The organism is Paenibacillus xylanexedens, from assembly GCF_017874615.1.
In the GTDB taxonomy this organism is placed as follows: domain Bacteria; phylum Bacillota; class Bacilli; order Paenibacillales; family Paenibacillaceae; genus Paenibacillus; species Paenibacillus xylanexedens.
In genome coordinates this window covers 115,344-346,029 of record NZ_JAGIKV010000002.1, presented here as the reverse complement: position 1 = coordinate 346,029, position 230,686 = coordinate 115,344, and the positions used below count along the sequence as shown (strand labels likewise).

The 230,686-nt window shown below is 46.2% G+C and carries 218 protein-coding genes, 1 tRNA gene and 1 riboswitch (1 of these 220 running past the window's edge); of the genes, 185 read left to right on the top strand and 34 right to left on the bottom strand.

The window, feature by feature from the left end:
- Window positions 1-15 precede the first annotated feature (15 nt).
- The 27 genes from J2Z28_RS03920 to J2Z28_RS03795 all read left to right on the top strand — a co-directional run bounded on the left by J2Z28_RS03920 (window position 16) and on the right by J2Z28_RS03795 (window position 18,874).
- Window positions 16-408 (top strand): hypothetical protein, encoded by a 393-nt coding sequence (locus J2Z28_RS03920; RefSeq protein WP_211081251.1) that lies wholly within the window; start codon window positions 16-18, stop codon window positions 406-408.
- A gap of 5 nt (window positions 409-413) precedes the next feature.
- Window positions 414-761: a hypothetical protein gene (locus tag J2Z28_RS03915; RefSeq protein ID WP_211081250.1), complete on the top strand. Its 348-nt coding sequence runs from the start codon at window positions 414-416 to the stop codon at window positions 759-761.
- 276 nt (window positions 762-1,037) lie between these two features.
- Window positions 1,038-1,547 (top strand): hypothetical protein, encoded by a 510-nt coding sequence (locus J2Z28_RS03910; RefSeq protein WP_211081249.1) that lies wholly within the window; start codon window positions 1,038-1,040, stop codon window positions 1,545-1,547.
- 63 nt (window positions 1,548-1,610) lie between these two features.
- Entirely contained in the window at window positions 1,611-2,453 is an 843-nt protein-coding gene (locus tag J2Z28_RS03905) for a P-loop NTPase family protein (RefSeq protein WP_244988081.1), read from the top strand.
- Between the two features lie 224 nt (window positions 2,454-2,677).
- On the top strand, window positions 2,678-3,178 hold the full coding sequence (locus J2Z28_RS03900) for an NUDIX hydrolase (protein WP_211081248.1): 501 nt from the start codon (window positions 2,678-2,680) through the stop codon (window positions 3,176-3,178).
- Window positions 3,179-3,184: 6 nt separating this feature from the next.
- A complete protein-coding gene (locus J2Z28_RS03895) occupies window positions 3,185-3,754 on the top strand; it encodes a phosphoglycerate mutase family protein (protein WP_211081247.1) in 570 nt (189 codons plus the stop codon).
- Between the two features lie 95 nt (window positions 3,755-3,849).
- Window positions 3,850-4,365, top strand: a complete 516-nt coding sequence (locus tag J2Z28_RS03890) for a nucleoside deaminase (protein ID WP_211081246.1) — start codon at window positions 3,850-3,852, stop codon at window positions 4,363-4,365.
- A complete protein-coding gene (locus J2Z28_RS03885) occupies window positions 4,362-4,736 on the top strand; it encodes a hypothetical protein (RefSeq protein ID WP_211081245.1) in 375 nt (124 codons plus the stop codon). Before J2Z28_RS03890 ends, J2Z28_RS03885 begins: the two co-directional genes overlap by 4 nt.
- Window positions 4,737-4,777: 41 nt before the next feature.
- Window positions 4,778-4,984: a hypothetical protein gene (locus J2Z28_RS31065; protein WP_244988080.1), complete on the top strand. Its 207-nt coding sequence runs from the start codon at window positions 4,778-4,780 to the stop codon at window positions 4,982-4,984.
- Between the two features lie 14 nt (window positions 4,985-4,998).
- The gene (locus J2Z28_RS31060; RefSeq protein ID WP_244988115.1) at window positions 4,999-5,319 is read left to right on the top strand and encodes a GNAT family N-acetyltransferase; all 321 of its coding nucleotides are present in this window, start codon (window positions 4,999-5,001) and stop codon (window positions 5,317-5,319) included.
- A 20-nt stretch (window positions 5,320-5,339) separates the two neighbouring features.
- Window positions 5,340-6,005, top strand: coding sequence for a Type 1 glutamine amidotransferase-like domain-containing protein (locus J2Z28_RS03875; protein ID WP_211081244.1), 666 nt, complete (start codon window positions 5,340-5,342; stop codon window positions 6,003-6,005).
- Complete coding sequence (locus J2Z28_RS03870) at window positions 5,998-6,891, top strand: PhzF family phenazine biosynthesis protein (RefSeq protein WP_211081243.1); 894 nt, start codon at window positions 5,998-6,000, stop codon at window positions 6,889-6,891. Before J2Z28_RS03875 ends, J2Z28_RS03870 begins: the two co-directional genes overlap by 8 nt.
- Window positions 6,892-6,963: 72 nt before the next feature.
- Window positions 6,964-7,476, top strand: a complete 513-nt coding sequence (locus tag J2Z28_RS03865; RefSeq protein WP_244988079.1) for a GNAT family N-acetyltransferase — start codon at window positions 6,964-6,966, stop codon at window positions 7,474-7,476.
- 13 nt (window positions 7,477-7,489) lie between these two features.
- Window positions 7,490-8,080, top strand: a complete 591-nt coding sequence (locus tag J2Z28_RS03860) for an HD domain-containing protein (RefSeq protein WP_211081242.1) — start codon at window positions 7,490-7,492, stop codon at window positions 8,078-8,080.
- 38 nt (window positions 8,081-8,118) lie between these two features.
- Window positions 8,119-8,451, top strand: a complete 333-nt coding sequence (locus tag J2Z28_RS03855) for an HIT domain-containing protein (protein ID WP_211081241.1) — start codon at window positions 8,119-8,121, stop codon at window positions 8,449-8,451.
- 147 nt (window positions 8,452-8,598) lie between these two features.
- Complete coding sequence (locus tag J2Z28_RS03850) at window positions 8,599-9,378, top strand: hypothetical protein (RefSeq protein WP_211081240.1); 780 nt, start codon at window positions 8,599-8,601, stop codon at window positions 9,376-9,378.
- A gap of 136 nt (window positions 9,379-9,514) precedes the next feature.
- Entirely contained in the window at window positions 9,515-10,195 is a 681-nt protein-coding gene (locus J2Z28_RS03845) for a zinc dependent phospholipase C family protein (protein WP_211081239.1), read from the top strand.
- Window positions 10,196-10,298: 103 nt separating this feature from the next.
- Window positions 10,299-10,721, top strand: coding sequence for a YhfM domain-containing protein (locus J2Z28_RS03840; RefSeq protein ID WP_211081238.1), 423 nt, complete (start codon window positions 10,299-10,301; stop codon window positions 10,719-10,721).
- A gap of 27 nt (window positions 10,722-10,748) precedes the next feature.
- Window positions 10,749-11,327, top strand: a complete 579-nt coding sequence (locus J2Z28_RS03835) for a GNAT family N-acetyltransferase (protein ID WP_342357468.1) — start codon at window positions 10,749-10,751, stop codon at window positions 11,325-11,327.
- Between the two features lie 334 nt (window positions 11,328-11,661).
- Window positions 11,662-12,159: a PH domain-containing protein gene (locus J2Z28_RS03830; protein WP_211081236.1), complete on the top strand. Its 498-nt coding sequence runs from the start codon at window positions 11,662-11,664 to the stop codon at window positions 12,157-12,159.
- A complete protein-coding gene (locus tag J2Z28_RS03825) occupies window positions 12,156-13,718 on the top strand; it encodes a PH domain-containing protein (RefSeq protein ID WP_211081235.1) in 1,563 nt (520 codons plus the stop codon). The genes J2Z28_RS03830 and J2Z28_RS03825 overlap by 4 nt, the downstream gene beginning before the upstream one ends.
- Before the next feature lie 82 nt (window positions 13,719-13,800).
- The gene (locus tag J2Z28_RS03820; protein ID WP_211081234.1) at window positions 13,801-14,577 is read left to right on the top strand and encodes a Cof-type HAD-IIB family hydrolase; all 777 of its coding nucleotides are present in this window, start codon (window positions 13,801-13,803) and stop codon (window positions 14,575-14,577) included.
- Window positions 14,578-14,686: 109 nt separating this feature from the next.
- On the top strand, window positions 14,687-14,857 hold the full coding sequence (locus J2Z28_RS03815) for a YHYH domain-containing protein (protein ID WP_094030640.1): 171 nt from the start codon (window positions 14,687-14,689) through the stop codon (window positions 14,855-14,857).
- A gap of 94 nt (window positions 14,858-14,951) precedes the next feature.
- Window positions 14,952-15,413 (top strand): GNAT family N-acetyltransferase, encoded by a 462-nt coding sequence (locus tag J2Z28_RS03810; RefSeq protein ID WP_211081233.1) that lies wholly within the window; start codon window positions 14,952-14,954, stop codon window positions 15,411-15,413.
- Window positions 15,400-16,062 (top strand): HAD family hydrolase, encoded by a 663-nt coding sequence (locus tag J2Z28_RS03805; protein WP_211081232.1) that lies wholly within the window; start codon window positions 15,400-15,402, stop codon window positions 16,060-16,062. Before J2Z28_RS03810 ends, J2Z28_RS03805 begins: the two co-directional genes overlap by 14 nt.
- Window positions 16,063-16,319: 257 nt before the next feature.
- Entirely contained in the window at window positions 16,320-16,862 is a 543-nt protein-coding gene (locus J2Z28_RS03800) for an NUDIX domain-containing protein (RefSeq protein WP_211081231.1), read from the top strand.
- Between the two features lie 224 nt (window positions 16,863-17,086).
- Window positions 17,087-18,874: a cellulase family glycosylhydrolase gene (locus J2Z28_RS03795; RefSeq protein ID WP_211081230.1), complete on the top strand. Its 1,788-nt coding sequence runs from the start codon at window positions 17,087-17,089 to the stop codon at window positions 18,872-18,874.
- 132 nt (window positions 18,875-19,006) lie between these two features.
- Here the strand turns inward: J2Z28_RS03795 and J2Z28_RS03790 are convergent, their stop codons facing one another.
- Window positions 19,007-20,167, bottom strand: a complete 1,161-nt coding sequence (locus J2Z28_RS03790) for a glycosyltransferase family 4 protein (protein ID WP_244988078.1) — start codon at window positions 20,165-20,167, stop codon at window positions 19,007-19,009.
- A gap of 387 nt (window positions 20,168-20,554) precedes the next feature.
- On the opposite strand from J2Z28_RS03790, the gene J2Z28_RS03785 reads away from it, so the two are divergent.
- On the top strand, window positions 20,555-21,124 hold the full coding sequence (locus J2Z28_RS03785; RefSeq protein WP_211081229.1) for a DMP19 family protein: 570 nt from the start codon (window positions 20,555-20,557) through the stop codon (window positions 21,122-21,124).
- Window positions 21,125-21,151: 27 nt separating this feature from the next.
- Window positions 21,152-21,436, top strand: a complete 285-nt coding sequence (locus J2Z28_RS03780) for a hypothetical protein (protein ID WP_211081228.1) — start codon at window positions 21,152-21,154, stop codon at window positions 21,434-21,436.
- Between the two features lie 94 nt (window positions 21,437-21,530).
- Here J2Z28_RS03780 and J2Z28_RS03775 read toward each other — a convergent pair whose 3' ends face one another.
- Window positions 21,531-22,304: a sporulation protein gene (locus J2Z28_RS03775; protein WP_211081227.1), complete on the bottom strand. Its 774-nt coding sequence runs from the start codon at window positions 22,302-22,304 to the stop codon at window positions 21,531-21,533.
- Between the two features lie 181 nt (window positions 22,305-22,485).
- On the opposite strand from J2Z28_RS03775, the gene J2Z28_RS03770 reads away from it, so the two are divergent.
- The 20 genes from J2Z28_RS03770 to J2Z28_RS03675 all read left to right on the top strand — a co-directional run bounded on the left by J2Z28_RS03770 (window position 22,486) and on the right by J2Z28_RS03675 (window position 38,225).
- Window positions 22,486-23,163, top strand: a complete 678-nt coding sequence (locus tag J2Z28_RS03770; protein ID WP_211081226.1) for a class I SAM-dependent methyltransferase — start codon at window positions 22,486-22,488, stop codon at window positions 23,161-23,163.
- Between the two features lie 6 nt (window positions 23,164-23,169).
- Window positions 23,170-23,499 carry a hypothetical protein gene (locus tag J2Z28_RS03765; protein WP_211081225.1) on the top strand — a complete coding sequence of 110 codons (330 nt, stop codon included), beginning with the start codon at window positions 23,170-23,172 and terminating at the stop codon, window positions 23,497-23,499.
- 20 nt (window positions 23,500-23,519) lie between these two features.
- The gene (locus tag J2Z28_RS03760; protein WP_211081224.1) at window positions 23,520-24,059 is read left to right on the top strand and encodes a hypothetical protein; all 540 of its coding nucleotides are present in this window, start codon (window positions 23,520-23,522) and stop codon (window positions 24,057-24,059) included.
- Between the two features lie 8 nt (window positions 24,060-24,067).
- Window positions 24,068-24,607 carry a GNAT family N-acetyltransferase gene (locus J2Z28_RS03755; protein WP_211081354.1) on the top strand — a complete coding sequence of 180 codons (540 nt, stop codon included), beginning with the start codon at window positions 24,068-24,070 and terminating at the stop codon, window positions 24,605-24,607.
- 48 nt (window positions 24,608-24,655) lie between these two features.
- A complete protein-coding gene (locus J2Z28_RS03750; protein WP_036610311.1) occupies window positions 24,656-25,180 on the top strand; it encodes a YfiT family bacillithiol transferase in 525 nt (174 codons plus the stop codon).
- A 34-nt stretch (window positions 25,181-25,214) separates the two neighbouring features.
- The gene (locus tag J2Z28_RS03745; protein ID WP_211081223.1) at window positions 25,215-25,730 is read left to right on the top strand and encodes a GNAT family N-acetyltransferase; all 516 of its coding nucleotides are present in this window, start codon (window positions 25,215-25,217) and stop codon (window positions 25,728-25,730) included.
- Window positions 25,731-25,860: 130 nt separating this feature from the next.
- A complete protein-coding gene (locus tag J2Z28_RS03740; protein ID WP_211081222.1) occupies window positions 25,861-26,244 on the top strand; it encodes a VOC family protein in 384 nt (127 codons plus the stop codon).
- A gap of 220 nt (window positions 26,245-26,464) precedes the next feature.
- Window positions 26,465-27,184 carry a class I SAM-dependent methyltransferase gene (locus tag J2Z28_RS03735; protein ID WP_211081221.1) on the top strand — a complete coding sequence of 240 codons (720 nt, stop codon included), beginning with the start codon at window positions 26,465-26,467 and terminating at the stop codon, window positions 27,182-27,184.
- A 50-nt stretch (window positions 27,185-27,234) separates the two neighbouring features.
- Entirely contained in the window at window positions 27,235-27,999 is a 765-nt protein-coding gene (locus J2Z28_RS03730) for an SDR family NAD(P)-dependent oxidoreductase (protein ID WP_211081220.1), read from the top strand.
- A gap of 190 nt (window positions 28,000-28,189) precedes the next feature.
- Window positions 28,190-28,879 carry a response regulator transcription factor gene (locus J2Z28_RS03725; RefSeq protein WP_211081219.1) on the top strand — a complete coding sequence of 230 codons (690 nt, stop codon included), beginning with the start codon at window positions 28,190-28,192 and terminating at the stop codon, window positions 28,877-28,879.
- Window positions 28,876-29,880, top strand: coding sequence for a sensor histidine kinase (locus J2Z28_RS03720; protein ID WP_211081218.1), 1,005 nt, complete (start codon window positions 28,876-28,878; stop codon window positions 29,878-29,880). The genes J2Z28_RS03725 and J2Z28_RS03720 overlap by 4 nt, the downstream gene beginning before the upstream one ends.
- A gap of 116 nt (window positions 29,881-29,996) precedes the next feature.
- Window positions 29,997-30,752, top strand: coding sequence for an ABC transporter ATP-binding protein (locus J2Z28_RS03715; protein WP_036669625.1), 756 nt, complete (start codon window positions 29,997-29,999; stop codon window positions 30,750-30,752).
- Window positions 30,749-32,674 carry an ABC transporter permease gene (locus J2Z28_RS03710; protein WP_211081217.1) on the top strand — a complete coding sequence of 642 codons (1,926 nt, stop codon included), beginning with the start codon at window positions 30,749-30,751 and terminating at the stop codon, window positions 32,672-32,674. Before J2Z28_RS03715 ends, J2Z28_RS03710 begins: the two co-directional genes overlap by 4 nt.
- Window positions 32,675-32,874: 200 nt before the next feature.
- On the top strand, window positions 32,875-33,420 hold the full coding sequence (locus tag J2Z28_RS03705) for a ClbS/DfsB family four-helix bundle protein (protein ID WP_211081216.1): 546 nt from the start codon (window positions 32,875-32,877) through the stop codon (window positions 33,418-33,420).
- Window positions 33,420-33,950: a CDP-diacylglycerol--glycerol-3-phosphate 3-phosphatidyltransferase gene (pgsA, locus tag J2Z28_RS03700; protein ID WP_211081215.1), complete on the top strand. Its 531-nt coding sequence runs from the start codon at window positions 33,420-33,422 to the stop codon at window positions 33,948-33,950. Before J2Z28_RS03705 ends, pgsA begins: the two co-directional genes overlap by 1 nt.
- Before the next feature lie 16 nt (window positions 33,951-33,966).
- Complete coding sequence (locus J2Z28_RS03695) at window positions 33,967-34,392, top strand: GNAT family N-acetyltransferase (protein ID WP_211081214.1); 426 nt, start codon at window positions 33,967-33,969, stop codon at window positions 34,390-34,392.
- 39 nt (window positions 34,393-34,431) lie between these two features.
- Window positions 34,432-34,866: a GNAT family N-acetyltransferase gene (locus tag J2Z28_RS03690; protein WP_036610283.1), complete on the top strand. Its 435-nt coding sequence runs from the start codon at window positions 34,432-34,434 to the stop codon at window positions 34,864-34,866.
- 109 nt (window positions 34,867-34,975) lie between these two features.
- Window positions 34,976-35,398: a hypothetical protein gene (locus tag J2Z28_RS03685; protein WP_342357467.1), complete on the top strand. Its 423-nt coding sequence runs from the start codon at window positions 34,976-34,978 to the stop codon at window positions 35,396-35,398.
- Window positions 35,399-35,576: 178 nt separating this feature from the next.
- Window positions 35,577-36,797: an RtcB family protein gene (locus tag J2Z28_RS03680; protein WP_211081213.1), complete on the top strand. Its 1,221-nt coding sequence runs from the start codon at window positions 35,577-35,579 to the stop codon at window positions 36,795-36,797.
- A gap of 249 nt (window positions 36,798-37,046) precedes the next feature.
- Window positions 37,047-38,225, top strand: a complete 1,179-nt coding sequence (locus tag J2Z28_RS03675) for a DUF4272 domain-containing protein (protein WP_211081212.1) — start codon at window positions 37,047-37,049, stop codon at window positions 38,223-38,225.
- Window positions 38,226-38,382: 157 nt separating this feature from the next.
- On the opposite strand, the gene J2Z28_RS03670 is transcribed toward J2Z28_RS03675, so the two are convergent.
- Window positions 38,383-39,423, bottom strand: coding sequence for a LacI family DNA-binding transcriptional regulator (locus J2Z28_RS03670; protein ID WP_235193769.1), 1,041 nt, complete (start codon window positions 39,421-39,423; stop codon window positions 38,383-38,385).
- A gap of 528 nt (window positions 39,424-39,951) precedes the next feature.
- Here J2Z28_RS03670 and J2Z28_RS03665 point away from each other — a divergent pair.
- From J2Z28_RS03665 to J2Z28_RS03620, 10 genes are all read left to right on the top strand, one after another.
- On the top strand, window positions 39,952-41,331 hold the full coding sequence (locus J2Z28_RS03665) for an ABC transporter substrate-binding protein (RefSeq protein ID WP_211081352.1): 1,380 nt from the start codon (window positions 39,952-39,954) through the stop codon (window positions 41,329-41,331).
- Window positions 41,332-41,457: 126 nt separating this feature from the next.
- Window positions 41,458-44,385, top strand: a complete 2,928-nt coding sequence (locus J2Z28_RS03660) for an extracellular solute-binding protein (RefSeq protein ID WP_211081211.1) — start codon at window positions 41,458-41,460, stop codon at window positions 44,383-44,385.
- Window positions 44,386-44,460: 75 nt separating this feature from the next.
- Window positions 44,461-45,372, top strand: a complete 912-nt coding sequence (locus J2Z28_RS03655; RefSeq protein WP_047842211.1) for a carbohydrate ABC transporter permease — start codon at window positions 44,461-44,463, stop codon at window positions 45,370-45,372.
- Between the two features lie 2 nt (window positions 45,373-45,374).
- The gene (locus J2Z28_RS03650; RefSeq protein WP_017689719.1) at window positions 45,375-46,238 is read left to right on the top strand and encodes a carbohydrate ABC transporter permease; all 864 of its coding nucleotides are present in this window, start codon (window positions 45,375-45,377) and stop codon (window positions 46,236-46,238) included.
- 11 nt (window positions 46,239-46,249) lie between these two features.
- Window positions 46,250-47,716 carry an NHL repeat-containing protein gene (locus J2Z28_RS03645; RefSeq protein ID WP_211081210.1) on the top strand — a complete coding sequence of 489 codons (1,467 nt, stop codon included), beginning with the start codon at window positions 46,250-46,252 and terminating at the stop codon, window positions 47,714-47,716.
- Window positions 47,697-48,317: a YIP1 family protein gene (locus tag J2Z28_RS03640; protein WP_133384080.1), complete on the top strand. Its 621-nt coding sequence runs from the start codon at window positions 47,697-47,699 to the stop codon at window positions 48,315-48,317. The genes J2Z28_RS03645 and J2Z28_RS03640 overlap by 20 nt, the downstream gene beginning before the upstream one ends.
- A 14-nt stretch (window positions 48,318-48,331) precedes the next feature.
- Entirely contained in the window at window positions 48,332-50,917 is a 2,586-nt protein-coding gene (locus J2Z28_RS03635) for a DUF5696 domain-containing protein (protein WP_211081209.1), read from the top strand.
- Window positions 50,914-51,813 carry a carbohydrate ABC transporter permease gene (locus J2Z28_RS03630; protein ID WP_211081208.1) on the top strand — a complete coding sequence of 300 codons (900 nt, stop codon included), beginning with the start codon at window positions 50,914-50,916 and terminating at the stop codon, window positions 51,811-51,813. Before J2Z28_RS03635 ends, J2Z28_RS03630 begins: the two co-directional genes overlap by 4 nt.
- A 28-nt stretch (window positions 51,814-51,841) precedes the next feature.
- Window positions 51,842-52,852 carry a carbohydrate ABC transporter permease gene (locus tag J2Z28_RS03625; RefSeq protein ID WP_017689714.1) on the top strand — a complete coding sequence of 337 codons (1,011 nt, stop codon included), beginning with the start codon at window positions 51,842-51,844 and terminating at the stop codon, window positions 52,850-52,852.
- A gap of 130 nt (window positions 52,853-52,982) precedes the next feature.
- Entirely contained in the window at window positions 52,983-53,945 is a 963-nt protein-coding gene (locus J2Z28_RS03620; RefSeq protein WP_211081207.1) for a glycosyl hydrolase, read from the top strand.
- A gap of 147 nt (window positions 53,946-54,092) precedes the next feature.
- On the opposite strand, the gene J2Z28_RS03615 is transcribed toward J2Z28_RS03620, so the two are convergent.
- Window positions 54,093-54,359 carry a SunI/YnzG family protein gene (locus J2Z28_RS03615; RefSeq protein WP_211081206.1) on the bottom strand — a complete coding sequence of 89 codons (267 nt, stop codon included), beginning with the start codon at window positions 54,357-54,359 and terminating at the stop codon, window positions 54,093-54,095.
- 232 nt (window positions 54,360-54,591) lie between these two features.
- Between J2Z28_RS03615 and J2Z28_RS03610 the strand changes: the two genes are divergently transcribed.
- The 9 genes from J2Z28_RS03610 (at window position 54,592) to J2Z28_RS03570 (ending at window position 66,717) form a co-directional block, all read left to right on the top strand.
- Window positions 54,592-55,128 (top strand): hypothetical protein, encoded by a 537-nt coding sequence (locus J2Z28_RS03610; protein ID WP_211081205.1) that lies wholly within the window; start codon window positions 54,592-54,594, stop codon window positions 55,126-55,128.
- Between the two features lie 205 nt (window positions 55,129-55,333).
- Window positions 55,334-56,911 carry an extracellular solute-binding protein gene (locus J2Z28_RS03605; RefSeq protein ID WP_244988076.1) on the top strand — a complete coding sequence of 526 codons (1,578 nt, stop codon included), beginning with the start codon at window positions 55,334-55,336 and terminating at the stop codon, window positions 56,909-56,911.
- Between the two features lie 45 nt (window positions 56,912-56,956).
- Complete coding sequence (locus tag J2Z28_RS03600) at window positions 56,957-57,904, top strand: ABC transporter permease (protein ID WP_211081351.1); 948 nt, start codon at window positions 56,957-56,959, stop codon at window positions 57,902-57,904.
- Window positions 57,905-57,964: 60 nt separating this feature from the next.
- The gene (locus J2Z28_RS03595; RefSeq protein WP_415841428.1) at window positions 57,965-58,837 is read left to right on the top strand and encodes a carbohydrate ABC transporter permease; all 873 of its coding nucleotides are present in this window, start codon (window positions 57,965-57,967) and stop codon (window positions 58,835-58,837) included.
- Window positions 58,838-58,880: 43 nt separating this feature from the next.
- Window positions 58,881-61,235 carry a helix-turn-helix domain-containing protein gene (locus J2Z28_RS03590; protein ID WP_211081202.1) on the top strand — a complete coding sequence of 785 codons (2,355 nt, stop codon included), beginning with the start codon at window positions 58,881-58,883 and terminating at the stop codon, window positions 61,233-61,235.
- Window positions 61,236-61,277: 42 nt separating this feature from the next.
- A complete protein-coding gene (locus J2Z28_RS03585; RefSeq protein ID WP_211081201.1) occupies window positions 61,278-62,795 on the top strand; it encodes a sulfatase family protein in 1,518 nt (505 codons plus the stop codon).
- A gap of 147 nt (window positions 62,796-62,942) precedes the next feature.
- A complete protein-coding gene (locus tag J2Z28_RS03580) occupies window positions 62,943-64,841 on the top strand; it encodes a rhamnogalacturonan lyase family protein (RefSeq protein ID WP_211081200.1) in 1,899 nt (632 codons plus the stop codon).
- An 86-nt stretch (window positions 64,842-64,927) separates the two neighbouring features.
- On the top strand, window positions 64,928-65,938 hold the full coding sequence (locus J2Z28_RS03575) for a formylglycine-generating enzyme family protein (protein ID WP_211081350.1): 1,011 nt from the start codon (window positions 64,928-64,930) through the stop codon (window positions 65,936-65,938).
- Window positions 65,939-66,108: 170 nt separating this feature from the next.
- A complete protein-coding gene (locus J2Z28_RS03570; RefSeq protein WP_211081199.1) occupies window positions 66,109-66,717 on the top strand; it encodes a DUF1349 domain-containing protein in 609 nt (202 codons plus the stop codon).
- 26 nt (window positions 66,718-66,743) lie between these two features.
- On the opposite strand, the gene J2Z28_RS03565 is transcribed toward J2Z28_RS03570, so the two are convergent.
- Both J2Z28_RS03565 and J2Z28_RS03560 read right to left on the bottom strand, forming a co-directional pair.
- Complete coding sequence (locus J2Z28_RS03565) at window positions 66,744-67,850, bottom strand: MFS transporter (RefSeq protein WP_211081198.1); 1,107 nt, start codon at window positions 67,848-67,850, stop codon at window positions 66,744-66,746.
- 88 nt (window positions 67,851-67,938) lie between these two features.
- Window positions 67,939-68,469: a TetR/AcrR family transcriptional regulator gene (locus J2Z28_RS03560; protein WP_211081197.1), complete on the bottom strand. Its 531-nt coding sequence runs from the start codon at window positions 68,467-68,469 to the stop codon at window positions 67,939-67,941.
- Between the two features lie 235 nt (window positions 68,470-68,704).
- Here J2Z28_RS03560 and J2Z28_RS03555 point away from each other — a divergent pair, with 235 nt between their 5' ends.
- The 3 genes from J2Z28_RS03555 (at window position 68,705) to J2Z28_RS03545 (ending at window position 71,104) form a co-directional block, all read left to right on the top strand.
- Window positions 68,705-69,550, top strand: a complete 846-nt coding sequence (locus J2Z28_RS03555; RefSeq protein WP_211081196.1) for an AraC family transcriptional regulator — start codon at window positions 68,705-68,707, stop codon at window positions 69,548-69,550.
- 214 nt (window positions 69,551-69,764) lie between these two features.
- Window positions 69,765-70,319: a nucleotidyltransferase family protein gene (locus tag J2Z28_RS03550; protein WP_211081195.1), complete on the top strand. Its 555-nt coding sequence runs from the start codon at window positions 69,765-69,767 to the stop codon at window positions 70,317-70,319.
- A 50-nt stretch (window positions 70,320-70,369) separates the two neighbouring features.
- On the top strand, window positions 70,370-71,104 hold the full coding sequence (locus tag J2Z28_RS03545; protein WP_211081194.1) for a YdcF family protein: 735 nt from the start codon (window positions 70,370-70,372) through the stop codon (window positions 71,102-71,104).
- Window positions 71,105-71,198: 94 nt separating this feature from the next.
- Here the strand turns inward: J2Z28_RS03545 and J2Z28_RS03540 are convergent, their stop codons facing one another.
- A complete protein-coding gene (locus J2Z28_RS03540; RefSeq protein ID WP_244988075.1) occupies window positions 71,199-72,530 on the bottom strand; it encodes a M56 family metallopeptidase in 1,332 nt (443 codons plus the stop codon).
- 6 nt (window positions 72,531-72,536) lie between these two features.
- Window positions 72,537-72,911 carry a BlaI/MecI/CopY family transcriptional regulator gene (locus J2Z28_RS03535; RefSeq protein ID WP_017689706.1) on the bottom strand — a complete coding sequence of 125 codons (375 nt, stop codon included), beginning with the start codon at window positions 72,909-72,911 and terminating at the stop codon, window positions 72,537-72,539.
- A 167-nt stretch (window positions 72,912-73,078) separates the two neighbouring features.
- Between J2Z28_RS03535 and J2Z28_RS03530 the strand changes: the two genes are divergently transcribed.
- From J2Z28_RS03530 to J2Z28_RS03450, 17 genes are all read left to right on the top strand, one after another.
- A complete protein-coding gene (locus J2Z28_RS03530) occupies window positions 73,079-73,600 on the top strand; it encodes a hypothetical protein (protein ID WP_211081192.1) in 522 nt (173 codons plus the stop codon).
- 116 nt (window positions 73,601-73,716) lie between these two features.
- Window positions 73,717-74,604 (top strand): TIGR01777 family oxidoreductase, encoded by an 888-nt coding sequence (locus J2Z28_RS03525; protein ID WP_211081191.1) that lies wholly within the window; start codon window positions 73,717-73,719, stop codon window positions 74,602-74,604.
- Window positions 74,605-74,948: 344 nt separating this feature from the next.
- Window positions 74,949-75,950, top strand: coding sequence for a beta-ketoacyl-ACP synthase III (locus J2Z28_RS03520; RefSeq protein WP_211081190.1), 1,002 nt, complete (start codon window positions 74,949-74,951; stop codon window positions 75,948-75,950).
- Entirely contained in the window at window positions 75,940-77,232 is a 1,293-nt protein-coding gene (locus tag J2Z28_RS03515) for an ATP-grasp domain-containing protein (RefSeq protein WP_211081189.1), read from the top strand. The genes J2Z28_RS03520 and J2Z28_RS03515 overlap by 11 nt, the downstream gene beginning before the upstream one ends.
- Window positions 77,229-78,224, top strand: coding sequence for an NAD-dependent epimerase/dehydratase family protein (locus J2Z28_RS03510; protein ID WP_211081188.1), 996 nt, complete (start codon window positions 77,229-77,231; stop codon window positions 78,222-78,224). Before J2Z28_RS03515 ends, J2Z28_RS03510 begins: the two co-directional genes overlap by 4 nt.
- Window positions 78,218-79,078, top strand: coding sequence for an MBL fold metallo-hydrolase (locus J2Z28_RS03505; protein WP_211081187.1), 861 nt, complete (start codon window positions 78,218-78,220; stop codon window positions 79,076-79,078). The genes J2Z28_RS03510 and J2Z28_RS03505 overlap by 7 nt, the downstream gene beginning before the upstream one ends.
- Window positions 79,075-80,403, top strand: coding sequence for a F390 synthetase-related protein (locus J2Z28_RS03500; protein WP_211081186.1), 1,329 nt, complete (start codon window positions 79,075-79,077; stop codon window positions 80,401-80,403). The genes J2Z28_RS03505 and J2Z28_RS03500 overlap by 4 nt, the downstream gene beginning before the upstream one ends.
- 60 nt (window positions 80,404-80,463) lie before the next feature.
- Window positions 80,464-81,384, top strand: a complete 921-nt coding sequence (locus tag J2Z28_RS03495) for an SDR family oxidoreductase (protein ID WP_342357466.1) — start codon at window positions 80,464-80,466, stop codon at window positions 81,382-81,384.
- A 214-nt stretch (window positions 81,385-81,598) separates the two neighbouring features.
- Window positions 81,599-82,180, top strand: coding sequence for a DJ-1/PfpI family protein (locus J2Z28_RS03490; RefSeq protein WP_036669691.1), 582 nt, complete (start codon window positions 81,599-81,601; stop codon window positions 82,178-82,180).
- Complete coding sequence (locus tag J2Z28_RS03485) at window positions 82,177-82,755, top strand: GNAT family N-acetyltransferase (protein ID WP_211081185.1); 579 nt, start codon at window positions 82,177-82,179, stop codon at window positions 82,753-82,755. Before J2Z28_RS03490 ends, J2Z28_RS03485 begins: the two co-directional genes overlap by 4 nt.
- The gene (locus tag J2Z28_RS03480; RefSeq protein ID WP_211081184.1) at window positions 82,752-83,627 is read left to right on the top strand and encodes a serine/threonine-protein kinase; all 876 of its coding nucleotides are present in this window, start codon (window positions 82,752-82,754) and stop codon (window positions 83,625-83,627) included. The genes J2Z28_RS03485 and J2Z28_RS03480 overlap by 4 nt, the downstream gene beginning before the upstream one ends.
- Window positions 83,628-83,727: 100 nt before the next feature.
- On the top strand, window positions 83,728-84,096 hold the full coding sequence (locus tag J2Z28_RS03475) for a hypothetical protein (RefSeq protein ID WP_211081183.1): 369 nt from the start codon (window positions 83,728-83,730) through the stop codon (window positions 84,094-84,096).
- Between the two features lie 59 nt (window positions 84,097-84,155).
- Window positions 84,156-84,731 (top strand): GNAT family N-acetyltransferase, encoded by a 576-nt coding sequence (locus J2Z28_RS03470; protein WP_211081182.1) that lies wholly within the window; start codon window positions 84,156-84,158, stop codon window positions 84,729-84,731.
- 83 nt (window positions 84,732-84,814) lie between these two features.
- Window positions 84,815-85,033 carry a hypothetical protein gene (locus J2Z28_RS03465; protein WP_211081181.1) on the top strand — a complete coding sequence of 73 codons (219 nt, stop codon included), beginning with the start codon at window positions 84,815-84,817 and terminating at the stop codon, window positions 85,031-85,033.
- A 67-nt stretch (window positions 85,034-85,100) separates the two neighbouring features.
- Window positions 85,101-85,487, top strand: a complete 387-nt coding sequence (locus tag J2Z28_RS03460; RefSeq protein WP_211081180.1) for a hypothetical protein — start codon at window positions 85,101-85,103, stop codon at window positions 85,485-85,487.
- A 115-nt stretch (window positions 85,488-85,602) separates the two neighbouring features.
- Window positions 85,603-86,385, top strand: a complete 783-nt coding sequence (gene murI, locus J2Z28_RS03455) for a glutamate racemase (RefSeq protein WP_211081179.1) — start codon at window positions 85,603-85,605, stop codon at window positions 86,383-86,385.
- A gap of 24 nt (window positions 86,386-86,409) precedes the next feature.
- Window positions 86,410-86,961, top strand: coding sequence for a histidine phosphatase family protein (locus tag J2Z28_RS03450; protein ID WP_211081178.1), 552 nt, complete (start codon window positions 86,410-86,412; stop codon window positions 86,959-86,961).
- Window positions 86,962-87,030: 69 nt separating this feature from the next.
- Here the strand turns inward: J2Z28_RS03450 and J2Z28_RS03445 are convergent, their stop codons facing one another.
- Window positions 87,031-87,393, bottom strand: coding sequence for a DUF423 domain-containing protein (locus J2Z28_RS03445; RefSeq protein WP_076252477.1), 363 nt, complete (start codon window positions 87,391-87,393; stop codon window positions 87,031-87,033).
- A gap of 64 nt (window positions 87,394-87,457) precedes the next feature.
- Window positions 87,458-88,387, bottom strand: a complete 930-nt coding sequence (gene coaA / locus J2Z28_RS03440; protein WP_036610217.1) for a type I pantothenate kinase — start codon at window positions 88,385-88,387, stop codon at window positions 87,458-87,460.
- A 183-nt stretch (window positions 88,388-88,570) separates the two neighbouring features.
- On the opposite strand from coaA, the gene J2Z28_RS03435 reads away from it, so the two are divergent.
- The 6 genes from J2Z28_RS03435 (at window position 88,571) to odhB (ending at window position 96,185) form a co-directional block, all read left to right on the top strand.
- Window positions 88,571-89,359, top strand: coding sequence for a DUF3891 family protein (locus tag J2Z28_RS03435; protein WP_211081177.1), 789 nt, complete (start codon window positions 88,571-88,573; stop codon window positions 89,357-89,359).
- Window positions 89,360-89,597: 238 nt separating this feature from the next.
- Window positions 89,598-90,107, top strand: a complete 510-nt coding sequence (locus tag J2Z28_RS03430) for an 8-oxo-dGTP diphosphatase (RefSeq protein WP_133384110.1) — start codon at window positions 89,598-89,600, stop codon at window positions 90,105-90,107.
- Between the two features lie 360 nt (window positions 90,108-90,467).
- Window positions 90,468-90,965, top strand: a complete 498-nt coding sequence (locus J2Z28_RS03425; RefSeq protein WP_036610208.1) for a GNAT family N-acetyltransferase — start codon at window positions 90,468-90,470, stop codon at window positions 90,963-90,965.
- Window positions 90,966-91,400 carry an NUDIX domain-containing protein gene (locus J2Z28_RS03420; protein WP_211081176.1) on the top strand — a complete coding sequence of 145 codons (435 nt, stop codon included), beginning with the start codon at window positions 90,966-90,968 and terminating at the stop codon, window positions 91,398-91,400.
- 634 nt (window positions 91,401-92,034) lie between these two features.
- Window positions 92,035-94,908 carry a 2-oxoglutarate dehydrogenase E1 component gene (locus J2Z28_RS03415; RefSeq protein ID WP_036669715.1) on the top strand — a complete coding sequence of 958 codons (2,874 nt, stop codon included), beginning with the start codon at window positions 92,035-92,037 and terminating at the stop codon, window positions 94,906-94,908.
- Window positions 94,909-94,913: 5 nt separating this feature from the next.
- Window positions 94,914-96,185, top strand: coding sequence for a 2-oxoglutarate dehydrogenase complex dihydrolipoyllysine-residue succinyltransferase (gene odhB / locus J2Z28_RS03410; RefSeq protein ID WP_211081175.1), 1,272 nt, complete (start codon window positions 94,914-94,916; stop codon window positions 96,183-96,185).
- A gap of 129 nt (window positions 96,186-96,314) precedes the next feature.
- Here odhB and J2Z28_RS03405 read toward each other — a convergent pair whose 3' ends face one another.
- From J2Z28_RS03405 to mnmL, 4 genes are all read right to left on the bottom strand, one after another.
- On the bottom strand, window positions 96,315-97,295 hold the full coding sequence (locus J2Z28_RS03405) for an alpha/beta fold hydrolase (RefSeq protein WP_211081174.1): 981 nt from the start codon (window positions 97,293-97,295) through the stop codon (window positions 96,315-96,317).
- 41 nt (window positions 97,296-97,336) lie between these two features.
- The gene (locus J2Z28_RS03400; protein ID WP_211081173.1) at window positions 97,337-98,314 is read right to left on the bottom strand and encodes a type I phosphomannose isomerase catalytic subunit; all 978 of its coding nucleotides are present in this window, start codon (window positions 98,312-98,314) and stop codon (window positions 97,337-97,339) included.
- Between the two features lie 189 nt (window positions 98,315-98,503).
- Window positions 98,504-99,088 carry a tRNA 5-(aminomethyl)-2-thiouridylate-methyltransferase MnmM gene (gene mnmM / locus J2Z28_RS03395; protein ID WP_211081172.1) on the bottom strand — a complete coding sequence of 195 codons (585 nt, stop codon included), beginning with the start codon at window positions 99,086-99,088 and terminating at the stop codon, window positions 98,504-98,506.
- Window positions 99,089-100,042: a tRNA modification radical SAM protein MnmL/YtqA gene (mnmL, locus tag J2Z28_RS03390; protein WP_036669734.1), complete on the bottom strand. Its 954-nt coding sequence runs from the start codon at window positions 100,040-100,042 to the stop codon at window positions 99,089-99,091.
- 318 nt (window positions 100,043-100,360) lie between these two features.
- Between mnmL and J2Z28_RS03385 the strand changes: the two genes are divergently transcribed.
- Both J2Z28_RS03385 and trmB read left to right on the top strand, forming a co-directional pair.
- Window positions 100,361-100,561 carry a hypothetical protein gene (locus J2Z28_RS03385; RefSeq protein WP_036610190.1) on the top strand — a complete coding sequence of 67 codons (201 nt, stop codon included), beginning with the start codon at window positions 100,361-100,363 and terminating at the stop codon, window positions 100,559-100,561.
- A 152-nt stretch (window positions 100,562-100,713) separates the two neighbouring features.
- Window positions 100,714-101,469 carry a tRNA (guanosine(46)-N7)-methyltransferase TrmB gene (gene trmB / locus J2Z28_RS03380; protein WP_211081171.1) on the top strand — a complete coding sequence of 252 codons (756 nt, stop codon included), beginning with the start codon at window positions 100,714-100,716 and terminating at the stop codon, window positions 101,467-101,469.
- 135 nt (window positions 101,470-101,604) lie between these two features.
- Here the strand turns inward: trmB and J2Z28_RS03375 are convergent, their stop codons facing one another.
- Window positions 101,605-103,857, bottom strand: coding sequence for an AraC family transcriptional regulator (locus tag J2Z28_RS03375; protein ID WP_211081170.1), 2,253 nt, complete (start codon window positions 103,855-103,857; stop codon window positions 101,605-101,607).
- A 408-nt stretch (window positions 103,858-104,265) separates the two neighbouring features.
- Here J2Z28_RS03375 and J2Z28_RS03370 point away from each other — a divergent pair, with 408 nt between their 5' ends.
- The 3 genes from J2Z28_RS03370 (at window position 104,266) to J2Z28_RS03360 (ending at window position 107,785) form a co-directional block, all read left to right on the top strand.
- Window positions 104,266-105,171 (top strand): ABC transporter permease, encoded by a 906-nt coding sequence (locus J2Z28_RS03370; RefSeq protein WP_017689672.1) that lies wholly within the window; start codon window positions 104,266-104,268, stop codon window positions 105,169-105,171.
- Window positions 105,172-105,267: 96 nt separating this feature from the next.
- Window positions 105,268-106,131 (top strand): carbohydrate ABC transporter permease, encoded by an 864-nt coding sequence (locus J2Z28_RS03365; protein WP_415841432.1) that lies wholly within the window; start codon window positions 105,268-105,270, stop codon window positions 106,129-106,131.
- 100 nt (window positions 106,132-106,231) lie between these two features.
- A complete protein-coding gene (locus J2Z28_RS03360) occupies window positions 106,232-107,785 on the top strand; it encodes an ABC transporter substrate-binding protein (protein ID WP_415841427.1) in 1,554 nt (517 codons plus the stop codon).
- Between the two features lie 140 nt (window positions 107,786-107,925).
- Here the strand turns inward: J2Z28_RS03360 and J2Z28_RS03355 are convergent, their stop codons facing one another.
- Together J2Z28_RS03355 and J2Z28_RS03350 are read right to left on the bottom strand one after the other, a co-directional pair.
- A complete protein-coding gene (locus tag J2Z28_RS03355) occupies window positions 107,926-109,077 on the bottom strand; it encodes an MGDG synthase family glycosyltransferase (protein ID WP_211081167.1) in 1,152 nt (383 codons plus the stop codon).
- 50 nt (window positions 109,078-109,127) lie between these two features.
- Window positions 109,128-109,655 carry a phosphatase PAP2 family protein gene (locus J2Z28_RS03350; RefSeq protein ID WP_017689668.1) on the bottom strand — a complete coding sequence of 176 codons (528 nt, stop codon included), beginning with the start codon at window positions 109,653-109,655 and terminating at the stop codon, window positions 109,128-109,130.
- A gap of 710 nt (window positions 109,656-110,365) precedes the next feature.
- Here J2Z28_RS03350 and J2Z28_RS03345 point away from each other — a divergent pair.
- The 9 genes from J2Z28_RS03345 to J2Z28_RS03305 all read left to right on the top strand — a co-directional run bounded on the left by J2Z28_RS03345 (window position 110,366) and on the right by J2Z28_RS03305 (window position 119,256).
- Window positions 110,366-111,604, top strand: coding sequence for a glycosyltransferase family 2 protein (locus J2Z28_RS03345; RefSeq protein ID WP_036610177.1), 1,239 nt, complete (start codon window positions 110,366-110,368; stop codon window positions 111,602-111,604).
- A gap of 336 nt (window positions 111,605-111,940) precedes the next feature.
- The gene (gene infC, locus J2Z28_RS03340; protein WP_017689666.1) at window positions 111,941-112,435 is read left to right on the top strand and encodes a translation initiation factor IF-3; all 495 of its coding nucleotides are present in this window, start codon (window positions 111,941-111,943) and stop codon (window positions 112,433-112,435) included.
- A 24-nt stretch (window positions 112,436-112,459) separates the two neighbouring features.
- Window positions 112,460-112,663: a 50S ribosomal protein L35 gene (rpmI, locus tag J2Z28_RS03335; RefSeq protein ID WP_017689665.1), complete on the top strand. Its 204-nt coding sequence runs from the start codon at window positions 112,460-112,462 to the stop codon at window positions 112,661-112,663.
- Window positions 112,664-112,751: 88 nt separating this feature from the next.
- Window positions 112,752-113,111, top strand: a complete 360-nt coding sequence (gene rplT / locus J2Z28_RS03330) for a 50S ribosomal protein L20 (RefSeq protein WP_017689664.1) — start codon at window positions 112,752-112,754, stop codon at window positions 113,109-113,111.
- A gap of 577 nt (window positions 113,112-113,688) precedes the next feature.
- Window positions 113,689-114,729 (top strand): BMP family lipoprotein, encoded by a 1,041-nt coding sequence (locus tag J2Z28_RS03325; protein ID WP_076327056.1) that lies wholly within the window; start codon window positions 113,689-113,691, stop codon window positions 114,727-114,729.
- 299 nt (window positions 114,730-115,028) lie between these two features.
- The gene (locus J2Z28_RS03320; RefSeq protein WP_036669749.1) at window positions 115,029-116,567 is read left to right on the top strand and encodes an ABC transporter ATP-binding protein; all 1,539 of its coding nucleotides are present in this window, start codon (window positions 115,029-115,031) and stop codon (window positions 116,565-116,567) included.
- Window positions 116,560-117,639, top strand: coding sequence for an ABC transporter permease (locus J2Z28_RS03315; RefSeq protein WP_036610168.1), 1,080 nt, complete (start codon window positions 116,560-116,562; stop codon window positions 117,637-117,639). Before J2Z28_RS03320 ends, J2Z28_RS03315 begins: the two co-directional genes overlap by 8 nt.
- Complete coding sequence (locus J2Z28_RS03310; RefSeq protein WP_036610165.1) at window positions 117,640-118,602, top strand: ABC transporter permease; 963 nt, start codon at window positions 117,640-117,642, stop codon at window positions 118,600-118,602. It begins immediately after the preceding gene.
- A gap of 264 nt (window positions 118,603-118,866) precedes the next feature.
- Complete coding sequence (locus tag J2Z28_RS03305) at window positions 118,867-119,256, top strand: hypothetical protein (protein ID WP_047842246.1); 390 nt, start codon at window positions 118,867-118,869, stop codon at window positions 119,254-119,256.
- 6 nt (window positions 119,257-119,262) lie between these two features.
- Here the strand turns inward: J2Z28_RS03305 and J2Z28_RS03300 are convergent, their stop codons facing one another.
- Window positions 119,263-119,706 carry a GNAT family N-acetyltransferase gene (locus J2Z28_RS03300; protein WP_036611020.1) on the bottom strand — a complete coding sequence of 148 codons (444 nt, stop codon included), beginning with the start codon at window positions 119,704-119,706 and terminating at the stop codon, window positions 119,263-119,265.
- 604 nt (window positions 119,707-120,310) lie between these two features.
- Between J2Z28_RS03300 and ilvB the strand changes: the two genes are divergently transcribed.
- From ilvB to J2Z28_RS03280, 4 genes are all read left to right on the top strand, one after another.
- Window positions 120,311-122,062, top strand: coding sequence for a biosynthetic-type acetolactate synthase large subunit (gene ilvB / locus J2Z28_RS03295; protein ID WP_211081166.1), 1,752 nt, complete (start codon window positions 120,311-120,313; stop codon window positions 122,060-122,062).
- Window positions 122,059-122,541 carry an acetolactate synthase small subunit gene (gene ilvN / locus J2Z28_RS03290; protein WP_024628317.1) on the top strand — a complete coding sequence of 161 codons (483 nt, stop codon included), beginning with the start codon at window positions 122,059-122,061 and terminating at the stop codon, window positions 122,539-122,541. The genes ilvB and ilvN overlap by 4 nt, the downstream gene beginning before the upstream one ends.
- 271 nt (window positions 122,542-122,812) lie before the next feature.
- The gene (ilvC, locus tag J2Z28_RS03285; RefSeq protein ID WP_036669754.1) at window positions 122,813-123,805 is read left to right on the top strand and encodes a ketol-acid reductoisomerase; all 993 of its coding nucleotides are present in this window, start codon (window positions 122,813-122,815) and stop codon (window positions 123,803-123,805) included.
- A 140-nt stretch (window positions 123,806-123,945) separates the two neighbouring features.
- Window positions 123,946-125,487, top strand: coding sequence for a 2-isopropylmalate synthase (locus tag J2Z28_RS03280; RefSeq protein WP_036610154.1), 1,542 nt, complete (start codon window positions 123,946-123,948; stop codon window positions 125,485-125,487).
- A 260-nt stretch (window positions 125,488-125,747) separates the two neighbouring features.
- Here J2Z28_RS03280 and J2Z28_RS03275 read toward each other — a convergent pair whose 3' ends face one another.
- Entirely contained in the window at window positions 125,748-126,728 is a 981-nt protein-coding gene (locus J2Z28_RS03275) for an aldo/keto reductase (RefSeq protein ID WP_211081165.1), read from the bottom strand.
- Window positions 126,729-126,965: 237 nt separating this feature from the next.
- On the opposite strand from J2Z28_RS03275, the gene leuB reads away from it, so the two are divergent.
- The 14 genes from leuB (at window position 126,966) to J2Z28_RS03205 (ending at window position 147,602) form a co-directional block, all read left to right on the top strand.
- A complete protein-coding gene (gene leuB / locus J2Z28_RS03270) occupies window positions 126,966-128,051 on the top strand; it encodes a 3-isopropylmalate dehydrogenase (protein ID WP_211081164.1) in 1,086 nt (361 codons plus the stop codon).
- A 277-nt stretch (window positions 128,052-128,328) separates the two neighbouring features.
- Window positions 128,329-128,868 carry a peroxiredoxin gene (locus J2Z28_RS03265; protein ID WP_036610146.1) on the top strand — a complete coding sequence of 180 codons (540 nt, stop codon included), beginning with the start codon at window positions 128,329-128,331 and terminating at the stop codon, window positions 128,866-128,868.
- A gap of 356 nt (window positions 128,869-129,224) precedes the next feature.
- Window positions 129,225-129,641: a hypothetical protein gene (locus J2Z28_RS03260; RefSeq protein ID WP_017689649.1), complete on the top strand. Its 417-nt coding sequence runs from the start codon at window positions 129,225-129,227 to the stop codon at window positions 129,639-129,641.
- 446 nt (window positions 129,642-130,087) lie between these two features.
- A complete protein-coding gene (locus J2Z28_RS03255) occupies window positions 130,088-131,194 on the top strand; it encodes a PAS domain-containing sensor histidine kinase (protein ID WP_211081163.1) in 1,107 nt (368 codons plus the stop codon).
- 121 nt (window positions 131,195-131,315) lie between these two features.
- Entirely contained in the window at window positions 131,316-132,281 is a 966-nt protein-coding gene (locus tag J2Z28_RS03250; RefSeq protein ID WP_017689647.1) for an AAA family ATPase, read from the top strand.
- Between the two features lie 4 nt (window positions 132,282-132,285).
- A complete protein-coding gene (locus J2Z28_RS03245) occupies window positions 132,286-133,401 on the top strand; it encodes a DUF58 domain-containing protein (RefSeq protein ID WP_211081162.1) in 1,116 nt (371 codons plus the stop codon).
- On the top strand, window positions 133,398-134,711 hold the full coding sequence (locus tag J2Z28_RS03240; RefSeq protein WP_211081161.1) for a DUF4129 domain-containing protein: 1,314 nt from the start codon (window positions 133,398-133,400) through the stop codon (window positions 134,709-134,711). The genes J2Z28_RS03245 and J2Z28_RS03240 overlap by 4 nt, the downstream gene beginning before the upstream one ends.
- Before the next feature lie 83 nt (window positions 134,712-134,794).
- Window positions 134,795-135,751: an aldolase catalytic domain-containing protein gene (locus J2Z28_RS03235; RefSeq protein WP_047842252.1), complete on the top strand. Its 957-nt coding sequence runs from the start codon at window positions 134,795-134,797 to the stop codon at window positions 135,749-135,751.
- Between the two features lie 289 nt (window positions 135,752-136,040).
- Window positions 136,041-138,167 (top strand): bifunctional diguanylate cyclase/phosphodiesterase, encoded by a 2,127-nt coding sequence (locus J2Z28_RS03230; RefSeq protein ID WP_211081160.1) that lies wholly within the window; start codon window positions 136,041-136,043, stop codon window positions 138,165-138,167.
- Window positions 138,168-138,291: 124 nt separating this feature from the next.
- Window positions 138,292-138,362, top strand: a tRNA-Gly gene (locus tag J2Z28_RS03225).
- Window positions 138,363-138,881: 519 nt separating this feature from the next.
- Window positions 138,882-140,774 carry a ribosomal protection-like ABC-F family protein gene (gene abc-f / locus J2Z28_RS03220; RefSeq protein WP_211081159.1) on the top strand — a complete coding sequence of 631 codons (1,893 nt, stop codon included), beginning with the start codon at window positions 138,882-138,884 and terminating at the stop codon, window positions 140,772-140,774.
- A 410-nt stretch (window positions 140,775-141,184) separates the two neighbouring features.
- Window positions 141,185-142,219 (top strand): phenylalanine--tRNA ligase subunit alpha, encoded by a 1,035-nt coding sequence (gene pheS, locus J2Z28_RS03215; RefSeq protein ID WP_047842255.1) that lies wholly within the window; start codon window positions 141,185-141,187, stop codon window positions 142,217-142,219.
- A gap of 82 nt (window positions 142,220-142,301) precedes the next feature.
- Window positions 142,302-144,755: a phenylalanine--tRNA ligase subunit beta gene (gene pheT, locus J2Z28_RS03210; RefSeq protein ID WP_211081158.1), complete on the top strand. Its 2,454-nt coding sequence runs from the start codon at window positions 142,302-142,304 to the stop codon at window positions 144,753-144,755.
- 138 nt (window positions 144,756-144,893) lie between these two features.
- The gene (locus J2Z28_RS03205; protein ID WP_211081157.1) at window positions 144,894-147,602 is read left to right on the top strand and encodes a cell division protein ZapA; all 2,709 of its coding nucleotides are present in this window, start codon (window positions 144,894-144,896) and stop codon (window positions 147,600-147,602) included.
- A 103-nt stretch (window positions 147,603-147,705) separates the two neighbouring features.
- On the opposite strand, the gene J2Z28_RS03200 is transcribed toward J2Z28_RS03205, so the two are convergent.
- Entirely contained in the window at window positions 147,706-148,098 is a 393-nt protein-coding gene (locus tag J2Z28_RS03200) for a cupredoxin domain-containing protein (RefSeq protein ID WP_211081156.1), read from the bottom strand.
- 220 nt (window positions 148,099-148,318) lie between these two features.
- Window positions 148,319-148,678: a phage holin family protein gene (locus J2Z28_RS03195; RefSeq protein ID WP_017689637.1), complete on the bottom strand. Its 360-nt coding sequence runs from the start codon at window positions 148,676-148,678 to the stop codon at window positions 148,319-148,321.
- 188 nt (window positions 148,679-148,866) lie between these two features.
- On the opposite strand from J2Z28_RS03195, the gene J2Z28_RS03190 reads away from it, so the two are divergent.
- From J2Z28_RS03190 to J2Z28_RS03175, 4 genes are all read left to right on the top strand, one after another.
- Window positions 148,867-151,233, top strand: coding sequence for an endonuclease MutS2 (locus J2Z28_RS03190; protein WP_211081155.1), 2,367 nt, complete (start codon window positions 148,867-148,869; stop codon window positions 151,231-151,233).
- A 71-nt stretch (window positions 151,234-151,304) separates the two neighbouring features.
- The gene (locus J2Z28_RS03185) at window positions 151,305-151,724 is read left to right on the top strand and encodes a DUF350 domain-containing protein (protein WP_223868827.1); all 420 of its coding nucleotides are present in this window, start codon (window positions 151,305-151,307) and stop codon (window positions 151,722-151,724) included.
- A 120-nt stretch (window positions 151,725-151,844) separates the two neighbouring features.
- Entirely contained in the window at window positions 151,845-152,408 is a 564-nt protein-coding gene (locus J2Z28_RS03180; RefSeq protein WP_211081154.1) for a hypothetical protein, read from the top strand.
- 129 nt (window positions 152,409-152,537) lie between these two features.
- A complete protein-coding gene (locus tag J2Z28_RS03175; RefSeq protein ID WP_211081153.1) occupies window positions 152,538-153,752 on the top strand; it encodes an MFS transporter in 1,215 nt (404 codons plus the stop codon).
- Window positions 153,753-153,880: 128 nt separating this feature from the next.
- On the opposite strand, the gene J2Z28_RS03170 is transcribed toward J2Z28_RS03175, so the two are convergent.
- Window positions 153,881-155,101: an NAD(P)/FAD-dependent oxidoreductase gene (locus J2Z28_RS03170; RefSeq protein ID WP_211081152.1), complete on the bottom strand. Its 1,221-nt coding sequence runs from the start codon at window positions 155,099-155,101 to the stop codon at window positions 153,881-153,883.
- Window positions 155,102-155,198: 97 nt separating this feature from the next.
- Between J2Z28_RS03170 and J2Z28_RS03165 the strand changes: the two genes are divergently transcribed.
- The 7 genes from J2Z28_RS03165 to J2Z28_RS03135 all read left to right on the top strand — a co-directional run bounded on the left by J2Z28_RS03165 (window position 155,199) and on the right by J2Z28_RS03135 (window position 159,455).
- Window positions 155,199-155,435, top strand: coding sequence for a hypothetical protein (locus J2Z28_RS03165; protein WP_211081151.1), 237 nt, complete (start codon window positions 155,199-155,201; stop codon window positions 155,433-155,435).
- A gap of 31 nt (window positions 155,436-155,466) precedes the next feature.
- Window positions 155,467-155,862, top strand: a complete 396-nt coding sequence (locus J2Z28_RS03160; RefSeq protein WP_017689630.1) for a spore coat protein — start codon at window positions 155,467-155,469, stop codon at window positions 155,860-155,862.
- Window positions 155,863-156,022: 160 nt separating this feature from the next.
- Window positions 156,023-156,523 carry an Lrp/AsnC family transcriptional regulator gene (locus J2Z28_RS03155; RefSeq protein WP_024628343.1) on the top strand — a complete coding sequence of 167 codons (501 nt, stop codon included), beginning with the start codon at window positions 156,023-156,025 and terminating at the stop codon, window positions 156,521-156,523.
- Window positions 156,524-156,536: 13 nt separating this feature from the next.
- Window positions 156,537-157,745 carry an aminotransferase class I/II-fold pyridoxal phosphate-dependent enzyme gene (locus tag J2Z28_RS03150; RefSeq protein ID WP_211081150.1) on the top strand — a complete coding sequence of 403 codons (1,209 nt, stop codon included), beginning with the start codon at window positions 156,537-156,539 and terminating at the stop codon, window positions 157,743-157,745.
- A gap of 187 nt (window positions 157,746-157,932) precedes the next feature.
- Window positions 157,933-158,154 (top strand): aspartyl-phosphate phosphatase Spo0E family protein, encoded by a 222-nt coding sequence (locus tag J2Z28_RS03145; protein ID WP_179198508.1) that lies wholly within the window; start codon window positions 157,933-157,935, stop codon window positions 158,152-158,154.
- A gap of 168 nt (window positions 158,155-158,322) precedes the next feature.
- Window positions 158,323-158,874 (top strand): type 2 periplasmic-binding domain-containing protein, encoded by a 552-nt coding sequence (locus J2Z28_RS03140; protein WP_017689626.1) that lies wholly within the window; start codon window positions 158,323-158,325, stop codon window positions 158,872-158,874.
- A gap of 38 nt (window positions 158,875-158,912) precedes the next feature.
- Complete coding sequence (locus tag J2Z28_RS03135; RefSeq protein WP_017689625.1) at window positions 158,913-159,455, top strand: bifunctional adenosylcobinamide kinase/adenosylcobinamide-phosphate guanylyltransferase; 543 nt, start codon at window positions 158,913-158,915, stop codon at window positions 159,453-159,455.
- Window positions 159,456-159,540: 85 nt separating this feature from the next.
- Here the strand turns inward: J2Z28_RS03135 and J2Z28_RS03130 are convergent, their stop codons facing one another.
- Window positions 159,541-160,152, bottom strand: coding sequence for a DedA family protein (locus J2Z28_RS03130; RefSeq protein WP_211081149.1), 612 nt, complete (start codon window positions 160,150-160,152; stop codon window positions 159,541-159,543).
- Window positions 160,153-160,300: 148 nt separating this feature from the next.
- On the opposite strand from J2Z28_RS03130, the gene J2Z28_RS03125 reads away from it, so the two are divergent.
- The 8 genes from J2Z28_RS03125 to J2Z28_RS03090 all read left to right on the top strand — a co-directional run bounded on the left by J2Z28_RS03125 (window position 160,301) and on the right by J2Z28_RS03090 (window position 167,618).
- Window positions 160,301-160,876 (top strand): cob(I)yrinic acid a,c-diamide adenosyltransferase, encoded by a 576-nt coding sequence (locus J2Z28_RS03125; protein WP_036610088.1) that lies wholly within the window; start codon window positions 160,301-160,303, stop codon window positions 160,874-160,876.
- Window positions 160,873-161,856, top strand: coding sequence for an RluA family pseudouridine synthase (locus J2Z28_RS03120; RefSeq protein ID WP_211081148.1), 984 nt, complete (start codon window positions 160,873-160,875; stop codon window positions 161,854-161,856). Before J2Z28_RS03125 ends, J2Z28_RS03120 begins: the two co-directional genes overlap by 4 nt.
- 405 nt (window positions 161,857-162,261) lie before the next feature.
- Window positions 162,262-162,627 carry an arsenate reductase family protein gene (locus J2Z28_RS03115; RefSeq protein ID WP_211081147.1) on the top strand — a complete coding sequence of 122 codons (366 nt, stop codon included), beginning with the start codon at window positions 162,262-162,264 and terminating at the stop codon, window positions 162,625-162,627.
- A 139-nt stretch (window positions 162,628-162,766) separates the two neighbouring features.
- Window positions 162,767-163,660: a 5'-3' exonuclease gene (locus tag J2Z28_RS03110; protein ID WP_017689620.1), complete on the top strand. Its 894-nt coding sequence runs from the start codon at window positions 162,767-162,769 to the stop codon at window positions 163,658-163,660.
- A gap of 5 nt (window positions 163,661-163,665) precedes the next feature.
- Entirely contained in the window at window positions 163,666-164,772 is a 1,107-nt protein-coding gene (locus tag J2Z28_RS03105; RefSeq protein ID WP_244988074.1) for a phosphodiester glycosidase family protein, read from the top strand.
- A gap of 29 nt (window positions 164,773-164,801) precedes the next feature.
- Complete coding sequence (locus tag J2Z28_RS03100) at window positions 164,802-165,488, top strand: MOSC domain-containing protein (RefSeq protein ID WP_211081145.1); 687 nt, start codon at window positions 164,802-164,804, stop codon at window positions 165,486-165,488.
- Window positions 165,489-165,560: 72 nt separating this feature from the next.
- Window positions 165,561-166,439: an ROK family protein gene (locus J2Z28_RS03095; RefSeq protein WP_047842269.1), complete on the top strand. Its 879-nt coding sequence runs from the start codon at window positions 165,561-165,563 to the stop codon at window positions 166,437-166,439.
- Between the two features lie 177 nt (window positions 166,440-166,616).
- Entirely contained in the window at window positions 166,617-167,618 is a 1,002-nt protein-coding gene (locus J2Z28_RS03090; protein ID WP_076252426.1) for an HRDC domain-containing protein, read from the top strand.
- Between the two features lie 70 nt (window positions 167,619-167,688).
- On the opposite strand, the gene corA is transcribed toward J2Z28_RS03090, so the two are convergent.
- Window positions 167,689-168,624: a magnesium/cobalt transporter CorA gene (gene corA, locus J2Z28_RS03085; protein ID WP_036610074.1), complete on the bottom strand. Its 936-nt coding sequence runs from the start codon at window positions 168,622-168,624 to the stop codon at window positions 167,689-167,691.
- 451 nt (window positions 168,625-169,075) lie between these two features.
- Window positions 169,076-169,199, top strand: a riboswitch (SAM riboswitch).
- A gap of 236 nt (window positions 169,200-169,435) precedes the next feature.
- On the opposite strand from corA, the gene metA reads away from it, so the two are divergent.
- The 6 genes from metA to J2Z28_RS03055 all read left to right on the top strand — a co-directional run bounded on the left by metA (window position 169,436) and on the right by J2Z28_RS03055 (window position 176,332).
- The gene (gene metA / locus J2Z28_RS03080; RefSeq protein ID WP_211081144.1) at window positions 169,436-170,353 is read left to right on the top strand and encodes a homoserine O-acetyltransferase MetA; all 918 of its coding nucleotides are present in this window, start codon (window positions 169,436-169,438) and stop codon (window positions 170,351-170,353) included.
- A 24-nt stretch (window positions 170,354-170,377) separates the two neighbouring features.
- Complete coding sequence (locus J2Z28_RS03075) at window positions 170,378-171,565, top strand: PLP-dependent transferase (RefSeq protein WP_211081143.1); 1,188 nt, start codon at window positions 170,378-170,380, stop codon at window positions 171,563-171,565.
- Window positions 171,562-172,734 carry a trans-sulfuration enzyme family protein gene (locus J2Z28_RS03070; protein WP_211081142.1) on the top strand — a complete coding sequence of 391 codons (1,173 nt, stop codon included), beginning with the start codon at window positions 171,562-171,564 and terminating at the stop codon, window positions 172,732-172,734. Before J2Z28_RS03075 ends, J2Z28_RS03070 begins: the two co-directional genes overlap by 4 nt.
- A 241-nt stretch (window positions 172,735-172,975) precedes the next feature.
- Window positions 172,976-174,112, top strand: a complete 1,137-nt coding sequence (gene mqnC, locus J2Z28_RS03065; RefSeq protein ID WP_211081141.1) for a cyclic dehypoxanthinyl futalosine synthase — start codon at window positions 172,976-172,978, stop codon at window positions 174,110-174,112.
- Window positions 174,113-174,344: 232 nt separating this feature from the next.
- The gene (locus J2Z28_RS03060; RefSeq protein WP_211081140.1) at window positions 174,345-175,322 is read left to right on the top strand and encodes an aldo/keto reductase; all 978 of its coding nucleotides are present in this window, start codon (window positions 174,345-174,347) and stop codon (window positions 175,320-175,322) included.
- The gene (locus tag J2Z28_RS03055) at window positions 175,319-176,332 is read left to right on the top strand and encodes a zinc-binding alcohol dehydrogenase family protein (protein ID WP_211081139.1); all 1,014 of its coding nucleotides are present in this window, start codon (window positions 175,319-175,321) and stop codon (window positions 176,330-176,332) included. The genes J2Z28_RS03060 and J2Z28_RS03055 overlap by 4 nt, the downstream gene beginning before the upstream one ends.
- 315 nt (window positions 176,333-176,647) lie before the next feature.
- Here the strand turns inward: J2Z28_RS03055 and J2Z28_RS03050 are convergent, their stop codons facing one another.
- The 4 genes from J2Z28_RS03050 to J2Z28_RS03035 form a co-directional block, all read right to left on the bottom strand.
- Window positions 176,648-177,553 (bottom strand): YitT family protein, encoded by a 906-nt coding sequence (locus J2Z28_RS03050; protein WP_051447155.1) that lies wholly within the window; start codon window positions 177,551-177,553, stop codon window positions 176,648-176,650.
- A gap of 113 nt (window positions 177,554-177,666) precedes the next feature.
- Window positions 177,667-178,905: a cation:proton antiporter gene (locus J2Z28_RS03045; protein WP_211081138.1), complete on the bottom strand. Its 1,239-nt coding sequence runs from the start codon at window positions 178,903-178,905 to the stop codon at window positions 177,667-177,669.
- A gap of 4 nt (window positions 178,906-178,909) precedes the next feature.
- On the bottom strand, window positions 178,910-179,404 hold the full coding sequence (locus J2Z28_RS03040) for a cation:proton antiporter regulatory subunit (RefSeq protein ID WP_036610059.1): 495 nt from the start codon (window positions 179,402-179,404) through the stop codon (window positions 178,910-178,912).
- Window positions 179,405-179,700: 296 nt separating this feature from the next.
- Window positions 179,701-180,102, bottom strand: a complete 402-nt coding sequence (locus J2Z28_RS03035) for a hypothetical protein (protein WP_211081137.1) — start codon at window positions 180,100-180,102, stop codon at window positions 179,701-179,703.
- Window positions 180,103-180,282: 180 nt separating this feature from the next.
- On the opposite strand from J2Z28_RS03035, the gene J2Z28_RS03030 reads away from it, so the two are divergent.
- From J2Z28_RS03030 to J2Z28_RS02955, 16 genes are all read left to right on the top strand, one after another.
- Window positions 180,283-181,227: a putative sporulation protein YtxC gene (locus tag J2Z28_RS03030; RefSeq protein ID WP_211081136.1), complete on the top strand. Its 945-nt coding sequence runs from the start codon at window positions 180,283-180,285 to the stop codon at window positions 181,225-181,227.
- A 415-nt stretch (window positions 181,228-181,642) separates the two neighbouring features.
- Window positions 181,643-183,580: a threonine--tRNA ligase gene (gene thrS, locus J2Z28_RS03025; protein WP_036669815.1), complete on the top strand. Its 1,938-nt coding sequence runs from the start codon at window positions 181,643-181,645 to the stop codon at window positions 183,578-183,580.
- Between the two features lie 427 nt (window positions 183,581-184,007).
- On the top strand, window positions 184,008-184,547 hold the full coding sequence (locus J2Z28_RS03020) for a 3D domain-containing protein (RefSeq protein ID WP_081595013.1): 540 nt from the start codon (window positions 184,008-184,010) through the stop codon (window positions 184,545-184,547).
- Window positions 184,548-184,659: 112 nt separating this feature from the next.
- Window positions 184,660-184,875, top strand: coding sequence for a hypothetical protein (locus J2Z28_RS03015; RefSeq protein WP_036610057.1), 216 nt, complete (start codon window positions 184,660-184,662; stop codon window positions 184,873-184,875).
- Window positions 184,876-185,073: 198 nt separating this feature from the next.
- A complete protein-coding gene (liaF, locus tag J2Z28_RS03010) occupies window positions 185,074-186,102 on the top strand; it encodes a cell wall-active antibiotics response protein LiaF (RefSeq protein WP_036610055.1) in 1,029 nt (342 codons plus the stop codon).
- Between the two features lie 3 nt (window positions 186,103-186,105).
- A complete protein-coding gene (locus J2Z28_RS03005) occupies window positions 186,106-187,131 on the top strand; it encodes a HAMP domain-containing sensor histidine kinase (RefSeq protein ID WP_036669825.1) in 1,026 nt (341 codons plus the stop codon).
- Window positions 187,132-187,149: 18 nt separating this feature from the next.
- Window positions 187,150-187,812 (top strand): response regulator, encoded by a 663-nt coding sequence (locus J2Z28_RS03000; RefSeq protein WP_017689597.1) that lies wholly within the window; start codon window positions 187,150-187,152, stop codon window positions 187,810-187,812.
- Window positions 187,813-187,960: 148 nt separating this feature from the next.
- Entirely contained in the window at window positions 187,961-189,628 is a 1,668-nt protein-coding gene (locus J2Z28_RS02995; RefSeq protein ID WP_211081135.1) for a S1C family serine protease, read from the top strand.
- A gap of 173 nt (window positions 189,629-189,801) precedes the next feature.
- Entirely contained in the window at window positions 189,802-190,491 is a 690-nt protein-coding gene (locus J2Z28_RS02990; RefSeq protein ID WP_036610048.1) for a response regulator transcription factor, read from the top strand.
- 1 nt (window position 190,492) lies between these two features.
- Window positions 190,493-191,953: a sensor histidine kinase gene (locus J2Z28_RS02985; RefSeq protein WP_211081134.1), complete on the top strand. Its 1,461-nt coding sequence runs from the start codon at window positions 190,493-190,495 to the stop codon at window positions 191,951-191,953.
- Window positions 191,954-192,020: 67 nt separating this feature from the next.
- On the top strand, window positions 192,021-192,974 hold the full coding sequence (locus J2Z28_RS02980) for a 4-hydroxy-3-methylbut-2-enyl diphosphate reductase (protein WP_211081133.1): 954 nt from the start codon (window positions 192,021-192,023) through the stop codon (window positions 192,972-192,974).
- A gap of 290 nt (window positions 192,975-193,264) precedes the next feature.
- The gene (gene aroF, locus J2Z28_RS02975; RefSeq protein WP_036610039.1) at window positions 193,265-194,329 is read left to right on the top strand and encodes a 3-deoxy-7-phosphoheptulonate synthase; all 1,065 of its coding nucleotides are present in this window, start codon (window positions 193,265-193,267) and stop codon (window positions 194,327-194,329) included.
- Window positions 194,330-194,741: 412 nt separating this feature from the next.
- Entirely contained in the window at window positions 194,742-196,166 is a 1,425-nt protein-coding gene (glnA, locus tag J2Z28_RS02970) for a type I glutamate--ammonia ligase (protein WP_211081132.1), read from the top strand.
- A 239-nt stretch (window positions 196,167-196,405) separates the two neighbouring features.
- Window positions 196,406-197,494 (top strand): 3-phosphoserine/phosphohydroxythreonine transaminase, encoded by a 1,089-nt coding sequence (gene serC, locus J2Z28_RS02965; RefSeq protein ID WP_342357463.1) that lies wholly within the window; start codon window positions 196,406-196,408, stop codon window positions 197,492-197,494.
- Window positions 197,495-197,591: 97 nt separating this feature from the next.
- The gene (gene trmL, locus J2Z28_RS02960; RefSeq protein ID WP_211081130.1) at window positions 197,592-198,059 is read left to right on the top strand and encodes a tRNA (uridine(34)/cytosine(34)/5-carboxymethylaminomethyluridine(34)-2'-O)-methyltransferase TrmL; all 468 of its coding nucleotides are present in this window, start codon (window positions 197,592-197,594) and stop codon (window positions 198,057-198,059) included.
- A 167-nt stretch (window positions 198,060-198,226) separates the two neighbouring features.
- Window positions 198,227-198,481, top strand: a complete 255-nt coding sequence (locus J2Z28_RS02955; RefSeq protein WP_211081129.1) for an AbrB/MazE/SpoVT family DNA-binding domain-containing protein — start codon at window positions 198,227-198,229, stop codon at window positions 198,479-198,481.
- 100 nt (window positions 198,482-198,581) lie between these two features.
- Here the strand turns inward: J2Z28_RS02955 and J2Z28_RS02950 are convergent, their stop codons facing one another.
- A complete protein-coding gene (locus J2Z28_RS02950; protein ID WP_211081128.1) occupies window positions 198,582-199,499 on the bottom strand; it encodes a serine hydrolase domain-containing protein in 918 nt (305 codons plus the stop codon).
- Window positions 199,500-199,972: 473 nt separating this feature from the next.
- Here J2Z28_RS02950 and J2Z28_RS02945 point away from each other — a divergent pair, with 473 nt between their 5' ends.
- The 6 genes from J2Z28_RS02945 to J2Z28_RS02920 all read left to right on the top strand — a co-directional run bounded on the left by J2Z28_RS02945 (window position 199,973) and on the right by J2Z28_RS02920 (window position 207,636).
- A complete protein-coding gene (locus J2Z28_RS02945; protein WP_211081127.1) occupies window positions 199,973-200,737 on the top strand; it encodes an alpha/beta hydrolase in 765 nt (254 codons plus the stop codon).
- 11 nt (window positions 200,738-200,748) lie between these two features.
- A complete protein-coding gene (locus J2Z28_RS02940) occupies window positions 200,749-201,708 on the top strand; it encodes an ABC transporter permease (protein ID WP_017689585.1) in 960 nt (319 codons plus the stop codon).
- Between the two features lie 18 nt (window positions 201,709-201,726).
- The gene (locus J2Z28_RS02935) at window positions 201,727-202,629 is read left to right on the top strand and encodes a carbohydrate ABC transporter permease (protein WP_211081126.1); all 903 of its coding nucleotides are present in this window, start codon (window positions 201,727-201,729) and stop codon (window positions 202,627-202,629) included.
- Between the two features lie 53 nt (window positions 202,630-202,682).
- Window positions 202,683-204,278: a type 2 periplasmic-binding domain-containing protein gene (locus J2Z28_RS02930; RefSeq protein ID WP_211081125.1), complete on the top strand. Its 1,596-nt coding sequence runs from the start codon at window positions 202,683-202,685 to the stop codon at window positions 204,276-204,278.
- Window positions 204,279-204,376: 98 nt separating this feature from the next.
- Window positions 204,377-206,542, top strand: a complete 2,166-nt coding sequence (gene bglX, locus J2Z28_RS02925; RefSeq protein WP_211081124.1) for a beta-glucosidase BglX — start codon at window positions 204,377-204,379, stop codon at window positions 206,540-206,542.
- A 77-nt stretch (window positions 206,543-206,619) separates the two neighbouring features.
- Entirely contained in the window at window positions 206,620-207,636 is a 1,017-nt protein-coding gene (locus tag J2Z28_RS02920) for a LacI family DNA-binding transcriptional regulator (RefSeq protein ID WP_211081123.1), read from the top strand.
- 298 nt (window positions 207,637-207,934) lie between these two features.
- Here the strand turns inward: J2Z28_RS02920 and J2Z28_RS02915 are convergent, their stop codons facing one another.
- Together J2Z28_RS02915 and J2Z28_RS02910 are read right to left on the bottom strand one after the other, a co-directional pair.
- Window positions 207,935-208,999 carry a phosphodiester glycosidase family protein gene (locus J2Z28_RS02915; protein WP_211081122.1) on the bottom strand — a complete coding sequence of 355 codons (1,065 nt, stop codon included), beginning with the start codon at window positions 208,997-208,999 and terminating at the stop codon, window positions 207,935-207,937.
- Entirely contained in the window at window positions 208,996-209,406 is a 411-nt protein-coding gene (locus J2Z28_RS02910; protein ID WP_211081121.1) for a uroporphyrinogen-III C-methyltransferase, read from the bottom strand. Before J2Z28_RS02910 ends, J2Z28_RS02915 begins: the two co-directional genes overlap by 4 nt.
- A gap of 439 nt (window positions 209,407-209,845) precedes the next feature.
- Here J2Z28_RS02910 and J2Z28_RS02905 point away from each other — a divergent pair, with 439 nt between their 5' ends.
- From J2Z28_RS02905 to J2Z28_RS02895, 3 genes are all read left to right on the top strand, one after another.
- Complete coding sequence (locus tag J2Z28_RS02905) at window positions 209,846-210,502, top strand: response regulator transcription factor (RefSeq protein WP_211081120.1); 657 nt, start codon at window positions 209,846-209,848, stop codon at window positions 210,500-210,502.
- 136 nt (window positions 210,503-210,638) lie between these two features.
- On the top strand, window positions 210,639-211,862 hold the full coding sequence (locus J2Z28_RS02900) for an aminotransferase-like domain-containing protein (protein ID WP_100529490.1): 1,224 nt from the start codon (window positions 210,639-210,641) through the stop codon (window positions 211,860-211,862).
- Between the two features lie 191 nt (window positions 211,863-212,053).
- Window positions 212,054-212,680, top strand: a complete 627-nt coding sequence (locus J2Z28_RS02895) for an FMN-dependent NADH-azoreductase (RefSeq protein WP_211081119.1) — start codon at window positions 212,054-212,056, stop codon at window positions 212,678-212,680.
- Between the two features lie 52 nt (window positions 212,681-212,732).
- Here J2Z28_RS02895 and J2Z28_RS02890 read toward each other — a convergent pair whose 3' ends face one another.
- Window positions 212,733-213,638 (bottom strand): DUF2161 domain-containing phosphodiesterase, encoded by a 906-nt coding sequence (locus J2Z28_RS02890; protein ID WP_211081118.1) that lies wholly within the window; start codon window positions 213,636-213,638, stop codon window positions 212,733-212,735.
- A 361-nt stretch (window positions 213,639-213,999) separates the two neighbouring features.
- Here J2Z28_RS02890 and J2Z28_RS02885 point away from each other — a divergent pair, with 361 nt between their 5' ends.
- The 6 genes from J2Z28_RS02885 to J2Z28_RS02860 all read left to right on the top strand — a co-directional run bounded on the left by J2Z28_RS02885 (window position 214,000) and on the right by J2Z28_RS02860 (window position 224,508).
- Window positions 214,000-215,895 (top strand): PrkA family serine protein kinase, encoded by a 1,896-nt coding sequence (locus tag J2Z28_RS02885; protein ID WP_211081117.1) that lies wholly within the window; start codon window positions 214,000-214,002, stop codon window positions 215,893-215,895.
- Between the two features lie 243 nt (window positions 215,896-216,138).
- Entirely contained in the window at window positions 216,139-217,146 is a 1,008-nt protein-coding gene (locus J2Z28_RS02880; RefSeq protein ID WP_211081116.1) for a globin-coupled sensor protein, read from the top strand.
- 129 nt (window positions 217,147-217,275) lie between these two features.
- Window positions 217,276-218,280 (top strand): LacI family DNA-binding transcriptional regulator, encoded by a 1,005-nt coding sequence (locus tag J2Z28_RS02875; protein ID WP_017689571.1) that lies wholly within the window; start codon window positions 217,276-217,278, stop codon window positions 218,278-218,280.
- Between the two features lie 276 nt (window positions 218,281-218,556).
- Window positions 218,557-221,379 carry an endo-1,4-beta-xylanase gene (locus tag J2Z28_RS02870; RefSeq protein ID WP_211081115.1) on the top strand — a complete coding sequence of 941 codons (2,823 nt, stop codon included), beginning with the start codon at window positions 218,557-218,559 and terminating at the stop codon, window positions 221,377-221,379.
- 265 nt (window positions 221,380-221,644) lie between these two features.
- On the top strand, window positions 221,645-224,128 hold the full coding sequence (locus J2Z28_RS02865) for an EAL domain-containing protein (protein WP_211081114.1): 2,484 nt from the start codon (window positions 221,645-221,647) through the stop codon (window positions 224,126-224,128).
- Between the two features lie 161 nt (window positions 224,129-224,289).
- The gene (locus J2Z28_RS02860; protein WP_076209151.1) at window positions 224,290-224,508 is read left to right on the top strand and encodes a hypothetical protein; all 219 of its coding nucleotides are present in this window, start codon (window positions 224,290-224,292) and stop codon (window positions 224,506-224,508) included.
- A 184-nt stretch (window positions 224,509-224,692) separates the two neighbouring features.
- On the opposite strand, the gene J2Z28_RS02855 is transcribed toward J2Z28_RS02860, so the two are convergent.
- Both J2Z28_RS02855 and yhbH read right to left on the bottom strand, forming a co-directional pair.
- A complete protein-coding gene (locus J2Z28_RS02855; protein WP_211081113.1) occupies window positions 224,693-226,129 on the bottom strand; it encodes a SpoVR family protein in 1,437 nt (478 codons plus the stop codon).
- On the bottom strand, window positions 226,126-227,295 hold the full coding sequence (yhbH, locus tag J2Z28_RS02850) for a sporulation protein YhbH (RefSeq protein WP_211081112.1): 1,170 nt from the start codon (window positions 227,293-227,295) through the stop codon (window positions 226,126-226,128). The genes J2Z28_RS02855 and yhbH overlap by 4 nt, the downstream gene beginning before the upstream one ends.
- Window positions 227,296-227,548: 253 nt before the next feature.
- On the opposite strand from yhbH, the gene J2Z28_RS02845 reads away from it, so the two are divergent.
- The 3 genes from J2Z28_RS02845 to J2Z28_RS02835 form a co-directional block, all read left to right on the top strand.
- Window positions 227,549-228,883, top strand: coding sequence for an MFS transporter (locus J2Z28_RS02845; protein ID WP_211081111.1), 1,335 nt, complete (start codon window positions 227,549-227,551; stop codon window positions 228,881-228,883).
- Between the two features lie 423 nt (window positions 228,884-229,306).
- Window positions 229,307-230,575, top strand: coding sequence for a sulfotransferase family protein (locus J2Z28_RS02840; protein ID WP_211081110.1), 1,269 nt, complete (start codon window positions 229,307-229,309; stop codon window positions 230,573-230,575).
- Window positions 230,572-230,686, top strand: partial view of an asparagine synthase-related protein gene (locus J2Z28_RS02835; protein WP_211081109.1) — the 5' portion only. The gene runs 1,817 nt beyond the window's last position; only the first 115 of its 1,932 coding nucleotides appear in the window; the start codon lies at window positions 230,572-230,574; its stop codon lies beyond the right edge, outside the window. The genes J2Z28_RS02840 and J2Z28_RS02835 overlap by 4 nt, the downstream gene beginning before the upstream one ends.

The following is a 230,686-nucleotide window of genomic DNA, read 5'->3' as shown; positions in this document are numbered from 1 at the left end:
GGAAGGAGGGGGACTATGCCAAGTTTGCATGACAACATCATATTAAGCTACGAAGTTGATTTAGAGAACAAAAGAATCAGGATGCGCACACGTTCAAGTCATGCTGTACCGAAAAATATGGATGTTTTATTCTCTGGTGTAATGGCCCATGCGTTTGATACACCGCTGCATGGCAGCATTATTTTGGATCTGGATGAGTGGGAAATAGAGCATTTAATCCCTTATAATCGAGAGTTGTTAGAGTCGGGGAAGGGCTATGGTTGGCCTGTCAGCTATGATTCCTATGACGAATTGCAAATCCGGCTGATCGAGGAGAAATACAAGTACATGGTGATCTCATCCTCGTATGGATTGAGTGGTTGGGTTTTGGCGAAGAACGTAGAGATTACTGTTCAAGAAACGGGGTGAACGGGATGAAGGGTGAAAACACACAGCATGGTGGCAAGAAGGGCGCAGGACTCAGAACGGGCATTTTTGTTCTTGTTGTTCTGCTCGTTATTCTAGTAATGACCAATCCAAACGAAGAAGATTTTGTTGCGTGGCTCGCAAGTGAATATGACATCCATTCTTCGTATGATGTGAATGAAGGCAGGACGTTTACGCAGACGATCGACGGTGAAGAAAAGACGCTTCACTATAAAGGCGGACATATAGGGCATATGGGGATTTTTTCAACATATAGTTACCGTTTTGCGGATACTGAAGAAAAGGAGATCCAGATTGAAGCGGTCGGCATAATGAATATGTTATTTGATAGATAGGTAGATTGATTGTGGACAGTTACAAAAGTTGAGTGAAAGTTCTGCTGATAACCACGCGCTTTGCATGATGTAACTCGTGCAGAGAAGCGTGGTTTTTGGCGCGAAATGCGATAGAAACAGAGATGGTTAACTTCGTTTATTCGCAAATACCACATTATGGGTTATGATGTACCTTGAGAGAGAATTTTACATACATAGGAAGTCTCTATTTTAAATTAAAGGCATTTAAGGTCTTTACGAGGGGAGTATTATCCATGATTGAATGGAGGGCTGACTATGAAAAAGTTAACCGTAGTTTCATTATTATTACTACTTCTGGTGGCCTGTCAGAACCAGGAAAACACTGAAGATGCACAACAATCAATAGATTCCTTGGCTCAAAGTGTCACAGCAAAAGAGACACAACAGGATGAAGAAATATCGACATCCCATGAGAAGGAAGACATCCCACCAGAGTATCTCGATGAAACAAACTATACCGGTGACAAATTGGAAATCGTCAAACTTATGAATGCCCGTATGCGTTATTTATACGAAAAGGATGAAAAAGCATATATGAGTTTGATTGATCCTGAATCTCCTATATCAGGTATGGGAAGATACAAAGTTCTCAAGGTTACTTCCATGAGCGATATCACTATACAGGAGCAAAGGAAACTCTATCAGGCAGTGGTGATAGTTAATGAGTTAAATGAGAACGACGAAGAGTATAGCAATACGATGGTGTTTTGGAAAAAGAAAGAAGATGGCGATAACGCGCAATGGATTTTTGCAGACATTGATTAAGCACAGTAGAACACTGTCTTGATCATGGAGCTGAAAATTTTATACAACCTAAAGGATGATGTAATGATGGCAAGGCGATTAATACTGATTGAAGGGTTACCGGGTTCAGGCAAGTCAACGGTTGCCAAAATGGTATCCGAAATTTTAAAGGGACAAGGCAAGGAGGTACAACTATTTCAAGAAGGAAACCTGGATCACCCTGCTGATTACGAGGGCGTATCTTTTTATTATGCAGGAGACTTCGAGGCTTTATTGAAAACGCATGAAAAATACAGAGAAATTTTGGAAAGCAATGCGACTGCCCATGATCAAGGTTTCCTGATTCCTTATCGGAAGATGAAAGAACAATGGGGAATAGAGCTTCCTGATCACATTGTACAGGATATTTTCAGCCGAGATATTTACGAAATTCCTTTTGAGCAAAATGTAAAGCTGATCACCGAGAAGTGGCAAGATTTCGCCCAAAACGTGTTAAGCACAAATGATGACTGCATCACGATATTTGAGTGTTGTTTTATCCAGAATCCACTAACCATGGGTCTCATAAAATGTAATCAATCCAAAGAGCAGAACGTGCAGTATGTATTGGAACTGGGGCGTATCATTCATGCTTTGAATCCACTTCTCATCTATATCGACCAGAAAGATATATCCTATACCTTTGATAAGGCAGTTAGTGAAAGACCAAAGGAATGGTCAGAGGGTTTTATTGACTATTATACGAACCAGGGTTTTGGGCAAGCACAGGGTTATAGGGGTGTTCAGGGTACGGTACAGGTTTTGCAGGAAAGAAAGAAGCTGGAGTCCGAAATCTATGGGTTACTTCAGATGGATAAGGTATGGCTGGATAATTCGGATTATGACCGCGAGGCTTGTAGGCACAAGCTAGAAAAGATTCTGGAGTAACCTTAATGAAATACGAATACATACATACCGGAGGTCAGTTTGATGACATTTTATGAAGTAGCCTTAATTGCAACAACCGCAATCTTAATTATTATAGGTGTTTGAAGCAAACGGAAAGTAATTCTTAGATGGGGCGTAGCCAGTTTAATTTTATTGCTCGTACTCATCATTCCCTCATTCATCATGGGATTCATGGACGGATTTGCTGATGGGTGGTCAGCGAGATGACCACTGCAGATAACAATAATGTATCGTATGAACAAAATAACAACAAATTCAACTTCCGTGTGGCAGGTATTGTGATGGATGCGGGAAGAGTTCTTTTGCATACGACTGAACAGGATGATTTCTGGAATCTGCCCGGAGGTCGGGTGAAATTAAACGAGACAACAGAAGCGGCTATTGTGCGAGAGATGATGGAGGAACTGGGTGTTCATGTAGAAGCGGAAAGGCTCGCATATGTTAGTGAAGATTTCTTTGAATATGATGGCCTGAAGTATCATGAAGTTGGCTTTTATTATGTCATCACATTGCCGGAAGCCCATAAGCTATATAGTGAAACTGAATTCAAAGGTTTAGAAGATAACGGTAAGTTAACTTTCCAATGGTTTTCCTTAGACGAACTGGAGCAGATGGAAGTATATCCTGTGTTTTTGAAAAAGGAACTGACTAATCTCTTTGATGCAAAAGGCATCAAACACTTCATTTCAGAAATAGAGGAATAGGTGCCTATGGACATTACATTTATTCGTCATGGTCATGGCGAACACTTGATGGATTATCCAAACCAATTAAATTGTCTGCATCCCGGTCTCACTGAATTGGGAAAAAGTCAGGTCATAGCGTTGCGTAAACAAGTGGTTTTTGCGCCTGAAGACGTCATTTTGATTAGTCCAACGAAACGTACTATTGAAACAGCACAACTCCTACCCCCTAACAAAAATCTTACGTTCTTCAGCCCACTGGTTGGCCCAAGAATGTTTCCTCAGAATCCAGAGTTTGTTCCTTTCGTCTGTGATCAGATCTATTCCAAGGAAGAACTCAGCCATCAGTATACTGACATAAGAATGCTTGATTTGGGTTTGGATTGTTGGGAGGAAAGTATTAATCAGATGGATGCACATCGGTTCAAGATATTAGCTGAACAGCTTCTTGAATGGTGCAGGCAACAGGGCGGCAATACGTTTATCATTTCACATGATGGTACGATATCGAACTACAGGATGTTACTCGGAGAAAAAGGGTTAACCAAAAGTGATTTTCTTGGTGAAGCAGGGCAGTACACAATCCGGAACGTTTAACGATCTAAGGAGATCCCGTCAAACTCATCTACTACACATTACACAAGGCGTCTGTTTTGTAAGTGGTCTATAACTGTACTAAGGGGGGCTTTCTAATGAATTTATCAGATTATGATTATCTAACTTTGGCTCTGGAAGAAGCAGAACAATCACTTACTGAAGGAACGTATCCGATTGGTGCAATAATTGTGGATGTAGATGGAAATGTCGTGAGTAAAGGCAGGAACCGAGTCTTCTCAGATTGCGACCCCACCGCACATGCTGAGGTGGATGCCATTCGTCGGGCAGGAAAACATTTGCTGGATGTAGACAAGAAGAGATTCACGAAGAAGAAAGACCTGACGCTCTATACTACCTGTGAACCTTGTCCTATGTGTTCTTGTACCATATTAATGTCGGGTATTAAAAAGATTGTTTGGGCAGCGGATGATGAAGAGTATGGCGGGCTTCGACGTTTCAAGGAAGGGCCCCATTTTATCCATATGTTTGACACGTTATCCTGTGTTGCAGCACCCTATCTTGATCTGGAAAATAAACAGAGAGCTTTGCTCGCCAAATGGAACATTGGTAGAGGTTTGCTTAATACAGAATGGGAGATTCCTAAACAATGAAATCTATTCCGCTCTCTATATTCTTAGCCAGTGTCATTTTAGGTATCTCGTTTATTATTGGCTGTATATTGCTAACGACTCAGGAGAGAAATACTGAACTGACTCAGGCAGCAGAGCAAGAAGTACTTAAAGATAAAGCATTGATGACGATTCAAAAAACTGCCGAGTATCTGAGTATGACTGAAGAACAGGTGATGAGTATTATTAAGGCTGAGCAAGGGAGTTTTACGGTGTCAGGTTTCTTTGATGGGAGAATGTTTCCGTTCATTAAGGTTCAGGATAATTTTTTTGTTAGTAGAGTGGAGTTGGATTTGTGGGTTCAGGAAGCATCTGCAAGTCACAGAAGGTATATTAATGGGCAAATGCAGTAGTCCTATGGGGACGTTGCGTAATCCAAAGGAGATGAATCCACATGGAATTCTTGGGAGAGAAGGTAAGAATAACAACAGTCACAGAGCAGGACCTCGATTTCATAGGTCAACTTGAATGTGACACAAACATATGGAGCTTTGAGGAAACTGTTGAGACGGATGAGGAGAAGGTTCGCGAGAAATATCGGAGTCATTTTGCTGTGCAGATGAGAAAACGTATGCCCATGATTTCGTTATACGCCGCTTGAGCGATCCGGAAGATATGCCCATTGGTGTCGTTCAAATGTGGAGTTATGTGGATTACCGAAAAAGCTGGGAACTTGGATTCGCAGTACTTTCCGACTATGCAGGGAGAGGATACGGGAGTGAAGCCACCCGACTTTTATTACAATTTGCATTTCAAGAGTTACAAGCTCATAAGGTCGTCGGCATGTGCAATTCACAAAACGTTCGCTCAGCCGCACTGATGCAGCATGTGGGTATGACACGGGAGGCCGTCTACCAGGAAGAACTATGGTGGAACAATCAGTGGACAGACCAGTATTTTTTCTCGATTTTGGATCGAGAGTTTAAGTCAGTCTAATAGGTACGGGAGGAAATAAGATGACTACGTTGGTTCTGCTAAGTGATTTGATATTCAAATCTAACGATAAATTGGATCAGAGAATACGAAGCTTATTCGACAGTGAACAGCTTTCCATCGGATATATCCCTTCAAGTTCCGACCCGGAGCGAAAGTATTTTGAACATACTAGAAGTTACTATAATCAAATAGGAATAGATAATATTCAATATTATGATATTGATCTGGAGTATGAGGAGAGCACATTTGGCTCTATTTTCGAATGTGATGCGATTCATCTATCCGGCGGAAATACGTTTTATTTTCTAAGTTTATTACAGAAGAGAAATGTGCTTGGTTTGCTGCGTTCCTATGTGAAGAGTGGCGGCATTCTGATCGGGGTCAGCGCAGGAAGTATTTTGACGACACCTACGATCGAGATAGCTGGATATGGGGAAGATGCTGATGAAAACAATGTAGATCTGAAAGATATGCAAGCACTGGGACTCGTTGATTTTGAGTTTGCACCTCATTGGGACGGTTCGGAAGATACCCTGAATTTATTAAGAGAGTATACGCGCGTTAATCGTACTGCGGTTTATGCGTGCCAAGATGGTGGCGGGCTTGTAATTGATGGTGAAAGCGTAGAGTTATATGGAAATGTGAGTCTCGTAGATTACAGAGAGAGTGGGTCTGTTGATGAGTAATATTACGGTCTATCATTATGATGCTTTCTCCACAGTTCCCGGCCAAGGGAACCCTGCAGGAGTGGTTTTTGATGCTGATCATTTCAGTGAGACGGAGATGCAGCAGATCGCTTTTAAGGTCGGTTTTAATGAAACGGTATTTGTGTTGAACTCTGAAGTAGCTGACGTCCGATTACGTTATTTTACGCCGGGTCATGAGATTAATCTGTGTGGTCATGCCACAATGGCATCATTGTATGGGTTGAAGACGCGTGGGATGTTAAGTGACAAAGAGTTGATCACAATTGAAACCAATGTAGGTACATTACCCATACGATTTGAGCGCAATGCCGACACCATTTACATGGAAATGAAACAGGATCAGCCACAGTTTATACCGTTCCAGGGGGATATCGAGAAGCTGGTAAGCGCCATCAATCTAACTCTGGATGAGGTTGACCATTCTACGCCAATCGTTTATGGAAGTACAGGAACCTGGACGGTATTAATCCCGATTCGTGATTTGAACTCTTTTATGAAGATGAAACCGGATTCTTCCCTGTTCCCAGGAATTTTAATTGAGAATCCCAAAGCTTCCCTACATCCCTTTTGTTTCGAAACTCGTGATTCCGATGCGATGATGCATGCCAGACATTTCTCTTCACCATACTCTGGTACGACGGAAGATCCAGTGACTGGAACAGCCTCCGGGGTGATGGGTGCTTATTATTTAACCTATGTGAAACCGGAGATTGATGAGGTACAGTTTGTGATAGAGCAAGGGCATGAGATTGGTAGAGATGGAAAGGTTCAAGTGAGTGTGATTCGAGATGGTGAGGATATGGATGTCAGAATGAAGGGAACAGCAGTTTTTGTGCGTGAACTGAACGTTGAATTGGACAGCTGAACATATACGAAAGCGAAAAGCGTGAAGGGAGATTAACATGTTGCAAATTATGATATTCGGCAGAAGCCGGACATGTTGCAAGAAGCAGTACAGTATTTTTGGAAACAATGGGGCTCGGAATCAAGCCTCCATTTCTATCGAGATTGTATAGAGCGTTCTGTGGATACAGAGAGTGATGCACCAAGATTTTATGTGATGTTGGATGGAGACCGAATTATCGGTGGTTACGCATTATTACGAAGCGATCTGAATAGCAGACAGGATCTCTTTCCCTGGTTTGCATGTCTTCATGTTGATCCAGAATATCGGGGCCAGAACCTAGGTGGACAACTTCAGACCCATGCATTAAATGAGGTGAAAGCAAAAGGGTATGCCAAGCTGTATTTGTGTACTGATCTGACCGATTATTATGAGAAAATAACTGGGCCTATATTGGTAAAGGATATCTGCTTGATGATGAAGAGACGAGAATCTATGAATATAAGATTTGATGAAATCATTTTTCATTATTTCAAAAATACCGAGTATACCTTGAACTTTACTATAGAGTTTACTGGTATGATCTATCCTCGTAGATGGATCTGAAGGAGGATGTGCTGTGAGCGAATCATTACAGGATCAGATTCAATTTCTCATTGAGATTGATAAACTCAAAACGATTGAACGAAAGACGAGAATTATGCATGGTGAGAGACTTGAAAATGATGCGGAGCATTCTTGGCATCTGGCGATGATGGCCTTGGTTTTGCAGAGTCATGCCAACAAGGATGTGGATATCCTCAAAGTCATTAAGATGCTTCTCGTTCATGATCTGGTCGAGATTGATGCCGGAGATACATTCGCTTATGATACGGTGGGACACACGGATAAATATGATCGTGAACTCCAAGCGGCTCATCGGCTGTTTGGTATGTTGCCTAAGGAACAGGCTGAAGAACTACTCCAGTTATGGTTAGAGTTTGAAGCAAAGCAGACGCCTGAAGCACAATTTGCCTCATCTCTCGATCGGCTGCAGCCTCTTATCCACAATCATCAGAATGAGGGAGATACGTGGCAGAAATATAACATTACAAGTGAACAGGTGTTAAACAGAAACCGTGAGATTGCAAACGGTTCCGAAACATTGTGGGAGTATGCGCAGCAGCTTATTCAGAAATCCGTGGATCAGGGAATCTTGACCAAATCATAAGGGTACGTTTCACGTATGCACTTTGAAGAAGGAGGAGCATGATGACGGAGGATTTTTATTGTGATGAAGTGCTCAGTGGTAAAACAAAAGTAGATATTGTTTTGGAAACAGATCAAGTACTAGCCTATCACCATACCCGACCATACTACGAACACCATATCGTGGTGATTCCCAAGATTCATATCCAGTCATTCATTTCCCAAGAAGCAGAGAATAATGATGAACTTTTATTTGAAATGATGCGTGTCATTAAAAAGATTGCTGCTGACATGGTGGACCAGACAGGCTCGTCGAAGATTATAACTAACTTGGGCAACTATCAAGACTCGAAGCATCAACATTGGCATATAGTCAGTGGTGAACGAACTTAGGAAACTGTATACCTGATTATAAATCTTCCACCTTTCTAACGTTCACCATCTCATACTCGAACAGAATTATCATTTTTCTCTCAGTGTTTTATCTTTCCTATTCTAGTATGATTAACGCATCAATCCAGTAAAGAGAGGGTTAATGACATGGATGCTTTTTTAGAGCAAATTAACGAGTTAAACGAGCTTCAGAAAGACTTGGTTAGCCTACATCCTTTGTTTGCAGAACATTATCCAGTGGTTGTAGCCTATGAAGCTTTATTATATATCTATGATTATTCGTCCAAAACGCAGCAATATGAGTGGGTGAAGACGGTTCCGGACGATTTATATATTCCAGATGAATGCCTTGCTGCGATGCCGGTGCATCATATGAACGGACGAATGTGTGCGATTGTAACGGATACAGCGTTCAAAGATCTGGAGCAGAAAGTCTATCTATTCCACGAATATGTTCATTGTTATGTATATGAGAAATATGATGAGCGGATCGTCAACCGTCTTCAGATTAAGCATAAAATGGACCAACTGAAGCGTGTAACATGGGAACTGGATTATGAGTTTCCGTATGAAGATGAAATCGTTGTGGAGCGGATTAACTCATTGTTGTCTGCTTTGAAGAGTAAAGACCTGACACAAGTACACACAGCTAGAAAAGCGTTGTTCACTTCATTAAATGAAGAACAAGCCGAGTACTGGAGCTGGTTAGAATGGAACGAGGGTTACGCGCGTTATATTGAGAATCTGATTCGGGGAAAATTTGGGCAGGAAAGCAATCATTTTGGAGATACTGCTCCGTTTAATCGTCAGGTATTCTATGAATGTGGATCGGAATACATTAGTCTGCTTGTGAAGGAGCACCCGGAGTACCATACGGATCTGGAGCAGCTGTTTGACCGCATGCAAGTGGAGAGAATACAGGGTTAGTCAAGCATCTACGGTGAGAAAAAGGTGGAACATCGAAGTCTCACTATTCCAGTGATCTGTACGTTGCACCAGTAGGTTATATCGTTTCTTTTTCTAAGTATAGTAGAATACTTCCCAATAAAAGGAGATCATCTCTATGCCGTTACCTATGGTTCATCTCAATATTGCTAATCGAATTGCAGACTCGCTACAAATGCAGGCTGATCGAGGTTCATTCTATCTGGGGAATATCGCCCCGGATTCCATACATATGCGCGAAGGTACAACCAGAGATGATAAGGAATACACCCATTTTAACCCGAAAGATGATGGAGATCACGTTGGTGAACTGAAGGATCTTTACTCATTCTATATGCAACAACTTACTGATGAAGGATGGAAGTGGTTTGTGCGAGGATACTTTATGCATGTGCTGACAGACTATTACTGGTTCCGTAGTGTGCATCCTGAATTCGTGGAACGGGTCAACAAGGTAGATCAACATACAGGCAGTAGCAGATCGAAGGATGAACTAGCGCGTTTATATTATCAGGAGACGGACCAGATCGATTTCAATCTCTATCAAGGTTCAAGTTGGAGCGAAGAGGTATGGCAGGTGCTCAACAGTTCACCGGGTTATGACATGACGGATCGGTTAACTGCCGATGAGATTGTACGCTGGCGGGACCACACGTTTTCTTTTCTTAATGGGGAAGAACCAGGAATTACTCCTGAGTTCATCACGGGTGAGAGAGTTCAGGTATTTGTGCAAGAGACCATAGAGCGACTGATCTCTATATTGTCTTCATGGGACCCGGAGTTACGTAACTTGATATGACTACAGATAGTTAGTGCAGTTGAGTCATTTCATTATATACTGTATTTATTACTTCTCTACTCATTACTAGTTTATTTAATACTAAGTCAGGGAGGCACGCAGTATGGTGAAATATGTAGGAGTGTTGCTCGTATTTGTCATTGTCACGTTCATTGCAGGGTGCAGTAAACCGAATGAATCGAACGCGGAAGAGGGACTTCCTATGCTGATCACCTTAACCTGTAATCCAAACCTCACTTTGGAACCATGCCAAGATGTTGAGTTTGATCGATCTGACGAGATTCGGATCATGATGGAGGCCATACATAAGGCAGAGCGTATGCCGGGTATTCTTGATTATGGTACACAGTACGACCTGAGCATAACAAATGCGGACAGCTCTATAACACGGTATGATTTTTCATTAGGAATGGATCCCAAGATGCAAGGCCTGTTAGTAAACCAGGAAGACACGCATACTGGATATAGCATTCCTCTTGAGGATTCGAATCAACTAAGAAGACTGATTCAGCGACGTACAGATTAAGAAGGTATGTGGAACGGAGAAGAACCTGTGGATGACAAAATTACCATTGAACCTTTGACGCGATCGGATGCAGATGGAGCGTATCAGGTGTTCGAGACAACGATTCCAGCAGCATTTGATCAAGAGGGAATAGGCACGCTTCTGGATGATATTCAGGATGAAATAACACACAAAAAAGCGATGATTCACAAGGCATTGCAAGCAAAGGACAACATCAAAGCAAGTGTGTTTTTCCTCGTCGCCAAAATGGGAGATGTTATTGTAGGCACAATCTCGTATGGACCGTGTGGTAAGGAGATTCGAGAATGTACAGAGGGCCGGCTGGACGATATCGGAGAACTGGGTAGCCTGTACGTGTTGCCCGAGGTTCAAGGACAGGGGATTGGTTCGGCGCTCATTCTCGCACTGGTTACTGAACTGCAACGGCTGGGAATTCAGCAATTCTGCCTGGATAGCGGTTACCAGATCGCACAGAAGAAGTGGCAACGCAAATTCGGTGAACCCTATGTGGTGGCGAAGAACTACTGGGGCGAAGGAACAGATCATATGGTTTGGCTGTGTGAAGTACAGGATTTTATAGAGGTTGTTCAAAAAGCCCGCTTTTGATTACGAAGGATGCCTAGTGGCATCATCAGCATCGAATATGGAATTCAGCCGAAATAAGTGGATGCTTACGAAGTATGTTTCCTTCGGAAACATTGTAGTTGCTCACGTAGTTTTCCCTACGCTCCGCTACTCCATTTCTAGCTTCATCCCATCTTCTCGGTACTGAAAACCAGTCTTTTTGAACATGCACTAAAGTAAAATGAAATGAACAAAAGAGATGACGACCTGTATGGTATAGGGGTCATCTCTTTATCTTTTTGCATCGATCGTGGACGATTATTCGTACAGTGTATCATGTGTGTTTTGATGTACATGGAAAAAAAGGAGTGAACATATGTCAATACAGTGGAATATACCCGAGCAAAGGCTCTCCCCTCAAGCGGTAAACCTGTGGAGAATTAGCGCCATCCTATGGAATGTAATAGGTTTCTTGATCCTTGCCGTACTATTAATACTTGACTCCATCTATGGATGGAAGACGTGGATTGGTTGGATTTTGTGGGGCGTTACGGCCATATCGGTGCTCTATGCGGTGTGGGATATTTTCATCCAGCCGTCATGGTTATACAAGCATTGGTACTATGATGTGAATGAGGAGTTCCTTCAATTGAAGCGTGGGGCGCTAACCAAGGTACATCAGATCATCCCCATGGCGAAAGTGCAATCGGTTACAACAAATCAGGGACCTTTAATGCGAAAATATGGACTCTATTCCGTATCGGTTGGCACGATGGGTTCATCACATGAAATCCCGGCTTTGCCAGAGGAAGTTGCGCTTGCACTCCGTCATCAGATTGCGTCCTATGCACGGATTAATGAGGTGGATGAATGATCGATATGAAGCGACATCATCCATTAACCATGCTGTGGAGCTCGTGGAAACTGGTGAAGAATTCGTTCGCCATTATCCTGTTTTTGTTTGTCTTCCGTCAGGGCTCAGAGTCCCAATGGCTTTTCTATGGAAGAATCGCCTTTTATGTAGGTATTTCCATCGGCATCGTGTCGATCATCTGGAAGTGGTTTACTTCTCGTTATACAGCAGACGATAATGCCTTTCACATCTACAGTGGTGTGTTCAACCGTACTCGAAGAACGATACCGTATACCAAGGTCCAGAACGTGAACCGACATACGACGTTGTTTCATCGGTTGTTCAGCGTGACGTCGATCCGATTCGAGACCGGGATTAAGGGAGAAGATGCTACCTTTCAGTTACACGTTGTTTCCCTTTCCGAAGCGGAGCAGTTGGAGAAGATTGTAGCGGGTTATCTGGCAGAGGACGCAGAAACAGTAGGAGCAACAGAGGAACATGATACGTTGGATGTAGTTCAGGTTATGGAAGAGAGAGAGGCGCAATCCGAACCTTTTATAACTGATGAAGTCATATCTCTGCCTTTAAAAGAGAAACAGGAACGGGTTGTTCATTATCATTCCACCCGGAAGGACATATTCAAAGCATCCTTTACCTCGCTCAGCTTTCTCGTACTGATTCCGGTCCTGGCTACGCTTTATTCCTGGGTGAAGGACTTCTTCCCTGATGAAGAAGTAACGGAAAGTTTGTTATTAACCTGGCTTGATTCCTGGTGGATTGCCGGTTTGATGATTTTAGTTTTATTGATCATATCTATTGCTCTGGGCATAGTCAGAACCTTCGTAAAATATGGCAATTTCCAGATCACCTCGGATGCCAAGCGCATCTATATCTCGAAGGGCATGATGGAGCAAACGTCATTTTCAATCCTGAAAGAACGAGTCCAGGCCATCAAAATTACACAGTCACCGATGAAAAGGCTGCTTGGACTGGCGGAAGTAGAACTGACCACTGCAGGTAGTCTGGGAGAATCCGAGCAGGAGGTGAACTCGCTCTATCCCTTCTTGCCTGTGAAGCAAGCCTATACCCTGATTGAGGAGATCCTGCCATCCTATCGGGTTACGCAGGAGATGGAAAAGCTCCCACGAATATCACTATGGCTGCGCCTGCTCAAACCAAGCTGGGGGTGGATCATGGTCACGGGTTTATTGTGGTATTTCAAACCATTGGTGTTTGGCCAGAAACATGCCTGGTGGATGATTTCCGCGATTCTGCTCGTGTGGATTGCAACATGCAGAGTGATGGACTTTTTCCATACCCGATACATTCTGCATCAGAATTTCATTCAACTTCGAACCGGTGCGCTCACTTCAACACTCTTCATCTCCAAACGTGAGAAAGTCATCGAAGTGCAGATCACCCGTAATGTGTTACAGCGTTGGTTCGGTGTGGCTTCCATTCATACGGTAAACCGCGCCAAACCAGTGCTGCATCATCGGGCACATGACATTTCCCTGGATACGGCAAAATCATTTCAATCATGGTACATGGGACGTACCCAAGATGTTCAGATCCGTTAATTGCAAGAGCAAGTGCAGGAAGACCACATCAGGTTATTCTGTACTTGCTCTTTTTACTTGAAGACAGAGGAGGAAGGACATTTTGATGAAAGTTGTGTTCTTTGATATGGACGGTACATTGCTGAGCGAAATAGATCGGAGTTTATCACCGCGTACAGCTGCGTCGATCAGGGAATTGATTCATAGAGGCGTTCAAGTCGTACTTGTAACAGGTAGGCCCTATAATTTATGCGAAGAATTCAGAAATCTCGGAATCGATACGATCATTTCGGCTAATGGGGCATTGATCAAAGTAGGTGATGAAGTGATACATAAGTCTGTACTTTCAGCACAGATGGTTAGAGCATTCAGTGAGTTTGCCGAGTTGCATGGGCACAGTATTTCATATTTTACAGAGTCATTTGAGACGAATGGGTTGTGTACAGCAGATGGTCGTGTTACTGACGCTTTAAGAGATACGCTTGGACTTATGGATTCCCCACAGAAAATCAGCACGTTGGAACAGGACGTATATTGCATTTGCTTATATGCGGATGAAGCGGAGACGGAGAAATTCCAATCCAGATTTCCTTCCTTACGATTCGTGAGATTCCATCCGTATGTAGTGAATGTGCTGGAAGCGAGCGAAGTCAGCAAATCTATAGCCGCAGAGAAAGTTCTCGACTACCTGAAGATATCCAGAGAGGATACAATGGCCTTTGGCGATGGGAAGAATGACGTGGATCTGCTAGTGTATGCGGGAATCGGAATTGCGATGGGAAATGGCGGAGAGCAGATTAAACAAAGCGCCGATTATGTCACCCTGCGGGCAAGTGAAGATGGGGTCACCCATGCATTGAAGCAATTTAAGATTTTATGAGAATGTATCGGCTAAAAAGATGAAGGATATCCAAATTGTGGATTTTCATGTAGAATGATATAGCATGTATTAAGCCCTAAAGCATAGGGTGTTGATCGAAGGGTGACTTATGAAAAAGGTTGTTATTGTAATCCTGTCTCTTGTCGTACTTGTTGGTGTATCCTCTTCCGCTTATGCTCATCCAGGCAGACTGGATAAGAACGGTGGACATAACTGTTCAGCCAAATCCAAACAAAAGGGTCTGTGCACGGGTTATCACTATCACAAAAAGAAAAAATGAGAATGAGCTTTACAAAATAAACCTGGCCATCGTTCAATGTATGGTTGGGTTTGCATGTGTACCATTGATTTAAAATGATGGAGGCGGTTACACCATGCGGATACAGGAGATATCGGTATGGAATCATGAAGAGTTAGTAGCGATGCTGGCCGAAAGCTCCAGTGAGGGGTTCAGACATATCGAGCGATTAATCCATGAATATGAGACAGGAATCAATACATTCGAGCAAGAAGATGAATCGCTTTTTGAATGCAGAATGCACGATAAGGTGGTTGGGATCTGCGGTCTGAACAGAGATCCTTATTCTGAAGTGACTGGTACCGGAAGAATTCGCAGGCTTTATGTGATGAGAGAATTTCGAAGACATGGGGTTGGGCGCAGGCTGATGGATGCGGTTATTCAAAAAGCGGAAAATCATTACGCTCGACTGGTTCTGTACACGGATCAACCGGTTGCTGGATCTTTTTATCGCGACTTGGGATTTAGAGAAGTGACGAGTATGGAGAAGATAACGCATGTACTGGAATTGGGGGAGAAGGAAGATGGATCATATTAAAGCTGTTATTTTTGATTTGGACAATACAATTCTGAACAGAACGATGACCTTTAGCGGATTCACTCAGAGCTTAATCAAGACATATTTTGGTCACCTTGAGTCAACCGAAGATATAATCAAGCGAATTATTGAACTCGACCAGGATGGTTACAAGGACAAACCCCTTCTGTTCAACGAGTTGCTGCATGAACTGCCTTGGGCAGAGCATCCGCCACATGCAGAACTGATGGAGTTCTATGGCAGAGAGTATGTGCGAAGTTCAGTTCTGATGGAACAGGCGCGAGAAGTTGTTCAGCATCTTCGGGGGAAATACCAAACCGGGTTAATCACCAATGGGCAGACTGATATTCAGTATGGGAAAATCGATCAACTCGGTATTCGGGATGATTACGACCATATTATTGTTTCAGAAGAGGCTGGAGTCAAAAAGCCCGACCCACGCATATTTCAGCTTGCGCTCGATCATTTCGGTCTAAGACCAGAGCAATGCATTTACATTGGTGATCATCCCGTGAACGATATTGAAGGAGCAGCAAGCGTAGGCATGAGCACCATTTGGATGAAGGTCAACCAGCCTTGGCAGGACAGCATTACGTTGGGTCCTTTACATACGATTGAACATCTAAGTGAGCTAAAGGAATTGCTTTAGAAGGCAGTTATATAAATTGAATATAACATTTACATAAAACGTAGAGGACAGAAAGAACCTGAAGAAGCGAAGCGGTCGCCTTTATCCCCGGATTTACCCTCTAGGGAAAGGAATCAAAAAAATCTGGGGATAACAGTGATCGGAAGGTTGTTCTGTCATCGGAGTGGCTAGTGTAAAAATTCTTTAGTTCAGTTTATATAGATAAAGACTACTATAATCACAGTCTGGAAAGTGAGGAACATATGGAGATTAAACAGATGGCTACAGCGTTTTTGAGCAATGGCTCAGACATGCTGATGATGAAGAAGGCGGGTAGCAGATTGTTTGATTTTGAATTCTGGGGTGGCATCGGCGGGCATCTGGAACAAGGGGAACTGAACACACCGATGAGCGCCAGCTATCGAGAGATTAAAGAAGAGACCGGGTTCAAGCAAGAGGATGTCGAACACTTTAGGCTTCGATATATTCTGTTGGAGGTTAACGGTGGTGAGATTTGGCAGCAGTTTGTATATTTCGGAGAGACCACGCATCGACATTTTGTACCCTCGGATGAAGGAGAGTTATTCTGGATACCGCTGGATGAGGTACTGGACTTACACTCGTCTATTCTGATCAAAGCAACGCTCAGGCACTATTTACAACATCCGGGAGCAGAAGACATCTGGATTGGCAACGTTCAGAGAGGAACAGACCTAAAGGGCACTCCACAGGTAATATGGAACAGAATGCAGGAAACGAAATCATTTGAGCCAAAGGGGTTTGTAGATATCAAAGTCCCGTTTAGTAAATTCAACACATAGATGGTATGCAATAAAAGGCATGATTCAGTTCAAAGAGGTCATGTCTTTTTCTATATAAAATCATTCAAAATATTCTAAATAATCCCAATAACTTCTGACATCGTATAGTATATTAAGAGTGTCCAGGAGGTGAGTGATGAGATAATCTTCGTTGATTTTTATGGCTTCTATGTGTCTGCATACCGTGTGAATAGCTTAACCCATTCTATGAAGGAGGTTTTGTTATGAAGCGTATTGGAAGCATGTTTCGGAAAGCAATGCTGTTCTCTCTGTCACTCATGCTAGTGTCTATCGCGTACTCACCCCATCCAGCTTCCGCTGCAAGCGGGCCTGTCAAAGGATTTCATGTAAGCGGTACCAAATTGCTGGATGCTACAGGCACCCCTTTTGTCATGCGTGGGGTGAATCATGCCCATACCTGGTTCAAAAATGATCTGCAAGCGGCCATTCCGGCAATTGCTGCGACAGGGTCCAATACCGTGCGAATTGTCTTGTCCAACGGAAGTCGCTGGACGGCAGATTCACTGGCGGATGTGGAGCAGATTCTGGCGTTGTGTGACCAGTACCAATTAACCGTTATGCTGGAAGTACATGATGCCACCGGATCGGACAGTATTGCAGAACTGAGAAAAGCCTCGGATTATTTTATCAGCATTAAGGATGCCCTGATTGGCAAGGAAGATCGCGTAATCGTGAACATTGCGAATGAATGGTACGGTTCATGGGAAACCGCGGTATGGGCGGATGGATATCAACAAGTGATTCCTGAACTCCGTCAGGCGGGCATCAAAAATACGCTTGTTGTGGATACCGCAGGATGGGGGCAGTACCCTACAGCGATTTTTAATCGTGGACTGGATGTGTTCAATGCCGATCCGCTGGCAAACACGATCTTCTCCATTCATATGTATGAATACGCAGGCGGTGATGCAGCAACGGTCAAAAACAACATTGATCAAGCACTGGCCATTGACGTGCCCGTCATTGTAGGTGAATTTGGATTTAAGCATACCAGTGGTGATGTGGATGAAGCCACGATCTTGAGCTATGCAGAGCAAAAGGGAGTTGGCTGGTTAGCCTGGTCCTGGTACGGTAACGGGGGCGGTGTAGAATACCTTGATCTGAACAACGGTCCAGCAGGTTCCCTGACCGATTGGGGACAGACCGTGGTCAATGGACCGAACGGTACGCTGGCAACCTCTGTGTTAAATACGATCTATACAACCCCTGGATATCAGCCGGTTCCAGATAACGGTAGTGGAGGAGTTGTCACGATCCCGGCTGCGCCCACAGGTGTAACAGCCACGCCGGGGAATGGACATATAACCTTGAACTGGATCGCATCTCCCGGAGCAACGAGTTATATTGTACAGCGTGCGACAACAAGCGGAGGAACCTATACCGATGTAGCCACGAATGTGAGCGGCACAACCTACACCAATACGTCTTTGACGAATGGAAACACGTACTATTACAAAATCAAAGCCGTGAACAGCGCGGGTAACAGTCCAAGCTCGGTACAGGTGAGTGCGACACCACAGGCGGGTACAACCACGCCAACGTCGAATCTGGTTTTGCAATATCGAGCGGCAGATACCGATGCAACGAACAATCATATCAAGCCCTATTTTAATATCAAAAACAATGGTACATCCGCTGTGAACCTGAGTGATCTGAAGATCCGTTATTACTTCACAAAAGATGGCTCTGAGGAATTAAATACGGTCATCGATTGGGCACAGATTGGAGCAGCCAACATTGCAACCAGCATTGGAAGTATCACAGGCACGAATGCAGATACCTATGTCGAGATTGGTTTTACTTCGGGTGCAGGGTCTCTGCCAGTAGGAGGTCAGACGGGAGACATCCAGCTGCGTATTCATAAGGATAATTGGGGCAATTTTAATGAAAATAATGACTATTCCTTCCGTCCAACGCAGACTTCCTATGATGTGTGGAACAGGGTAACCCTACATCAGAATGGTACTCTGATTTCCGGGGTCACACCTTAACACTCAGCGTATCCGTTATTCAGGCTGACCGTAGCAGTGTGCACATGCTATGGCAGCCTGAACGGGCATACCAGTTTAACTTTGCATAGAGGCGGTTGTTATGGGTTGTTGGAAGAAACTGATTTCATCAGACTAGGCCGTAATAATTCGATCTTTCGTTTGTCTGTTCCGATGTTCTATAGCCTCCTCATAATCCCCGATCAGTGTATCAAAAATATGCTCCCATGACCGCTGCTCAGCCAGCTTTCTGCCTTCCAATCCCATCATCCTCAAGTGGTTCCCGTGATTTCCCCAGAGACATATCTCCCGAATCAGTGCATCAGCCTGACCTGGCTCGAATAACACACCATTGCGGTGGTGGGATACCAGATCCTTGACACCTCCGGCATTGGCCGCCACCACAGGAAGTCCTGAAGCCATCGCTTCCAGCACCACATTGCCAAATGTCTCCGTAGAGGAAGGAAACACAAACAGATCTGCCGAAGCATACATAACAGCAAGTTCTTCCCCATGCATATAGCCTGTAAAGGTGACATTGGGTGGGGTTTGCAGACGCATTTTGGGAAGAGATGGGCCGTCACCAACGATAATCCAGTGTACACGGGACTGCATTTCCTGGGGCAGCTGCTGCATGGTAGTCGTGAGCGTAGCGATATCTTTTTCCGGGGCAATGCGTCCAACGTAGAGTAGAATAAGGGGAGCGGTGATGTGGTATTGTTCACGGATATCCGAGCTGCGTTTATCAGGGGAATAAAGGTTGCAATCAATCCCACGAGACCAAAGTTTCAGACGCTGAATGCCTTGGGCTTGCAGGGTGTTTAACGTTTCCTGCGATGGAGTTAGGGTTGCATCACAGGCACGGTGGAACCACTGGATATACTTCCAGTAGAGAGGAATCATACTTTTCAACCGGTAATATTCGAGATAACGATCGAAGTGGGTATGGTAGGAGACAACATGCGGAAGATGTTGTTTGAGCGTATACCTCAGACCAAGCAGCCCCATATTAAAAGGCGTGGCGATATGCAGCAGATCGGGTTGAAAGGTTTGTAGTTGCTTGTGCGTGTTTGCTCTGTTGGGTAGCGCAATGCGACATTCGGGATACAGAAAAAAAGGAATGTTGGCAACCGATCTAACTTGAGTCTCATGGCTTCCTTCAATGACGGAGTTCGGAGTAAACAGCAGATGTTCAATTCTTCTGCGGTTCAGATGGTTACTCAAGCGGTGGAGCGTGCCAGCAACACCATTGGTTTCCGGAAGATAGGTGTCTGTGAACAAGGCCAGGCGCATCATTACCCCTCCCAAGACTCGTGATGCCAAGATCATAACAGTGGAACATTTTCCAGAGGTCAAGTGCACGTTAACTTGACGATATTCCCTGTAAAATGACTTCGGCACCAACATGTAAACTTCCATAAGTTCAACTTGTATAGCGTATTCTGCTATGATGTAATAACGTGTCGGCGTAGTTGAACTTGAAATTTACACGAAACGGAGAGGGCAGAAACAAACTGAAGAAGCGGAGCGTTCGCCTTTATCACCGGATTTTCCCCTTTAATAAAGGGATTGAAAAAATCTGGGGATAACAGCGATCGGAAGTTTATTCTGACCGCGTAGTGGTCCAGTGTAAAAACATTCGTTCAAACTATTCAGACAGAGAGATACAGGAGGCAGAGAAAGATGAACAAGTTACAAGAAGAATTGCAGGAGTTGTTACCACTTGATCAGCTTGAAGAGATGTCAGGTGAAGAAGTGGTGGGGAGTGTTGCCATGGACCTTTATCGGGCTGAATTTGCGACAATTCGAGAGAGCGGGGCGGAACTTCCGCAAGTATTGCGAGATATCATTCTAATCATTGATCTGGATACCGAGCTGTCCATGAACGGGATGACTGGTTTCCTTGAGAATTCCAGCGGACAGTATCTGGGTGAGACGATAACAGCTATGGAGCGGATCGGCAATGATGCAGATGCCGTGATCCTGAAGAAAATAGAACAGTTATTGTCTGAAAGCGGAGTAACGCACGAGCAATTACGAGATATTGTGAATGGCCTGTCCGAAGATGACATCACGACAAGCCTGCAAACACACGGGGAACAGATTCATGAGGTATTACAACAGATTGAACTGGAAGCCGCGAATTTGAGCATGCAATCGGATAACGAAGAAAGCTTTGACCTGCTGTATCAATATGTGGATGCAAATAAAGATCGTTTGAAACAGGAGATGCAGCACTTCTTGTCTAATTGATTGGGAAAGAGGAGGCAAATTACAAGCATGAACAAACGATTAGCGATGGAATCCGTTCTGGTTACCCTGTTATTCATCATCGGTTTTGCAGCTTGGAATGTCGTCCAAGGCATGATTATGACCATGAATTACGTACCTGATCTGACAAACACCGCTTCTTCGGGTACCCCATTGCAATCCAAGGTTGCTTTTGGAACTATTGTTCGGTGGGATACAACATCCATGATCATGGCTGTTGCCGGATTTGTTTTGCTCGCCGCAGCATATTACGGTCTTCGATCAGGAATGCAGCGCTGGACACAGCGTTCTTGAAGTATTGTCTTGTGAAACTGCCCCAACCTAAAAACCGTCCTTCATCAGATTTTTCTGACAGAGGACGGTTTATTTCGTTTACACAAACTATAGATTAAATATGTTTGGAAATAACCTCTTCCAGTCCTTGAGCGACAGAATTCGCACCCCGCTCCAGATGACGTTCATACAGATGCAGGCGGACAAAGCTCTCATCCGTACCCATGGCTTCGGAGAATATTCCACTGAGTCCACGAGCGCGGCGGTCGATCTGTAATAACAGCTCCAGCGAATCGCCCATGGGATAGAACAGCACTTCCAACTCATCCAGATGCCCACGGAATTTGTTTGTTGGTACAAATTCGAATTCCTGCACAAATGGCAGATTGCCGCCCAGCTTTGGCGCATAGTCGTTGGTCACTTCACGGAGCTTGAAACCAAGGATATCAATTGCATCGAGCACGGTGTTCATGTCTTTGCTAGGAACAACATGCAGTCTGTCCCGGTCTGAAGGGTCTACAGCACTTGAAATATCGAGGCCCGTCTCTACCCATACCTCTGCACGATGCAGTGTAATTGGCAGATTTTCTGGCAGGTCAAATGAGAAGTCTTTCTCCAATTTGGCTCCAGGCTGCAATGTGAAACCTTCGGTGAGCAGATATTTGGCTATAACGGCTGTTTCTTTTACTTTACGATCATCGTGCTCCCGTATGTAATGGGTTTTGATTGAAAGATAGATTCGATCTACGTTCTGTTCCACATCTCCACCTTCAATGTATACAACCCCCGAGATGATTCCTCCAGGCGTGACCTCTGGTGTATGCAATTCCGTATTTACTTTGGCTGCTCCAACACCTACATTGGCTAACATTTTCTTGAAAAATGACATGGGCTCAACCTCCAGATCAGATGGTTTATTATATAGGATACATACGGCTTCGACCATAATACGGAAGCTGGAAGAGAAGCGTTTCATATTTTAGCAAAGATATATCGTATATCCAAACAGGAGAATCGACGTACCTATGTCGAATGTTTAAATAAAGGGAATTTTTGTCAGGAGGAACTCGATGAGCATGGAATGGTACGATATGATTGCACGACGTAATGGGGGATACAAGGGTAGAGCTTTGTATACGCTGGAAGGTAACTCTGCTGAAGATATTTTTGAAGAGCGGTTGATTAAGCTTCTGCCTCAGTATACATCCGTGCTCGATGCAGGCTGTGGACATGGGGAGTTTACGTTGAAAATGTCGGAATATACCGATCACATTATGGGGTTTGATAATTCGGAAGAGATGATAAAGATAGCTCGGAACAGTCTTCATTCAAGCACGATAACAAATGTAGAATTTGTCTGCGTCAGCACAAAAGAAAAGATGCCATTTGAAGATAAGCAATTTGGTCTGATCTATGATCGCAGAGGTCCAACTTCCATTATTGAGCATGGGAGATTGCTGCAAAAGGGTGGAGTTATGATCGGTATTCATACGGATATAACAAAGGTACGTGAGCGTTTGGAAAGAAATGCATTTAAGGAGATCAAGATTGAGGAATATAACGAGGCACTTATGATTTTCTCGGATGAAAAAGAGTTTGCCATCTTTCTCTCCGATATCCCCGGAAACCCGGATTATACACAGGCTGAGTACCGGGAACAGCTGCAAGTCAAGCTGAAGGAGAACCAGGTTGATGGTAGAATTGCTGTAAGAGAATGCAAGTATATTTGGCAGGCCATAAGGAGCTGAAGCAGATTGAACACAGAATTTTCAGAACAGAAATATGGTGAAACGGGTGTCAAAACCAGCTTTGAGCAGATGGCGAACGGGGAACAGAAATATAAAATGACATCAGAAGATGGCAGTTATGGAGACGATCAGATGTTTTCGATTCGAGTGACGCGTGCAGGAGAGCACATCATTGTCCAACCTGGAATCCACCATAATATATACATGTCTGCACATAGCTCGATACATACCATCAAGCATGGATTGAACACCTCCAGTGATTGGACGGCATCCCCTGAGTTGGATAGGTTAACTCAATCTTTAACAGAGGAGGAGCTACTCCAGAAGTATGATTAACCAGACGGGAGGATAGACAGATGCGTAAAAACACAATATTTTGGATTACGGGAGTAACGATAATTCTCTTGGTGACTCTGCTCATATACAGCTATGTTATTCCAAGTGTGAGTGCCCAGGATGTTGTGATGGCAGGCACAATCAGGCAGATTGATACGGATGTAGTTGAGGTAGAGTTAGAGATAACGCGAAAAAGAGAAGACAAGGATCAACATATGGTGTATCCCGTTGTCCCTGGATGGGAAGGGGTCACATTCACTGAAGAACAAGATGATGCGTGGTACATGCCTTCGTCTGTTGGCAGCTCCTATCTTGATCAAGTCATTCTGGAAAAGTATCTGAAGGCGCAGGGGAAAACCATGAAATCAACTGATAATCTGATAGGATTTGCGATACCTGATGAGATAGGGAGCTACAAGTTGCGGTTAACGCTCAGATCTTTGGATGGAACGACTCAGCCGCTTGAGAACCCCGTGGTGTATTATGTTCACAACGAGCATTTGTTAGGGAAGGATCTGAGTTGGGTTACGAGTGAGAATCTGGAGATCAATAAGGAGTAATCAGAATGATGAATGTATATGAATCGAATGAAATCACTGTACGTTTCTTGGACACAGAAGATGAACAACATCTGGTGAAGTGGCTGTCAGCCCCGGAAGTTCTTCAATACTATGAAGGGCGTGATCGGCCGCATGATCTGGAACAGGTGAGAGAGCATTTTTACAATCAGAAAGATGGTGCTACTCGTTGTATCGTTGAGTATGGAGGACATCCGATTGGATACATTCAGTTCTATGAGCTTGAGGAAGAAGAGCGAACGGAGTATGGTTATGGAGACACGGATGAGATCATCTATGGAACGGATCAGTTTATTGGTGAGGTAGAATACTGGAATAAAGGCATTGGTACACAGTTGATGCAATCAATGCTGGCTTATCTGATTAATGAAAAACAAGCCCGTAAAGTGGTGATGGACCCTCAATCCTGGAACTTGCGAGCGATATCCTGTTATGAGAAATGTGGTTTCCAAAAGATTAAACTGTTGGAGAAACATGAGCAGCATGAAGGAAAGATGAGAGATTGTTGGCTTATGGAATATGCTCCTTAGATAATACTAAAAGTTATTTTGAATCATAGAAACAAGGAGGAATAATGGATGGATGAAAGATTTCCGATAGGACCATTTGTACACACGGGTGAAGTTACTTTGGCACAGCGGGAGAAGTGGATTCAGGACATTGCTGAGTTGCCTGAACGCGCACGAGAAGCGGTAAAGGGACTGAGTGAAGAGCAATTAAGTCTGCCGTATCGAGAAGGTGGATGGATGCTCAAACAGGTCATTCACCACATGGCAGACAGCCATATGAACAGTATGATTCGTTTCAAGTTGGCACTGACAGAGGATACACCAACGATTCGGCCTTATTATGAAGAGCGCTGGGCTGAATTGAGTGATTCAAGAGACCTGGATGTTGAATTCTCGCTTCAGATTCTGGATGCCCTCCATCGTCGTTGGGTGTTTCTGTTAAACGCGCTGACAGATGCAGATTATGCCAAACAGTTTTATCATCCCTCATCGGAAGAAACGACAAGACTGGATTACAATCTGGGCATGTATGCTTGGCATGGCAAACACCATGTTGCTCACATCACATCGCTTCGGGATAGACTGGGAATATAGTTAGAAAAAATATCTTGTTGAGGAGAAATTATCAATGAGTGTACATATCAGACTATTAAATGAGAGCGATCCTGTAATCATATCAAAGGCGTTTCAGGAGCAGGGTTGGGGGAGATTTGCTGAGCAGTATCTTCATTACTTGGCTGAACAACGGAATGGGGAACGCGTAACCTTGGTAGCCGAGTTGAATGGAGAATTTGCGGGATACGTGAATGTATTGTGGTATTCCGGCTACCCGTCTTTTAGGGAACAAGGCATTCCCGAAATTAACGATTTTAATGTGCTTATGAAGTTCCAGCGCCAAGGTATTGGTTCACGGTTGATGGACCGAGCAGAGGAAATTATTTCGGAACGAACGGATGTAGCAGGCATTGGTGTAGGTGTGTTTTCCGATTATGGCAAAGCGCAAGTTCTATATGCCCATCGCGGGTACATACCAGACGGTCACGGTGTACACAAACATGATCATTACATTCAGCCGGGTGAAGAAACGATTATGGACGACGATGTTGTACTTTATCTTACGAAGAAGTTAAAAGCCACGCAATAATTCTAATGTGTAGTTAGTACTTGCAAACAAAGATGATAAAAAAGCTGTCTTGCATGTTATACTCTATTGGAATTTGAGGAATGATAAGCAGGATGTTGAGAGATTAGATGATCAGAGGAGTGATTGATCCATGTTTAGCAAAGTCGGCCAGATTATGTTGTATGTCAACAATCAAGATGAATCACTGGCATTTTGGACGGAAGTTGCAGGATTCCACATTGTGGATGAAGTAAACCTTGACGAGGGCATGAGATGGATTGAGATTGCGCCTACCCCAAATTCGCAGACAAGCATTATTCTTCATGACAAGGAGTTTGTGGAGCAGATGTCGGCAGGTGTAAATCTGGGCACACCTTCGTTAATGTTCTTCACCGAAAATCTGGATCAGTTATATGCCGACTTGGCTGGTAAACATGTAACGGTTGGAGAGATTGTCGAGATGCCAACCGGGCGTGTCTTCAACTTTGCTGATAACGAAGGAAATTACTTTGCAGTCTTGGAACGGGCGAAGTAAGTTACAACACAAAACCCCAACGATTGTAAGCGATCGACATTCATGTCGGTCGTTTTTTTGTTGGGAAAAAGCTTATGTTTTGGAGTAGAAAAGCACAAGAAAAATAGAGAACTACTGGGTAAAAATGTTATAATAGAGTGTGGTTGATTTCAAGAAAATGACGAGGATTGAATAGTCGGAAATGAAGGTTTGGATGGAGCAGTTAAGGAGGAATGTGGTTGTGGAAAAGACGATTAAAAGTGTACAGGACCTATATGATATGCTCGATGCGGACTTCAGATCTGCCAAGCAATTTTGGGAACCTTTCTATGAGGATCGGAACAGAACAATACCCTTTTTCCTAAACAAACCGGATGAGAATCTGGTAGAACATGTGAACGCTGGTCTGCTGAGCGGCGGCAAGGCACTGGAACTGGGGTGTGGCCCGGGCAGAAATGCGTTGTATTTAACCCGCCAAGGCTATCAGGTAGATGCTTATGATCTTTCGGAGACAGCTATTGCTTGGGCTAAAGAGAGGGCGGCAGAGGAGCAGCTGGACGTGCATTTTGAATGTCGATCTGTGTTCGAATTGACCCCAGAGCAAGAATATGATCTTGTCTACGACTCGGGTTGTCTGCACCATCTGCTACCTCATCAGCGTATCCCCTACATAGAGATGATCCACAATGCACTCCGGCCTGGAGGATACTTTGGGATGACTTGTTTTGCTCCTGGTTTTGGCGATATTGGTGGACCTGAGATCGTTATGAATGATTGGCAGGTGTATCAAGAGAAGTCGATGCGAGGTGGTCTTGCGTTCACGGAGGAGAAGCTTCGCTACATGCTGGAAGATGGCTTTGAATGTGTGGAGTTCCGTGCAATGAAGGCGATGGAGCAGCATGAACCGTGTTTTGGTGTACCTTTTCTGTGGGCCACGTTGTGGAGAAAGAAAGATTCATAAGCTTATATGGGGATATGATCGATTGTAAATAGATGAGGAGTGGTATCGAAATGGGAACAGAAACAGGAAGAAGACACTTTATTATTACAGGGACATCCAAAGGGATCGGTTTACAACTTGCACAGTTATTATTGGCTAAGGGGGATTACGTTTACGGTATTTCACGCGGGGGTTCGGATCTGTTGGAATCAAGCGAGGAATGGAGCCGGCGTTACCGCCATGTTCAGTATGATCTTGCCGACCTGAATGGGATCGATGATTTGATTACACGCATATTGGACCAAATACCTTCTCAGGAAGCTGAATTCATTGGACTCATTAATAATGCAGCGATGCTGGAGCCTCTAAAACCTATCGATCAATGCAGTGCGGCAGAGATAAGTCAGAGTTTTAACATCAGCCTCGCAGCACCAATGATATTAAGTTCCTCTTTTATTCAACAAACAAATCACCTGTCCGCCAGACGTAAAATTGTCAATCTCTCATCTGGTTCGGGAAGTTATCCCGCGCCTTCAATGGCAGTGTACTGTACATCCAAGGCAGGCATGAACATGTTCACCCAATGCGTATCTTTGGAACAAACGGGCCAACAGAACCCTGTTGAGATTATTGCTTTTGATCCGGGGATGGTCGATACGGAATTGCAGGCTGTTGCACGAGGCAAAAGTGCAGAGGAGTTCGCCCTTGCGGGTATGTTTAATCAAGTATATGAAGCAGGACAATTAAGATCGCCACGAGACGTAGCGATGCAGTTGATCGAGCGGATGGACGAAAACAGTGATACAAGCCATGTTATACACACTGTTGAGAGCTAATATGATATACGATACTTCTTTCAGCTCGTTTTCTTGCGAAGTATGGCAACCTTTTTGATATAAGCCCAACTTCCCTGTACACTGGAATCAGCGATCGGAAGAACGATTCATAACGGTAAAGGTGATCCTGCAACAACGGAGTCTAATTCCCTTTTTCAACCTTAGAAGATCAGAAACGTGGTGAAGTCTCTTGTTTAAAATTATGCTCATTGAAGACGACGAATCGTTATTCAGTGAAATCAAGGAACGTTTGTCCCAATGGTCGTATGACGTGTATGGTGTGCAGGACTTTGGCAAGGTATTGCAGGAGTACAGCGTAATTCAGCCGCAACTGGTCATTATTGATATTCAGTTACCCCAATATGACGGGTTCCATTGGTGCCGGATCATTCGTTCGCACTCCAATGTGCCGATAATCTTTTTATCCTCACGCGATCATCCTGCGGATATGGTTATGTCCATGCATTTGGGTGCAGACGATTTTATCCAGAAGCCTTTTCACTTCGATGTATTGATTGCCAAAGTCCAAGCGACATTGCGGAGGGTGTACAACTATAACACAGAGCATACTGAACTCCGAACCTGGCGTGGTGCTGCTATTGAATATGTGAAAAACACACTGACCTGCGGGGATGAATCTGTTCTGTTAACCAAGAATGAAATGTTCATCCTTAAAGTGCTGGTCGAGCACAAAAATCAGATTGTTACCCGTGAGGATCTCATCCGGAGCTTGTGGGATCATGAGCATTTCGTGAGTGACAATACGCTAACAGTTAACGTTAATCGGTTACGGAAGAAACTTGAACCCATCGGCTTGGAGCGTTACATTGAAACCAAAGTAGGTCAGGGGTACATGGCAACGGAAGAGGCAGAAGCATGATCGGAAAGTACATACGAGAAAGGGCTAGTTGGTTATGGCTACTGGTAAGCATGCAACTTATTATTTTATTGGTGGCCTACCTGGACTCGTCCATTCCATTCCAATCTGTGGTGTATATCGTAGGACTGAATGTGGTGGTATGCCTTGTTTTTATCTGGGCGAGATACCTGAAAGAGACCCGTTTCTATAAAAAGTTGAGCATCTGGGATCATACCTATGATCTGAGAGAACTTGATATCGCCGAAAGTCCATATGAGCAGATTGTACATGAGGCCGTCAGTTCCCAGACACAGCGGTATCGTAAGGAGTCGTCACATCATTTTATCGCTCTGGAACAGGAGAAGGACGAGATGTTGTCCTGGATTCATGAGGTGAAGACCCCACTGACAGCGTTGCAACTGATGATCGAGCGCTTACCAGATGACAAGTTACAGAGCCAAATGACATATGAATGGTTACGAATTCATCAGTTGCTGGATCAGCAGCTTCATCAGAAGCGTATTCCGTTTATGTATAATGATCTGTTCATCGAAGAGACGGAACTTGAACCAGTATTGAATAGCGAGATACGAGCGTTGAAATCGTGGTGCATTTCCAAGGGCATTGGCTTTGATGTGTCTTTAATGGTATCGCGCGTGCTCACAGACAGCAAATGGTTAGGCTTCATCCTCCGGCAGTTGTTGAGTAATGCGGTGAAATATAGCGATTCATCGGACATCCTCATTGAAAGTTGGGAACAGGATGGACACATCATACTCATGATTCAGGATCACGGGCGAGGGATTGAGACTCAAGATCTGCCGCGTATATTTGATAAAGGATTTACGTCCACCCGAGGCAGAATGGATGGGGCGGCTACCGGGATGGGGCTGTATCTGGTTCGTCAGGTGGTCCAGACGCTTCATGTGAACATTCAAGTAGAATCTTCTCTTGGCGAGGGCACAACCGTCACACTTACTTTTCCGCGAAAAAACGACATGTTGCATCTTGCAGGCGTGTGACAACAATGTCACATGCTTTTTGGTTTTGTTCGGTGAATCACACGATAACACTGCACATTCCGATTATGATATAGACATGAGCATTTTGCAGAAGATCTAAGAGGAGTGAGCGGGATATGTGGATACTGGAAGCCAAAAAAATTCATAAAGTCTATGGTAATAAATTAAATAAACAGGAAGTGCTGAAGGGAATTGATCTTGGGGTAAGCAAGGGAGAGTTTGTTGGTATTATGGGGCCTTCGGGTTCGGGTAAAACAACGCTGCTTAATGTACTTTCCTCCATTGATCGGGTGAGCCAGGGCACGATTGATATTGAGGGCAAGGAATTCACCGGAATGAAGGAGAAACAGCTGGCTGAATTTCGCAAACATCATCTGGGCTTTATTTTTCAGGAATATAATCTGCTGGATACCCTTACGGTGAAGGAAAATGTATTATTACCGCTCTCGATTACGAGCATTCCAAAGCAGGAGGCACACCAGAAGTTTGAACAGATCGCACGTGAACTGGGAATCTACGAGTTGAAAGACAAGTATCCATCTGAGATTTCAGGGGGTCAGAAGCAGCGGACTTCGGCAGCACGAGCATTTGTCCACGAGCCGAGTATCATTTTTGCGGATGAGCCGACAGGAGCGCTGGATTCCAAGTCCGCTTCGGATCTGCTCGGCAAGTTAAGTGATATGAACAGCGCCCGCAAGGCGACTATTATTATGGTTACCCATGATCCGGTTGCCGCAAGTTATTGCAGCAGAGTGATCTTTATTCGAGATGGTCAGATCTACACCCAGTTGAATAAAGGAGACGAGTCACGGCAATCGTTCTTCAACGATATTATCAAAACCCAGGGCGTATTGGGTGGTGTGCAGCAATGAGCTTGAATTATATTATCTTCCGCAATCTCAGAAAAAATCTGAAGAATTATTATCTCTATGTATTTGCGCTTGTGTTCAGTGTGGCATTGTATTTTTCCTTTGTGACGTTACAGTATGATCCTTCCATGGATGAGGTAGCTGCTTCAACAAAAGGTGCGGCGGCTATAGGCGCATCTTCGGTACTGTTAATCGTCATTGTTGGTATCTTTTTGCTCTATGCCAATACGATCTTTATCAAGCGGCGTAGCAAAGAGATTGGATTATTTCAATTGATCGGACTGACAAAAGGCAGAATTTTTGGTATTTTGAGTGCGGAGAATAGTATTCTTTATTTTGGCTCCATGGCTATTGGTGTGTTAATTGGGTTTCTTGCGTCCAAGCTGGTATTGATGATATTGTTCAAAATTCTCGGTGTGGATGCGATTACGAAACTGTATTTCTCTCCGATGGCACTGATGCAAACGGTGATTGTTTTTACGATCATGTATCTGCTCATCATGCTGATGAACTACACTTTTATCAAGAGACAGAGCATTCTCTCACTCTTTCGGGTGTCGGCCACTTCGGAGCAGCAGGTGCAGAAGATGTCTGTCGGACAGATGATTGTTGGCGTCTTGGGCATTGCTCTGATTGTGTATGGATACTTCATGTCTGCACGGCTGTTCAGCGGTGAGGCAATGGATATGCAGCAGTTGATGTATACGATGATCCTGATTCTCTTCTCAGTCATACTGGGGACATACCTGTTCTATAAGGGTTCGGTAAGTTTTATCTTTAATCTGATTCGCAAAAGTAAAAACGGATACCTATCCATTCATGAGGTGTTGTCTTTATCTTCAATCATGTTCCGCATGAAGTCCAATGCATTGCTGCTTACAATTATTACAACCGTATCGGCGCTTGCTATTGGCATGCTGTCACTCAGTTACATTTCGTATTATTCCGCAGAGGCTCAGGCGAAAGAAAGCTTGCCGGAGGATTTCTCTTTTGCTCAGGTTGATGTGAAAAATCGCTTTGTAACGGATTTGGAACACAAACAGATTCCATATGAAGAGAAGCATAGACAGCCCATTTATATTGAAATTGATGCTCATAAAGTGATGGATGAGTCCATGACGGAAAAGTACCTGTTCAGTAGTGTGTTGAGTGACAAGATGGTAGATAACATTGATCTGCAACCAGGCGAAGCGGTCTTCATGGGATACGGAAATGCCATTCAGCAGTTGATTTCCATTCAGGAGACAGGTCCAATTGTCTTGCATGGATTGAAGCGAACGATAGACCAACAACTGATCGGAACCACCCAAAAGGGGGTTCTTCCTGGATACTATTCTGGGGGCACGCCTGTAGCGGTAGTAGATGAAACGGTATACCAACAGCTGCAGCAGGATCTCAATCCCAAGCTGCAAAAATCCGAGTGGGCGGATTACTATGGTGTACGTATTCTGGACGAGGGGCAGGCTGAAGAGGCATATGCCGTATATAAGGAGTTGGAGCTAGAAGCTCCGAGCTTCTCCCAGATTGAGTTCAGAAATAACCAACGTAACAATATGGGCTTAATTATGTTCATTGTTGGTTTCCTTGGTTTGACGTTCTTGATTACATCGGGATGTATCCTGTACTTTAAACAAATGAATGAGAGTGAAGAGGAGAAGGACAATTATACCATTCTGCGAAAACTCGGATTTACACAAGGCAATCTGTTGCGTGGAATTCAGATCAAGCAGTTGTTTAACTTTGGTATTCCGCTTATGGTGGGGTTGAGTCATAGTTACTTTGCCGTGAAATCAGGTTGGTTTTTCTTTGGTACGGAGCTGGCGACACCTACGGTCATTGTCATGATAGTCTATACATTGTTATATTCGATCTTTGGTCTGTTGTCTGTGTGGTACTATAAACGGGTGATTAAGGAAGCTTTGTAGAATTGGGATCACGAGTATGCTGATATAGCAAAATAGGTTGAGTAAAGGGCAGCTGTATTGTTTACAGACTGCCCTTTTTTCTTGCAGAAATAAATATAGCTTTATGAAAAAAAAGGATGATTATGGAATTGAGTCGAAATGATGATAGAGTCCATGCTTCTGATTCATGTATAACGGTGAAACGAGAGGAGTGGAGTAGCGTGCCTGGAGTTCTATATGCCTCGAAGAAAGAGTTAAGTGAGACGATTCGACGCACCTATGAATTGTTTGAGGGTGAATTCAATGACATCCATAACAGCGACAAAGATAAGTGGGTTGAAGGTGTAGATAAGACGCCTGCCCAGATGATCGCGTACCAGCTGGGATGGATGAACTTGGTGATGGATTGGGAGCGAAATGAACAGTTGGGACATGAATGTCATATGCCTGCACCAGGGTATAAATGGAACCAACTGGGGCAATTAAATGAATCATTTTACGAGAAGTATTCAGGCTATACGCTGGAGGAGTTACGCTCTTTGTTTCGGGAGACAGAACAACAATGGCAGAACTGGATTGACTCGCTGAGCGAAGAGGAATTATTTGTACAAGGGATAAGGCAGTGGACGGGGACCAAGCCCGGATGGGCTATGGTGAAGTGGATCCAGATTAATTCGGTAGCTCCTTTTAAATCCTTTCGGACCCGATTACGTAAATGGAAAAAAGGTCACTTAGCCAACATGGATGAGGGGAGAATGGATGTCTAATGAATCTGGCAAATAAAATCACGTTGGCTAGAATCGCGTTGATTCCATTGTTTATGATCTGTTTTCTCAATCAGCAAAGCGTGATGATTGCAATAATTATTTTTGCAGTAGCAGCTGGTACGGATAAATTGGATGGATATGTGGCGAGAAAATATAATCAGATCACGAATCTGGGAAAGTTGCTTGATCCACTGGCGGATAAACTGTTGATTGCGGTAGCGCTGATCATGATGGTTCAGGAGAATATGATCAGTTCATGGATTGCTGTAATCATTATAGGACGTGAAATTGTCATTACTGCATTGCGAATGGTAGCCACAGAACAGGGCATTGCTCTTGCTGCGGATCGGTATGGAAAAATCAAAATGGTGCTTCAGGTGGCAGCGATCATTGCCATTTTGTTGAACAATGTTCCGTTTAGTTTGCTGACTGATATTAGAGTGGATGTGGCATTACTATGGGTTGCAACAGGCGTTACTCTCTTATCCGGAATGAATTACATTATCGTAAATTATAAACTGTTGAGATAAAAGGAGTGATTAGGAGATGTCTAAAGGAAATATAACCCCAAGTACGGAGGAGGATTCAGAGTATGTTCGCCAGCAACTTATCGCATTTAATGCTGCACATGTGAGCGAAGAATTAAGGCATCGGTACGAAGAACTGAATTTCAATATCAAAAATGAGACCGGCGAGATTGTTGCAGGTGTGCTTAGTACACTTTGCTGGAACTGGCTGGAGGTTGATATTCTTTGGGTGGATTCTGAACAACGGCATCGGGGATATGGTTCACAGTTGTTGCTTGAAGTTGAGCGAATTGCGCGAGAGAAATCTTGTGATTTTGTTATGTTGAACACTTTCTCCTATCAAGCACCGGAATTTTACAAGAAACATGGCTACCAATTAATCACAACGATCGAGAATGCACCGACCGGACACAGTCATTATTATTTTAAGAAGGACCTTACTTAAGACAAAGCATGCGAAATAGGAAAAATCAGGAGGGTTATCATGGTTACCATTAAAGGAATCGAACTTGAAGATTTACCTGCACTAAGCCAGCTATACAATGAGTTGATGGGAATGCCTACCAATGAGCAGCAGATGAAAAAGATGTTCCATTACATACAGCAGAATGGTCATTATCATGTGCTTGGGGCATTTTACAATGGCAAGCTGGTCGGGTCCGTTATGGGGGTTGAGTGTATGGATCTGGTGGGGTCTTGCAAACCGTTCATGGTTGTGGAGAATGTGATTGTATCGGATCAGGTACGCAGGCAGGGCATTGGGCAGAGGTTAATGCTCCAGATTGAGCGGATTGCAAAAGATATGGGTTGTGGTTACATGATTCTGGTGTCTGGCGATCAGCGTAAGGAAGCACATATATTTTATGAGAAGTTAGGTTTCAAGGATGAGAAGGTTCAGGGTTACCGGAAGCATCTTTAACAGACAGGTTCAAGTGAAAATTTCTTACACGAGTGGAAGGATTACTTAAGGAACACGGCGAATAAGGCATAGTCTTAATAAAAGAAACGAATAAGAGGGAGGCACTCTCGTGTTCAAAAAATGGGCTAATGTTTTCATGGTTCTGAGCCTGGTATTCGCCGTATGTTCCCCAACCTCCTATGCTGCCGCCAAAACGGTTAAGGTAACCGTTACGCTGGTGAGCGCAGAACTTGTCGAGAATAACTCTGTCGGTAATGAGTGGGCCATCGGAGCAAGGGTGAACGGCAAAGATCTGGAGGAGGGTTCGTCAGTCACTTTAAACCTGAAATCCACGGGTACATTGAAACTGGAGGCCATCGCCGAAGAACAGGACAAAATTCCAGATTACGGGGATAAAAGCACCAACGTCAAACTATCTTCGTTCTCCAAATCAACCAACAAGACGCTTTCCGTCGTGGTGACCGAGAACAGAGGTCGATATTCTGGTAACACAGCAACTTGGGAGTTCAAGTTTAAGATTAGCAAGAAGTGAATAGGAACCAACCGTGAGAAAAGGGAGCCTAGCTCTCTTTTTTTAATGCGCAGATAATGGTGAACTGAAGGAAGACGACGTTTCGAGCCACGCTAATCTTTGTTAAACTAATGAGAACAACAGTATAGAAATAAAAGATGTATTTTCAAAAAAAAATACATAGGAGGTTAACACAATCATGCGGATCGTAGATAACATTAAAGTCTGGGGGGAACCGCTGGAGAACGCCGTAAGTCAGGCGGTGACTTGCTCGCAATATGGAGATGTATTGGGTGTGGCTCTGATGGCCGACCATCACAAAGGTTACTCGCAACCCATCGGTGGTGTTGTCGCTTATCGGAATATGATCAGTCCGTCAGGTGTCGGATATGATATTGCCTGTGGCAACAAGGCTGTGCGCACGAATCTGATGTGGAACGATATTCGGGATCAGATTGCAACGATCATGGATAACATCAATTCAACCATATCTTTCGGCGTGGGCCGCAACAATCCAACACCCGTGGATCATGAACTGTTCGACGACGCGAGCTGGAAGCTGTTTGATACCATTGAACCGGGATTACAACATAAGCTGAAGACACTTGCACGCAACCAACTCGGAACCGTAGGCAGTGGCAATCATTTCGTGGATATTTTTGTAGAAGAAGCAACGGGAAAGGTGTGGATCGCGAATCATTTTGGCAGCCGCGGGTTCGGTCATAAAGTGGCGAGTGGGTTCCTTAACCTTGCCGCAGGGCGTCAGTTCAGTGGCAAAGCTCCTGGCGAATCGATGGATCAACCGCCTACGTTGTTTGACCTGAACAGTGAAATGGGTGATATGTATTGGGACGCAATGACTTTGGCGGGCCGATATGCCTATGCAGGACGCGACTATGTTATTGAACAGGTGCTCGGAATTCTCGGGGCAAGTGCTGAATACGCCGTTCATAATCATCACAACTTTGCCTGGAAAGAACAACACATGGGTGAAGAGGTAGTTGTGGTCCGCAAAGGCGCAACGCCATTGGCACCCGGGCAACTCGGTTTTGTCGGAGGCAGTATGGGGGATATCTCGGTAATTGTGGAAGGGATTCATAGCGAGGAGAATACCGAGTCATTCCGTAGCACTGTGCACGGGGCAGGGCGCACGATGAGCCGAACCCAGGCGGCTGGCAAAATGAATTACAAGCTGCGCACACGCATGGGTGGCGAGATTAGCGAAGCACAGATGCATGAGGCGATTCGTGCCTATGGTGTCGAGCTGCGGGGAGCGGGCACAGACGAAAGTCCGTTTGTGTATAAGAAACTGCAAGACGTGCTGAACGCACATGCGAATACGCTGAAGATCAACCATCTGCTACGTCCCGTTGGTGTCGCCATGGCCGGAGGAAATGAATTCGATCCATACAAGGATTAGTCATATATGTTCAACTGAACATTTACACGATAACGGAGAGGGCAGAAATAACTTGAAGAAGCGGAGCGATCGCCTAAAAGCTTTCTAAAAGAAAGCTACATCGGAAGCATACGCTAGCACCGGATTTCCCCTTTCAAAAAAAGGAATAAAAAAATCTGGGGATAACAGCGATCGGAAAGTTATTCTGCCATCGGAGTGCCAGTGTAAATATTCATTAGTTGAACTATATATAGAGAGAGGGTGAACTTCATGAGAAATTGTGCGATATATAGCTCTCAGTTTGACTTGGATCAGCTGTTTGAATGGATTCAATCCATTTATCCTGAGGGTACGATTAAACGCCGGGAAGACAAGACTCATATTCAAGTGACTCAGAAAAAATGGCTCAGTAAGAAAAACAAAGGCTTTAATATCATGACCAGCCAGACACATCCTGAGGAATTTATGACAATGATTCAGGGGATGCTTGGGTTTTTGAGTCAGATTGAGGGGCGCAATGCTTCGCTTCAGGAAAAGGTACTGATCAAATGTTCCACACTTAATATGGTGGTTGGTATTGAGACGGAAGAGGATATCTCGGAAGAATTCTTCGGCGAGTTATTGCGGTTGGCTGATGCGCTGGATGCTGTTATCTTCTGGGGAGGTGGATCTCTGCTGAACGCACAAGGCCAGCTATTGCTGGATGTGAATGGAGAATCTGAGGTAGAGGATTACACGGTGACAGCGCACACCAGTTTCCTTGACGGTGACAGCCCCGAGTCGGAGTCGGGCATTCAACGTAAAGCACGATCCGAGCAACTGTTGACTGAACAAGGCATTCCGTATAATACGAACTTGCCCGCAAGGGCCGGAGACGAGCACACCACGATTCGGAGTAAAGAGGAAGTCGCGCGTCGTGCGGTTGCTTTGTGTCTTGCTGCGCTTAAGGGAGAGTGTCTGGGAGCTGGTGAAAGTGCGGAAGATACCGCAGCACTGGTCCAGGAAGTGATCGACAAGTATGAGGCTGAATCCTTTTTCTCCCCCGTAGAGAAGAGGTTTATCGACCAGCACGGAGCAGAGCAGCAGGAGATTATTTCCTTCTCCTGGGGATATGAAGCCTACCACGTAATGTTGTGGGCGCTTGGTTATGTGAAGGGACTAGGTACACCAACGGAGTTATGTAACGTAGGGAAGGATGTCGGTTATTTGCAACAGAAGGATAGTTTTACCGACTTTCTCTCCGATGCATCTCTGCGTAGCAAGAGCGAGATTCTGGATGAAGCAGATCTGATCTACCGTTATAACTGGGTGTGTGTGGATAGTCGGGTGAATGACAAAACACCTCCCGCTGGCCTGAATGGTGGAGTGGTTTATGAACGTCACCGTGCATTGAACTGGCTGATCTGTTATCTGGATCAGGACTGGGATGATGTGCGTACAGATACGTAAAACGGGATTACACAACATACAACAATACAAATACCCCCTAAAGCCGCACGAATACGGTTAAAGGGGTATTTGTATTGCTGTTCTGTGTGGACATAAGCATTATTCCATATATGCTCAATATGTATATCCACACATATAACCAACATGTATTATACTTTTAACCACTATGCCTGCCGAACTGTTCACGAATAATGACGTCAGCAAGAATCAACTTTTTCTCGACATTGCTCTCTGGATTTGCAATGCGCCATAACATCTGATCCACTGCACGCGCACCGAGCAACTCCTTGTTCACATTGACTGTAGCCAGTAATGGGATATTGTCGTATAGATTATCAAATCCCGTGACAACACACTGATCGGGTACACGAATACCCATACTCTCAAGGGCTTCTATGGTGTATAGCCCATAGAAATCATTCGCACATACAAACACTTCAGGCAGGTTATCCTCACTGATCACCGAAGTGAACGTCTGGCGGAACTCATCCAAGGCCTGATTACTCAGCTCGGGAATCTGATGTATTTCCATCCCATGACCCATAAGCACAGAAGTATACGCAATCCAGCGTTCATAGAAGCTATGAGCATCCCCGATATTGCCAACGAACTGGAATGTTTTGAAACCCTTGCGGAGCAAATAGAGCATGATCTCACGCATGGATGCAAAGTTATCGGTGAATATGCTGTCACTGTGAAAAACAGGGTCCAGATGATCGACCATCACAACCGGAATACTGAGCCGTTTGATTTCAAGCAGAATCGGGGTCGAGATAGAGCCAACGGTAATGATCCCTCGAATGGCATCCGGGTTGAGTAGGGTAAATAGCTGGTCTGCTGAGGGTTCCGTTAAGGTCAGGATATTAATCCCTTTTTGGTTCAGCTTGGAAGAGATCCCGTTGAAGACGGGTCCCCAGTATACGGAGTCTTGATTTTGGTACCGAACATTGGGGAACAAAATCAAGATCGTTCCGCTTGAACGTGTGTTCTTTGGTTCCTGAAGTTCATGGCTGTTATACAGTTCACCAGACAACATGCTGTTATCTTTGAAATATCCAAGTTTGCCAGCGGCCTTGAGAATGACATCCCTCGTTTGATCGCTAACGCCCGATTTTCCAGACAAAGCTCGTGATACCGCGAATTTCGACAAACCCGTAAAATGTGCAATCTCCTGAATTGTTACCTTTGTCTTCATCATACCATCCTTACACTCGTAGTTCTGCCGTATTCCTTATTTGGAGCGATATCCAACAGTTTCTAGTATAACATGATGTATTTCTCTTAATCTAATAACGGACAGAGAATTCAAAATGTTAGTGATGCACAGTATTTTAGGATGAACGTTCAACGTGACGGTAAGCATATTTTCAGATAGTATGACGAAATTTGTCTGCTTAATTATTATTTTGTTATTTTATAAAAATAACAAAATAAACAAAGTTAGAATCATGGTTTAATATGTTTGTACTTAGAGTCCAGGATATTGAATAAGCTGTGACACAGGAATGTTACAGCTTAATCAGCATTTTATCAGAATAAATAGAAAATGTTAACAACAAAAATGTTGACGCTTACATTTTGCTGTGTTAAATTTTGTTTGTGAAAAACAAACAAGAAAATAACAAATGGTGGTGGTTGTTTATTTTCGATTGGTTGATGAATGGGGTTAATGATTTAGGGTGAACCATGATTGGTATACACATTCGGGGAGGTTGTTAAAATCATGATGAGAAGATGGAATGTTCTACCTCTGATGTTATTGGCTGTGATGATTTTTGTATCCGCTTGCAGTGGTGGGGGGACAGCGCAGACGGAGACCGAAGCAGAGGGAACAACGAACTCAGGTAACAGCACCGAGGTCGCTGAGACAGAGAAAGAGGGCGAAGCGGAAGAAGCTGTGGTTAATGTGCCTGATCTGGGTGGGCGTGTCATCAAGGTCGCGGCCTGGTGGGACTTGAAACCGGCGGGAGAGACGGCCTCCGATAAGGCCAGACTTGATAAAATTGCAGAGGTCGAGAAGAAATACAACGTAAAACTGGAGTTTGTTAACGTACCTTTTGAAGAATATATGAACAAATTCACAACGTCTGCACTGGCTGGCGAACCGTTCGCCGACATCGTTCAGATGGAGTACAAATCCGCACTACCCGCCATCCTCAAAGGGCAACTATTGCCCATCTCCGAATTCACTACACCTGAGAATAACATCAACCAAGAGGCTAACCTGATTGCAAAATTTCCTGCCATTGCAGGCAACGAATATGCCTTCGAATCTCCAACCAGCATTGGTCTGGGACTTCACTATAACCGTGACTTGTTCAAAAAATTATCTTTGCCTGATCCTCAAGAACTGTATAACCAAGGCAAATGGGATTGGGACAAATTCATGGAACTTGCCAAACAGGCAACCAAAGATACCAATAACGACGGCAAAACTGACGTATACGGATTTTCTGGCTGGGCGCTTGATGTCGTTCGTCATTTTACCGCAGCCAATGGTGGAACGATCGTGGATGATACCAATAGCAAAGAAGGATTGTCCGATCCGAAAACGATTGAAGCTGCCGAATTCGTCAAACGCCTGTATAACGTGGAGAATGTCGTGAAGGTCAAAACCGGCGACAAAACCAACTGGGAGGAAAGCAATACGTTCAAGGATGGAGACGTAGCCCTGTTCACTGCCGCCGAATGGCAGTTGGGCGATCTAACCTTTGCAGTCGGTGTTGTACCCATTCCGAACGGGCCACAGGGTAGCAAAGAGGTAACGTATGCAAACAACGCGGCATCGGCGAAGTTCATTCCAAAAGGTGTGGAGGATCCACAGATCGTCTACCAAATCTATGAAGAGACCTTCGACATCCCGCAGATTGAAGAGTATCCAGGTCAAGATTATCTGGAGAGTCGCTATACCGACGAGAAAGATATTGCTATTATTCGCGAGCACATCGCTGGAACGGGCCGAATCTTGCTGGATGATGCCTACACGGGGTACCCTTTCGGGGATTATGTGAACGATATCATCAAAAACAATGCTTCCGTGACAGCAACAGCCGAGAAATACAAGGCACAGGCACAAGCTGCAATTGATAAACTCGGCAAACAATAACAACACTTATCACCAGCAAACGATTCAGGCAGGGGGGCTCGTGTCGGCAATGTTGCACGGAGCCCCTTTTCCTGAACCACCAAATCGGCATTGCTGGCATCAGCCTTGATGAGGAGGACTCGTAGGATGGCTGGAATTCTACAATGTAAGACATGGATATTGTCCACAGTAATCATCGTGGCGGCAGCCTGCATCATTCTATATATAACTTCCGGCGCTGATGGAAAGAGTGCAAACATTCCACCTGGCAGTCTGCCTGCCATTGAAGTGGATGCAGTCTTGCAGCAGACCCGGCAGAAAAAGGGATACGAACAGTATCGATCCGGAACGGATCAGGCTACACAGCCGAATGTGGACATCACCATTGAAGCAGGAGATTACATAAAAGCCGAAGGTGAAGACGTCCGCAAACTGACTAATTATGAAGGAATGGATGGTGTATCTCTCCATACCGGAGAGACCGGACAAGTCGATTGGACCATTAACGTGCCGGAGACCGGGCTGTATAACCTGTCCGCCATCTATTATCCCGTTGAAGGCAAGAGTTCGGCCATTGAGCGTGCATTGTACATTGATGGTGAACTTCCTTTTGCGGAAGCCGCCTATTTGCAGTTTGACCGGGTGTGGGCGAATGAGAAAGATGTTGTTGAGCAGGACAATCAAGGTAATGACCTACGCCCGAGACAAGTGGAGCAACCACGCTGGATGGAAGAAACGTTTCAGGACTCCGACGGGTACGTACAGACTCCATTCAAGTTTTATTTGGAAAAAGGGGAACACACGCTAACGCTAAAATCATCACGCGAACCCATGGTGATTCGGTCCATTCGTCTTTTCAATGAGAAGACAGCTGTTCCTTACGCGGAAACTGCAGGTGCACAACAGTCGGATTCCTCTGGGCAGCCGAAGGATATACTTATTCGCATTGAAGGAGAAGCCGCGATTGCCAAATCTTCACCTACGTTATACCCGACCAGCGAAAGGTCAAGTTCTGCTGTATCTCCTTACAGCGCTTCCCAAGTACGCATTAATACGATTGGCGGCTTTAACTGGCGTCTGCCAGGACAATGGATCGAATGGGAAGTGGATGTGCCGGAAAGTGGACTGTATCATATCGGTTTTACCGCACAGCAGAATTTTGTCAAAGGCATCTATTCTACACGCAAACTGACCATCGATGGTGAAGTTCCGTTTGCAGAGATGGCGAAAGCACCTTTCCGTTATCAAAGTGACTATCGTATTGACGTGATGGGCGGCAAGGATGCATACAAGTTTCACTTGGACAAAGGAAAACATGTGCTGCGGCTGGAGAACAGCCTCGGTGACTTCGCACCGCTTATCCGCAATGTGGAGGACAGTCTGTACAACTTGAACTCCATGTACCGACGCATTCTGATGATTACAGGCACCAAGCCTGATGAATTCCGGGATTACCGGGTGGAAAAGCAGATCCCGAACCTGCTGGAAGTATTCAACGGAGAAAGTAAACGTCTCAAGGACGTGGCTGCACAGCTTCGTCTCCTGTCGGGACAGTCCAGCGATCAGGAAGCCTTGATTAAGACGATGGCGCTGCAACTGGACGAGATGATTGACAAGCCAGATACCATTCCAAGACGGCTTGCGGCTTACAAAACCAATACAGGCGGTCTCGGCACATGGGTGCAGCAGGCACGAGAGCAGCCCCTTGAAATCGATGCACTGTACGTCACTTCGATTGACCGCGATATTCCTGGAACAGGTATGGGGCCACTTGCCAAGCTTGGTCATGAAGCAAAGATATTCTATCATTCGTTCTTCATTGATTATAACCAGATTGGTAATGTAGCTACATCTGAAGATCGGCGTACGGTAACCGTCTGGATTGGTAGCGGACGTGACCAGGCGAATACGATGAAAGCGATGATTGACAAGACCTTCACACCAGACAGTGGTATCAATGTCAATCTGAAGCTGGTGAATATGGGAACCTTGCTGCCAGCGACTTTGTCCGGTGAAGGACCTGATGTAGCGATGCAGATCGGCAATGATCTGCCGGTGAACTTTGCGATGCGGAACTCGGCTGTAGATCTGACGCAATTCAGTGATTATAGCACCGTGGAACAGGAGTTCAGGGAAAGTGCAATCGTGCCGTATGCCTATGATTCAGGCGTATATGCCCTGCCGGAAACGCAAACTTTTAACATGCTGTTTTATCGTAAAGACGTGCTCGAAGAACTCGAACTTGAAGTGCCTCAGAACTGGGAGGATGTCGAAGCTCTGCTCGCGATTCTGAGCAAAAACCATATGGAATTTGGTATGCCGATTGTGACTCAGGCGAATATGCAGGGTGTCAATATTCCGCCGAACTCGCAGTATGCCACGATGCTGCTTCAGAACGGCGGCGCCTTCTATCGGAACGATGACAAGGAGTCGGATCTGGATTCAAGGATCGGAATTGAGACGTTCAAGCAGTGGACGGAGTTCTATACCGATTACAAGTTAGAGCGGGAATATGATTTTGCCAACCGTTTCCGGACAGGACAGATGCCTATCGGACTAACGGATTACACCATGTACAACCAATTGTCCGTATTTGCACCGGAGATTCGCGGACTATGGGGATTCGTTCCTGTCCCGGGAACCGTTCAGACCGATGGAACGTTGAATCGGGACGTACCGGGTGGAGGCAGCGCGGTCATGATGCTGGAGGGTGCCAAGGATCAGGGCGCGGCGTGGGAGTTCATGAAGTGGTGGACCAGTACGCCGATTCAGGCGGAATTCGGACGGGAGATGGAAGGACTGATGGGTGCGGCTGCCCGTTATCCAACGGCCAACATCAAGGCACTGGATTCTCTGCCGTGGCCTGCGGAGGATTACGCCAATCTCAAGGCACAATTCGAAACGGTGAAGGGCATTCCTGAAGTACCCGGTGGTTATTTTACAGGCCGCCATCTGTTCAATGCATTTTACAAAACCGTTGTTGGCCAAGTGGAAGCCAGGGAATCCATCATGGATTATACCCAATATATTCAGGACGAGATTCGCGTCAAACGTAATGAATTTGGTCTTCCGTAAGCAGAGGGAGGGTTAATCGTGCCACAAATATCACTCCGAGACGGACAAAACAGTCCTCCTGAGAAAGCGTCAAGGATGGGCATGAAATCGTGGTGGAGCTGGAAGCTCCAGGAAATGAAGGCCAGCAAACATTCCTATGTTCTGCTTGCACCTTATATGCTCCTGTTCCTCATGTTTACCGTGATTCCAGTTGTCATCTCGATCATACTCAGCTTCACCTACTTTAACATGCTGGAATTTCCGCGTTTTATTGGCTGGCAGAACTATACTCGCTTGTTTCTGGAGGATGATGTATTCCTGATTGCGATCAAGAATACGTTGCTGTTCGCTATCATTACCGGACCGATCAGTTATATTGCCTGTTTTGTCTTCGCGTGGATCATTAATGAGTTAACACCGAAATGGAGAGCGTTCATGACGCTGATCTTCTATGCGCCCTCCATCTCGGGCAATGTGTATTTTATCTGGCTGATGATCTTCTCGGGAGATCGTTATGGTATTGCCAATGGGCTGTTGATCAAATGGGGTTTTCTCCTGGAGCCGATCCAATGGCTGAAGACGGAAGCCTACATTATGCCCATCCTCATTCTCGTGCAGCTATGGCTGAGTCTCGGAACCGGATTTCTGGCGTTTATCGCTGGTTTGCAGACGGTGGACCGGACATTGTACGAAGCGGGAGCGGTGGATGGGATCAAGAATCGCTGGCAGGAACTATGGTATATTACCTTGCCTTCGATGCGTCCACAGTTGATGTTCGGCGCAGTCATTCAGCTCACAACCTCGTTTGCCGTGGCCGATGTGTCAATCGCACTGGCCGGGTTCCCGAGTGTGAACTATGCAGCAGAGACGGTGGTCACCCACTTGATCGACTTTGGTACAACACGGTTTGAGATGGGCTACGCATCGGCGATTGCCACCGTGCTGTTCATGATTATGGTGGGCACCAACTTGCTGGTACAGAAACTGCTTCGAAGGGTGGGAGAATAGCTATGGCTGCAATTGCGACAGGCAAAAAGCGGGTAAATCGCTCGCTATCGGGAAGCCTCTCCCTGTTTGCCCTTCTGCTCGTATTTGGTGCCTTCATGGTGCTGCCGTTGATCTATGCGATCAACAATGCATTCAAACCATTGGATGAGATTTTCACCTTTCCACCAACGCTGTTTGTCAAAAATCCCACGTTCAGCAACTTTACAGATCTGCTGAATCTGCTGAGTGACTCGTGGGTGCCTTTCTCACGTTATATATTCAACACTGTATTTATTACAGGCATCGGTATCGTAGGCCATGTACTGCTAGCTTCCGCAGCGGCGTACCCACTTGCCAAACACAAGTTTCCGGGCAAAGTATTCATGTTCCAAGTGGTCGTACTGTCACTGATGTTCACACCTGCGGTGACGGCCATTCCGAACTATATGATCATGTCATGGCTCGGATGGATCGACACGTACTGGGCCGTCATTATTCCGGCATTTGCCTATTCACTCGGGTTGTATCTGATGAAACAGTTCATGGAGCAGATCCCGGATGCGCTGCTGGAAGCGGCCAAGATTGATGGTGCCAGTGAATACCGGATTTTCTGGTCCATCGTCATGCCCAATGTGAAACCAGCCTGGCTTACATTGATCATTCTGCTGTTCCAGATGTTATGGGGCAGTGATGGCAATGGATATATCTACAGCGAACAACTCAAGACTCTGCATTATGCAGCAGGTCAGATTATTCAGGGCGGAATATCCCGGGCAGGAGCGGGTGCTGCGGTAGCACTGATTTTGATGAGTGTGCCGATCACGTTATTTATTTTCTCTCAGAGCCGAATCATTGAGACGATGGCGAGCTCGGGCATGAAGGATTAAGGGGGAACGATATGGCACGCACAGTGAAAAGATGGCTTGTTCTCCTGGCGGCAGTATCTCTGCTGCTGGTGAATGCCGTGCCTGCGGCGGCCTCCCCGGCGCCGTATGAGAGTTATAACTACAACTACTGGAAAGAGGCTGTTCCTTCACCAGATGCCTATCTGCCCGAGCGTACGATATCAGGCCGTGATCTCGGCATTAGTGAGTTCAAAGACCCCGGTGATGTGAATGTTTCACCTTCCGGGTTGATCTATATTTTGGATAGTGGCAACAGCCGAATTGTTGTATTGGACCCAGACTTTAAGCTGCTGCGCGTCATTGATGGATTCATGATGGATGGTAGCAAGGAGACCTTTAACCTTCCGGGCGGATTATTCGTGGATGAGCAAGAACGCATATACGTCGCCGATACGGGCAACGGTCGTGTGGTTGTCCTGGATGGAGAGGGGACGCTGATTCAAACCATCACGAAGCCCGAGTCGGATATCCTATCGACCCAATTCCAGTTTCAGCCCTTGAAGCTGACGGTTGACCATGTAGGCCGAGTGTACGTTGTGGCGCAAGGGGTCTACGAAGGTATCATGCAGTTTGACGAGAGTGGGAAATTTATCGGATACGTTGGTACGAACAAAGTGGAGCGGGACTACGGCGAATATATCTGGCGCATGTTATCCACCAAAGCCCAGCGTGCACAGATGGTCCTGTTTGTCCCGACGGAGTTCTCCAATGCGGATATCGACCACAAAGGATTTGTGTATGCAACGAATATTGATCCCGGCTCGAATGAACCGATCAAGCGGCTTAACCCGTCTGGTGAAGATGTACTGAAACGGTTTGGTTATTACGATGTCAAAGGCGATATCCGGTTCCGCAACAATCCGGGTCCATCCAAACTGATCGATGTGAAAGTGCTGGGCGACGGCATGTACAGTGTATTGGATGCGACACAGAACCGGGTGTTCACGTACGACGATGAAGGTCATCTGCTCTACATATACGGTGGCAAAGGAAATCAGGTGGGCACGCTCAAAACACCTGTCGCGATTGAACAATCGGGTGAGCATCACTTGGTTCTGGATCGGGGCAAGAACAACCTTGTCGTTTATGCGCCAACCCGTTTTGGTGCCCGTGTGAATGAAGCGGTGGTACTCCACTATCGGGGCGAGGACACGGAGGCCGTGAATATATGGAGAGAAGTGCTGAAGCTGAATGCCAACTATGACATCGCTTATATCGGTATCGGCAAGTCCTTATTAATGGAGAAGAAAAACGAGGAAGCGCTAGGTTACTTCGAACTTGGAATGGACCGCAAGAGTTATTCTGTCGCGTTCAAGAGGCATCGGCGGGAGATGATGAAGGAACATTTTGGTACATTCCTGACCGCTGCGATCGCGCTGATTGTCATTCTGATCCTGACCCGGGTGACGGTTAAATGGAGACGGAGGAGGCAGGTTGATCGTGAAGCAGGATTTCATTAAGTTTCCGCTGCATCTCATTTTTCACCCCATTGATGCATTCTGGGACCTCAAGTCGGATAACCGGGGACGGTTGCTTGTTGCTTTTGCAGCATTGGCGCTTACTATTGTCATGATGATTTTGCAAAAGCAGTACGCAGGATTTCTCGTTAATTACATCGATCCTCGTACGATTAACAGTATCATCGAGATCGCCACGGTTGCCGTACCTTTCTTTCTATGGTGCATGGCCAACTGGGCAGTAACAACTTTGATGGAAGGGGAAGGCAAGTTCAGGGAAATCGTCCTGGCGACAGGTTACTCGCTCATTCCGGTTATTCTGATCTATGCCCCAATGATCGTGATCAGCCGTTTTATGGTGCAGGAGGAGACTGCTTTTTATTATCTGTTCAATAGTATCGCGTTTTTCTGGTTTGTACTGCTTCTGTTCATTGGCATGATGACGGTACACCAGTACACAGTGATTAGAACGATCATTACGATGGTGCTGACACTCATTGTGATGGGCATTATTGTATTCCTTGGAGCACTGGTCTTTAGCATGCTGCAACAGCTGTACGAATTCGGTTATAACATTTACCGCGAGTTGATTTTTCGGACCTAAAGGAGGCGGCATCCGTGAACAAAAGGCAACGATTATATACGGTGCTGGCTGGTAGTGCAGCTGTGATCATGATTGCAGCCGGGCTGCTGTATATAAACAACAGGGGAGTTCCTGCCGTAGAAGCCGCGGCTTATCTGGATACGACAACCAAAGCCATGCCCGTCACGGAGGACCCGTTGCAGTTCCTTAGAGACTCCTCGCAGGGTGTGCCTGGTATGAAACTGGTCGCCGAAGATCAGAGACTCGCCCTGTACTATAACGAGGAGACCACGGAAATTGCAGTACGTGACGGGAAAAGTGGAGAGATCTGGTATAGCAACCCGAAAGAACGGGCTGAGGACGGTCTTGCTTCCGCGTATGAAAAAGAAGTGCTCTCCTCCCAGCTGAATGTGTCTTTCCGGGATGCGATGGGCACACTGGAGAACTTTCCGAATTTCAGTTCCAGTATCAGCAACAAACAATTCACTGTGGGGCAGATCGATCAAGGGATTCGGGTCAACTATACACTTGGTGATACATCACTTGGTATTGATGCGCTGCCTAAACTGATTAGCAAACAGCGTCTGGAGGAGAAAGTGCTCTCCAAGCTGGAGACTACTGTCGCTAGATACACGTCTGCCCGTTATTATCCAACCAAGAACAATCCGGATATTCTGGAGCGGCTGGATGGACAGATCTCGAAGCAACTTGTTCTGAACAAGATGCTGGGTGCCTTTGAGACGGCGGGGTATACGGCGGACGATCTGGCTTTTGACAATCAGGAGAACGGGGTTGAAGGCGGAGGTGTGTCGGATAAGCCCAGCTTTGTCATTTCAGTGGAATACCGACTGGAGAAGGGAGCGCTTGTTGTGACCGTTCCTCTGAGTCAGATAGAGGAAAGTGGGCAATACCGCATTCGGAATATTGATTTGCTCGCTTACTTTGGTGCTGCGGATACAAAGGGTGAGGGCTACATGCTCGTACCTGACGGTTCAGGCAGCCTGATCCACCTGAACAACGGAAAAACCCAGGAAGAGCAGTATGTACAGCGTGTATATGGCGCAGACCCAAATGATAATTCGCTCAGTCGTCCTCAGGTTAGTGAATCCGCGTATATGCCTGTGTTTGGTCTGAAGAACGGGGAAAATGCCTGGTTTGCAGTCATTGAAAAAGGGGATGGCATTGCCAGTATCTCCGCGGATATTGGAGGCAGACAGAATAGCTACAACCATGTACACGCGACCTTCTCCCTGCGAGGGGAGGATGAACTGGAGATGTACACCTCGCAGAAAATGCAGGAGATCCAGCTGCTTAGCGATGAGCCTTTCCGTGGAGATATTCAGGTTCGCTATCATTTCCTTCATGGAGAAGACGCCAGTTACTCGGGTATGGCACGCCTGTATCAGCAGCAGTTGATAGAGCAGGATGTACTGAAGCCGCTCGCAGAACAGACGGAGTTGCCGTTTTATGTGGATGTGCTTGGTGCAGTGGACAAAAAGGCTTCGTTCCTGAGTGTGCCCTATCGGACCACCTTAGCCATGACGACGTACGAACAGGCCACCGAAATGGCGGCGAAGTTACAGCAGGAAGGTGTGAACCGCGTACAAATGCGGTATCAGGGATGGTTTGGCGGTGGCATCAGCCATCATACGCCAACCCGGGTGAAGTTGGACAGTAAAGTAGGTAGTCGTTCCGAGCTACAAGCGTTGTCCGCTAAGCTGGAGCAGTCGGGTGGAGCTCTGTTCCCGGATGTGGCTTTCCAGCACATGTATCACGATGATATGAGCTTTGCTCCTTCCTCGGATGCGGCTCGGTTTGTAACGAAGGAGACAGCGGAACTGTATCCATACAATCCTGCACTTAATCGCATGGATCAGAGTAGGGACAGCTATTATTTGCTCTCAGCGGCCAAGCTTCCTTATGTGGTGAGTGAGTTTGCTGACAAATTCAATCAACTGGACCTTGGTGGATTATCCCTTCGTGATCTTGGGCAGGTCCTGACTTCAGATTATCGGGATAGTCGGGTGATTCATCGGGAGATGGCGAAGAACATTGTGAAGGAGCAGCTGGGCAAGCTGGAACAGTCCTATCCGAACCTGATGATATCTGCTGCAAATAGCTACGCTTGGGGAAGTGCGCAACATGTTGTAAATGTGCCCGCAGGATCGAGTCGGTTCAATATTACCGATGAAGAAGTTCCTTTTTATGCGATGGTCATTCATGGATACATGAACTATGCGGCATCTCCGATGAACACGTCGGGGGATCAGGATCTCCGCAAACAGTTGCTACGCAGTCTGGAGCTTGGGGCGGCTCCGTATTTTCAATGGACCTATGAACCATCATCCAGGCTGAAACTAACGAATTATGATTCGGCATATGCAACCGAGTATGGCTATTGGGTGGATGACGCTGTTGCCTTGTATAAGCAGGCCAATGAAGTGCTGGGAGATCTGGAGAATGAGCAGATTCTCAAGCATGAACGCATTCAGGATGGCGTGGTCCGGATCACCTATACTGGCGGTACATCCATCCTTGTGAATTACAATGCGGATGCAGTAACCGTGGATGGAACAACAGTTGGCGGGACGGACTATGTGGTGGGAGGAGTGAACCGATGAGAACCATTCGATTATCGCTGAAGTCACGGAGAGCGCTGCTTGGACTTGCATTTATTTCCCCGTGGCTGCTCGGTTTCATCTTCCTCTTTGCCACGCCGCTCCTGCAATCGATTCGATTCAGTCTGAGTAATCTGTCCGTTGCTCCGGGCGGGTACGTTCTGGAATACGTTGGATTTAAAAATTTCAAGGATGCGCTTCTGGTTGACGCGACGTTCAACCGGATTCTGGTCGACTCGGTTGGAGCGATGCTACTGAACGTGCCGATGATTCTGTTCTTCAGTTTGTTTACGGCGACATTGCTCAACCAGAAGTTCAGAGGCAGAACGATGGCACGTGCGATCTTTTTCCTGCCGGTTATTCTGGCTTCCAGTGCAGTCGCAGCAGCTGAGTCTGCGGGATTAATCAATCTGATGGGAGATGCGAGTGCGGTCGATGCATCTGCCGATGGCGGGGCTTCGTTCAACGTGGTATCCATTGTGCGTATGCTGGCCGATGTGGGATTGCCGATGGCCTATGTGGATTACATTGTAGAAGCCATCATGCGGATCTATGAGATTATTAGCAGCTCTGGCGTTCAGATTCTGATCTTCCTCGCCGCGCTGCAATCGGTGCCGGGATCCATGTACGAGGTTGCGAAGATCGAAGGGGCGACAGCTTATGAATCATTCTGGAAAATTACATTTCCCATGGTCAGTCCGTTGATTCTGACAAATGTCATCTATACGATCATTGATTCATTTGCCGGGAGTCCAGTCACACAGGCCATCTACCAAACCGCATTCAAAACGCAGAACTTTGGCTTAAGCTCGGCGATGTCCTGGCTGTATACACTGGTGATTGGTCTTGTATTGATCATAGTAGGCTGGGTGTTGTCACGGCGGGTTCACTACAACTGACGGTTAACATTAAGGGAGGCTTCAGATTATGGCTGCATCAGGGACAGATCGCATGGTGGTAGTTCCGAAGCAGAATTATCACATGCATCGGGTGCGAAACAAAACATCGGACCTTCTCTATTCCATATTCAGATATGCACTGGTCATCGGCATTTCATTTATTATTTTGTACCCGTTATTTCTCAAAGTGTCAGTTGCGTTCAAGGATAAACAGGATATTTACAATCCAACGATTTATATGATTCCTCAGCATTTTACGCTGGATAATATCCGGCTAGCGGCGCAAGTGTTGGATTACCTGCCTCTGTTGGCGAACACGTTATTGTTCGTTACCATCACGACGCTTCTGACAGCGATATCCTGTGCACTTGCCGGATACGGCTTCGCCCGGTTTTCGTTTCCGGGTAGCAATGTGCTCTTTTTGCTGGTGATTCTGACAATTCTGGTGCCGACAAGTACGCTCATGGTGCCGATGTATCTGCATTTCCGCAGCTTTGACTTTATGGGCATCATTCAGTTGTTCTCGGGAAAGAATGGCATCAATTTGCTGAATACGTATTGGCCTTCCATGATTACGGCGGCTACAGCGGGAGGACTGAAGGCGGGGTTGTTCATCTATATCTTCCGTCAGTTCTTCAAGGGCATGCCAAAGGAAATCGAGGAGGCCGCACTGATTGACGGCGCAGGTGGATTCAAAACGTTTGCTCGAATCATGCTGCCCAATGCAATCTCGCCGCTGATTACGGTCATTTTGTTCTCGTTTGTATGGCAGTATAACGATACCTTTTATTCGGCATTATTCATGAGTGAAAGTCCACTGATCTCGCTGAAAGTGGCTTCCTTACCTGCTCAGGCGAACCAGTTGATTCCGCAGCTGATGGGCTTTGGCTCGAACTCGGGCATCAAGGCCGATCCAAACTATGTGGCGATGATTGTGGATACAGGCATTTTGCTGGCGATTGCACCGCTGATTATTCTGTATCTGTTTGTGCAAAGGTATTTCGTTGAGAGTATTGAGCGCTCTGGGGTTGTAGGTTAAGCAGGTTGTTATCAGGGGTGCAGTGCATTTGTGATCTGATGATGTGATCCTGTGTTGTTGTTGTTGTTGTTGTTGTTGTTGTTGTTGTTTGAAGCGATAAACATGATAAACCTAATTGGAGGTGTTAGCGATGACGGTTCGTACGATCAACAGTGCTCCGGTGAATGAAGCAGCGACATCCGAAGCGAGAGAACTAATGGCGTTCCTGGTCGAGCGTTATGGGAAAGGGATGTTGTCAGGTCAGCAGGACTACAGCTATCTGAACTGGATTAATGAAAATACAGGCCGGAAGCCAGCTGTGATTGGCTTTGATCTCATGGAATATTCGCCATCAAGAACAGAGCGCGGTGCGGTCTCTCAGGAGATTCGGGATGCGATAGACTGGCACCGACAAGGTGGGATCGTGACACTATGCTGGCACTGGAACGCACCGACGGATCTGATCGATGAACCGGGCAAAGAGTGGTGGCGGGGTTTTTATACGGATGCGACCACCTATGATCTGGCTTCAGCGCTGGCACATCCTGAGTCGGAAGAGTACAGACTATTGATCCGGGATATCGATGTTATTGCTGAACATTTACAGGAGCTGAAGGATGTTGGTGTGCCTGTATTATTCCGACCACTTCATGAAGCGGAGGGTGGCTGGTTCTGGTGGGGAGCGAAAGGCCCTGAACCTGCCATACAGTTATATCGTTTGTTGTATGATCGATTAGTTCACGAGCACGAGCTGCACAATCTCATCTGGGTCTGGAACTCGGAAAAACCGGAATGGTATCCAGGGGATGATGTCGTAGATATTGTGAGTGTAGATGTATACCTGGAAGCAGGAGATCACAGCCCGCTGGCAGCACGTTACGCCAACCTGCGAGAACTTGTGAAGGACAACAAAATCATTGCACTCGCCGAGAACGGCTCCATCCCTGACCCTAAGCAAATGAAGGAACAGGATGTACACTGGAGTTGGTTCTGTACTTGGACAGGTGGATTCCTGAGAGACGGAACGCATAATGATGTGGCATTTTTGAAGAGAGTGTATAACAGCGAAGAGGTTATTACGCTGGACCGGTTACCGAAGTGGAGCTGGTTATAAGCATCTCGCTTCCAACATGTATTGGAATCAGAGAAGCGTTAGTATTCGCTGTAAGAATTCATGCGAATACTAACGCTTCATTTGTTGGTAGCGCACATATGTTAATGGAACGCCTCATCCCTGAAACATGAGAAGTTGAACAACAATCTAGTTTGACGGGTGAAGCATAGCTTGGATATTGGTATGTAAAGTCACGCTGGAAGTGAATAAAATGTACGATCGATTAACCGTTCGAATCAGAATCCTCTCGCTTGTGCCATTGACTGGACCGATCCGAATGGCGGATGGTTCGCTGCCACCGTACGTATCATCCAGGGTGACCGATGTGATATGTGCGATGGGAATTTCGATTTTGGAGAACTGCCAGCGGATGACCAGCTGATCTTCTATTTTTTTCACGTTAACACCAAACATAATACAACCTCCTTTTTAAGCCCTCTGAAGATAAATACTTTTTATTAGTCTACCACTTATTGGTTAATATTTCCTTAATAATAGTGGATTTCCCCCGTTGTAATTGAAGTGCCCAAGGGAAACTTTATCCACCGGTAATATTTGCTACAGATATTTCCATATATGTTGGCATGATGTACACTATGACTAACGAATATGGATACGGAGCGATTGGTTGGAGGTGGAGATTCGTATGGCGGATTTGAACGCGTATCATTATTTTGAAAAAAGTCTTGGTCCTTTCCGAAATCTCTCCAGCCTGTCTCATGAAGAAGCGGAAACAGTTACCCAACAAATCCGTGATCAAGGGCGGAATTTTGCCAGTCAGCGATCAGCGGATTATATGACCATCCGCAGAGCACTTGAACATAAAGCGTACGAGCAGTTTAAAGGCAAAGGCGGAACCCCCACTAATCCATATCCCCACTATATGACCCTTGGTGCATGTGAATGGCTGTCATCCTGGTATACCGAACCGGATCAAGTGATCATTCCGTGGGAAGATCTGTCTGCCGAAGTTGTGAGCTTCACGTATGGAGACCTCTTTCCAACAATGCGATATATGGATGATAAACCTTACCGTAAGCAGATATACACCAAAGACGAAATTCTGGAAATTATTCAGGCCTATGGTTGGCCTCAAGAATGGAACTGTCAAGGCAATCAAGGCCCGGAACGATATATTGAAGTACAAGTGTGGGACGAGCGCATTATCAGACCTTATCGTTGAAGCGAAGGGGTTTAAGGTGCATTTTCTAACGTTTCTAACTGGTGCAAAAAAGTGCAATTGCAGGAAATACGGGTGTTCGTTATAGTGAGTGAAAGCTTTGACCGGTCAGGAAGAATCTTCTTCAAGAGCCTGTCAAAGCCCCTTTTTTAATTGTTAATCCGATTAAGACTATAGGTTTAAGAGACTAAGGAGGATGGGAAAGCCTATGCAAAAAGTGGGGAAACGCAACACCCGTAATCTGGCCTGGATCATATCGGTTGTCATGGTCATGTCCGTGGTGCTTAGTGCATGCGGAAATAAAGAAGAAGGACAGGTAAGTGGCAGCGGCGGCAATGCCGACGATCCGTTGGAAGTCAGCATTATGACCATCACGCCGAGTGCCGTCCCCGCTGCTGATGATAATGTAATCAAACGCGCCATTGAAGAAGCGACTAACTCCAAAATGAATATCCAGTGGGTCTCCAACAATATCTACGGTGACAAGCTCAATCTGACCCTGGCTTCCGGGGATATACCTGATCTGATCATGATTAATGATCCATTTGGAAGTACCTTCACCAAGATGGTCAAACAAGGTGCTTTTTGGGATATCACCCCTTATATCAAGGACTATTCGAACCTCAGCGGAGGCATTCCCGATATAGCTTGGGATACGACCAAGGCAGCAGACGGCAACAATTATGGTATCCCGCGGCCTCGCCCGGTCACCGGGGATTCTTTTTTCATCATCCGCAAGGATTGGCTTGACCGATTGAATTTGCAGGTGCCGGAGACCACGGATGAGTTGTTCAACGTGATGGAGGTTTTTGTGGAGCAGGACCCTGATGGTAACGGAACCAAAGATACCACCGCACTTGCTGCTTATATCAGTCCGGATGATCTCGGTTGGGGAGGTAATCTGGGCCCCGTTCTCGGTGCCATTGAGAATTCCTTTATCGGAACCAATAGCAGTTGGAAATGGGATGAGTCTCAGGGGAAGCTGGTCTACAGGGAGCTGTTACCTGAGGTGAAAGAATCCCTTCAATATCTAACCAAAGCCTATAGCAGGGGCATGATGCCGGAAGATCTGCTTTCGCTCAAGCTGACGCAGGCCAGGGAACTGTTCAAGCGCAATCAGGCGGGTATTATCGTGGACAAGACAGGTACGATGCGCAAAATCTATGCCGATGACCTGAAGAAGGTCGATCCTTCTTTTAAATATACGGATTTCTATCCTTTGACCAATCTGAATGGATATAATCCGAAAGGTTCGGGATACAACGGTATTCTGGCGATCCCTGCCAGTGTGCCGGAAGAGAAGATGAAACGAATTCTCCAACTCGTCGATACCTGGATGAATCCGGAAGTATTTGAAATTCAGCAGTTCGGAATTGAAGGTACGCATTATGAAGTGGTCGATGGCAAAAAGGTAGCAAGTAGTGAAAAATTGACGGCGGATAACGCGTCGGATTTCAATCATATCGTTAACGTCATTGACCTGCCTTGGGATACCACGGGTGAAACGGATGAAGAGACACAGGCCAATGAACTGTTCAAAAAAGTGGAGGCAGAGCGAGACAAAACGAGCGTGGCGGATCTGGCCGCTGGCCTTCAATCGGAGACCGGGCAGAAAGTGCTGCCTGAACTTAACAAGAAAATCCAGGATCTGAAAGCAAAGATTATTCTGGGCCGGGAGCCAATTGAAGCTTGGGATGCCTTTGTGGAAACCTTGCGGAATGATCCGAATTTCCAGGCCATGAGTGATGAGATGACCGAAGCCTACAAGAAGAGAAATGGACAGTGAATCTGAGGGAAGGAGCTGCAAACCATGAGCACCCATGAGCAACGAATGAGTACGGTTAAGGGGAAGCAGACTTCAACCAAAAAGAAAGGGTTAAACTTGCTGTCTGCACTTCGGCGTGACCGGTCGTTATATGTGCTTGCACTGCCAGGCATATTGTTCTTCCTCGTTTTCAAATACATCCCGATGTGGGGCATTATCATTGCGTTTCAGGATTACTCGCCCTTTCGGGGGATTCAGGGCAGTGAGTGGGTTGGTTTGCAGCACTTTACAGCACTATTTGATAATCCGGACTTTGCCTTGTTGTTCCGAAATACGCTGGCGATCAGCCTGCTCAATCTGATATTGTTCTTTCCTTTTCCGATCCTGATCTCCCTGGGACTCAATGAACTGCGAAGTGTGGCGTATAAGAGACTGATTCAAACGATTATCTACATGCCGCATTTCCTCTCCTGGGTAATCATTGCAGGGTTAACGCTGCTGTTGTTCGCCAAAGGAACGGGATTGATTAATGAGTTATTCGCTTTATGGGGATGGCCCCGCGTGGATATATTGACGAACCCGGACAGCTTCTGGATCATGGTCACCTTGCAAGCGATGTGGAAGGAAGCTGGTTGGGGCACGATTGTGTTCCTGGCTGCCATGGCGAGTGTGGATACTCAGCTGTATGAGGCGGCACGAATGGATGGAGCGGGACGATTGCGCCAGATCTGGCACATTACGCTACCTGCCATCCGCAGTGTCATCATCGTGCTTTTGATTTTAAGATTGGGAGACATTATGGAGGTGGGGTTTGAGCAAATCTTCCTCATGTACAATGGCGCTGTATCTGAAGTGGCCGAAGTGTTCGACACCTATGTATACCGTACAGGGATCGAGCAGGGCGACTTCAGCTACAGTACAGCGGTTGGGCTGTTCAAATCCGTGATTGGCCTGGTGCTGGTCGTTGTCGCAAATCGTGTGGTTAAGCGCATGGGTCAGGAAGGCGTCTACTAGTTCATTACGGTACCTACCCATACCCGGGCCAGCCATTAATCAATGGAGAGGAGGTTTCGAATGCATCGCATGAAATGGAGTGAGCGGATTGGACAGTCCCTGAATGTGGTTACGCTTGGACTATTGGCTGTGGTTATGTTTTTCCCGCTATATTATGTTTTCGTCGTTTCATTCACGGACCCCGGAGAATATTTGCAAAAGAAAATCGTACTCTTCCCGGAACGCTGGTCTGTTGAAGCCTATACGTATTTGTTATCCACGCCTGCCTTTGCACGCTCGCTTGGGAACAGTGCATTTCTGGCAACCGTCGGTACGGTGTGCAGCCTGGCTGTATCATCCTCTCTGGCTTATGCGCTGTCCCAGAAGCGATTCCAATTCAGAAAAATACTGATGTTCCTGATTGTACTAACCATCTTGTTTAGCCCGGGCATCATTCCAAATTACCTGCTGGTGCGGGAACTGGGGCTGATCAATAATATCTGGGCACTGATCCTACCTGCGCTTGCCAATGGCTGGACGGTGTTGCTGATGAAAAATTTCTTCGACAGCCTGCCCGCAGAGATCAGCGAAGCAGCGTCCATTGATGGCTGTAGTGCTATCCGAACCTGGTACACGATTGTGTTGCCCTTATCGATGCCTGCGCTTGCTGCCTTTGGATTGTTTTTTGCCGTAGGGTACTGGAATCAATTCTTCGCGGCACTGTTATACCTGAATGATTCTGCCAAATGGCCCATCCAAGTATTACTGCAAAACATGTTGCTGAACGCATCCAATATCGATCTGGTTGCGCCTGGACAGCAGGTGGAGACACCGCCGACAGAAATGTTGAAGATGGCCGCGATCGTTGTAGCCATATTGCCAGTACTGGTGGTGTATCCGTTTATACAAAAGCATTTTGCCAAAGGAGCACTGATCGGCTCGGTCAAAGGATGAATCTGCATTCAGGCGGGTATTCCCGGGAAGGAGGTCCATACAGATGATATTCAAGCGCACAGCAGACCCATTACCCAAAGGGCGTTATTTCAGGCGTAGCCTGATGATGATTCTGTTTATCGCCTGCATTCCGGGAGTCATTACAGGGGTGCTGCTGTATGGCTGGGTCACCGTCAAAATGGAAAAGATTTTGCAGCAAACCCATCTGCATCAGTTTGAACAACGTACCGTGTGGGTTGGCGATCAATTGGATGCGCTTGAATTGACCTTCTCGCAGTGGGCATTCGATCCGGTTTTCGATAACCGTCTGAAAGAGCTCGATTTTGTATTCAAGTATAAACAGGTGCATGAACTGTACCGATTGCTGCTGATGATTCAGAATTCCAATACATTGATCGGCAAAGTTCAATTGTATCTGGGGGAACCCCGGGCCGTGAAGATGGATTCTGAACGGTATGATTTTATCAAAGACGCTGGGGAGATCGAGAAGTATGAACGGTTGACTCACCAGCCCCAGGCCACATATTGGTCACGCTCCATGGAGGGTACATCCATGATGATGGTGAATCGACTTCCGGGTGGAAGCGACGATGCACTGGGGGCACTAACGATTACGCTGGATAACAAGCAACTGGGTAACATGTTACAGACCTTGTCTCCGTATAATGGCGGGACGACATTCCTGCTGGATGAGCAGGGCAAGCCCATGCTTCCACAAGACCAGGCGCTTGGTGGATTACAGCATACTGTCCGTGAACATCTGTTGAACCTGGAAGGGAATCTGTCTTCATTTCTAATGGAATATGAAGGACTGACCTACTCGGTTCAATCGGGCACCTTCCGCAGATTGGGTACCGATTGGACTTATGTGTCTGCGGTTCCCCTCAATGAAATTGTAGCTCCGATTGTGTCTGTACCCCGAATCGTTCTTCTCATCAACGGATCTGGACTCTTGCTGGCTCTGATCCTGTCGTGGGTCGGTTCGCTCCAGCTCTATAAACCGTTTACGAAATTACTGCGAATATTTACCACAGCTTCTGTCCGCCCAAATGGGTCTGTACAACTGGATGAAATCAAGCATATTGAACAGCGTTGGATTGGCGTTAATCTGGAGAGAGAATCGTTGCAGCAACGGTTGGAAGAGCAACTTCCACTCGCCCGGGAGAGCTTGTTGATTCAGCTCACGCTGGGTCATCTGTTACTGTCATCCGACCATGAATGGAAGCAACGTCTGGCACAGCTGGGCTGGGTCCTTCGGGATGAGTGGTTTATCATCCTGCTTGCTCACATGCGTCCGAGTGCAGTTCTTCTATATGGGACTAAGGAGCAAAATCGGAGTGAATCTCAGGAGTGGATCAGTTTTGCCGCAACCGACATTCTGAACAGGCAGTTGGAGGAACTTCCTTACCGGGCCGAAACGATCAATTACCATGATATGTCCATTGCGCTGTTGCTCGCTGTCCCTCCAGAGATCCAGCCAGAGACGCCTGAATTCAGAGAAGAATTATCTCGGATGGCCCAGCATTGGCTGGAAGCCGTGCATTCGGAATGGAACGTTCGTATGACAGTCTCGATCAGTAAACTCACATCAGATGCCTCCCATATCCCTCAGCTGGTCAGAGAATCGAGGGCTGTGTTGAGGAAAAGACAGTTCTCTCCCAATGTGACCATCATTGATATGAATGAGGAGGCAGAGCAGGATGTGAATGAACATGGAGTATATCCGCTTGAGCTGGAGCAGGCCATCATCTCGGCATTACGTAGTGGTAAACAGGACTCTGCCCTGGAACAGTTCAGCATATTTATTGGCACGTATGCCCGATCTGAAGCACCTGAGAAGCATGTACGTCAGGCTTTATTCCAACTGCTGGCACGCATACAACATACCCTTTTGCAATTAGGGGAAGATCCGGTCGAACTGTTTGGGGTAGGGATGTATGAAGAGGTGCTGCAACTGCATGATCTGGATGAACTGTTCCTGTGGTTCAGGGAACGGATTGTGCACGTATGTGTAGAGGAATTCACAGGCAAGGAAGAGAAACAGATACAGATGGCGGTTCATCAGATGAAGGAACATGCGCAGCAGCAGTATGCAGAAGCATTATCGCTGGATGAATTGGCAGATCTTCACGGGATTCATTCTTACACATTAAGCCGGGCATTCAAGCAGTCATTCGGGCAAAATTTTGTGGACTATTTGACTGAGGTGAGGCTCCATCGGGCCAAAGAGCTGCTTGAATCAACAGACGTCAAGATCAGTGAAATTGCGGAGCAGGTGGGCTATCAGCCCAGTTACTTCAATCGTTTGTTCAAGAAAAGTGAGGGAACGACGCCAAGTCGTTACCGGGAAGACATTCACAAGCATACCGGGCACAATCGGGGTAACCGCTCCGTTTAAATCACGCCTTAGTTTTCAACCCAAAGGAGAGTGAGATGTGACGTGTCACAGGACAAGCCAAATATTATTTTTCTCATGACAGATCAGCAACGATGGGACTGTATTGGAACGTTCAATGAACATATTCATACACCGAATCTCGATAAACTTGCAGCCGAGGGAATCACTTTCCACGATGCGGTCTGCCAATCGCCAATGTGTGCGCCAAGCCGAAGCTCCATGATGATGGGATATTATCCGTCACAGCTTGGGGTCCGAACGAATTATGGCGGTTTGTTCGAGGAAGATAAGCTTCCTTCTGAACCTTTGCCGGAGTTAATGCACCGCGCAGGGTATCAGACAGCCGGATTTGGGAAAACGCATTGGAACCATAGTGATGGCGTAGATGAGCCTTCCACGCGAGGGTTCGAAGTAAGATCCATCGGACTTTCCCGTCATAGTGGTCATTATGAACAGGGAGCGACAATGATGGGTGACTCCCATCCCGAAGCGTTGGAAGCCTATCATCAGGAGACGAAGGATTTTGGCGGCGGTGAGGAAAATGTCAATGGTTATACAGGGCTTACGAGTCAGATTCCGATGAATCACCATCGGGATGGCTGGGTAGCCGAGCAGGCGCTGCAATTTTTGGATGAAGGGGTAGATCCGGAGCGACCGTTATTTTTTTATCTGTCTTTCCTGAAGCCGCATGCCGGGTTCAATGTACCGAAAGCATTCGAAGACTTGTATAGGCTGGAAGATATCCCGGATATCCCGCAACCGCCGTGGGAGGATGAGATGCAGACTCACCTGGCAGCTTCCGATGAACTGAATTCGAATAGTCGACAGTCGTACCTCGACAAGAAGAAGGTATGGGACCAGCGCAGTTTGGAGGAGCGAAGGAGGACTACGCTTAGATACTGGGCGAATTGCTCCTGGCTCGATCATTATTTTGGACTCGTTTTGGAGAAGTTGGAGAACCAGAAGAGGCTGGAGCACGCGCTGATTGTATTTGTCTCGGATCATGGAGAGATGCTGGGGGAACGACAGTTTCGCTTCACCAAATATAATCTGTATGACAGCAGCGTGAGGGTGCCGCTCATCTTGTCTGGTACCCACATTCAGGAGCAGAAGCGGGGAACGATTGACCGGGGGCCTGCGGAATTGGTGGATCTGGTACCGACATTGACACGTGCAGCTGGACTTGAAGCGAATCCGATGCTCCCTGGTGTCGATCTGCTGGGCGATCTCCGGCATCGCGGAACGTTCTGTGAATTTCATGGGAAGGGGGTAACCGCACCTCATTCCGCTCCAGCCTATATGTGGCGGACTGCGGAGTGGAAGCTCATTCTGTACCTGGAAGGCTCTGTCGCGGAGTCTGCATCAAGAGTGCATGAAACGAAGGGTGAATTGTATCACCTGACGGTTGACCCTTATGAGTGGACGAACCTGTATGATGAGGAGCAGCATGCTGTAATTCGGGAGCAATTAAAGACCGAACTGCTGATGCATCTGGCTGTCAGTTGGGCGAAAGGCCCCTTTTTCTATGATCGTGGAGGAACCAAGCCGTTAGAGTGGTAGATAGAACATGTTGACCGGGTATCCGGAGGCAAAGTAGTTATTGCTGAACCAGATTAGTCGATCTCATTAGATTGGCTCGTAGGGACAGTGATAACAGGCTTTGCTTTTTTTATGCATATACAAACCATCGATGGAGGGGAATTGTAAATGAAAACCAAATCAACTGTGGCCAAAGGAACGAAAGTACTATTCTCATTGCTTTTAAGTGGAGTTATTGGATGGACAGGCATTGCATCACCGGGAGGGGGAGTACTTCAGGCAGATGCCGCAGAAGGGTCTGCACCTCGTCTGGTTGAAAATCTGGGACGAGGTCTTACTGCCGTATATCTGGGAGAGAACAAGGTATATCTGAGCTGGCGTCTGCTTGGGACCGAACCGCAGCAGGTTACATTTGATATCTATCGTCGGACAGGTACAGAAGAGGTTAAGCTGAATGACCAGCCTTTGACACAGGGAACCAATTATACGGACATAAATGTAGATGTAACCCAGAGCCATACGTATATCGTGAAGTCTTATGTGCACGGTGAGTTGCAGGATGCGAGTGCCGAGGTCGTATTGGCAGCCAATCCCGAGATCCGTAATTATTTCAGTATTCCGTTGCAAAATATAACATCCAATCCGTCGGATTATTTTGTGCAGCATGGCTGGCCTGGGGATCTGGACGGTGATGGGGAATATGAATACGTGGTCACTCGCATTCCGGTGAACGGTGGCAATAAATATGTGGAAGCCTACAGTCTGACCGAAGGTTTCCTGTGGCGGATTGATCTGGGCCCATACAGTGTCACAACGATAGATACATATAATGCGCCGCCTGCTTCTGTCAGTGAATTTGGAGTGGCTGGACTTGGGGGATGGCGGGACAACGACAATATAACAGTGTTTGATCTGGACAGTGACGGGAAGGCTGAAGTGCTGCTGCGTACCTTTGAAGGGGTAACGTTTGCAGATGGTCAGGTCGTTCCTGCCACAACGGAGCGTGCACAGTATGTGTCCGTCGTGAATGGATGGACCGGAACAGAAGCGGCACGCACAACGATAAGCAATGATTATGCAGCCGATGGGCCGCTCAGTGGGCACTTTGGCATTGCTTATCTGGATGGTGAACATCCAAGCCTGATTACGGCGCTCAAGAATCGTGCGCTCAGCCGCAACTTTCAATATGTGACGTCAGCCTATGATTATGCAGGCGTTGCCCTGACCGAGCGTTGGAGACATGCTGGAGCAGACGGCGAGTTTTTCCACCAGATTCGTATACTCGATCTTGACGGGGATGGGAAGGATGAGGTGTCATTCGGAGGCTGGGCACTGGATGATAACGGAGAGACCTTATACAGTCTGCCGGGTGTAGTCCATGGCGATCGTTTCCACATTACAGACATTGATCCGGATCGACCGGGGATGGAGCAATTCGGGATTCAGCAGGCGGAGAACGGAAACGTCAATCAATTCCCTTGGTTTTATGCCGATGCGGCGACGGGCGAGATCATTCGTACAGGGGAAATCCCGCAGGACGTCGCACGGGGAACACTGGCGGATATTGACCCAACGCACAATGGGCTTGAGATGTGGTCCAGTTCAGGCAATATCTACAATGTGGACGGTGAAGTGATCAGCTCAGTTCAGCCCTCGACCAATTTCAGAATCTGGTGGGATGGTGATGTACTCGGCGAGCTGTTGGATAAGAATTTTGTGGAAAAGTGGGATTGGGAGCAGAACACAACAACACGTCTGTTTACAGCCGATGATGTTCGCGTGAATTCCAGAAACGCCCCTGTACTCTATGGCGATCTGCTGGGGGATTGGAGAGAAGAAATTCTCTATGAAACGAATGATTTCACAGCATTGCGTCTGTATACAACAACGATACCATCCGATGTCCGCATCTACACGTTGCCGCATAACCCGGCCTACCGCAATGGACTGGCGGTGAAAGGATATATGCAATCCTTGTTCACTGATTATTATCTGGGTGAGGGGATGACAACACCAACCGTTCCGAACATTCTTCCCGTCGTGTACAATGGGGATCATGAGTCTTAAACCAAGGGAAGGGGATGCTTCAGATGCATGGTCAGATATCCAAAAAGGAAACTTCCTGCTGTTGTTCTGCAAGCCGAAGCGGCAGGATGGAAGTGAAAATTCAATCAGAGGACAAGCCCGAATTGACGGGTTCCCGTGACATGAGTGCAGCGTCTGACCATGCATCACGTCATTCCGTTGACCTTCTGGAGACCAGTACGCTGACGGGAGACGATGGATACAACGCTGGACGAGACGACAGGGACCACATAAGGATTGAAGGTGGGCGGTTCCTTATGGGCACCAATGATCCGGAAGCTTTTGCAGGTGATGGGGAAGGGCCTGTCCGGGAAACCCATGTAGACTCCTTTTATCTGGATGAATGCACGGTGACCAATGCGCAGTTTGGACAGTTTGTAAGGGAAACGGGTTATCGAACAGAGGCCGAGCGATTCGGCTGGTCCTTTGTTTTTCATCTGTTCGTTTCTTCGCAAACAGCCGCGCATGTTCGTACCGTGGTGCAGCAAACGCCCTGGTGGTGGGTTGTTGAAGGTGCGGACTGGTCTCATCCCGAAGGACCTGACTCTGATGTGAACGACAGGACTGACCATCCCGTTATCCATATCTCCTGGAACGATGCCAATGCGTATTGTGGCTGGGCGGGTAAGCGCCTGCCCTCAGAAGCCGAGTGGGAATATGCAGCCCGAGGTGGATTAATCCAGAAGAAATATCCCTGGGGCGATGTTCTGCGGCCGGATGGACAGCGCCAGTGCAATATCTGGCAAGGTACCTTTCCAACTCAAAATAATGCCGCAGATGGTTATGCGGGCACGGCTCCAGCCCGATCCTTTCCTGCGAACGGATATGGATTGTACAATATGTCAGGTAATGTATGGGAATGGTGCGCTGACAACTACGTTACGGATCATGAGAAGTCTATACTTGCTAAGACTGTTGCTTTTCCCGATGAAGTTCGCAAGGTGTTAAAAGGCGGTTCATACCTATGCCACCGTTCCTATTGCAATCGGTACAGAGTGGCGGCACGGATTCCCAATACGCCGGATACATCCACCGGACATATCGGTTTCAGATGTGCATCCGATGTATTGCCGGTATAGCGTGCTATTGATATGACATACCGAATACGATTATGTATATGTGAAAGGATTAGAAGCGACTCATGCGAGTCGCTTTTTTCCTTTTACTGATCTGAAAGGATAATTCCGTTATTTCACGAATACAACAGAGAACTCAGCGAATTCAAAATCACAGACAAAGGGTGTGCCACATGACGAATCTATTCGAACAATGTTCAGGTCAAACATTATCTGCCAATCTGGGATGGCTGAACGAGCCAGCAGATTGGTCCATTGAAGACGGCAAAGTAACGATAACCGTTTCGCCGATCAGTGACTTTTTCATTGATCCGGGAGGTGACCCGGTGAAAGCCTCAGCTCCATTTTTACATACGATAGTCAAGGGAGATTTCAGCATCGTCACTCAAGTACAGGTGGACATGAAAGAACAGTATGACTCAGGCTGCCTGATGGTGAGGGTGGACGATACGAATTGGGCTAAAGTATGCTTTGAATATTTTGAAGAACAGCCGTCTATTCTTAGTGTTGTTACTCGTGGTAACTCGGATGATTGTGTATCAGCACCTGTAGAGGTTAACAAGCCTTATTTACGTGTAGCCCGGGCAGGTAACAGTTTTGCATTCCATTATTCTCAGGATGGAGAGAAGTGGAAGCTGGTTCGTTATTTCGGACTCGACTGCGCGGAAGAGATCAAAGTTGGCATTGTGGCCCAATCCCCCATTGGGCAAGGGACCACGGTTACTTTTACAGACGTACAGCTTCAACATGGAGTGACCGGAAGTGTTCGCCGGGTAAAATAACAGGGATCAGAAGGTTGTTCTGTCATTTATTTCACCCGAATTAACAATCCAAACAAGCCGAGCACAGCAAAGGATAGGAATGCCGTTGTATTGGAAAACACTTCGATCGTATACCCTGCCATGGATGAGCCAAGAAATTGCCCAACACCCAGCGCGAGAAAGGCAAGGCTAATTCCGATGGACACATTTGGACTGAATAGTCTCGTCGCCCAAACGATAAATACACTGGTCAGGAAAATATACGTGCTGCCAAATATGATCGCAGAGATGAGACTGGCAGTCATTGATGGAAGAAGGATTACCCCCAGTGAGATAGCCAATAAAAGTATGCCTATTCGGTAGGACCACCCAATCTCGAACCGTTCAATAATGCGACCAGCGCATCCACCGAGTATCCCCATAACCCCCATCACAATCCAGAACAACACGGCTTCCGAATCGGAGGCCCCTTTCTCGTCTGTGAGGAAGTTCCGGGCAAAGGTCCAGTAGATTGCAGAACTGAAACCTGTCAACAGACAAGCCATGAGCAGAGCAGACCCTGGTCTGGTAGGTTTCATACATGTCCAGAGAGACTTGGTACAAGGCAGTGTCTTGGTTGCCGGAATAACACGTCTGTTCCACAAAAGAACCACAACACCGATTACAGCAAACAGGATGTAGGTTAGACGCCAGTAATCCGTGAACAGCCAGTAGAGTGGACCCGATATTACAATCCCGAAGCTGGTTCCGGTGTTAATCCAGCTGTTGCCTCTTGCTTGAAGATCGGGTGCAAGCTCGGCATTAACCGTGTTACCGAGGGCTGGAGAGGCCCAGCCTGTACTCAAACCCGCTAGAAATATACTAAATGTAAGAACCCATGCATTCTGAGCCAGGGCAATGCCGGTTAATCCGAGCACTGCGCTGATTCCTGCCAATTGAATGACATAATGATGTCCCTTGCGATTAATCAACAGTGGTGCAGTTAGAAGGGACAGACAGTAGGCAATATACGTTCCTGAGTTAATCGCACCAGAGGCTGCATCATTCAATTGTAAGGCTTCCGAAATTTCCGGCATAAACAGTCCATAACTGAATCGTCCGAATGCATAACATACAGCGATTAGTGCTATGCCTGGAAAGATAATTTTTTTCATTAAATCCACCGCCTTTTAGATAGAACGATCATTATATTTCTCATTAAATAAAAAAGTGAGTTGAACTACTAACTCACCCGGAATGCCATTACTTGAAACTGGTCTGCGTCATATGGATCAGTTCGCGGCAGACGTCATTTACATTTTCTGTCTCGGCCAATGCAGTAGAACCCTCCAGGAGCAGGGAGAATCGCAATAGATCTCGATCACTTGCAGCAGGCGCCAATGTTTGAATTAACGTTCGCATATGTCTTTTGTGCGCATTCACTGTCTGCACGATGATATGATCTGCATGACCTCCGAATTCTTCTTTGGCGCGTAAAAATAAGCAACCTCTTGATTCGTGTTCTTTCAGCCAGGCTGCATGTCCTTCAGCCAGATTGAGGAACATGGGGTGTGCTTTATTGTCTGCATATTGCCGGAGCTGTTCTAAATAACGCTGTTCGCGCCGCAGGAGCACCTGGACGATGAGATCATCCTTGGACTCAAAGTGATTGTATAGCGTCATAATAGCGATCCCGGCATCCGTGATAATCCGCTTCAAGCCGATGGAATGGAAGCCGTGGAGGTAGAATAATTCTTCAGCCACGTTCAAAAGCATTTCCTTTTTGCTGCTCATGATCAGTGATACTCTCCCTTCAAAATAAGATAGAACGATCATTATACTTGTAGGCTATAATATATCGTTAACATTGTCAAATTATGTGACTCCCCTTGTCTTTGGTTAGCTCAAAGCCTGGGCAGGGCGTTATATGAACTACGTCGTTGCACATTAACTGGACAAATGAGAGCACAGTATGACAGGTTATTGGGGTATTTATCCGTTATATTAGACATCAAGGAGTGATTATTACATGAACTGGATCAACGCATTACAGGTCGCTATTCAATATATGGAAGACCACTTGCTCGAAAATATGACGATGGAGCAGATTGCAGCGCAGGCCCATATCTCTCCTTTTCATTTTCAACGTACCTTTGCCTTATTAACTGATGTTACTGTAGCCGAGTACATAAAACGCAGACGATTGACACTGGCGGCACATGAGCTGCTTCAAAGTGATCACAAAATCATTGATCTGGCATTTAAATACGGTTACGACACACCGGAATCTTTCTCCAAAGCATTTCGTAGACAACATGGGATCGCACCCAGTGAGGCTCGAAAGAATAGTAACGCTGTCCAATCGTATAATCGTCTGGTGATTCAAGTGAGTCTAAAAGGAGCAGAGCCGATGAAATATAAAATCGTTGAACATCCCGAATTTACGTTGGTCGGAGTAAAGCAGACTTTCTCATATACAGATGGAGAACATCTGCAAGGCATCGGGAAGATGTGGCAGGAAGCGTGGACAAGCGGTACAGAGGATCGTTTATTTGAATTGAACAAAGGGGATATTCCGGGGTTACTTGGCGTCGTTGTTGATCAGAGCGAAATACTGGAGAAACAGATGCAATACTGGATTGCTACGACTTACGATGGTGAAGTACCGGAAGGATTATCAAGCTTCACTATGCCTGCTTCCAAATGGAGTGTATTTGAAGTAGAAGGCCCGATGCCGGAGAGCATGCAGCTTCAGTGGAAACGGATTGTTTCGGAATGGTTTCCATCCAACCCTTATGAGCACGCATATATGCCGGAGCTGGAAGTATACCCGGGGCCAAATCAACCTCCACAAATCTGGATACCGATTAAATAAATTTTAACCGTTTCAAACTCGATCTTTGTAGCCCATAAACACTCGGATAACCGAAGCTGTTTATGGGTTATTTGGTTGTGATTAATCAGAGATTCGAAGTTGTACAGAGGATGTTCAAGCGTTGTTCATTTTATTGCAGCCAGGTAAACATGATATATTGGAATGAAGGTTAACAGCTATAAGAGGACAATGAGGTAAACCGCAGGAGGCAGATATGTTATATGAGGACCCATTCATTCAGACGATCATCAAACACGAGCAATTAATGCATGACCTGCGGAGAGTTCGTAGTCTCCATTTGCCTCAAAGTTACATAGGTGCAGGATATATTCGTAATTACATCTGGGATGTTCTGCATGGATATGATCTTCGTGAACTTCACAGCGATATTGATGTTGTCTATTATGATGCACAAGACTTGAGTGAGGAGCGAGACATACAGCTCGAACAACAGCTTCGTGAGGAGACGGGCAATTCAAAGTGGTCGGTCAAAAATCAGGCGAGAATGCATCTGCGCAATGGCACAGTTCCTAATCATTCTACTGAAGATGCTCTTCGCTACTGGCCAGAAGTTGTGACTGCTATAGCAGTACAGTTGGATGAAGAGGATCGGGTGAACATCTGTGCCCCGCATGGTTTACATGATCTGTATCACCTTATAGTCCGTAAAAGTCCATTCTTCACGGATGCTGACTATTATAATCAGAGAGTACAGAAGAAGCGCTGGCAGGAACAATGGCCGAAACTAACAATAATAATAACAGCTTGAATAATAAGTGATTTGCGGAATAGTGGGTACAAGAAGGAGTGTCTACGGATTTGATAAAAAAGTTCTTACAAAAAAATGGACTGATCATTGATCTTGTCCTGTTGGCATGTTTTGTGGCATTTCTGGCCTTTTGGGGCCAAAGGTTTGCAGTCATGTTTTTTGGAATGATCACGGTGGCTTTTATCGTGCTAAGACGGATCGACTATCAGAAGCATGTTATTCTGAAACGGATTATTCTTACCGGATTTGGCGTGGTTGCCGTCTCTTTTGTCATTATTGAAGCACTTGTATTCACACAGCTTGGTGCGAATGATCCGGAAGAAGCGGACTATGTCATTATTCTGGGTTCAGGCATCCGTGGAACGGAATTGTCATTGACCCTAAAACAAAGGTTGGATGCCAGTCTGGACTACATTCGCAGTCACCCTCAGACACCGGTCATTGTATCGGGTGGACAGGGACACGGGGAATCGATTCCTGAAGCGCTTGCCATGAAAAACTATCTGATTGAACAGGGAGTTAACCCCGCCCAAGTCATTATGGAAGATCGCTCCACGAGTACACAGGAGAATTTGGCCTTTTCCAAAAAAATCATTCTTGAATCCGGGTTAGAGCACCCCGAGATCATGATAGTCACCAGTGACTATCATATGTTCCGCTCCAAATATATCGCTGCCAAGAACGGTTATGCAGCAGAATACGGCATATCGGCTCCGTCACCGGGCTATCTGAAACCCGTCAACATGATCCGTGAATATTTTGCTACGATCAAAACATTTATCTAATGCACATGACAGAAAAACGGAAACAGGACGAAGCTGGAGATCTATGCTTCGTCCTGTTTGCAAATAAGGATGGCTATTGCTCCTTAACGATAGGTTATTTTTCTGAAGGAGCAGGTACAGTTACTGAAACCTTATCCCCAGGGAGAGCTACGATTTCAGGAGATTCACCCGTAAAAGGAACAGTGGCTGATTCTACAACTTTAGCCTCAGAAGGTTCAGTAGTAGATGGAACAGTAGTAGAAGGTACAGTAGTAGACGGAACTGGCACAGCTTTGGAAACTTCATCCTCAGGGAGAGCCACGATTTCAGGAGTTTCGGAAGTAGAAGGAGCAGTTACAGCTTCGGAAATTCCGACCTTGTTGGGAGAAGCTACGATTTCAGAAGATCCATCAGTAGAAGGAACAGGCACAGCTTCAGTAGCATGGGCCTCTACTTTAACTGTGTGGTTTGATGCCCATACGGCGGTGGACGTACTTACACCTGTAATAAGCAGGAGGGCTCCCATACTTAACATCCAATGTTTCTTTTTCAGTTTCTTTACATTAAACATAATCATCAATCTCCTTTTTAATTGTTTGCCTTCACCCGATAGGGACGAACAAAATTGAGCAGGCATTTTCTTGGTTCCCGCCATCACATTTAAAATTGTCTCACCATATCGTCTTCGCTCTTCATGGGACATCTCTTTCACCACATCTTCATCACAGGCCAACTCGCTCCAGGTATGAATGTCCCGGCGAATCATATGAATCAGGGGATTGAACCAGTGCAGGGCACTAACCCCCAAGGTCACAGCTTTGACCCACAGATCTTTATGTTTTAGATGTACCAACTCATGATGAATTACCATGCTGATGTCCATTTTCACCGTATTTTCGGGTGGCAGATATATCGTTGGTTTAAACAAGCCAACCAGTATAGGGCTCCGTACTAGCGTGCTGTGAGCAAGCGTGATATTGCCTTTGAGACCCAAAGCCTCTTTGATTAATGGTAGCTGTACAGTTGCTTCACTATGACAGAGGACTGGGGTACGTGTACGAGATAATTCATTCAGAAATCTTCGATAACAGTACGCCTGCCATGCAGAAAAACCAATGACTCCAATGCCCCAGACGCATAACAAGAACCAGGCTGTGGTTACCGAAATGGTTTGTTCCGGGATAAACGTTCCTGCAAGTACGCCCGAAGTTGCTGCATTCTCCGTACCTGGTATAGTTGATGTCGTTTGGAATGCAATATCCAAAAGCCATGAAAGGCCAAGAGATACCGGGAAGAGATAAAACAAGATAGCCAGTTTACCGAGTCTGTAGAGCCACTTGGTCGGAAAAACAGATACGGGTATAAGTCGTAGTGCCAAAATACAAACAGAAACGATACTTCCCGCCACGGTCAGGCTGCACAGAATCTCAAAAAAGATATTCATCATCTGCACCTACTTTTCCGAAAGCCATTTTTTCAGTTCTGAAATGTCATCGTCTGAAAGCTTGTCACCGTCATACATGGCCGAAACCAAATTCTTGACTGAACCTTGATACAGTCCATCAAGAACGTGCTGCGTTTCCTGTAGTTTGTAATCTTCGGGTTTCAGAAGAGGCTCATAATCATTGGTCCGTCCACGTCTCGTGACGGTAAGAGCGCCTTTATCCACCAACCGTGACAGAAAGGTAGACATGGTCTGCGCTTTCCACGCTTTCCCCTTCTCAGCAAATATGTCTAATAGTTCTGTGGAGGTGACCGGTGGGGCGCATGACCATATAACAACCATTAACTCCATTTCTGTTTCGGATAATTTTTGAATCTGGTTCACAGTGAACACTCCTTAACATCGTTATGCGTCCATAACGATCGTATTACTACACTACGTAGTACTTATAAACTACTACAACTTGTAGTGGATAGTCAAGTTATCCTGATAGATGATTGCCAAACCATGTTATAATATAGGTCATTAATAGAAGAACGATGTAGGAGTGAATGATCATTACAGCATATCAATTACCTGCTCTCTATGAGCAGAAGCGAGTTTCAATGCAAGCGATGGAAGAGATTGTACGCCTGTTGGCGCAGGCACCGCTATTATATGATGATGGACAGGGCATCCAGGTTCAGGATTACATGGGAGGCTTGGAGGTCGAACTTGAGCATGTGGTACGCCGTGCAGTGACTGAGTTATATGAACTGGCTGTTCAGGCCTGCCGCGCCTTCGCCGATCCATTGGCGTACGAGCAACTTCAGGATGCGCTTGGGTTACAGGCTGAGTTATGGCAGGAGGAAGTGCTTACTCTTGCAAATTGGATGGACTGGCTTAAGCAGATCAGCGAAGGAAAGAGAACACTGCCGGAGTACAATTTTACAGCGATGCTTGGGAACTTGCCGGACGGATTCATGATCCATGATTTTTATGATGAACTCCGATATCAACTGGAACAAAACCCTGCAAACGCATGGGCTATCGAAGAGCGGGATCGCTTGTACGCAGCTCTGGGTGCGAAATAAATCAAACCAACGGGTCACCGGCGGTGTTAATCTAATATCTGCATTTTGCATGCATAGAAACATTCCAATCTATATCTTGCGAATTCTTTACCCAGTATGGGAAATGAGGGGATACCGTGAAGAAGGTTGTATTAGCTGGTGGAACGGGATTTGTTGGACAGGATTTTGCCCAAAGGTTCAGAAAGCTGGGGTATGAGGTGTTAATTATCTCGCGTCAGCCCGGTCATATTGCCTGGGAGGATCGTACAGGAATTATAGGGGCACTGGAAGAGGCGGAAATGTTGATAAACCTGGCAGGTAAATCGGTGAACTGCCGTTATACGGATGAGAATCGCAAAGCCATTCTGGAATCCAGAACCCGGACAACGCGCATTCTCGGGGAAGCCGTCCTAGCTTGTAATCATCCTCCCGAACTATGGATTAATTCGAGTACAGCGACCATATACAGACATGCTGAAGATCGTCCCATGACAGAAAAAGAGGGCGAGATTGGCTCCGGATTCTCGGTCGACGTTGCCAAGGCATGGGAACAGGCTTTCTTTGAATTCAGTCTGCCGTCACGTCAGATTGCACTGCGGATTGCGATTGTGCTGGGTGAGGGCGGCGTGATGGTGCCCATGACAAATCTGGTTCGTTTTGGCCTAGGTGGATCGCAAGGTGCAGGAACACAGCAGTTCAGCTGGATTCATATCGAGGATCTGTTCCGCATGGTGATCTATCTGCAAGAGCATACACACTTAAATGGTGTGTTCAATGCTTCCTCTCCGCATCCGGTGACGAATCGGGAGCTAATGGCGCGTCTGAGAGAACAGATGGGTGTGCGGATTGGACTGCCTTCCCCTCGCTGGATGCTTGAAGTGGGCGCACGTTTTATTCAGACCGAAACAGAACTCGTTCTCAAAAGTCGTTGGGTGATTCCCGAGCGAATGGAGAGGGAAGGCTTCACGTTCACATACGGTACACTAGATGCCGCTCTTACCGAGATTTTGAATAAGAAGAAATGACAGCACAGTATAAATAATAAAACACAACAGGAAGGGCAGAGGCATCTGCCCTTTTATTGTATATTTCAAAGTTTCTACTTCATGGCGTTTCGCCATTCAAGGTGGAGGATTCATTTCATTTATATATGTTCAACTAAACATTTACACGATAACGGAGAGGACAGAAATAACTTGAAGAAGCGAAGCGTTCGCCTTTATCCCCGGATTTTCCCTTTTAAGAAGGGAATCAAAAAAATCTGGGGATAACAGCGATCGGAAAGTTGTTCTGTCATCGCAGTGTAAGTGTAAATACAATTAGCTGAACTTATATATATCAGTCAGATGAACAGAAAGAGGTTGGGGAAATGCAACTTAGAAGAGTAAGGATCGCAGGGACAGGGAAGTACCTGCCTGAACAGGAAGTCACCGATGAGGAACTGGATCGCCGCTTGGACGTGCCTGCGGGCTGGGTCAGCAAAGCCACAGGTGTAGGTGTACGCCATTATGCTTCGGGTGAAGAAACCTCCTCTTTCATGGGCGCGCGCGCTGCGGAAGCTGCACTGGCGGATGCAGGATTACAATTCAGTGATATCGACTGTCTGGTGTGTACCAGTGGCACGAAGGAACAACCATTGCCAAGTACGGCGGTATTTATCCAGCAGGCCATGGGTCAGCAAGATTCAGGCGTACCTGCTTTTGATATGGATGCAACCTGCCTAAGTTTCCTGAACGGACTCGATGTGATCTCCTATATGGTAGATGCAGGACGTTACCGGCGAGTACTGCTCGTAGCCACCGAGATTGCCTCAGCCGGACTGAATTGGTCTGATAAAGAGAGTGCGGCCCTGTTCGGAGATGGAGCGGCCGCTGTTATTATTGAGCGTTCGCCTGAAGGGTCGTCTTCACAGATCGTCCATGCTTCACTTCGAACCTACAGCCGAGGTGCTCGCTTCTCGGAGATTGCAGGTGGAGGTACACGGATGCATGCTTCGAATTATAAGGCAGATCAGCCTGAACCCTACCTATTTCATATGGATGGACAGGCCATCTTCCGCATGGCTTCCAGACTTTTGCCTGGATTCATTGGTGATATGCTGCAGGCGACCGGAAATCGAATGGAGGATTTCCAATTGGTCATTCCTCATCAGGGAAGTGCCATGGCGATGAGACTGATTCGCAAGAAGCTTGGCATTGCTGAAGATCGGTTTATGGACATCACACGAAATCACGGCAATACGATTGCGGCATCGATCCCGATGGGGCTGCATGAAGCGATTAGACAACAGCGTATTCAGCGTGGAGATCGGGTGTTGATGATTGGCACGGCTGCCGGATTATCATTGGGAGGACTCATTTTTGACTACTAGATCTGGGGATGCCAGACATGGTACAGCTGCTTCTCTCCGCGTGCTGCTTACAGGCGGAAGGGCTCCCGTAACGCTTGATCTGGCACGCATGCTTCATCGGGCAGGCCATCGGGTCTATGTTGCGGAGAGTGCCTTACGGCATCTGACCAGATCATCCAGTGCAGTGGAACAGTGTGCTGTGGTTCCATCGCCACGTCATGACACAGGTGCTTATCTGGCAGAGCTGGAACGGTTGGCACAGGATTGGCAGATCGACCTGTTGATTCCGATGTGTGAAGAAGTCTTCTATGTTGCCCAAGGGGCAGACAGATTGCGTGCATATTGCCGTGTTCTGGTTACAACTTTGGAGCAACTACATGAGCTGCACCATAAATATGATTTTATCCAGCTTGCAGGGTCACTCGGTCTTTCAGTTCCAGACACACTCCTGATCCACAGTCGGCAGGAATGGATGGAAGCTCAGTCTGTTCTGGAAACAATGGGGGATTGGGTATGGAAACCGGTGTACTCCCGCTTTGCCGCCAAAGTCCGCATGCCAACACTCATGACCGATGACGCTGGGGCAGGGACGGATCAGCAAGGAAACGTAAGCGAAAAGAAACGTCGACATTTCCGTAACGACCCTCCGGACGAGGCAGCATTATCATCTATTTCACCTTGGGTTGCACAGGCCTACATTTCTGGTCAGATGTTATGTACATACAGCATAGCGCATGAAGGGCAACTGGTTGCACATGCCACTTACGACAGTCGCTATCGTACAGGAAGCGTGGGAGCCAGTGTTTTTTTTGAACAGGTGGAACATGAAGGTGCCCTTGTGTGGGTGAGACAATTTGTTGAGGCAGCGGGGTTTAGCGGACAGATTGGGTTTGATTTTATAGAAGGTCAGGATAGGCGAGTGTACGCAATTGAGTGTAATCCGAGGGCAACGAGTGGGATTCATCTATTTCACCCCGGAGATGACTTGGTGCGTGCACTAACTGAACCGGAGACGTTGGTCAAAGAAAGAAGAATGATCACGCCCGCACGGGGCAGCAAAGCCATGCTCATGCTCCCCATGCTGGGAAGTGGAGTACAGCAGATCTTTGGCAAAGGGAAACTCCGTGCATGGATAGCTGCGTGGCGTGGAGCCAGGGATGTGGTCTATGTAGGGCAGGATATCCAGCCTGTATTTGAACAATTCGGAGTGGTGCTAGCCGCATGGCGTCTGGCAAGATCGCAGAAGTGCTCGCTGACTGAAGCTTTGACTCACGACATAGAATGGAACGGTGAACAACAATGAACAGAGCATTGGTTACAGGAGCTACAGGATGTCTGGGCAGGCACCTCGCGATACGACTTGCCAAAGAGGGATGGGAAGTCACCGGTATGGGCCGACAGCCAAAGGTTGGTGCAGAACTTGAGTTGGCAGGAATCCGATTCCTGAATGGAGATATACGGGATGAGGCTGCAGTGAACGAAGCGTGTACGGGACAGGATGTGGTGTTTCACTGTGCAGCTCTATCCTCGCCATGGGGCCGATATCGTGACTTTTATAGCAGCAATGTGGAAGGGACGCAGAATCTTGTAGATGTATGCCTGCATAATGAAGTACAGCGATTCATACATGTCTCAACTCCGAGTATATATTTTAATTACAATCCGCGATATAACGTACATGAGAATGATCCGTTGCCATCCAAACCAGCCAATCATTATGCAGCCACGAAGCTTCTCGCTGAGCAGGTTGTGATGGAGGGGCATGCAAAGGGACTTCCGTCGATCATGATTCGACCGCGAGCTATCTTTGGTCCGTATGATCAGACGTTATTTCCCAGAATTGTCGCAGCAAACGCAAAATCGGGCGTGCCGATGATCGGTGGTGGACAGGCGTTAATCGATCTGACATGTGTGGATAATGTGGTGGATGCCTTGTTGTTGTGCCGCGATGTCGATGCAGAAGCACTTGGCAGAGCCTACAATATTTCCAATGGCGATCCGAGAGCGTTCAGTGAGTTGGTGAGCAGGCTGTTTGGCATGCTGGATATGCCCTTGCGTCGTCGAAACATTCCTTATCGGATGGCATATGGTGTGGCAGCGTTGCTGGAGCGAGTTCATGGCTATATTCCTGCGTTGGGTGAGCCTGCGTTAACAAGGTATACAGTCGGCTCCTTATCCATCCCACAGACGTTGGATATTACGGATGCACGGGAGCAATTGGGATACATTCCTCGGGTGTCCATTGAAGAGGGATTACAACAATTTGCAGACTGGTGGAGGGCTGAATCATGCTGACAACAACTCCGGTTGAACTATATTTGGGTGCAGCGGGTTACTGTACACATCCAGAGTTTCTGACGCTGCGTGGTGGTCGATTGAGTCCAGTACCTTTCCCGGCAGGATTTGCTTGCATCATTCATCCCGTACATGGACCGATCCTGCTGGATACGGGATATAGTTCCCGCTTTTTTGAGGAAACGGCTCATTTGCCTAACGCACTGTATCGTCATATTACACCTGTGGTCTATCGTGAAGAGGATAGTGCCGTTCATTTTCTGGCTGGGCTTGGACTGAAAGCTTCGGATATACGGTATATCATCCTCTCGCATTTTCACGGCGATCACATCGCGGGTGCGCGAGATTTCCCGGAGGCACAATTTATCTATCTACCAAGAGCCTATGGTGCTGTGCGCTCACTCGGTCCAATTAAGGCTGTAAAAGCAGGTTTTCTTGCGGGGTTGTTGCCCGAGGATTTTATGGCCAGATCATTGCCTTTTATGTGTCAGCCTGAGCGATGGACGAGAGCGGGGAAAGAGTTCCCTTTTGATGAGGTCTACGACATCTTTGGTGATGGCAGTCTGCTTGGGGTGGATGTATCCGGTCATGCGGAAGGTATGATGGGACTCCTGTTGCGTACAGAAGAACATGACTATTTTCTCTGCGCGGACGCGGTGTGGTCGAGTCGGGCTTTTCGTGAACAGCGCAGACCGAATATTCTTGCTGGGATCATTATGTCGAATCGACAGGAATACAACCGTAACTTTGACAAGCTGGTTCAGCTGCATCAGCAGTTTCCCCATATTCGAATTGTGCCGAGTCATTGCCGAGAGGTACTGGACGCTTGGGGTACAGGAGGGCAGAAACGATGAGTAATACCCTTCGCATTGTGGTTCATTATGCACTCGCACGTGGGCCGCGAACATGGAAAACGCGAGAACAACTTGAGCGCTGGCAAGAGCGACGGATTATTCGGCATGTTCATCAGATCCGTGCCCGATCTCCGTTTTACCGGAAGTGGTGGGGGAACTTGGACGCATCCGACTGGAGAAGCTTTCCGTTGATTGACAAATCGATCATGATGGAACACTTCGATACACTTAACACGGTGGGCATTACCAAGGACAAAGCGCTGGATCTTGCAGGTGAAAGTGAAGAAGCGCGTGACTTCAAACCTTCCATTCAAGGCGTGACGGTTGGATTGTCTTCGGGCACGTCAGGGAACCGGGGGATATTTCTGGTGAGTGATCGGGAGCAGGATGCGTGGACTGGCACAGTGCTGGCCAAGTTGCTGCCTGGTGGACTGTGGAAACCTGCGAAGATTGCATTTTTCCTGCGGGCCAATAGTAATCTGTATGAATCGGTGCAGCGTGGTAAGTTGCAGTTTCAGTACTTTGATCTGCTGGAGCGTGTGGAGACCTTGGTGAAGCGACTTGAAACGTACCAACCTACCGTGTGGGTGGCTCCTCCATCCATGCTGCGCATGTTGGCGGACGCTTATGTGGCAGGCCATTTGACCGCTGTACCGGATAAAATCATCTCTGTTGCCGAGGTGCTGGACCCCCTGGATCGCAAGGTGCTGGAGCAGGTCTTCGGACAGACCATTCATCAAGTCTATCAGTGTACAGAAGGGTTCCTGGGTGCTACTTGTCGTTATGGCACACTGCATTTGAATGAAGACATCGTGCATATTGAAAAAGAGTTCATTGATCCCGCCACCCGGCGGTTCGTGCCCATTATTACGGACTTCTCCAGAACATCACAGCCGATCATCCGGTATCGGCTGAATGATATTCTGACCCAGGCGGCGTTGCCATGTGCCTGTGGTTCCCCGTTTACTGCCATTGAGCGGATTGAAGGCCGCTGTGATGACACGCTTTATTTTTCACAACTACATACGGGTGAGGCTGTACCGGTCTTTCCGGATTTCGTCACTCGTTCAGTCATTGCGGCTTCGCCAGATATTGAACATTATCGTGTGGTGCAGCAAGGAGACGGAACAATGGAAGTATCCCTTCGGCTTGGCGGGAGCGCAGTGATGGCTCAGGTTGAGACGGATGTACGGGGTCAACTTATGAAGCTGGGAGAGCGTCTGGAATGTACTTTGCCTGAGGTCAGATTTGTTCCGTATACGTTTGAACCGGGAATTACAAAGCTACGCAGAGTTGAGAGACGGCATAACGGAGTGACGGATTAAGCAGGAGTCTTGCGGTCTAGGTAGGAAGTAAGCAATTTACCGAGGAAAGAAGGTCACGCCGTGACAGTAGAGGAACACTTAAAAGAAGCCGGACAGGGACGGATTAATGCAGGTTCTGATGTAGTGAAAAAGACGAAGGAAGGAGCTAACGCTCCGGTGGCCTTAATTACGGGTACATCCAGTGGTTTTGGTATGCGCACCGCAATCACCCTTGCCAAGCAGGGATATCGCGTTGTTGCTACAATGCGTGACCTGAGTCGAAGAGAAGAATTGGTGAAGCTGGCTGAACAGGCGGGGTTAGCTGAACGTTTACAATATGTGCAACTGGACGTGACCGATACTGAATCAGTGCAAAAAGCTGTGGGGAACGTAATTCACAACAATGGCCGAATCGACATGCTGGTGAACAATGCGGGATTCGCGGTGGGCGGGTTCATTGAGGAAGTGTCAATGGAGGATTGGCGGCGCCAGATGGAAACGAATCTGTTTGGATTAATCGCCGTGACACGGGCGGTCCTGCCTGTGATGCGTGAACAGAAGCAGGGGTTAATTGTTAATTTGTCCAGTGTCAGTGGGTTGTCCGGTTTTCCAGGGTATGCGCCCTATGCTGCCTCCAAATTCGCTGTGGAAGGATTCACGGAAAGTTTGCGGCATGAGATGTCTTCTTTTGGTGTTCGGGTGGTATTAGTTGAGCCTGGCTCTTATCGCACACCGATCTGGAATAAAGGTTTGGGTGAGATTCACCGGAGCGAGGACTCTCCGTATAAGCATAAGCTGGACGCGGTTCTTCGTTATTCCAAACATGCGAGCGAGACGGCACCTGATCCACAGGAGGTAGCTGATCTGATTGGCCGAATTGCACGGATGCGTGCACCAAGACTTCGATATGCGCTCGGAAAAGGTTCGCGTGTGCTCATCATAGGTAAAGCACTGCTACCGTGGAAGTGGCTGGAGCGGATCATCGCACGTGGATTAAAATAGAGATAAGGTACGAGTCACGATTGCGTAATTTCCGAATGGGAGGGATTAGCCATATTCGAATTCATCGTCATTATTTTACTTCTTGCGATTGTGTGTCTGCTCTTTCATATCAATAGCAAGCTGCCAGCGCGTGACCGGGTGAAGGAAGCAATGGAACGGGATCGGAATCAGAAACATAATCAGGATGCTCCAAATTAAAACGCGGAGGTTACCAATGAAAATTGCATTCGTTTTGTTTGATGGACTGACTTTCCTTGATTTTGCAGGGTTTTATGATGTGATCAATCGGTTGAATTTCTTTGAACCTACCAAAGGAACGACGTGGGAAACCTGTGCAATGACAGATCAGGTCACGGATGAGTCTGGTCTAACGTTGAAGGTGGATCGGGTGAAGCCTGACCTATCGGAATATGATCTCGTGTTTATCCCCGGAGGCATGGGAACGCGCAAGCTTCGATATGACGAGGCCTTTGTAGGTTGGCTGAAACAGGCTGAGTCTGTGCCTTTGAAGGTTTCCGTGTGCACAGGCTCTCTGCTGCTGGGTGCGGCTGGTTTTTTATCCGGCAAAAAAGCAACAACACATCCCCGTGCATATAATTTGCTTGAGCCGTATGTCACCGAGGTGATTCAGAAGCGGATTGTAAAAGATGGAAATGTAATTACTGCCGGTGGAGTAGCCACATCCATTGACCTGGGGATTTATGTTGTTGGGTTGCTTGCAGGACAGGAAGCGGCAGCGAATGTAAAACTTCAGATCGATTATCCTTATGAGATGCAGGGAGTGGTCGAAGAATGAACGAAGATCGAAAGCAAGAGACATATATCATTCGCAATATTCAGCGGGATGAAGCAGACATCTACTGGCCTTTGCGACTGGAAGCACTGAAAACACATCCTGAAGCCTTCGGGGCTTCGTTTGAATTGTCCGTTCAGATCCCCATGAAAGAAGTGCAGGAACGCATACATAACGAGCCCGATGATTATATTTTGGGAGCATACACAACAGAAGGAACCTTGGCGGGAATGATGGGTTTCAAAAGAGAGTACGGCCTAAAGCTCAGGCACAAAGGCATGATCTGGGGCGTCTATGTTGCTCCGCCATATCGGGGAAGTGGGCTGGCTTCGCTGTTGCTCCGCGAGGTGCTGGATCGGGGAAGACATCTGGAAGGTATCAAGCAGATTAATCTGAGTGTAGTGACAACCAATGAATCAGCTCGACGTTTATACGAACGATATGGATTTGAAGTCTACGGCATCGAGCGTAACGCATTAGAAGTCCATGGTCAGGGATATGATGAGGCGCATATGAATTACTTTTATACGGAGCATTCAACATTGAATGATGATATCACTACAGGAGGAGCCCTATGACAGATCAGGTTGAACTTGAGATCGACGGTGTTTCCTTTGTCTTAAAAGAGTCTCATTCTTTCGATTGGTTACGGCCCTTGGGTACGGTCTTTCGCGTATTCGATCAGCAGGATTCAGGGAATATCTCCTTCGGTATTGTGCAAAAGGATGGAAAGCGATTGTTCGTTAAATATGCGGGAGCGCATACGATTCATGCGAATCATACGGGAAGTCCCCCGAAAGCCATTCGTAATCTGAAATCATCAGTTTCCGTCTACGAGGATCTGGCACATGACACGTTGATTCGACTAACGAATCATTTTGCAACTGATGAGGGCTATGCCTGTGTGTTCGATTGGGTGAATGGGGAGTGTCTGCACTCCCATTGGTATTTCCCACCTCCGGCTAAGTATGAAGATCCGCGTTCGCCCTACTATCGGTTCAGACAGCTTCCTGTTGAGACACGCATTCGGGCGATGGAACAGATTCTGGATTTTCATATCGAGGTGGAACGGAGAGGTTATGTGGCTGTTGATTTGTATGATGGCAGTCTGATCTATGATTTTGACAAACATGCGATGAAAATTTGTGATATTGATCTGTATCGGAAGGGCTCTTTTACCAATACCATGGGGCGTATGTGGGGATCTTCCCGCTTTATGTCTCCCGAAGAGTTTGAGCTAGGCGCAGCCATAGATGCGGTTACCAATGTATTCAATATGGGGGCAATGGCGTTTGGTTTGCTTGGCGGGGAGAAGGATCGTTCCTATGAGAGATGGGATGCCGGAGAAGCATTGTATCAGGTTGTGATACGTGCAGTGAGCGATGATCGGTCCGAGCGGTACGCATCGATTGCGGAACTTGCTAAGGCCTGGAAACAAGCTACGATTTAAGGTCAATGAGTGAGTGGTGGAATTTTCGCAATTATGCAAAATCCATTCGTATGTGCGTGTGAAATCCCGTATAATGGAAATTATTAAGGGGGTGCAGACGATGTGTAGATATGCCATGTCAGGACCATATAAAGACATCTATGCATGTTTCATTTGTCGCAAATCATTTAAACAAGTTTCCAGACATGACCTGAGCCCTGAGGTGGTGGCACAACTTGAATATAAATGCCCGCAATGTGCCACGTCTATGGTCAGCATGGGACACGATTTCCAGGCGCCCAAGCAAAATGATACCAAACAATGGACCAAAGTGATGATGCTGTACCGTCATGGTTATACCTATCATAATTGCGGGTGCGGGGCTGGATATCGCCCGGCTGATTTACGTGAATTATCCGATTTTCTGGAGCAGCAGGAAGCTGGTAAAGGCAGTGAAGGCAAACGATTATTGCAAAGGTTAACTTCTTAGTTATGGCTCCAAAATCCAACCTGTCGTCTATCGAAATGTTGAAAATACAGGTGAGCACGTTGTATACAATCAATGAGCAGCAGCGTCTCATAGGCATTAACGAGCCAGATGGTGGGCAAGCTCCAGCCATTTTTATCGGCATGACTTCTGCTGGTTCACTGATCTATTACCATGAGCAGTTACCGCCGGATCTAATGATTGAGTTGGGTAAGGATTGCGAGCTTCCATTAGATATTCCGAAACTAATTCGCAAGGTGGAAACCTTTGAGCCAGTTAACCGTGTGTGGATGGGACCCGCCTATGCTTTTCCTGAGTTATCTCACGAGTGGAATCAGAAGGTTCAGTTGATTGGTCAGGAGCAGCGTTATTTGCTGGCAGAGCATTTCCCTGAATTAACAGACTACTTGTATGAAAAAAGCCCTGTTGCCGCTTATGTTATTGGGGATTCTGCTGTGGCAGTGTGCTGCTCCGCGAGGCTCTCCAATCATGGGGCGGAAGCTAGTTTGTATACGGCACCCGGTTATAGAGGACATGGATATGCAGTGGAGACGGTAAAGTGCTGGCAGTATTATGTCAAGGAGCGTGGACGCATGCCAATCTACAGTACATCTTGGGATAATCTCGCTTCACAGTAAGTTGCCCGTAAACTCGGATTAATTCAGTTCGGTGTGGATTTCAGTATCACAACTGTGGATTTGAGGAAGGACTGTGATGTCTGATGATCCGCACTTTCGTACAAAAGGATCTGCAGTATGTCATTGAAGCGCATATCCGAATCTATCGAAACGAGTATAATTATGATCATAGCTTTACTGAATTTATCACCCATGGCGCGCGTAGATTATATCAATCTGTGGGCTTTGAAGTGAAGGAAGTCCGCAAGCAGATGTTGTCAGGTCAGGAACTTACCGAAGAACAATGGGAACTTGTTCTGTAGTTGGCCGGGGGCTTGAGCATGAAAGCCGAATCTGTTGTCTTAACTCGTTGTTGAAAGGAGTGGTACAGTGAATCGCAGAAGACTGATTCTGGGTTTGTTATCCGTATGCACAGCATTGACGGTAGTAGCATGTTCGACTTGGACAGAAGACCAAGCATTATCAGCAACCATTGAAAGCAACCTGCAGCAGATGGTTAGCGACCCTGTCCTCCTGACCAGCAGCAATCCGAATGATTATATTGCTGGTAACCGGGAGGTTTACGAGGACATTTTGAATACGGGTGAGGAAGGATTGCATCTGCTGCTACAGCAGCTCGAATCCAGTCCGGATAATGGTCTCAAGGAATGGATCATGGCTCAGGCAAGTACTGAACTGCTTGGAGAGCATAACCCTGTAGAGGTATGGCATAGTGGCAAGGACTGGCTCAGACAGTATAAAATGAGCGTAGAATAATGGTTTATCATTCTAGCGTGTGATGAGCCGGAAGTACAAACCTCACCTCCAGTCACCATGAGCAGCATTGAGAGGTTCTTGGAACCCGAAAGAATACATTATAGAGGTGAAATCCTTGAATAAGAAAATTGCTTTTTTTGATTCAGGCATCGGTGGTTTAACCGTTTTGCATCAGGCATTACAACAGTTTCCTGAAGAAAAATTTCTGTATTATGCGGATACTTTGCATGTCCCGTATGGAACCAAGTCTGCGGATGAGGTTAGAGGACATATTTTTGATTGTGTGGAAGCCATCGTTCAGGAGGATGTTCAAGCAATCGTGATTGCTTGTAATACAGCAACAAGTCTGGCTGTGAAGGATCTGCGCGCCAAGTACGATATTCCGATCATTGGCATGGAGCCTGCGGTGAAACCAGCCGTAGAGATGAATCGCAACAGTGGGAAGAGAGTGCTTGTATTTGCTACGGCCCTCACCTTGAGCCAAACCAAGTATAACGAACTGGTATCACGTGTTGATGATCACCACAGTGTGGATTCCATTGCGCTGCCGGAACTTGTGGAATGGTGTGAACAGCTGGATTTTGATCCGGGCAAAATCGCTGATTATTTCCGGTTCAAGCTGGCAGATCTCGATCTTCATGGGTATGGCACAGTGGTGCTTGGCTGCACGCATTATCCATTCTATACGTCCATTCTGCGCACGGTTCTGCCCGATCATATACAGATTATTGATGGCAGTACAGGTACAGTGAACCATCTGAAGCAGCGGCTTGGACTGGTGGCTCAACATGGAGACAGAACAGGGAAACAAGTCACTTTCCTCAGTTCATCAGGCCGACCGGAAGAGCAGGAGAAGATGTACAGTGCACTTCAATATCTTGAGATGAACTCGAAGTAGGTTACACCATAGGAGGTGATAGCTATGCAGTCCATTTATCTTATCCGTCACGCCAAGGCCACAGGGCAGGAACCCCATGCAGAGCTTACAGATGAAGGGATCAGGCAGGCTGAAAAACTTGCAGATATCTTGGCTCATCATTCCATAACGTATATTGTCTCCAGTCCATGGAAAAGGGCTGTTCAGACGGCTATGCCACTGGGCATAGCAACGCTGCAACATATACATACGGATGAACGTCTCCAGGAGAGGATACTTAGCTCTCTTGATCTGCCTAACTGGATGGATGTACTGAAACGTACATACGATGATGTGGATTGGGTGGAAGAAGGCGGGGAATCTTCGAGAAACGCGGCTGCAAGGGGGCTGGCACTACTGGAAGAGTTGTGGAGCAGACCAGAACAGCACGGGGCCGTAGTTACACATGGGAACTTGTTATCACTGCTTATTCGTAAGTATGAACCATCCTTTGGTTATGAAGAGTGGACCAAACTGTCTAACCCGGATGTGTATGTGCTGGAGAGACAACGACCGGATGCAGGGATGTCCACCATTCGTAGAATTTGGACAGATTAAACAGTAAAAGAGTGCTCCAGCGATATTATATCAGCCAGAACACTCTTTTCGTTTATCTACGGGGCATATTTATAATGCAGCAATCATGATCATAACCCATCCAGCCAAAAATGCGACTCCGCCAAGTGGGGTAATGGCTCCCAATTTGCGAACACCCGTTACACTTAAAACGTACAGGCTGCCAGAGAACAGGATGATCCCGGCGAACATCAGCCATCCGGCAAGCATGACGAGTGAAGAGGATTCGAGACGGTCTGCGAGTAGTCCGATCAGGATGATGCCAAGTCCGTGGATGAGGTGATATTGAACACCGGTTTCATAGATTTTGATCATGTCAGCGGATAGTTTGCGCTTGAGCGCGTGTGCGCCAAAAGCACCCAAAGCAACAGCCAGGAACATCATAATACTGCCGAGTATAATCAGGGTTTGCAATGTGTTTTTCTCTCCTTTTAAGGGTAATTAGATATAACATCAAAGTGTGCTGTACGAGTATTGTCTACAGTTTGCGCAATTGAATCTGCCCAATGGAGTGATCGGCTTCCTTTTTCAGAATCAGTCTGGCACGTCCTTTGGTTGGCAAAATGTTTTCATGCAGGTTTTTGGCATTGATATCTTGCCAGATCTGGTTGGCCGTACGCACGGTTTCTTCTTCATCGATATTGGCGAATCGTTGATGGAAAAAGGAATCCGTGTTCTGGAAAGCTGTATTGCGGAGCAGCTTGAAACGCTCAACGTACCAGTGTCGTATATGCTCTTCTTCCGCATCAATGTAGATGGAAAAATCGAAGAAATCACTAACCAGCAAAGGCGTTTCCTTTTTGATCTGAAGTACATTTATACCTTCAATAATGAGAATATCCGGTTGACAGATCTGCTTCTCTTCCCCTTGAATGACATCGTAGGCGAGGTGAGAGTAGACGGGTGCTTTCACTTCGGGCTTGCCTGATTTCACATCCCCCATGAACTGAATCAGGGATTTGATATCATAGCTTTCCGGGAATCCCTTGCGGTTCATGATGCCCTTTTCTTGCAACACCGCATTGGGATATAAGAAACCGTCGGTTGTGACAAGGTCAACCTTCGGGCTATTCTTACCTCTGGCGAGCAGTGCCTGTAGCAAGCGGGCCGCTGTACTTTTGCCCACGGCAACACTTCCCCCGATTCCAATGATGTAGGGGGTGGGGAGGGCTTCTTTTTTCATAAAGGAGGCCGTTAGTTGATTCAGCTCTCGTGAAACTCTTGCATATAGGTCAATAAAGTGGGTCAGAGGCAAATATATATCTTCGACTTCTTGAATCGATACCTCTTCATTCAATCCCTTTAACTGTTCTAATTCGGCTTCCGTCAGTGGAAGAGTGGTCTGATGTTCTTTAAGTTCAGCCCATTCCTTGCGGTTAAACTCGATGTAAGGAGAGTATAAATTCATGAGATCCCGCTTTCTGTATGTAATATAATTGTGGACACAACCTTTAGTGTATCAAATTTCAGGAAACTGACAACACCTTTACATTGTGCCTTTCGTCAAAATGGAGCGAAAAACAACTTACTAGGAAAGTTTAACCCAATTTATGTTAAAGTCAACGTATACCATGCGGAAGGGTGACAGCAAATGATCGTATATGAGAGAGAGCATGATTTTGTTTTGACCGCACAGCATGAGCATGGATTAGTAGCCGGAGAGATGGCTTCCCACTGGAAAAATGAATTATTAGCCGATGCTACGCATCGGGATGAATTGATTCTAGCGGCCAAGGAACATGACCGTGGCTGGATTGAACTAGATTCGTCTCCGTTCTGGAATGATTACAGTCAATCGCCGTATTCGTTTCGTGACTTTCCATTGCGTCCGCGTTTTGTATTCTACCATAAAGGGATTGAAGAAGTTCGGCAGAAAAACCTCTACGCCGGATTATTGTGTAGCTTGATGTATACGGAACTGTTTCAGAAAAATCTGGGGGCCAATGCTCAGGATGATGATGACATCCGAGATTATCTGGAGCAAGAACACGAACGTCAGCTGGATTGGGAGAAACAGCTTGGTGGTGATGCTGAAGCACTGAAACAGAGGCTGCAAAGTGATGTGGAGATTATGCTTTTCTGTGATCAGCTCAGTCTGTTTCTCTGTATGGAGGAACCTGGAACACCTGCTGCGCGTTATGATTTTTTTGCAGAAGGGCTCAGTTGTACGTTTGATGCCTGTTCCAGACAACCGATTCAGGCAGAGTGGTTATCCAATGAAAAAGTAGGCCTGTCTTTTTTCCCGTTTGATGAGGACTTTACGATCGTTTTGCCTTATAAATCGGTGCCAAAGGCAAGTATCCGCAAATTTGGTATGCAACAGGCTTATCGCCGGGCTGAATGGAAGGAACGCCGGGTAGTGATTACGGAATTGAACTGAGAACTGGAAACTCCAGGTTTGAGGAAAGAGCAGCATAGAATATCACAAAACAGGCGGGCTTCTGATGTACAGGTGTACAGGGCGTCCGCCTTTCGTATGCATATATATCATCATAGACTATACTGTGAGACCGGTGAAAATACGAATGAATCAGAGTGGGAATAAAGAAGGAAAACACAGGTTATTCCCAGAAATGTTAGTGTACAGCAGAGAAGCGCATGTTAGCAGGAGGACGAATATGGATACTAGAATAGAGATTTTAACGATGTGTATGGTATGGGACAAAATGAATGATCAGGTGTTGTTAATGAATCGGCCGGACCGCAAAGGATTTCCGGGATACATCGCTCCTGGGGGGAAGGTAGATTTTCCTGAGAGTATCGTGGATGGTGCTGTGCGGGAGGTTCTGGAGGAGACGGGGCTAGTAGTCAATGAAATTACGTATAAAGGGCTTGATGAGTTCTGTGATCCCGAACAAGGATTGCGGTACATGGTATTTAACTATTTGGCGACTTCATTCGAGGGTCAGTTATTGCAAGATCCGCCCGAAGGCGAACTGTTATGGGTGCCGATGAAGCGGGTTTTTGAGCTGCCTATGCAGGATTGGTTCGCTGAACGTTTCCCACGTTTTTTCCAAAAAGGCACTTTTGAGCGGAGTGTGATCTGGGAGAAATCATCCGGACGTACGTTGCAAGAAACATTTATGGTGTATAGCGATTCCGTACTTGAACAGAGTGGGACCCGATAAGTTAAACCGTCAGAAGGAGGAAAAATCATGGGATACCAGCATGCCCTGCAAGGATACATTGCGGCGACGCTTGATGGGGAATGGAAATTAATCCATGAGCATTTAAGCTTGGGTTAGGATATAAAATAATGCCTCATAATGTATCATCCATATCTATATATTTATATCCAAATATTATGATATAATGAAGTTTACTATTTTTATAGGAGATGACTAGTCTGTGGGTAATAGTGTGTGATTAATAGATTGAGTAAACTAGTTTGTTGAAATGAAGAATGATATATTTGTGGATTTGCCATACATAGGCTTCTGCAAACAGAACGTAAATGAATATTGTACGATGAAAAGGTGGAGATTGGCATGAAATTGTCGTTCCGGATTTTGGACTGGGAAGAAGAGAGACCCTACGAACTTTTGTTGATGGCTGATCCTTCAAAAGCAATTGTGGATGAATACCTGAGTCGGGGTGTTTGTTTTATTGCCGAGTATGAAGGAGAGATGGTTGGGGAGTTCGTATTGTTGAAGACTCGTCCAGAGACTGCGGAGATTGTTAATATTGCCGTACAGGAAGAACTGCAGGGACAAGGTGTAGGCAAACACATGATTAAGGAAGCGATGGAAGCTGCACGTAGATTGGGATGCCGAATTCTCGAGATTGGGACGGGCAACTCCAGCTTTCATCAATTGAAGTTATACCAACGTTGCGGTTTCCGCATTATCGGGGTTGATCGTGACTTCTTTGTGAGGCATTATGAGGAAGAGATTATAGAGGATGGTATCCGCTGTGTGGATATGATCCGTATGGCCATAGATCTGGATGCTGTTACAGAGGATGAAAACGAAAGGAAGAGCCCTTAAGTGAATCGGTATACACATATTGGGGTATATGGCTTGGTCGCTTGGGAGGACCAATTCCTGTTGATTCATAAGGCTCGCGGAGCATACCAGGGGCAATGGGATTTACCAGGCGGAAGGCTGGAATTTGGCGAGCAACCTGAGACTGCTCTTCATCGTGAGATTGAAGAGGAGACGGGCCTGACCCATCTACAAGTGATGATTCGTTCTGCGGAGTCTACGGTACTGGAATGGGTGTATCAAGGTGAGCCGGAAGAGCTGCACCATATCGGGATGTTGTATGATGTTGTTTTGACCGCAGCCAGTCGGCCGGATCATATCAAAAAAGAACCCGATGGCGAAGATTCGCTGGGCGCGGACTGGTTTACACTGGAGCAAGTTAGAGATCTTTCCCTAACGCCGTTTGCAGAGTATATGATTAGCCAAAGTACATCTTGATGTGCATCCTCAACTTTATTGTTAACTTAAATTTGCTGAATGCAAAGAAGCTGCTCGGATAATTCATGTCTGGGCCAGCTTTTTGCTGTGGGTCTCCTGAAGAAAACCCCAATTATTTGTTGAATGTGACGTCAAATGGTTAATGTTTAACTTGACGGTTTGTTTTTGCACATAATGGACCACAATTCAATTAAGGAGGTAAAATGGGAGATCGTATGCCTATTTTGTTGTAATTAAGCGTTCGTTGTTCTACTCAAATTGATCGATTTATTCGATTCATCTAATTTATGCATCAATTGAACTAAAAATAGGAAATGCTCCTGAGCGTAAAAGTTTATAGAATAGATAGTAGAACATGGACTTCACTTGAAGAAGAGGAGAAAGTGTAACCTTCGAACGGATCAGGACAGTATTCGACATCTGTGCGACGGTATATACAATCATTGTTTTACTTTGATTTTGAAAACGCAGACAAACCTTGACGGGAGCGTCGGACTAACGTTACTACCACCAACAGCACGATTATTGGACTTCATGAAAAATTTCGCTTAAAATGTTGAACGAACGCAAATTACGGCTTAGTCAATGATTTCCGTCAAAAACTTATGACTAAATCAAGACGGAGGGAACGTCGATGACGATCGTGGAAGGCAACAAGAAGCCCTGGGAAAGTTACTATGGCCCCAATATGGGATACGTACAGGAACAATATGAATTATTCACTCAAGACCCTGGTTCGGTTACACCGGCTTATCGTGAACTATTTGAACAATGGGGTGCACCGCCGATGTCTGGCAGGGATGCACGCACAACCTTGAATTCCGGCAACGCCCAATCGGCTTCCGGAAGCGTAGACATTCAACTATTACAGAAAGCGGTTACAGCGGGTAAACTGGTATGGAACATCCGTACCTATGGTCATCTTGCTGCAGATATAGATCCGCTTGGAATCAGTGAAGATACAGACACATCTTTGCTGGAACCTCAGCATTTTGAATTAAACGAAGAAGATCTGAAAGCTTTGCCTGCTTCCCTGATCTGGGAAGGTGCAGATGGACAGACAGCAACCGGATGGGATGCAATCCAACGCTTGCGTCAGATATACACTGGACCCATGGCCTACGAATTCAGTCATGTGCACGAAGTTCAAGAGCGTGAGTGGCTGAATCGTCGTGCGGAATCCCGGACATCACCGGCTCCACTTACGCCGAAAGAACGTAAGGCTTTGCTGGAACGTTTGGTTGAAGTTGAGCAATTTGAAGATTATCTTCACAAAACATTTGTTGGGCAGAAACGTTTCTCCATCGAAGGTAACGATGTGCTTGTGCCGATGCTGGATGAAGCTGTTCGCATCATGGCAGAAGCCGGATCAAGCCACATTCTGATGGGTATGGCCCACCGTGGACGGTTAAATGTACTGGCTCATGTTTTGGGCAAACCGTACAGCAAAATTTTCTCTGAATTTCATCATGCTCCGAACAAAGATTTGGTTCCATCGGAAGGATCGACTGGAATCAACTACGGTTGGACGGGGGATGTCAAATATCATATGGGTGCCAACCGTTTTGTAAAAGACGGGGAAACTGTACAGGCACGCCTTACTCTGGCGAATAACCCGAGCCATCTGGAATACGTTAATCCGGTTGTACAAGGGTTTGCTCGTGCGGCTCAGGATGACCGGCGTGACCCTGGGTATCCGAAGCAGGACGTGACGAAGGCAGCCACCATATTGATGCATGGTGACGCAGCATTCCCTGGAGAAGGGATCGTTGCAGAGACGCTGAACTTCAAAGCTTTGCCAGGATATCAGAATGGCGGAACCATCCATATTATCGTCAATAATCGTCTGGGTTTCACTACAGATAGCAGTGATTCCCGTTCAACGTACTACGCAAGTGACCTTGCTAAAGGGTACGAAATTCCGATTGTACACGTGAATGCGGACAATCCGGATGCTTGTATTGCGGCCATTCGTATGGCAGCCGAGTATCGCAATCGTTTCAAAAAGGATTTCCTGATCGACTTGATCGGTTATCGTCGCTACGGCCATAACGAAACCGATGATCCCGAAACAACTCAACCTATCGTTTATGACAAGGTGAAAAACCATCCAACGGTAAGCCACTTGTATCAGGATCAGTTGAAAGAGGAATCGATTATCGATGATGCATCCATTACGAGCATTCGCGATGGAGTAACGAACAAATTAAAAGAAGCTTATGACCAGATGAAGAAAAATGAAGTACATGAATATTATCAGCGGAAAATCAGTGAGCCGGAGGCTGTTACGATTACTCCGACTGCGGTACCGCTTGAGAATCTTCGCAGCATTAATGCCGATCTGCTGAAATGGCCTGAGAACTTCAATGTGTATCCGAAGTTACAGCGGATTTTGCAACGCCGGAGCACTTCCCTGAACGAAGGGGAAAAAGTGGATTGGAGCCTTGCGGAGACACTCGCATTTGCAACCATTCTGGCAGATGGCAAGCCAATTCGGATTAGTGGACAGGATGCCGAGCGTGCTACATTCGCTCATCGGAATCTGGTGTTGCATGATTCGGAGAATGGAGCAAAGTTCTGCCCATTACATCACTTGCCACAGGCAAGAGCATCCTTTGCAATCTATAACAGTCCGTTGTCTGAAGAATCCGTTGTTGGATTCGAATACGGATATAACGTATATTCACCCGATACACTGGTCATCTGGGAAGCTCAATTCGGTGACTTTGCCAACTGTGCACAGGTTATCTTTGATCAGTTTGTATCCGCGGGTCGTGCCAAATGGTCTCAGAAATCTAGTCTGGTCATGTTGCTACCACATGCGAATGAGGGTCAGGGACCTGAGCATACAAGTGCTCGCCTTGAACGCTTCCTGCAGCTTTGTGCAGAAGACAACATGACGGTTGCCAACTTGTCGAGTGCTTCTCAGTACTTCCACTTGTTGCGTCGTCAAGCTTCCTTGACTGAAACGGAAGATGCTCGTCCACTTGTGATGATGTCACCGAAAAGTCTCATTCGGAATCCACGTGTTGCTTCACCGGCAGTCGAATTCAGCGAAGGCAAGTTTGAGCTTGTGCTGGAGCAAGCCGGACTGGGTACACAGCCGGATCGCGTAGAGCGCATTATTTTGTGCAGTGGCAAGATTGCCATTGACCTGGAAGATGCTATTGAAAAAGATAAAGCAGATCGGTCATGGCTTCACATTATCCGTGTGGAACAGTTGTATCCGTTCCCGGCAGAAGAGATCAAACGTATACTCGCACGTTTCAGCAATGTAACAGAACTGGTATGGGTACAGGAAGAAAACAAAAACATGGGTGCCTGGACATACATGGAGCCTCGTCTTCGTGAAGTTGCCCCGGAAGGCACAACCGTTAGATACGAAGGTCGCCCGGAACACGCAAGTCCTTCCAGCGGTTATCAGCTTGTGCATAGTATGGAACAGCAACAGATTATTACATCTGCGTTGAAACAAACGACGAAGAATAATATTCCACTGGGGAGGTAACAGCTGTGAGTGAAATTAAAGTACCTGCAATGGGTGAGTCAATAACTGAGGGAACTGTATCCAGATGGATGGTTAAAGAAGGGGATACCGTTAATCAGGGTGATGTGCTTCTTGAACTGGAAACGGATAAAGTAAATATTGAGATCAGCGCAGAAGAAAGTGGCGTGCTGGAGAAGATCATTCGTCAGGAAGGAGAGACGGTAGTGATCGGTGAAACGATCGGTACACTCTCAGCTGGTTCTGGAGGAGGAAGCGGTGCACCCGCTTCCGAACCAGCAGCTGAAGAGAAAAAGGCCGTTACTCCTGCACCTGAAGCTCCAACACCACCACCAGCACCTGCTGCGGCAGCACCGGAGTCATCCGATAGTGCCAAGACGGCTTCACCGTCTGCTCGTAAGCTTGCACGTGAACGTGGTATCGAACTGGATCAGGTTCAGAGCAAAGATCCGATTGGACGGGTATACCAGGATGATGTGAAGAGCCATAACAATCAGGCGCCTGCTCCTGCTGCTCCACCTGCGAGTAAAGCTCCAGCAGCACCAAGTGCTCCGGCAGCGGGGAGTTCCACTTATACCAAACCAGTGGAGCGTCAACGCATGTCTCGTCGCCGTGCAACCATTGCGAAACGTCTGGTAGAGGCTCAGCAGACAGCAGCCATGTTGACTACGTTTAATGAAGTAGATATGACTGCCATCATGGATGTACGTAAACGCCGTAAGGACAAGTTCAAAGAGAAACATGAGATCAACTTGGGCTTCATGTCCTTCTTCACCAAAGCGGTTGTGGGGGCTCTGAAAAAATTCCCTACAATCAACGCAGAGATTGATGGCGAAGATGTTGTACTCAAAAAGTATTATGATATCGGCATTGCCGTATCTGCGAAGGAAGGACTGGTTGTACCGGTTGTGCGTGATGCTGATCGTCTGGGCTTTGCCGAGATCGAGAAGAGCATTGCGGACCTGGCATCCAAGGCTCGTTCCAACACGCTGGCGTTATCTGATCTGCAAGGTGGAACGTTCACCATCACCAATGGTGGAACATTTGGTTCCTTGTTGTCTACGCCAATTCTGAATACACCTCAAGTGGGTATTCTGGGGATGCATAAGATCCAGCTTCGTCCAGTGGCTATTGATGCAGAGCGGATGGAGAACCGTCCAATGATGTACATCGCGTTGTCCTACGATCACCGGATTATCGACGGTAGTGAAGCTGTACGTTTCCTCGTGACCGTGAAAGAACTGCTTGAAGACCCGGAATCCCTGTTAATTGAAGGTTAATCCATAACGTTTGATTATAGCTATTATTCATATCGCTTAACAAGAAAACCCCTGAACTGGAGCGCAGCGTGAGCTGTACATCCGATTCAGGGGTTTCTTTTGGCTTTTGATATGTTGTCTCCGCCTCTATTATATAGAGTCAGCCGTCTCGGTAGGGCTCACCGGACTAGGATGTGTATTCAAGCCAGGGGTATTCCGCTCTAGCCAGTTCACAACGTGCTGGGCTACTTCTGTTCGATTGATCTCATGCAGCATTTCATGGCGTCCATCGGGATACAGGCGATACTCAATATTCTCCAGGTGAAGTTTCTTATATTGCGAGACCAGATTAAGAACGCCTTTGCCATGAAGTCCGACAGGGTCCTTCTCACCTGAGAACAGGTATACGGGTTTGTGTTTGGGTATGCGCTCCATATTGTGTGGAAGATGGACTTCGAGCAGCAATTTGAAAAAGTCGCGGAAAAATCCTGCTGTACAGACCACTCCGCACAGGGGATCATCAATGAACCGTTGAACCTCTTGCGTGTCCCGGGACAACCAGTCAAACGGTGTCGTCGCAGGGCGGAAAGAGCGGTTAAATCCGCCAAATACAATCGCATTGAGCAGCATGCTGGGATGAGTAGCCCCCTGAATGCCACATTGCAAGAAGGCGAGCTTCTCTCCAATACGGAGAAGACCGCGTCTGCCATTGGTCCCGGATAAAATAAAGGCATGGTATTGTTCATGACCAGCGTACATGAGATGTTGTACCAAGAATGAGCCCATGCTATGTCCCATTAGAAACAGGGGCACCCTAGGATTCTCCTTGGCGGCTACTTCGCCCAGATTGATCATATCACTCGCCATCCAGCGGAAGGCATCGATGCCAGCATTACCAAGCAACTTGGCATTCTCCACAGTTTTGCCATGACCCCGATGGTCATTAGCATAAACCGCATAGCCATTTTGGGTAAGAATGTCGGCGAATTCTGCGTATCGGGCTGCTGTCTCGCCCATGCCGTGTGCAATTTGCACGACACCTTTAACGTTGCATTCCGGATCGGGAAGCCAGCGGTACACATAAATACGGGTACCTTCACTAGCGACCAAGGCAAAGGTAGATTCCTGCATCTCGTGTAATTCCTCCTTCACGGGTCACATATAAGCTTGATTTAGGGCAGATAAGAGCGAAGAACAGTGGTATTCCCGTTCAATGTATAAGAACCCAGATTGGCTGGCAAGAGATAACATTGTCCAGCTTTCAATTCAATGCTGTCTGATTCAGCATGTGCCCACTCCAAAGTTCCTTCTCCTTCACAGACAACGAGAATCGTGAAGCTGTCAGGATTGGTGGAGAGTTCCCAACGTTTAGTCACAATCCCTTTTTCAACTACAAAATAAGGGCATTCCGCAAGCTTGAGCCATTCACCAGAAGTAGCGTTATTTGTTTTCATCGTTGAGGCACCTGCGCCCTCATAGGCGGTGACATTTAATGAGTCTTCAACATGCAACTCACGTGGTTTGCCATCCAGCCCTGGACGATTGTAATCGTATATCCGGTACGTCGTATCCGAGTTTTGCTGAATCTCAGCGACAACGACACCTGCACAGAGCGCATGCACTGTTCCAGCAGGGATAAAGAACGTATCACCAGCTTCTACAGGTACCTGACGAAGGGTATCCATCACCGTGCCGTTTTCTAATGCTTCTTTTAATGTTGCCCGATCAACGCCTTCATTCAAGCCATAGATGATGTGTGCGCCCGGTTTTGCATCAAGTACATACCACATTTCTGTTTTGCCAAGCTCGCCTGGAGGAAGTGCCTCATACTCGTCTGTTGGATGAACCTGAACGGACAGGTCATCGTTGCAGTCAAGCAGCTTAATCAGAAGGGGGAAACGGCCGCCTTTTTCAGAGACACCTTTAGTTCCGAGCCATTCGGTGCCCAGTTGTTCACGAACTTCATCCAGACCCTTGCCAGCCAGTGCTCCATTTAATACCTTGGTTGTACCGTTGGGATGATCTGCAATCATCCATCCTTCTCCGATATGTCCTTCAGGGGGCGTAAGGCCGAATTGCTCCAGCGCACGACCGCCCCACACACGTTCTTTGAACTCAGGTTGGAATTGTAATGGGTATGGCGTAGACATCAGTAATCTCTCCTCTAGTATATGAAATGGTGGATCGCTTTAATCAGTCATGGGCATGTAGTCGCCATGAGCAAACAAGTGAATACGTTTGCATATGTAGATGTAGAACACAGATCGCAGTAAGAAAAAGCCGTTAATAGCTCGCCCTGCGATTGTGTCTAGTTTATTGTATTTGGTGAACAAAGGAAATTATTTTTTCTCGATTCCGATCAGAAAAGGAGAAGTTTCTCGCTGCAATTGGCGATACATCACAACCTGTGCCTGTTCCACCGAAAGGGCAGAGGACCAGTCCAATACAGCTTCTGCTTCCTGTGCCCCTCCGTCATGACCAGGGTAGAGCACAACCGTAATGATGCCGCGAGGACGTAATAAAGCGAGTGCAGCTTCGAGTGCAGCGATTGTGCTGTCTGTCTCGGTGATGATGGAGGAATCTGCACTTTCTGAAGGCAGGTACCCCAAGTTGAACATAACTGCACCTACCGCACCAAGCCATGACTCAGGCACCGCTTCTGCCATTCGATCATGGCTGAGTTGAAGCATGGAGATGGAGCCAAGCTTGGCTTCATCATTTTGTTTTCGAATCCGGGCCTGTGCCAGCGTGAGGGCTTCACTTTGAATATCGAATCCAATGACTTGACCACGTCTGCCTACTTGTTGTGCCAAAAATAGTGTGTCTGCTCCTGTACCCACCGTTGCATCTATGGCCAGATCACCTGGCTGCAGACGGGAAGCAGTCCACTGATGCGCACAGCTGAGAACTGAAAGAAAGCCCATCTATGCTCGCCTCCAATACTTACCTTGCCATGAATCCCGCTCTCGCAGCTCACGATCAATGGAGTTTAACACTTCCCATTTGTTCATGGACCACATCGGTCCAATCAACAGATCACGCGGTGCGTCGCCTGTAAGACGGTGCACGATCATTTCCGGTGGAAGCATCTCCAGTGTATCTACGATCAATTTGATATACTCGTCCTGATCCAGAAAACGTAAAAGACCAGCTTCGTATTGCTTCACCATTGGTGTTTTGCGCATCAGATGTAGCAGGTGAATCTTGATTCCCTGTACATCCATATTGGCAACTGCCCGTCCAGTGTCCAGCATCATCTCATGTGTCTCTTGAGGCAGACCATATATGATATGTGTACACACTCGTATATTCCGTTTGCGCAGTTTCTCAACCGCTTCTTCGTAACACTTCGTGTCGTGCGCGCGATTAATCAATGTTGATGTGGAATCATGGATCGTTTGAAGGCCCATCTCAACCCACAGATAGGTGCGTTCGTTCAGTTCAGCCAAATAATCAACAACGTCATCTGGCAAACAATCCGGGCGAGTGGCGATGGACAAGCCAACAACACCGGGTTGCTCAAGAATTTCTTCAAAATATTCGCGCAGCTCCTCAACCGGAGCATACGTATTCGTATAGGCTTGGAAGTAGCCAATATAATGGGCTTTAGGCCACTTGAGGTGCTGTTTATCTCGAATTGTATTGAACTGAGTGACCAGATCTTCACGTCTGCTGCCAGCAAAATCGCCTGATCCACGCGCACTGCAGAAGGTGCAACCACCTTTGGCAATGGAACCGTCGCGGTTGGGACAGGTGAATCCAGCATCCAGCATCACTTTGAAAACCTTATTGTTAAATTGATCGCGCATCTCATAATTCCAGGTATGGAATCGTTTATCTCCCCACAGGAGAGGGGACTGTAATGCAGGTGCATTCATCTTCAGGGTACTCCTTTGGCTGTCGAATTACCGTAATCATACGTGAACAAAAGAAGAAGCGCTATGCGATTTCCGTCATAGACGATGGATAGCGATTATAGGTGTCTTCATGAACTTTTATCATTGTATCAAAAAACTAAAAAAAAAGGGAATCGAAACGCAAAAATAGGCCGTAAAATCAAGGTTTTTCCCTTGCTATAGTTTACACCTTATGTTATATTTAAATCAGCGTCAGACACCATCTAATGGGTATTATTCATCATAGCATTTGAATCAACGTTGACGTCATGGACCATACTATACCGTGAGGTGATATGAATGAATTCCCAAGTTAAAAACAATGAATTGAATCATGTGTCTGTTGAATTGACGGCAGAAGAAGCACTGGCTTTAACAGGTGTTCGTTTTAATGGAAATCCGAAAGTGAAAGCGGCTGCAAGACAAAAAGTTCGCGATGCTTTCGAAAAGACATTTGATTTTTCACACCAAGATAAGGTAGACTATGAACTACTAAAGTAGTTGGACCCCAATTCCAAATAAATCGAAGAGGGAATCTTTGAGATTTGCCCAAAGTGGCAGATCCGAAGATTCCCTTTTCATTGCTCTTTACAATTTGCCAGTTCTTCGGCAAAATAAGTCTGAGACAAGTATGGGACAAACGGAGGAATAAAATGCGTTTACGTGGCAGAAAAGGGATAAGAGAAAATCTGGAGCAACAAGTTGATCTTGTTGTACTGGACCCCAAGCAACATAAAGGAAAATGGTCTGAACTGTTTGGCAATGATCACCCGATCTTCGTGGAATTTGGTATGGGTAAAGGTCAATTTATCAGCCAAATGAGTTATAAATATCCGGAATTTAATTTCATCGGTATTGATATGTATGATGAACTGGTGCGTCGTGCCAGTGAGAAAGCTCGTAATGCGTGGAGTCAGGCTGATGTGGAGACACCTCCGAACCTGAAGCTGGCGCTGGCAAATATCGAACAGATCGAAGAAGTTTTTGAACCGGAAGAACTGGAACGCATTTATTTGAACTTCAGTGATCCTTGGCCAAAAGCAAAGCATGCACGTCGACGTTTGACGCACCCGCGCTTCCTGAAGAAATACACGGAATTGCTTAATCCCAAAGGTCAGATTCATTTCAAAACCGATTCGGAGACGCTGTTTGATTTCTCACTCAACGCCATTGCCGACTTCGGCCTGCAAATGACCAATATTTCTTTGAATCTGCATCGTGATGGTTTGAATGAAGAACATGTGATGACGGAGTACGAGCAGAAATTCATGGGTAAAGGTATGAACATTCACCGGGTTGAAGTGATTGTGGGTGAAGAGGCCCTGCGTGAGTATCAGCAGACACGTCTGGACAAGTATAAAGTTCGTGAAGCTTCGGATGATTCTGGCGAAGATCAGGAAAAGGAATAAATCGAAATCTAACTTAAACTCATTAAAGAAGAGCGACACATGAGGTGAATGATTCATTCTCATAGGTCGCTCTTTTTTTTGCATTAACAATCGATGTGCAATGCTCCATAAACTCAAGTCTGGTATGGTATGATTTCAAAAGTTCTCTGAATGAAATTCTTTGCGGCGATAATCGTTTGGTGTAACACCATTGAACTTTTTGAACATGCGATAGAAGTATGAACTGTTGGTGAATCCGGTTCTCTCGGCAATGTCGGCAACGGAGTTCTCCGTCTCCACCAGCAGATGCTGGGCCTTGGCTATTCGGGTCTCGTTAATCACGTCCGTGAGCCCTTTCAGGGTGAGCTGTTTGTAGAGCCTGCTCACATAGATGGGCGACATGCCCAACTCATCTGCAATGGAAGTTAGACAGAGATTGGGGTCCGCATAGTCCCGCTCTATAATGCCATTGATTTTGCGAATCAACTCTTCGTGCTTCAGCGTGCGTTTCTCCTCGACTTTGGAACCAAGCTCATCAAACATCCGATAGAAGTGTTCATGTACTTCACTAATGTCTTCCGCGTCTTTGACAGGCAGCATTAGACCATCCGAGACTGAATTAAGTGTGAGTTGATTATTCTTCTTGAGGGTATTTCGTACATGGTTCAGTGTCATCGTCAGATGGGATAAGGCTAGTTGGAAGACGGTAAATGGATAATCGGCTGTCTCGCCGACGATGTCTGCATAGACTTGTTTTGCTTCTCGCGTCTTGCCTGTCATTAGATGATCGACAAGTTGTCTTTCCTTACCTGCTGGGAATGCGTACTCCTTGGCATGATAAGCCATGATGTCAGAGGTATAGATCAGACAGCCCGGTCCCATGAACAAACGATGCAGTGAGGCTTCGGCTGATCTGGTGTAGGATGCAATACTGTCTTCCAATGAATCTTCTTCCGTACCGATCGTACAGGAGATGGAGCATTTCAAATGGGTCATTACAGCGGCCTGCATCATACGCAGCAGCTCTTCGATCCGGTTATGAGCGGGTTGCCCAAGTTCATCGCTTTCCTCTTTTTCATTGAAGACGAGTGTGATCAGATCACCGCCCATGTCCACAGCTTCCGCATTGTAGTGGAGATCGGCTGTCTCGGTGCATATGTTCATCATGGCGTATTTTACAAGCTGGGTCTCATCACGGTACGTTTCGCAGAATTCGGTAAAATGGTCAATACGCAGCAATACCAGCCTGGATGCACGCTGAACATCAATGGAGGAACCATAGAACTTCATCCGTTCTTCCAGCATACCTCCAGTTACTGTTTCGCGGCCTTGCAGGGCCCCTCGTAGAAAATCCTGCCGTAACAAATGAAGACTGCCACGTCGCTCTGCTTCCATCACACGTAAACGAACAAGTACCTTATCAATAGGGTGATATAGTTTTCGGGACACAAGGTAAGAGAGCAGTAAGCCTGCGAAGAGAAGTCCAACACAAAACAGAACGGTATGTGTGCGCATACTCCGTATATCTGATGTAATCAGATCATAAGGTGTTATTCTTACATAACGCCAACCCAGATCATCGGGAGCGGTATAGGTGATGAGAGATTTTTCTCCGTCGACCTTCTCGGTAAAGTAAGCTGATTGCCCCGTATCCTGCATAATTGGCTTCATAAAAGCTTCGCTGGAGAGATTTTTCATCAATGCACGGTCGCCAAAGTCAGATAAAAGGTCTCCATTCTCATTCACGATAAAGGTTTTGCCTGGTTGATCCACAGCATTCATATTCGGACTGAGCCAATCATCCTTGATATTAACGATAACAGCATAGTTTAGCTTCGCATTATCATTAATCGTGTCATAACAGAGATAGGTGTAGCTGTTAACCTCTGTTGCTTCGGTAGAGCCGACCTGATATGTACGCGGGATGGGGACAAAAGGTTTATAGTCATGGAAGCGTTGGAGGATGCTTGTAATCCCCTGATCGTCGATCTCCGAGACGGACTGCTGCCCATTGCGCACGTCGGAACTGATAAAGAATTCATTGCTTTTGGAGTTATATACATAGATGGATTCGATAAAGGGAAGGGACATACGGTAGTTGTCTAGCTGCTCCATCGCCGATGTGATCTCATAAATATTTGGTTTGGAATAGAGCAGTAATGAAGAGATGGTGTAGTCCTGATAAATCTGATATGACAATGATTTTGCAGTCTCGGTCATTTTGGCCACTTCACGGCTGGTTTGAGTAAGACTGTTCATATCTGTACGATACACCTGACGAAGAGCAATCCGATTATAGTTGACGTACAAAATAGAAGAAGCCACAAGTAAGGTAGCGACGGTACTGATAATAATGCCGATCAGAATCCGTGTGAAGACCTTCTGACTGTCCTCTGAACGTTTACGCATTCTTCTTCCCCCTCGAACCTCCTGTTTTGGGTGAACAACATAGAATTTCATATACATACGTGAGGCTTCATAGTTGGATGAGCAGAAGAGCAAGAGTAACTTGAATTATATATTATGTATGCGTTTACATCAATGATGGACAGGTTGTTTTGCCTGTTTTCTCTACATAAAGTTCAGCTTTCGCTGGATTGTTCACTAGGTGTAGCCTATGCACGATATCAACATTTGTGAACAGATGTGTGTCGATGTCTGTACATTTCATGGTTCGTTCGTTTTGTTCATAGTTCATTTCGCAGAATCGTTCATTTTCTGAAGGGAAGCTTCAGTATCCGTAAGTGAAGAGAGCATCTACAATAAAAAGAGAGCTCCACCACGCAGCACCGCAAGAAATTCGGGAGGGATCGAGCCATGCTCAAAGAATTGAACAAAAACAAAATCATGTTTCTGATGCTGTTGCCCACGCTGATCTTTTTTCTGATTAACTCGTATTTTCCGATGGTCGGCATCTATTATGCGTTCACCCGGTATGATTTTGAAGGCGGATTATTTGGTAGTCCATTTGTCGGTCTGGAGAACTTTAAGTTCCTATGGCAATCCGGAATGTTGCTCAAGCTCACGACCAATACCGTGGGTTACAATCTCGCCTTCATTATATTAGGAAACGGTCTGGCGATCTTCTGTGCGATCATGCTTAGCGAGATCCGGGGCAGGTTATTCAAAAAAATTACGCAATCCGTCATGTTTTTGCCGTATTTCATCTCATTTGTACTATTAAGTGTAATCGCTTACAACATGTTTAACTACGAGTCGGGTTTTGTGAACACGGTGCTCAAACGTTTTGAGGCCGGCCCGGTCGACATTTATAACACACCCTGGATCTGGGTGTTCCTGATCATCATCTTTTATCTATGGAAAAATCTTGGATACAGCATGGTCATCTATCTGGCCGCCATAACGGGTATCAGTGACGAGTATTATGAAGCTGCCCGAATCGACGGGGCGAATATATTTCAGCGGATCTGGTACATTACGGTACCGATGTTGAAGCCAACCTTTGTCATCCTGTTGTTGTTCTCACTCGGCAGCATTATGAAGGGGCAGTTTGACCTGTTCTATCAACTGATCGGCAACAACGGGGTGCTGTACAACGCTACAGATATTATTGATACGTATGTGTATCGTTCACTGAAAGTCACGTTTGATATCGGGATGGCAACGGCTGCTGGTCTGTATCAGTCCTTGTTTGGATTCATTTTGATCATGACCGTCAACTATATTATCCGCAAAGTAAATGAGGACTACGCCTTGTTCTAGAACGCCCGCAGGGCAGGAGGGAGAATGATCATGAACACGCCGATGAATACTCACACCCGTACGAATACGCGTCTCAGAGATTCGGAATTCACTTTCATGTTTCAACTGATTTCCTACAGCTTTATCATCGTTTTATCAATCATGTGCTTGCTACCGTTTCTGCTGATTCTATCCGGTTCATTCAGTAGCAACGAGTCTATTGTGAGGGATGGTTATCACCTCTTTCCAACGGACTTTTCCCTGGAAGGTTACAAAATGGTGTTCAAATTCCCGACCCAGGTACTCAAGGCTTATGGGGTAACAGTCTTTACAACGGTGGTGGGGACTACGCTAGGGCTGTTCCTCATCACGATGGCCGGATTTGTGCTCCAGCGTAAGGATTTTAAATATCGGAATACCTTCTCGTTTTTTATCTACTTTACAACGTTGTTTGGTGGGGGGCTCGTGCCTTGGTACATTATGCTGGCGAACTACTTCAATCTCACAGATACGTACACCGTACTGATTTTCCCGGGGTTGATGACACCATTCCTCATTATCCTGATGAAAAACTTCATTCGCTCGGCAGTGCCGGATGAATTGATTGAGTCCGCCAAAATTGATGGAGCGAATGACTTCCGCATCTATTTCAGCATTGTGTTGAAACTGGCGATGCCAGGTATCGCAACCGTAGGTTTGTTTCTAGCACTGGGTTACTGGAATGACTGGTTTACCTCATCCCTCTTCATTAACAATCCAGATATGTACCAACTGCAATTTTATCTCTACAACACGATGAACACGATTACCTTCATTGACCAGATGGCGATTGGCACGGGGATCACACTCAGTCAGGATGTGCCTACCGAATCAACCAAGATGGCAATGGCTATCGTTGTAACGGGACCGATTTTGTTCCTGTATCCGTTTGTACAACGTTATTTTGTCAAAGGACTCACCATTGGTGCAGTGAAAGGTTAGAACGTGAACACGCTGTGGGTGTCAGGCCATTGACATCATTTCTGGTCTGAAGCATGGCGAGTCTGCGCTAACATATAAAGGTTCACCACAAAAAGGGAGGATGCGTATGCGTAACAAAACAATTCGGCACCTGTCTCTGGTACTTGCCCTGATGTTATTCGCCGGGGTACTTGCCGCATGTAATAACGGTTCGGGGGGATCGACGCAAGGAAGCGAGCAGGGAGGAACATCCGGGAACAAAGGCGAGAAAGTCACGCTTCAATTTTACATGCTTGGGGATGCTCCGAAAGATCTGCCTGTCATTGAATCCGAGATCAATAAGTTGGCGGAGGCTGATCTGAACGTCAATGTGAAATTCAACTACACATCATGGACCGACTGGGATCAAAAATATAAACTGCTGCTGTCTTCTGGACAGCCGATCGATCTGATCTTCACAGCGGATTGGACATTCTACCAGTCCTATGCCAAAAAGGGCGCGTTCCTGCCACTGGATGAAATGTTGCCTAAAGCAGCGCCAGCACTGAAAGCTCATGTACCTGATGACATGTGGAATGCTGTCAAAATCAATGACAAAATCTATACGGTTCCATCCACTTGGATTGAGTATGTAACCGAGGGAATTGCGTACCGTGAGGACTTGCGTGAGAAGTACAATCTGCCGAAGCCGGAATCTTTGGAGACACTCGAAGCGTATCTGGAGGGCATCAAAGCCAACGAACCCAATATGATTCCGATTGCGGATAGCAATGCCAACCATACCCATGGTATTCGTCAATTGACATCCAAGCTGGTTAATACAGCAGGTCAACTTCCATATGGACTGGATATTATGTATGACACACCAACAACTGTGACGTCCTACTGGGGATCGGCGCAACATCTCGAAGACCTGAAAACATACAAACGTTGGATGGACAAAGGATTTTTCCCGAAAAACGTACTGAATGTAAAAGATACATCCAACTCGTTGTTGCAAAATGGAAAAGCGGCTGTTGTTCTGTCTGGGGAAAACCCTAACAAATTTAATGCAGATGTCATCAAGGTACAGTCTACTCATCCAGATTGGAAACTGGCTTATTTCCCGTACCCGAATGCGAAAGGGTTTGCACAACCGGTTCACCCGATCCACAATGGTTTTGCGATTCCGCGTAGCAGTAAAAACCCGGAAAAAGCATTGGCATTTTATGAGAAACTTGTGACAGACAAACGATATAACTGGTTGACTGAATACGGCGTTGAAGGCAAAAACTTCGAGGTAGATAATGGATACTACAAAATGGTCGGAGATGCACAAACAAACGGCTTCCCGCGTGAGGGCATGAACGGCTGGGCTTGGCGTAATCCGGAATTCATGCTCTATGATAAAACCTTTGATGATGTCCTGACCATGTTTGAAGATCTCGACAAAATCAAAAAGCCGGATATTTATACCGGATTTGCTGAAGACTGGACTCCGTACCAAGCCGAGAAGGCTGCATTGGAGCAAGTGGAAAAACAATATTTGTATCCGCTTAATGTAGGTTTAGTGGCAGACGTAGAAGCTGGACTGAACACATTTATGGAGAAGGCTAAACAAGCAGGATTGGAAAAAATTCAGGCAGAATACACTAAGCAGTGGCAGGAGTACTTGAAGTTAGCAGGCATTCAATAGTTTGTATTTTTCTTCATAAAGAAAAGGTGCCTTCAAATCCGAAGGCACCTTTTCAATGTGGTTGCAGGCTTGTTTGAAGCCGTTGGTTAGAGGCGTGATTGGACGAAGAATACGGGAAGCGACATCCTATTGGGATAAATTCATAAACGGGCCTCTTCTGCGGATGAAGGACGAACATCCTCCAGCAGATCGATAATACTTTGAGCGCTCTGCATTGGATGAACCTTGGCGATTTCCGCCAGATGACGTTTGCGTTTACGTACAACATCCGGGTAGTGATGCAACAGCTTGTTCATCCATTTAACCACTACGTCGGGGGAAGTTATGGGTTCTCCCAACCCTCTTGCCGTAAAATAATGGACGTTTTCTTCCTCCTGACCAGGTATAGGGTTGTGGAACAACATGGGAATTCCTTTGGCCAAGCCTTCACTGCAAGTCATTCCCCCAGGTTTGGTAATCAGAAGGTCGGATACTTCCATTAATTTGTCCACTTCGTTGGTGTATCCCATAATGTGAATGTTTTCTTTGCGGTACATCGGGTTCTGTTCCATGCTGATCCGTGTTTTATCATTGTGACCCAGACAAAAAATGATCTGAATATCTTCATGCCAGCGTGTCAGCAGCGGATGGACCAGCTTGTCGCTGAGCATTCCCCAACCGCCGCCCATCACCAGTACAGTAGGCATATTCTTGAGGTTAAATCTGCTTCGGATCTCTTCTCGCCCGGGATGCTCCCAGAAATTTGGATGCACCGGAATGCCCGTGACTCGAATGTTTTCTGTAGGTACGTCTCGTAGCATTAGTTTGGACTTAACCTCATCTGAAGAAACCAGATAAAGGTCTACTTCACGGTTAATCCACGTCCCATGTGCATCATAGTCGGTGATGACTGTGCATAGCGGAACCTGTACACCCAGACGCTTCAGTCTGGATATGACAGCACTTGGAATCGGATGTGTACAGACGATCGCATCGGGACGTAACTGGCGCACAACGCTGCGTGTATGTGTATAGAACAGTTTATGCAGCGCCAGTGTCGTCAGCCTGTTCAATGACTTTTTATAGTGGTGCCTGTATACGTATCCGAAAAGTTTGGGTTGGTTGGTAACCGTTTTTTTGTATGCTGTTATAATCAGAGGTGCAACCTTTGGATTTAAGAAACTTCCCAGTTCAAGCACTTTTGTCTGCACGTCTGGCGAGAGCTTTCGCAAATTGCTGGACAGTGCATAGGCGGCTTGAGTATGACCCGTACCAAAGCCTTCAGATAATAGTAATACTCTTTTTTTCTCCACGCTTACTTCACCTGTTCCTGCTAGGTTTTTCTGAGTCTAACATATCGGCTTTAAGACCAGAATGCAACTGTTGCAAGTGCGACTAAAGTACCTATTGTGGCACCCGCCAGAACATCGGAAGGATAGTGTAACCCCAGATAAATTCGGGAGAATCCGACAATAAGGGCCACAGGCAACAATATTAGCAATAAGATCGGATCAGTGGTCATAAAGGGAACTGTGACCGAAAAAATGGCAGTTGTGTGCCCTGAAGGAAACGAGTGATCCGTCAGGGGATTACGGAACGTAATTGTATCCGGCAAGGCCAGATAAGGTCGAATGCGGGGATACAATTTTTTCGCGATAGCTACAGGGATATGGCTGACCGCAAGGGCGATACATGCCTGTAGTCCTGTTGTGCTCCATGGAGCTGGAGCAAGCAGCCAGATTAACAACGATATTGCAATAGATGAAGTTGCTCCACCCAGATGGGTGAAATAATACAGCCAAAAATTCATAAAACGATTATGAAGTCGGCCGTTGATCCACATAAAAACATTTCGATCATAATCTTGAAACTTTAAGAATAAACGGCTCATATTGGCCTCCTGCCAGTCAGGCCGCCCGTAATGGCGGCATTATTTCCGGTGATTTTCTGCATCCGGTTTCGTCCTGATTAGTATATAACCGTTTTTCATGAACTTGAGGTTATTTCAGGTATATGTTTATCATATTTTTAAATGTTGTCCTTTTCAAGAAGAACCCATGTAAAGAACGTGAAATTCATGTTAAAGAGTGGATATATACCCATCTTAACTTTTTGACTTGGGTCAGCCAAAAAAGATACAATGATTCAACATGGCTGAAATGAGGTAAAAAAATGTGAGTTCTGTTTCAAACTTTTTGAGGTCTGTTTACGTTATTTGTTATAGAGCCTCTGACGAAGAATAACATGCCGATGAAAAAAGCAGGGACTTTAGAAATAAAAATCAAGTAAACGGCTGAAAATAAGATATAACAGGCATGAATGCGAGGTTGTGGTATCACGAAGTGTCTATTCAGCGTTTAAAGATCACATTTCTGCTTCAGAAAGTGGAATTGGGGTTTTGACAAATGACTGAAAAGGATACAGAATCGATAAAGCAGCCAACTGATAGCAACCACGCTTTGAAACATTGCCTGATATATTCACGTAGTAAACAAAAGAACAGGGTCATATTCTGCAGATCAAAAAAAAATAAATTGCAGAATCAGGAAGAGAAATGCTTGAGTAAACTGGGTTTTGAAAAAAAGGGGGTAACAGAGAACGATGTTGGACGCTATATTCGTCACGATGCAGGTCATTCTGGCACTGCTAGCCGTGTACCAATTCACGTTTTCGCTGTTCGGTCTGATTAAGAAAAAGAAAAAGAAACATTATCCGGCGACAAAATCATTCGCTGTACTCGTCGCAGCACACAATGAGGAACAAGTCATTGGTGCCTTGATGGAGAACTTGAAACAACTTGATTATCCGGAAGATCTGTACGATGTGTTTGTCATCTGTGACAACTGTACAGATGGAACGGCTCAAATTGTCAGAGAGCATGGATTAAATGCCTGTGTACGTACCAATGCCGATTTAAGAGGTAAAGGGTACGCCATCGAATGGATGCTTAAGTACCTGTGGAAATTGCCACGTCAGTATGACGCAGTTGTTATGTTTGACGCGGATAACCTGGTTGACCGTAACTTCTTGCTTGAGATGAATGATGACTTGAACAATGGTTCGCGTGTTATCCAAGGATACATTGATACGAAAAATCCGGAGGATTCCTGGATTACTGCAGCTTACGGTGTATCTTACTGGTACATCAACCGTCTGTGGCAGTTGTCTCGTCATAACTTGAATATGGCGAATTTCCTCGGGGGAACCGGAATGTGTTTTGAGACCAACCTGTTGAAGGAAATTGGTTGGGGTGCAACAAGTCTGGTTGAGGATCTGGAGTTTACGATGCGCAGTGTGCAACGTAATGTGTATCCTGTTTTCAACTATGACGCCAAAGTATTTGATGAGAAGCCATTAACATTTAAAGCTTCAGCGAGACAACGTCTGCGCTGGATGCAAGGTCACTTTACAGTTGCGCGTAGATACTTCTTCCCGTTGCTATGGCAGTCCATTAAGGAAAGAAGCCTGGTGAAATTTGACCTTGCTATCTACGGAGCCAATGTCTATGTGGTGTTGCTTACGTTCCTGATGACGGCTGTGATGTGGGTAGACATGGCTATATTCAGTGGTCCGCACATTGCTAATATTTATGGATACTTCCCGTTATGGGTTGGGTTCGTGGCTATTGGTTTGAACATTCTGACGTTCCTGTTGTCCATGGCGCTGGAGAAGGTTACCTTTGCCAAAGTTTATCTATATCTGATTTTGTTCCCGATCTACCTGCTGTCTTGGTACCCGATTACGTTCTACGCTTTCTTTACGCAGAACAACAAACAGTGGAGCCACACTCAACATACACGTGTTGTACGGTTGGATGAGGTACAGAGCAAGCAAGGGTAAGGAACATGCATACGATACTTTGTTGACATCTGATATCACAAATGTGTAATTCACGAAAAAAAAGTTGTGAAGAATGTTGACAATGTGTTTTATGGGTGATATAGTATTCAAGTGCCTTAAAGCGAATAGCAATGGAATCACAAGTAGAAGTCCGACTTCTCACCTGATCAACAAACATGTTGGCTGGTCAACGATCCCAATAATTTATGAAGTGTATACTCATGAAGAATTGTGTTGATTACAGGGATGTCGGTAGCTTGACCGGCATCCCTTTTATTTTTGTTTAACTGGATATTCAAAATGACCTGGAGGTGGACGATTATTAGTAAAGATCACATGATTAATGATGAGATTCGGGCGAAGGAAGTACGCCTTGTCGGAGCTGAAGGAGAACAAATTGGGATTACGCCCATTCGCGAAGCACTGCAAATGGCGATTGACCTGAATTTGGATCTGGTCAATGTGGCACCACAGGCTAAACCGCCGGTGTGTCGTATTATGGACTATGGCAAATTCCGCTATGAGCAACAAAAGAAAGATAAAGAAGCCCGTAAGAACCAGAAAATTGTTGATATTAAAGAAGTATGGTTCCGTTCCAATATTGAGGAGCACGATTATCAAACGAAGCTTCGTAATGTAGTTAAGTTTTTGAACGAAGGCGACAAAGTGAAATGTTCTGTTCGTTATCGCGGACGTGAAATTGCACATGCCGCGATTGGTCAACGGATTTTGGAGCGCGTTAAGGTAGAAGTTGCAGAACTTTGTACTGTTGAACGTCAACCGAAATTGGAAGGCCGCAGTATGATCATGATCTTGGCTCCTAAAGCCTGATAACATTGGAGGAGGAAACACAAAATGCCTAAAATGAAAACACACAGCAGTTTGAAAGGACGCTTCAAAATTACCGGTTCCGGTAAGGTCCTTCGTTACAAAGCTCACAAAAACCACTTGCTTTCCCACAAATCCAAACGTGCTAAGCGCGTTCTGAACGGTAACCCAGTTATGGCTGCCGGGGATGTTAGACGTTTGAAACAAGGCTTGGCTAACTTGAAAGGCTAATTCTAATTAGTACATTCCGTATGGGGGATCGGCTACGGCCGTACACATACCACGGATACATTTATATTTATTTGGGAGGTTCTTTAATATGGCAAGAGTAAAAGGCGGTTTTGTAGTACGTCGTCGTCATAAAAAGGTTTTGAAACTGGCAAGAGGTTATTTCGGTTCCAAACACCGTATTTTTAAAACAGCTAACGAGCAAGTAATGAAATCCCTGGTATACGCATACCGTGACCGTCGCAACACGAAACGTAACTTCCGCAGACTGTGGATCGTTCGTATCAATGCTGCAGCACGTATGAATGGTTTGTCTTACAACAAACTGATCCATGGTTTGAAACTTGCTGGAGTAGACATGAACCGCAAAATGTTGGCTGATCTGGCCGTTAACGACATCAATGCGTTCAACTCTTTGGCTACTGTAGCTAAAGGCAAAATCAACGCTTAAATTGTATGATACAAGCCGCCGTACCTTATGGCGGCTTTTTTACGGCTTGTAAGAAATTCGAAGAGGAATCTCTGGATGAGTAGAGCGAATAGGCTGTAGTCTGGAAGGGAACAATGAAACCAGATAACTGGTGAATAACGATCCATGGGAATACATAAAATACGAACGGTGGAATAATACAAATAAAATCAGGTAAATCCCACTCATCACTAAAGTTCGCGATATGTTTTTGTTATATAACATCACATCGTTGTAACGTTAGTGTGTTAAAACACTAAATTATTAAGCGTTTTCAATAAAAAAAGAACAAAAATATGTGATATTTGGTGATGAAACATCTGGATTTTAACACTGGTTGATTGTATAATCACCTCTAGTAGGCTAGTCCTAGATTTTTCTCTCCATGTCATAATGTTCGGTTTTTCGACAGATGATAGGATGTTACAAGGGTGAGAATGCGCTTTTAATGTCGAAGAAACCATACATTCTGCATAAAAGTCATTCCTGCTATCTGTTAACCGTTCAATTGTAGGCTGGATTGGAATGAGGGATATATCATTAAGGGGGAAAAAGAGAAATGAAAAAGATGCTCAGCTTGTCTTTGGTAATGTTGCTGGCGGTATCGGTTATGCTCGCAGGTTGCGGTAGCAAACCGAAAGAAGAAACAAATGCCGGAGGAGATAAAGGTGGCACACCCACTGAAGAGAAATCCGATCTCAAAATCGGTATGGTTACTGACGTAGGTGGAGTTAATGACAAATCCTTTAACCAATCCGCTTGGGAAGCTCTGCAAGCGACTGAAACAGAAACAGGTACTGCTGTTAAATACCTGCAAAGTAAATCCGATGAAGAGTACATTCCTAACCTAAACGAATTTGTTAAAGGCGGATATGATCTGACTTGGGGTATCGGTTTCCAATTGGCTGATGCAATCAAAACTGTAGCTGAGCAAAACCCTGATGCTAAACTCGCGATCATCGACAGTGTTGTTGATGCTCCTAACGTTAAATCTGTAACATTTGCTGAAGAAGAAGGATCTTACCTAGTTGGTGTTGTGGCTGGTCTGACAACAAAATCCAACAAAATTGGTTTTGTAGGCGGTATGGAAAGCCCACTGATCAAAAAGTTTGAAGTAGGATTCAGAGAAGGCGTTAAAGCAGTTAACCCTGATGCTCAATTCATTTCTAACTACACAGGTGCATTTGATAAACCTGACTTGGGTAAAGCAGCAGCAGCAACACTTTACAATGAAGGCGTAGATATTATTTTCCACGCTTCTGGCGCAACAGGTAACGGTGTGTTTAACGAAGCAAGTGCTCGTAAGAAACAAGGTCAAGATGTATGGGTTATCGGTGTTGACAAAGACCAATCTCTTGAGTTTGGTGATGAGATCACTTTGACTTCTATGATCAAAAAAGTTGACGAAGCAGTTAAGCGCGTTAACAAAGAAGTAGTTGATGGTACATTCGCTGGTGGTTCCGAGAACCTGACTTTGAAAGAAAACGGCGTAGGTATTGCTGATACTTCTACTGCCAATGTATCTGCTGATACACTTGCAAAAGTGGAAGAGTACAAAGAAAAAATCATCAGCGGCGAAATCAAAGTTCCTACGGAGTAATTTTGATCTTAGTCGCAAATGAATAATCATTGGGGCCGGTCTTGACCGGCCTTATGATTGCAAGAACAGGAACATTTGATCAAGTCATCATAACAATTGTACAAGGTCACTGTGCACCAACGCTCCGGTAGGAGCTTTTCTTAAGATAATGGAATTGATATGTTCTTAATGAGCTGAACCATTCGATTATCGCAAGAAAAACTTCAGCTAAGCGCGGTCTGTCTTTTTTGAAAGTACGTCGATAGACGTTTTTTTTTACGTTTGCGGAACCACACTATATCAGGTATAAGGGTGATTACATGGGTGCAGCAACCCCCGTCGTTGAGTTAAAACAAATTACGAAGCGTTTCCCAGGCATTGTTGCCAACGACGCCATCAGCCTTCAGCTTCGTAAAGGCGAGATCCATGCGCTACTGGGCGAAAACGGCGCTGGTAAGTCAACGTTGATGAATATTGTATTTGGTCTCTATCAGCCAGATGAAGGTTCCATTGAAGTGAATGGCAAGCCTGTCATCATCGACAGCCCTAACCGAGCGATCGATCTTGGCATAGGCATGGTGCATCAGCATTTTAAACTTGTACAGCCGTTCACGGTAACAGAGAACATTATTTTGGGATCTGAACCAACGAAGGGTCTCAATATTAACTATAAAAAAGCAGCCGCTGAAGTTCAGCGTCTTTCCGAACAGTATGGACTTAAGGTGAATCCTCATGCCAAAATTCATGATATTTCTGTCGGAATGCAGCAACGTGTAGAGATTGTTAAAACGTTGTATCGCGGTGCAGACATTCTGATTTTTGACGAGCCTACAGCCGTATTGACTCCTCAAGAGATCAAAGAACTGATGATCATCATGAAGAAGCTTGTAGCTGAAGGAAAGTCCATTATTTTGATCACGCACAAACTGAAAGAAATCATGGAAATCTCCGATACGGTAACGATTATCCGTCGGGGTAAAGTGATTGATTCGGTCAAAACTTCGGAAACGAATCCGAATGAGCTGGCAGAGAAAATGGTGGGGCGGAATGTCACATTCAAAGTGGACAAAAAACCGGCTACACCTGGAGCCAATGTGCTCGAAGTCAGTAAATTAACGGCGAAGAATAAAGAAGGTATTTCGGTTCTGAACCAACTTAACCTGAACGTACGTGCAGGAGAGATTGTCGGAATCGCAGGTGTGGATGGTAATGGTCAAAGTGAACTGATTGAAGCTCTTACCGGACTTCGTAAAGTAGAGAGTGGTTCGATTCTTTTGGAGGGTAAGGAGCTGTCCAATCATTCTCCGCGCCATATTTCGGAGTCGGGTGTAGCCCACATTCCGGAAGATCGCCATAAACACGGACTTGTACTTGATTTTTCAGTGAGTGAAAATATCGTTCTGGAATCGTATTATAAAGCACCATACACCCGTAAAGGGTTCCTTAACTTCGATGCCATCAAACAGCAGGCGAAGCGGCTTGTTGAGGCATTTGACGTGCGTACACCAAGCATCGAGACCAAAGCACGGTCCTTGTCCGGAGGAAACCAGCAAAAGGTCATTATCGCCCGTGAGGTAGATAAAAACCCTGAACTGCTTATCGCTGCGCAACCAACACGTGGTTTGGATGTAGGGGCTATTGAGTTCGTGCAAAAGCAACTGATTGCACAGCGCGATCAAGGGAAGGCTGTTCTGCTGATTTCATTTGAGCTTGATGAGATTATCAATGTATCTGACCGAATTGCTGTTATTTATGAAGGCCAGATCGTTGGCGAGGTGCTGCCGGAAGAAACCAATGACAGGGAGCTCGGCTTGATGATGGCGGGCAGCACCCAAAAGAGAGGTACTGCGCATGAATAACGTATTGAAATGGTTTACCCGAGATTCATTTATTTTACCTGTAGTAGCTATTATTATGGGTCTTATTCTCGGTGGAGTTGTCATGCTGATTGGTGGTTACAATCCAATTGAAGCCTATGGTGCATTGTTCACCAAGGTATTTGGCGACATGTACAACTTTGGTGAAGCAGTACGGGAAATGACACCACTAATTATGACTGGACTAGCATTTGCATTTGCATCACGTGCAGGGTTGTTTAATATCGGGGGAGAAGGTCAATTTCTCGTTGGTATGACCGCTGCAACATTTGTTGGTGTTAAGTTTGCAGGTTTGCCGATCTACCTTCATGCGCCACTGGCTTTGATTGCGGGTGCATTGTTTGGTGGTCTGTGGGCCGCGATTGCTGGTTATCTGAAGGCGGCACGTGGGGTTAATGAAGTTATCAGTAGTATCATGTTGAACTGGATTGGTCTGTATCTGGCCAACCTTATCGTTCGCCAATTCTTGCTGTTGAAGGGCGAGAATCGTTCCGTGGATATCAGCGAATCGGCTTCGATTAGTTTGACATGGCTCTCTGAACTGATGGGCAATTCCCGTGTACACATGGGGACGTTGATTGCCCTTGTGATGGCTGTGCTCTTTTATATCTATATGTGGAAAACAAAACAAGGTTATGAAATCCGCGCGGTAGGTTACAACCCTAATGCGGCTGAATATGCAGGTATGCATGTTAACCGGAATATCGTAAAAGCGATGTTTATCAGTGGTATGCTAGCCGGTCTTGGTGGTGCATTCCAGGTTCTTGGTGTGTTCCAATACCAAACCGTAATGTCGGGTTCACCGGGAACAGGCTTTGACGGAATTGCGGTTGCCCTGATTGGTTTGAATCATCCGTTTGGGGTGTTATTGGGGGCAGTGTTGTTTGGTACCCTCACGTACGGATCTGCAGGTATGAGTTTTGCTGCGGATGTTCCGCCTGAGATTATTCGGATTGTGATCGGTTCGATTATCTTCTTCATTGCGGCACAAGGCATCGTGCGCTGGATACTTAAACCGTTCTATTCGAAGCGTAAGAAAGAGAAGGTGTTGTAGATGGACTTGTTGACAATTGGGCAAATTATCAATACGACGCTTGTCTTTGCTACGGCATTGATTTTTGCATCACTCGGCGGAATTTTTTCGGAAAAATCAGGTGTAACCAACCTTGGACTTGAAGGTTTTATGGTCTTTGGTGCTTTTGCAGCTGGAATCGGGGCGCATTATGCTCAAGAAGCGGGCATGGGCGGAACGACATCGGCCTGGATGGGGGTTTTGCTCGCGATTGTATTGGGCGTTATGGTATCTCTGATTCATGCCGTTGCGTCTATCACATTTAAGGCAGACCAGATTATCAGTGGTATCGTCATTAACTTTTTGGCAGCAGGAAGTACGTTGTACTTGGTTAAACTGTTGTTTGAAGGTTCTGGTGATTCACCGTTGGTTCAAGGTTTCAGCAAGTTTGATGTGCCATTGTTGAAAGACATTCCTTTGCTTGGAGAAGCCTTTTTCAAGAACGTATATCCAACGACATATCTGGCCATTCTGTTCGTATTCCTTACGTATTACATCATGTTCAAAACGCCATTTGGTCTGCGCCTTCGTTCTGTAGGTGAACATCCAAGTGCGGCTGATACGGTTGGTGTTAAAGTGCTTCGTTATCGCTATATTGGCGTTATGATCAGTGGTGCGCTTGCGGCCATTGGTGGAGCTGCGATTACGTTGACGACTACGGGTACATTCTCACACAATACGGTTTCAGGCCAAGGTTATATTGCCATTGCAGCTATGATCTTTGGTAAGTGGAATCCGATTGGTGCCTTTGGTGCGGCTGTCTTCTTTGGATTCTCACAAGCGATCCGAAACTATGTACAGTTGTTTGAATGGTCACAAAGTATTCCCCAGGAAATTATTTTTATGTTGCCTTACCTGCTTACGATCATCGTTCTCGTTGCAGCGGTTGGACGTTCTTCGGCTCCGTCTGCACTCGGTGAAGCTTATGATCCGGGTAAAAGGTAACAACCTTTTCCATATCAGTTTAGCTATTCAAAGTTTTGATAAAGGGTCCGCCTTGTGCGGGCCTTTTTTGTTTTCTGCGTGCCCAGAGGCACGCATGATCTTGTTGGTGAAAGTCCAACCCAAGGAGGAGGGGTCAAGCCACTTTTTCACGTTTACTTTGGTTCTCGTGCAGATACCCATATTTTCAGGTAGGGACAAAGAAACAGGCGAATTCAGTGATGGACGAATACACTGTTTTGAACGATCCGAGGAGGAGGGGAAAGTATGAAACAACAAGTTACGCGTGATGAAGCGATGAAATTAATAGGCAAAAATATTGTTGCAATCAAAAAAGACGGCACTCGGGTTACGGGAAAGCTGTTGAAAGTATCGGGCAACAAACTGGTACTCAAGCGTTTGAATGGCAAAAAAGTACGTACAAAAGCGATTCTGCCACTGGTATTGTTTGATCTGCTTGCTATTGCCACACTGCCTTATGCTTATGGAGGTGGTCCCGGCTTCGGCCCCGGATATGGACCTGGACCAAAACCAGGCCCTGGATATGGTCCAGGCTACGGACCGGGATATGGACCTGGAGGTCCTGGTGGCGGATATGGACCTGGTCCTGGATTCGGCCCTTATGGTCCAGGTCCACGCCCGCCAGGATTTTTCTAGGACATTCTATAATGTTTTTTCCAATTCGTAGCAGCGGCTTATCATGATGTATCGAATCGCGCTGTATCCATTTTTTTGATAAAACTGAAGCCCTTTGGTATTGCCCTCATCCACCATCACTTTAGATCTTCGACAACCCCGAGATACCGCAAAGCTCTCTGCCTTGAGCAACAAAGTTTGCCCGTAACGTTTGCGTTGTTCTTTCGGACTAACGGCCATCATATCGACATAGAGCAATTCCCCATGCATGAGAAAATGGATGAATGCCACAGCAGCTTTGTCTGGCTCCGGCGAGACAACAAAGGTCATGCCCCTGTTCATTCGCAGGGGTATTTCTTTGCGGATTTTATTAATTTCCTTTTCGCTCATATGGGATAAAGGAACAAGTTGAGTGTCAATCAGCTTCATGATGGCGCCATCATCCAGCTTGGATGTGCGTTGCCGAATCACCATGCGGAGCCTCCTTTCAGGACCAGTCGTGCTGCTCGTATATCCTATGCCCGAAGCAAGATAAAAGGTGACTGAATGAAGCGCTGGGATTAGGGCAACCTTATAGGCTGAAGAGGGAGGAAAGAAGGTTCTCTGAATTTTTATGCAAAACAGGTATTGACTTATCGGTTGGAGGAATCATATAATGTTCCTAACATTTAACGAGAATATTTCATCGGCTATGAAGAGGACGAAGTTTTAAGGGCTCTTTTGCTCAGAGAGTGGCTGGAATTGCTGAAACCACCACCATTATCCCTTATATACGAGCTCACCTCGGAGCTGTTTTCCTGAAAAGCACTGGATGTCACTCCTTTCGCGTATTAGGGAAAATCGTATGTCTGCGTTACAGACAACAGGTATGGGAAACGACTACGTTCGTTTGAGCTATTCGTTTTGTTGTACCTGGTAAGGTCCGTTATTGCGAAATTTCGGACAAAATTGGGTGGTACCACGGAAGCGATAACCTTTCGTCCCTCGCAAGCATGAACTTGTTTGCAGGGGATGGAAGGTTTTTTTTGTAACTTTAAATGTCAGAATGGTGTAAATTCCGAGAGGAGGATGACTAATGGGAGCTCAAATTCCAGAAGTACGATCGACAGATGAATTACGTGAAAAATGGATGAAGCCGGAGGTCATTAGCGGTTCCGAGATTCTGCTGAGAAGTTTGTTGCTTGAAGGTGTGGATTGCGTATTTGGTTACCCGGGTGGCGCAGTGTTGTACATTTACGATGCAATGTATGGTTTCGAGGATTTCAAACACGTCTTAACCCGTCACGAACAAGGTGCAATTCATGCAGCTGACGGATATGCACGTGCAAGCGGCAAAGTTGGTGTTTGTATCGCTACCTCCGGGCCGGGAGCAACCAATCTGGTTACTGGAATAGCCACGGCATATATGGATTCTGTGCCGCTGGTTGTCATTACGGGAAATGTTAATTCCAGCCTGATCGGCTCGGATGCTTTCCAGGAAGCGGATATTACCGGGATTACAATGCCGATCACCAAACACAGCTATCTGGTAAAAGATGTTAAGGATCTGTCGAGTATCATTCATGAGGCATTCCATATTGCCAACACTGGCCGTAAAGGTCCTGTATTAATCGACATTCCGAAAGATGTCTCAGCCAACAAAACCATGTTTGAACCGAGTACTGGACCTGTTACATTAAGAGGGTACAATCCACGGACAGTACCAAACAAACTGCAGGTTGACCGTTTGGCTCAGGCCATTCAGGAAGCAGAACGTCCAATGATTCTGGCTGGTGGCGGTGTGGTATACTCGGGAGGACATGAAGAACTGTTCGAGTTTGTTGAGAAGACAGGCATTCCGATCACGACAACCCTTCTGGGGCTTGGTGCATTCCCAAGTGGGCATGAACTATGGACAGGGATGCCAGGAATGCACGGAACATACACATCCAACCTGGCCATCCAACAGTCGGATCTGCTGATTAATATCGGCGCACGATTCGATGATCGGGTAACAGGTAAGCTGGACGGATTCGCTCCACATGCCAAAATCGTTCATATCGATATTGATCCGGCTGAGATTGGTAAAAACATTGCAACCGATATTCCAATCGTTGGTGATGTGAAGACCGTACTTGAAATAGCCAACAAAGAAGTTGGACGTGCAGAGCGTGCAGATGCATGGAGAGACCAGATCAAACAGTGGAAACAAGAGAAGCCATACAGCTATACGGATTCAGACGAAGTGCTGAAACCGCAGTGGGTTGTTGAAATGTTGAATGATACAACCAAAGGTGAAGCGATTGTGACTACGGATGTGGGACAACATCAGATGTGGGCGGCACAATATTACAAGTTTAATCAACCACGTTCATGGGTAACTTCGGGTGGTCTCGGAACGATGGGCTTTGGATTCCCTTCTGCCATTGGTGCTCAGATGGCCAATCCGGACAGACTCGTTATCTCCATTAACGGTGACGGCGGAATGCAGATGTGTTCCCAAGAACTCGCAATCTGTGCCATTAACAATATACCGGTAAAAATTGTGATCATTAACAATCAGGTACTTGGAATGGTTCGCCAATGGCAGGAACTCATCTATGAGAACCGTTACAGCCACATTGATCTGGCAGGAAGCCCGGATTTTGTAAAACTGGCTGAAGCATATGGCGTGAAAGGATTGCGTGCAACGAATAAAGAAGAAGCAGCGCGTGCTTGGCAGGAAGCTTTGGATACACCAGGACCAGTCGTTGTAGAATTCGTAGTACGCAAGGATGAAAATGTGTACCCAATGGTTCCGCAGGGAGCAACAATTGATCAAATGCTGATGGGGGATGCTGACGAATGATTAGACATACGATTTCAATATTGGTAAACGATCAGCCAGGCGTCCTTCAGCGTGTATCAGGGTTGTTCGGTCGACGCGGATTTAACATTGAGAGTATTACCGTAGGTCAATCGGAAGAACCTGGACTCTCCCGGATGGTTATTGTCACCATTGGTGACGATAAAACGCTGGAGCAGATTGAGAAACAATTGTACAAAATCATCGATGTTATTAAAGTGGTTGATTTCAGCCTGAAACCGATGGTAGCCCGTGAACTTGCTTTGATTAAAGTGAAAGCAGAGCCTTCCGAGCGTCCTGAAATTCTGGGTGTGGTAGAAACATTCCGCGCATCCGTTGTAGATGTTGGTCCAGGCAGCCTGATTGTGCAGGTAGTCGGAGATACGGACAAAATTGATGCTATGATTGAATTGCTCAAGCCATATGGCATTCGCGAATTGTCCCGTACAGGCATAACTGCATTGGTACGCGGCAACGTATAAAGTTATAATGAATGAAAAGGGACGACGGTTAGCTAACATATACAGTTGATCTTATGTGAGTGTCAGTCCCTTAACAGTTGTAATTTAACATTTTAGTGATGTAACGCTTGAAAATATAGCTACATTCCCGCATTAATGGGCGGGTGTCTGAACGGATCGGATCAGATCGGATCAGACCAGAGATGCTTTTGACACTCCAAGCGAGGCGGTCCCTTGAGACACCCGCTCATTAATGAAGGGTTCTTTACAATACAAAGGAGGACTTATAAACATGCCAGTAACTACTTATTATGAACAGGATGCAGAGCTTAACGTATTGAAAGGAAAAACGATCGCGGTAATCGGTTATGGTAGCCAGGGCCACGCCCAAGCTCAAAACCTTCGTGATAGTGGATTGAACGTAGTCATCGGACTTCGTGAAGGTAAATCCTTCGACACTGCAAAAAATGACGGATTTGAAGTTCTGTCCCCGGCTGAAGCAACAAGCCGCGCAGATGTAGTTCAAATCTTGCTGCCAGACGAAACTCAAGCTTCTGTATACAAAAACGAAATCGAACCAAACCTGAAAGAAGGCGCTGCATTGCTCTTCTCACACGGTTTCAACGTTCATTTCGGTCAAATCGTTGCTCCAAAAAACAGCGATGTATTGCTGGTAGCTCCTAAGTCCCCTGGTCACATGGTACGTCGTACTTATGTGGAAGGTTTTGGTGTACCGGGCCTGATCGCTATTGAGCAAGATGCAACGGGTAAAGCTAAAGAAATCGGTTTGGCTTATGCTAAAGGTATCGGTTGTACACGCGCAGGGGTTATCGAAACTTCCTTCCGTGAAGAAACAGAAACAGATCTGTTCGGTGAGCAAGCTGTTCTGTGTGGTGGCGTGAGTGCATTAGTAAAAGCTGGATTCGAAACATTGACAGAAGCGGGTTACGCTCCTGAAATGGCATACTTCGAATGTCTGCACGAACTGAAGCTGATCGTTGACATGATGTATGAAGGCGGACTTTCAAGCATGCGTGATTCCATCAGTAACACAGCTGAGTACGGTGACTATGTAACTGGACCTCGCGTTGTAACTGAAGATACGAAGAAAGCAATGAAGGAAGTACTGACGGATATCCAACAAGGTAAATTCGCACGCGACTTCATTCTGGAAAACCAATCCGGACGTGCATTCTTGACAGCAACTCGTCGTAACGAAGCTGAACACCCAATCGAAGTGGTTGGCGGACAATTGCGTGAGATGATGCACTGGATCAAGAAGTAAGCATTAACTTCTAGAACATGCACTTTAAGGTATTCAAGTAAACTTAGAGCTTTAACTGGGAATAGCGGCCGTGCTTTATGCGTGAGCCGCTATTGCTGGTTCAGAGAAACATATAATAACAAGTACAGGAGGTGCGAAGCGTGCGTAAAATCTATGTATTTGACACAACGCTGCGTGATGGAGAGCAATCCCCGGGAGTCAATCTGAACACTCGTGAGAAGGTGGAAATTGCCCATCAGCTCGAGCGGCTGGGCATTGATCGGATGGAAGCGGGTTTCCCGGCGGCATCTCCAGGTGATCTGGCAGCTGTCAATGCAGTAGCAAATGCGGTCAAAAATGTGACTGTTATTGGCTTGTCCCGTTCCAGAGAGCAAGACATTGATGCGGTTAAGGAAGCACTTAAAGGTGCACAGGACCCGTGCATTCATGTTTTCCTGGCAACTTCACCTATTCACCGCCAACATAAATTGCGCATGGACAAAGCGCAGGTACTGGATACAGCTCGTTCCGCGATTCGTTATGCAAAGAAAACATTCTCGAAGATTGAATTCTCACTTGAGGATGCAGGTCGTACCGAGTATGATTTCCTCGTGGAAATGGTGAATATGGCTGTTGAAGAAGGTGCAGCCGTCGTGAATATTCCGGATACGGTTGGTTACCTGAGCCCATATGAATACGGAAACATTTTCAAACATCTCAAGGAGAATGTACACGGTATTGAAAAGGTACAGCTGAGTGCCCACTGTCATAATGACTTGGGTATGGCGACGGCCAATACACTTGCAGCCATTCTCAACGGAGCCGATCAGATCGAAGGTACGATCAATGGCATTGGTGAACGTGCCGGAAACACGGCGATCGAGGAAATTGCTATGGCACTTGAGACACGTCAGGAATTTTTCCAGGCGAAAACATCGCTGCAGCTGTCTGAGATTGCACGGACCAGTCGTTTGGTTAGTCGTTTGACAGGTATGGTTGTGCCTGGAAACAAAGCCATTGTTGGGGCAAATGCCTTCGCACATGAATCCGGCATTCACCAGGACGGCATGCTGAAGGAAAAAACAACGTATGAGATTATGACTCCAGAGTCCATTGGTCTGAAGGAAAGTAAACTTGTACTGGGTAAACATTCTGGTCGTCATGCTTTCCGTGAACGGTTGATTGATCTGGGGTATGAGCTGGAAGAAGAAGCATTGAATCGGGCTTTCGCCCAGTTCAAAGATCTGGCTGACAAGAAAAAAGAAGTTACTGACGAAGATCTGCTTGCCGTAATTGAAGAGAAATTGCAGGATGCACCTGAGGTGTATAAACTGGAATCCATCTTCGTAACGTACGGAGATGAATCGGTACCAACGGCCAAAGTCCGCATTGCAACGCTTGACGGGGATACGATTGAGAAGCAAGCGGAGGGTAATGGATCGGTAGATGCAATCTACAATGCGATTGACCAAGTGAGTGGGGAAGACGTAACGTTGTCTGACTACTCCATCAAATCGGTAACGCATGGTAAGGATGCATTGGGTGAAGTACATGTTGTGCTGACTCAGAATCAGGTTTCGGTACAAGGACGTGGCGTAAGCACAGATATATTGGGTGCAAGTGCACGTGCCTATGTAGACGGTCTGAATCAATTGATTGAGAAGCGCAAGACATATACGAACCGTGTAAACGTTAACCTGTAGGCTTCAATGCAAGAAGCACGCACCCTTCATTGAACTGAACTATAAGCTGGAACGCATGTAAACTGCCGGGATGATCTATCTTATTCTTAATGGATATAGAAGATCGTTCGGCTTGCTTTGTTACGTTTAGTGAGGTACGTAAAGAGTCTGACTCTCCTGTGGAGGGTCAGACTCTTTTGCTTGTATTTATATGATTATGGCAGTGAAACACAGAACCTTTTCCACGATTACCTATTGCATTGGCTTACGCTATCAAGCTATTACCACGCGTATGCATTAGGTGCATGTCCACCTGGACCCGGGAAAATCTCATCCAGACGTTTGAGCACAGCTTCATCCAAAGTCACTTCCAAACATTTGAGTGCGGTCTCAAACTGCTCCAGCGTACGCGGTCCGATAATCGGGGCGGTCACTGCGGGATTGGCTGCAACCCATGCCAAAGCCACCGTATCCTGTGGTTCGCCGAGATCACGACACAGTGCGGCAAAGTCTTCAAGCTGAGTTTGCTGCTGCTCGATCCGTCCAGCGATGCCCCCGCTGCGTGTTCCTTCCAGCTTCTGCAGAGCGTTACGTCCCAGTAATCCACCATCCAGTGGACTCCATGGAATGACGCCGAGGCCCAGCTCTTTTGCTGCGGGCAGTACTTCCAACTCAGGCAAACGACAGTTGAGACTATATTTATGTTGTTCGGAAACCAGGCCGAGGAAATGACGATTCTTGGCTTCGCTTTGAGCGATTGCAATCTGCCATGCAGCAAAGTTACTCGATCCTACATAACCGATTTTACCCTGATGAACGGCATTCTCGAACGAACCCCACAGTTCGTCCCACGATATGGAAGGGTCTACATGATGCATCTGGTATAGCTCGATATGATCGGTCTGTAAGCGGCGGAGGGAACCCTCCAGATGCCGTCTGATTTTGTAGGCGGAGAGGCCAGCTTCGTTGTTGGGGCCATCTGTATCATCATGCATGGAGCCATATACTTTGGTGGCCAGAACTACTTTTTCACGTCTGCCCCCACCCTGGTTGAACCAGCGTCCGATAATTTCTTCGGTAAGGCCGGAATTTTCACCCCAACCGTAGATGTTAGCGGTATCAAAAAAGTTCACGCCTGCATCGAGTGCTGCGTCCATAATGCGGAAAGCTTCTTTTTCATCTGTAGCAGGCCCGAAATTCATGGTACCGAGACAGATTCGGCTGACCTTGAGGCCTGATTTACCCAAATACGAATATTGCATGTTGCTTATCCCTCCTGCGTACCTGATTTGAATTCAGCTATATTTTAACCCAGCCGGGAGGTCAGAACAACTTGGAAAGGCCAATCTCTATTGGCTTATAGGTAAAATCTATTAAAGTCATAGATTGTATATCTTGGTCAAATGACCTTCCTTGGAATATGATACAAAAGAGAGAGTTAATATGAGACGTTACTTGATGAATAATTAATGAATGAAATATAAGGAGTGGACAACCCAATGGCAGACGTGAAAAAAATTGCAGTTATTGCAGGTGACGGAATCGGCCCTGAAGTCGTAGCTGAGGCTGAGAAAGTTCTTAAACGTACGGAGGAAGTATTCGGTTATCGTTTTGAGACAGAGCATGCGCTGTTTGGCGGAATCGCGATTGATGAGAAGGGTACACCTCTTCCTGAAGAAACACTGAGCGTATGTAAAAGTGCAGATGCAGTCCTGCTTGGAGCGGTTGGTGGTCCAAAATGGGATAACAACAGCAAGGAGCTTCGCCCGGAAACAGGCCTGTTGGGTATTCGCAAAGCACTTGGATTGTTCTCCAACCTGCGTCCGGCTGTCGTATTTGATTGCTTGAAGGATGCTTCAACTCTGAAGCCTGAAGTACTGGAAGGTACAGATCTGATGGTGGTACGTGAGTTGACAGGTGGGATCTACTTCGGAGAGAAGTTCAGACGTGAAAGTGCACAGGGCGAAGAGGCTGTGGATACATGTGCATATAATGTAACAGAAGTGGAGCGGATCGTTCGTCAGGCATTCGAAATTGCGCAAGGACGTCGCAAAAAGCTGGCTTCTGTAGACAAAGCCAACGTATTGGAAACTTCCCGTCTCTGGCGTGAAGTCGTGAACCGGGTAGCACCGGATTATCCGGATGTTGAACTGGAACATGTACTGGTAGACAACTGCGCGATGCAATTGCTGCGTCGTCCATCCAGCTTCGATGTCATCGTAACGGAAAACATGTTCGGAGATATCTTGAGTGATGAAGCAGCGATGTTGACAGGTTCCATCGGTATGCTCGCATCTGCATCACTGGGAGAGGGCAGCTTCGGACTCTATGAACCGGTACACGGTTCCGCACCGGATATCGCAGGTCAAGGCCTCGCTAATCCGATTGCAACCATTCTCTCTTTGGCATTGATGTTCCGTACAACCTTTGGTTATACAGAAGGTGCGGATGCTATTGAAGCAGCTGTGTCGGATGTATTGAACGCAGGACACCGCACGAGTGATATTGCTGTAGACAAGAGCACAGCGATCAGCACGACCAAAATGGGCGATTTGATCGTGGCGGCTATTCAGAAACAGGCGTAATTATATTATCTACTACAGGCAGCCCTTTGTTTCCAGTTATGGAATGTACAGAGGGCTGTTCCTTTATCATTTTTGCCACGAAAAATCCTTATTTATAATGATTATAAAAAAATAATGTTTATAATCTTGACTTTGGGAAGTCCGGATGATAACATTTTACTTGTACTTGTTATCAAGGTTCAAATCATTTTAATTACAGGAAAAGCGTACGCGTTTTTCTTGATGATGAGCAATCCGCAAGGATGCTTACATAATCCCAAAGGAGGAATTTTTAGTTATGGCAGAACGTTTGGTAGGTAGACCAGCACCGGATTTCGCAATGGAAACAGTATCGGGAGACGGACAAGACTTCGGTTCCGTTAAACTGTCCGATTATCGTGGCAAATGGCTTGTATTCTTCTTTTATCCTTTGGACTTCACATTTGTGTGCCCAACTGAAATTACAGCTTTGAGCGTTGCTTCCGAGCAATTCAAAGCTTTGGATACAGAAATCCTTGGCGTGAGCGTAGACTCCGTACACAGCCACAAAGCATGGATCAACACACCTGTAGACAGCAATGGTCTGGGTCAATTGAACTTCCCGCTGGCTTCTGACATCACGAAGCAAGTGGCTAAAGATTACGGCGTTCTGATCGAAGAAGAAGGCGTAGCATTGCGCGGTCTGTTCATCATCGATCCAGAAGGCGAACTGAAATATCAAGTGGTTAACCACAACGATGTAGGCCGTAGTGTTGAAGAAACACTTCGCGTACTGCAAGCACTGCAATCCGGCGGATTGTGTGCAATGAACTGGAAACCAGGCGACACTAACCTGTAAGCCAGATTAACTTGAACGGTTTTTGTTCAAGCCCTCATCCCGTTAGGGATTGAGGGCTTTTTGCACCCTTTTGCCGGAAGTTATCACGAAGTTAATCAAAAGTGTTTGAACAAGCAGCTAAGCGTGTTAATAATATATTAGAAGAAAGTCTTCTTTTTATCTGTTGAAAGAGGAATTGATGGCCTTCAAGGCGAATAGGGTATGGAAACCCGGTAAATATTCCGGTGCTCTGCATTTATAATCTGTACATGAATGTGATACACTGATGGAACTATTCCTTTTCGGAAGTGCTGTAAGTGTACGGGATTGCATTTTAACAAAAAAGTCCCGGCACGTAATAAGGAGGGTGAACAAAAATGAGTTACTGTTGTGGGGCAAGTATGGTTGGAACGAAGGGCACGCTGAAGCATTACCGCACCCAGGTTCATAATGTTCCCCTGCTGTTTTGCCCGGTGTGTCACCGGGTTGAGGTGCATTATAAAGTGGAAAACGAATACGAAATCCTGGCTGAATATGCGCATGGAGACGGTGCATCCGAGATCGACTTTCAAGATTATGTTACAGAAGATGAGGATGCGATTTTCGAAAACTGTGTAAACCGTGAGAGCGAGGATGCCATGGTCATTGTGCAGCGCCAGATTGATATGGCTCTGGATTTGCTCAGGCTCGCGAAGGAAACCAAAGACGAGAAGTGGGAAAGCGAACTTAAACGTCGATTAGCTGTGATGAGTCAGCGCAGACTGAAAATTCAGCATAATAAGACCGGACTATAGATGATCTCGGATATATCACCAATTAAAGATATTAAAAACGAAGCTGATTTGCCTACTGGGTGAAACGGCTTCGTTTTTGTGCGTTGTTCTGGAACTAATTCGAGGTTTTTTTTAAAATAATTTCCATTCGACACTTTCTCCGATTGACTCTCTTCTATAAACTTGTCTATGATAAAAACAGACTTGCAAAGAGGCGGAGCAAAAAATGTTCGTGTTTGGGAATAGGAGAAGGTCAGAATGGAACAAACGTATATGATTTTCCGGATCGACTGTTGGTTACCGGGAATAGACCAGCTTGAGTTCCGGACATGCCATCCATATTTTCGGCTCAGCCCCCCAACGAAAGGGCACCGGTAATGAACAATAAAATCGGCCCTTCCTGTTTCTGTGATGATATGATGTCCGAATGGCAAGTTTATCATTTACGTGAAAAGGAGGAACCTGACATGATTAGTGAATTTCAGGATACAGTGCCTCAACCAACGGATGGATTCCCGCCTGTGCATCTGGATAACAACAAGTACGAGAATGTACTGGAACATCTGGATAGCGGTATTATGTTGTTTGACAGTCACGGTGTATTGACGTTTATTAACGTTCAGATGGCAAAGTTGTTGGAGCTTCCACGAAGTCTGTTGAGCGGCTGCACCCTGATGCAAATGCTGCATCATCCGCAGATGAGCCGATTCAAGAAAAAGAAAATTTTACGTATCTATCGGGAAACTATTTTTCATCGTAAGCGCTATCATGAGTTGATTGATGAATACGGAAGGCATTGGCTGGTTACTGTGACGTACGGTGATCAGATGGATGGCGACTTCTTGTTCAGCGTCAAAGATGTATCTGATTATAAACAAATTGAACAGACCGCTTATCAAAATGACAAACTTGCGATGCTGGGGCGAATATCAGCATCTATTGCTCATGAAATTCGTAATCCGTTGACTGCAATCCGTGGGTTCATCCAACTGCTCAGGCCCCATTTGCTGCAGCTCGGCAAAGACGAGTACGCTCGAATCATACTGACGGAGATTGATCGGGCGAATGACATCATCTACGAATTTTTGAATTCTTCCAAACCGTCAGCTCCACAGAAGACCGTGATATCCGTCGACTCTTTGCTCAAAGAGGTGGTCTTGCTGACCGAAAGTGAAGGTTTGATGAAGGGATGCGAGATCGTACTGGATGAAGGGAATGCCCCACTGAATGTATCCATTGATGTCAAACAGATTAAGCAGGTTATTTTGAATATGGTGAAAAACGCAATGGATGCCATTGAGGAAGTTGGCGAAGAACATACGGGTTTAATTCGAATATCTACCGCCACGGAAAACAAGTTCGTGCAGATCTCCATCGCGGATAACGGTCATGGGATGGACCATAACACGCTTGTACGTCTGTTTGATCCATTCTTCACGACCAAGGAGAGCGGAACGGGGCTTGGACTTTCGGTGAGTTACCGAATCATCAAGAACCATGGAGGCACCATCTCTGTGGATAGCAAAAAGGGCGAAGGCACGCGGTTTATAATTATGTTACCCTTGGTTTATTGAGAAAAGTGGGGAGTCAAGGAGTTGGCCATTTGCCAACTCCTTTGTTTTATGTTGCCAATAACGGTTATAGTTAGTAATGAATGCGAATACATAAGCTCCATAACGGAAGGATGAGATGCAGATGGAAATCCAAGGAATGGAACGAATGAATCAACAACTGATGGATCACGTGGGAAAAGTGATTGTGGGAAAAGAGCATACGATAGAGCTGGTAATGACAGCGATCATAGCGTCAGGACATGTGCTGCTGGAGGATGTACCGGGTACTGGAAAAACGATGCTTGCCAAATCGGTAGCCTCTTCATTGGACTGCACATTCCAACGGATACAGTTTACACCGGACTTGCTACCCTCTGACTTAACAGGAATTCATTTTTTTAATCAAAAAGAAGGGGATTTTGAATTCCGACCCGGCCCCTTGTTTGCCAATCTTGTACTAGCCGATGAGATTAACCGGGCTACACCGCGTACACAATCAAGCTTGCTGGAGTGTATGGAAGAGCGCCAGATCAGTATCGACGGTTCAACGAGACAGCTGGAACGGCCATTCATCGTTATCGCCACCCAGAATCCTGTAGATAACCAGGGAACTTTTCCGCTACCAGAAGCGCAGATGGATCGTTTTATGATGAAAATTCGCATGGGTTATCCAAGCAGTGAAGAGAGTGTAGAAATTTTGAGACGTACGGTAGCCAGTCGTTCTGTTGATGATCTCTCAGCAGTGATCAGTCGTGAAGAACTTTTGAAGGCGCAGGATACGTATAAAACAGTGCAGATCAACGAAGATCTGCTACGATATATCATTCAGTTAACCGAAGCGACAAGGCAACATCCCGAGCTCTCGCTTGGCGTAAGTCCACGAGGGGCTCAGGCATTACTCAAGGCAAGTCAGGCATGGGCTGCACTGCATGGCAGAGACTTTGTTTTGCCTGATGATATTAAAGTACTGGCGGAACCTGTGCTGGCCCACCGACTTGTGTTTCGTAACCGGATCAGACAACAAGAGGGCTTGGCGGAGCGTATCATCCAGGAACTTCTGAATCAGACAGAAGTGCCTACGGAGAATCTCGCTACAAGCGGGCGTTAATCTTATGGCATTATTATGGCTTGTCCTTGTTGGAGGCATTGTCGTTGTTATACATGGTGTGTGGTTTGGACGACCTGCACTGCGAAAACTCAAGTACAGCAGACAATTCAGTAAGCTGCGTTGTTACGCTGGAGATGAACTTGAGATGGTAGAGACGATATCGAATGAGAAACGAGTCTCCGTGCCGTGGCTCAGACTTGAATCGATGATGCCAGTGTCGTTTGTATTTCGTTCCGGTTCAGGTATGGATATTAGTCAAGGCGAGATCTATCAGAACCATAAGAGTATTTTTACGTTAAAACCGTTTACTCGTATTACGCGCAAGCATCCTTTTACATGTACTCAGCGTGGGATTTATCCATTAAATACAGCAACGATGACAGGTGGGGATCTCTTTGGCGTGTGGCGTTCCACCAAACCGGTTCCTTTGCAAATGTCTATGATCGTGTATCCTTCATTAGTGAATGCAGAGGATCTTCCTGCAATTTATCAGGTATGGCAGGGAGAAGTGGAAGTATCACGATGGATCGTTGAAGATCCTTTCTTGATCCTGGGTGTTCGGCCTTATGGTGCAGGCGACCCCATGAATCGTATTCACTGGAAAGCGAGTGCACGTACAGGTGAATTACAAGTCTACAAGCAGGGATGGACGGCTGATCCGCAATCCTGGATTGTAGTCAATATTCAGGAATCTGCAGATATGTGGAGTGTTGTTACTCGACCGGAAAAGATTGAGCGGGCACTTCGTTACGCTGCCACGGCTGCAGTGGATGCCATCGGTAGAGGGTTGCCGGCAGGCTTCGCCCATAATGGTTATCATGTGGGTGGAGGCCGCGATACACTTCGGATTGAGCCGGATTATGGCACCCCGCATCTGGAACGGTTACTGGAAGCTATGGCTGAGACAGAGTTGAAATGCATGGTGCCCATGGAGCAATTCCTGAATGATGAAGTACGTCTGAATGAAGAAGCACAGCAAATCCGCAGCTATCTGCTGATTACATCCTATGTATCTGCCGCTATGGAGCACGAGATTGCACGTCTGCACGAACAAGGACATCGTGTAACGATTCTCCCGGTAGAGGACGTGAAGGGTAATACGAAGGCGGTGAGTGCATGAGGAACAGACCGGGAGCGATGACCAAAGGACTCATAGCAATGCTTGCCGTCTTGATGGCGGGCATATACCTTTTTCCGATATTTACGCTTGCTTCATTCTACGCAATGGAACATTTGCCGTACACATTATTCATCCTGGTTGTTCTTGTAGGTTGGTTGGGACAGTTTATTCAGCATAAAATTCCAGGTTTTAGCGAGAAGAGTACATTCATCCGTGGAGTAACGGCACTCGTCATGGGATTTCTTTTCGCACTCGTTGTTGGGATGAGCCTTATTCTCCCTTTGCCGGATATCATCACTTTGGTACTGTGTGGAGTCATCTCGGCTTATGCAGGTCTAACCTTCCAGCCAGTCTTTCATTCTGTGTTGTTATGGCGCTTGCAGATTATGGGTGTAATCTGTGCGATCGTGCTTATGATTGCTTCGAATTCGTTGGAATTCATGCAGCCGATACGAACCTATACTCTATGGATCTATATTGCCGGAGTGATCAGCTTTGCCTTTTGGTTGGTTGGACGATATATGCTGCAACTGGATCAGGCAATACTCAATGACGGCAAGAGAAGATTGGTATTAAGAGATTTTGCACGTGCGAATCATCAGCGGTTCATGTGGATGTTTATTGTTATCGTCGCGATTGGTGCTTTCCCAAGTCTGGCTGCCTGGCTGGGACCGCTACGTGATCGCTTGCTCGCATGGATCAGGGGATGGTTTGGTCCGATTTCCGGCGAGGAGCCACGATTACCAATGGACAACCCCAATCAGCAGTTAAATATACCGAATGACTGGAGAGAGCCGCCATCCGAGCCCTCAGTCTTCTGGAACATCCTTGGATGGGTAGTGATGTGTGCTGTAGCAGGAGCAATCCTGTGGCTGCTTCTGAGGTTGGGACAAAAAACGATAAACAGACTTATGGATCGATTCAAGGGGATGTTACAACCAGGTGAAAAGAAGGCAGAACCACGGACGGAGTATATCGATGTCAGTGAGACGCTTGATGCGCCAGCAAAAGTCCGAAAGAATTGGTTTCCCAAGAAAGAGGCGCCCCCTGCACAGGATGCCGAACGTGTTCGGTATTACTATCGGACTTGGATTGAAAGAGCAGCTCATCGAGGAGTGGAAATACAGGGGACGCATACTCCGCTGGAGGCTGCACAGACCATTATTCAGAATGGTGTGAAGGTAGAAGAAGATGAGCTGTCTGCGAGACTGCCAGATACGTATAATGCCATTCGTTATGGAGAGAAAACTCCCGATCGTTCCGATATGGTTGAGATTGACCGAATCTGGAGATCTTATCGAAGTAAATAAGTCCGGAATCCCTTTACTTTTCTTGTCACGTTCAAGTATCATGAGAGGAATACACAAGTTGGTCAGAAAAGGAGCAGACATTAATGAAGACAAATCATTGCAAAATTGTAGATTGTACGATCCGTGATGGCGGATTGGTGAATAATTGGGACTTTAGCGTGGACTTTGTTCAACAGCTATATGCTGGATTGAATGAAGCTGGCGTTGATTATATGGAAATTGGATATAAGAACTCTCCGAAGTTACTGAAAGGTGCCGAGGAAGCAGGACCATGGCGTTTCCTGAACGATGATTTCCTGCGTAAAGTTATTCCTCAAAAAGGAAATACCAAACTGTCTGCACTGGTTGACGTTGGACGTGTGGACGAAAATGATATCTTGCCTCGCAGTGAGAGCATGCTGGATCTGATCCGGGTTGCCTGCTACAGCAAAGATGTAGACAAGGCACTTGCACTGGTTCAAACATTCCATGATCGTGGATATGAAACTACACTTAATATTATGGCACTCTCCAATGTTATGGAGAATGAATTGCTGGAAGCATTTGAATTGATCAAAGAAAGCGCTGTGGATGTTGTTTACATTGTAGACTCCTACGGTAGCTTGGACCATAATGATGTGAAATATCTGGTAGAGAAGTTCAAGACTCACTTGCCTAACAAACGTCTTGGTGTTCACACACATAATAATATGCAACTTGCGTTTTCTAACACATTGGTTGCGGCAGAACTTGGCGTTGAACTGCTTGATGCTTCTGTGTATGGTATGGGCCGTGCTGCTGGAAACTGTCCAACCGAATTGCTCGTAGCTCATCTGAAAGGAACAAAATACAATCTGCGTCCAGTACTTGGTGTATTGGAACAGTTGATGGTTCCGCTCAGAGAAAAAGAAGAATGGGGTTACATTCTGCCTTACATGATTACAGGCGCGTTGGACGAGCATCCACGTTCAGCAATGGCGATTCGCTCATCGGAAGACAAGGATAAGGTTGTTGATTTTTATGATAAATTAACAACACCAGAAGTGAATTTTGATAAGTAATATAGTCTGAAATACAGTTGTAAAATAGGAAAACATGGACTCTAACTGGAGATCCATGTTTTTTTAGTTCTTAATGCCTTGTTTTTCTATATATTTGTGAATAAATATTCCTAGGAGTAACTATTTTTTAGTTCACGTATACAAAATTAAATGTTATTATGTACCAGATAGCATGTGTATGCATGTGAATTGAACGTTGGTTAATATGTTTTTTGTCGAATCGTGTAGTAAGTTGTTGAGTTTGGTTAATGTAATTCAGGATAGGTGATCCCGGGAAGGAAAACACGGCATGAAGGTTAATCTGCAAGATCAGAGAAAAATAAGTTGGGTCGCTGTGGGCGGCTTATTATGTTTCCTCGCAAGTCAATGGTTTCGTTCTTCTTCAAGCTCTGATCTGATCATATCGGGTTACCCGGTTTTGACACTCTTGGGTGGATTTGCTGCGGTAGCGGCTTGTATCGGCATCTATAATCAAAGCTGGTTGTTTCGGACACAGAAGCTAACGCTTCGGAGGACATTATTGACAACACTCTTTTTATTGATTGGTCTGTTTGAACTGGTTCATATCGTTTCATTTGCAGAAGAGATTCCAAATGGAGCCATGATGGAATCGGAGTTCTCCTTAATGATGTCAACCATGGGATCTTTGGTATGTTCCGTAGGTTTACTGCTCATGTATACCTTAAATGAGAAAGAATTTGCATTACCACGCAAATTCTTACTTTTAAGTGGGACATTGGGTACCTTTGTTATTTTGTACATACTGGCTATTCAGGAATGGAGCATGTTGCCGAGTATGCTTGATGGGGAAGTGCTTGGTGGTATCTTCACCCGAGTTCATCTTATGGTTGGATTGCTCTATGGCATTATTGCAGTTCTTTTGTTTGGACAATGGAAAAAAACCAAAGATGGTGATTTACCAACCATTCTATGTGGCATTCTGTGTTTCTTTTTTGGTGAATGTTATTTTGTTTCAGCAACTGGGGTGAACGATCTCAATCTGTTATTAGGATTGCTGAGTAATTGTATGGCATATTTTTTCATCCAAAAAGGGCTGTATACGTCCGTAGTGGACACACCTTTCCTGCAACAGCAGGTCGCGGAAGCCAAGATGAACTATATTGCTCATCATGATGATGTAACTGGACTTCCAAACCGCCGTCGCCTTTCACAGCAGCTGAAAAAGATGATGGATGATGCCGTGGTGCAGGAACAGCTTGTTGGTGTATTGGTCCTGAATATTAATCGGTTCAAGACCATTAATGATTCGCTTGGACAGCAAGCAGCTAACCGTGTTTTGCGTCAGGTAGGTCAACGACTGAAACAATTGTCCCTTCCAGGAGAAGAAGTTTTTGGATTGGGAAGAGATGAGTTTGCATTAACGATGACAGATTTCAGTTCAACCGATACAGCGTTGCGTCGGACAAGATCCATTTTGCAACTTTTTGAGAAGCCCGTCTTGGTTGATGGCAATGAGTATCATCTGACACTTGGAATCGGGATGGCCATTTTCCCACATGATGGGGAGTCACCACTGGAGATTATTCAGAATGCCGATACGGCTTTGCACAGTGCTAAGGAACAAGGAATGGAACTGAATCGTTTTGCCCATGCGATGCAGATGAAGGCACAGGAGCGTTTGCAGCTTGAGAATGATCTGCGCAAGGCATTGGATCGAGGTCAGTTCTACCTGGTCTACCAGCCGCAGGTTAATCTGCAAAGTGGGCTAGTCGTTGGCATGGAAGCCTTGGTGCGTTGGCAGCATCCGCAGCGAGGCTCGGTATCTCCGGCGGACTTTATTCCTCTGGCAGAAGAGAGTGGGCTCATTGTGCCACTTGGAGAATGGGTGCTTCGTGAAGCGTGTGCACAGAACAAACAGTGGCAGGAAGCCGGTTATCGTAAACTGTGTGTTTCGGTGAATCTGTCGATGAGACAATTCAGGCACTCCCATTTGTTGGACAATATCAATGGCATTCTCAAAGAGACGGGACTAGAGCCTGTATGGCTTGAACTGGAGATTACAGAGAGCATGACATTTGATAAAGACCGGTCATTCGAACAGTTGCGCAAAATCAAAGAAATTGGTGTGCATATCAGTATTGATGATTTTGGAACGGGATACAGCTCGTTGCACTATCTGAAGGATCTGCCGATTGATCGGCTCAAGATTGACCGTTCATTCGTGAATGAAGTCATGGAGGACAGCAATAACGCTGCGATCGTATCTACCATCACTTCAATGGCGCATCATTTACAACTGAAAGTCACAGCTGAGGGCGTGGAGAACGAAGATCAGATGGTCTTTCTTCGCAATCAACACTGTCACGAGGCCCAGGGTTATTTCTTCAGCAAACCGATTAAAGCCGCTGAATTTGAAAAGCAGTTTTTGAGAGATGTGGATAAGCCTACAGGGTAGGGAACAGCGGGGGCGCGAGGGTGCTCCTGCTTTTTTTGATGGATGTGTAATGAAAAAAATGGAAAAAATGACTTGCATGCTATAGAGGGTCATGGTATATTATTATTTGTAAATCTTCAATCATGCGGGTGTAGTTCAATGGTAGAACTTTAGCCTTCCAAGCTAATAGCGTGGGTTCGATTCCCATCACCCGCTTAACGAAGCAGTACCGAAGCCCTTGCGATGCAGGGGCTTTTTCTATTACCCTAAAAGAAATCCCGTGGTAACAGCGATCAGAAGGTTGCTTTGTCATCGGAGTTGCGAATAAGTAAGTATTCTTTAGTTTAATGTATATACCCTTTGCTTTTTTACAATGATCTGGTACAATAACGGAGAAATTGATACTACACATGAATGAGAGGTAACCATACGTCCCATGAAGTAAAACACATGAATTGAACCCCAGTTAACTGCAGACGGTTTTATGACGCAGTCAGCCAGAGCGGCTGAGCAATGAGGGGATTCGTGTGTCCAAATTCAGCTATGGGAAAAGGTATGGAACAAGTAAGCCTTGAAGGTTTACGTGTACCCTGTATTTTGGGTTTCTTTGTTCATGCCGTAGCTTACCTTAGATCTGTCTTTGAATGCTTGATCCAACCCTGAATTGCCAAACCGCCGGCTGATGCCAGCGGTTTTTTTTGTTCAGCAAAAAGGATGCAGGAAGGATGAGGCCTCATGATGACATTGGTACGCTTACATGAAGTATCAAAAGAGTGGAACGGTATTGAATTGTTTAGAGGATTGAATTTGGAGATTAATGAGGGCGAACGACTCGCCATTTTGGGTCGCAACGGATGCGGCAAGACAACGTTGTTACGTACCATTTTGGGTGAGGAGCATGGTGGTGGACGGATTGAACGTCATATCCCGCAGCAGGAATGGGGGTTCATGCGCCAGCGCTCGGAGATTGAGACCGGGATGAATGTACTGGATGCGGTCCGGCGTGAGAGCGGTCAGATCTATGAAGTGAAACGGAACTTGGAAGAACTGGAACAACGGTTGAGCATGAGCACTGAAGCGGATGAAGAGCTGCTTGCAGCTTATACACTAGTGATGGAGCAATATGAACAGTTGAACGGTTATATGTGGGAGACTGAGGTAGAGAAAGTACTGACCCGCCTTGGATTATCCGCAGAGCATTGGAATAGACCCTATCATTCCTTGAGCGGTGGACAAAAAACAAAGGCTCGTTTGGCGGGGCTACTTGTCAGCAAACCCAAGTTCCTGATCCTGGATGAACCGACGAATCATCTGGATGAGGGAAGCATGCGCTGGCTGGAAGAGTGGTTATCCTCATATGAAGGTACGCTGTTATTTGTATCACATGATCGTACGTTTATTGATCAGGTAGCAACAGGAGTCATTGAGTTCAGTCCAGATGCCCTGACCAAATACAAGGGCGGATACTCCGACTACAAGATCCACAAAGAGCGTGAATTACGCGAACAGGAAACGATCTACCGCAGGCAGGAATTGGAACGTAAGGCGCTGGAAGAAACGATTCGAAATTATCAGGAATGGTTCCATAAAGCCCATAATTCGGCGACCGATGTAGAGGTGAAGATCACCCAGAGCTTCTACAAGGCCAAAGCCAACAAAAATATTTCACGTTACCATGCGAAACAAAAACAGCTGGAGCGTTTGGAGCGGGAACGGGTGGATAAACCTCGTGAAGCCGCAAAGTTGAACATGGAATTACAGATGAATCCACTGGCTGCACGCCAGCTGCTTGCGCTGGAAGAGGTGAGTTTTTCATATACGGGAGACAAATCATTGCTTCGCAATCTTCGAATTACTGTGGAACGCGGAGATCGGCTTGCTGTACGGGGCCCTAATGGAACGGGCAAGACAACACTGCTGAAGTTGATGATTGGTGAACTGGAACCTTCGCAAGGCAAGGTCACACGGCATCCGCAACTGAAAATCGGTTACTTTTCACAGGAGCTGGAAGGGCTTCCCGAAAATCTGACGCTGCTGGACAGCTTGCTTACCCTTCCATCCATGACACAAAGTGCGGCACGTACCATTCTGGGATGTTTCCTATTTTCCAGAGATGATGTGTTCAAGCGCATTGGGGATTTGAGCATGGGGGAAAAGTGCAGAGTGGCATTTCTGAGGCTGTATTTTGGCGGAGCGAATCTGCTGGTGCTGGACGAACCGACGAATTATCTGGACATTGATACCCAGGAAGTCATGGAAAATGTATTAAAACAGGCTTCAGGTGCTTTGGTGCTTGTATCCCATGACCGGATGCTGACGAAGTCACTCGCGAATCGGTTATGCGATCTGGAGCCTGGTGGCACAGCAACTCTGTTTGAAGGAGGTGTGTCGGATTGGGAGCAGTCCAGCAAACTTCGGGAGGTGGCGCTGGAGACCCGGGAATCCGATGACGAGCGGTTACGATTGGAGATGCGACTATCGGAGTTGCTGTCTCCTGTGAGCACTGCTGGAAAAGACAGTCTGACACAGCCCGAGCATTCGAATGAGCGAGCAGACGAGGCAGCTGAGATTCGTGAAATCCAGCAGCGCCTGAAACAATTGAAAGATAAGGGTGCAAGCATAAATTAGAATATGGACGGCTTGCTATTTCGATCTATTTTGCATATAATTATGAACGATCATCGATGATTACATCGATATGGGTAAACTAAGCAAACGTGATGATGGAGATAAGTAAGCAGTGCCTCTGGACAGGGAGGAAGCGCCGTAGATTGAGAGCGTTTCTGTAGAACAAGGCTGCCGAAATTCACTCCGAAGCGGTTCCCTGAACCTGTATGTGTGCAGACACAGAGGCAACAGTAGGGGCAAACGGTTAACGGTCGTTATTCCGTACAAAGTGAGACAGAACCGGTTGCAGGCCAGAAGGGCCACGCAGCAATGGATGTCTAACAAGGGTGGTACCACGGTCTTTTCGTCCCTTCAGGGGAGAGAAGGCCTTTTTTTGTTGCAAAAACACCACAAAAAGGGGGCAATTACACATGAAAGAACGTTTAGAGGCATTGAAGATCGAAGCGCTGGAGCAGTTGTCTGGTGTGAATGATCCGCAGACGCTCAGTGATCTGCGTGTGAAGTATTTGGGGAAAAAGGGTGCATTGACTGAAATTTTGCGTGGTATGGGTGCACTTAGTGCGGAGGAACGTCCAGTTATTGGTCAAGTAGCCAATGATGTTCGAGCTGCCATTGAGGAGGTCATCGACAGCAAGCAGGATCAGTTCCAGAAGGAAGAGACGGCGAAGCGTCTGCAATCCGAGAAAATTGATGTGACTCTGCCAGGACGTCGTGGACGTCAAGGCGGACTGCATCCACTGACCAAAGTGGTACAGGAGATTGAAGATATTTTCATCGGTATGGGATACCGCGTAGCGGAAGGTCCTGAAGTCGAAATGGATTATTACAACTTTGAAGCATTGAATCTGCCGAAGAATCACCCGGCGCGCGATATGCAGGATTCTTTCTATGTTACCGAAGACTTGTTGATGCGTACCCATACATCTCCGGTTCAAGTACGTACCATGCAGAGCATGAAGGGCGAAGTGCCTGTCAAAGTCATCTGCCCAGGTAAAGTATACCGCCGTGATGACGACGATGCGACACACTCTTTCCAATTCAACCAGGTTGAAGGATTGGTCATCAGCGAAAACATTCGTATGAGCGATCTGAAAGGAACCCTGCTGCAATTCGTGCGCGAAATGTTCGGTTCCCACACAGAAATTCGTCTGCGTCCAAGTTTCTTCCCGTTCACAGAGCCAAGTGCGGAAGTGGATGTAACCTGTGTACAATGTGGCGGCAGCGGCTGTCGCGTATGTAAGCAAACAGGCTGGCTTGAAATTTTGGGCGGCGGTATGGTTCACCCGAAAGTACTGGAAATGGGTGGATACGATCCGGAGAAATACAGTGGTTTTGCATTTGGAATGGGCGTAGAACGTATTGCGATGCTGAAGTATGGTGTCGATGATATCCGTCACTTCTACAATAGTGATCTGACCTTCCTGAAGCAATTTGGACGACTGTAACTTTTAGTCAAGAAAGATTAACCATATAGAGCAAGCGAATGAACCGGGAACACCAATTTATAGATGAAGGAAGTGAACGTCCATGAGAGTATCGACAGATTGGCTGTCTGATTATATTTCCCTTGAAGGTGTGACGCCACAGGAATTGGCTGAGAAAATCACCCGTGCGGGTGTCGAAATTGATGTAGTGGAGAACCGCAACAAGGGCGTCAATAAAGTTGTTGTAGGTTATGTGAAGAGCAAGGAGAAACACCCGGATGCAGACAAACTGAATGTATGTGTCATCGATGCTGGTCAGGAAGAAGATCTGCAGATCGTGTGTGGTGCGAAAAATGTGGATGCAGGCCAAAAAGTAGTCGTAGCCCTGGTTGGAGCAAAGCTCCCTGGTGGATTGGATATCAAAAAAGCCAAACTGCGCGGTGTTGTATCCCTTGGCATGATCTGTTCCGCCAAAGAGCTGGGCATGAACGATAAATTGTTGCCGAAAGATCAGCAGGAAGGTATTCTCGTTCTGCCGGAACAAACAGAGGTTGGCACGCCAATCAGTCAGGTTCTTGGTCTTGACGATCATGTTCTTGAACTGGACCTGACACCGAACCGTTCCGACTGTCTCAGCATGCGTGGTGCAGCTTATGAAGTGGGTGCCATTCTGGGTCGTGAAGTGAAGCTGCCAAGTCCCAAAGACCAACTGGTTGAAATTGGTGATGCAGCCGCGAATCATATCTCTGTAGAGATCAAGGCACAGGAGCAATGCATTCACTATGCAGCTCGTTATGTAACTGGCATTAAGCTGGGTGCTTCCCCGCTGTGGATGCAAAACCGTCTCATGGCGGCAGGTGTTCGCCCAATCAATAACATCGTTGATATCACGAACTATGTCATGTTGGAATATGGTCAACCGCTACATGCATTCGATGCGGATAAACTGGAAAAGGGCCATATTGAAGTGCGGATGGCCAACGAAGGCGAAACGATTGTTACGCTGGATGGACAGGAGCGCAAGCTGGAGCCGCACATGTTGCTCATCACGGACGGCGTGAAACCTGTAGCCATCGCTGGGGTTATGGGTGGCGAGAATTCCGAGGTATCGGAAGGCACGGTGAATCTGCTCTTGGAGTCCGCCAAGTTCGACGGCGGAACCGTTCGGAAAACGTCGCGCCAACTGGGGCTGCGTTCCGAAGCAAGCATGCGTTTTGAGAAGGAAGTAGACCCGGGTGCGGTGATTACGGCTTTGGATCGTGCGGCTGAACTGATTCAGCGTTATGCTGAAGGTGAAGTGCACCAGGGAATCGTGGAAGCTGGAGCAGAAGCTGCGGAGAAACGTGTAATTCAATTGTCGCTGGATCGATTGAACCGTTATCTGGGAACCGATCTGTCTTTGCTTGAGGTAAAAACCATCTTCGCTCGCTTGCACTTTGCATGTGGTGATGCTGATCAAGGATTGCTGGATGTGGAAGTACCAACACGCAGAGGGGATATTACGCTCGACGTAGACTTGTTTGAAGAGATTGCACGCCTGTATGGATACGACAACATTCCAACCGCATGGATTGAAGGACCGACGACTCCAGGGGCATATACACGCTCTCAAGCAATGCGCCGCACGATTCGTGGATTGCTCTCAGGCAGTGGCTGGCAGGAAATGATCAGTTACTCCTTTGTACACCCGGATAAAGCGACCCTGTTCCCGGCGTTGACACAAGGAAGTAAAGCCGTGAAACTTGCGATGCCTATGAGTGAGGATCGCAGTGTGCTTCGTACGAGTATTTTGCCGCAAATGCTGGATGCAGCGGTGTATAACATGAACCGTAAACAGGATTCACTGGCTGTATTTGAAGTGGGCAATGTGTTCTTCACTGAAGAAGATCAGTTGACCAAGCAACCACATGAGATTCCGGTACTGGGCTTGCTGCTCACCGGTAATCGTGCAAGCCAGCAGTGGAATGTTGGAGCGGGGAAAGTAGACTTCTTCGATCTGAAAGGTGCGCTTGAGCATCTGTTCGCCTATGTGGGGCTTGAACAACGCATTCGCTTGGTAGCAAACAGCCCTGAAGGATTCCATCCGGGACGTTCCGCATCGGTTTACCTGGAAGGTAAGGATGGCGGGGAAGGCACATTGATCGGTACATTGGGTCAATTGCATCCGGAACTGCAACAGCAGTATGATCTGAATGATGTGTACATCGCAGAGATTGCACTTGAATCGATCTACAGCGAAGCAGACGCTGACATTCGTTATCGTGAGCTTCCGCGTTTCCCAGCCATGGAACGTGATATCGCGGTTGTTGTGAATGAGGATATTGAAGCTGGAGATATGCTGCGCGCCATTCGTGAATCGGCGGGTGAATGGTTACAAAACGTACAGGTATTCGATGTGTTTACTGGCAGTAAACTGGGTGAAAACAAGAAGAGCGTGGCGATGGCACTGGTATACCGGAATCGTGAACGTACACTCACCGATGAGGAAGTTACTGAAGTTCATGCCCGTGTAGTGGCTCGTCTGGAAGAGCAATTCGGAGCGGAATTGCGTAAATAGGACAAAAGAAGATTTTTTGAACAAAGATTAGCAGGAATTGTTTGAAGTCACATCGAATCCTTAGCATTAGAGGATCGATGTGACTTTTTTGTGATTACAGCTTAGAATCAACATACAGACTTGAAGGAGGGCACAACTGTGACTACACCTGATCGTACACGCGTCACCGTAGAGATCTACGGGACTTCCTATAAACTGGTTGGCAGCAGTGCCGACTATATGAAACAAGTAGCTAACCTGGTAGATGAGCGTATGGGCGCAATCTCCAAGCAAAATTCCCGTCTGGATACTCCGCGTATTGCGGTACTGGCGGCTGTACATATGGCTGAACAGTCTCTTCAGACTCAGGAAATCCGTAATGAACTGAAGATGCTTACTGGAGAACGTACAGAACTGAGAAACGAATTGAATCGGTTAAACGCCATACAAAATGAACATCAACAAGAATTGGAACGGCGTGACCAGGCTCTTGCTGATTTGCAACAGCTGAAGATTGAAGCAGAGCAGGCGTTGCAAAAGTCCGAATCGGACAAAAATTCAGAGATAGCCAAGTTGAATAAGCTGCTGGAGCAAGAACGCGCTCAAGCAACGGAGCGAGTGCAAAAATTACAGGCCCAAGCGACGGCACAACTGAAGGAAGCAGAAGCCAAGGGAACGAAACAGCTGAAGGAAATGGAAGAGAAAGCGGCTAACCAGCTTAAAAATGCACAGGCACAGGCTGCTTCCCAGCTCAAAGAAGCTCAGAACCGTTCTGCAGCTGAATTGCAGCAGGCGCAGGCCAAAGCTGCGGCGCAATATAAAGAGTTGCAGGACAAGACTGCAGCTCAATTAAAAGAAGCCGAAAGCCGTGCCGTTGCAGAACGTCAACAGATTGAAGCCAAGGCTGCGCAGCAGGTTCAGACAGCCAAGGAAGAAGCCGAGTCGGCCATTTTGTCCGAGTTGGAGCAGGCAGAGAGCAATCTGAAGAAAGCTCAGGAAGAGGCAGCGCTGCAATATAACGAACTTCAGCAACAGATGGAACTTCGTCTTCAACAGGCTGAAGAAAAAGCGCTGCAACAGACACAAGAGCTCACGGATCAGGCGAATCAGGAACGGGCTGCCTTACAGGAACAAGCGGAGCAGAAGCGCCTGACTGAGATAAATCAGTTGAATGCGGAGTTCAAGGTGTTATCCGAGCAGTTAGAACTCGAATGGATGGAGAAAGAAGCAGCCCTCGAGGAACAATTGCAGCAAGCCAAGGAAGCAGCAGCGTCCCAGGCGAAAGAAGCCGCAGCGGCGGCAGAGGCCTTATTGCAAGATGAACAGGGCAAGCTCAAACAGCAACTTGAGGAACAACGTAAACAGGCGGAGACTCGACTATTAGATGTCGAAGAACAATTAGAAGAAGTGATGACCCAGCTCATCAGTGCACAGGACATGGTTGCAGAGCAAGAACAGCAGCTTCAGCACGAGCGTGGTCAATTGGAATCGTTACGTCATGAGCATGGGGTCCGTAAACAGGAGCAGGAAGTTCAGACTCGCCGAATTACGGAACTGGAGCAACAACTGGAGCAGTTGAAAGAGGACCGTTCCCAGTTGCAGGAGCTTCTGCGTGAAACGGAACAGGCTGCCCAGCAATCCCGTGATCTACAGGAACAATGGAAGCAGAAGTATAATGAAACTGTGGATAGAGAAACCTCTCTCGCAGCACAGCTACGCAAACTTCAGGAGCAACATGCACAGCTTGAACAGGAAGCCCAAAAGCTTCGTGAGGCTGAAGTGAAGTCGGAAGAGGAACAGCGCAGACTGCAAAAAGTGCTTGAACAGGCTCATGCTGCGGTGCGTACATTGCAGAATGAGATCGGCACGCTTACGGAACGTGAGCAGTCCTTGAAGGATCTTGCTGAGCAGCGATTGGCTGAGATCGGATACCTGGAGAATCAGATTCTTGAAGTTGCTGAACAAAATGAAACGTTGGAGTCTGGTGTGCAATCCCTTCATGATGAATTGTCCGTGGTGAAGGAAGAGTCTCGTTTCAACCACGAAGAGGCTGTGCAATACCAGAAGGATGCAGAGCTTTTGGAAGAGAAACGCAATCAGCTTGAAGTTGAGCTCAATGTTGTTCGGGAAGAGCTGAACCGACTTCAGGATAACTATAAACAAATCCGTAATGATTACAGTGATGCATTACAACGGGAAGAGAATTACAGTTCCAAGCTGGATGAATTGAGCAAGGAGAAACAAGAGATTGTGAACGCACTTGAAGAAGCGAGACAGTCTTCAGCTAAACTTTCCGAGCGTTACTCGGAGCAAGAGAGCCGGCTAGCCCAGACTGAGGAAGAAGCGTTGGAGTGGCAGATCAAACACGAAGAACTGTCAGCCAAACAGGCCGAGTTGGCATCCCGTCTGGAGCAGTTGACGAGACGTGAAGAAGAACTTCGCTCAAGCGTTGAACAAGCAGAGCAGAACGACCAGGTGTGGCAACGCCGTGCAGATGAATGGGCGACTCAGGAACAATCCTGGCAGGAACGCTGGGCTGCACTTGAGAATGAACTGACGGTTTGGAAGAGAGAAAGTGCGGCAAGTAGTGAGTTGCTGGAGGGACTGGAGCAAGAACGACAGCAGCTGGACCAGTTACGTGCAGAAGCGACCCAAGAGAAAGAGATCATGGAAACTGAACTGCTTGAGATGGGGGAGCGTTACGAACTAGCGGCCAATCAATTACGTTTGTTACAGGTTGAACGTGAAATGGAGCAGGAGAAGGCAGAGCAGCTGAACACGGAATATCGTCAGTTGCATGATGAATATACGAAATTGCAGACGGAATATAACGAATGGATTGAATTGATTGAACAGGACCAGACCTAGCGGAATGAATGCAGCAGAACTGGCTCGTGGGCAACGTACTCTGTACAATTTGTTATACTAAAGAAGGAGCTCCCGTCGCTGCGGGGGCTCCTTGTCTTGAATACTATTCTTCAACGATAATTTTGGAGATCATGCTGCTGTGTCCTGAACCACAGAAGACAGAACAGGACATTTCAAACTCACCAACTTTGTCCGGGGTTATGACTTTGGAGTTATTACTGATATCTAGTCGAAGATTCAGTTCAGGCACAAGCATACCGTGATTTCCGTTTTCATTTTCATAAACAATGTTGACCGGAACGCCTTTTTTAAGATGATACTCAGGTTGATCGAATTCATAGTTACTCGCCTTGATGACCAATTCTTCGCTGGCTGTAACTCCAGCATCAGCATCGGATCCATTGCTGCCAGATTCTGCGGACTGTTTCGCCCCTCCACATGCAGTGAGGACCAGAATTAACATACAGGCAGCGAGCCATGTTATGCCTTTCTTCATCATGTGCCTCCTTAAAGCGTGATATGGATAAAATTTGAATGATTGCTCCAGTCATCATACCGCAATATGTGGATGCCTGTACACGCTGCGTATGTCGTTTTTTTGAAAATTGCACGTGTACGGCAGAGCGTGCGTACTGCCCGAATGAAATAAACCCCTTCCGGCACAGGGCCTTCAGAGGTTTAGGAGAATTCATGGGGACGTTAAGGTGAAGTGGAGATTAACTTTTGGAGCTTCGTCCGGCATCAAAAGGGGTGGATACCGGGATGAAGAGATCGATAATCCCGATAACCAGCGCAGCGAGTATGGCACCGAGCAGGCTGACTTCAACATGATCTACAACATATTGACCAAGCCAAATCACCAGTGCACTAACGATGAATCCGACAATACCGCGACCAAACGGGTTGACTCTTTTGCCGAAGATACCTTCAACGATCCAGCCGAGCAGGGCAATGACAAGAGCAAGCAACAGGGCGCTCCAGAAGCCACCAACGGCGAATCCGGGAACGATCCAGCTAACCACCATTAATACAATTGCAGCGATGATAAATCGCACGACATGTCCCAGGAAATTCATGGTGTTTACCTCCTTTTATTCGGATTGAACTGAGCAGGGCAACTCCAAGGGGGATGGAGAGGTTGCACAATCCTGACACCTGTAGTTTGTGGTGTTATGGTTGAAGTTATGTGTGGAAGGATTCGTTAAATAGCGCAAGAAAGTTTCTTTCGTTATAATACAGATATAGTTTGGAAGGAGTTGTACACTTGGACACGAAAATTTTACACACACTGGAATATCGCAAAATTTTAAATACATTGCTTAGCTTTGCCCAGACGACCATGGGAAAAAAGAAAGCGGAGCAACTTGAACCAAGCAGTGAACTTGAAGAAGTGAAGCGGTTGCTGCAGCAAACCGATGAAGCCTTCACATTTGATCGCCTGAAAGGCTCACCATCGTTTGGGGGAATTGTAGATATTACGGCTTCCATCAAACGTGCTGAAATTGGAGGCACACTTAACCCTCACGAACTTTTGGGAATATCCAATACAACCTTTGCGGCGCGGCGATTGAAACGTCAGATTGGTACTTTGCATGAAGATGAGCCCATCGAATCATTATTCTATATCAGTGATCAACTGTCAGAGCAAAAAACGCTTGAGGATGCCATCAAAATCTGTATTGACGATAATGCAGAGGTTGCCGACAGTGCAAGCGTAACGTTGGCGCAGATTCGTCGTGAGCTGCGAGGCGGAGAAGCGCGGATTCGCGAAAAACTCGATTCCATGATTCGATCCTCTACCGTATCCAAGATGCTTCAGGATCAGCTCATCACCATCAGAGGAGACCGTTTTGTTATCCCGGTGAAAGCTGAATATCGTTCGTACTTTGGCGGGATTGTGCACGATCAATCCGGTTCGGGTGCCACATTGTTCATTGAGCCGGAATCGATTGTCGCAATGAACAACAAATTACGCGAGACCCGGATTCGGGAAGAACGCGAAATAGAAATTATTTTGCAGAAATTGACGGCACTTGTCAGTGAGCAGGGAGAGTGGCTGTTGTATGATGTCGACTTGCTGGGATCACTTGATTTTATCTTTGCCAAAGCACGTCTGGCTCGCGAACTGAAAGCAACATTGCCTCGCATGAATGACCGCGGGTTCCTGAAGCTCAAGAAAGGCCGTCACCCACTGATTCCGATTGAAAACGTGGTTCCAATTGACATAGAGCTGGGCAATGATTACACATCCATTATCGTGACAGGTCCGAATACGGGTGGTAAGACGGTAACGCTCAAAACGATTGGATTGCTGAGCCTGATGGCAATGTCCGGTTTATTTGTTCCGGCTGAGGATGGCAGTCAGTTATGTGTATTTGATGCGATCTATGCAGACATTGGGGACGAGCAGAGTATCGAGCAGAATCTGAGTACTTTCTCCAGTCATATGACCAACATCATTCGCATTCTGAAAAACATGACACCAAAAAGTTTGGTATTACTCGATGAACTTGGCGCAGGGACAGATCCGGCTGAAGGTTCCGCGCTGGCGATCTCCATGCTGGAGCATATGCACCGGACGGGATGTCGCATGGTTGCAACCACTCACTACAGTGAACTGAAAGCATACGCATATGAGCGTAAAGGTGTCATTAATGCCAGCATGGAATTTGACATCAACACACTGAGTCCAACTTATCGCCTTCTGGTGGGTGTACCTGGACGAAGTAATGCATTTGCCATTGCAGAGCGACTGGGACTGCCGGGTTACATTCTCGACTACGCCCGTGGCGAAGTGAAGGAAGAGGATCAACGGATTGAGCACATGATTGCTTCTCTTGAAGAGAACCGTCTTACGGCTGAACAAGAGCGTGAGAAGGCAGAGAGCTTGCGCCAGGATATGGAGAAATTACGCAGTCGTCATCAGACTGAACTGGAGAAGCTGGAACAGCAGCGTGATCGCCGGATTGAAAAAGCAGAAGAAGATGCACGCAGCATTGTGGACAAGGCTCGCACGGAAGCGGAGAAGATTATAGCAGATCTTCGCCTGTTGGCTATGGAAGAAGGTGCTTCCGTGAAGGAGCACAAACTCATTGCTGCCCGCAAACAGCTGGACGAGGCTGAACCGGAGAAACGCAGGAAAACGGTCAAGAAGACGGCATCAGCGCCGAAGACTCGTGCCATCGGTCCTGGTGATGAAGTGCTTGTCTACAGTTTGAATCAAAAAGGCCATGTTGTAGAGATGTCGGGCAGCAAAGACGCTATGGTACAACTGGGGATTATGAAAATGAAAGTATCCCTGGATGACCTGGAATTGCAGCAATCGGCTCCCGCAGCCAAACCAAAACAAAAACCGGTAACAGGTATGAAACGTACACGTGATGACAATGTGAAAAGTGAATTGGATCTGCGTGGTACCAACCTGGAAGAAGCCCTGATGGAGACAGATCAATTCATTGATGAAGCTTTCCTTGCCAACCTGGGCCAAGTTTATATTATTCACGGTAAAGGTACAGGAATTTTACGTTCCGGTATTCAGGATTACCTGCGTAAGCATAAACATATTAAAAGCTACCGGCTGGGCAATTACGGAGAAGGCGGGAACGGTGTGACCGTCGCAGAATTGGAATAGCCGGTCCATGAATCAATGATATTCTGCGACCTTATTCATGAAGGTCGCAGATGGGGAGAGGGGAACGGTGCGTGATAGAAAGCATTGACCAATTGCTGTCTCATCCCTTGGGGATGGTACTCGGTTTTTTCTCGGTAGCGATTATGGAGCTGCTTGTATTTCTGGCTTGCTTCGAACTGGTGACCAAGTATAAATGCTGGACGGAGATCAAGAAGGGCAATGTGGCCGTTGCGATGGCTACAGGAGGTAAGATCTTCGGGATCTGCAACGTATTGCGGTTCTGCATACAAGCGAAATCTTCGGTATATGAAGCCATGACGTGGTCATTTGTAGGGTTTATCCTTCTGCTCATTGCCTATTTTTTATTCGAATTCCTGACACCCGTGTTCTCCATTGATAAGGAGATCGAAGCGGATAACCGAGCTGTCGGGTTGATATCCATGATTATTTCCGTCTCGTTGTCGTTTGTTATTGGCGCGAGCATTATCTAGGGGGACCAGTCATGAAGATATTGATACGGATTCTGTTTGCGGCATCGATTGTATTCTTTGCCATCGGTATCATCTATGTAATGAATACATGATTATATGAAAGAGAAAGGTTGATTCAATATGGAAACAACAGTATGTCCTTGGTGTCAGACGGAGATTGTATGGGATGAGGAGCTGGGTCCTGAAGAAGAGTGTCCTTATTGCCACAATGAGTTAAAAGGATATCGTACGCTCAACATTAACATCGATGATGAAGAGAACGATGAAGCTGAGGACGATATCTATGATGTAGATGATGTAAACGAGAAACAGACTACGGATCTTTCAGATCTTTGGGGGGATGAAGTCGAACTCAAATTGCCGGAGTTGCGAACGTTAACCAAATACGCAGATGAAGGTAATGACCTCATTCAGTATGAGCAAGGTGTCCAGAAGCAACTTGATCATCAGGAAGAAGTACCGGAGTGCCCGAATTGCCGGGAATTCATGATTCTCGCAGGTACACAAGATGCAACACAGGATAACTTCACGCCAGTTGCTAACGCTGCTTCAGGTGAAGGGTCACTATTGTCAACACCGTTTAAAGTATTGACCTATGTATGCTCGGGATGTTTCCAAGTTCAATACAGTCTGTCTGAGGAAGATCGTCTGCGTCTGATCAAGAACCTGAGTACGCAGAAATAAACATTTCGGAGATTCTAACCAATTTCATAGCAATCCTGAAGATTCATCATGTTTTCCTCTTGCTTGGGGCACGTTAACCCTAAGACCTACCTGTACATAGTTCACTTCAGGTGGATGAAGGAGGAGCAGATGAAGATTACTTTAGGCCGACAATCCATTCTGCTTTTGGGCGTGAATGGATTGTTTGCGTTAGCCGGAGCGCTGTCGGGAACCTTTTTGAATGTGTTTCTGTGGAAAAGCCGTCCGGATTATGCCATGTTGGGATGGTTCACTCTCAGCCAGCAACTGGCCATTGGACTGACATTCTGGCTTGCTGGCAAATGGGTCAAGGAACACAATAAAATGAGTGCACTACGACTAGGTACTGCGCTGTCCGGCATATTTTATATGATCGTCCTCTGGGCTGGTTCCAAAGCTGTAGACTGGATATGGCCTCTGGGTATGCTACTAGGTTGTTCCTTGGGGCTATTCTGGATTGCATTTAATGTTGTGTATTTTGAAATAACGGATCGGGAAAACAGGGATCTATTCAATGGCTGGGTCGGGTTACTTGGTTCGATGACAGGAATTATAGGTCCATGGTTCTCCGGTCTGATTATTACTCGCATGACAGACAACACAGGATATCGGCTCATCTTCACAGTATCACTCGTTATTTATGTCATAGCGGTAGTTTTTAGTTTTTTTCTGAAAAAAAGAAAGGTGAGCGGTACATACCGCTGGTCGGAACCTTGGATACAGCTATCCAAGCGGGATAGTCCCTGGAGGACCTTAGGCTTGGGTTTATTCGCTCAGGGTGCACGTGAAGGTGTCTTTGCCTTCCTGATTGCACTGCTTGTATATTTGGCTACCGCACAGGAGTACAAATTGGGGCAGTTCTCACTCATCACCTCAGCTGTGGCACTTGTAAGCTATTGGGCAGCGGGAAAATGGTTTAAACCGCAGTATAGATCGAGAGGTATGTTCATCGGAGCCCTCATTCTGCTCGTTGTGCTTCTTCCTCTTCTCTGGAAAGTGACCTATGGTACGTTGTTAATCATGGGGATTGGGAGTGCTGTTGCGATGCCGTTATATGTACTACCGATGATATCAGCGGGATTCGACATGATGGGCACGAGTGGCGAAAATGTGGAAAAAAGGGTTGAACTTGTCGTTTTGAGAGAGTTATGCCTGATGCTCGGCAGGCTTTTTGGATTGGCCATATTTATAGTGACGGTTATGAATGCTCCATCTCTACGCATGTTAACCTGGCTTATTATTGTCCTCGGTGCTTCTCCGCTAATTGGATGGATCTTTATGCGCAAATTATTGAATCGAACGGAAGGGCAAGAGCCCTCGGCTTAGCAAGATTCCAAATCTATAGGTTTTCGTAACCAAAAGGGTACAGATCCGGGAAAGAGATAACTTTCCTTGGACTGTACCCTTCATTATTTATAACTCATACATAGCTCATTTACAGCTCAAATCGGACGTTATACAGGAGATGGTTTACTTGTACGTGTGAGAGAGAACAGATCCATATCAGGGTTTGGTTTGCCAGTAATAGCATCCACAATTAAGGAGGCAGCAATCATGCTGTACACGGTTCCGTTACCTCCATACCCTTCTACAAAATATGAATGCGGATAATCCGGGTGTGTGCCGATCAGGGGGAGGCCATCATTCGTATTACCAAACACGGCACCCCAGGCATAATCGACTTCAAGATCATCTAAAGGGAAATAGGAACGGACCTCTTCCAGGAGTGTGTCTCCCCGGTGTTTTGAACGTATTTCACGTTGATCCTCTCGAGGTGTTTCTTCATCCAAACCGCCTGCGATGATTCGGCCGTCCGGTGTTGTTCGCATATACAAATATGGGCGAGCTGTCTCCCAAATCATGCTGTGTTCAAACCATTCACTAAGATCGGACAGCGGTTTGGTAGCAATCGCGTAGGTCGTTTTCAGATAGGCTCCGCGATCCTTTTTGATGTCCTGTGTCTCGTAACCGGCAGCAAATATGACCTTCTTGGCACGGATTTTACCGTTGGAAGTGTGGCAGACTACACCATCTTCATCGTATTCGCAGTGTATCATCTCCGTCTGACCATAGATTCGAGCGCCACGCTTATTGGCGGATTCAAACAAGGCATGAACAAAACGATAGGGGTTCACTTCTGCATCCCCTATTGTGTACAGTGCAGCGGGTTTGCTGAAGGGGAAATGCTGGCTTATTTTGTCGGCATCCCACAGTTCAGCTTCAAAACCATAACGCTTCAATGTCTGATATTCTTCCTCCAATAGGGTCACATCATCTTCACTGCTTGCAAAACAAAGACTTGTTCGTGGGATAAACCAAGGGTCTGTATCCAGACTGTCTGCAATTTGAGCAAGCTGTTTCATGGCTTCACGACAAAGCTCATAAAAACGTACGCCTGTGGCTTCACCAAAAGTGTTGATACATGAGGTTAGTGTTTTGTCATTGGTGTATTGTAAAAGACCTGTATTGGCAGAACTGCTGCCGTGGGCAATGTCTCGCTTATCAATGACAACGGTGTTAATACCCTGCTCCGTGAGTAGTTTAGATGTCAGTGCGCCTCCCATGCCCCCACCAATGATGAGGCAGTCACAAGAGATGTCTTCTTGTAGAGCAGAATAATTAAATGTTGAATTGAAAGTGGAGGGCCAGAAAGGTGTGCCATAGACCAGATCCATTAGAAACATCTCCTTTATAATTTAAATTTGTATACTTTTGTGTGACCGGGCTAACAATAATTGCGCATAAACTTTATGCCGAGGAGGCCATCGAAACATGCAGAATCATACTATGCAAGCTCTGAGTCCCAAGGAATTGAACTACATTGCGGACTCTATCACCAATGAAGAACTGCTGATTAAGCAGTGTGCAGCCACAGCTTCCATCACACATAATCCACAAATTCAACAAGCTCTGACTCACTATGTTCGCTCACATGAACAACATCTGAACACGCTTGTCAATGCACTGCAGCAACATCAGTCTCTTGCACCGGCGCAAGTCAGTAATTGAAGACAACTCTAACTGTATAGGAGGAAAACGCATGTATTCTCAATCTTTATCATCTAATGGCGCTTTTATGCAGGAGCAGGATCTGCTGAAGTCGATTCTTGCAGATTTAAGACGAACCTCGCGCGAATATACAACTGCGACAACGGAAGCTTCCTGCCCCATGACACGTCGAATGTTCACAGACCTGACGAACGATACCCTAAGATTACAAGGGGAACTGTTCAATCTGATGCAGCAAAATAACATGTATTCTGTCTCGTCCAAGGCACTTCGTCAGGATGTGGACAAGCAAATTCAGTCCGCCCACCAGACCCAACAAAAGTGTCAGCAATTCATTCAGGAAAAGAATACGCAGAACAGTTCATATAGCCAAGCTCCTAATGTGTCTCAGCATCAACCGAATTACGGTAACCCTTATTACATGTAACCTTTGCAAAAGAGGTTTGAAGCACCTAACGTTACAGGACCATACCACCGCTTGCCTGAATTCAGGGCAGGCGGTCTTTTGTCTATGCATCAACGTCAAATTCATGTAATATAAGTATTAATTCATTTTCAGGAACCTGGATGACGCTGGAGGGAAAACCATGAAAGATTTGAACGATCTGCAATTAAAAGTTCTGGATCTGCTGAAAGAAGACGCGAGAAGGACTCCCGCACTGCTGTCGACGCTGCTGGGGGAGTCGGAAGACAAGATCAAGAACGCCGTGGCACAGCTAGAACAAGACCACGTCATCGTGAAATACGCAACCGTCGTGAACTGGAGCAAAATAGATGATGAGAAAGTAACGGCCCTGATTGAGGTGCAGATCACGCCGGAGCGTGGTCGTGGTTTTGAAGGGATTGCTGAACGCATATATCTCTATCCGCAAGTGAAGTCCGTATATCTCATGTCCGGTGCATACGATCTGCTCGTTGAAGTGGAAGGTGGCAACCTGCGTGAAGTCGCTAATTTTGTGTCGGAGAAACTGTCTCCGATAGACTCTGTACTTTCAACCAAAACGAATTTTATTCTTAAAAAATATAAGCAGGACGGGATTATCTTTGAAGACCATCAGGAAGACAACCGTCTCATGATCTCGCCGTAAAGGAAGATGTGTCATGATAGTGAATGAACAGACAACCGGAAACAACAAGAATATGACGTCTTATCTGGCACCTCTCGTGCAACAGATACCTCCATCCGGAATCCGCAAATTTTTCGATCTGGTTGGAGACAACAAGGATATAATCACTTTGGGTGTGGGTGAACCTGATTTTGTTACACCTTGGCATATGCGTGAAGCTTGTGTATACTCGCTGGAAAGAGGTATGACCAGCTACACATCCAACGCAGGTATGCCGAAGTTGAGAGAAGCCATCAGTGAATATCTGGATACTCAGTTTGATACCAAATACGATCCCAAGGATGAGATTATTGTTACTGTGGGTGGCAGTGAAGCGATTGACTTGGCTTTGCGCGCATTAATTGTACATGGCGACGAGATTCTCATTCCTGAACCTTCGTACGTGGCGTATTCACCAATCGCTTCAATCGGTGGCGGTATACCGGTTGGTGTTGAAACCTACGCGAAAGATCAGTTCAAGTTAACGGCCGAAGCACTTGAAGCTGGCATCACACCGAAGTCGAAAGTGGTTATTCTGTGTTATCCGAGTAATCCCACTGGAGCCATCATGACGTATGAAGAGTGGCTGCCTATTGCTGAAGTGATTAAAAAGCATGATCTGATTGTTATCGCGGATGAAATTTACGCTGAATTGACGTATACGCAAAAACATGTTAGCTTTGCAGCTATCCCTGACATGAAGGAGCGGACCATTCTCGTAAGCGGATTTTCAAAGGCTTTTGCAATGACAGGTTGGCGGATCGGTTACATGTGTGGTCATCCTGAGCTTATTGCAGCCATGCTCAAAATCCATCAGTATACGGTAATGTGTGCGCCGGCCATGGGTCAGGTTGCTGCACTTGAGGCGTTGACGAATGGTTTGGGTGAGAAAGATCGGATGGTAGAATCGTATAATCAGCGTAGACGTTTAATTGTGCAGGGATTCAGAGATATTGGACTGGATTGTCATGAACCTCAGGGAGCATTCTATGCATTCCCGAGCATTCAAAAGACGGGTATGAGTTCCGACCTGTTTGCTGAACGATTGTTAACGGAGAATAAAGTTGCTGCTGTTCCCGGCAATGTTTTTGGCCCTCAAGGTGAAGGCTTCTTGCGTTGTTCGTATGCTACTTCTGTAACCCAATTAAATGAAGCTTTGGAACGAATCGGAAACTTTGTTTACAAACTGCAAAAAGAGGGTTAATACTAAAGTAGAATCTTTTTTAAATGTGACATTGTTATTATTGGAAAAAAATAACTTTCTTTTACAAAATAATGTGATATAATTCAAATTTGAAATAAGTTTTCATATATTTGGAAACCATTTTTCCAAGGAGGGGTTAGCTTTGTTTTGTGTTGAATATGATTTACCGACGAATCGTGGGCACTATCTGGCAGAAGGCGATCATGGCGACCGATGGTCGGTGAAACCCGATAACGCATCTTTGCATGACATTTCCTTGGAAGATGAAATTCATATGCTTCGTCGCAAGATGGAACAGATCTTCCTCGAAGAGAAATCATTCACATCCGATATTGTAATTGAAATCAGCAGTTTGCTGGATTTAAAGATTAATGAATATATGAAGGCTAACCCGATTAAAGCAAAATAACGTTTATGCTGGATTGAAACGTTTCATTAATCGAATTAGAAAGGGAGACCTGAGAAGGTCTTCTTTTTTTGTGTGTAAAGGCAGGGTGATCCCCCGATAAGCCAGGTTATTTTTTTGCGTGGAACAATTGTGATATATTGGACATAGGAGACTAAAGGGGGAACTGGAATGAAGAGATTTTGGGGGCTTACTGCAATCATTTCTATCGTTTTTCTGCTTGCTGGTTGTGGAGGTAAAGATGGTTTTTCCATATTCATCATTGATAACCAAGGAAATCCATCTGTAATCTCAGAGCAGTTACAGGCCAATCTGCAACAGAAACTGGGCGAGGAACCCAAGGTAGAAGTGATCACCAGTGCGATGTATGATGTTCAGAAAATTATGGTAGAGTATGCGGCTGGAGGACATGATATCTTCATTTTGCCTGAGTCCGACATGAAACAATACGGAAGTAATGGCTCCAATGTTCCGCTGGATGATACTTTTGATCCCAAGAAGTTTGAACGGGGTGTATTTGAGGGTGGAGTATTGGTAGAGAAGGGTGAAGGAGATGGAGGTTCGGATCTCAAGCAAGAATCACATCTTTACGGCATTCCGCTCGAAGATATGAAAATGTTTAAAGATGTAGAATATGCTGCGAGCAATTTGTTCGCCACCATTCCAGTGTCATCTTCCAATGTCGAAGAATCCAAAAAAGTGCTGAAGGCGCTGACAGAGTAAAGAAAATTCAGAAGTGGCTATGGAAGGAGGGAAGCGGATTGCTGATTACGGTCACAGGCGGCATAGGTAGTGGTAAAACCCGGTTTGCCCTTAAGTACGCAGCCGGGATTAGCCGGGAGGGTGTATATTTATCCACTGGTGATCATGATCCCGTTATTCCCGAATTGCCATCCGCTCATTATCGTGCCATTCATGCCGGGAACGGTCAGCATCTGACAGAGGTGATCACCCAGATTAATCGGGAATCCAATCTGTTTTTGGCGGATCAGCGAATTGTAATTGTAGACAGTCTGACATCCTGGATGGCTGCCGGTTTCAGAGCAACAGAGGATCTGGATCATCAGCGTTCAGAGACACAGCTTTTGCTTGATGCGTTATTGTCTTATCAGGGGAAGTTGCTTGTGATTACCAATGAAATGCATGGCACATTGCATCCTACCGAGGAAGAACGAATATTTACAGCGAGAATGGCTTCGGTTAATCGGATGCTGCAGATACATGCTGAAAAGATGTACTTGCTGGTATCTGGTCTGGCTATCGATCTTAAGAGTCAGGGCATGCGAAATGAAGATGAACGATAGTGAGATGACATAAACGGGTGACATAAAGAAGCCTCCTTAACCACGAATTGGTGGCGAGGAGGCTTTATTTATTAAGCTATCCGTTTTATTTCTGCTTTTTGCTACGTCTGATCCACCAGATGATACATCCGATGACAATGATGCCCAGAATGACATACACTACAATGGAATAAACGTCCATAAAGTGCAAAATACTCTCCCATGATGCGCCAAGCGCAGCACCAACGCAGACAAGAATGACATTCCAGATCAATGTTCCAATGGTTGTAAAGAGAAGGAATAAACCAAATTTCATATTGGACATGCCTGCGGGAATGGAGATAAGACTACGGACGAGCGGGACCATTCGGCAGAATAATACGGTCCACATGCCATATTTGTCAAACCATGCATCGACACGGTGAATATCCTCTTTTTTGATGCGCAGAACATGTCCCCAGCGTTCCACAATTTTCTCAAGGCGTTCGACGTCAATGAGTAGACCAATACCATACAGGATCACAGCACCAAGGACAGAACCAATCGTTGCGGCGATAATAACTCCTGGAAGAGTGAGACTGGTATAGGTGGTCATGAATCCGCCAAACGGCAAGATGATTTCGGATGGAATCGGGGGAAATACGTTCTCAAGAGCAATAATGAGTGCAATGCCTATGTAGCCGTATTGTTCCATGAAATCGGTTATCCAGTTCTGCATAATCGTCTCCTTTACTTTTGGTTTCCTTCGATTTGTCGTATACTCGGCAGAGCACACCAATTCTTATATACGTGTAAAGCGATAGACGGGTTTCTGAAAAAATGGCATTCCCGTATTCATTATTATATTACCAATTGGAGGGATAACGATGGGCATATATACACGAACAGGTGACGAAGGACAGACCTCGGTCATCGGTGGACGCGTCATCAAGGATGATGACCGAGTTGAGGCTTATGGCACGATTGATGAATTGAACTGTTTTGTAGGCCAGGCGATCAGCCTTATTGACTCTGCTCAAGGGGAATTTGAAGATCTGCGTGAACATCTGCTGGAAGTTCAGCAGGAACTGTTTGATTGTGGGTCGGATCTGGCCTTCGTGAAGATTAGTGAAACCAAATATAAGGTGAGAGATGAAATGGTCACACGTCTGGAACAATGGATCGACCAGTATGATGCAGAGAATCCAAAAGTGGAACGATTCATTATTCCTGGTGGCAGTCAGCTGTCCTCTGCTCTTCATGTGTGCCGTACTGTATGTCGTCGCGCAGAGCGTCGCACGGTAACACTTGGACAACATACAGATATTAATCCGTCTGTACGACGGTATCTAAACCGACTGTCTGATTACTTCTTCGTGGTTGCACGGACGGCCAACGCGAGACAACAGGTGGCGGATATTGAATATGTGCGGAGCAAAAAAGTCTTCCGCCGCAAAGAATGAGCCAGTATTATTCGCCGATTGTCTACACGGTGACCGAACAAGAAGATGGCTGGCTGCTGAAGACCGTGCTTCAGCGCCGGCTGCTGGTGTCGCGTAAGCTTTTGTCCAAAATTAAGTTGACGGAGCAAGGTGTCATGTTAAATGGAGAGCGCGTGTATATTAGCGTCAAGGTAGCTGCGGGTGATGTCGTTGAAGTTCGGATGGAGCAAGAGGAATCGGATGATATTTTGCCTGAACCTATTCCCTTTACCGTTCTGTATGAAGATGAGCACTTGCTTATTGTCAACAAGGATGCCGGCATCATCGTTCATCCGACACATGGACATTACACGGGTACTTTGGCAAATGGCGTTGTTCATTACTGGAAAACCAAGGGCGAGCACTTCCGGTTCAGACCGATTCATCGACTTGATCAGGAAACGTCAGGTGTGCTCGCAATAGCCAAGAACCCTTATGTGCATCAGCATGTGTCTGAACAGATGATTGCAGGAACAGTGGATAAGAAATATATTGCACTTGTGCACGGCAGCCCTATCCCGGAGCAGGGGTCAGTAGATGGCCCGATCGATCGCGATCCTGAAGAGCCACACCGTCGAATCGTAACACCTGAGGGCTACGCTGCAAGAACGCTGTACACAACCTTAACACGCTGGGCAGAAGGCAGCGCCAGTGCGATAAGCCTCAAGCTGGAAAGTGGCAGAACACATCAGATCAGGGTACATATGACGTCCATGGGCTGTCCATTAATCGGTGATCGAATGTACAAGACACTACCTGTGCATGAGATCGATGAGCAGACCATGGCTGTTCGGGAAGAACGGGATACCTGGATTGAACGCCAGGCATTACACGCTTGTGAATTGACGTTTGAACATCCAATTCTAAAGGAACGCATAACGTTCCAAGCTCCTTTTCCAGCAGATATGGCCGCGCTAGAGAAGCGTTTGAATGATGAGGCAGCTCCAAAAGAAGAACTGTAGGAAGATGCGACGGGGCTCTTAGTTATGCACCCTGTGTCGCAGTCTCTTGCACGGCCCGTCCTGCTTGGGAGCAACATATTCCATGTGAGGGGGGCTTAATGCACCCGAACAACATGCCGTAGGCTAATCTTTATGGTTTCATGGTCTAATGTATTGATGTTTAGCAGTTTCATGTTAAACATTTCAAGAATTCAAATCTCAAAAGCTTTTAAGGATATAAAAGCTGTAAGATTTTGACCCAAAAAATATAGCGAATGTGTGTTTTAATCTCATTCGCAAAAGTTAGTAAAGTTGCATGGCGATGGTATCGATTTGGAGCGACTTTTGGATTTGCGAAGCAAACCAAGGGAAGCGACAAGTCGAGACCGGAGCCACACCGGAGCCACACACTAGGAGGCACATACAATGAGTAACCTAAAAGTATATCAATATGCCAAATGCGGCACATGCCGCAAAGCTGTAAAATGGCTTGAAGCTCAAGGACATGAGCTGGAGTTAATCCCTATTTTTGACTCACCGCCATCAGAATCTGAACTAACAGATCTGATCCAAAAGAGCGGACTGGAAGTGAAGAAGTTCTTTAATACGAGTGGGGAAGTGTACAAAGAGCAACAATTGAAGGACAAGCTTCCGGGCATGTCCGCTGATGAACAGATTCGTTTGTTGGCTTCCAATGGTCGTCTGATCAAACGTCCGATCGTTACGGATGGAGAAAAGGTGACGGTTGGATTCAAGGAAGAAACGTACGAGCAGGAATGGAATAACGCATAAACGCGCTGAATATCAGCCTTGAATTGTTCAAAATTCAGGGCTTTTTTGGCTGAACGATGGTTGGCGGAACTATGCTATAATGATAGAATTAGTTTCGATATTTTATATGCTAGATTTAGACAGGAGAGAACAAATTCAAGTGAATCAACGTAATGAACCTACTTTGTTGCTGGTAGACGGTATGGCGGTGTTGTTCCGTGCTTTTTATGCGACATCTGCAAGCGGATATATCAGACGTACAAAGGCAGGATTGCCTACCAACGCAGTCTACGGATTTATCCGTTATTTCTGGGATGCGGTTCAGACTTTTGGGCCAAGTCATGTCGTATGTTGTTGGGATATGGGCGGTAAGACGTTCCGCGGTGAAGAATATGCAGCCTACAAAGGCAACCGGGCGGAAGCTCCGGATGACCTGATTCCCCAATTTGCTCTGATTCGTGAAGTCATGGATAGCCTGGGTATTCCGAATATAGGTGCACAAGGATTCGAAGCCGACGATTGCATCGGGACGCTTGCGAAGTATTATACCGAAGAGACCGATATGAATGTTATGGTACTGACGGGTGACCACGACATGTTGCAACTGATCAATGACCGCACAAGTATCATTATTATGAAAAAAGGCCATGGCAACTACATGGTGTACAACCCTGAAACGCTCATGGCTGAGAAACAACTGACACCTCGTCAAGTGATTGACATGAAGGGTCTGATGGGAGATGCCAGCGACAATTATCCCGGAGTACGGGGAATTGGTGAGAAAACAGCGTTGAAGCTTGTACAGGAATACGGCTCCATTGAAGGGATTCTGAGCAACATGGATAAACTGACCCCTTCGGTGCGTAACAAGATTGAGAATGATTTGGACATGCTTCATCTGTCCCGCAAACTGGCAGAGATTCATTGTGCTGTTCCGGTTGCCTGTGCGCTGGATATCTGTGAATTGCGTCTTGATCCGGATATGGTGATGGACAAGTTTGAACAACTTGAGATGAAGAGCCTTGGCTCTTGGATGGGAGTGGCAATAGGGTGAGCAACATGAAGAACGTACGAACAGGCAAAAAGTGGTGGACAGGGGCTATGGCCCTTGTCCTGGCCTTGCCCGTAATTCTTTCGGGAGCAGTAAGTGCACCACAGACAGTGGATGCCAAAGCAGCAATTAACACCAAAGTACAGAAAGTAAAAGCAGCAGGACGTAATTTTACCGTACAGACCGTTTCGATTCCAAAGGGAACACCGGTTACCGTGGGACTCGCGAAGAAGCAAGTTGGCCAGACGGCAACATTGCCATCGATTGTGAAAGCCTATGGTGCGCAAGCAGCCATTAACGGAGCATTTTTTGAAGCATATAACGGAGCACCAGATCCATACGGTATGTTAATAGCAAATGGTAAGGTCATACATATTGGAAGATACGGAACATCCATCGGATTTAAGGAAGACGGCTCGGCGATCATGGATTCACTTCAGGTGAGTTTGACAGGTAAAGTAACGGATACAAAAGGTAAATCACGGAGTTGGTATGCAACCTTTATTAATCGAACACCTTCAGCGAACGCAAGCATTACGATGCTGTATACGCCTGAACGAGGTGACACAGTCGGATTCAAAGGTGGCACTGCGGTTGTTATGGAGAAAGGTATCGTGACCAAAAAAGTGCCCAATACAAATGTAGCGATTCCTAAGAATGGCTCGGTACTGGTCTTCACAGGTAATCAGAAGTCTTCTTCGGACCGTTTCACCGTTGGTTCGACCGTAGAAATGAATTATAAGTATACGAACGCAGCAGGCAAAGAGATTCCTTGGCAAGATGTAGTGACTGCTGTGGGAGCAGGACCCCGTCTGGTGAAAGACGGCAAGGTAGCTGTCAATCCGACGAGCGAAGGTTTCAAGGATGCCAAGATTCTTAATGCTTCCGGAGCCAGAAGTGGTATTGCGATCATGGCGGACGGTTCTGTTATGCTGGCTACCGTTTCTGGAGCAACAATCAAGGAGTGGGCAGCGGTGATGCAGAAGCTTGGTGCCAAACAGGCCATGAATCTGGATGGCGGTGCTTCCTCGGGTATGTATGCCGGGGGCAAAATGCTGACTTCTCCAGGTCGGCTTTTGAGTAATACACTCGTATTTGGCGGCTCTGTGCGTTAAAAGAAAGTGATTATGGGAGGTAGACGCAAATGACACTCACATCTGATCGAAAGCCAGGGGAGGGCAATACAGCTGTTCTGGCCATTAATGTAGGACTGCCGCAGCCGCTCCCTGGACAGAAGCGTGAAGTGCTGAGCGGCATTGTGAAACATCCTGTATCCGACGCGGTTTTCCTGTCATTCACTGGAATGACAGGGGACGCGCAGGCGGATCTGGTGCATCATGGCGGCCCTGACAAAACCGTTTGTGTATACGATTACAGTCGTTATCCGGCGCTGGAACAACTGATGGATCGCAAGCTGGATTGGGGAGCTTGTGGAGAAAATCTGACAGTTGAAGGCTGTGCCGAAGAAGACGTCCGGATTGGTGATGTGTACGAGTTGGGCGAAGCCACAGTGCAGGTCAGTCAGCCCAGACAACCTTGCTTCAAGCTGGGTGCGAGGTATGACTATAAGGAGCTGCCTGTTTATTTTCAGGAGAGTGGATATACCGGCTTTTACTTTCGTGTCCTGCAAGAGGGTGAGGTAGGGCCTTCATCGATATTTCGACGGATCAGCACCGATCCAGCCTCAATGACGGTTCTTGAAGCCAATCGAATTATGCATCAGGGGAAAGAAAATGTCGAAGGTATTCAGGCGTTGCTGGCCATTCCTGCGCTGTCAGACAGCTGGAGGCAAACGTTAATGAAACGATTGTCCAAGCTGGAGATTAAGTAGCAGGGTAATTATAGTGTCATCAAGTAAAGCAATCCGAATTCCTTTTTAAACTAACTTGGGAGTGTGACTAACATGACGATCTTAGGCGCAATTGAAGCAGGCGGAACCAAATTTGTATGTGGTATTGGCACAGAAAACGGTGAAGTTCTGGAACGCGTAAGTTTTCCAACAACAACACCAGAAGAGACCATGGCTCAAGTGATTTCATTTTTTGAAGGCAAAGGCATTGAAGCTCTGGGTGTAGGTTCATTCGGTCCGATTGATCCGATTGAAGGAAGCCCAACATATGGCTATATCACAACAACACCCAAACCACATTGGGGACAGTATAACGTGATTGGCAAGCTCAAGGAGCATTTTGATGTGCCGATGACATTTGATACGGATGTGAATGGTGCGGCACTTGGAGAAGCAACCTGGGGCGCTGCACAAGGTCTTGAGAGCTGTCTGTATATCACTGTGGGTACAGGTATTGGTGCAGGTGCTGTGGTTGGCGGTAAAATGGTCCATGGATTGTCACATCCAGAGATGGGACATATCATTGTACGCAGACATCCGGAGGATACATACGAGGGTTTCTGTCCGTATCATGGTGACTGCCTCGAAGGCCTTGCAGCAGGACCGGCCATTAACAAACGTTGGGAGCAACCGGCTTATGAACTGCCGGCAGATCATAAAGCTTGGGAGATCGAAGCACACTACCTGGCACATGCACTGATGAATTATGTTCTCATTCTCTCTCCGCAGAAAATCGTCATGGGTGGCGGAGTAATGAAGCAGGAGCACCTGTTCCCGATGGTTCGTAGCAAACTGCAGGAGTTGCTGGCTGGATACGTTCAGCATCCGGCGCTTCAATCCGACATTGACCAGTATGTTGTTTCACCAGGACTTGGCGACAATGCAGGGCTGTGTGGTTCGCTGGCGCTTGCCAAATTGGCATTGAATAAGTAGATTATAAAGGGATTGACGAATTTTACCATTGTGGTATGATATGGGCAACAGCATAGTACGGTTAATGAGGAAGCACCTCTCTTGCATGGATTTTGCAGGAGGGGTGTTTTTTTTGTGCTGCCTATAGGTAGTATCTTCAACTCGTATAAGCTGAATATTCAAAGGGAGGGAACGAAAATGGAAGTCATTTTCATGAACAGATTGTCCAGAATGTCAGATCAGAATGCAGAGTATGCACAGTTATGGATTGGGGAAGAGGAAGATAGTTGGCAGCTGGGATGGAGTCGCTACGAGGAAGGAGAGCGTGAGGATAGCATCTGGTATGAAGGGACTTCTTGGGAGGAGCTGCTTCATATTTACCGTCATCAGCTTGCCATACAGATGAGTGAGGGGTACCGACCGCAGTTGCAGGGATTATTTCATGAGAATGATGATCTGAAATCACGCAGTTATGGTGGACAGCGACTCCATTGTTACAGTGAGTTGTACGGCAATGAGCAATTATATACGGATCTGTGCACATGGCGCAGGAAGAGAGCTGTGTCTGACCGGAAGGCACCGTATTTTATTGCAACGAATCGTCTGCTGCGTTTGATCAGTGCCTTTGTTCCGCAATCGCTGGATGAACTGATGCAACTTCCGGGCGTAGGAGAGAGCAAAGCGACTGAGTATGGTACGGAATGGATGGAGATTACAACCGGACTGGAGCGTTCAACGACATTCCCGCTGGACTGGGTATACACGGCGCTGAAGGAAGAAGAGTATGAGAGTTGGTTATACAAGCAGAGAGAGCAGAAGTATAAGCAGGAACTTGATAAGTTCACCACGCGTAAGCAGGTGCTTGAAGGCATGAAGGAAGGGTATACGTTAGAGGAGATTGTTAATCGATCCGGATTATCCCGACGCGAGTTGGTTGAGCTGTTAGAGGCATTGGATCACGAAGGTTATGACACCGATTGTCTTCTTGATGTGGAGCTGGCAGTGATGCCAGAGAACGAACAAGAGGCCGTATGGAGTGCGTATGAGGAGCTGGGAGATACGTTCCTGAAGCCAGTATTACATAAGGTGTATGGAGGAGAGAAACCCGATGGAGGAAGTCTGGAGCAGGTCTATGAAAGACTGCGCATGATTCGAATCCGCTTCCGTCGGCACGCAGAGACAGAGAAGAATGTTGGTTAATGATCAGAAATGAAAAAAGACGAGGCGTTTCTCCCGGAGGAGCGCTTCGTCTTTGTTATTTCATACGAGTTCATACCCAGTCTTTCTTGCGGAAAATGAAGAACATGCTCAGGCCCAGTGTAACCATCAGGCCAATCACAACAAAATAACTGTATTTCCAGTTAAGCTCTGGCATATTCGTAAAGTTCATGCCGTATATACCGGTAATGACCGTCAGCGGCATGAAGACCGTGGTAATGGCGGTAAATACACGCATGATCTCATTCGCCCGGTTTGCAATACTGGATTGGTAGGCTTCTCGCAAGTTGCCCATCAGGTCGCGATAGGTCTCAAAGGTTTCAGATATTTTTACGGCATTCTCATAGATGTCACTGAAATACTTTTGCAGTTGATCATCGATGAGACGCAGATCTTTTTTGTTGAGTGTATTAATGACCTCTTTCTGAGGTCCGAGCACTTTCTTCAGCCACAGAATCTCACTGCGCAGCCCGATAATTTCACTCAGATGTGACTTTTTGGTGTGCATCAGAATGTCTTCCTCAAGCTTCTCGATTCGTGCTTCAATTCGGTCACCTACGGTGAAATAATTATCAACAATCAAGTCAACCAACAAATATAGCAGACGATCCGGTGTACTGATTTCCTGTTCCCACAGGATGGGTTTCAGTGTACGCAATTCGCTGATCTTGTGCTTGGTAACACTAATAATGAAATGTCTGCCAAGGAATAAGTTGACCGCACGTAGAAATATCTCTTCATCATCAAAACGGATGCTATTAATCACAATAAAATAATGGTTCTCATAAATTTCAATCTTCGGACGTTGTTCTTCGTCACTAAGACAGTCTTCCACAGCCAGATCATGCATCAAGAACAGCGGCTGAAGTACCGCCAAATCGTCTACGTCTGCATCAATCCAGTAAAATCCTTCCGCTGGTGGAGTCAGCGCCTGCTGAATGTCGTCCACCGGAATAAATACACCGTTGTTTACCAACCGGATTTTCATCGTTAATCTACTCCTTCTGCACCCGCCAACTTGGCGGATATTATCATTATGGGCGCAAAAAGAACAAATCAGCCGGTCGGCAGCGGAGCCTGGAGATCAGGGCTGCGTTCACTATATAATCAAACGGAAGTCACGTCCCGCTGCCGGCATGCTGATGTCAGTTCTCTATGCAGTTTGTCGGAATTCGGCTGCCAGTCAGGCCTCGGGTCGCCATCCATTTAATATGTCACCTCTCACATAAGGGTTTATAACACCTTGTTTAGTATACCGCTGGTACAAGGTGCTTTCAAGCGCAAAAATGTGTCTATTTCGCGCCCTGAGGCAGTGTATGACAATGGATGATGAACGGTTCCGATCTGGGAAGCAGACATCGAACTGCAACTTGACGTGAGGGCATTAATGTAATAAAATAGACGGTGAACCATATTAAATTACAATCTAATACAGCGAAATCTTATCAAGAGTAGGTGGAGGGACTGGCCCGATGAAACCCGGCAACCGGCGGTATACCGCACGGTGCTAATTCTTGCAGCGACTAAGTGTCAGGTGGCACTGTTGTAACTGAGAGATGAGAGAGGCGCATATCTATTTTACATATGACCTTTCTCGAAATCCGAGGAAGGTCTTTGTCATATGCCCCGACTTCTCAGCAGTGATTTTCGCTAAGGAACTTGAGGTTGTTTGTAACGTTGGATGAAAGAGCAATTCAATGTTTTTACAAGCTCAAGGCAGTCTATAACTGTATTGATGTGAAGACATCAAGCCAGGGGTGGCTGCATCTATCTATGCACAAGGAGGAGTTAGACTTACTATGCCAATCAAAATACCCGATACGCTACCAGCAAAAGAAGTACTTGAAGGAGAGAATATCTTCGTCATGGATGAAACTTCTGCATATCAGCAGGATATTCGTCCACTCCGTATCGCTATATTAAACCTGATGCCCACAAAGGAAACGACCGAAACACAATTGCTTCGTCTGGTGGGAAACACGCCTATTCAGGTGGATGTCGTTCTCGTACATCCCAAATCCCATACGTCGAAGAATACGTCTCAGGAGTATTTGGATCTGTTCTATAAAACCTTCGATGAGATTGAGCACCGCCGTTTCGATGGAATGATTATTACGGGCGCCCCTGTGGAACAGATGGATTTCGAAGACGTGAACTATTGGAATGAAATCCAGGAGATCTTCGAATGGACTAAAACCAATGTGACTTCAACCCTCCACATATGTTGGGCTTCCCAGGCAGGTTTATACCATCATTTTGACGTACCCAAGGTTGCACTTGATGAAAAGTGTTTTGGCGTTTTCCCACATACCATCAATAAACCACATGTTCCGTTGTTGCGTGGATTCGATGAAGTATTCAACGTTCCACATTCCCGTCATACGGAAGTGAGACGCGAAGATATTGAAAAGAATGAGAATTTAGAGATTTTGGCTGAATCCGAGGAAGCGGGGATCTTCCTGGTTGCTACCAGAGACGGCAAACAGATTTTTGCCACAGGACATGCCGAGTATGACCCGTTCTCATTAAAGTGGGAGTATGACCGGGATACAGCTAAAGGGTTGGATATCGCATTGCCTAGACATTATTATCCGAATGACGATCCTTCCCGTGTGCCACCAGCTACTTGGCGCGCTCATGCCAACTTATTATTCTCTAACTGGCTCAATTACTATGTGTATCAAGAAACACCTTACGATATTGGCCCGCAAATCTAATCGAGATTACAGGAGGATGCAGCAATGGAAGACAACAACAAGTTGAAAATCGAAAGCCGCTTAGCACAAATTGGTTCCATCAATGAACCGGTTACAGGCGCCATTAACTTTCCGATCTATCAATCCACTGCGTTTCGCCACCCGAAGCTTGGACAAAGCACGGGGTTTGATTATATTCGTACGACCAACCCAACTCGCAAAGTGTTGGAAGAGGCGGCCGCAGCGCTGGAGTCCGGTGATGCAGGATTTGCCTGTAGCTCAGGTATGGCCGCGCTACAAACCATCTTTGCCATGTTCGGTCAAGGGGATCATCTGATTGTATCGCTGGATCTATACGGCGGAACCTATCGTCTGCTTGAACGCATCTTGTCCCGTTTCGGTGTAACCGCAAGTTATGTGGATACAAATGACATTGCAGCACTGGAAAATGTTCGTCAGCCGAATACCAAAGCAGTATTTATTGAGACACCAACCAATCCGTTGATGATGATCACAGATGTGGAAGCTGTCACTTCCTGGGCGAAAAGTTACAACCTGTTGACCATTGTTGACAACACGTTGCTGACTCCATTTTTCCAACGTCCGATTGAACTGGGTGCCGATATCATCATTCATAGCGCTACCAAATATCTGGGCGGACACAATGATGTGCTCGCCGGATTAATTATAACCAAGGGTGAGGCATTATCTGCAGAGATGGCGTTCCTCCATAATTCCATCGGAGCGGTATTATCTCCAAGTGATTCCTACCAGTTGATGAAAGGTATGAAAACCTTGGCTCTTCGCATGGAGCGTCATGAGTACAATGCACTTACCATTGCCAAATACTTGCTTGAGCATCCGGCAGTGGTTGAAGTGTATCATCCAGGTCTATCCGATCATCCGGGGTATGAGGTACAGAATAAACAATCCACGGGTAACACCGGTATCTTCTCTTTCAAAGTGAAGGATGCACGTTATGTTGAACCATTACTTCGTCATATCAAACTCATTGCTTTTGCCGAAAGTCTCGGTGGAGTGGAATCTCTCATGACTTATCCGGCGGTACAAACTCATGCGGATATACCTCTTGAAATTCGTGAAGCCGTAGGTGTGGATGACCGTCTGCTCCGGTTCTCCGTGGGTATTGAACATGCAGATGATCTGATTGCAGATCTCGGCAATGCTCTGACAGTTGCACAACAGGAAGTGGAAGGAGGCGTGCACTCATGAGTGAGTCCAACAACAAGCCCAATTCCGAGTTGAAATTTGATACCAAGTTGCTCCATTTTGGCGATGAGATTGACAAAACGACTGGAGCCTCCAGTGTACCGATCTACCAAGCATCAACATTCCATCATTTTGATATCTTCAATCCGCCTCAACATGATTACAGTCGTTCGGGTAACCCGACACGTCAGGCATTGGAAGATTACATCACACTGCTTGAGGGCGGTGCACGAGGATTCGCCTATTCATCGGGAATGGCTGCGATATCCAGCGTGTTCATGATGTTCTCCGCAGGGGATCACATGATTGTAACGGAAGACGTATATGGAGGTACGTATCGTTTGCTTACTTCCATATTAAGCCGTATGCAGATCGAGACAACCTTTGTAGACATGACCAATATAGATGAAGTAAAAGCGGCACTCAAGCCAAACACCAAGGCAGTTTATATGGAAACACCGTCCAACCCTACACTACGAATTACGGATATCGCTGCTGTAACTGACTGGTCGAAGGAACATGACCTGATCACGATTCTGGATAACACCTTTATGACACCGTACTATCAGCGTCCAATTGAGCTTGGTGTGGACATCGTCGTACATAGTGCTACGAAGTTTCTCGGAGGTCACAGTGATGTACTGGCAGGGTTAGCTGTTGCTCGCACGGAATCACTTGGCGTACAACTGAAACAGTTGCAAAATGGACTCGGGACTGTACTCGGGGCACAAGAATCCTGGCTTCTGATGCGCGGGATGAAAACCTTGGGGGCTCGCATGGCTCATAGTGAACGGAGCACAGCCAAACTGGCGGCATGGCTTAATGAGCGCAGTGATATTACCGCTGTCTTTTATCCTGGACTGGAGGAACATCCGGGCCGTGAGGCACATGAGCGCCAATCCACAGGATATGGAGCTGTCGTTTCATTTGACGTCGGTTCAGGTGATCGTGCAAAAGCAGTTCTTAACCGGGTGAAGCTACCTATTGTTGCTGTAAGCTTAGGAGCTGTGGAGAGTATTTTGTCCTACCCAGCGATGATGTCTCATGCGGCAATGCCGGCTGAGGTTCGCCGTGACCGTGGCATTACAGATGGGTTGCTGCGCTTCTCTGTAGGTCTGGAAGATATCGAAGATCTCATTGTAGATTTGGAGCAAGCACTTCAGGAATCCTAGCAAAAGTGGATGTCCAAATCCGCCGATGCGTATTACTTAATCTCGAATAAATTCCATTCCATATGTAAACATTTTTACTTATTTTTAAAGCACCTGTACATAAGGTGCTTTTTTTCACATGTAACCTGTGTTACGATATGTGGAGTACAGAAATACGATGTTGCCACCAGAACTTGCTTCTCTTGAACAAGTTGGGACGGATCGTTATATAATTTCTCTTCATGAGGGAGGCTTTTTTACGATGAGTACGGTAGACCGTATCTTAGATAAAGCCCTTCGGGGCGAACGTTTGGACTTGGAAGACACGATTCAGCTATTTGAATCCAATGAAGTGGACAAAATCGGGGCAGCTGCTAATGTCATTGTGAAACGCATGCACCCTGAACCATACAGAACATTTGTAATTGGGCGTAACGTCAACTACACAAACGTGTGTGATGTGTACTGCCGTTTTTGTGCTTTCTACCGCAGACCTGGTTCTGATGAAGGTTATGTGCTTCCGGACGAAGTTATTTTCCAGAAGATTCAGGAAACGGAAGATGTGAATGGTACCGAGATTTTGATGCAAGGTGGAACGAATCCGAACTTGCCTTTCAGCTATTATACAGACCTGTTGAAAGCCATCAAAGAGCGTTTCCCGAACATCACGATGCACTCTTTCTCACCCGCTGAGATTATGAAAATGGTTGAAGTTTCCGATGGTCTTACATTGGAAGAGGTTGTACGCGCCATTCACGAAGCTGGTCTGGATTCCTTGCCTGGCGGCGGCGCTGAAATTCTGGATGACCGCACACGTCGGAAGATCAGCCGCTTGAAAGGTTCATGGCGGGATTGGATGGACGTTATGCAAACTGCACACCGCATCGGTATGAATACCACGGCAACGATGGTTATCGGCCTTGGTGAATCGATGGAAGAGCGTGCATTACACTTGCTCCGTGTACGTGAAGCTCAGGACGAATGTATTGCGAACAAGTATGACTCCGAAGGTTTCCTGGCATTCATTCCTTGGACCTTCCAGCCAGACAATACCAACCTTAAGTTGGAGCGTCAGACGCCAGAAGAGTACTTGAAAACTGTAGCCATCAGCCGCCTGGTGCTGGATAATATCAAGAACATTCAATCCTCTTGGGTAACGATGGGTCCTGAGATCGGTAAGAAGTCGCTTGAATTTGGCTGTAATGACTTTGGTAGCACAATGATCGAAGAGAACGTTGTATCTGCTGCTGGTGCAACATATAAAGTTAACATTGAATCCATTCTGCGTTTGATTCGGGAGTCCGGTTATATCCCGGCACAACGTAACACCCGATATGACATCGTGCGTATGTTCGACGAAGAGAATGCCGTGCATGAAGATTTCGTAATGCAGAACTAATTCTAATTAATTCAATACTACTCTCCATAAACTCTGATCGTTAGATAAGTATTTATGAAGCCAAGCCCGCTGACTACTCCGTTTGGAGAGACGGCGGGCTTTTTGATTTCTTTCTGCGGTTCGAGGTCATCAAACAGTACATGTTACGCAATTGGCGATATTTTATATTGAAATTGAACTGTTACAATGAAAGGGAACTTGTGTAGTCAGACACACTGGAAGGGGTAAACCGATGAAGAGAAGAATACTTGGCAAGACGGAAATGGACGTACCTGTATTGAGCTTTGGAGCATCCTCACTCGGTTCTGTATTTCGTGACATTGATCGGGACGAAGGGATTCGCACTGTACATGCGGCCGTAGATGCGGGGATGAATTACATAGACGTTTCGCCTTACTATGGGCTGACAAAAGCGGAGGCAGTGTTGGGTGAAGCCATCCGCAGCTTGCCGCGCAGTTCATATATGTTATCAACCAAAGCCGGACGGTATGGGGAAAATGAGTTTGATTTTTCACGTCAGCGGATTCTGGATAGTGTGCAAGAGAGCCTGGATCGATTGCATACAGACTATATCGACATTCTGTTCTTGCATGATATAGAATTTGTGCCAGCAGAGATTATTATCGAAGAAGCTTTTCCAACGCTGCTGCGTCTGAAAGAGCAGGGAGTAATACGACATGCGGGCATTTGTGGATTGCCCTTACCGTTGTTCGAGAAGGTTCTGCCACAGATCGATGCGGATGCGATCATCTCGTATTGTCATTATTCATTGAATGATACCTCATTATTATCGTTATTGCCCTTGTTGGAAAAAAAAGAAATTGGCCTTGTCAATGCTTCGCCTCTTTCTATGGGCTTGTTGAGTACCCGAGGGGCTCCTGCCTGGCATCCGGCAGATGATCGGGTGAAAGAGCTCTGCCTGAAGGCTGCCCGCTTCTGTGCAGAACAAGGCAGTGACATTGCCAAGCTGGCCGTGCAATTCTCCACGTCGAATGAACGAATTCCGACAACACTGGTGAGCAGTGCCAGCCAGCGCAATATCCTTAATAACGCAGCCTGGATTGAAGAACCGATCGATCAGAGCCTGCTGGATGAAGTGCTGTGCATTCTGGCTCCATTGCATAATGAGACGTGGTCAAGCGGACGACCTGAATATAATACGAAGCCAAGCAACACGACAGCAGAAGCATCCAAGGGGGAACAACGATGAGAGCCATTGTATGTGAAGAAATAGATCAATTGAAGCTCCAGGACCTGCCTCAACCGGAACGAGCAGAAGGAGAGGCGCTGGTTGCCATTCGGCGGATTGGGATCTGTGGAACGGATCTGCATGCGTACAAAGGCAACCAGCCATTTTTTACCTATCCTCGTGTTCTGGGTCATGAACTGGCGGCTGTTATTGAAGAAATCGGTCCGAACGACGCAGGATTACAGCCTGGGGATCAGGTAAGTATTATTCCGTATCTGCACTGCGGTCACTGTATTGCATGTCGCAGTGGAAAAACCAATTGTTGTGCGTCCATGCAAGTCATGGGTGTGCACGTAGACGGAGGCATGAGAGAAAAAATCAGCGTGCCTGTCTCACATCTGCTCTCAGCAGAAGGTTTGACACTGGATGAGACGGCAATGGTAGAACCATTAAGCATTGGAGCCCATGCCGTCAGAAGAGCAGGAATTAAACCTGGTGAGCATGTAGTTGTGATTGGAGCTGGCCCCATTGGATTGGGTGTGATGGCATTCGCCAAACAGGCGGGGGCGCGTGTTATTGCCGTTGATCGTAATCTGGACAGGCTGGAGCTTAGCCGGACTTGGGCTGGAGCGGATGACCTGGTACAGGCCAATGAACATTCTGTACAACAAGTGGCTGAAATTACGGGAGGCGACTATGCTACAGCTGTCTTCGATGCAACAGGTAACGTGAATTCCATGAATGAGGCCATTCAATATGTGGCGCATAGTGGTCAACTCATTTTTGTTGGACTGGTGAAAGCGGATATTACCTTTCATGATCCTGAGTTTCACAAGCGGGAGATGAGCATCCTAGGCAGTCGAAACGCAACCCGTGAAGATTTTGAACAGGTCCTGTCAACCTTGCGTCAAAAGAAATTAAGCATGGATGGTTATATCACACACCGAGTGGAATTTGATGAGTTACCTTCTGCAATAGACCAATGGCTATTGCCAGATTCACATGTAGTCAAAGCTATCGTTGAACTATAATAACAATTAATTATAATAACAGAAAAAAAGCTCTCTGACCTTGGTGGACAATACTGTCCATCCATAGGGGAAGAGAGCTTTTTTTGTAAGTTGAATTAAAATTACACGATAACGACGAGGACAGAAAAAACCTGAAAAAGCGAAGCGTTCGCCTAAAAGCTTTCTGAAAGAAAGCTACTTCGAAAGCATACGCTATCCCCGGATTTTTCCCTTGAGAAAAGGGAATAGAAAAAATCTGGGGATAACAGCGATTGGAAGGTTGTTCTGTCATCGTAGTGTCAGTGTAAATATCTTTAGTTCAACTTACATGAGCTATTATTTTTCCGGATTCGTTACAATGCCCGCATGTGGATCAATGTGACGCACAATGGACTTCAACCAGATCATCTCCAGCACATGTACCTCATAATAAAGTGCACCCGGGATTTGCCTGATCCATCCTTCCGCCATCGCGAGTTGTGTTGAGTCAGAAGTGGCTTCCAGAATTCCAGGTTCACGGCGTAGCCGTTTGCGTACAGCTTTTTCAACTTGAGAGCTTTGTGTAGTCAATATGCATACTTTGCGTTTGGAAGAGAAGCCCCTGAACGCAATGTACACCATTTCATAAGCAATAAGATAGGCGATTACGGAATACATCGCTTGGTCCCAGCCAAAGACAACACCAGCGGCTGTCAGTATCAACAAGTTAAGCAGCATGATTATTTTTTCGATAAGCATCCGTTTTCCGCTAAATACACGTTCAGGTGGGCGGGAAGACGGATCACCGATTTCCAGCGTATCCAGTGTCCCGCCATACCGCACGACGAGCCCAATTCCGAGTCCGAGGCACAATCCGCCAAACATGGCGGCAGCCAGCGGATGCTCTACAAGTGGCGGCATGGGATGAAGCACAATGGCACCGATCGAAAAGACAACCAGACCTAGAACAGTTACCAGTACAAATTTCTTCTGCACAATCTTGTAAGACAGAAATATAAACGGCACATTGAATAAAAATAGGAACAAACCAATCCTCATTTCGGTCCAGTGGGCGAAGAGTGAGGAAATGCCGGTAATGCCTCCAATAATAATCTTATTGGGGTGTAAGAACAATTCAAGTCCCACGGAGGCCAGAATTCCGCCCGCAATAACGAGAAACAGGTTTAACCAGCGGCGGGTAGACGATATCCTGGTCTTGGCGGTGTTTGGCACCGGATTAGCCGATATCAGAGGTGCTTTCATAGGTCATCCTCCTTAGTGCGGCTTTCGAGCCATTCTCCCTGGGTTAGTCACAGAAAGATCGACGTAAGAGCCGCGAAGTACGTTAGTATGTCTGTTCTGTACAGACATAGGTGTTATCCTTCTTTCTGCAGCACCTTTGGTTCTTCTTTCTTTTTCCGAGGATCTTTGAACTTGAATATTTTATCCAATAAACGGAATACATGTTTGGACTCTTTGGTTAATAAAGGACCCAGAATGGCCAGAATCAGGACATACAGCGCGGCAAACGGTTGAATCATTGGCAACAGTCCCCCGGCTTTACCCATGTTCGCCAAGATGATGGAAAACTCACCCCGTGACACAATGGTTAATCCAATATTCGCCGATGCTTTGGGTGATAGTCCTGCACTGCGCCCGGCCAGCATACCCGCCAGGAAGTTACCGAACAATGTAATAACAACTGCAATCAGAGCTAACCATACGGCATCGCCACCCAGGGACAACGGATCAATGGACAATCCGAAGCTGAAGAAGAAGATTGCTCCAAAGAAGTCACGGAACGGCAGAATCAAGTGCTCAATCCGTTTTGCATGATCTGTTTCAGCAAGCACCAGTCCAACCAGCAATGCACCGATTGCTTCCGCAACATGAATGGTTTCAGAGAAACCGGCTACTAGGAACAAGGCTCCGAATACAACGAGAGAGAATAGCTCATTCGATCGAATTTTAAGCAATTTGTTTAGTAGCGGTGTTGCTTTGCGTCCAAGGATAATCACGATAAGCATGAATCCGAGGGCAATAAGTGCGGACATGATGACGCCTCCGATGGAGGATGAATCACTAAGCACAAGTCCGGACAAGATCGAGATATATACAGCGAGGAATACATCTTCGAACATAATAATACCCAATATCATCTCTGTTTCCGGATTGGCCGTTCGTTTCAAATCGACGAGTACCTTGGCCACGATGGCACTGGAAGAGATGGTAGTTATACCTGCGATAATAAGTGCTTCTGCAACTGGGAAACCGGACACAAAACCGAATATTAATCCCAGCGTAAAGTTAATGCCGATGTAGATCGAGCCGCCAACTGCAATAGAGCGACCCGATTTAATTAAACGACCTACCGAGAATTCGAGTCCAAGGTAGAAGAGAAGGAACAGGATACCGATCCGACCCATAAATTCAATAAAAGGCTGACTCTCAATAAAACGGAAGTCCAGATGCCAGATTTTCATGGCATGTGGCCCAACGGCCATCCCGATCAGAATATAAAATGGAACGACCGAAAATCTTAGTTTTGCCGATAAAAGGCCGGCTGCCGCAATGAGCACAAGGGCCAGACCTACTTCGAATATCAAATGATCCATCTATTTACCCCCTTCCAGTCAGGAGGAGGGATTTAAACAGTTTCTGCTGATTGCGTTCGCCAACGGCTACCACCGTGGATTCTGCACTGATAACTACCTCCGGACCTGGGCTGATGTGTTTTTTGTGATTTTTCTCTACAACGGCGATAACCGTTGCCCCAGAGTTTTGACGTACGTCCAATTCACCGATGGATTTGCCGATACTTCCGAAGGATGGTTCGATTTTGTACCACTCGATAATCAGGTCGTCAAACGTTACTTCAATATTTTCAAGCTGCTTTGGTTTGTAAGTTAATCCGCCAACAATAGCAGCAATCTGTCGTGCTTCGTAATCGTCAAGTGTGATCATCGAGATGCTTTGATCGGGATCATCATACTCGAAGTGGTACATTTCCCGGCGACCGTCATCGTGAATAATAATGACAATTTTATCACCGCTGCTTGTTTCAATCTGAAATTTTTTGCCGATTCCCGGCAAGTCTGTTTCGCGTACATCCATGGATTGTTGCCTCCTTATAATTAGGGGCTGGCCATAGAAGACAGGCTTATTTCCCGAAAATGATTAATCTGCTGCTCAAGGGAACATCAAAAGATGCGGGTAAACAGAGCCAGAAATTCCTGACACAGCCATATGATTTGAATTTGTCGGTGTGGGAACAACAAAAACAGGTACTGTCATAAACATTGGTTTATCTAACGTGTGCTAAAAGGGTTATAAGTTATGCACAAGCACACCGTCTTAAATACAGAGGTGTCTCCATGCAAAAGCAACCTGTAAATACGTCGTAACGGCTACTAAAGAGCGTTCACGTATTTTGGTGCTATAGGGGTGAGGGATACATACATGCTGGTAAACTTAATAGGTAGCAGAAATAATCTGCGTTTAAACAGACAATACCACGGTTTAAAGGACAGACCCGTTGTAGGGATTCGCAGCATCAATAACAATGCGAGGACAAGAAAGACAGGCTTATTATGCGTAACCGCAATCAGCTTGGACATGACTTGTGGATATTTGCGAATGACAGGTTTCTGCTGGGATTCGGGTATTTGCAACAGCACTTCCTTGTTGGAAGTTGCTTCTACAGACACCCCAACGGCAGATTCGGACTGCATCGGAATAGGGAAGCACAAGGCTTGGAAAACGCACAAAATGATAATGATAGTGTAGTGGAGTATTCTAGGTTGTTGTCTCATTTTGGCTTCCCTCCTTTCCCGTGAAATATACTGTTATTAAAATAATAACACATTTTTGTCTTAACTCCAAACCTCTTTATAATATACTGAGAAATCATGACACGCTTTCCATCAATCCGCTTCGTATATCCCCATCGGCCTTGCCATATACTTTGAACAGGAAGGAAAGGAGTGATTCTTGTGGAACTGTTTGCTGTATGGACCGATGTATCGGGGCAAGAGGAAGCGGATCAATTTTATCGTTGTGTTAAGGAAAAAACCAAAGGTTTACATATAAGTAAAAGAGGATTTCGGCTCACCTTCAAACATAATGATGGAAGAGCAACCTGGATGTGCAGAGGGAATGAGAATCACGAAGACTTCCAACAATGGCTTCCCCGAATCAGTGATCTGCTCTCCCTTGGACTCGCCGACTTCATTATGGAGACACAAGAACGGAGCATGGTGGAGGATATGATCGCCAAGGCGTGTTCTGTCATGGATGAGCATGAGGTGGAGAAGGTCAATCGAATCTGCATGCCACTTCTATTAAATGGTGATTTGGATCAGCCCGGACTTCGGGAGCGCCGCCGTACTACGTTAGCCGGTGGACTACGGCAGGACCTGGAGGATGTTCACTTTTTTCACCTTGAAGGCATTATCAACTTCCGCATACGGCCATATAAGCAGGAGCTTCAGGAATTAGTGGAGTATGCGCTGGATGAGTTCTGGATGGATCGGCAGTATGAAGAGTTTATGGGGCTGTTAAAATATTTTGTGTTTTTTCAAGAAGCCAAAGTACCTCTGGTTCATCTTGTACACAAGGGGATGCATGAATTTCAGGTCCTGGATGCTGGACTTAATCTGTTACCCGTGCAAAAGGATGAACAGGTCGTTGTGGAAATGCCGGGTCTGGAACTGGAGATGGATATCGAAGATATGATTGTAAGTACACTCATCTCGATCTCTCCTGAGAAGGTCATGCTCCATACACGCACCCCGGATCTGCCAATCATCTCGACCATATGCCAGATCTTTGAAGACAAAGTGCAAATATGTCATCATTGCCCGGAATGCGAAGTGCTGCGCTCAGGATTGTTGACAGGTCTTGACGCAAGTGATCTCGGCAATTATAATAACTGTTGATCCATGAATTTTTCATGTGAACCATTGAACCAAAAGCGTTGACAAAGACAACAACCACACGCAAGATCGGTGCAGAGAGAGGAACCTAGGCTGAAATTTCCTCCGGATATCACGTATGGTTTACCCCTTTGTAGCTGCAATTTTGAAAGTGGAGTTAGAATATCGCCTTTATTGGGGATTATCCGCGAGTAAGGATCTGCCGGGTCATGCCCGTTATCGTCATGCCAATGAGGGCTGTATTTCCGAATAGGGATGAATCAGCTGAATTAGGGTGGAACCACGAGTATATATCACTCGTCCCTTTGTCGGGACGGGTGTTTTTTGCGTTCCTTTGCAAAATGACTGGAATAGCAATAGATAATCAGTCCATAAATATCTGGACACGAAGGTTACATTAACAGGAGGAATGAGACAAATGGCAGTGAACATTAAATTACCGGATGGTTCGGTACGTGAGTACGCGGATGGCAGCAGCATTGAGGACGTAGCCGCTTCAATTAGCAGCGGATTGCGCAAAAATGCCGTAGCCGGCAAGCTGGATGGTATCGTGGTGGACTTGTCCACAACACTTCATGAGGGAGCATTGGTGGAGATCGTAACTCTGGATTCACCAGAAGGACTTGAAGTGATGCGTCATAGTACAGCTCACTTGATGGCTCAAGCAGTGAAACGTTTATATGGTAACCAAGAGGTACGCCTCGGTATCGGCCCTGTCATTGAAGATGGTTTCTACTATGATATGGACCTCGAACATGCGCTCAATCCTGAAGATCTGCAAAAGATCGAGAAGGAAATGGAACGTATTGTGAATGAGAACTTGCCAATTGTACGTAAGGAAGTTAGCCGCGAGGACGCGATCAAAACGTTCGAAGAAGTGGGCGATCCTTACAAACTTGAGTTGATTCGTGATTTGCCAGCGGACAGCGTGATTACGATTTATGAGCAAGGTGAATTCTTCGACTTGTGTCGTGGCCCTCACGTACCATCAACTAGCAAAATCAAAGTGTTCAAACTGATGAATGTCGCGGGTGCTTACTGGCGTGGAGATAGCAAAAACAAAATGCTTCAACGTATCTATGGTACGGCTTTTGTGAAAAAAGCACAGCTGGACGAGCATTTGCACTTCCTCGAAGAAGCTAAAAAACGGGATCACCGTAAGTTGGGTAAAGAGCTGGAAATGTTCACATTCTCCCAACTGGTCGGTCAAGGCTTGCCAATCTGGTTGCCTAACGGTGCGAAGCTGCGCCGTACTCTGGAGCGTTATATTGTGGATCTGGAAGAAAGCCTGGGATACCAGCATGTATACACACCAGTTCTGGGTAACGTGGAATTGTACAAAACATCTGGACACTGGGAGCACTACCAGGAAGATATGTTCCCGAAAATGGTTATGGATAACGAGGAACTTGTTCTCCGTCCAATGAACTGTCCTCACCATATGATGGTGTACAAGTCCAGCATGCACAGCTACCGTGATCTGCCAATCCGTATTGCCGAGCTTGGTATGATGCACCGTTATGAAATGTCGGGGGCATTAACAGGTCTGCATCGTGTACGTGCAATGACACTGAACGACTCACACATTTTTGCACGCCCGGATCAGATCAAAGAAGAGTTCGCTCGTGTTATCGAGTTGATTCAAACAGTCTACAAGGATTTCGGTATTAACGAATACCGTTTCCGTCTGTCCTATCGCGATCCGAAGGATACCGAGAAATACTTCCAGAACGACGAGATGTGGGAGATGTCCCAACGCATGCTGCGTGAAGTTGTGGAAGAACTTGACCTTCCTTTCTATGAAGCTGAAGGTGAAGCGGCGTTCTACGGTCCAAAGCTGGATGTTCAGATCAAAACAGCCCTGGGCAAAGAAGAGACATTGTCTACGGTTCAACTGGACTTCCTATTGCCTGAGCGTTTTGAACTTGAATATGTGGGAGATGACGGACAGAAACATCGTCCGGTCGTTATTCACCGCGGTGTAATTAGTACAATGGAACGTTTCACAGCATTCTTGCTGGAGAACTTTGCAGGAGCTTTCCCATTGTGGTTGTCTCCGGTACAGGCAAAAGTGATCCCGGTATCCGGAAACTTCGACGATTATGCGCGTGAAGTGGAAGCGAAGCTGAAACGTGCGGGAATCTCTGCTGAAGCCGATCTGCGGAACGAGAAGCTTGGATATAAAATCCGTGAGGCGCAGCTTGAGAAAATGCCTTATATGTTTGTTGTTGGTGAGAATGAGCGTAATGCAGAAGCAGTATCCGTGCGTAAGCGTGGAGAAGGCGATCTGGGCATGAAACCGGTTGATGAAATTATCGCTCAACTGAAAGAGGAAATTGCAACACGTTTGGTATAAATGAACAAATGATCTATCAGATAGCCAGTGCATAAGTTGCGCTGTCACTCTGCATAACGCCTGGATAACATGGGATTGACCTATGTTATTCAGGCGTTTTTTCGTAGTGTTTGCAGTAAAAAGTATAGATTAATTGCTTTTTGGAAAACCTTTGCAGTGAGGGGGAGGTTATACAATGAAAAAGCAATTCTCAATTCAAAAGGAACATATACGGGGTTTATTGGTTGGCTGTGTAATATTCGCCGGGATGATGATCAACCTGAATCAGGCGGATGCCTATACATTTGAAGAGGAAAGTACAGTACTGCATGTCGAGAGTCAGAGCAGCGGCATTGAAGGTCCAATTATTGAAACTTCGAGCAAGTCTATTCAGGAATTTCCGGAACAGGTTAGCCATCAATACAGCGATGAGGCTCAGTTGACGACCATGGTGTATATGGCTTTATTGTGGTCACCACAACCAATGGTCATTCCAAGACCTGAGCTTCCAGAGAAACAAGTGGCAGATCCGTCTATGCCGGTGCTTGCTCCGCGTTCAGAACAAATTCTGGGTACACAAAAGGTTACAGCAACGGGATATACGGCAGGTGTTGAGTCTACAGGAAAAGGACCCAAACATCCTCAATACGGAATTACTTATTCCGGTGTCAAAGTACGTCGTGATAAAGAAACAGTTTCCACGATTGCAGCTGATCCAAAATTGTTCCCAATGGGTTCCATTCTGTACATTCCAGGTTATGGTTACGGAATTGTTGCAGATACGGGTTCAGCGATCAAAGGCAATAAAATCGATCTGTATTTCCCGACAACCAAGCAAGTGTACAAAGAGTGGGGCAAAAAAGATGTGGAGGTACAGGTGATCAGGCAAGGCGCTGGGAAATGCACAGAAAAGATGCTCAGCGAGTTGGCTGATGCAATCGACGTGTACAAATCTGTACCGGATTCGTGGTTGGACAAGGCCATTTAATTTCACATGTTGAACATGAATAACTGAAGTGCTCTCTTCACATAATACTGACTGGGGACGAACCCCGCGGTGCAGCAATGCATCGTAAATATGAAGAGAGAGGTGATTCGTTGTGGCTAAAAAATCACAAGGGTACCAAACGCCAAACGAGAAGTACAATGCAGAGTTTGGAGAAGAGAATGCAGCAGCAAAAGTGAAGCAATCTGCTCAAAACAAAGTACAAGATAATTTCCAAACACCTGATGAAAAATACAATGCCGAGTTCGGTGTAGAAAACACAGGCCAAACTGGCCAAGGTCAAGGCAAAGCATCAAAATACAAAAAATAATTGAAGATTCATTAATCAAATGATGATTCAGCACCCTGGAGCAGCAGCTCCGGGGTGTTTTACATATGCGAAGTTTTTTACATTAATATCCTCCCATCTCAGTCTCGAGACCGAGATGAATTCCATCTGCCGCCGCTGTTCTCATTGTCTTGTCTGAGTTACACTGGATACATAATACAGACAAAGGAGACATGAGCGATGAAACGATCGACGCGTGACCGCTGGTGGGTTGGCATACCTCTTATTGCTATTGGTGCGATGATCTTGTTCAGACAATTGGGCTATGACATTGATGTAGGATATATTTTCAGAACATATTGGCCGTTATTTCTAATCTGGTGGGGGGTCAAAGGAATCTCCGAGATTCGTCGCAACGGGGGTTACGCCTTTATTGGACCCGTAATTGTACTGGCGATCGGTGGTTACTTTCTTGCCCGTAACCTGGGATGGATTGATTACTCCATGGGGGAGTTCATTCGTTATCTGATCCCGGTTATGCTGATTGGCGGAGGATTGTTTGTACTTATCGGGCCACGACGTCGTGATCGGAAACATCATGACAAGATGCAGCCACCTCCAGCACCTGAGCAACCTTATAAACCGTTGGCTCCGGAGGATCTGGAGATGCCGTCATCGTTTGACGAACAGTTCGAGAAAACATTCGGCAAACCAAAACAGGAACAGAAGAACGATGCACATGGCCCTCATTTCACAGGATCAACGGATTCATCATCACAAGGGCATCAATATAAGAAGAAACATCAATCGTATAACTCTAACGATACCGGATATGGAGAACATTATGATGATGGCTACGGAAATGGTTATGGGGATTATGGCAGTGGCAATACCATTAATAAATCGGCGTTCATCGGTGATCTATACATGGGGCAGGAAGTGTTCTCGTTAAAACCAATGAACATCTCGGCTTTTATCGGAGATACTGTAATTGATTTGACCAAAGCACAGATTCCATACGGTGAGACAAAGATTGTTATTTCTTCATTTATTGGAGATGTGAAAGTATTTGTTCCAGAGGATATGGACCTGGGTGTGACGGTGACGACAAATTCCTTCATTGGAGATATGTCACTGTTGAACCAGAAACGCGGCGGATTCCTGAGTAGTGCCCAGGCTGAAACTGCCCATTACCATGAAGCAAGCAAAAAGGTTCGGATTATTGTAAGTGTGTTTATCGGAGACGTCAAAGTGAATAAGGTGGGTTAACGCATGATTCGAACAATTCTCAAGGCCAATAAATGGGAACTGATGATGTATTTTGCGCTAACGGGTCTGATTACGCTGGGCGGATTCTATCTATTGTATGGAGAGGTGTTGATGGGGGCTGGTCGTCAGCGGGCATGGACCTATGTTGCCGTTGTTGTGCTGGCCACCGTTATCACCGGATATATCGCTGCATTACGACTTCAACGCAAGATCGACCTGCTTGATCTCAACATGTTGAAAGTGTCCAAGGGTAATCTGGCGGTGCGCATGCCTGAAGCGGATGACGCTTCGTTTGGTCGTGTCTATCAGGAGTTCAATGTCATGATGGATTCGATTGAGAAAAAGATGAGACTGCTTCAGCGCCTCGGTGAGCAGGAAGTCATTGAGAAGGAGCAAGCTTCGGAGCGGGCTGTGCTTGAAGAGCGCAAACGAATGGCAAGGGACCTCCATGACACGGTTAGCCAGCAGCTGTTTGCCATGCATATGTCGGCTTCGTCCTTACCTCGTCTGCTGGAGATGAATCCGGAACATGGTGGTAAAGTACTGGACCAGTTAATTCAGATGTCACATATTGCACAGCGTCAGATGCGAGGACTGATTGCCCAACTTCGACCGGTGGAGCTGGAAGGGCGTGACCTCACCGCAGCACTGGATAGCTGGTTTCCTGATTATTGCAGGCAAAATGGTCTTAAAGGTGTGAAAGAGCTGGAACTGGATGGCGGAATCTCGGATGCCATTGAGCACCAGCTGTTTCTTGTTATTCAGGAGGCAGTTGCCAATGTCGTGAAGCATGCAGAGGCTGGAGTGGTTAGTCTGTCCATACGGGAGAGTGAACATCAGATCAGCATGAGCATCAGCGATGATGGTCAGGGATTTTTACAGCAAGCGGAGCGTCCGGGTTCATACGGGTTATCTACCATGCGTGAACGGGCGGAGAAGCTTGGGGGGCAAGTTCAGATTATATCGAAACCGGGAGCGGGAACGACGGTACGGGTATTGATCCCGAAATTCCCGAACGTTCCTGAATGAACCAGAGGGGGAGACGGAATGAGTGGTAAAGTAAACGTAATGATTGTGGATGACCATGATATGGTGCGCATGGGGTTGAAAACATATCTGATGCTGGAACCGACTTTTCATGTGATGGGAGAAGCGGGCCACGGGCAGGATGCGCTTGATCAGTTACGTAAGTTAAATGATAGTGAAATGCCGGACCTGATTCTAATGGATCTGATGATGCCGGTAATGAATGGCGCTGAAGCAACAAAAGCCATCATGACTGAATTTCCAGGGATGAAGATTGTGATGCTCACCAGTTTCCTGGAGGATGATCTGGTTGTGCAAGCGATTGAAGCGGGTGCGGTAAGTTATGTACTGAAGACAGTCTCTGCTGAAGAATTGATCTATGCTCTTCAAGGGGCCTATAGAGGCATGCCTGTTATGACAGGTGATGTGTCGCAGGCGTTAACCCGGGGAATCAGACAACGTACAGCGAGAGAGAGTGAATCGGGTCTGACTGAACGGGAGAAGGAAGTGCTGCTGCTTATTGCAGAGGGGAAGACCAACAAAGACATTGGAGAAGAATTACATATCAGTATCAAAACCGTCAAAACACATGTGAGTAACCTGCTGATGAAATGTGAGATGGACGATCGTACACAATTGGCCATCTATGCGCATCGTCAGGGCTGGGTGAAAACGAAAGGGTAAAATGCTGTCATGACGGGGAGAAGAGTCTATTCTTACGTGCTTTTATCTCCTTTTTAATTGTTTTTAAGGTACGGTTAAGGTTTAAAGTACAAAATAAGGACAGTTAAAGAATATCTCTTGGGAATAAGAGATTGGGAGGTAGAGAGGCATGGACGAACGCAACTATAGATCGAACCGTCAAGACGAGGAAAACGAAACCAAACAAACGGAGAATCGCAATTCTTCCGGAACGGACGAATCCTCCTATTATTATTCTTATGGACCTTTTCAGTCCGTGAATCAGGAAGATACAGCAAATCACATGGGAAGCAATAATCAGCGTGAAGAAGGAAATGTAGAGATTACAAAACCTGATCCGGTGAGACCCGTACCTACTTACTATAATAGTGAATCATCCGAACAAGCGAAAAGATCATCAGCAGGCGGTGGAAACGGCTCAGGTAACGGTGGAGATCAAGGGAATGGCGGCAAAGGCAACTGGAACTATAATAACCGCAAGCCGCGTTCTTCCGTAAGATCACTTCTATTTTCCTTTATTGCCGGTATGTTGGTCATCACGGTTCTCATGTACACAGCTGACAGAACAAACATGTTCACACCGGAGACGGCACTTACGAACACGGACAATCAAAGTGCAGGACAGGAAGCATCCACAAACACAGGCGGAGGCAACAATGTCACAGCGTCGTTACTGCCAACAGGCAAAGAAGATGTGTCTTCCGTTGTAACAAGTACAAGTCCGGCTGTCGTCAAAATCGAAACACTCGCGAAGCAGTCCTCACGTACAGGTGCTGGGCAGGGTGGATCGAATACAAGCGATCCACTGTACCAATACTTCTTTGGTAATGGGGGCGGAACGGAAGGCAATCAAGGCCAGAGCCAGCAACCACAGCAAGGCAGTAATCAATTGGTACCACTAGGCATTGGTTCCGGATTTATTTTTGACAAAGAAGGATATATCCTGACGAACCAACACGTTGTTCAGGGTGCAGATGTAATCCAGGTAACCCTGGAGAACAACAGCAAGCCTTATGAGGCTAAATTGCTGGGAAGCAGCTTTGATCTGGATTTGGCTGTATTGAAAATTGAGAAAAACAGTGGTGACGATGCGTTCCCTGTAGCTCCACTGGGTGATTCCAACAGTACTCAAGTCGGTGAGTGGCTTGTAGCTATCGGTAATCCTGAAGGATTCGAACATACGGTTACAGCAGGTGTACTGAGTGCCAAAGAACGTACGATCAGCATTCCAGATGAAGAAACAGGAAAAACACGTGAGTACAGCCATTTGCTGCAAACCGATGCTTCGATTAATCCGGGTAACTCCGGTGGTCCGTTGCTTAACCTGAATGGGGAAGTTATCGGAATGAACGTTGCAGTAAGCGCAGATGCACAAGGGATTGGTTTTGCGATCCCGTCGAGCGTCATCTCTGAAGCCGTTAAATATCTCAAAGAAAACAAAGAAGTTCCCAAAGAGCCAGTACCATTTATCGGTGCATCTCTGATGGCTCTCACGCCTGAAGTTGCTAAACAAATGGGAACAGATATAACTGAAGGTTCTGTCGTAGCCAGCACGATCTTCCAATCACCGGCTTACCAAGCAGATCTTCGTGCATATGACATCATCACAGGTGCCAACGGTACCCCTTACGCGACAAGTCAAGATCTGATTGATTTTATCAAGAAACAGGAAATCGGCAGTGAAGTGACATTAAACGTGGTGCGTGACGGTAAGAAAATGGATCTGAAAATCAAAATCGGCAACAAAAATGATTTTGATACTTCACAAACCACAGATACACAACAGCAGCAACCATAAATATCGGGTAAGGATTAACAGAACGGAAGGGTTTGAAGGCCCTTCCGTTTTTTTTGCCCTGATGAAGCAAGGCTACAATGGACCAGGACGGATTGGAGACGCCCACTTGAAGATGCAGATTGTGCTTCTGCCTGTTACAATGGGATAAAACGTTAGGATAAAGGAGAAAGACCATGCGCTCAACTATTTTAATTGTGGATGATGACGAAAAAATTGTATCCATGCTCCGCCGGGGGCTGGCTTTTGAAGGATATGAGGTACAGACGGCTTCCAACGGAGCCGAAGGCCTCAGTAAACTGATGGACAAGGAGCCGGACATCGTTGTGCTGGATGTGATGATGCCGCAGATTGACGGATTTGAGGTATGTCGCAGATTGAGAGAAGCAGGCAGCAAAGTGCCTGTCTTAATGCTGACGGCCAAGGATGAAGTACAGAGCCGGGTGACCGGACTGGACACAGGAGCCGATGACTACCTTGTAAAACCTTTTGCGCTGGAAGAATTATTGGCACGTGTCCGTGCATTGCTGCGCCGCAAGTCAGATAGTGCGGGTACGCCGGACAACCGCTTAATGTATGAAGATATCATTTTGGACAATGACTCACGTGAAGTATTGCGAGATGGGCAGCGTCTGGAGCTGACTGCCAAAGAATTCGAACTGTTGAATCTGTTCATGCAAAATCCAAGACGGGTACTGTCCCGTGATCTGATTATGGATAAAATCTGGGGTTATGATTACAGCGGTGAGTCTAACGTGCTTGAAGTATACATTGCCATGCTCAGACAGAAGACTGAAGAATACGGTGGCAAGCGTCTAATCCAGACCATCCGGGGAGCCGGCTATATCCTGAGAGGTGACTCCTGATATGTCCATCCGGTTAAGACTAACCGCATGGTATTCTGGCATTTTGGCGGCTGTTCTTATCTTTTGGGGCGTTGTAATCTATGCCTTTGTGTATTTTAACTCCTATCAGGAAGTCGAACAGCAATTGAAGGTGAAGAGTACCCGGATTACGGAGCAGATCGGTGTTAATCCTCTTTCACAGTCGTTGGATCTGGACCCATTTACAGAGAGTCAGCTTCAGGAGGCACAAATCTATATTCAACTCTGGGATTATCAGAGTCGCTCAGGCAGAATTTCGGGTAATATGGAGAAATTAGGGATTCAGTTTCCGGTATTAAAAGCCAATGAGATACTTAAAGACCGAGGCATATCCAAGATCTATGTGGATGGGACGCCGTTTCTGGTGAATCAGCTCCCCCTTTCTCTTCAGGGAACCAATGAAGTACGTGGAATTCTTCAGGTAGGAGCCAATGTAAGTTCACAGCAGCGCTTGCTGGAGGCGTTGCTTAATATTTTGGTTTTTGGCTGGCTGGTGGCTATGGCATTGGCTATAACCTCAGGTCTTGTTCTGGCCCGCAAGTCGATGCGTCCGCTCGTGACTGTCATTGATGCCGCCAATCAGATTCAATCTGGAGATGACTTAAGTGTACGTATTCAATATGCTGGGCCGAAGGATGAGATCGGGCGTCTGATTGAAACGGTGAATAATATGCTTGAACGTACAGAATTGTCATTCCGCGGTTTGGAGGAGACGAATGCTGCCCAGCGCCGCTTTGTATCCGATGCATCGCATGAACTGCGTACGCCGCTGACCACCATTCGCGGGAACGTAGACTTCTTGAAGAAGCTGTGGGATCAGGAGGGGACCGACCGACCGAATCTGGATGAGGAGACTGTCAAACAAATGTCGCTGGAAGCCATTGAAGATATGGCGGACGAGGGAAAACGTATGAGCAGGCTGATCAGCGACATGTTATCGCTGGCGAGAGCGGATACGGGTCAGAAAATTGAACTGAATCCGACCCCGCTGCAGATTCTTGTACAGGAAGTGGCACGTAGAGCACAATTTCTGGATCGTCAGGCAGACTGGCTTCCAGGAGATTTTTCCATCCTTAATGGCATTTATGTGAACGGTAGCAAGGACTATCTGCAACAGATGTTGTTTATTTTCATCGAAAATGCGTTTAAATACACACCTGAAGGCTCTGTGACGCTGGATGCCGTATTATACAAAGGTCAGGTAGGACTACGCATCAGCGACACCGGTATTGGGATGGATCGGGACGAAGTGCCGTTCATCTTTGATCGCTTCTATCGGGCAGATGAATCCCGTGGGGCTACACCGGGCATCGGTCTGGGACTTTCAATTGCGAAGTGGATTATTGAGGAACACCATGGATCGGTTGAGGTTGTGACCAGACGTGGAGAAGGAACCACCTTTATTATCTGGTTGCCGGTTGTCTTTGCTCCGCCTATCGAATAAAGGTATAATAGACAGGACTGCAATTACATCGGCAACGTTGCCGAGAAAGAAAGCGGGTGGCAACCAAGTGGAAGTACTACGAATTTCGCCGCGTGGATATTGTTACGGCGTTGTGGATGCGATGGTGCTCGCGCGTCAAGCGGCACGCAATCTGGATTTACCACGACCTATTTATATATTGGGTATGATTGTGCATAACCAACATGTGACGGATTCCTTTGAAGATGAAGGTATTATTACATTGGATGGTCCGAACCGGATGGATATTTTGAGCCAAGTGGAGAGTGGCACGATTATTTTCACAGCTCACGGTGTATCTCCTGAAGTGCGCAAGTTGGCACGGGACAAAGGGTTGACAACAGTGGATGCAACATGCCCTGATGTCACTAAGACCCATGATCTCATTCGGGAGAAGACGGCAGAAGGTTATCAGATCATCTATATCGGCAAAAAGAATCACCCTGAACCAGAAGGTGCCGTTGGTGTTGCACCAGATCTCGTTCATCTGATCGAGAAGGAAGAAGAGATCGAAGAGCTGAACGTATCTCCAGGCAAAATCCTTATTACAAATCAGACAACGATGAGCCAGTGGGATATCAAACACATTATGAGTCGTCTGCTGGAGAAGTTTCCGGGCGCAGAGATTCATAATGAGATTTGCCTCGCGACTCAAGTGCGTCAGGAAGCTGTCGCTGAACAGGCGGGGCAGTCAGATCTGGTTATTGTTGTGGGTGATCCTCGCAGCAATAACTCCAACCGTCTGGCACAAGTGTCGGAGGAGATTGCGGGTGTTACGGCCTACCGTGTATCTGATGTTTCCGAGATTCAGCAAGAATGGCTGAAAGGTGTCAATAAGGTGGCGGTTACTTCGGGTGCATCAACACCAACACCGATCACGAAGGAAGTCATCCTTTACCTGGAGCAGTATGAACATGACAAGCCGGAGACGTGGGAGATCAAACGTACCGTGAACATGAGCAAACTGCTGCCTCCAGTTCGAGAAAAAACACGTACAACTTAGGGCAAAGGAAATGTAAAAGTAAGTCTAAGTGTATGTGAATTGCAAACGAGATGTGAATGAGAAGAATCCTGTTATACAGATCCGAATGTCGGAGCCTGTGGAGCAGGATTCTTTTTGTATATGGATAAGGAATGTGTACCTTGACGCAATAAGATAACTATGGTATATTCACTTTAACGGATAAAAGCTTAAAAGCGAACAAGCGTTTAAGCGCGACAGAGTTTTTATATTTAATCAGATGCACGTTAAGAAATTATTGTGCTCTCATACAAGGAAGGATGGGATTTAATATGATCGTTATTGCAGGCAAGGCTACACCGGAGGAACAGATTCAGGATATCGTTGCAGTTATTGAAAAAGAAGGGCTTCAGGTGCATATCTCTCGCGGAGAGGATCGTACTATCATTGGTTTGATTGGTAAAGTTGAACCTAAAATGCAAGAACATCTTCGCCAAATGAAAGGTGTCGAGAATGTTGTTAAAATCTCGAAGTCCTACAAGTTGGCAAGCCGCGACTTCCATCCGGAAGATACGGTGATCTCCATCAAAGGTGTAGATATCGGCGGAAAAGAACTTGTTGTCATGGGCGGACCATGTGCGGTTGAATCCGCTGCACAGATTGATGAGATCGCCGGGCTTGTGAAAGCTGCTGGTGGGCAAGTTTTACGTGGGGGAGCGTTTAAGCCTCGTACGGGTCCTTACAGCTTCCAGGGAACGGGCGTAGAGGGATTGATCATGATGGCGGAAGCAGGCAAGAAACATGATCTGCTGACCATTACAGAAGTCATGACACCTGAGTATGTGGATATTTGCGCCGAGTACGCAGATATTCTGCAAGTAGGTACACGTAACATGCAGAACTTTGACCTGCTCCGCAAATTGGGCGAGTGTGGTAAACCGGTATTGTTGAAACGTGGTTTCAGTGCGACATACGATGAATTGTTGAATGCGGCTGAATACATTCTTGCGGGTGGTAACCCCAATGTGATGCTGTGTGAACGTGGTATTCGTACATTTGAATCCTACACACGGAATACGCTGGATCTGTCCGCGATCCCTGTTCTGCAGTCTCTGAGCCATTTGCCGGTTATTTCTGATCCGAGCCATGGTACTGGACGACGTGAACTGGTGGAACCGATGACAAAAGCTTCCGTTGCTGCAGGTGCCAATGGCCTGATCATTGAAATGCATACCGATCCAGATAACTCCATGACAGGAGATGGTGTGCAATCCTTGTTCCCTGACCAATTCGCTAACCTGTTGCAGGATCTGGAGAAATTGGCACCAATCGTGGGTAAATCATTCAGCACAGCCAAACAACCGGCAGAATTTTTCCCGGCACGTGTAGGCGTGTAATAAGAATTCATAGTCAAGGTCTGGATCATCATCCGGGCATCTCCTCTGATCTCGTTCATTGTGACGAAATCAGGTAGATGCTCGGTTTTTTGCATATTTTGCAGTTTTGAACGTATTTATTAATCAATAGTGATAAGAAACATTTATGATGTGAAGTTTTTCCCATGATTTAGGTTAAAATAGGGGTCGCTTTACCGCATTAAATCAGTTAAATGTATATAAAACTAGTTGTTATATGAATTTAGGTTATTTATAAAGTGTGAGTATATCTAACATCCCTTCAAAAAATACCTTACATAAGTATTGACGATGTCATGTTTTAAAATTTATAATGACGACAGAAAAAAATTCGAATTTAGACATTTTCTTAGTGGGGTTGTTTAATGTTCGGAATATTTGGGAGGACGAATACATGTCGGTTGAAAACGTATTGAAATCAATTCAAGAGAACAACATCGAGTGGGTAGATTTTCGTTTTGTAGATTTAGCTGGTCGTGCACATCACATCTCGTTGCCAGCTTCGGCTGTTGATGCAGACACGTTCGTAAATGGAGTAGCTTTTGACGGTTCTTCTATCCAAGGTTTCCGCGGGATTGAAGAGTCCGATATGGTTATGATGCCAGACCCTGAAGCGACTTATGTCGATCCGTTCACTGCACACCCTACATTGAATGTTATGTGTGATATTTTCACTCCGGATGGCGAGCGTTATGAGCGTGACCCACGCAGTATCGCAGTAAAAGCAGAAGCTTTCCTGCAAGAAAGTGGCGTAGGTACAACAGCATTCTTCGCACCTGAATCCGAGTTCTTCATCTTCGACGATGTTCGTTATGAGAGCGGCACGAACAGCTCTTCCTACTTCGTAGATTCCGAAGAAGCTTCTTGGAATACCAACCGTCAGGAAGAAGGCGGAAACCTGGGCTTCAAAGTTCGTACTAAAGGCGGATATGTTCCAGTAGCACCAGTGGATACACAACAAGATATTCGTAGCGAAATGTGTCGCCTTTTGGAAGAAGCTGGCCTGTCAATCGAGCGTCATCACCATGAAGTGGCGACAGCGGGTCAAGCCGAAATCAACTTCCGTTTTGATACACTGAAGAAAACAGCAGATAACCTGCTTGCATACAAATACATCGTGCACAACACTGCACGTCAATATGGCAAAGTAGCAACATTCATGCCAAAACCATTGTTCGGTGATAATGGTAGCGGAATGCACGTTCACCAATCCATCTTTGATGGCGATTCCCCATTGTTCTATGACAAAACGGGATATGCTAACCTGAGTGAAATGGCTTTGCACTATATCGGAGGTATTCTGTACCATGCTCCGGCACTGATCGCTTTGACGAACCCTAGTACGAACTCGTTCAAACGTCTCGTACCTGGTTACGAAGCACCAGTAAACCTGGTTTACTCCAAAGGTAACCGTTCCGCAGCAGTTCGTATTCCGGTTGCAGCTGTGACACCGAAGGGTTGTCGTATCGAGTTCCGTACACCTGACTCCACAGCTAACCCTTACCTGGCATTCTCCGCAATGCTGATGGCGGGTTTGGACGGAATCAAACGTAAAATCAATCCAACTGAGCTTGGATATGGTCCGCTCGATAAAAACATCTATGACCTGTCTGATGCAGACAAAGAAAACATCCGCAGTGTGCCAGCTTCCCTGGAAGAAGCACTTGATGCTTTGGCAGCTGACAACGAGTTCTTGACTGAAGGCGGCGTATTCACGAAAGACTTCCTTGATAACTACATCAACCTCAAACGTGATGAAGCGAAAGCAGTAGCGATCCGCATTCATCCGCACGAGTACAGCCTTTACTTCGACTGCTAATCGGTCGAGGTCGGAACAGTTTTTGTTCCAACTTAAAGCCTCCGGGACACGCTCTCGGAGGCTTTTCCTTGAATTAAACAATGTAGTGCTTTAACTTTGCAGGGTGATAAAGGAATTTGATGACCTGAATTCAACACTTCAGTGCATATTGCCCTTGAAGCAGATAGAGAATACTGATATCATAGCGATAATATTCACTTTGTATGTCAGAGTTACGGATGGAAAGGGCGGGGGATTTTGTGACAAAAAGAGCGTATAACTTTAATGCAGGACCTGCGGCGTTACCACTTGAGGTACTGGAGCGTGCACAGGTGGAATTTGTAGATTTTCGTAATACAGGCATGTCGATTATGGAGATGTCTCACCGTGGAGCGGTGTATGAGTCTGTACATAATGAAGCTCAGGAGCGGTTGTTGTCGCTTCTAGGCAATCCAAAAGGATACAAGGTTCTCTTTCTGCAGGGCGGTGCAAGCACTCAGTTCGCGATGTTGCCAATGAACCTGCTCGGTGCAAGGCAGACTGCAAGTTACGTGATGACTGGCAGCTGGGCGAAGAAGGCTCTGTCTGAGGCGAAGTTGATCGGCGAGACGCATGTTGCTGCATCTTCGGAAGCAGAGAAATTCATGAAATTGCCGGATGTTTCGAATCTGAGTTTGCCAGAACGTACGGCATATGTGCATCTGACTTCCAACGAAACGATTGAAGGTACGCAATTCAAGTCGTTCCCGGATACCGGTTCAGTACCTCTGATTGCGGACATGTCGAGTGATATTTTCTGTAAACCATTCGATCTTAATCAGTTCGGCATGATCTACGCGGGTGCACAGAAGAACCTGGGTCCATCCGGAATTACGGTTGTAATTGCTCGTGAGGAACTGGTGAGCGAATCGCCTAAAACGATTCCAACCATGCTTCGTTACAGCACACATGTAGATAACAACTCCCTGTACAATACGCCGCCATCCTTCTCGGTATATATGGTGAATGAAGTATTGAAATGGATTGAAGAACAGGGCGGATTGGCTGGTATTGAGCAAAAAAATACGAAAAAAGCGGAATTGCTCTATAACACAATTGATTCTTCCGGTGATTTCTACCGTGGTTGTGTGGAAGTAGAAGATCGTTCCCTCATGAATGTAACCTTCCGTCTTGCTTCTGAGGAACTGGAGAAAAAGTTCATCAAAGCATCTGAGGAAGAAGGATTTGTAGGTCTGAAAGGACATCGCAGTGTGGGTGGTCTCCGTGCCTCCATTTATAATGCTGCTCCTTATGAGAGTGTTAAGGCACTGACAGACTTCATGAGCCACTTCCAGAAGACAAATGGATAATTAAGTATAGGGAGCCTTCCACATTGACGTGTGGAGGGCTTTTCTTTAAGATTAGAGGGTTGTCGTCAACATGAAATGAAAAGGAGATTGAACACATATGGCTTTACACATCGTTCTGGTTGAACCAGAAATTCCGGCGAACACAGGCAATATTTCGCGTACTTGTGCGGCAACCGGGACCCATCTGCATCTCGTACGACCACTTGGATTTCGAACAGATGATGCTACATTGAAACGGGCAGGGCTGGACTACTGGCATGCTGTTCATATTGAATACCACGACTCATTCGCTGAGGTTCAGGAAAAATATTCGGAAGGTCGTTTCTTCTACGCAACTACGAAGGCCAAGAACCGATACAGTGATTTTAATTTTCAGGATGGGGATTTCCTCGTTTTTGGTAAAGAGACTAAAGGCCTGCCACCTGAATTAATTGCTGCGAATCCCGATACATGCATGAAAATGCCAATGACTGGTGACGTTAGATCATTAAATCTGTCCAATTCGGCAGCAATTATTGTATATGAAGCGTTACGCCAGCTCAATTTCCCGGGGTTAGAAGGATAAATTTAGGTTATAAATGACGGCTAGAATTCGGTAAAAAAACATTTTTCAAAAAAAAGGACAAAAAATGTTTATTTCCAGCAGGATTCGACAAAATCTTGGCGAATCTATAAACATAGTACAAATGTACCTAGAAATTTAGAGTAAGATAGGAGAGGTGTGCCGTAGCTATGAAGCCAGCTGGAGTAGTTCGCAAAGTTGACCAATTAGGTAGGATCGTATTGCCTAAATCTTTGCGTAAAAGGTATCAAATGAATGAGGGAGATCCTGTAGAAATCTTAGTACAAGGGGACCATATTATCTTGGAGAGATATCGTCCAAAATGTATTTTCTGCGGATCCATCGAGGAAGTCAACGAGTTCAAAGAGCGTTACATATGCGCACAATGTTTAGATGAAATGACTCAGCTTCCACAACACGCATAAGAAATAACGTCATGGGGTCCATTGACCCCGTGGCGTTTTTTTTGTTTTATTCTCAATCGGATGGCATAATTGCAAATTAAAAAAAGATAAAATACGTAGACTAACGCTTAGTGTAAAGGGGTAAAACCTCATTCCAGACAGCATTCAGGATGCCTTGCATATTTTCTTCCTCACTATTAATACATATGACAGCTTCCTTTGAGGGAATTACAATACACAACTGACCATAGGCGCCATCGGCGCGGTAAGCATCATGGGAACACATCCAGAACTGATACCCGTAACCTTTTCCCCAATCTCCGTCTCCAGTCGTTTCGATCTGCTGGGACGTAGCCTGTCTGATCCAATCCGCAGGTACAAGCTGTGTGCCTTCCCAAAGGCCCTCCTGCAGCAGTAACTGTCCAAATCGACTCAGTTCCTCATTACTTATCCAAAGACCTGCACAGCCGAGTGTTACCCCTAGTGGAGAGGTCTCCCACTCTACATCATGAATGCCAAGCGGATCAAATAACCGTGGAGTCAGGTAATCTTTCACGGTTTGGCCGGTAGCAGCCTGTAGCATGGCTGAGATCATAAATGTATCCCCGCTGCTATATGTAAATTGTTCTCCAGGTACCCGGTCCAGAGGCAGAGACATATAATATTTCGCCCAGTCCTTTTCAGTCAATGAAGCTCGTTCATCAGCCCAAAGAGGGGGAGAGTCATGACCCGAAGTCATTCGGAGAAGATCACGCAGTCTCAATTCTTGCGGCGATGGGAGATTGCGTTGTGCAACGGGTACATGATCATAAGAGAAATAATCACCAAGTGTCGCATCCAGATGTATCAGACCTTCTTCAAGAGCAAGACCAACGGCCATACACGTAAAGGATTTACTGATGGAATGTTGTACCCTGCGCTGATCCTTATCCCGGTCCCAATGGGCAAGCAGATGCCCTTTTTGTAATATACGAATGGAAAAAACGTTCAATTGTTGCTCCGTAATCGTATGAATGAAACCTTTGAGTTGCTCAGACATATTAACCTCCCTAATATCAGGTGAAACCTGAGTAAAATCGGTTGGTGAAACGTTTCCGTAATTCGAATGCAAAATCAGAACCCATGTTAGTATAAACCTGGTTTGGTGTCAATTAAAGTTGTAATAGCACTTACTAAATTTTCATTTTTTCGTAATAATAGTGTCTTTGGACGCAAATTTAGACTTAAAAGAGCATTTTTTCGAGAAAAAAACGCGAAATTTGTAAAAAGGTTATTGACAGGATTTACTCATCGGGCTTATGATTTATTCGAAACGATTCGAAGAAATCGCTTCCACATTAAAAGTGTTGTAATGAAGTCCATGTGAATCAACGTTGGCTATGTTTTGAAACGATTCGAGAAAATCGTTTCGATAACCCATCGTAATACAAGGGAATCTACAACAGCCTGCAATCCAACGCCAGAGAAACGAATGAGTAAAGACAGCAGGCGATGATGAGAGGGGTTACATTGATGGCACATATAACGATCGAAACTGGATCGCCAACCTTATGCATGAATACCAGCATACATGTTGTGTCCAGTGACTCCGGAGAGACTTCAGGCGGTACACTATATCTGTTGCACGGGGCAGGCGATAATGCGAGTACCTGGCAGCGGTTAACCACAATTGAGATGTATGCAGCGCAATATGGCTGTATGATCATTATGCCGGAAGCGAATCGAAGCTATTACACCGATATGGAATACGGCCTGAATTACTTCCACTACATCACTCAGGAGTTACCTGAAATATGCAAGCGTCTGCTCAATCTGAATCCTGATCCGGAGAAAACATACGTCGCCGGTTTATCCATGGGTGGATATGGTGCACTGAAATGTGGACTAACTTATCCAGAGCGATATCGCAAAGTAGTGTCTCTATCCGGCGTAACGGATATTCAGACACGACTTCATGATCCCCATATGCCAGCGACCATGATCAAGGAAATGAAAGCGGTTTTTGGAGAACGTTTACAGGTGAAAGCCGATCAGGATATTTACGCACTGTCGGCCAAGCTGCTGGAACAGGGTGTTCCTTTACCTGATATCCTCAGTTGCTGTGGCGATAGTGACCCCTTTGTAGAGATGAATCGCGACTATGCGAGATACATGCAGGGGACTGCCTTTGATTTTCGGTATGTGGAGACGCCGGGGGCTCATGAATGGAAATTTTGGGAGCACCACCTGAGAACGATGTTTGATTTTCTGTACAACGACAAGACCATAGTAGAGTGAGGAGATGCAATGTGAAACCTGCAGCCGAAGGACCTAGCAAAAAGCTGAAGGGAAACGTGAAGGGCAATTCGCTCTGGACTGAAATCTGGAAGCACCGAATGACATACACCCTGCTTATTCCGGGGCTTGTCTGGCTAATTCTGTTTGCCTACATGCCGATGGGTGGCCTGTCTCTGGCATTCAAAGATTACAAAGCCAACCTGGGCATCTGGGGAAGTCCATGGAGCGGATTCGAGAACTTCAAATATGTTTTCCGTGATCCAACCTTTATCGACGCAGTATGGCGTACGCTGTACATCAATATTCTGAAACTGATTATTCAGTTCCCGTTCCCGATCATTCTGGCGCTGTTGCTGAATGAATTGCGGATGCGCAGAGGAAAAAAATTATTCCAAACCGTTCTTACGTTCCCGCACTTCCTGTCCTGGATCATCGTATCCGGGGTAGTCATCAATGTGCTGGCATATGACGGACTGGTAAATAGCGCGCTCGGATTACTCGGATTGCCAACGATTAACTTCCTGGGGTCTGAATCCAACTTTGTACCCATGTTGCTGTTGACTGATATTTGGAAATCAAGTGGATGGGGCGCGATTATATTCCTGGCTGCCATTTCCGGTATTGATCAGGATCAGTATGAATCAGCACAGATTGACGGGGCTTCCCGTATGCAACAGATGTTCAAAATTACTTTACCGAACATCCTTCCAACCATCACAATCATGTTTATTCTCTCGGTTGGTGGATTGATGTCTTCCGGGTTTGACCAGATATTCAACTTGGCAAATGCCGCTACCAAAAATGTATCGGAAGTACTCGATGTATATATCTATCGGATTACGTTCCAGTCATCTACCGATTTCTCATTCTCGACAGCGGTCAGCTTGTTCCGTTCCCTGGTGAATATGGCCTTGCTGCTTCTTGCTGACAGATTTGCCAAGTGGCTTGGCGGAGACGGTTTGTTCCGATAAGAGAGGAGGAAAAATGAGATGAGCAAGAAAGCTAACAAAAAACCGAGAATTGGTACAGAAAAAATGACACTTCTCGATTACTTTATTTTCGCCGTATTACTAGTGCTTGCCCTGATGATCCTGATTCCGTTCTGGAATGTCATCATGATCTCGTTTGCAACACAAAAAGAATATGCTGACAATCCATTTTTGATGTTCCCTAAAGAATGGACATTGGATTCCTACAAGGCATTGTTCGCTGACGGAACGATTCTGACAGGGTATAAAAATACAATTATATTGCTAGTCATCGGCCTGCCACTCAGCTTGTTCCTGACAACAAGCATGGCATATGGACTTAGTCGCAACAAATTCCCGTTTAAGAAATTTCTCTTTTTCCTGGTGCTGTTCACCATGATCTTTAATGGTGGTATCGTACCGCTGTACCTGATCATGAAATCACTTCATCTTACAGGTACGCTGTGGTCCGTTATCCTGGCGGGAAGCTTCAGTGCGTTTAACATGATTCTGATGATGAACTACTTCTACACCTTGCCTGAATCGCTGATGGAATCGGCGAGACTGGATGGAGCAGGAGAGTGGAGAATTTTGTTCTCTGTTGTTCTTCCGCTTGCTACACCAATTATGGCTACAATCACGTTGTTCTACGGTGTGGCTTACTGGAACAGTTGGTATGATGCGATGATATTCCTTCGAAAAGCGGATCAGTTACCGCTCCAGAATGTACTCCGAAATATTATCGTGACATCTACGACGAATGCATCCAATGCATCCAGTGTGGATGCTGCCCAGGCAAGCAACTTCTCAATGGGCATGAAGATGGCAGCCGTATTTGTCACCATGGTACCAATTATGTGTTTCTTCCCAATGCTGCAAAAACACTTTGCCAAAGGGGTATTAACAGGGGCAATCAAGACCTGATATACGTATAGGATTTTGCAATAAAATTCTACTAAAAAACATGGGGGTAAAACATGAAAACGAACAAAAAGTTGTCAGTAAGAGCTCTCTTTGCCATCACGCTTAGTGTAGTTATGCTGATGGTGACCGCTTGTTCCAGTCAAGGAGCTTCAGGTGGTAACGAAAAAGATGCAGAGGGAAATTACAAAGACAACCTGACCATCTCTGTAGCTAACCTGACAGAAATCAAAAACGGGAACCTGGATAATGACTTCCACAAGTTCTGGACAGACAAATTTAATTTAACATGGGACTACAACTATATCGATTGGGATTCATGGGGCGAGAAGCTTCGTCTGTGGATCAACTCTGGCGACTTGCCGGATGTAGCGGTATGGAACTACGTACATGGCGATGCCATTAACAGCATTGAACAAGGTTTGTTCTACAAATTCCCGGATGACTGGAAAGAACGCTGGCCTAACGTGGCAGCAGCTTACAATTTGACGGGTCTTGGAGACAAGTTGGAAGAATTGACAGGTGGAACATATGTCCTGCCTAGACCAATCTACTTCGAGAACAAACCGGCTGACCCACTGACGAACCAAATTGGTGTCATTGCGCTTCGTAAAGACTGGGCTGAAGCAGTTGGTTTTGAACTGAAAGATGCTTATACAACAACCGAATTGAATGAATATGCTGCGCTAGTGAAAGAAAAAGATCCAGGCAAAGTGGGTAACAAACTTGTACCTCTGTCCTACAATGCGGCAGATGCCATGACAAACATGATTATGCCAAACAGTGTGCATGCCATGACTGATTCTCCGTTCTACAAAGGTGAAGATGGCCAATTCCACTGGGGACCAGCAGATCCTGAAACGCTGACAGGACTTAAATTGATGCAAAAAGCCTATAAAGACGGACTGCTCAATCCTGAGTTCTACACATGGAAAAACAATGAAGGTCAAAACAACTTCAAAGTAACAGGTACAGCTGCTGTAACAAGTCTGGGCGGACTGGCTTCCTACAGACAAGGTCTGGATTCCGATATGAAAAAAAATCTGGGTGTAGATAGTGATGAACTGGTACACACAGCAATCGTAGTAGGCGATGACGGTAAATACCGTAACATGGAACAAGCCAACTTCTGGTCTGCATTGATCTTCAATCCGGAGATTAGTGACGAGAAATTCGAACGGATCATGGATCTGATCGATTACTCTGCAACAAAAGAAGGACAGTTGCTCATCAACATGGGCTTTGAAGGAAAAGATTGGAAATATGATGAAAACAACGAACTCGTTAGCTTGTTGCCAGAAGGAACGGTATTGGAAGATAAATATCCAGCACGTTTCGAAGGTCTGTATCTGCTTGGTGACGACTTCAGTGTTGTAAACCCTGCAATCAAAAAAGATTACCGTGATAGAGCCGTGAAATTGTTCGAAGAAAAAGCAAAACTCGGTACAGAAGGTAAATCCCTTGCAACATACGATTGGGATGTCAACCTGTACGATTCCAAAGCTAAGAGTCAGGCTTCATTCGACTACCAGAATGAATATGCCAACTTGATCCTCAAAAACGGAGATCTAGAGGCAAACTGGAAAGAATGGGTAAACAGTAAAATGTCCCTGGTTCAACCTTATCTGGATGAGCTAAACGATAAATTCTAGTAATCATTCAGTAATTAATTTTGAACCCGGTGCGCGGTCTCTCCCCGAACGCAGCCGGGTTCTTTATTTCAACAACTTATAGTGGAGGATACGATCAGATGAATAACGAGCAGTTGCTAGATCTGGTAAAACAGATGACGTTGGAGGAAAAAACAGCTCAGCTTCTTCAGTTGACTGCCAACTTTTATGAAGGAACAAATGTGGAAGGTCAGATCACAGGGCCGATGGAAGAGATGGGAATTATGGAGCAGTCCGTGGATGCCAGTGGGTCCATTCTAGGGTTGTCCGGTGCGCAGGCCATCATTGATGTACAGCAAGCTTATATGAAAAAAAGCCGTTTGGGCATTCCGCTTTTGTTCATGGCTGACGTAGTTCATGGATTCAAAACTATTTTCCCGATTCCACTGGCGATCGGTTGTTCATGGGACACGGAACTGGCTGAGAAAAGTGCTGAAATTGCAGCACGTGAATCAGCTGTATCCGGTTTGCATGTTACCTTTGCACCTATGGTGGATCTGGTTCGTGACCCGCGCTGGGGCCGTGTGATGGAAACAACAGGAGAAGATCCTTATCTGAACAGTTTGTTCGCGGCTGCGTTTGTACGTGGATATCAGGGCGATAGCTTGAAGGATGAGCCAGATCGTCTTGCAGCATGTGTTAAACACTTCGCGGCTTATGGAGCGGCTGAGGGTGGTCGGGATTACAATACGGTGGACATGTCTGAGCGTAACCTGCGTGAGTATTATTTGCCAGCGTACAAAGCAGCATTGGATGCGGGCGTGGAGATGGTCATGACTTCGTTCAATACGGTTGACGGTATTCCGGCAAGTGGCAATGAGAAGTTAATGCGCGGCATTTTGCGTGACGAGTGGGGTTTTGATGGTGTATTAATCTCGGATTGGGCTTCCATTCGCGAAATGATTGCGCATGGCGCTGCGGAAGATGATCGTGAAGCGGCATATCGTGCCATTCGCGCAGGAGTAGATATGGAGATGATGACACCTTGTTATGTGCATCATTTGCCTGAACTGATTGAGAGTGGTGAAGTGGATGAGAAGCTCATTGATGAAGCCGTTCTGCGAATTCTGCAACTGAAAGAAAAGCTGGGATTGTTCGATAACCCACTTCGTGCAGCTGATCCTGAACGTGAACGTGAGATTGTATTCTCCAAAGAGCACCGTCAGGTATCGTATGAACTGGCAACGAAATCAGCTGTCCTGTTGAAGAATGATGACAGTGTGCTTCCACTTCAACCTGACGCTAATGTAGCCCTCATTGGTCCTTTTGCACAGAGTCCTGATATTCTGGGCTGGTGGTCCTGTGAAGGAGTTAAGGAAGATGCAGTTAAGTTGGGAACAGCTCTGCAAGAACGCCTGACGGGTGGGAAAGTTCAATTCGCTCAAGGCAGTAATGTTCATACGATTACAGCTGAGCAGATTGCCGAAGCCCTGGAAGTGGCAAGCAAAGCAGATCTGATTGTCCTTGCTCTTGGTGAAGACTCCGAGATGAGTGGTGAAGGTGGATCACGCACGGATATTCGTCTGCCAGCAGCCCAATTGGAATTGGTTAAACAGCTCAAAGCAGCGGGAAAACCGATTGCCAGTGTTATTTTCAACGGCCGTCCATTGGATCTGCATGGTGTAATCGATGAATCGGATGCTGTTCTTGAAGCCTGGTTCCCAGGTAGTGAAGGCGGAGCAGCGATCGCAGATGTTCTGACAGGTGTAGTGAATCCATCTGCACGTCTGACGATGTCTTTCCCGCAGTCCGTAGGTCAGATTCCGGTCTATTACAACCATTTCAATACAGGTCGTCCACTGAACCCGGAGAAGACGGAAGAACGTTATGTCTCCAAATACATTGACAGCCCGAATGAACCTTTGCTTCCGTTCGGTTATGGTCTCTCATACACTTCGTTCTCTTATGGTGATCTTGAAGTGTCAAGTAACGAGATGACTGCCGAAGATTCCCTGAGCATCCAAGTACGTGTAACGAACACGGGTGAGCGCGCAGGCGTGGAGACCGTTCAGTTGTACGTTCGTGATGTAACAGGTGAAGTCGTTCGTCCTATGCGTGAGCTGAAAGGATATGTGAAGCTTGCACTGGCGCCAGGCGAGAGTGGTACAGCCACGTTTACGTTAAATGAAGAACAGCTTCGTTATCACCATTCCGACTTAAGCCACCGCAGTGATCGAGGCGAGTTCCATATTCTTGTGGGTGCAAACAGTCGCGATACTCAGAAGAAATCATTCAGACTTGTTTAATCCGGTGAATGGAAAGAGTAATGTGTCAGGCCTTTTGTTATGGAAGGCCTGATGAACATAACAGGGGAGCGAAGAATGTGGTCAGTATCAAGGATATCGCCAAACAGGCGGGAGTTTCCATCTCTACTGTGTCATATGCGCTGAATGGCAGCAACAAAGTGACCGATGAGACGAGTTCCAAAATTTTGGCCATTGCCAAAGAACTGAACTATGTTCCAAATGCCGCAGCAAGAACACTGAAGAAGAGGGAATCCAAAATTCTAGGTGTATTCTTGACCGATTTTAGAGGAGATGTGTATGGAGACTTGCTGAGTGGCATGAAAGCCGTATGTAATGCTCAAGGCTATGACCTGATCGTGTGCAGTGGTAAACAATCCCATCGCATGCTTCCAGAGAGGATGATTGATGGTGCGATCATTCTGGATCATACGTTTGCAAGTGAAGAACTAATGCAGTATGCCGATCGTGGGCACAAAATCGTTGTATTGGACCGTGAGATGGATCATCCCAACATTAATCAGGTTCTGCTGGATAATAAGGCCGGGGCGACACTTGCGATGGAACATCTGATTGAACAGGGACATAAGAAAATCTACGTGGTGACAGGACCGGAAGGTTCGTTTGACTCTGTGCAGCGGTTAAAGGCTGTGAGACAGGTTGCGGAACGTGAAGCCGATGTGGAATGGATTGAGATCACGGGAGATTTTGAGAAGAGTGGTGGAGAACAAGCCGCAGATCAGATTGTGCAGGTGTATGATGGACCCGCAGCGGTATTCTGCCTCAATGATGAGATGGCTATTGGTTTGTGTGATCGTCTGGCAGACAGTGCACTTGGCGTTGGTCAGGAGATTGATGTCATCGGATTCGACAATATTGAATTGAGCAAATACGTCCAGCCGAGATTGGCAAGCATTGATTATTCCAAACGCAAGTGGGGATCGCTCGCTGCTGAACAATTGATCAAAATTATTGCTGGAGAACCCGTCGATCATGAACGAATTTATGTGACATTAGTTGAGGGTGGGTCGGTGATTGGGCCTATTTCGTCTGATTCGGTTATATCTATGCGGAATGACCGGGCGGTTAGCTATTGATTCCGAATACAGCAAGAGACAAGGCTTAGAAGAATCGAATCATTCTTTTAAGCCTTGTCTCTTGCTATTTCGAGGATGAAGCAATAGAAAAAGCCTCTCCGGAGAGAGGCTTGGCCTTTACAAGCCTTTTGTTTTGTCATTGTTGTAGGATGAAGTGAGAATGCCTGTAATGAAGAGAGTCAATACGATTGCAATAATCCAGAATGTCAGTGAAAATGACATGCCCTTCGCACCTCCTGCACAAGCTCATTTTCTTCTATTATAACCATTATAGGTAGAAAAGAAATGCTTCACCCTATTATTTGTAAAATAAAAAGTGTGTGGGAACCGGTCTGAGGCTGCCATCTGAAGGGTTATTCACAACCCGATTATTCAGAATAAGCGAGGATGATCCACCGCCATCCAGATTATAGGCGTCAATCACCCCAAGCTTGTACAACCGCCCTTGCAACTCTTCAAGGGTAGCACCGGAACTTCCGCCCTCATTATATCCGTCAACTACAATAATCAATAACTGATCATCCTTATAATTGCCAATGACTGTACGTGGTGCTCGTTTGGGTGATACCTTCCACTTGGCAGGAATTGTGGTTTTACGCCCATTCTGTAGCAGCACCGGTACAAACGTAGCCCCAAATTGTGGTTGCAGGCGATCCAGTGAGTTTTTGTCGAGGAACTTGCCTCCAACCAGTTTGCCGGTATCGTTAAGTCCTACAAAAAACAAATCTTTGAAACTGGCCTGGAAACCATTCACGTACTTCCCGTCCATGACGGTTGTGCTAAGTGGATAACGTTTGCCGCCACTGTCAGCAAATCCACCTGCGTTAATCCCGGCAATTGCACCGTTACGCTTCACAGCCTGCATGGTCGTCTCAGAACGCCCAGGTTCACTGTCTAGAGCCATTTGCATGGCCGTAGGGTCTTTTAGCTTGATCTTCATGGCATAGCCCTTATAGCTGCCAGGATTCACTCTGTACATTTCAATCGTTAGCCGGTCACTGTCTACTCGTTCAAATGGAACGCCAAGCTTGGATGAAATCCGTTTGTTGTAAATCTTTTCCGGACGATCCGCCTGGGCGGAAGCCTTCTGCACAAGTGTAGACATCGTACTTGTTGTTTTATTATAGAGCTGTGTCGTTCTTTTAATAGAAGAAGAAGTCTGGATAGCAGCATCTTTTGCCCCCGCAAGCTCTTGGCTAATTGCTTGGGTCCGGGGTGTAATCGTATCCTCTGACAGTTCGGTAGGCATCAAACCTCCGGGTTCAAGTGGAGGACGAAGCAGCAGCAGGCATAATATCAATCCAACAAAAGGAGCGAGTGCAAGCATAAAAAAACGATTAACCTGTTTGACGGGTGTAATCATTTGAGCAGGTCCATCTTTTTCTGGAGTGTCTCCAGTTGTTTTTTGACTTCGCTCAGCTGGGTATACAGTTTGTTGCTGTTATCCGTTTTGTTACTTGCATTATCCTTGGTGAAAGTCAGCAATTCATTGAAGGATTGAACCTGTCCCTGCAGGTCTTCTACTTCCTTTGATATCGTTGTTAGCTGATTTTCGTAGTCGGTTTTTAGCGCTGCAATCTGCTGCTGATTATGGGCTTGAAGCTGGTTAATCATCTGTTGCTGGAGATGGTTACTATAATAGTAGGTTCCAACGACTCCTAGTGCAATGAGAACAATCCACATTACCAGAAACAGCTTGATTGAAGATCCAGCCTTGCCTTTGGCGCTCCGGGTGTGATGGATGTCAGAGGACGGGGCAGATGGTTTCATATCATCACTCCTGGTCATTTATAGGTACAAAAAAATTTCCAGTCCTCATTCTATCATGCCCCTATTGATTACGCAAAAATGAAATTCTTTACTTAATAGAGTAAAAAGAGATTGCATCGGAAGGAAGTCCTAGGATACAATTTCTTATAGATGCAATAAGTAGGAACTTTGGGCAGGTTTTTCGACTTTTTTAGATAGAAATGCAGGAAATTTATACTATATTTTGACCTTTCCGGGGATGGAAAGATGGACGTCATGGTGTTTTTATAACAAAATACAGTGAAAATAGAGCTTTTTAATCGGCTTCCTCCTGTATTTTTATGTTTTTCGACATAATCCGACCTATGCTTCTTCTATACTCGGATTGTCGCATAGACGATGAAATCATCATGACAGAATTTAAAAGTTATTTGTCCAATACATAACAGGGGGAACAACAATGAAAAAAGTATGGCAGGTGGTCATCATAGATATCCACCCCACCAGCATGCTCGGTACAAAATTGATTTTGGAAGAGCAGCCAGATCTGACGGTACGTGGCATGACTTCGACCGGAACAGAAGGGCTCGATCTGGTGAATATTCACCAGCCTGATCTGATTCTGATGGATTATCGTCTTCCAGAGGGTCAGGCAGATCAATATATTGCCCAAATGAAGAATCTGTCAGCTCACAGTCACATCATCATTTTGACGGATGAAGACAATGTGAAGCTGTTTCGTCATCTGATGAGCCTTGGTGCAAGCGGCATGTTATCCAAACAGGCTTCCCCTAGCCAGCTGATTCATCTGATCTCTGGATTACGTGAGGGCCATGTGTCCATTCCATTGTCATGGTTAAACAGTGCGGAGTGGGCGCAACCTGTGGAGTCTCCGACAGAAGCACGTGTCATTGAATTAACAGAAACCGAAACTTTTATCATGGAAAGAATTGTTCAGGGTGTAACCTATGATAAAATAGCGAATGAGATCAACGTTAGCAGACGTTCCATTGATAATTACCTGCGTAAAATATACGTGAAGCTGGAAGTAAGCAGTAGAGCACAGGCCATTGAACGTTATGCCTTGCATGCAAGACAAGTGAAGACGGGATCCTGACGAAACAGGTTTGTTATTCCCATGATCACAACAGTTCTGTATGCATCCGGTCATATTCGATGGCGAGCAGGAATAGGTTGTAGGGCTGCGGACTGCGAGTACAGTTTCGGAATAGGGATGAAAGGGGAACGGATCGATGAAATATTTCTTTGCTTCCCGTACCAACAGGCTTTTGTCATCACCACTGAGGGATATACGTGAGATGTCTGGCAGGGATTATTTCATTTCTCTGGCAGAAGAATTGCCTGCGGAGGAGTTGTTTCCTTTCAAATTGTTGGAAGAAGCAGCCGTGTCTGTCTTTAGTTCAGGCCCCTCCGCATTGCAATATGGAGAGCCAGCAGGCTACACCCCCCTAAGAGAGTGGTTGAACAAAGACTGGAATGCACGCAAAGGCATACGAACGGTACCCGAGCAGATTCTGTTGACCACTGGTACCCAGCAGGCCATCGATCTGGTGATGCGCCTATTGCTTGAGCCAGGAGATTCTGTACTGGTTGAACATCCCACATCTCCAGGCTGTCTTGAGGTTCTGGAGATGCAAGGAGCCAAGATTGTGCCCGTAATGGGTGATCGGGACGGCATATTGCCAGACCTTTTGGAGCATCACATGCAGCAGGTTAGACCGAAGCTGCTTTTTGCTGCACCCAGTTTCTCGAATCCGACCGGTGCTTTGTGGAGTATGGAGCGGCGGGAGGCTGTCCTTGAGTTGTGTTCGCGCTATGGTGTACTGCTTGTGGAAGATGATTCTTACGGAGAGCTCCATTTTGATGGCCTTGAGCCAACGGAATTCTATCGTAAATATCCTTCACTCTTTGCACTGGATACTGCCGATCAGGGTGGACATGTTCTCTACATTGGTTCGTTCAGCAAAACGGTAGCGCCCGCTCTTCGAACCGGATGGGCCGCTGGACATCCGGCGCTGATTCAGGCAATGGCCTCGGTTAAACGAATTGCAGATGGTCAGTCCAGTCCGATGAATCAGCGGCTGTTATATCAATTGCTTGCCCATTCCCCTTTTCGTTGGAGTGATCACCTATCGATGTTGAATCGGGAGTATAAGACAAGACTCAAACTGATGCTTGAACTGTTGAAAAGACCTGGCTGGAAAGGGTGTCAGTACAATATCCCTGAGGGCGGAATGTATCTGTGGGTACAGTTGCCGGAAGGATTGGATAGTGGCGCTCTGCTTAAGGCGGCTTTGCCCAAAGGTGTATCTTTTCTTCCTGGATCACTATGCTCCACAGGTGTACAGGATCAACGTTACATCCGATTGAACTTTAGCCACCCAGGCCGGGATGAATTGCTGCTTGGCATGAACCTGATCACTGAAGCCATTTCCGAATTTACGGCTCGTAGCTAAGTCAGATCAAAAATAGATTTTGTAGCAAAAATTAAAATTGGTTCATGACCAAAGTGATTACGTTATTGCATCCACTAACATTTTTATATATAATATGAATTAATGAGTTGTTGGTTTCTTTATATAAGCTACAATGGTGGCCGGTTCAGGAAAAGCACTCATATATTTTATCTAACGGGGGAAAATTCAACATGTCTAATATTTTATTTGTTAAAGCAAATGACCGTCCTGCAGATCAAGCAGTCAGCGTCAAATTGTACGATGCATTCTTGAGCGCATATAAAGAGTCCCACCCAGGTGACACTGTTACTGAGTTGGATCTCTACAATACAGAATTCCCATTCTATGGTAACACTGCAATCACAGGTACTTACAAAGCAGCTAACGGTTTTGAACTGACAGCTGACGAGCAAAAAGCAGCTTCACTTGCAGCTCAATTGCAAGATCAATTCTTGGCAGCTGACAAAGTGGTATTTGCATTCCCACTGTGGAACTTCACTGTTCCAGCTCCATTGGTAAACTACATTGCTTACCTGAGCCAAGCTGGTAAAACATTCAACTACACTGCTGAAGGTCCTGTAGGACTTGCTGGCGACAAAAAAGTAGCTTTGCTTAACGCACGTGGTGGCGTTTATTCCGAAGGCCCAATGGCAGCTGCTGAAATGTCCCTGAACTTCCTGAAAACAGTTCTCGGCTTGTGGGGCATTCAAAACCCTGAAGTGGTTATCGTTGAAGGACATAACGCTTCAGCAGATCGTGCTGAAGAAATCGTTACTGCAGGTCTGAAATTGGCTTCCGAAGTAGCAGTAAAGTTCTAATAGCAATCTTCTATATAGAACACATCAAAACACCTGTAGTCTCCAGTGGAGATTACAGGTGTTTTTTTGCATTCTCATTTTTTTTCACATCCGTTACTTCAGATGATTCCGGTTCAGATATGGCCTGTTTTTTCAAGTAAAACTCCGCTGCTTCAGCGATGTGTGCAAGGTCGTCCTTATTTTCACCAGATACAGAATACGTTACATCGAGTTCATTAATGGTTCGTTCAATCATATCATTATCCTCAAGCATGTGCGCATGCTCGGTTAACGCCTGTACTCCCTTAATCGTCAGAATATACTTTCCACGGGAGAGGCGTTCAAACCAGCCATAATAATTTTTTTGCAGAATCGCCGCGGCAGAACCTACACCCGTCTGTCTGGCGAGGGTGGCGGGAGAGGCTTCTCCGTTCGTTCGCAGTGCGGATGCGACCCGTAAGGCCTTCTCACGATATGCCGTGACCAGCTGTCTGCGTGTACTGCCTCCCGTATTGTAGTCTCCGCTGCGTTCGTCGAATTCCTTAAGCAAGCGTTTCTGTCGAACACCGCTTTTGCGAGCCATCTGATTGCGGCCAGTGAGGGGGATCTGGGCGGAGGGCTCGCACAATACATCAATCAGGGGAGGTTTGGTTTTGTAAAATGTGACAGTCAGCAACCCCAGACCGAGCTGTCTACATAATGCAGTCAGTTCGCTCCAGCGTTGGTTCACGGCTCCACGTTTGCTGCGATTGCGCTCAACGGCCAAATACACGAACGGGCTAAGCTTCAAGCGCTGCATACCCTGTAACAACAGGGAGAGGTTAAATGTTTTTTTCATCTCCACAATCAGTGGTTCGTCTTGGTCCGATCTGACCCCTACGAGGTCACAATGTCTGACTTCCGCCTTGACGTCGAAGCCACGCTGCTCGAAGAAAGCCTTCACAGGCGAATATAATTCGGTTTCGTATTTCACTGCCATCGTCCGTGCTCCTTTCCAGAAGTGGCCTGTCTCTGACCATGTGTTGTCCGGTTTCCTGAATTTAGAACCTTCATTATATCATATTCGTTCTTTTTTTTCTGAAGGCACAAGATGTCTGATAGAACAGGGGAATGCCAAAATTCGAAGCAGTTGATTGAAAAAAAGAGGTCAACTTATCCGAATTGCCGCATAGGTATGTAATACACTTTTCACAACAAAACAAGACGTTTGGACAGAGGGTGGCGGGACTACACAGGACCGCAAGATTGGTATTCAAGCAGGAGCCGCAATTCTATTGATTTCTTCATACCATTCGGAATGGTTGACAATCACACTAAAGGAGCCATGGGAGGTACCAAGCATGAATATTTTTGAACGCGTTGCGGAACATCGGGCAGAGAGTGACCGTTTGACATGGAACGGAACATTTGAAGATTATATTGCAATGCTGAGAGAGGACCCGACTCCGGCAATGACGGCTCACGCCAGAGTGTATGAGATGATTGAATCGTTTGGCGTGGAAGAAGTAGGTGGGCATAAGCGGTACAAGTTTTTTGAACAGGAGATCTTTGGGCTGGACCGTTCGATTGAGAAGCTGGTTGAAGAATACTTTCACTCGGCAGCACGCCGTCTGGATGTACGGAAGCGGATTTTGCTCCTGATGGGTCCCGTAAGTGGAGGGAAATCGACGCTGGTGACGCTGCTGAAGCGGGGGCTTGAACAGTTCTCGCGGACAGAGAAAGGTGCCATATACGCCATTGATGGATGCCCAATGCATGAGGAACCGCTACATCTGATTCCACTGGAGCTTCGTCCTGAAGTGGAAAAGGAAATTGGAGTCCGCATTGAGGGTAACCTTTGCCCATCCTGCCAGATGAGACTCCGTACCGAATATGGTGGTGATATCAGCAAGGTGCCGGTGGAACGGGTCCTTGTTTCCGAAGATAATCGGGTGGGGATAGGAACTTTCAGTCCATCTGATCCGAAATCACAGGACATTGCCGATCTGACGGGGAGTATCGACTTCTCCACCATTACCGAGTTCGGTTCCGAATCCGATCCACGTGCCTATCGTTTTGATGGGGAGTTGAACAAGGCGAACCGTGGGTTAATGGAGTTCCAGGAGATGTTGAAATGTGATGAGAAATTCCTGTGGAATCTCCTGTCGCTCACACAGGAAGGAAATTTCAAAGCAGGACGTTTTGCCTTAATCAGTGCGGATGAGATGATTGTGGCGCATACGAATGAATCGGAGTATAAGTCGTTTATCTCCAACAAGAAGAATGAGGCACTGCAATCCCGGATGATTGTCATGCCGATTCCTTACAATCTGAAGGTGTCCGAGGAAGAGAAAATCTATGCCAAGCTGATTCAGCAAAGTGACATGAAGCATGTTCATATTGCACCGCATGCACTGCGGACTGCAGCCATTTTTTCCATACTTACCCGCTTGAAGGAAACGAAGAAACAAGGCATGGATCTCGTTAAAAAGATGCGCATGTATGACGGTGAAGAAGTGGAAGGATACAAAGAAGCCGATCTGCGCGAGATGCAAAATGAGTATTTGGATGAAGGGATGTCCGGCATTGATCCACGGTATGTCATTAACCGGATCTCCAGTGCTTTGATCAAGCAAAATCTTGAGTGCATTAACGCGCTGGACATTCTGCGCGCCATCAAGGATGGTCTGGACCAGCATGCCTCGATCACGAAGGAAGAGCGGGAGCGTTATCTAAACTTTATCGCTCTTGCACGCAAGGAGTATGATGAACTGGCCAAGAAGGAAGTGCAGAAAGCATTTGTGTACTCATTCGAGGAATCCGCAAGAACGTTATTCGAGAATTACCTTGATAACATTGAAGCATTTTGCAACTGGTCCAAGATTCGTGACCCACTCACGGATGAAGAGATGGACCCGGATGAGCGTCTGATGCGATCCATTGAGGAACAGATCGGGATCTCCGAGAATGCAAAGAAAGCGTTCAGAGAAGAGATTCTGATCCGAATCTCGGCATACTCCCGCAAGGAGCGCAAGTTCGAATACAGCAGCCATGACCGTTTGCGTGAAGCGATTGAGAAGAAGTTGTTCACCGATCTGAAAGACATCGTCAAGATCACAACCTCAACCAAAACACCGGATGCAACACAATTGAAACGTATGAATGAAGTCATTAGACGCTTAATTGAGGAACATGGATACACCGCAGCCAGCGCGAATGAACTGTTACGTTATGTGGGTAGTCTGCTTAATCGCTAATCGGCAACGAACCATTCCGGATCAGGCTTCTGATGTCTGCTGTGAGGCTCCTTCACAGCAGAGTCAGGGCCTTTTTAATTACATGAAGGTCATATTAATCTAAAAAGCTGACAAATAAGGTTAATTTTAAAGAGAATTAGTTCTAATGGTATATGTATATTTAGGTATTTTAGTCTATAATCAATACATATATTTACAATTTAAAGTAATTTAGTGTTTATTAAGGAGCTGACTGAACCAGATATGAGCAGTATTTCCGCAACAAGACAGAAGCAACTTGATTACATGGGATTAACCGCAGGGGATCTAAAACTGCTTGCCGATCATCGGCCTGTTTTTAAAAAAGTCGTTAATGAAGTGGTAGATCATTTCTACAATCATGTGGGAAATTATCCTGAATTGGTAGATCTGATCGCCCGATTCTCTACGATTGATCGTCTAAAAGAAACACAGAAGATGTACTGGTTATCGATGACGGACGGGGTCGTTGACGACGCATATATTGAGCAACGGATTGCGATTGGGTTTGTACATTCACGGATTGGTCTATCTGAAGATTATTATCTGGGTACCTATATGGTCTACCTGGATATTGCAACGAGCATATTCCAACAGGTTATCCCTGATTCCTGGCATCTTGTCATTCAAGCGCTCAGCAAAATGTTTAATCTGGATTCACAGCTTGTCCTTGAAGCCTATGAGAAGAAAGAAAAAGAAAAGTTACATCAGCTTGCCGATGACCAACAACATACATTACAGGCAATTACGCAGATTACCCAAGAGCTTACAGGCATGATTAGTGAATTAAATGAAAGTGCAATGGCTATATCGAGTGTTGCCAAAGAAACAGCGGCTTCTCAGGATCAGGCTCAGGTTATGCTTACCGAATTAACAGGAGAGATCCAGCAGATCGGAAAAATGGGTGAACTCATTCGCGAGATATCGGATCAGAGTCATCTTGTCGGCCTGAATGCAGCGATTGAAGCTGCTCATGCAGGAGAGTTCGGACGTGGCTTCGAAGTAGTTGCCAGTGAGGTGCGCAAGCTTGCAGCCAGTTCCCGGGATGCACAGGGTAAGATTCAGTCTAATCTGGAGCAGATCATGAAGAAACTGAGCAGTGTGCAGCAGGAGTCGGATCATACATCTCGCGGAGCACGTAGCCAAGCTTCACGCTCGGCTGAACTCGCCGTATTTGCAACAACAATGGAGAAACTGTCTCTGGATTTGAAGAATCTGGAACAGCAGGAATAGAGCTTAAAAGCATTAGGAACCTTCCATACCGTTTCAGGCTGTTTTAAGCTATAATGGGTAGACAAACCTGCCGATGTTATAGAAAATGCAGCCGGAGACAGGGGATTCGAAAGAGGTTGAGGTGATCAGATGGCTTCTATCCATGATGTAGCCAAGGAAGCGGGAGTATCTGTTGCAACCGTTTCCAAAGTGATAAACGATTATCCTGATGTAAGTGAAAAAACACGCAAAAAAGTCAATATAGCCATCGAATTATTGAAATATCAACCCAATGTGGTCGCACGTGGACTTGTCAAACGCCGTTCATGGACGGTGGGAGTACTGTTAACGGTTCCGTTTACGAACCCTTTTGTGTCGGAGTTGCTGGAAGGGATCAAGACAGCGCTGGAGAACAGTGGATATGACCTGGTCCGGTTGTCTACTCGATTCGATGATCCGGCGTACTCGTTCATCAAACATTGCCGCAGTCGTAATGTGGATGGCGTTGTGGTATTCGGGGAAGGCAGAGAAAATGCGAGTATTCAGGAACTGGTGGATGCAGAGATTCCAACGATGTTTGTTGATACGGACATGTTGGGCAAACGTGCCGGTTACATTACTACGGATAACGCGAACGGAATCTCGATGGGTGTCAAACATCTGCATGAGCTTGGGCACCGCAAAATTGCCTATATCTCAGGGACACTTGGACCTGCCGTAGCCAATCTGCGATTGGAAGGATATCGGGAAGGGCTGCGAGAATGCGGCATCCCCTATTCTACGGTATATCTGGAGATCTGCGATTATTCCTTCGACGGGGGAAGCAAGGCTGCCCGACGATTGCTGGCACTTCAGGATCAACCAACGGGAATTGTCTGTGCATCAGACATGTCTGCCTTTGGTGCGATTCATGAAATTGAAAAGCATGGACTGAGTGTACCAGAAGATATCTCGGTTGTCGGGTTCGATAACACGTATTATGCTGAGGTATTCAAACCGGGATTGACCACGGTGAATCAGAATATCTATTCCATTGGCATTAAGTCCATCGAATATCTGATTGCCATGATCGAGAATCCATCTTATTCTCCTCCTGTGGTGACGGAACCTTCCAATCTGGTCATCCGTCAGACGACAGCACCTTTAAAAGCTTAAAAACGTAAATAGTAAAGATGTTTACACGAAGCACAGCTAATAAGCTGTGCTTTTTGTCGTTATACATCTCATTTGGAAACATATGGTTTATGGAGTGGTGCAAGTCCTATAGTTTAACGGGTAAACAAAGTTTACTGGCAATCGTATAATGAAAGTGCTTACAATTTTCTGTCCATTTGCATCTATCCATCCTGTATAACGATCTTGTAAAGGGCTGGCACATGGCAGAGCAAAGGTTATTCTTCACAAACAACAACGAACCAAGGAGGAGATCGGATGCATTTGAGAAAATGGTGGAGCTTGTGCTTGTCGGCTGTATTGATCTTCAGTTTGTTCCCAAGTGTGGGAACAGGAGGGACACGTGCTTCGGCAGCGGACGTTAAGACTGGCGATGATGAAGTACTGTTCAAGGCTGATTTTGAAGATGGTGTGTTGGGACAATGGCGTCCACGTGCGAGTGAAAAGCTTGATATCGTAACGCAAGTAGGTCACGACAGTACACGCAGCCTGAGAACCTCTTCACGTACCGAAACGTTCCATGGACCCTTAGTTGAAGTGCTGGATCATGTACAGAAGGGTAGCACAGTTCATATTTCATTTTGGGCCATGTACGATGAAGGACCGGACAGTCAGGTCATTAACGGTTCACTCGAGAAAGAATACAATAAGGACGCTTCGAGTCTTGAATATGCTACCTTTGCCTCCGCTACTTTGAACAAAGGACAGTGGAAAAAAGTCGAGGCCGATGTGGTGATTCCCGAAGAAAATAGTGGCATCACCGGATTCCGCATGTATGTGGAGACACCATGGAAGACGTCAGCGGAAGTGACGCCGGCAGATACGATTTCATTTTACGTGGATGATGTTCTGATTACGGCTGCTCAGAAAATTGAAATTGAGAAGGATATTCCGAATCTGGTCGATATCGTGGGACAAAATTACGCAATGGGAGCTGCCATCAACCAGTCTGCACTAGACGCGGAAAACCAGCATTCCCAGTTGTTGACGAAACACTTTAATAGTATTACAGCGGACAATTTTATGAAAATGGATGCGATGCAGCCCAAGGAAGGAGAGTTTGTCTGGTCAGAGACAGATCGCCTGGTGAAGTTTGCCGAAGCAAATGACATGGAAATCAGAGGCCATACGCTGTTATGGCATAGTCAGGTGCCGAATTGGTTCTTTACAGATCCAAATGATGCATCGAAACCTGCCACGCGGGAACAGTTGCTTGCACGGATGAAAACCCATATTCAAACCATCGTGACCCGGTACAAAGGAAAGGTTCATACATGGGATGTCGTCAATGAAGTCATCTCAGACGGAGGCGGCTTGCGGAATGAGGCCAGTAATTCCAAGTGGAGAGATATTATTGGGGATGTAGATGGCGACGGAGATGACAGTGATTACATTGAGCTGGCTTTCCGATATGCACGTGAGGCTGACCCCGATGCTGTACTGGTGATTAATGACTATGGAATGGAGGGCAATGGAAACAAGCTGAATGATATGGTGAAGCTTGTGGAGAAGCTGCTGGCGAAAGGAACACCGATTGATGCGGTTGGATTCCAGATGCATGTGTCGATGTACGGACCGGATGTAAAGCTCATTCGTGAGGCTTTTGAGAAAGTGATCGCTCTTGGTGTAAATGTACAGGTTACAGAGCTTGACGTTTCGATCTATTCGAGTAATTCTGAACTGGAGATGCCTGTCACAGATGAATTAATGCTGCAACAAGCTTACCGTTATCGTGAACTGTTCGACCTGTTCGACGAGCTGGGAAAACGCGGCGTAATGGACAGTGTTACAGTATGGGGACTTGCGGATGATGGTACATGGCTTGATAATCATCCGGTCAAAGGACGCAAAGATGCACCATTGTTATTTGATCGTAAATTAAAAGCAAAACCGGCATTTTGGGCACTGGTGGACCCTACCACCCTTCCGATCTATCGTAATGAATGGACAGCATTGAAGGCCAGCCCTTCTTTCCCGAACCACAAAGGACAGGAAGATATTCTTTGGGGTGCTGTGAAAGGACTCGAAATTAATCATCTGGCAGATGGTACATCTGCGGTTACGGGTGAGGCTCGTATGATGTGGGATGCCAAAAAGGTGAATTTAAGAGTGGAAGTGAAGGATACCACACGTCGCAAAGGGGATCAGGTGCAGGTTTTCCTCGCGGAAGAAGTCAAGGGGACAGGCGCTGCAACTTCTGAAGCTGATCTGTCTGCCAAGAAGAAAAATCCGCCGTCTGCAAATGGTCAATATACATTTAAACGGGATGGCGGTAAAGGCAAAGATAAAAATACTTACAACGTACAGGAGACAAAAACCGGGTATGTTGTATACGCATCACTGCCTATGTCGGCTGCTTTACTTACTGAAGGCCAGGTCTTGTCTCTGGATTTTCGGATTACGGATGAACATGCGGCTGGAAAGACAGCGACCATTGTTTGGAATGATATTTCCAATCAACAGCCCGACAAACCAGCCAACCGGGGCAAACTGAAGCTCGGTTCTGTTTTGAAACAAACCAAGGTCACTTATGGCAAACCTGTCATTGATGCAAAAAAGGATAACGTCTGGAAAAAAGCTGCATCTGTTAAAACGGATGTCTGGGTGGTCGGAAAATCCGGTGCAACGGCGACTGCACAGCTGTTATGGGATGAGAAATACCTGTACGTATTGGCAGATGTGAAAGATCCTTTGCGAAGCAAATTAAGTTCTAATGCACATGAGCAGGATTCAATTGAAATTTTTATCGACCCGAGCAAAGATCAGACAACATTCTATCAGGAGGATGACGCCCAGTACCGGGTCAATTTTGATAATGAGGCTTCTTTTGGAGGAAATGCACGGAAAGAAAGTTTCAAATCAGCTACCCGATTAACAAGCGGAGGGTATACAGTTGAAGTGGCAATCCCACTAGACAGCGTTCGTGCTGAAGGGCAAAGATGGATTGGGTTTGATCTTCAAGTTAATGATGATGGCGCGGGAGATGGCAAGCGAAGCAGTGTGTCCATCTGGAGTGATTCATCAGGTAATTCTTATCAAGATACTTCCGGCTTTGGCAGTCTGTTACTGACTCGTAAATAGAATATTTAGTTGTGAATTAGAATATAAGAATGTTAGCTATTCAACGTTGTATATCTGGAAATAAGTGTTGATTTTAAAGGCTGGGACGTTTAGACTATATACATTCATATAAACGGGTTCCAATGTATGACAACGGCTTCAACTAAGTCTGTTGTCACGAGTCAAATGATGCGGAGGGAGTGCCTGTCATACAGACAGCGCACTCGCTTCTTTTTTACATTTTTGCATACATACAAGGCATTTCCCGGTTGAAAGGACAGAGTGAGTGGAGCACCTACATGGCACGTACAACTTAGAACTTGTTATTTTATCCTATATTATTGCATCGTTAGCTTCATACGCTGCCCTTGACCTTGCAGGCCGTGTAAGTCAGGCTAGCGGGATGGCGCGGAATGTATGGCTTACCTGCGGTGCAGTATCGATGGGGCTGGGAATCTGGTCCATGCATTTCGTAGGTATGCTTGCTTTTGTTCTGCCTACGCAAGTCTCCTATTCCACCGGTAAGGTTGTTTTATCTGTTCTACTTGCTATTGTCGCATCGGGGGTGGCCTTGAACATTGCGGGGAGACAATCGGGCAGGATAAGCAAGCTCATGATTGCTGGAGTACTGATGACAGCAGGGATCAGCTCGATGCATTATGTGGGAATGGCAGCGATGTCAATTCCGGTTACGTATGAACCAGGCAGAGTGGTGTTATCCATTCTGATTGCAGCGCTTGCTTCATTTGCGGCATTGTGGCTCATGTTTTTCTTCCGTTATCATCAATCAAGACATACCTGGGTTTACAAGATGGGCAGCGGTCTCATTATGGGTATTGGAATTTCTGGCATGCATTATACCGGGATGTCAGCCGCACATTTCCATCATTCACATGGCTCGATGGTAAGTTCAGGTATGCAGATTGAGCCAGGTATTCTCGCCTACTTGATCGCATCGGGCACATTTATTGCTTTGGGTTTGACGTTGTTTGGCATATTTATCAATCAGCGAATGTCACAGAAAGATCAACGGATTCATGAGAATGAGCAATGGTATCAGGCCCTGTATCATAACCATTCGGATGCTATTATTTCAGTGAACAAGGAAGGTATTGTTAAAGGGATTAATGCTGCTGTAACAACAATCACTGGATATCCTGAAAAAGAGGTCATGGATCGTTCCATTGATGAGATCGCTCAGCAAATCGATATAGAGTGGATAAGTGAATTTGATTCCATCGATTGGGATGATCATGGGCTGGAGCAGGCGCACTACATGGCCAAAATGAGAGACGTGCAGGGTGAACTTCTGGACCTTAGTATTGTTGTAGTTCCTGTTGTCATTGATGGCAGACATGTGGGAAGTCACATTTTGATCAAAGACGTAACGGAGGAGAAACAGGCTCAGGAGAAGATTCGTCACCAAGCTTTACATGATCCGTTGACGGGGTTGCCCAATCGGCGCAAGTTGGATGATGTGCTGGCTTGTACGATTAACGATTCAGCACAAAAAGGGAACTCTTTTGCCGTTATGGTGATGGATATAGATCGTTTCAAGATGATTAATGACTCGTTGGGACATTCCATTGGAGATGTTTTTTTAAGAGAAGTGAGCAACCGGATCATGAAAGCCATAGAAGCTTCTGATCCCTTGGCTATGGAGAATGTCATGCTGGCCCGGATGGGCGGTGACGAGTTCACACTCGTTGTGACCCAGGATCAAGCGACAGAAGTACGAGTGGCAGAACTTGCAAAACAGATTGTTGAAGCCATTCAGTTACCTTATCGACTGAAGGAGAATGACTTTTACGTAACCGCCAGCATTGGAATTGCGATGTATCCGGATCATGGAGTGGGCGTGGATGCTTTGTTGAAACATGCGGACTCCGCCATGTATGAAGTGAAGAAAAACGGCAAAAATGGTTTCCAATTCTACACGGCCCAACTGGATTCGGAACTATATGAACGCATTGAGCTGGAGGGTTATCTTCGTAAAGCTTTGGAACGCGATGAGATGGTCCTGTACTATCAACCACAGATTCGTACCGAGGATAGCCGCATGATTGGTGTGGAGGCTCTTATACGTTGGAACCATCCACTCAAAGGTTTGCTCGCACCCAATGTGTTTATCCCGCTTGCAGAAGAGACAGGCATGATCTATGAGATTGGCAATTGGACGCTGCGGGAAGCATGCAGGCAGATGAAACTCTGGCATGCCAGTGGCGGGCCACTCATTCCGGTATCGGTTAACTTGTCCAGCCAGCAGTTCCACCAATCCAACTTGGTAGAACAGGTCAAGAATGCACTCTTGGAAACAGGGCTGGATGCTCGATATCTGGAGTTGGAAATAACAGAGAGCATGATGATGGATGCAGCCGTATCCACGGCGATTCTTAATGAACTGACAGCACTGGGTGTCAAGATCAGCCTGGATGATTTCGGTACGGGATACAGCTCACTCAGTTATCTGAAGCATTTCCCGATTCACAAGCTTAAGATTGATCGTTCGTTTGTGACGGACATTACAGAGAGTCACAGCGATCAAGCCATTGTGGCGACCATTATATCGATGGCACAGAATCTCAAGATGGAAGTCATTGCGGAAGGCATTGAGACGAAAGGCCAACTGGATATTCTGATGCAGAATGACTGCCGCGAGATTCAGGGATATTATTTCAGTCGCCCACTGCCGGCAAGTGAAGTGGAGCATGATTTTTTTGTGCCGCTGAGATTGCAGGGTAATGGTACACCACCAGTATCATCAGAGTGAACATTTCAATTATCGTGTGTAGGGAACCTGCTGCTTTTAGTTTTTAAGGCAGTTGGTATTCCTAAGATTCATGGCTGAGATGCAACATGGTTGTATGCTATAATTCAGGTGAAAGTAGGATTCACCAAATTTAGCGATATCATCAAAGGAGGTTGCTAAGGATGAACTTTAGTCTTAAGGCTCCTGATGGCACTGTCATTGAATCCTATGAGAAGGATCATAAGGAATTCATTCGTATTGCCGGTCTGGAATATGAAGTCTATAACCCGGTGGATGAGCTAGACTCCGATCCGGAGATACGGCAAATGATTGAAGCTTCCGAGAAAGACATTAAACAAGGCAAGCTGTATTCAACAGATGACTTGATTGAACTGGTGTAATCACTTCATTTAAGCATGGTGCAATGAAAAGAAATTTAAAATATTAATTATGAAATGCCAAGCGGCAAGTTCCCGTGTATGTCGGGAACTTGCCGCTTTTTATCTCTTATCTTTTATTAATCATTAATCTCACCCATGATAAGAGCATTTATATTTTCGTTTCCAATAATGATAATCCAAAACCTTACATAAACTTGCGGTGGTGTTTCTTGCCATCATACGTAAACCAGATCGGTTTATCCTCGACACGTGTCTCCACATGTACGGTACGTCCCCAGAGGCGATACAGATAGGGAAGGGTGCGTTCCATATATTTCAGATCCAGCTCGATGCCTTCATATTGATGTTTCAGCACGAGTTCCCCTGTCCGCAGATAATCAGCATCTTGCACGACCAAGTAAGGGGAGCCCCCGTTGACACGTGAAAATACGAGCTGATCCCGTATGTTCTGCCAGGACTTGTCGGTGATTTTCCAGTCCGGGCCTTTTTTCTCGAATACGTAGAGGTCCAGATCCTCGGTTAATTGTTTGGTCATGTAATTGCGGATAAAGGAGGTATCGGAATCGAATTCACGCACCTCGAACATTTTGGCACGACCTTGGCCTGGTTTGCGGCCCCAACGTTCCTGTTCTTCACGGGTTGGATTATCCCAGCGCCGTTCAATATCCTCGAAAATCTTCAGTCCCAAATAATACGGATTCAGACTTTGTTTGGATGGCTGCACCACGGAGGAGTTGAGTTTGGCAAATTCGATCGTATCCTCACTGTTCAGATCGAGCTCACGGATAATGCGTTGATGCCAGTAGGATGCCCAGCCTTCGTTCATGATTTTGGTTTCCATCTGTGGCCAGAAATATAACATCTCTTCACGCATCATACTCATGATATCCCGCTGCCAGTCGGTCAACACTTCGGAGAATTCCTGAATAAACCACATGACATCCTTCTCCGGTTCAGGTGGAAAATGATGGACCTGAATACCTTCAGCGGGTGTTTCTTCCGTCTGCACGTCATCAAGCGACCATAGATCATCATAGCGGCCTTCCGGCCGTGGTTTTTTCTCACCGCGCTGCTCCCGCATTTTCATCTCCATGTAACGTTGTTTGTCCAAATGGCGGGGTTTAATCAGCTGTGGGTCCACATGTTCCTGAATTGCGATCACGGCATCGATAAATGCTTCGACGGCTTCCGTTCCGTACTCCATCTCATAATTGCTGATCCGATCCGCCGTAGCAGCCATGCTTTCGACCATATTACGGTTGGATTTGGAGAAGCGGGCATTGTTTTTGAAAAAATCGCAGTGGGCCAATACGTGGGCTACGATCAATTTGTTCTGAATCAGGGAATTGCCATCCAGCAAGAAGGCATAACAAGGGTTGGAGTTGATGACAAGCTCATAAATTTTGCTGAGTCCAAAATCGTATTGCATTTTCATCTTATGAAATGTTTTGCCAAAGCTCCAGTGGCTGAATCTGGTCGGCATGCCGTAGGCTCCAAATGTATAAATAATATCCGATGGGCAGATTTCGTACCGCATGGGGTAATAATCCAGGCCAAAACTATTGGCAATCTCCATAATCTCGGCAATTGCGTATTCAAGGTCGCGGATCTCATCTGTCATCTAACGCTGCCTCCTTCCCTTTTCTGGAAAAAGCTGCGCAAAGCTTTGTACACTTCGCCTTTTTCTTTGATCACATAATACATGAACTGATCCATCTTGATATGACGATAAGCCGACATCAGTGTGCTGCTGCGGTTGTACTGATTTACTTCGCCGTATCCAAACATGTTGCTACGCTTCATTAACTCACCGATCAGCTTCACACACCGTTCGTTATCCGAGGTCAGATTATCCCCGTCAGAGAAGTGGAAAGGGTAGATGTTGTAGCTTGAAGGAGGATAACGACTGTCAATAATATCCAGTGCCTTCATATATACAGAGGAGCAGATGGTGCCTCCGCTCTCGCCACGGGTAAAGAACTCTTCTTCGGTAACTTCCTTGGCTTCTGTATGATGGGCGAGGAAAACAATCTCAACTTTCTCATACTGACGGCGTAGAAAACGGGTCATCCAGAAGAAAAAGCTGCGCGCGCAGTATTTCTCAAACGAACCCATGGACCCGGATGTATCCATCATGGCAATAATAACGGCATTGGATTGTGGAATGATTTTGTCTTCCCATGTCTTGTAGCGCAGGTCATCCGGACTGATGTGATGGATGCCTGGCGTACCGGTCGTTGCATTGCGACGCAAATTCTCCAGAATGGTACGTTTCTTGTCAATATTGGACTGCATACCTTTTTTGCGAATATCGTTGAAAACTACCGTATGTGTCTCAATCAGGTCTTTGTCTTTCTGCTTCAGATCGGGTAATTCCAGCTCAGCGAAGAGCATATCTTCCAATTCCTCAATACTAACTTCGGCTTCCACAATATCATGACCAGGCTGATCGCCAGCTTTTTCACCTTTGCCGGGTTTCTGCGAAGCAGAGGGATCACGACCGATGACGTCTCCGACCTGACTGTCACCATCTCCTTGACCGACATGTTTTTGCTTCTGGTAGTTATACACAAAACGGTACTCATCCAGACTGCGGATTGGTACCTTGATGATTTGTTTTCCATCAGACATGATGATGTTTTCTTCCGTAATCAGATCAGGCAGATTCTGCTTGATGACATCTTTCACCTTTTGCTGATGGCGCTGTTGGTCCTGGTACCCTTTGCGGTGAAGCGACCAATCTTCCTTCGACACGACGAACGAGTAAGGCTGGTGTGGATTTGACATGTAGGCACCCCCATTGATTACGCGGCACAGTTTGGCCTGTCGGTAATTAAGTATATTCACGGGCGAGGACGATATGTGATGAGAGTGGATATAAAATGATACAATTACGCAAGTTCACCTCGGAGGTAAGGTGAGTCGTAAGAACAGAACTGCACTGTTTTTTACAGAAATAGTGAACAAGTGTGATATCCTTCCTATACAATAGGAGAAAGACATCAATCATTTAATAGATGCATGAAAAGGAAGGATTTATGTGAATCAAAAGGCGATCAAGGCTTGGATTATGTATGATTGGGCCAACTCGGCTTACGCAACAACAGTACTGGCCGCAGTATTGCCCGTATTCTATGCTTCGGTGGCTGCAGCAACACTGGATACGGATACCGCCGCCTCCTACCTGGCCTATACACACTCCATTGGTATGTTGTGCGTAGCTCTGCTAACACCGTTGCTAGGCACGCTGGCTGATTTGTCAGGACGGAAAGGCGACTTCCTTCGTGTATTTGCAATTATAGGCGTGCTTGCTACATTGGGATTCAGCGCAATCGGTGAAGGGGACTGGTTCCTTGCTTCCGCTTTGCTGGTCATATCTACGATCGGTTTTGCAGGTGGTAACACCTTTTACGATGCAATGCTGCCGGATCTGGTACCCATGGAACGAAGAGACATGATATCCTCCAAAGGATATGCCTATGGTTATATTGGAGGAGGTTTGCTGCTTGCAGTGAACCTGCTGATGATTCAGCAACCGGGCTGGTTCGGGATGAGCAGTACACTGGCAGGCACAAGACTTGCGTTTATCTCCGTCTCGTTGTGGTGGTTGCTGTTCTCGATACCGATCTTTCGCCATGCTCCGAGACGGCCTGCATCACCGGATCTGCCCGGAACGTGGAAAGGATATGCTGCGGTGGGTGTGCGCAGACTGCGCCAAACCTTCCGTCAGATGCGGCGTTTTCCCCAGTTAATCCGCATGTTGGTGGCTTTCTGGTTTTTTAATGACGGTATTAATACCATCATTCTGATGGCTACGATCTATGGGACAAGTATAGGCATAGGCACAGCCGACCTGATGCTCGCGCTACTGTTAACCCAGTTCATCGGGTTCCCGTGTACATTGTTACTGGGAGCATGGGCACAGCGTTGGGGAGCAAAACAGGTATTAATCGTTAGCTTATCGGTCTACATATGTATTGTGATTCTCGGTTATTTCATGACACAAGCGATTCACTTCTATGTGCTCGCTGGGGTGGTTGGTGTCGTGCAGGGTGTGAGTCAATCCACAGCGCGTTCCTTGTTTAGCAATCTGATGCCGGCAGGCAGAACAGGAGAGTATTTTGGTTTTGTGAATATTACAGGCAAATTCTCTTCGATCTTTGGTCCATTTGTGTTTGGTTATGTTGGGCAGATCACGGGTTCCACGCGTTGGGGCATTCTGTCGCTGATCTTCTTTTTCATCGCGGGCATTGCTGTATTGTTAACCGTGAAGGTACAGAAGGGGATGCAGGATGCTACACGGGCAGATCAGGAAGAAGAGCGAAATAGGAGCGTCGGAGCTCCTGGGAAAAGTTCGAATGTAAGGTTTACCTGATGGTTGTTCACCCGTTTTCATATTAAGTTTCTCAACAGATTACGTATGGCTTCAGGCATTGTTCCTCACAGAACATGTCTGGAGCTTATTCGCGTTTGTGCAATCAGAACATAATTGATCATGAATAAGTGCTTAAATGACAGACAGCAGAATACAGTGAAAGAGTATGAATTTATGAAAAGGTGAAAATAAAAGATTGACATGATACATTTTGTATCATAGAGTAAAACTATAAATACATATTGTATCAGAGAGTTGTCGAATGTAACCATGTGTTTTGCTTCATTCCCGGGTGAACTTTCGACGGAATATTGCAAAATGCTGACCTATAGCGTGCATATTACTCGTTTTGCCAAACACAAAGGTAGAGTCTGGTCTATCCCAGCTACATATTTATACTAATGAACAGAGGAGAGGCTGCCATTGATCGATGCTCAAGGTAACGGACTTGTTTTCTTACTATGTGTTCCCCGCAGTGGTAGTTCCTTATCCACCGTAATGCTGCAAAATCATAGTCGTATATTTGCCACCCAGGAAATGTGGTTTCTAATGAATCTTGTCGATTTGCCCAAGGCTGATTCACGCGCTTATGGTGGCAGCTCCATCATTCGTCAGTTCTACAATGCCATGGTATCCGAGGATGTCTTCGAAAAGGCGTGCAGAAGTTTTGCTCTTGAGATCTACAATGGATTCCTGGAAGGCAGTGGAGCAGACTTCATCGTTGATAAATCTCCACGGTACTATTACATGCTGGAATGGCTGGATCGTCTGTTCCCTCAGTCCAAGCGTATTCATCTCCAGCGTAATCCTCTGGCCGTAGCTGCATCATTCAAAAAGGTAAATCGCCACACAGGAGAAGAATTCGACCTGATTCATAGTCTGCAGAGCCCTAAATTAAATATGAAATCCGTTGACCTCACACTTGGGATGCTCCGCTTGAATGATTATTTTGCCAAACCTCACTCCAATGCATATGAATTGCAATATGAACGATTGGTTACCAATCCACAGGAAGAACTTGAGAAACTATGCGCGTTTCTGGGAATTCGATATGAACAGGGAATGGAGCAGTATGGACAGTTTCTGGACAGTGCCAAGTCTGGCATGTTCTACAGTATGGGCGTGGGTGATCCATTCCTCTCTTCGCATCAAGAGGCACATCAGGGTTCTGTTAACAACTGGAAAAACATATTAGAACCCCATGAAGTTGAACTCTATTGCCGTGTGATGGGGGCAGATCTGTTCCACCGGATGGGATACAGTGAACAGCTCGCAGAAGCCGAACAATGGACGGGTGTACATTATGATGCAAATCCCGATCAAGAGGTCATCGATCGAATTACGCATCAGTTGACAGCAGCGACCGGTTGCCAGTGGCAACCGCAATACCAAATGCAGCCGGCAGATTCTGCCGTTCATGATCCGCTTGGGAATCTTAATGACCAAGTTGTCGAAGAACCGGAAAAGACAGACCCGACGCTAGCTGCACTGGTAACGATTAGACAGCTGCAAGCCGCATTACGGGCAGCAGATCATCGTCTGGAACGGGGTTACAGTGAGCGAGAGCGCTTGAAAGTCCAGCTGGCTTCTGCTCAAAGCAAAATACAGCGTATCAAATCATGGGTACCATTTGGTCATCAGATCAGCGCCTGGGCTTCACAGCGCAAGATTCTACGGGGAGGCAAGTCATGAGCGCCATAGCAGGAATTGTTCACAATGATGGTCAGCAGGCGCTATGGGAAGACAGCTGGCGCTTGTATGCAAGCCTGGGGCATGTCCCTGCGGATACAACAGGGGTGTGGA

What these genes read in the sequence shown, in the direction of transcription:
- J2Z28_RS03920 (WP_211081251.1), top strand. Translation starts at nt 16, where the DNA reads ATGCCAAGTTTGCATGACAACATCATATTAAGCTACGAAGTTGATTTA.
- J2Z28_RS03915 (WP_211081250.1), top strand. Translation starts at nt 414, where the DNA reads ATGAAGGGTGAAAACACACAGCATGGTGGCAAGAAGGGCGCAGGACTC.
- J2Z28_RS03910 (WP_211081249.1), top strand. Translation starts at nt 1,038, where the DNA reads ATGAAAAAGTTAACCGTAGTTTCATTATTATTACTACTTCTGGTGGCC.
- J2Z28_RS03905 (WP_244988081.1), top strand. Translation starts at nt 1,611, where the DNA reads ATGATGGCAAGGCGATTAATACTGATTGAAGGGTTACCGGGTTCAGGC.
- J2Z28_RS03900 (WP_211081248.1), top strand. Translation starts at nt 2,678, where the DNA reads ATGACCACTGCAGATAACAATAATGTATCGTATGAACAAAATAACAAC.
- J2Z28_RS03895 (WP_211081247.1), top strand. Translation starts at nt 3,185, where the DNA reads ATGGACATTACATTTATTCGTCATGGTCATGGCGAACACTTGATGGAT.
- J2Z28_RS03890 (WP_211081246.1), top strand. Translation starts at nt 3,850, where the DNA reads ATGAATTTATCAGATTATGATTATCTAACTTTGGCTCTGGAAGAAGCA.
- J2Z28_RS03885 (WP_211081245.1), top strand. Translation starts at nt 4,362, where the DNA reads ATGAAATCTATTCCGCTCTCTATATTCTTAGCCAGTGTCATTTTAGGT.
- J2Z28_RS31065 (WP_244988080.1), top strand. Translation starts at nt 4,778, where the DNA reads ATGGAATTCTTGGGAGAGAAGGTAAGAATAACAACAGTCACAGAGCAG.
- J2Z28_RS31060 (WP_244988115.1), top strand. Translation starts at nt 4,999, where the DNA reads ATGCCCATTGGTGTCGTTCAAATGTGGAGTTATGTGGATTACCGAAAA.
- J2Z28_RS03875 (WP_211081244.1), top strand. Translation starts at nt 5,340, where the DNA reads ATGACTACGTTGGTTCTGCTAAGTGATTTGATATTCAAATCTAACGAT.
- J2Z28_RS03870 (WP_211081243.1), top strand. Translation starts at nt 5,998, where the DNA reads ATGAGTAATATTACGGTCTATCATTATGATGCTTTCTCCACAGTTCCC.
- J2Z28_RS03865 (WP_244988079.1), top strand. Translation starts at nt 6,964, where the DNA reads ATGTTGCAAGAAGCAGTACAGTATTTTTGGAAACAATGGGGCTCGGAA.
- J2Z28_RS03855 (WP_211081241.1), top strand. Translation starts at nt 8,119, where the DNA reads ATGATGACGGAGGATTTTTATTGTGATGAAGTGCTCAGTGGTAAAACA.
- J2Z28_RS03850 (WP_211081240.1), top strand. Translation starts at nt 8,599, where the DNA reads ATGGATGCTTTTTTAGAGCAAATTAACGAGTTAAACGAGCTTCAGAAA.
- J2Z28_RS03845 (WP_211081239.1), top strand. Translation starts at nt 9,515, where the DNA reads ATGCCGTTACCTATGGTTCATCTCAATATTGCTAATCGAATTGCAGAC.
- J2Z28_RS03840 (WP_211081238.1), top strand. Translation starts at nt 10,299, where the DNA reads ATGGTGAAATATGTAGGAGTGTTGCTCGTATTTGTCATTGTCACGTTC.
- J2Z28_RS03830 (WP_211081236.1), top strand. Translation starts at nt 11,662, where the DNA reads ATGTCAATACAGTGGAATATACCCGAGCAAAGGCTCTCCCCTCAAGCG.
- J2Z28_RS03825 (WP_211081235.1), top strand. Translation starts at nt 12,156, where the DNA reads ATGATCGATATGAAGCGACATCATCCATTAACCATGCTGTGGAGCTCG.
- J2Z28_RS03815 (WP_094030640.1), top strand. Translation starts at nt 14,687, where the DNA reads ATGAAAAAGGTTGTTATTGTAATCCTGTCTCTTGTCGTACTTGTTGGT.
- J2Z28_RS03810 (WP_211081233.1), top strand. Translation starts at nt 14,952, where the DNA reads ATGCGGATACAGGAGATATCGGTATGGAATCATGAAGAGTTAGTAGCG.
- J2Z28_RS03805 (WP_211081232.1), top strand. Translation starts at nt 15,400, where the DNA reads ATGGATCATATTAAAGCTGTTATTTTTGATTTGGACAATACAATTCTG.
- J2Z28_RS03800 (WP_211081231.1), top strand. Translation starts at nt 16,320, where the DNA reads ATGGCTACAGCGTTTTTGAGCAATGGCTCAGACATGCTGATGATGAAG.
- J2Z28_RS03795 (WP_211081230.1), top strand. Translation starts at nt 17,087, where the DNA reads ATGAAGCGTATTGGAAGCATGTTTCGGAAAGCAATGCTGTTCTCTCTG.
- J2Z28_RS03790 (WP_244988078.1), bottom strand. Translation starts at nt 20,167, where the DNA reads ATGATGCGCCTGGCCTTGTTCACAGACACCTATCTTCCGGAAACCAAT.
- J2Z28_RS03785 (WP_211081229.1), top strand. Translation starts at nt 20,555, where the DNA reads ATGAACAAGTTACAAGAAGAATTGCAGGAGTTGTTACCACTTGATCAG.
- J2Z28_RS03780 (WP_211081228.1), top strand. Translation starts at nt 21,152, where the DNA reads ATGAACAAACGATTAGCGATGGAATCCGTTCTGGTTACCCTGTTATTC.
- J2Z28_RS03775 (WP_211081227.1), bottom strand. Translation starts at nt 22,304, where the DNA reads ATGTCATTTTTCAAGAAAATGTTAGCCAATGTAGGTGTTGGAGCAGCC.
- J2Z28_RS03770 (WP_211081226.1), top strand. Translation starts at nt 22,486, where the DNA reads ATGAGCATGGAATGGTACGATATGATTGCACGACGTAATGGGGGATAC.
- J2Z28_RS03760 (WP_211081224.1), top strand. Translation starts at nt 23,520, where the DNA reads ATGCGTAAAAACACAATATTTTGGATTACGGGAGTAACGATAATTCTC.
- J2Z28_RS03755 (WP_211081354.1), top strand. Translation starts at nt 24,068, where the DNA reads ATGAATGTATATGAATCGAATGAAATCACTGTACGTTTCTTGGACACA.
- J2Z28_RS03750 (WP_036610311.1), top strand. Translation starts at nt 24,656, where the DNA reads ATGGATGAAAGATTTCCGATAGGACCATTTGTACACACGGGTGAAGTT.
- J2Z28_RS03745 (WP_211081223.1), top strand. Translation starts at nt 25,215, where the DNA reads ATGAGTGTACATATCAGACTATTAAATGAGAGCGATCCTGTAATCATA.
- J2Z28_RS03740 (WP_211081222.1), top strand. Translation starts at nt 25,861, where the DNA reads ATGTTTAGCAAAGTCGGCCAGATTATGTTGTATGTCAACAATCAAGAT.
- J2Z28_RS03730 (WP_211081220.1), top strand. Translation starts at nt 27,235, where the DNA reads ATGGGAACAGAAACAGGAAGAAGACACTTTATTATTACAGGGACATCC.
- J2Z28_RS03720 (WP_211081218.1), top strand. Translation starts at nt 28,876, where the DNA reads ATGATCGGAAAGTACATACGAGAAAGGGCTAGTTGGTTATGGCTACTG.
- J2Z28_RS03715 (WP_036669625.1), top strand. Translation starts at nt 29,997, where the DNA reads ATGTGGATACTGGAAGCCAAAAAAATTCATAAAGTCTATGGTAATAAA.
- J2Z28_RS03710 (WP_211081217.1), top strand. Translation starts at nt 30,749, where the DNA reads ATGAGCTTGAATTATATTATCTTCCGCAATCTCAGAAAAAATCTGAAG.
- pgsA (WP_211081215.1), top strand. Translation starts at nt 33,420, where the DNA reads ATGAATCTGGCAAATAAAATCACGTTGGCTAGAATCGCGTTGATTCCA.
- J2Z28_RS03695 (WP_211081214.1), top strand. Translation starts at nt 33,967, where the DNA reads ATGTCTAAAGGAAATATAACCCCAAGTACGGAGGAGGATTCAGAGTAT.
- J2Z28_RS03690 (WP_036610283.1), top strand. Translation starts at nt 34,432, where the DNA reads ATGGTTACCATTAAAGGAATCGAACTTGAAGATTTACCTGCACTAAGC.
- J2Z28_RS03680 (WP_211081213.1), top strand. Translation starts at nt 35,577, where the DNA reads ATGCGGATCGTAGATAACATTAAAGTCTGGGGGGAACCGCTGGAGAAC.
- J2Z28_RS03675 (WP_211081212.1), top strand. Translation starts at nt 37,047, where the DNA reads ATGAGAAATTGTGCGATATATAGCTCTCAGTTTGACTTGGATCAGCTG.
- J2Z28_RS03670 (WP_235193769.1), bottom strand. Translation starts at nt 39,423, where the DNA reads ATGATGAAGACAAAGGTAACAATTCAGGAGATTGCACATTTTACGGGT.
- J2Z28_RS03665 (WP_211081352.1), top strand. Translation starts at nt 39,952, where the DNA reads ATGAGAAGATGGAATGTTCTACCTCTGATGTTATTGGCTGTGATGATT.
- J2Z28_RS03660 (WP_211081211.1), top strand. Translation starts at nt 41,458, where the DNA reads ATGGCTGGAATTCTACAATGTAAGACATGGATATTGTCCACAGTAATC.
- J2Z28_RS03655 (WP_047842211.1), top strand. Translation starts at nt 44,461, where the DNA reads ATGGGCATGAAATCGTGGTGGAGCTGGAAGCTCCAGGAAATGAAGGCC.
- J2Z28_RS03650 (WP_017689719.1), top strand. Translation starts at nt 45,375, where the DNA reads ATGGCTGCAATTGCGACAGGCAAAAAGCGGGTAAATCGCTCGCTATCG.
- J2Z28_RS03645 (WP_211081210.1), top strand. Translation starts at nt 46,250, where the DNA reads ATGGCACGCACAGTGAAAAGATGGCTTGTTCTCCTGGCGGCAGTATCT.
- J2Z28_RS03630 (WP_211081208.1), top strand. Translation starts at nt 50,914, where the DNA reads ATGAGAACCATTCGATTATCGCTGAAGTCACGGAGAGCGCTGCTTGGA.
- J2Z28_RS03625 (WP_017689714.1), top strand. Translation starts at nt 51,842, where the DNA reads ATGGCTGCATCAGGGACAGATCGCATGGTGGTAGTTCCGAAGCAGAAT.
- J2Z28_RS03620 (WP_211081207.1), top strand. Translation starts at nt 52,983, where the DNA reads ATGACGGTTCGTACGATCAACAGTGCTCCGGTGAATGAAGCAGCGACA.
- J2Z28_RS03615 (WP_211081206.1), bottom strand. Translation starts at nt 54,359, where the DNA reads ATGTTTGGTGTTAACGTGAAAAAAATAGAAGATCAGCTGGTCATCCGC.
- J2Z28_RS03610 (WP_211081205.1), top strand. Translation starts at nt 54,592, where the DNA reads ATGGCGGATTTGAACGCGTATCATTATTTTGAAAAAAGTCTTGGTCCT.
- J2Z28_RS03605 (WP_244988076.1), top strand. Translation starts at nt 55,334, where the DNA reads ATGCAAAAAGTGGGGAAACGCAACACCCGTAATCTGGCCTGGATCATA.
- J2Z28_RS03600 (WP_211081351.1), top strand. Translation starts at nt 56,957, where the DNA reads ATGAGTACGGTTAAGGGGAAGCAGACTTCAACCAAAAAGAAAGGGTTA.
- J2Z28_RS03595 (WP_415841428.1), top strand. Translation starts at nt 57,965, where the DNA reads ATGCATCGCATGAAATGGAGTGAGCGGATTGGACAGTCCCTGAATGTG.
- J2Z28_RS03590 (WP_211081202.1), top strand. Translation starts at nt 58,881, where the DNA reads ATGATATTCAAGCGCACAGCAGACCCATTACCCAAAGGGCGTTATTTC.
- J2Z28_RS03580 (WP_211081200.1), top strand. Translation starts at nt 62,943, where the DNA reads ATGAAAACCAAATCAACTGTGGCCAAAGGAACGAAAGTACTATTCTCA.
- J2Z28_RS03575 (WP_211081350.1), top strand. Translation starts at nt 64,928, where the DNA reads ATGGAAGTGAAAATTCAATCAGAGGACAAGCCCGAATTGACGGGTTCC.
- J2Z28_RS03570 (WP_211081199.1), top strand. Translation starts at nt 66,109, where the DNA reads ATGACGAATCTATTCGAACAATGTTCAGGTCAAACATTATCTGCCAAT.
- J2Z28_RS03565 (WP_211081198.1), bottom strand. Translation starts at nt 67,850, where the DNA reads ATGAAAAAAATTATCTTTCCAGGCATAGCACTAATCGCTGTATGTTAT.
- J2Z28_RS03560 (WP_211081197.1), bottom strand. Translation starts at nt 68,469, where the DNA reads ATGAGCAGCAAAAAGGAAATGCTTTTGAACGTGGCTGAAGAATTATTC.
- J2Z28_RS03555 (WP_211081196.1), top strand. Translation starts at nt 68,705, where the DNA reads ATGAACTGGATCAACGCATTACAGGTCGCTATTCAATATATGGAAGAC.
- J2Z28_RS03550 (WP_211081195.1), top strand. Translation starts at nt 69,765, where the DNA reads ATGTTATATGAGGACCCATTCATTCAGACGATCATCAAACACGAGCAA.
- J2Z28_RS03540 (WP_244988075.1), bottom strand. Translation starts at nt 72,530, where the DNA reads ATGATGAATATCTTTTTTGAGATTCTGTGCAGCCTGACCGTGGCGGGA.
- J2Z28_RS03530 (WP_211081192.1), top strand. Translation starts at nt 73,079, where the DNA reads ATGATCATTACAGCATATCAATTACCTGCTCTCTATGAGCAGAAGCGA.
- J2Z28_RS03520 (WP_211081190.1), top strand. Translation starts at nt 74,949, where the DNA reads ATGCAACTTAGAAGAGTAAGGATCGCAGGGACAGGGAAGTACCTGCCT.
- J2Z28_RS03510 (WP_211081188.1), top strand. Translation starts at nt 77,229, where the DNA reads ATGAACAGAGCATTGGTTACAGGAGCTACAGGATGTCTGGGCAGGCAC.
- J2Z28_RS03505 (WP_211081187.1), top strand. Translation starts at nt 78,218, where the DNA reads ATGCTGACAACAACTCCGGTTGAACTATATTTGGGTGCAGCGGGTTAC.
- J2Z28_RS03500 (WP_211081186.1), top strand. Translation starts at nt 79,075, where the DNA reads ATGAGTAATACCCTTCGCATTGTGGTTCATTATGCACTCGCACGTGGG.
- J2Z28_RS03490 (WP_036669691.1), top strand. Translation starts at nt 81,599, where the DNA reads ATGAAAATTGCATTCGTTTTGTTTGATGGACTGACTTTCCTTGATTTT.
- J2Z28_RS03485 (WP_211081185.1), top strand. Translation starts at nt 82,177, where the DNA reads ATGAACGAAGATCGAAAGCAAGAGACATATATCATTCGCAATATTCAG.
- J2Z28_RS03480 (WP_211081184.1), top strand. Translation starts at nt 82,752, where the DNA reads ATGACAGATCAGGTTGAACTTGAGATCGACGGTGTTTCCTTTGTCTTA.
- J2Z28_RS03475 (WP_211081183.1), top strand. Translation starts at nt 83,728, where the DNA reads ATGTGTAGATATGCCATGTCAGGACCATATAAAGACATCTATGCATGT.
- J2Z28_RS03465 (WP_211081181.1), top strand. Translation starts at nt 84,815, where the DNA reads ATGATCCGCACTTTCGTACAAAAGGATCTGCAGTATGTCATTGAAGCG.
- J2Z28_RS03450 (WP_211081178.1), top strand. Translation starts at nt 86,410, where the DNA reads ATGCAGTCCATTTATCTTATCCGTCACGCCAAGGCCACAGGGCAGGAA.
- coaA (WP_036610217.1), bottom strand. Translation starts at nt 88,387, where the DNA reads ATGAATTTATACTCTCCTTACATCGAGTTTAACCGCAAGGAATGGGCT.
- J2Z28_RS03435 (WP_211081177.1), top strand. Translation starts at nt 88,571, where the DNA reads ATGATCGTATATGAGAGAGAGCATGATTTTGTTTTGACCGCACAGCAT.
- J2Z28_RS03430 (WP_133384110.1), top strand. Translation starts at nt 89,598, where the DNA reads ATGGATACTAGAATAGAGATTTTAACGATGTGTATGGTATGGGACAAA.
- J2Z28_RS03425 (WP_036610208.1), top strand. Translation starts at nt 90,468, where the DNA reads ATGAAATTGTCGTTCCGGATTTTGGACTGGGAAGAAGAGAGACCCTAC.
- J2Z28_RS03415 (WP_036669715.1), top strand. Translation starts at nt 92,035, where the DNA reads ATGACGATCGTGGAAGGCAACAAGAAGCCCTGGGAAAGTTACTATGGC.
- J2Z28_RS03405 (WP_211081174.1), bottom strand. Translation starts at nt 97,295, where the DNA reads ATGCAGGAATCTACCTTTGCCTTGGTCGCTAGTGAAGGTACCCGTATT.
- J2Z28_RS03400 (WP_211081173.1), bottom strand. Translation starts at nt 98,314, where the DNA reads ATGTCTACGCCATACCCATTACAATTCCAACCTGAGTTCAAAGAACGT.
- mnmM (WP_211081172.1), bottom strand. Translation starts at nt 99,088, where the DNA reads ATGGGCTTTCTTTCAGTTCTCAGCTGTGCGCATCAGTGGACTGCTTCC.
- mnmL (WP_036669734.1), bottom strand. Translation starts at nt 100,042, where the DNA reads ATGAATGCACCTGCATTACAGTCCCCTCTCCTGTGGGGAGATAAACGA.
- J2Z28_RS03385 (WP_036610190.1), top strand. Translation starts at nt 100,361, where the DNA reads ATGAATTCCCAAGTTAAAAACAATGAATTGAATCATGTGTCTGTTGAA.
- trmB (WP_211081171.1), top strand. Translation starts at nt 100,714, where the DNA reads ATGCGTTTACGTGGCAGAAAAGGGATAAGAGAAAATCTGGAGCAACAA.
- J2Z28_RS03375 (WP_211081170.1), bottom strand. Translation starts at nt 103,857, where the DNA reads ATGCGTAAACGTTCAGAGGACAGTCAGAAGGTCTTCACACGGATTCTG.
- J2Z28_RS03370 (WP_017689672.1), top strand. Translation starts at nt 104,266, where the DNA reads ATGCTCAAAGAATTGAACAAAAACAAAATCATGTTTCTGATGCTGTTG.
- J2Z28_RS03365 (WP_415841432.1), top strand. Translation starts at nt 105,268, where the DNA reads ATGTTTCAACTGATTTCCTACAGCTTTATCATCGTTTTATCAATCATG.
- J2Z28_RS03360 (WP_415841427.1), top strand. Translation starts at nt 106,232, where the DNA reads ATGCGTATGCGTAACAAAACAATTCGGCACCTGTCTCTGGTACTTGCC.
- J2Z28_RS03350 (WP_017689668.1), bottom strand. Translation starts at nt 109,655, where the DNA reads ATGAGCCGTTTATTCTTAAAGTTTCAAGATTATGATCGAAATGTTTTT.
- J2Z28_RS03345 (WP_036610177.1), top strand. Translation starts at nt 110,366, where the DNA reads ATGTTGGACGCTATATTCGTCACGATGCAGGTCATTCTGGCACTGCTA.
- infC (WP_017689666.1), top strand. Translation starts at nt 111,941, where the DNA reads ATGATTAATGATGAGATTCGGGCGAAGGAAGTACGCCTTGTCGGAGCT.
- rpmI (WP_017689665.1), top strand. Translation starts at nt 112,460, where the DNA reads ATGCCTAAAATGAAAACACACAGCAGTTTGAAAGGACGCTTCAAAATT.
- rplT (WP_017689664.1), top strand. Translation starts at nt 112,752, where the DNA reads ATGGCAAGAGTAAAAGGCGGTTTTGTAGTACGTCGTCGTCATAAAAAG.
- J2Z28_RS03325 (WP_076327056.1), top strand. Translation starts at nt 113,689, where the DNA reads ATGAAAAAGATGCTCAGCTTGTCTTTGGTAATGTTGCTGGCGGTATCG.
- J2Z28_RS03320 (WP_036669749.1), top strand. Translation starts at nt 115,029, where the DNA reads ATGGGTGCAGCAACCCCCGTCGTTGAGTTAAAACAAATTACGAAGCGT.
- J2Z28_RS03315 (WP_036610168.1), top strand. Translation starts at nt 116,560, where the DNA reads ATGAATAACGTATTGAAATGGTTTACCCGAGATTCATTTATTTTACCT.
- J2Z28_RS03310 (WP_036610165.1), top strand. Translation starts at nt 117,640, where the DNA reads ATGGACTTGTTGACAATTGGGCAAATTATCAATACGACGCTTGTCTTT.
- J2Z28_RS03305 (WP_047842246.1), top strand. Translation starts at nt 118,867, where the DNA reads ATGAAACAACAAGTTACGCGTGATGAAGCGATGAAATTAATAGGCAAA.
- ilvB (WP_211081166.1), top strand. Translation starts at nt 120,311, where the DNA reads ATGGGAGCTCAAATTCCAGAAGTACGATCGACAGATGAATTACGTGAA.
- ilvN (WP_024628317.1), top strand. Translation starts at nt 122,059, where the DNA reads ATGATTAGACATACGATTTCAATATTGGTAAACGATCAGCCAGGCGTC.
- ilvC (WP_036669754.1), top strand. Translation starts at nt 122,813, where the DNA reads ATGCCAGTAACTACTTATTATGAACAGGATGCAGAGCTTAACGTATTG.
- J2Z28_RS03275 (WP_211081165.1), bottom strand. Translation starts at nt 126,728, where the DNA reads ATGCAATATTCGTATTTGGGTAAATCAGGCCTCAAGGTCAGCCGAATC.
- leuB (WP_211081164.1), top strand. Translation starts at nt 126,966, where the DNA reads ATGGCAGACGTGAAAAAAATTGCAGTTATTGCAGGTGACGGAATCGGC.
- J2Z28_RS03265 (WP_036610146.1), top strand. Translation starts at nt 128,329, where the DNA reads ATGGCAGAACGTTTGGTAGGTAGACCAGCACCGGATTTCGCAATGGAA.
- J2Z28_RS03260 (WP_017689649.1), top strand. Translation starts at nt 129,225, where the DNA reads ATGAGTTACTGTTGTGGGGCAAGTATGGTTGGAACGAAGGGCACGCTG.
- J2Z28_RS03255 (WP_211081163.1), top strand. Translation starts at nt 130,088, where the DNA reads ATGATTAGTGAATTTCAGGATACAGTGCCTCAACCAACGGATGGATTC.
- J2Z28_RS03250 (WP_017689647.1), top strand. Translation starts at nt 131,316, where the DNA reads ATGGAAATCCAAGGAATGGAACGAATGAATCAACAACTGATGGATCAC.
- J2Z28_RS03245 (WP_211081162.1), top strand. Translation starts at nt 132,286, where the DNA reads ATGGCATTATTATGGCTTGTCCTTGTTGGAGGCATTGTCGTTGTTATA.
- J2Z28_RS03240 (WP_211081161.1), top strand. Translation starts at nt 133,398, where the DNA reads ATGAGGAACAGACCGGGAGCGATGACCAAAGGACTCATAGCAATGCTT.
- J2Z28_RS03235 (WP_047842252.1), top strand. Translation starts at nt 134,795, where the DNA reads ATGAAGACAAATCATTGCAAAATTGTAGATTGTACGATCCGTGATGGC.
- J2Z28_RS03230 (WP_211081160.1), top strand. Translation starts at nt 136,041, where the DNA reads ATGAAGGTTAATCTGCAAGATCAGAGAAAAATAAGTTGGGTCGCTGTG.
- abc-f (WP_211081159.1), top strand. Translation starts at nt 138,882, where the DNA reads ATGATGACATTGGTACGCTTACATGAAGTATCAAAAGAGTGGAACGGT.
- pheS (WP_047842255.1), top strand. Translation starts at nt 141,185, where the DNA reads ATGAAAGAACGTTTAGAGGCATTGAAGATCGAAGCGCTGGAGCAGTTG.
- pheT (WP_211081158.1), top strand. Translation starts at nt 142,302, where the DNA reads ATGAGAGTATCGACAGATTGGCTGTCTGATTATATTTCCCTTGAAGGT.
- J2Z28_RS03200 (WP_211081156.1), bottom strand. Translation starts at nt 148,098, where the DNA reads ATGAAGAAAGGCATAACATGGCTCGCTGCCTGTATGTTAATTCTGGTC.
- J2Z28_RS03195 (WP_017689637.1), bottom strand. Translation starts at nt 148,678, where the DNA reads ATGAATTTCCTGGGACATGTCGTGCGATTTATCATCGCTGCAATTGTA.
- J2Z28_RS03180 (WP_211081154.1), top strand. Translation starts at nt 151,845, where the DNA reads ATGGAAACAACAGTATGTCCTTGGTGTCAGACGGAGATTGTATGGGAT.
- J2Z28_RS03175 (WP_211081153.1), top strand. Translation starts at nt 152,538, where the DNA reads ATGAAGATTACTTTAGGCCGACAATCCATTCTGCTTTTGGGCGTGAAT.
- J2Z28_RS03170 (WP_211081152.1), bottom strand. Translation starts at nt 155,101, where the DNA reads ATGGATCTGGTCTATGGCACACCTTTCTGGCCCTCCACTTTCAATTCA.
- J2Z28_RS03165 (WP_211081151.1), top strand. Translation starts at nt 155,199, where the DNA reads ATGCAGAATCATACTATGCAAGCTCTGAGTCCCAAGGAATTGAACTAC.
- J2Z28_RS03160 (WP_017689630.1), top strand. Translation starts at nt 155,467, where the DNA reads ATGTATTCTCAATCTTTATCATCTAATGGCGCTTTTATGCAGGAGCAG.
- J2Z28_RS03155 (WP_024628343.1), top strand. Translation starts at nt 156,023, where the DNA reads ATGAAAGATTTGAACGATCTGCAATTAAAAGTTCTGGATCTGCTGAAA.
- J2Z28_RS03150 (WP_211081150.1), top strand. Translation starts at nt 156,537, where the DNA reads ATGATAGTGAATGAACAGACAACCGGAAACAACAAGAATATGACGTCT.
- J2Z28_RS03140 (WP_017689626.1), top strand. Translation starts at nt 158,323, where the DNA reads ATGAAGAGATTTTGGGGGCTTACTGCAATCATTTCTATCGTTTTTCTG.
- J2Z28_RS03130 (WP_211081149.1), bottom strand. Translation starts at nt 160,152, where the DNA reads ATGCAGAACTGGATAACCGATTTCATGGAACAATACGGCTACATAGGC.
- J2Z28_RS03125 (WP_036610088.1), top strand. Translation starts at nt 160,301, where the DNA reads ATGGGCATATATACACGAACAGGTGACGAAGGACAGACCTCGGTCATC.
- J2Z28_RS03120 (WP_211081148.1), top strand. Translation starts at nt 160,873, where the DNA reads ATGAGCCAGTATTATTCGCCGATTGTCTACACGGTGACCGAACAAGAA.
- J2Z28_RS03115 (WP_211081147.1), top strand. Translation starts at nt 162,262, where the DNA reads ATGAGTAACCTAAAAGTATATCAATATGCCAAATGCGGCACATGCCGC.
- J2Z28_RS03105 (WP_244988074.1), top strand. Translation starts at nt 163,666, where the DNA reads ATGAAGAACGTACGAACAGGCAAAAAGTGGTGGACAGGGGCTATGGCC.
- J2Z28_RS03100 (WP_211081145.1), top strand. Translation starts at nt 164,802, where the DNA reads ATGACACTCACATCTGATCGAAAGCCAGGGGAGGGCAATACAGCTGTT.
- J2Z28_RS03095 (WP_047842269.1), top strand. Translation starts at nt 165,561, where the DNA reads ATGACGATCTTAGGCGCAATTGAAGCAGGCGGAACCAAATTTGTATGT.
- J2Z28_RS03090 (WP_076252426.1), top strand. Translation starts at nt 166,617, where the DNA reads ATGGAAGTCATTTTCATGAACAGATTGTCCAGAATGTCAGATCAGAAT.
- corA (WP_036610074.1), bottom strand. Translation starts at nt 168,624, where the DNA reads ATGAAAATCCGGTTGGTAAACAACGGTGTATTTATTCCGGTGGACGAC.
- metA (WP_211081144.1), top strand. Translation starts at nt 169,436, where the DNA reads ATGCCAATCAAAATACCCGATACGCTACCAGCAAAAGAAGTACTTGAA.
- J2Z28_RS03075 (WP_211081143.1), top strand. Translation starts at nt 170,378, where the DNA reads ATGGAAGACAACAACAAGTTGAAAATCGAAAGCCGCTTAGCACAAATT.
- J2Z28_RS03070 (WP_211081142.1), top strand. Translation starts at nt 171,562, where the DNA reads ATGAGTGAGTCCAACAACAAGCCCAATTCCGAGTTGAAATTTGATACC.
- mqnC (WP_211081141.1), top strand. Translation starts at nt 172,976, where the DNA reads ATGAGTACGGTAGACCGTATCTTAGATAAAGCCCTTCGGGGCGAACGT.
- J2Z28_RS03060 (WP_211081140.1), top strand. Translation starts at nt 174,345, where the DNA reads ATGAAGAGAAGAATACTTGGCAAGACGGAAATGGACGTACCTGTATTG.
- J2Z28_RS03055 (WP_211081139.1), top strand. Translation starts at nt 175,319, where the DNA reads ATGAGAGCCATTGTATGTGAAGAAATAGATCAATTGAAGCTCCAGGAC.
- J2Z28_RS03050 (WP_051447155.1), bottom strand. Translation starts at nt 177,553, where the DNA reads ATGAAAGCACCTCTGATATCGGCTAATCCGGTGCCAAACACCGCCAAG.
- J2Z28_RS03045 (WP_211081138.1), bottom strand. Translation starts at nt 178,905, where the DNA reads ATGGATCATTTGATATTCGAAGTAGGTCTGGCCCTTGTGCTCATTGCG.
- J2Z28_RS03040 (WP_036610059.1), bottom strand. Translation starts at nt 179,404, where the DNA reads ATGGATGTACGCGAAACAGACTTGCCGGGAATCGGCAAAAAATTTCAG.
- J2Z28_RS03035 (WP_211081137.1), bottom strand. Translation starts at nt 180,102, where the DNA reads ATGAGACAACAACCTAGAATACTCCACTACACTATCATTATCATTTTG.
- thrS (WP_036669815.1), top strand. Translation starts at nt 181,643, where the DNA reads ATGGCAGTGAACATTAAATTACCGGATGGTTCGGTACGTGAGTACGCG.
- J2Z28_RS03020 (WP_081595013.1), top strand. Translation starts at nt 184,008, where the DNA reads ATGGTGTATATGGCTTTATTGTGGTCACCACAACCAATGGTCATTCCA.
- liaF (WP_036610055.1), top strand. Translation starts at nt 185,074, where the DNA reads ATGAAACGATCGACGCGTGACCGCTGGTGGGTTGGCATACCTCTTATT.
- J2Z28_RS03005 (WP_036669825.1), top strand. Translation starts at nt 186,106, where the DNA reads ATGATTCGAACAATTCTCAAGGCCAATAAATGGGAACTGATGATGTAT.
- J2Z28_RS03000 (WP_017689597.1), top strand. Translation starts at nt 187,150, where the DNA reads ATGAGTGGTAAAGTAAACGTAATGATTGTGGATGACCATGATATGGTG.
- J2Z28_RS02995 (WP_211081135.1), top strand. Translation starts at nt 187,961, where the DNA reads ATGGACGAACGCAACTATAGATCGAACCGTCAAGACGAGGAAAACGAA.
- J2Z28_RS02990 (WP_036610048.1), top strand. Translation starts at nt 189,802, where the DNA reads ATGCGCTCAACTATTTTAATTGTGGATGATGACGAAAAAATTGTATCC.
- J2Z28_RS02985 (WP_211081134.1), top strand. Translation starts at nt 190,493, where the DNA reads ATGTCCATCCGGTTAAGACTAACCGCATGGTATTCTGGCATTTTGGCG.
- aroF (WP_036610039.1), top strand. Translation starts at nt 193,265, where the DNA reads ATGATCGTTATTGCAGGCAAGGCTACACCGGAGGAACAGATTCAGGAT.
- glnA (WP_211081132.1), top strand. Translation starts at nt 194,742, where the DNA reads ATGTCGGTTGAAAACGTATTGAAATCAATTCAAGAGAACAACATCGAG.
- trmL (WP_211081130.1), top strand. Translation starts at nt 197,592, where the DNA reads ATGGCTTTACACATCGTTCTGGTTGAACCAGAAATTCCGGCGAACACA.
- J2Z28_RS02955 (WP_211081129.1), top strand. Translation starts at nt 198,227, where the DNA reads ATGAAGCCAGCTGGAGTAGTTCGCAAAGTTGACCAATTAGGTAGGATC.
- J2Z28_RS02950 (WP_211081128.1), bottom strand. Translation starts at nt 199,499, where the DNA reads ATGTCTGAGCAACTCAAAGGTTTCATTCATACGATTACGGAGCAACAA.
- J2Z28_RS02945 (WP_211081127.1), top strand. Translation starts at nt 199,973, where the DNA reads ATGGCACATATAACGATCGAAACTGGATCGCCAACCTTATGCATGAAT.
- J2Z28_RS02935 (WP_211081126.1), top strand. Translation starts at nt 201,727, where the DNA reads ATGAGCAAGAAAGCTAACAAAAAACCGAGAATTGGTACAGAAAAAATG.
- J2Z28_RS02930 (WP_211081125.1), top strand. Translation starts at nt 202,683, where the DNA reads ATGAAAACGAACAAAAAGTTGTCAGTAAGAGCTCTCTTTGCCATCACG.
- bglX (WP_211081124.1), top strand. Translation starts at nt 204,377, where the DNA reads ATGAATAACGAGCAGTTGCTAGATCTGGTAAAACAGATGACGTTGGAG.
- J2Z28_RS02915 (WP_211081122.1), bottom strand. Translation starts at nt 208,999, where the DNA reads ATGATTACACCCGTCAAACAGGTTAATCGTTTTTTTATGCTTGCACTC.
- J2Z28_RS02910 (WP_211081121.1), bottom strand. Translation starts at nt 209,406, where the DNA reads ATGAAACCATCTGCCCCGTCCTCTGACATCCATCACACCCGGAGCGCC.
- J2Z28_RS02905 (WP_211081120.1), top strand. Translation starts at nt 209,846, where the DNA reads ATGAAAAAAGTATGGCAGGTGGTCATCATAGATATCCACCCCACCAGC.
- J2Z28_RS02900 (WP_100529490.1), top strand. Translation starts at nt 210,639, where the DNA reads ATGAAATATTTCTTTGCTTCCCGTACCAACAGGCTTTTGTCATCACCA.
- J2Z28_RS02895 (WP_211081119.1), top strand. Translation starts at nt 212,054, where the DNA reads ATGTCTAATATTTTATTTGTTAAAGCAAATGACCGTCCTGCAGATCAA.
- J2Z28_RS02890 (WP_211081118.1), bottom strand. Translation starts at nt 213,638, where the DNA reads ATGGCAGTGAAATACGAAACCGAATTATATTCGCCTGTGAAGGCTTTC.
- J2Z28_RS02885 (WP_211081117.1), top strand. Translation starts at nt 214,000, where the DNA reads ATGAATATTTTTGAACGCGTTGCGGAACATCGGGCAGAGAGTGACCGT.
- J2Z28_RS02880 (WP_211081116.1), top strand. Translation starts at nt 216,139, where the DNA reads ATGAGCAGTATTTCCGCAACAAGACAGAAGCAACTTGATTACATGGGA.
- J2Z28_RS02875 (WP_017689571.1), top strand. Translation starts at nt 217,276, where the DNA reads ATGGCTTCTATCCATGATGTAGCCAAGGAAGCGGGAGTATCTGTTGCA.
- J2Z28_RS02870 (WP_211081115.1), top strand. Translation starts at nt 218,557, where the DNA reads ATGCATTTGAGAAAATGGTGGAGCTTGTGCTTGTCGGCTGTATTGATC.
- J2Z28_RS02860 (WP_076209151.1), top strand. Translation starts at nt 224,290, where the DNA reads ATGAACTTTAGTCTTAAGGCTCCTGATGGCACTGTCATTGAATCCTAT.
- J2Z28_RS02855 (WP_211081113.1), bottom strand. Translation starts at nt 226,129, where the DNA reads ATGACAGATGAGATCCGCGACCTTGAATACGCAATTGCCGAGATTATG.
- yhbH (WP_211081112.1), bottom strand. Translation starts at nt 227,295, where the DNA reads ATGTCAAATCCACACCAGCCTTACTCGTTCGTCGTGTCGAAGGAAGAT.